The organism is Aurantimonas litoralis, from assembly GCF_026153195.1.
In the GTDB taxonomy this organism is placed as follows: Bacteria; Pseudomonadota; Alphaproteobacteria; order Rhizobiales; family Rhizobiaceae; genus Aurantimonas; species Aurantimonas coralicida.
Window position 1 is genome coordinate 505649 of sequence record NZ_JAPFBM010000001.1, and the last position, 223410, is coordinate 729058.

General features: G+C 68.0%; 212 protein-coding genes, 1 tRNA gene and 2 pseudogenes (2 of these 215 only partly in view). 84 read left to right on the plus strand and 131 right to left on the minus strand.

The features are described from left to right. Together N7I30_RS02435 and N7I30_RS02440 are read left to right on the plus strand one after the other, a co-directional pair. On the plus strand, positions 1 to 583 hold the 3' portion of the coding sequence (locus N7I30_RS02435) for a glutathione S-transferase family protein (protein WP_498636456.1). 74 nt of this gene lie to the left of the window's left edge; only the last 583 of its 657 coding nucleotides appear in the window; its start codon lies off the left edge, out of view; it ends in the stop codon at positions 581 to 583. A gap of 132 nt (positions 584 to 715) precedes the next feature. After that, a complete protein-coding gene (locus tag N7I30_RS02440) occupies positions 716 to 1516 on the plus strand; it encodes a VOC family protein (protein WP_498636458.1) in 801 nt (266 codons plus the stop codon). A gap of 9 nt (positions 1517 to 1525) precedes the next feature. Here the strand turns inward: N7I30_RS02440 and N7I30_RS02445 are convergent, their stop codons facing one another. The 3 genes from N7I30_RS02445 to N7I30_RS02455 all read right to left on the minus strand — a co-directional run bounded on the left by N7I30_RS02445 (position 1526) and on the right by N7I30_RS02455 (position 3784). Continuing rightward, positions 1526 to 2146 carry a ferric reductase-like transmembrane domain-containing protein gene (locus N7I30_RS02445; RefSeq protein ID WP_498636460.1) on the minus strand — a complete coding sequence of 207 codons (621 nt, stop codon included), beginning with the start codon at positions 2144 to 2146 and terminating at the stop codon, positions 1526 to 1528. Positions 2147 to 2150: 4 nt separating this feature from the next. Next, entirely contained in the window at positions 2151 to 2621 is a 471-nt protein-coding gene (locus N7I30_RS02450; protein ID WP_498637104.1) for a twin-arginine translocation pathway signal, read from the minus strand. 257 nt (positions 2622 to 2878) lie between these two features. Beyond that, positions 2879 to 3784: a LysR family transcriptional regulator gene (locus N7I30_RS02455; RefSeq protein ID WP_498636462.1), complete on the minus strand. Its 906-nt coding sequence runs from the start codon at positions 3782 to 3784 to the stop codon at positions 2879 to 2881. A 310-nt stretch (positions 3785 to 4094) separates the two neighbouring features. Between N7I30_RS02455 and N7I30_RS02460 the strand changes: the two genes are divergently transcribed. The 3 genes from N7I30_RS02460 to N7I30_RS02470 all read left to right on the plus strand — a co-directional run bounded on the left by N7I30_RS02460 (position 4095) and on the right by N7I30_RS02470 (position 8325). Continuing rightward, positions 4095 to 5051 (plus strand): tripartite tricarboxylate transporter substrate-binding protein, encoded by a 957-nt coding sequence (locus tag N7I30_RS02460; RefSeq protein WP_228239565.1) that lies wholly within the window; start codon positions 4095 to 4097, stop codon positions 5049 to 5051. Positions 5052 to 5072: 21 nt separating this feature from the next. After that, positions 5073 to 7103 carry a tripartite tricarboxylate transporter permease gene (locus N7I30_RS02465; RefSeq protein ID WP_498636464.1) on the plus strand — a complete coding sequence of 677 codons (2031 nt, stop codon included), beginning with the start codon at positions 5073 to 5075 and terminating at the stop codon, positions 7101 to 7103. Between the two features lie 148 nt (positions 7104 to 7251). Beyond that, positions 7252 to 8325, plus strand: coding sequence for a tartrate dehydrogenase (locus N7I30_RS02470; RefSeq protein ID WP_187390687.1), 1074 nt, complete (start codon positions 7252 to 7254; stop codon positions 8323 to 8325). 123 nt (positions 8326 to 8448) lie between these two features. Here the strand turns inward: N7I30_RS02470 and N7I30_RS02475 are convergent, their stop codons facing one another. After that, positions 8449 to 9336 carry a LysR family transcriptional regulator gene (locus N7I30_RS02475; RefSeq protein ID WP_498636466.1) on the minus strand — a complete coding sequence of 296 codons (888 nt, stop codon included), beginning with the start codon at positions 9334 to 9336 and terminating at the stop codon, positions 8449 to 8451. A 106-nt stretch (positions 9337 to 9442) separates the two neighbouring features. Here N7I30_RS02475 and N7I30_RS02480 point away from each other — a divergent pair, with 106 nt between their 5' ends. Beyond that, positions 9443 to 10606 carry a mandelate racemase/muconate lactonizing enzyme family protein gene (locus tag N7I30_RS02480; protein WP_498636468.1) on the plus strand — a complete coding sequence of 388 codons (1164 nt, stop codon included), beginning with the start codon at positions 9443 to 9445 and terminating at the stop codon, positions 10604 to 10606. Between the two features lie 167 nt (positions 10607 to 10773). Here N7I30_RS02480 and N7I30_RS02485 read toward each other — a convergent pair whose 3' ends face one another. From N7I30_RS02485 to N7I30_RS02530, 10 genes and pseudogenes are all read right to left on the minus strand, one after another. Then, positions 10774 to 11517, minus strand: a complete 744-nt coding sequence (locus N7I30_RS02485) for an SDR family NAD(P)-dependent oxidoreductase (RefSeq protein ID WP_498636470.1) — start codon at positions 11515 to 11517, stop codon at positions 10774 to 10776. A 187-nt stretch (positions 11518 to 11704) separates the two neighbouring features. Then, the gene (locus tag N7I30_RS02490) at positions 11705 to 12985 is read right to left on the minus strand and encodes a TRAP transporter large permease (RefSeq protein ID WP_498636472.1); all 1281 of its coding nucleotides are present in this window, start codon (positions 12983 to 12985) and stop codon (positions 11705 to 11707) included. A 2-nt stretch (positions 12986 to 12987) separates the two neighbouring features. Next, complete coding sequence (locus N7I30_RS02495) at positions 12988 to 13518, minus strand: TRAP transporter small permease (protein WP_370195472.1); 531 nt, start codon at positions 13516 to 13518, stop codon at positions 12988 to 12990. Between the two features lie 83 nt (positions 13519 to 13601). Then, entirely contained in the window at positions 13602 to 14600 is a 999-nt protein-coding gene (locus N7I30_RS02500; RefSeq protein ID WP_498636475.1) for a TRAP transporter substrate-binding protein, read from the minus strand. A gap of 469 nt (positions 14601 to 15069) precedes the next feature. Beyond that, positions 15070 to 15759 carry a GntR family transcriptional regulator gene (locus N7I30_RS02505; RefSeq protein ID WP_498636477.1) on the minus strand — a complete coding sequence of 230 codons (690 nt, stop codon included), beginning with the start codon at positions 15757 to 15759 and terminating at the stop codon, positions 15070 to 15072. A 243-nt stretch (positions 15760 to 16002) separates the two neighbouring features. After that, complete coding sequence (locus tag N7I30_RS02510) at positions 16003 to 16788, minus strand: SDR family NAD(P)-dependent oxidoreductase (protein ID WP_498636479.1); 786 nt, start codon at positions 16786 to 16788, stop codon at positions 16003 to 16005. A gap of 11 nt (positions 16789 to 16799) precedes the next feature. Continuing rightward, entirely contained in the window at positions 16800 to 17402 is a 603-nt protein-coding gene (locus tag N7I30_RS02515) for an LLM class flavin-dependent oxidoreductase (protein WP_498637106.1), read from the minus strand. A 31-nt stretch (positions 17403 to 17433) separates the two neighbouring features. After that, positions 17434 to 17769, minus strand: a pseudogene (locus N7I30_RS02520) (LLM class flavin-dependent oxidoreductase); the annotation flags it as partial. 97 nt (positions 17770 to 17866) lie between these two features. Beyond that, a complete protein-coding gene (locus tag N7I30_RS02525) occupies positions 17867 to 18238 on the minus strand; it encodes a DUF1330 domain-containing protein (protein ID WP_498636481.1) in 372 nt (123 codons plus the stop codon). 46 nt (positions 18239 to 18284) lie between these two features. Further along, on the minus strand, positions 18285 to 18587 hold the full coding sequence (locus N7I30_RS02530; protein ID WP_498636483.1) for a DUF1330 domain-containing protein: 303 nt from the start codon (positions 18585 to 18587) through the stop codon (positions 18285 to 18287). Between the two features lie 233 nt (positions 18588 to 18820). Here N7I30_RS02530 and N7I30_RS02535 point away from each other — a divergent pair, with 233 nt between their 5' ends. Both N7I30_RS02535 and N7I30_RS02540 read left to right on the plus strand, forming a co-directional pair. Further along, on the plus strand, positions 18821 to 19729 hold the full coding sequence (locus N7I30_RS02535) for a LysR family transcriptional regulator (protein WP_188075796.1): 909 nt from the start codon (positions 18821 to 18823) through the stop codon (positions 19727 to 19729). A gap of 128 nt (positions 19730 to 19857) precedes the next feature. Beyond that, positions 19858 to 20844 (plus strand): zinc-dependent alcohol dehydrogenase family protein, encoded by a 987-nt coding sequence (locus N7I30_RS02540; RefSeq protein WP_024350086.1) that lies wholly within the window; start codon positions 19858 to 19860, stop codon positions 20842 to 20844. A 179-nt stretch (positions 20845 to 21023) separates the two neighbouring features. Here N7I30_RS02540 and N7I30_RS02545 read toward each other — a convergent pair whose 3' ends face one another. Together N7I30_RS02545 and N7I30_RS02550 are read right to left on the minus strand one after the other, a co-directional pair. Next, positions 21024 to 22646: an ABC-F family ATP-binding cassette domain-containing protein gene (locus tag N7I30_RS02545; protein ID WP_498636486.1), complete on the minus strand. Its 1623-nt coding sequence runs from the start codon at positions 22644 to 22646 to the stop codon at positions 21024 to 21026. Positions 22647 to 22864: 218 nt separating this feature from the next. Beyond that, a tRNA-Gln gene (locus N7I30_RS02550) sits at positions 22865 to 22939 on the minus strand. A 271-nt stretch (positions 22940 to 23210) separates the two neighbouring features. Between N7I30_RS02550 and N7I30_RS02555 the strand changes: the two genes are divergently transcribed. Further along, on the plus strand, positions 23211 to 24437 hold the full coding sequence (locus tag N7I30_RS02555) for a DUF3616 domain-containing protein (protein WP_498636488.1): 1227 nt from the start codon (positions 23211 to 23213) through the stop codon (positions 24435 to 24437). Further along, the gene (locus N7I30_RS02560) at positions 24430 to 25332 is read left to right on the plus strand and encodes an MBL fold metallo-hydrolase (RefSeq protein ID WP_498636490.1); all 903 of its coding nucleotides are present in this window, start codon (positions 24430 to 24432) and stop codon (positions 25330 to 25332) included. The genes N7I30_RS02555 and N7I30_RS02560 overlap by 8 nt, the downstream gene beginning before the upstream one ends. Before the next feature lie 27 nt (positions 25333 to 25359). On the opposite strand, the gene N7I30_RS02565 is transcribed toward N7I30_RS02560, so the two are convergent. Next, positions 25360 to 26274, minus strand: a complete 915-nt coding sequence (locus N7I30_RS02565) for a DUF1499 domain-containing protein (protein WP_498636492.1) — start codon at positions 26272 to 26274, stop codon at positions 25360 to 25362. 81 nt (positions 26275 to 26355) lie between these two features. Then, on the minus strand, positions 26356 to 27984 hold the full coding sequence (locus N7I30_RS02570) for a fatty-acid--CoA ligase (protein WP_188075802.1): 1629 nt from the start codon (positions 27982 to 27984) through the stop codon (positions 26356 to 26358). A gap of 156 nt (positions 27985 to 28140) precedes the next feature. Here N7I30_RS02570 and N7I30_RS02575 point away from each other — a divergent pair, with 156 nt between their 5' ends. Then, on the plus strand, positions 28141 to 28545 hold the full coding sequence (locus tag N7I30_RS02575; protein ID WP_024350013.1) for a hypothetical protein: 405 nt from the start codon (positions 28141 to 28143) through the stop codon (positions 28543 to 28545). Positions 28546 to 28728: 183 nt separating this feature from the next. Beyond that, positions 28729 to 30522 (plus strand): SLC13 family permease, encoded by a 1794-nt coding sequence (locus tag N7I30_RS02580; RefSeq protein WP_228240154.1) that lies wholly within the window; start codon positions 28729 to 28731, stop codon positions 30520 to 30522. Here the strand turns inward: N7I30_RS02580 and ppdK are convergent. From ppdK to N7I30_RS02595, 3 genes are all read right to left on the minus strand, one after another. Beyond that, positions 30519 to 33182: a pyruvate, phosphate dikinase gene (gene ppdK, locus N7I30_RS02585; RefSeq protein ID WP_498636495.1), complete on the minus strand. Its 2664-nt coding sequence runs from the start codon at positions 33180 to 33182 to the stop codon at positions 30519 to 30521. The genes N7I30_RS02580 and ppdK overlap by 4 nt on opposite strands. Positions 33183 to 33473: 291 nt before the next feature. Then, a complete protein-coding gene (locus N7I30_RS02590) occupies positions 33474 to 34247 on the minus strand; it encodes a DsbA family protein (protein ID WP_187391298.1) in 774 nt (257 codons plus the stop codon). Between the two features lie 123 nt (positions 34248 to 34370). Then, positions 34371 to 34889 carry a DUF721 domain-containing protein gene (locus N7I30_RS02595; RefSeq protein WP_498636497.1) on the minus strand — a complete coding sequence of 173 codons (519 nt, stop codon included), beginning with the start codon at positions 34887 to 34889 and terminating at the stop codon, positions 34371 to 34373. 251 nt (positions 34890 to 35140) lie between these two features. Here N7I30_RS02595 and mutY point away from each other — a divergent pair, with 251 nt between their 5' ends. Together mutY and N7I30_RS02605 are read left to right on the plus strand one after the other, a co-directional pair. Further along, positions 35141 to 36247: an A/G-specific adenine glycosylase gene (gene mutY / locus N7I30_RS02600; protein ID WP_498636499.1), complete on the plus strand. Its 1107-nt coding sequence runs from the start codon at positions 35141 to 35143 to the stop codon at positions 36245 to 36247. Then, positions 36244 to 36870 (plus strand): HAD family hydrolase, encoded by a 627-nt coding sequence (locus tag N7I30_RS02605; protein ID WP_498636501.1) that lies wholly within the window; start codon positions 36244 to 36246, stop codon positions 36868 to 36870. The genes mutY and N7I30_RS02605 overlap by 4 nt, the downstream gene beginning before the upstream one ends. A 33-nt stretch (positions 36871 to 36903) precedes the next feature. On the opposite strand, the gene N7I30_RS02610 is transcribed toward N7I30_RS02605, so the two are convergent. Next, positions 36904 to 38043: a site-specific DNA-methyltransferase gene (locus tag N7I30_RS02610; protein ID WP_187391302.1), complete on the minus strand. Its 1140-nt coding sequence runs from the start codon at positions 38041 to 38043 to the stop codon at positions 36904 to 36906. Between the two features lie 200 nt (positions 38044 to 38243). Between N7I30_RS02610 and N7I30_RS02615 the strand changes: the two genes are divergently transcribed. After that, complete coding sequence (locus tag N7I30_RS02615) at positions 38244 to 38930, plus strand: HAD family hydrolase (protein WP_188075810.1); 687 nt, start codon at positions 38244 to 38246, stop codon at positions 38928 to 38930. 12 nt (positions 38931 to 38942) lie between these two features. Here N7I30_RS02615 and N7I30_RS02620 read toward each other — a convergent pair whose 3' ends face one another. Further along, a complete protein-coding gene (locus N7I30_RS02620; RefSeq protein ID WP_498636504.1) occupies positions 38943 to 39599 on the minus strand; it encodes a hypothetical protein in 657 nt (218 codons plus the stop codon). Between the two features lie 161 nt (positions 39600 to 39760). Between N7I30_RS02620 and thrC the strand changes: the two genes are divergently transcribed. Genes thrC through N7I30_RS02640 form a run of 4 tightly spaced genes read left to right on the plus strand, consistent with a single transcriptional unit; the run spans position 39761 to position 46097 of the window. Then, positions 39761 to 41170, plus strand: a complete 1410-nt coding sequence (gene thrC, locus N7I30_RS02625) for a threonine synthase (RefSeq protein ID WP_498636506.1) — start codon at positions 39761 to 39763, stop codon at positions 41168 to 41170. Next, positions 41167 to 42483: a M16 family metallopeptidase gene (locus N7I30_RS02630; protein ID WP_498636508.1), complete on the plus strand. Its 1317-nt coding sequence runs from the start codon at positions 41167 to 41169 to the stop codon at positions 42481 to 42483. Before thrC ends, N7I30_RS02630 begins: the two co-directional genes overlap by 4 nt. A gap of 7 nt (positions 42484 to 42490) precedes the next feature. Continuing rightward, on the plus strand, positions 42491 to 43114 hold the full coding sequence (locus N7I30_RS02635; RefSeq protein WP_188075814.1) for a GNAT family N-acetyltransferase: 624 nt from the start codon (positions 42491 to 42493) through the stop codon (positions 43112 to 43114). Positions 43115 to 43163: 49 nt separating this feature from the next. Beyond that, positions 43164 to 46097 (plus strand): EAL domain-containing protein, encoded by a 2934-nt coding sequence (locus tag N7I30_RS02640; RefSeq protein WP_498636510.1) that lies wholly within the window; start codon positions 43164 to 43166, stop codon positions 46095 to 46097. A gap of 12 nt (positions 46098 to 46109) precedes the next feature. Here N7I30_RS02640 and N7I30_RS02645 read toward each other — a convergent pair whose 3' ends face one another. Continuing rightward, complete coding sequence (locus N7I30_RS02645) at positions 46110 to 46718, minus strand: YqgE/AlgH family protein (protein WP_187391307.1); 609 nt, start codon at positions 46716 to 46718, stop codon at positions 46110 to 46112. A gap of 192 nt (positions 46719 to 46910) precedes the next feature. On the opposite strand from N7I30_RS02645, the gene N7I30_RS02650 reads away from it, so the two are divergent. Together N7I30_RS02650 and N7I30_RS02655 are read left to right on the plus strand one after the other, a co-directional pair. After that, positions 46911 to 47732 carry a protein-disulfide reductase DsbD domain-containing protein gene (locus tag N7I30_RS02650; RefSeq protein ID WP_498636512.1) on the plus strand — a complete coding sequence of 274 codons (822 nt, stop codon included), beginning with the start codon at positions 46911 to 46913 and terminating at the stop codon, positions 47730 to 47732. A 79-nt stretch (positions 47733 to 47811) separates the two neighbouring features. Beyond that, positions 47812 to 48297 (plus strand): peroxiredoxin, encoded by a 486-nt coding sequence (locus tag N7I30_RS02655; RefSeq protein ID WP_024349997.1) that lies wholly within the window; start codon positions 47812 to 47814, stop codon positions 48295 to 48297. 63 nt (positions 48298 to 48360) lie between these two features. On the opposite strand, the gene rnhA is transcribed toward N7I30_RS02655, so the two are convergent. From rnhA to coxB, 11 genes are all read right to left on the minus strand, one after another. Beyond that, positions 48361 to 48822 (minus strand): ribonuclease HI, encoded by a 462-nt coding sequence (gene rnhA / locus N7I30_RS02660; protein WP_024349996.1) that lies wholly within the window; start codon positions 48820 to 48822, stop codon positions 48361 to 48363. Then, entirely contained in the window at positions 48819 to 49799 is a 981-nt protein-coding gene (locus tag N7I30_RS02665) for a homoserine kinase (RefSeq protein WP_498636515.1), read from the minus strand. The genes rnhA and N7I30_RS02665 overlap by 4 nt, the downstream gene beginning before the upstream one ends. Before the next feature lie 2 nt (positions 49800 to 49801). After that, positions 49802 to 50767 carry a 4-hydroxy-3-methylbut-2-enyl diphosphate reductase gene (gene ispH, locus N7I30_RS02670; RefSeq protein WP_498637108.1) on the minus strand — a complete coding sequence of 322 codons (966 nt, stop codon included), beginning with the start codon at positions 50765 to 50767 and terminating at the stop codon, positions 49802 to 49804. Positions 50768 to 50963: 196 nt separating this feature from the next. Beyond that, a complete protein-coding gene (locus tag N7I30_RS02675; protein WP_498636517.1) occupies positions 50964 to 51704 on the minus strand; it encodes an SURF1 family protein in 741 nt (246 codons plus the stop codon). 49 nt (positions 51705 to 51753) lie between these two features. Next, positions 51754 to 52143 carry a DUF983 domain-containing protein gene (locus tag N7I30_RS02680; protein WP_498636519.1) on the minus strand — a complete coding sequence of 130 codons (390 nt, stop codon included), beginning with the start codon at positions 52141 to 52143 and terminating at the stop codon, positions 51754 to 51756. Between the two features lie 121 nt (positions 52144 to 52264). Next, positions 52265 to 53140 carry a cytochrome c oxidase subunit 3 gene (locus N7I30_RS02685; RefSeq protein ID WP_498636521.1) on the minus strand — a complete coding sequence of 292 codons (876 nt, stop codon included), beginning with the start codon at positions 53138 to 53140 and terminating at the stop codon, positions 52265 to 52267. Positions 53141 to 53252: 112 nt separating this feature from the next. Continuing rightward, positions 53253 to 53876: a cytochrome c oxidase assembly protein gene (locus N7I30_RS02690; protein ID WP_024349990.1), complete on the minus strand. Its 624-nt coding sequence runs from the start codon at positions 53874 to 53876 to the stop codon at positions 53253 to 53255. Further along, positions 53873 to 54007 (minus strand): cytochrome c oxidase system small membrane protein, encoded by a 135-nt coding sequence (locus tag N7I30_RS02695; RefSeq protein ID WP_266102103.1) that lies wholly within the window; start codon positions 54005 to 54007, stop codon positions 53873 to 53875. The genes N7I30_RS02690 and N7I30_RS02695 overlap by 4 nt, the downstream gene beginning before the upstream one ends. 1 nt (position 54008) lies before the next feature. Then, positions 54009 to 54917: a heme o synthase gene (locus tag N7I30_RS02700; protein ID WP_498637110.1), complete on the minus strand. Its 909-nt coding sequence runs from the start codon at positions 54915 to 54917 to the stop codon at positions 54009 to 54011. 258 nt (positions 54918 to 55175) lie between these two features. Further along, the gene (gene ctaD, locus N7I30_RS02705; protein WP_024349987.1) at positions 55176 to 56777 is read right to left on the minus strand and encodes a cytochrome c oxidase subunit I; all 1602 of its coding nucleotides are present in this window, start codon (positions 56775 to 56777) and stop codon (positions 55176 to 55178) included. Positions 56778 to 56804: 27 nt separating this feature from the next. After that, positions 56805 to 57710 carry a cytochrome c oxidase subunit II gene (gene coxB / locus N7I30_RS02710; protein ID WP_024349986.1) on the minus strand — a complete coding sequence of 302 codons (906 nt, stop codon included), beginning with the start codon at positions 57708 to 57710 and terminating at the stop codon, positions 56805 to 56807. Between the two features lie 368 nt (positions 57711 to 58078). On the opposite strand from coxB, the gene N7I30_RS02715 reads away from it, so the two are divergent. The 3 genes from N7I30_RS02715 to N7I30_RS02725 all read left to right on the plus strand — a co-directional run bounded on the left by N7I30_RS02715 (position 58079) and on the right by N7I30_RS02725 (position 60889). Then, complete coding sequence (locus N7I30_RS02715; RefSeq protein WP_009210621.1) at positions 58079 to 58591, plus strand: invasion associated locus B family protein; 513 nt, start codon at positions 58079 to 58081, stop codon at positions 58589 to 58591. A gap of 122 nt (positions 58592 to 58713) precedes the next feature. After that, positions 58714 to 60129: a metalloprotease TldD gene (tldD, locus tag N7I30_RS02720; RefSeq protein ID WP_498636524.1), complete on the plus strand. Its 1416-nt coding sequence runs from the start codon at positions 58714 to 58716 to the stop codon at positions 60127 to 60129. A gap of 55 nt (positions 60130 to 60184) precedes the next feature. Further along, positions 60185 to 60889, plus strand: coding sequence for an NAD-dependent deacylase (locus tag N7I30_RS02725; RefSeq protein ID WP_498636526.1), 705 nt, complete (start codon positions 60185 to 60187; stop codon positions 60887 to 60889). An 18-nt stretch (positions 60890 to 60907) separates the two neighbouring features. On the opposite strand, the gene pdxH is transcribed toward N7I30_RS02725, so the two are convergent. Further along, the gene (gene pdxH / locus N7I30_RS02730; RefSeq protein WP_498636528.1) at positions 60908 to 61531 is read right to left on the minus strand and encodes a pyridoxamine 5'-phosphate oxidase; all 624 of its coding nucleotides are present in this window, start codon (positions 61529 to 61531) and stop codon (positions 60908 to 60910) included. Positions 61532 to 61604: 73 nt separating this feature from the next. Between pdxH and N7I30_RS02735 the strand changes: the two genes are divergently transcribed. The 4 genes from N7I30_RS02735 to N7I30_RS02750 all read left to right on the plus strand — a co-directional run bounded on the left by N7I30_RS02735 (position 61605) and on the right by N7I30_RS02750 (position 64729). Then, on the plus strand, positions 61605 to 62042 hold the full coding sequence (locus N7I30_RS02735) for an RT0821/Lpp0805 family surface protein (RefSeq protein WP_050767559.1): 438 nt from the start codon (positions 61605 to 61607) through the stop codon (positions 62040 to 62042). Positions 62043 to 62170: 128 nt separating this feature from the next. Continuing rightward, a complete protein-coding gene (locus N7I30_RS02740) occupies positions 62171 to 63139 on the plus strand; it encodes a DnaJ C-terminal domain-containing protein (protein WP_498636530.1) in 969 nt (322 codons plus the stop codon). A 134-nt stretch (positions 63140 to 63273) separates the two neighbouring features. Further along, positions 63274 to 64098: an enoyl-ACP reductase FabI gene (gene fabI / locus N7I30_RS02745; protein WP_491372455.1), complete on the plus strand. Its 825-nt coding sequence runs from the start codon at positions 63274 to 63276 to the stop codon at positions 64096 to 64098. A gap of 37 nt (positions 64099 to 64135) precedes the next feature. After that, positions 64136 to 64729 (plus strand): histidine phosphatase family protein, encoded by a 594-nt coding sequence (locus tag N7I30_RS02750; protein ID WP_498636532.1) that lies wholly within the window; start codon positions 64136 to 64138, stop codon positions 64727 to 64729. 7 nt (positions 64730 to 64736) lie between these two features. Here the strand turns inward: N7I30_RS02750 and N7I30_RS02755 are convergent, their stop codons facing one another. Beyond that, complete coding sequence (locus tag N7I30_RS02755) at positions 64737 to 64985, minus strand: DUF1344 domain-containing protein (RefSeq protein ID WP_040325888.1); 249 nt, start codon at positions 64983 to 64985, stop codon at positions 64737 to 64739. Between the two features lie 219 nt (positions 64986 to 65204). On the opposite strand from N7I30_RS02755, the gene aroC reads away from it, so the two are divergent. From aroC to N7I30_RS02790, 7 genes are all read left to right on the plus strand, one after another. Next, a complete protein-coding gene (gene aroC, locus N7I30_RS02760; RefSeq protein ID WP_498636535.1) occupies positions 65205 to 66299 on the plus strand; it encodes a chorismate synthase in 1095 nt (364 codons plus the stop codon). A 79-nt stretch (positions 66300 to 66378) separates the two neighbouring features. After that, positions 66379 to 67305: a histone deacetylase family protein gene (locus N7I30_RS02765; protein WP_498636537.1), complete on the plus strand. Its 927-nt coding sequence runs from the start codon at positions 66379 to 66381 to the stop codon at positions 67303 to 67305. Between the two features lie 63 nt (positions 67306 to 67368). Continuing rightward, positions 67369 to 67641: an exodeoxyribonuclease VII small subunit gene (locus N7I30_RS02770; RefSeq protein ID WP_009210630.1), complete on the plus strand. Its 273-nt coding sequence runs from the start codon at positions 67369 to 67371 to the stop codon at positions 67639 to 67641. Between the two features lie 155 nt (positions 67642 to 67796). After that, complete coding sequence (gene dxs / locus N7I30_RS02775; protein ID WP_498636540.1) at positions 67797 to 69713, plus strand: 1-deoxy-D-xylulose-5-phosphate synthase; 1917 nt, start codon at positions 67797 to 67799, stop codon at positions 69711 to 69713. Positions 69714 to 69785: 72 nt separating this feature from the next. Then, a complete protein-coding gene (locus tag N7I30_RS02780) occupies positions 69786 to 70550 on the plus strand; it encodes a TlyA family RNA methyltransferase (protein WP_498636542.1) in 765 nt (254 codons plus the stop codon). Beyond that, a complete protein-coding gene (locus N7I30_RS02785) occupies positions 70547 to 71773 on the plus strand; it encodes a class I SAM-dependent RNA methyltransferase (protein ID WP_498636544.1) in 1227 nt (408 codons plus the stop codon). Before N7I30_RS02780 ends, N7I30_RS02785 begins: the two co-directional genes overlap by 4 nt. Positions 71774 to 71835: 62 nt before the next feature. Next, the gene (locus tag N7I30_RS02790) at positions 71836 to 72480 is read left to right on the plus strand and encodes a DedA family protein (RefSeq protein ID WP_483213736.1); all 645 of its coding nucleotides are present in this window, start codon (positions 71836 to 71838) and stop codon (positions 72478 to 72480) included. A gap of 42 nt (positions 72481 to 72522) precedes the next feature. Here N7I30_RS02790 and N7I30_RS02795 read toward each other — a convergent pair whose 3' ends face one another. Further along, positions 72523 to 73263 carry a crotonase/enoyl-CoA hydratase family protein gene (locus N7I30_RS02795; RefSeq protein WP_498636547.1) on the minus strand — a complete coding sequence of 247 codons (741 nt, stop codon included), beginning with the start codon at positions 73261 to 73263 and terminating at the stop codon, positions 72523 to 72525. Between the two features lie 10 nt (positions 73264 to 73273). Continuing rightward, the gene (locus N7I30_RS02800) at positions 73274 to 75070 is read right to left on the minus strand and encodes an acyl-CoA dehydrogenase family protein (RefSeq protein WP_498636549.1); all 1797 of its coding nucleotides are present in this window, start codon (positions 75068 to 75070) and stop codon (positions 73274 to 73276) included. Positions 75071 to 75217: 147 nt separating this feature from the next. On the opposite strand from N7I30_RS02800, the gene N7I30_RS02805 reads away from it, so the two are divergent. Continuing rightward, a complete protein-coding gene (locus N7I30_RS02805) occupies positions 75218 to 76060 on the plus strand; it encodes a fumarylacetoacetate hydrolase family protein (protein ID WP_498636551.1) in 843 nt (280 codons plus the stop codon). Between the two features lie 17 nt (positions 76061 to 76077). Here N7I30_RS02805 and N7I30_RS02810 read toward each other — a convergent pair whose 3' ends face one another. From N7I30_RS02810 to purD, 5 genes are all read right to left on the minus strand, one after another. Further along, positions 76078 to 77949 (minus strand): acetyl-CoA hydrolase/transferase C-terminal domain-containing protein, encoded by a 1872-nt coding sequence (locus N7I30_RS02810; RefSeq protein WP_498636553.1) that lies wholly within the window; start codon positions 77947 to 77949, stop codon positions 76078 to 76080. Continuing rightward, entirely contained in the window at positions 77949 to 80048 is a 2100-nt protein-coding gene (locus tag N7I30_RS02815; RefSeq protein ID WP_498636555.1) for a 3-hydroxyacyl-CoA dehydrogenase NAD-binding domain-containing protein, read from the minus strand. The genes N7I30_RS02810 and N7I30_RS02815 overlap by 1 nt, the downstream gene beginning before the upstream one ends. Positions 80049 to 80116: 68 nt before the next feature. Then, the gene (locus N7I30_RS02820) at positions 80117 to 81400 is read right to left on the minus strand and encodes an acetyl-CoA C-acetyltransferase (RefSeq protein ID WP_187391330.1); all 1284 of its coding nucleotides are present in this window, start codon (positions 81398 to 81400) and stop codon (positions 80117 to 80119) included. Then, the gene (locus tag N7I30_RS02825; protein ID WP_498636557.1) at positions 81400 to 83670 is read right to left on the minus strand and encodes an acyl-CoA dehydrogenase; all 2271 of its coding nucleotides are present in this window, start codon (positions 83668 to 83670) and stop codon (positions 81400 to 81402) included. Before N7I30_RS02825 ends, N7I30_RS02820 begins: the two co-directional genes overlap by 1 nt. A 186-nt stretch (positions 83671 to 83856) precedes the next feature. Further along, positions 83857 to 85125, minus strand: a complete 1269-nt coding sequence (purD, locus tag N7I30_RS02830) for a phosphoribosylamine--glycine ligase (RefSeq protein ID WP_498637112.1) — start codon at positions 85123 to 85125, stop codon at positions 83857 to 83859. A 264-nt stretch (positions 85126 to 85389) separates the two neighbouring features. Between purD and ubiA the strand changes: the two genes are divergently transcribed. Continuing rightward, entirely contained in the window at positions 85390 to 86397 is a 1008-nt protein-coding gene (gene ubiA, locus N7I30_RS02835) for a 4-hydroxybenzoate octaprenyltransferase (protein WP_498636559.1), read from the plus strand. A gap of 61 nt (positions 86398 to 86458) precedes the next feature. On the opposite strand, the gene N7I30_RS02840 is transcribed toward ubiA, so the two are convergent. From N7I30_RS02840 to N7I30_RS02910, 15 genes are all read right to left on the minus strand, one after another. Then, on the minus strand, positions 86459 to 87028 hold the full coding sequence (locus N7I30_RS02840; protein WP_009210645.1) for a DUF6101 family protein: 570 nt from the start codon (positions 87026 to 87028) through the stop codon (positions 86459 to 86461). Between the two features lie 176 nt (positions 87029 to 87204). Beyond that, complete coding sequence (locus tag N7I30_RS02845; protein ID WP_498637114.1) at positions 87205 to 88632, minus strand: FAD-binding oxidoreductase; 1428 nt, start codon at positions 88630 to 88632, stop codon at positions 87205 to 87207. Positions 88633 to 88718: 86 nt separating this feature from the next. Beyond that, positions 88719 to 89687: an L-threonylcarbamoyladenylate synthase gene (locus tag N7I30_RS02850; protein ID WP_498636561.1), complete on the minus strand. Its 969-nt coding sequence runs from the start codon at positions 89685 to 89687 to the stop codon at positions 88719 to 88721. A gap of 193 nt (positions 89688 to 89880) precedes the next feature. Then, positions 89881 to 91401 carry a glycoside hydrolase family 25 protein gene (locus N7I30_RS02855; RefSeq protein ID WP_498636563.1) on the minus strand — a complete coding sequence of 507 codons (1521 nt, stop codon included), beginning with the start codon at positions 91399 to 91401 and terminating at the stop codon, positions 89881 to 89883. 398 nt (positions 91402 to 91799) lie between these two features. Beyond that, positions 91800 to 93974 carry a glycine--tRNA ligase subunit beta gene (gene glyS, locus N7I30_RS02860; RefSeq protein ID WP_498636565.1) on the minus strand — a complete coding sequence of 725 codons (2175 nt, stop codon included), beginning with the start codon at positions 93972 to 93974 and terminating at the stop codon, positions 91800 to 91802. 246 nt (positions 93975 to 94220) lie between these two features. Further along, on the minus strand, positions 94221 to 94754 hold the full coding sequence (locus tag N7I30_RS02865; protein WP_498636567.1) for a P-loop NTPase family protein: 534 nt from the start codon (positions 94752 to 94754) through the stop codon (positions 94221 to 94223). Between the two features lie 119 nt (positions 94755 to 94873). Beyond that, the gene (locus tag N7I30_RS02870; protein WP_498636569.1) at positions 94874 to 95317 is read right to left on the minus strand and encodes an endonuclease domain-containing protein; all 444 of its coding nucleotides are present in this window, start codon (positions 95315 to 95317) and stop codon (positions 94874 to 94876) included. Positions 95318 to 95351: 34 nt separating this feature from the next. Continuing rightward, positions 95352 to 96248, minus strand: coding sequence for a KPN_02809 family neutral zinc metallopeptidase (gene ypfJ, locus N7I30_RS02875; protein ID WP_498636571.1), 897 nt, complete (start codon positions 96246 to 96248; stop codon positions 95352 to 95354). Positions 96249 to 96359: 111 nt separating this feature from the next. After that, on the minus strand, positions 96360 to 97310 hold the full coding sequence (locus N7I30_RS02880) for a glycine--tRNA ligase subunit alpha (protein ID WP_187391338.1): 951 nt from the start codon (positions 97308 to 97310) through the stop codon (positions 96360 to 96362). Positions 97311 to 97420: 110 nt separating this feature from the next. Beyond that, positions 97421 to 98104: a DUF998 domain-containing protein gene (locus N7I30_RS02885; RefSeq protein WP_498636572.1), complete on the minus strand. Its 684-nt coding sequence runs from the start codon at positions 98102 to 98104 to the stop codon at positions 97421 to 97423. Positions 98105 to 98227: 123 nt separating this feature from the next. After that, entirely contained in the window at positions 98228 to 99397 is a 1170-nt protein-coding gene (locus N7I30_RS02890) for a zinc-dependent alcohol dehydrogenase (protein WP_498636574.1), read from the minus strand. Between the two features lie 224 nt (positions 99398 to 99621). After that, positions 99622 to 99816, minus strand: a complete 195-nt coding sequence (locus N7I30_RS02895) for a hypothetical protein (protein WP_228240113.1) — start codon at positions 99814 to 99816, stop codon at positions 99622 to 99624. 132 nt (positions 99817 to 99948) lie between these two features. After that, positions 99949 to 100824 carry a S49 family peptidase gene (locus N7I30_RS02900; RefSeq protein ID WP_498636576.1) on the minus strand — a complete coding sequence of 292 codons (876 nt, stop codon included), beginning with the start codon at positions 100822 to 100824 and terminating at the stop codon, positions 99949 to 99951. Positions 100825 to 100911: 87 nt separating this feature from the next. Next, the gene (locus N7I30_RS02905; RefSeq protein ID WP_498636578.1) at positions 100912 to 101673 is read right to left on the minus strand and encodes a methyltransferase; all 762 of its coding nucleotides are present in this window, start codon (positions 101671 to 101673) and stop codon (positions 100912 to 100914) included. Between the two features lie 31 nt (positions 101674 to 101704). Further along, positions 101705 to 101923 (minus strand): putative signal transducing protein, encoded by a 219-nt coding sequence (locus tag N7I30_RS02910; RefSeq protein WP_024349950.1) that lies wholly within the window; start codon positions 101921 to 101923, stop codon positions 101705 to 101707. A gap of 294 nt (positions 101924 to 102217) precedes the next feature. Here N7I30_RS02910 and N7I30_RS02915 point away from each other — a divergent pair, with 294 nt between their 5' ends. The 4 genes from N7I30_RS02915 to moaB all read left to right on the plus strand — a co-directional run bounded on the left by N7I30_RS02915 (position 102218) and on the right by moaB (position 106684). Further along, the gene (locus N7I30_RS02915) at positions 102218 to 103177 is read left to right on the plus strand and encodes a polyprenyl synthetase family protein (RefSeq protein ID WP_188077959.1); all 960 of its coding nucleotides are present in this window, start codon (positions 102218 to 102220) and stop codon (positions 103175 to 103177) included. A gap of 206 nt (positions 103178 to 103383) precedes the next feature. Beyond that, positions 103384 to 105201 carry a tetratricopeptide repeat protein gene (locus N7I30_RS02920; RefSeq protein ID WP_035694659.1) on the plus strand — a complete coding sequence of 606 codons (1818 nt, stop codon included), beginning with the start codon at positions 103384 to 103386 and terminating at the stop codon, positions 105199 to 105201. Further along, positions 105198 to 106142 (plus strand): 4-(cytidine 5'-diphospho)-2-C-methyl-D-erythritol kinase, encoded by a 945-nt coding sequence (locus N7I30_RS02925; RefSeq protein ID WP_498636581.1) that lies wholly within the window; start codon positions 105198 to 105200, stop codon positions 106140 to 106142. The genes N7I30_RS02920 and N7I30_RS02925 overlap by 4 nt, the downstream gene beginning before the upstream one ends. After that, positions 106139 to 106684 (plus strand): molybdenum cofactor biosynthesis protein B, encoded by a 546-nt coding sequence (gene moaB, locus N7I30_RS02930; RefSeq protein ID WP_498636583.1) that lies wholly within the window; start codon positions 106139 to 106141, stop codon positions 106682 to 106684. Before N7I30_RS02925 ends, moaB begins: the two co-directional genes overlap by 4 nt. 9 nt (positions 106685 to 106693) lie before the next feature. On the opposite strand, the gene N7I30_RS02935 is transcribed toward moaB, so the two are convergent. After that, positions 106694 to 107230 carry a glycosyl transferase family 2 gene (locus N7I30_RS02935; protein WP_475361653.1) on the minus strand — a complete coding sequence of 179 codons (537 nt, stop codon included), beginning with the start codon at positions 107228 to 107230 and terminating at the stop codon, positions 106694 to 106696. A 125-nt stretch (positions 107231 to 107355) separates the two neighbouring features. Here N7I30_RS02935 and N7I30_RS02940 point away from each other — a divergent pair, with 125 nt between their 5' ends. Further along, the gene (locus N7I30_RS02940) at positions 107356 to 108513 is read left to right on the plus strand and encodes a PA0069 family radical SAM protein (RefSeq protein WP_024349944.1); all 1158 of its coding nucleotides are present in this window, start codon (positions 107356 to 107358) and stop codon (positions 108511 to 108513) included. Positions 108514 to 108608: 95 nt separating this feature from the next. Next, entirely contained in the window at positions 108609 to 109316 is a 708-nt protein-coding gene (gene rnhB, locus N7I30_RS02945; RefSeq protein WP_230784889.1) for a ribonuclease HII, read from the plus strand. A gap of 117 nt (positions 109317 to 109433) precedes the next feature. Here the strand turns inward: rnhB and N7I30_RS02950 are convergent, their stop codons facing one another. From N7I30_RS02950 to N7I30_RS02975, 6 genes are all read right to left on the minus strand, one after another. Further along, positions 109434 to 109913 (minus strand): F0F1 ATP synthase subunit B, encoded by a 480-nt coding sequence (locus N7I30_RS02950; protein WP_228240105.1) that lies wholly within the window; start codon positions 109911 to 109913, stop codon positions 109434 to 109436. Positions 109914 to 109923: 10 nt separating this feature from the next. After that, positions 109924 to 110526, minus strand: coding sequence for a F0F1 ATP synthase subunit B (locus N7I30_RS02955; RefSeq protein WP_024349942.1), 603 nt, complete (start codon positions 110524 to 110526; stop codon positions 109924 to 109926). A gap of 74 nt (positions 110527 to 110600) precedes the next feature. Next, complete coding sequence (locus N7I30_RS02960; RefSeq protein WP_024349941.1) at positions 110601 to 110828, minus strand: F0F1 ATP synthase subunit C; 228 nt, start codon at positions 110826 to 110828, stop codon at positions 110601 to 110603. 81 nt (positions 110829 to 110909) lie between these two features. After that, a complete protein-coding gene (locus N7I30_RS02965; RefSeq protein WP_370192807.1) occupies positions 110910 to 111674 on the minus strand; it encodes a F0F1 ATP synthase subunit A in 765 nt (254 codons plus the stop codon). A gap of 133 nt (positions 111675 to 111807) precedes the next feature. After that, positions 111808 to 112200: an AtpZ/AtpI family protein gene (locus tag N7I30_RS02970; protein ID WP_498636588.1), complete on the minus strand. Its 393-nt coding sequence runs from the start codon at positions 112198 to 112200 to the stop codon at positions 111808 to 111810. A gap of 42 nt (positions 112201 to 112242) precedes the next feature. Further along, the gene (locus N7I30_RS02975) at positions 112243 to 113292 is read right to left on the minus strand and encodes a TerC/Alx family metal homeostasis membrane protein (protein ID WP_228240104.1); all 1050 of its coding nucleotides are present in this window, start codon (positions 113290 to 113292) and stop codon (positions 112243 to 112245) included. 366 nt (positions 113293 to 113658) lie between these two features. On the opposite strand from N7I30_RS02975, the gene N7I30_RS02980 reads away from it, so the two are divergent. Continuing rightward, the gene (locus N7I30_RS02980; protein ID WP_498636590.1) at positions 113659 to 116154 is read left to right on the plus strand and encodes a heavy metal translocating P-type ATPase; all 2496 of its coding nucleotides are present in this window, start codon (positions 113659 to 113661) and stop codon (positions 116152 to 116154) included. A 60-nt stretch (positions 116155 to 116214) separates the two neighbouring features. Here N7I30_RS02980 and mmsB read toward each other — a convergent pair whose 3' ends face one another. From mmsB to N7I30_RS02995, 3 genes are read right to left on the minus strand one after another with little or no spacing between them, the layout of a single operon-like run. Further along, positions 116215 to 117078 carry a 3-hydroxyisobutyrate dehydrogenase gene (gene mmsB, locus N7I30_RS02985; RefSeq protein WP_498636593.1) on the minus strand — a complete coding sequence of 288 codons (864 nt, stop codon included), beginning with the start codon at positions 117076 to 117078 and terminating at the stop codon, positions 116215 to 116217. Further along, positions 117075 to 118157: an enoyl-CoA hydratase/isomerase family protein gene (locus N7I30_RS02990; RefSeq protein ID WP_498636595.1), complete on the minus strand. Its 1083-nt coding sequence runs from the start codon at positions 118155 to 118157 to the stop codon at positions 117075 to 117077. The genes mmsB and N7I30_RS02990 overlap by 4 nt, the downstream gene beginning before the upstream one ends. Beyond that, positions 118154 to 119296 carry an acyl-CoA dehydrogenase family protein gene (locus N7I30_RS02995; protein WP_277024883.1) on the minus strand — a complete coding sequence of 381 codons (1143 nt, stop codon included), beginning with the start codon at positions 119294 to 119296 and terminating at the stop codon, positions 118154 to 118156. The genes N7I30_RS02990 and N7I30_RS02995 overlap by 4 nt, the downstream gene beginning before the upstream one ends. 301 nt (positions 119297 to 119597) lie before the next feature. On the opposite strand from N7I30_RS02995, the gene N7I30_RS03000 reads away from it, so the two are divergent. Beyond that, complete coding sequence (locus tag N7I30_RS03000; protein WP_187391351.1) at positions 119598 to 119813, plus strand: hypothetical protein; 216 nt, start codon at positions 119598 to 119600, stop codon at positions 119811 to 119813. A gap of 151 nt (positions 119814 to 119964) precedes the next feature. Here the strand turns inward: N7I30_RS03000 and N7I30_RS03005 are convergent, their stop codons facing one another. Next, complete coding sequence (locus N7I30_RS03005; RefSeq protein ID WP_498636598.1) at positions 119965 to 120975, minus strand: aldo/keto reductase; 1011 nt, start codon at positions 120973 to 120975, stop codon at positions 119965 to 119967. Positions 120976 to 121052: 77 nt separating this feature from the next. Further along, positions 121053 to 122237 carry a CaiB/BaiF CoA transferase family protein gene (locus N7I30_RS03010; protein ID WP_498636600.1) on the minus strand — a complete coding sequence of 395 codons (1185 nt, stop codon included), beginning with the start codon at positions 122235 to 122237 and terminating at the stop codon, positions 121053 to 121055. 348 nt (positions 122238 to 122585) lie between these two features. Between N7I30_RS03010 and N7I30_RS03015 the strand changes: the two genes are divergently transcribed. The 3 genes from N7I30_RS03015 to N7I30_RS03025 are packed head-to-tail and all read left to right on the plus strand — an operon-like array spanning position 122586 to position 125571. Continuing rightward, entirely contained in the window at positions 122586 to 123560 is a 975-nt protein-coding gene (locus N7I30_RS03015; protein WP_187391354.1) for a Bug family tripartite tricarboxylate transporter substrate binding protein, read from the plus strand. Further along, positions 123547 to 124008 (plus strand): tripartite tricarboxylate transporter TctB family protein, encoded by a 462-nt coding sequence (locus tag N7I30_RS03020; RefSeq protein WP_187391355.1) that lies wholly within the window; start codon positions 123547 to 123549, stop codon positions 124006 to 124008. The genes N7I30_RS03015 and N7I30_RS03020 overlap by 14 nt, the downstream gene beginning before the upstream one ends. A 30-nt stretch (positions 124009 to 124038) precedes the next feature. Beyond that, positions 124039 to 125571: a tripartite tricarboxylate transporter permease gene (locus tag N7I30_RS03025; protein ID WP_498636602.1), complete on the plus strand. Its 1533-nt coding sequence runs from the start codon at positions 124039 to 124041 to the stop codon at positions 125569 to 125571. Positions 125572 to 125604: 33 nt separating this feature from the next. Here N7I30_RS03025 and N7I30_RS03030 read toward each other — a convergent pair whose 3' ends face one another. Both N7I30_RS03030 and N7I30_RS03035 read right to left on the minus strand, forming a co-directional pair. Further along, on the minus strand, positions 125605 to 126303 hold the full coding sequence (locus N7I30_RS03030; protein ID WP_498636604.1) for a GntR family transcriptional regulator: 699 nt from the start codon (positions 126301 to 126303) through the stop codon (positions 125605 to 125607). 88 nt (positions 126304 to 126391) lie between these two features. Then, positions 126392 to 129496, minus strand: coding sequence for an FAD-binding and (Fe-S)-binding domain-containing protein (locus tag N7I30_RS03035; protein WP_498636606.1), 3105 nt, complete (start codon positions 129494 to 129496; stop codon positions 126392 to 126394). A 158-nt stretch (positions 129497 to 129654) separates the two neighbouring features. Between N7I30_RS03035 and N7I30_RS03040 the strand changes: the two genes are divergently transcribed. From N7I30_RS03040 to N7I30_RS03070, 7 genes are all read left to right on the plus strand, one after another. After that, the gene (locus tag N7I30_RS03040) at positions 129655 to 130851 is read left to right on the plus strand and encodes a pyridoxal-phosphate-dependent aminotransferase family protein (protein ID WP_498636608.1); all 1197 of its coding nucleotides are present in this window, start codon (positions 129655 to 129657) and stop codon (positions 130849 to 130851) included. Positions 130852 to 130916: 65 nt separating this feature from the next. Then, positions 130917 to 131888, plus strand: a complete 972-nt coding sequence (locus N7I30_RS03045) for a TRAP transporter substrate-binding protein (protein WP_024349924.1) — start codon at positions 130917 to 130919, stop codon at positions 131886 to 131888. Positions 131889 to 131998: 110 nt separating this feature from the next. Further along, positions 131999 to 132532 (plus strand): TRAP transporter small permease, encoded by a 534-nt coding sequence (locus N7I30_RS03050; RefSeq protein ID WP_024349923.1) that lies wholly within the window; start codon positions 131999 to 132001, stop codon positions 132530 to 132532. Continuing rightward, complete coding sequence (locus N7I30_RS03055) at positions 132529 to 133809, plus strand: TRAP transporter large permease (protein WP_187391359.1); 1281 nt, start codon at positions 132529 to 132531, stop codon at positions 133807 to 133809. The genes N7I30_RS03050 and N7I30_RS03055 overlap by 4 nt, the downstream gene beginning before the upstream one ends. A 4-nt stretch (positions 133810 to 133813) precedes the next feature. Continuing rightward, on the plus strand, positions 133814 to 134596 hold the full coding sequence (locus N7I30_RS03060; RefSeq protein WP_498636612.1) for an enoyl-CoA hydratase/isomerase family protein: 783 nt from the start codon (positions 133814 to 133816) through the stop codon (positions 134594 to 134596). Further along, positions 134596 to 135810 (plus strand): CaiB/BaiF CoA transferase family protein, encoded by a 1215-nt coding sequence (locus tag N7I30_RS03065; protein ID WP_498636614.1) that lies wholly within the window; start codon positions 134596 to 134598, stop codon positions 135808 to 135810. The genes N7I30_RS03060 and N7I30_RS03065 overlap by 1 nt, the downstream gene beginning before the upstream one ends. Before the next feature lie 167 nt (positions 135811 to 135977). Continuing rightward, a complete protein-coding gene (locus tag N7I30_RS03070) occupies positions 135978 to 136346 on the plus strand; it encodes a YbaN family protein (RefSeq protein ID WP_277024900.1) in 369 nt (122 codons plus the stop codon). Positions 136347 to 136371: 25 nt separating this feature from the next. On the opposite strand, the gene N7I30_RS03075 is transcribed toward N7I30_RS03070, so the two are convergent. The 5 genes from N7I30_RS03075 to N7I30_RS03095 form a co-directional block, all read right to left on the minus strand. Beyond that, entirely contained in the window at positions 136372 to 137631 is a 1260-nt protein-coding gene (locus tag N7I30_RS03075; RefSeq protein WP_498636616.1) for an NAD(P)/FAD-dependent oxidoreductase, read from the minus strand. 159 nt (positions 137632 to 137790) lie between these two features. Continuing rightward, positions 137791 to 138747, minus strand: a complete 957-nt coding sequence (egtD, locus tag N7I30_RS03080; RefSeq protein ID WP_498636618.1) for an L-histidine N(alpha)-methyltransferase — start codon at positions 138745 to 138747, stop codon at positions 137791 to 137793. 2 nt (positions 138748 to 138749) lie between these two features. After that, entirely contained in the window at positions 138750 to 140018 is a 1269-nt protein-coding gene (gene egtB, locus N7I30_RS03085) for an ergothioneine biosynthesis protein EgtB (RefSeq protein ID WP_498636619.1), read from the minus strand. A gap of 207 nt (positions 140019 to 140225) precedes the next feature. Beyond that, on the minus strand, positions 140226 to 141128 hold the full coding sequence (locus tag N7I30_RS03090) for an alpha/beta fold hydrolase (protein WP_498636621.1): 903 nt from the start codon (positions 141126 to 141128) through the stop codon (positions 140226 to 140228). A gap of 73 nt (positions 141129 to 141201) precedes the next feature. Beyond that, positions 141202 to 142677, minus strand: a complete 1476-nt coding sequence (locus N7I30_RS03095) for a L,D-transpeptidase family protein (RefSeq protein ID WP_498636623.1) — start codon at positions 142675 to 142677, stop codon at positions 141202 to 141204. Between the two features lie 322 nt (positions 142678 to 142999). On the opposite strand from N7I30_RS03095, the gene N7I30_RS03100 reads away from it, so the two are divergent. Next, positions 143000 to 143239 carry a DUF3297 family protein gene (locus N7I30_RS03100; RefSeq protein ID WP_024349913.1) on the plus strand — a complete coding sequence of 80 codons (240 nt, stop codon included), beginning with the start codon at positions 143000 to 143002 and terminating at the stop codon, positions 143237 to 143239. A gap of 54 nt (positions 143240 to 143293) precedes the next feature. On the opposite strand, the gene N7I30_RS03105 is transcribed toward N7I30_RS03100, so the two are convergent. The 3 genes from N7I30_RS03105 to N7I30_RS03115 form a co-directional block, all read right to left on the minus strand. Beyond that, positions 143294 to 143734, minus strand: a complete 441-nt coding sequence (locus tag N7I30_RS03105) for a hypothetical protein (RefSeq protein WP_498636625.1) — start codon at positions 143732 to 143734, stop codon at positions 143294 to 143296. A 79-nt stretch (positions 143735 to 143813) separates the two neighbouring features. Beyond that, positions 143814 to 144173: a hypothetical protein gene (locus N7I30_RS03110; protein ID WP_498636627.1), complete on the minus strand. Its 360-nt coding sequence runs from the start codon at positions 144171 to 144173 to the stop codon at positions 143814 to 143816. Between the two features lie 26 nt (positions 144174 to 144199). After that, positions 144200 to 144535, minus strand: a complete 336-nt coding sequence (locus tag N7I30_RS03115) for a hypothetical protein (RefSeq protein WP_498636629.1) — start codon at positions 144533 to 144535, stop codon at positions 144200 to 144202. Between the two features lie 278 nt (positions 144536 to 144813). Here N7I30_RS03115 and N7I30_RS03120 point away from each other — a divergent pair, with 278 nt between their 5' ends. Further along, positions 144814 to 145185 (plus strand): PRC-barrel domain-containing protein, encoded by a 372-nt coding sequence (locus N7I30_RS03120; RefSeq protein ID WP_498637117.1) that lies wholly within the window; start codon positions 144814 to 144816, stop codon positions 145183 to 145185. 73 nt (positions 145186 to 145258) lie between these two features. Here the strand turns inward: N7I30_RS03120 and clpB are convergent, their stop codons facing one another. The 6 genes from clpB to N7I30_RS03150 form a co-directional block, all read right to left on the minus strand. Continuing rightward, entirely contained in the window at positions 145259 to 147883 is a 2625-nt protein-coding gene (gene clpB, locus N7I30_RS03125; protein ID WP_498636631.1) for an ATP-dependent chaperone ClpB, read from the minus strand. Between the two features lie 272 nt (positions 147884 to 148155). Beyond that, positions 148156 to 149124, minus strand: a complete 969-nt coding sequence (locus N7I30_RS03130; RefSeq protein ID WP_498636633.1) for a DUF4167 domain-containing protein — start codon at positions 149122 to 149124, stop codon at positions 148156 to 148158. A 356-nt stretch (positions 149125 to 149480) separates the two neighbouring features. Next, entirely contained in the window at positions 149481 to 150377 is an 897-nt protein-coding gene (prmC, locus tag N7I30_RS03135; RefSeq protein ID WP_498636634.1) for a peptide chain release factor N(5)-glutamine methyltransferase, read from the minus strand. After that, a complete protein-coding gene (prfA, locus tag N7I30_RS03140) occupies positions 150370 to 151449 on the minus strand; it encodes a peptide chain release factor 1 (protein WP_187391370.1) in 1080 nt (359 codons plus the stop codon). Before prfA ends, prmC begins: the two co-directional genes overlap by 8 nt. 83 nt (positions 151450 to 151532) lie before the next feature. Next, on the minus strand, positions 151533 to 153734 hold the full coding sequence (gene ptsP / locus N7I30_RS03145; RefSeq protein ID WP_277025978.1) for a phosphoenolpyruvate--protein phosphotransferase: 2202 nt from the start codon (positions 153732 to 153734) through the stop codon (positions 151533 to 151535). A 257-nt stretch (positions 153735 to 153991) separates the two neighbouring features. Then, positions 153992 to 155245 carry an aspartate kinase gene (locus N7I30_RS03150; RefSeq protein WP_024349903.1) on the minus strand — a complete coding sequence of 418 codons (1254 nt, stop codon included), beginning with the start codon at positions 155243 to 155245 and terminating at the stop codon, positions 153992 to 153994. A gap of 254 nt (positions 155246 to 155499) precedes the next feature. Here N7I30_RS03150 and ubiG point away from each other — a divergent pair, with 254 nt between their 5' ends. Together ubiG and N7I30_RS03160 are read left to right on the plus strand one after the other, a co-directional pair. Beyond that, complete coding sequence (gene ubiG, locus N7I30_RS03155) at positions 155500 to 156249, plus strand: bifunctional 2-polyprenyl-6-hydroxyphenol methylase/3-demethylubiquinol 3-O-methyltransferase UbiG (protein ID WP_370193652.1); 750 nt, start codon at positions 155500 to 155502, stop codon at positions 156247 to 156249. A gap of 144 nt (positions 156250 to 156393) precedes the next feature. Then, positions 156394 to 156744 (plus strand): hypothetical protein, encoded by a 351-nt coding sequence (locus N7I30_RS03160; RefSeq protein ID WP_009210701.1) that lies wholly within the window; start codon positions 156394 to 156396, stop codon positions 156742 to 156744. Positions 156745 to 156777: 33 nt separating this feature from the next. Here N7I30_RS03160 and N7I30_RS03165 read toward each other — a convergent pair whose 3' ends face one another. Genes N7I30_RS03165 through N7I30_RS03180 form a run of 4 tightly spaced genes read right to left on the minus strand, consistent with a single transcriptional unit; the run spans position 156778 to position 159220 of the window. Beyond that, positions 156778 to 157254 carry a DUF1178 family protein gene (locus N7I30_RS03165; RefSeq protein WP_498636638.1) on the minus strand — a complete coding sequence of 159 codons (477 nt, stop codon included), beginning with the start codon at positions 157252 to 157254 and terminating at the stop codon, positions 156778 to 156780. Next, positions 157251 to 158129: a carbon-nitrogen hydrolase family protein gene (locus tag N7I30_RS03170; protein WP_498636640.1), complete on the minus strand. Its 879-nt coding sequence runs from the start codon at positions 158127 to 158129 to the stop codon at positions 157251 to 157253. The genes N7I30_RS03165 and N7I30_RS03170 overlap by 4 nt, the downstream gene beginning before the upstream one ends. Positions 158130 to 158172: 43 nt before the next feature. Beyond that, positions 158173 to 158430, minus strand: a complete 258-nt coding sequence (grxC, locus tag N7I30_RS03175; protein WP_024349899.1) for a glutaredoxin 3 — start codon at positions 158428 to 158430, stop codon at positions 158173 to 158175. Between the two features lie 40 nt (positions 158431 to 158470). Continuing rightward, positions 158471 to 159220, minus strand: a complete 750-nt coding sequence (locus N7I30_RS03180; protein WP_498636642.1) for a ComF family protein — start codon at positions 159218 to 159220, stop codon at positions 158471 to 158473. 162 nt (positions 159221 to 159382) lie between these two features. Between N7I30_RS03180 and N7I30_RS03185 the strand changes: the two genes are divergently transcribed. Continuing rightward, entirely contained in the window at positions 159383 to 160279 is an 897-nt protein-coding gene (locus tag N7I30_RS03185; RefSeq protein WP_498636644.1) for a methyltransferase domain-containing protein, read from the plus strand. 47 nt (positions 160280 to 160326) lie between these two features. On the opposite strand, the gene N7I30_RS03190 is transcribed toward N7I30_RS03185, so the two are convergent. Then, entirely contained in the window at positions 160327 to 161874 is a 1548-nt protein-coding gene (locus tag N7I30_RS03190) for a winged helix-turn-helix domain-containing protein (protein ID WP_498636646.1), read from the minus strand. A 164-nt stretch (positions 161875 to 162038) separates the two neighbouring features. On the opposite strand from N7I30_RS03190, the gene N7I30_RS03195 reads away from it, so the two are divergent. Beyond that, the gene (locus N7I30_RS03195; RefSeq protein WP_024349895.1) at positions 162039 to 162272 is read left to right on the plus strand and encodes a tautomerase family protein; all 234 of its coding nucleotides are present in this window, start codon (positions 162039 to 162041) and stop codon (positions 162270 to 162272) included. A gap of 155 nt (positions 162273 to 162427) precedes the next feature. Here the strand turns inward: N7I30_RS03195 and N7I30_RS03200 are convergent, their stop codons facing one another. The 7 genes from N7I30_RS03200 to N7I30_RS03230 form a co-directional block, all read right to left on the minus strand. Next, positions 162428 to 163183 carry a pseudouridine synthase gene (locus N7I30_RS03200; protein WP_498636648.1) on the minus strand — a complete coding sequence of 252 codons (756 nt, stop codon included), beginning with the start codon at positions 163181 to 163183 and terminating at the stop codon, positions 162428 to 162430. Further along, positions 163180 to 164106: a class I SAM-dependent methyltransferase gene (locus tag N7I30_RS03205; RefSeq protein WP_498636650.1), complete on the minus strand. Its 927-nt coding sequence runs from the start codon at positions 164104 to 164106 to the stop codon at positions 163180 to 163182. The genes N7I30_RS03200 and N7I30_RS03205 overlap by 4 nt, the downstream gene beginning before the upstream one ends. Before the next feature lie 157 nt (positions 164107 to 164263). Further along, the gene (locus tag N7I30_RS03210; RefSeq protein WP_491372509.1) at positions 164264 to 164575 is read right to left on the minus strand and encodes a hypothetical protein; all 312 of its coding nucleotides are present in this window, start codon (positions 164573 to 164575) and stop codon (positions 164264 to 164266) included. 137 nt (positions 164576 to 164712) lie between these two features. Further along, on the minus strand, positions 164713 to 165126 hold the full coding sequence (locus N7I30_RS03215) for a (deoxy)nucleoside triphosphate pyrophosphohydrolase (protein ID WP_009210710.1): 414 nt from the start codon (positions 165124 to 165126) through the stop codon (positions 164713 to 164715). Next, the gene (locus N7I30_RS03220) at positions 165123 to 165911 is read right to left on the minus strand and encodes a GNAT family N-acetyltransferase (RefSeq protein WP_498636653.1); all 789 of its coding nucleotides are present in this window, start codon (positions 165909 to 165911) and stop codon (positions 165123 to 165125) included. The genes N7I30_RS03215 and N7I30_RS03220 overlap by 4 nt, the downstream gene beginning before the upstream one ends. After that, a complete protein-coding gene (gene argJ, locus N7I30_RS03225; protein ID WP_498636655.1) occupies positions 165892 to 167139 on the minus strand; it encodes a bifunctional glutamate N-acetyltransferase/amino-acid acetyltransferase ArgJ in 1248 nt (415 codons plus the stop codon). Before argJ ends, N7I30_RS03220 begins: the two co-directional genes overlap by 20 nt. Before the next feature lie 16 nt (positions 167140 to 167155). Then, positions 167156 to 168040 carry a peptidylprolyl isomerase gene (locus tag N7I30_RS03230; protein ID WP_244495381.1) on the minus strand — a complete coding sequence of 295 codons (885 nt, stop codon included), beginning with the start codon at positions 168038 to 168040 and terminating at the stop codon, positions 167156 to 167158. A gap of 304 nt (positions 168041 to 168344) precedes the next feature. Between N7I30_RS03230 and secA the strand changes: the two genes are divergently transcribed. Then, positions 168345 to 171074, plus strand: coding sequence for a preprotein translocase subunit SecA (gene secA, locus N7I30_RS03235; protein WP_498636657.1), 2730 nt, complete (start codon positions 168345 to 168347; stop codon positions 171072 to 171074). 273 nt (positions 171075 to 171347) lie between these two features. Here the strand turns inward: secA and N7I30_RS03240 are convergent, their stop codons facing one another. The 4 genes from N7I30_RS03240 to N7I30_RS03255 all read right to left on the minus strand — a co-directional run bounded on the left by N7I30_RS03240 (position 171348) and on the right by N7I30_RS03255 (position 174926). Beyond that, positions 171348 to 172295 (minus strand): L,D-transpeptidase family protein, encoded by a 948-nt coding sequence (locus N7I30_RS03240; RefSeq protein ID WP_491372512.1) that lies wholly within the window; start codon positions 172293 to 172295, stop codon positions 171348 to 171350. A 346-nt stretch (positions 172296 to 172641) separates the two neighbouring features. Beyond that, positions 172642 to 173592: an acetyl-CoA carboxylase carboxyltransferase subunit alpha gene (locus N7I30_RS03245; protein ID WP_024349886.1), complete on the minus strand. Its 951-nt coding sequence runs from the start codon at positions 173590 to 173592 to the stop codon at positions 172642 to 172644. Between the two features lie 180 nt (positions 173593 to 173772). Beyond that, the gene (locus N7I30_RS03250; protein ID WP_498636660.1) at positions 173773 to 174759 is read right to left on the minus strand and encodes a site-specific tyrosine recombinase XerD; all 987 of its coding nucleotides are present in this window, start codon (positions 174757 to 174759) and stop codon (positions 173773 to 173775) included. After that, positions 174756 to 174926, minus strand: a complete 171-nt coding sequence (locus N7I30_RS03255; protein ID WP_228240065.1) for a hypothetical protein — start codon at positions 174924 to 174926, stop codon at positions 174756 to 174758. Before N7I30_RS03255 ends, N7I30_RS03250 begins: the two co-directional genes overlap by 4 nt. 170 nt (positions 174927 to 175096) lie before the next feature. Between N7I30_RS03255 and N7I30_RS03260 the strand changes: the two genes are divergently transcribed. The 3 genes and pseudogenes from N7I30_RS03260 to N7I30_RS03270 form a co-directional block, all read left to right on the plus strand. Further along, the gene (locus N7I30_RS03260) at positions 175097 to 175678 is read left to right on the plus strand and encodes a shikimate kinase (RefSeq protein ID WP_498636663.1); all 582 of its coding nucleotides are present in this window, start codon (positions 175097 to 175099) and stop codon (positions 175676 to 175678) included. Beyond that, a complete protein-coding gene (aroB, locus tag N7I30_RS03265; protein ID WP_498636665.1) occupies positions 175675 to 176832 on the plus strand; it encodes a 3-dehydroquinate synthase in 1158 nt (385 codons plus the stop codon). The genes N7I30_RS03260 and aroB overlap by 4 nt, the downstream gene beginning before the upstream one ends. Continuing rightward, a pseudogene (locus N7I30_RS03270) lies at positions 176829 to 178085 on the plus strand (HlyC/CorC family transporter); the annotation flags it as partial. The gene aroB and the pseudogene N7I30_RS03270, both read left to right, overlap by 4 nt. A gap of 377 nt (positions 178086 to 178462) precedes the next feature. Here the strand turns inward: N7I30_RS03270 and N7I30_RS03275 are convergent. Next, positions 178463 to 178765, minus strand: a complete 303-nt coding sequence (locus N7I30_RS03275) for a BolA family protein (RefSeq protein WP_024349881.1) — start codon at positions 178763 to 178765, stop codon at positions 178463 to 178465. 142 nt (positions 178766 to 178907) lie between these two features. On the opposite strand from N7I30_RS03275, the gene N7I30_RS03280 reads away from it, so the two are divergent. From N7I30_RS03280 to N7I30_RS03295, 4 genes are all read left to right on the plus strand, one after another. After that, complete coding sequence (locus N7I30_RS03280) at positions 178908 to 179537, plus strand: J domain-containing protein (protein WP_009210722.1); 630 nt, start codon at positions 178908 to 178910, stop codon at positions 179535 to 179537. Positions 179538 to 179699: 162 nt separating this feature from the next. Continuing rightward, the gene (gene cobS, locus N7I30_RS03285) at positions 179700 to 180686 is read left to right on the plus strand and encodes a cobaltochelatase subunit CobS (protein ID WP_024349880.1); all 987 of its coding nucleotides are present in this window, start codon (positions 179700 to 179702) and stop codon (positions 180684 to 180686) included. Between the two features lie 6 nt (positions 180687 to 180692). Next, positions 180693 to 182603 carry a cobaltochelatase subunit CobT gene (gene cobT / locus N7I30_RS03290; RefSeq protein ID WP_188075917.1) on the plus strand — a complete coding sequence of 637 codons (1911 nt, stop codon included), beginning with the start codon at positions 180693 to 180695 and terminating at the stop codon, positions 182601 to 182603. After that, entirely contained in the window at positions 182603 to 183625 is a 1023-nt protein-coding gene (locus N7I30_RS03295) for an esterase-like activity of phytase family protein (protein WP_498636669.1), read from the plus strand. The genes cobT and N7I30_RS03295 overlap by 1 nt, the downstream gene beginning before the upstream one ends. 7 nt (positions 183626 to 183632) lie before the next feature. On the opposite strand, the gene N7I30_RS03300 is transcribed toward N7I30_RS03295, so the two are convergent. Next, positions 183633 to 184325 carry a queuosine precursor transporter gene (locus tag N7I30_RS03300; protein WP_498636671.1) on the minus strand — a complete coding sequence of 231 codons (693 nt, stop codon included), beginning with the start codon at positions 184323 to 184325 and terminating at the stop codon, positions 183633 to 183635. A 108-nt stretch (positions 184326 to 184433) separates the two neighbouring features. Then, the gene (gene rpmB, locus N7I30_RS03305; RefSeq protein WP_009210727.1) at positions 184434 to 184730 is read right to left on the minus strand and encodes a 50S ribosomal protein L28; all 297 of its coding nucleotides are present in this window, start codon (positions 184728 to 184730) and stop codon (positions 184434 to 184436) included. Between the two features lie 232 nt (positions 184731 to 184962). On the opposite strand from rpmB, the gene N7I30_RS03310 reads away from it, so the two are divergent. Continuing rightward, positions 184963 to 185745 (plus strand): DUF3108 domain-containing protein, encoded by a 783-nt coding sequence (locus N7I30_RS03310; RefSeq protein WP_498636673.1) that lies wholly within the window; start codon positions 184963 to 184965, stop codon positions 185743 to 185745. Between the two features lie 133 nt (positions 185746 to 185878). Then, on the plus strand, positions 185879 to 186763 hold the full coding sequence (gene yddG, locus N7I30_RS03315; protein ID WP_491372515.1) for an aromatic amino acid exporter YddG: 885 nt from the start codon (positions 185879 to 185881) through the stop codon (positions 186761 to 186763). Here yddG and N7I30_RS03320 read toward each other — a convergent pair. After that, positions 186760 to 187212 carry a cupin domain-containing protein gene (locus tag N7I30_RS03320; RefSeq protein WP_498636675.1) on the minus strand — a complete coding sequence of 151 codons (453 nt, stop codon included), beginning with the start codon at positions 187210 to 187212 and terminating at the stop codon, positions 186760 to 186762. The two genes, yddG and N7I30_RS03320, sit on opposite strands and share 4 nt — an antisense overlap. Further along, a complete protein-coding gene (gloB, locus tag N7I30_RS03325) occupies positions 187212 to 187982 on the minus strand; it encodes a hydroxyacylglutathione hydrolase (protein WP_498636677.1) in 771 nt (256 codons plus the stop codon). The genes N7I30_RS03320 and gloB overlap by 1 nt, the downstream gene beginning before the upstream one ends. A gap of 329 nt (positions 187983 to 188311) precedes the next feature. On the opposite strand from gloB, the gene N7I30_RS03330 reads away from it, so the two are divergent. Beyond that, positions 188312 to 188926: a class I SAM-dependent methyltransferase gene (locus tag N7I30_RS03330; RefSeq protein WP_498636679.1), complete on the plus strand. Its 615-nt coding sequence runs from the start codon at positions 188312 to 188314 to the stop codon at positions 188924 to 188926. Positions 188927 to 188944: 18 nt separating this feature from the next. On the opposite strand, the gene N7I30_RS03335 is transcribed toward N7I30_RS03330, so the two are convergent. Further along, positions 188945 to 189985, minus strand: a complete 1041-nt coding sequence (locus tag N7I30_RS03335) for a helix-turn-helix domain-containing protein (protein WP_498636681.1) — start codon at positions 189983 to 189985, stop codon at positions 188945 to 188947. A 133-nt stretch (positions 189986 to 190118) separates the two neighbouring features. Here N7I30_RS03335 and N7I30_RS03340 point away from each other — a divergent pair, with 133 nt between their 5' ends. Continuing rightward, entirely contained in the window at positions 190119 to 191168 is a 1050-nt protein-coding gene (locus N7I30_RS03340; RefSeq protein WP_498636683.1) for an alpha/beta hydrolase family protein, read from the plus strand. 66 nt (positions 191169 to 191234) lie between these two features. On the opposite strand, the gene N7I30_RS03345 is transcribed toward N7I30_RS03340, so the two are convergent. Genes N7I30_RS03345 through metX form a run of 3 tightly spaced genes read right to left on the minus strand, consistent with a single transcriptional unit; the run spans position 191235 to position 193788 of the window. Next, entirely contained in the window at positions 191235 to 191903 is a 669-nt protein-coding gene (locus N7I30_RS03345; protein WP_498636685.1) for a YoaK family protein, read from the minus strand. Between the two features lie 47 nt (positions 191904 to 191950). Beyond that, positions 191951 to 192604: a methionine biosynthesis protein MetW gene (gene metW, locus N7I30_RS03350; protein WP_155898416.1), complete on the minus strand. Its 654-nt coding sequence runs from the start codon at positions 192602 to 192604 to the stop codon at positions 191951 to 191953. Positions 192605 to 192606: 2 nt separating this feature from the next. Next, complete coding sequence (gene metX, locus N7I30_RS03355; protein ID WP_228240052.1) at positions 192607 to 193788, minus strand: homoserine O-acetyltransferase MetX; 1182 nt, start codon at positions 193786 to 193788, stop codon at positions 192607 to 192609. Between the two features lie 255 nt (positions 193789 to 194043). On the opposite strand from metX, the gene pheA reads away from it, so the two are divergent. The 3 genes from pheA to N7I30_RS03370 all read left to right on the plus strand — a co-directional run bounded on the left by pheA (position 194044) and on the right by N7I30_RS03370 (position 197056). After that, positions 194044 to 194841: a chorismate mutase gene (gene pheA, locus N7I30_RS03360; RefSeq protein ID WP_498636687.1), complete on the plus strand. Its 798-nt coding sequence runs from the start codon at positions 194044 to 194046 to the stop codon at positions 194839 to 194841. A 164-nt stretch (positions 194842 to 195005) separates the two neighbouring features. Further along, on the plus strand, positions 195006 to 196103 hold the full coding sequence (gene hisC, locus N7I30_RS03365) for a histidinol-phosphate transaminase (protein ID WP_498636689.1): 1098 nt from the start codon (positions 195006 to 195008) through the stop codon (positions 196101 to 196103). After that, positions 196100 to 197056 carry a prephenate/arogenate dehydrogenase family protein gene (locus tag N7I30_RS03370; RefSeq protein ID WP_498636691.1) on the plus strand — a complete coding sequence of 319 codons (957 nt, stop codon included), beginning with the start codon at positions 196100 to 196102 and terminating at the stop codon, positions 197054 to 197056. The genes hisC and N7I30_RS03370 overlap by 4 nt, the downstream gene beginning before the upstream one ends. Here N7I30_RS03370 and N7I30_RS03375 read toward each other — a convergent pair whose 3' ends face one another. Beyond that, the gene (locus tag N7I30_RS03375; protein WP_498636693.1) at positions 197057 to 198076 is read right to left on the minus strand and encodes a DUF2125 domain-containing protein; all 1020 of its coding nucleotides are present in this window, start codon (positions 198074 to 198076) and stop codon (positions 197057 to 197059) included. Positions 198077 to 198134: 58 nt separating this feature from the next. Here N7I30_RS03375 and N7I30_RS03380 point away from each other — a divergent pair, with 58 nt between their 5' ends. Further along, the gene (locus tag N7I30_RS03380) at positions 198135 to 198653 is read left to right on the plus strand and encodes a gamma-glutamylcyclotransferase (RefSeq protein ID WP_188075932.1); all 519 of its coding nucleotides are present in this window, start codon (positions 198135 to 198137) and stop codon (positions 198651 to 198653) included. Between the two features lie 16 nt (positions 198654 to 198669). Here the strand turns inward: N7I30_RS03380 and N7I30_RS03385 are convergent, their stop codons facing one another. The 4 genes from N7I30_RS03385 to ftsE all read right to left on the minus strand — a co-directional run bounded on the left by N7I30_RS03385 (position 198670) and on the right by ftsE (position 202023). After that, positions 198670 to 199431 carry a lysophospholipid acyltransferase family protein gene (locus N7I30_RS03385; RefSeq protein WP_187391405.1) on the minus strand — a complete coding sequence of 254 codons (762 nt, stop codon included), beginning with the start codon at positions 199429 to 199431 and terminating at the stop codon, positions 198670 to 198672. Positions 199432 to 199552: 121 nt separating this feature from the next. After that, on the minus strand, positions 199553 to 200293 hold the full coding sequence (locus N7I30_RS03390) for a YdcF family protein (RefSeq protein ID WP_498636695.1): 741 nt from the start codon (positions 200291 to 200293) through the stop codon (positions 199553 to 199555). Between the two features lie 88 nt (positions 200294 to 200381). Further along, positions 200382 to 201371, minus strand: a complete 990-nt coding sequence (locus N7I30_RS03395; RefSeq protein WP_024349860.1) for a cell division protein FtsX — start codon at positions 201369 to 201371, stop codon at positions 200382 to 200384. Next, on the minus strand, positions 201364 to 202023 hold the full coding sequence (gene ftsE / locus N7I30_RS03400; RefSeq protein WP_024349859.1) for a cell division ATP-binding protein FtsE: 660 nt from the start codon (positions 202021 to 202023) through the stop codon (positions 201364 to 201366). Before ftsE ends, N7I30_RS03395 begins: the two co-directional genes overlap by 8 nt. A 170-nt stretch (positions 202024 to 202193) precedes the next feature. On the opposite strand from ftsE, the gene N7I30_RS03405 reads away from it, so the two are divergent. The 3 genes from N7I30_RS03405 to N7I30_RS03415 all read left to right on the plus strand — a co-directional run bounded on the left by N7I30_RS03405 (position 202194) and on the right by N7I30_RS03415 (position 204059). Continuing rightward, positions 202194 to 202946 (plus strand): hypothetical protein, encoded by a 753-nt coding sequence (locus N7I30_RS03405; protein ID WP_498636697.1) that lies wholly within the window; start codon positions 202194 to 202196, stop codon positions 202944 to 202946. Next, entirely contained in the window at positions 202943 to 203479 is a 537-nt protein-coding gene (hpt, locus tag N7I30_RS03410) for a hypoxanthine phosphoribosyltransferase (protein ID WP_009210746.1), read from the plus strand. Before N7I30_RS03405 ends, hpt begins: the two co-directional genes overlap by 4 nt. Before the next feature lie 151 nt (positions 203480 to 203630). Continuing rightward, the gene (locus tag N7I30_RS03415) at positions 203631 to 204059 is read left to right on the plus strand and encodes a response regulator (RefSeq protein WP_277023877.1); all 429 of its coding nucleotides are present in this window, start codon (positions 203631 to 203633) and stop codon (positions 204057 to 204059) included. Between the two features lie 105 nt (positions 204060 to 204164). Here the strand turns inward: N7I30_RS03415 and N7I30_RS03420 are convergent, their stop codons facing one another. From N7I30_RS03420 to argH, 4 genes are all read right to left on the minus strand, one after another. Continuing rightward, a complete protein-coding gene (locus tag N7I30_RS03420) occupies positions 204165 to 206777 on the minus strand; it encodes a TIGR02302 family protein (protein WP_498636698.1) in 2613 nt (870 codons plus the stop codon). Between the two features lie 94 nt (positions 206778 to 206871). After that, positions 206872 to 208146 carry a diaminopimelate decarboxylase gene (gene lysA / locus N7I30_RS03425; protein ID WP_188075938.1) on the minus strand — a complete coding sequence of 425 codons (1275 nt, stop codon included), beginning with the start codon at positions 208144 to 208146 and terminating at the stop codon, positions 206872 to 206874. Between the two features lie 39 nt (positions 208147 to 208185). Further along, positions 208186 to 208488 (minus strand): hypothetical protein, encoded by a 303-nt coding sequence (locus tag N7I30_RS03430; protein ID WP_498636700.1) that lies wholly within the window; start codon positions 208486 to 208488, stop codon positions 208186 to 208188. 90 nt (positions 208489 to 208578) lie between these two features. Beyond that, a complete protein-coding gene (argH, locus tag N7I30_RS03435) occupies positions 208579 to 210000 on the minus strand; it encodes an argininosuccinate lyase (protein WP_498636702.1) in 1422 nt (473 codons plus the stop codon). A gap of 26 nt (positions 210001 to 210026) precedes the next feature. Here argH and tlpA point away from each other — a divergent pair, with 26 nt between their 5' ends. Continuing rightward, positions 210027 to 210698, plus strand: coding sequence for a thiol:disulfide interchange protein TlpA (gene tlpA / locus N7I30_RS03440; RefSeq protein ID WP_498636704.1), 672 nt, complete (start codon positions 210027 to 210029; stop codon positions 210696 to 210698). 39 nt (positions 210699 to 210737) lie between these two features. Here tlpA and N7I30_RS03445 read toward each other — a convergent pair whose 3' ends face one another. Continuing rightward, positions 210738 to 211925 (minus strand): MFS transporter, encoded by a 1188-nt coding sequence (locus N7I30_RS03445; RefSeq protein WP_498636706.1) that lies wholly within the window; start codon positions 211923 to 211925, stop codon positions 210738 to 210740. Between the two features lie 99 nt (positions 211926 to 212024). Here N7I30_RS03445 and N7I30_RS03450 point away from each other — a divergent pair, with 99 nt between their 5' ends. Then, positions 212025 to 212933 (plus strand): LysR family transcriptional regulator, encoded by a 909-nt coding sequence (locus N7I30_RS03450; protein ID WP_498636708.1) that lies wholly within the window; start codon positions 212025 to 212027, stop codon positions 212931 to 212933. 537 nt (positions 212934 to 213470) lie between these two features. Here the strand turns inward: N7I30_RS03450 and N7I30_RS03455 are convergent. The 6 genes from N7I30_RS03455 to N7I30_RS03480 all read right to left on the minus strand — a co-directional run bounded on the left by N7I30_RS03455 (position 213471) and on the right by N7I30_RS03480 (position 218998). After that, positions 213471 to 214352 (minus strand): 3-hydroxybutyryl-CoA dehydrogenase, encoded by an 882-nt coding sequence (locus tag N7I30_RS03455; RefSeq protein ID WP_277023897.1) that lies wholly within the window; start codon positions 214350 to 214352, stop codon positions 213471 to 213473. Positions 214353 to 214431: 79 nt separating this feature from the next. Then, on the minus strand, positions 214432 to 215361 hold the full coding sequence (locus N7I30_RS03460) for an electron transfer flavoprotein subunit alpha/FixB family protein (RefSeq protein WP_498636710.1): 930 nt from the start codon (positions 215359 to 215361) through the stop codon (positions 214432 to 214434). A gap of 83 nt (positions 215362 to 215444) precedes the next feature. Continuing rightward, positions 215445 to 216194, minus strand: coding sequence for an electron transfer flavoprotein subunit beta/FixA family protein (locus N7I30_RS03465; protein ID WP_277028217.1), 750 nt, complete (start codon positions 216192 to 216194; stop codon positions 215445 to 215447). Positions 216195 to 216394: 200 nt separating this feature from the next. Beyond that, positions 216395 to 217132, minus strand: a complete 738-nt coding sequence (locus N7I30_RS03470) for a rhomboid family intramembrane serine protease (protein WP_187391418.1) — start codon at positions 217130 to 217132, stop codon at positions 216395 to 216397. A gap of 320 nt (positions 217133 to 217452) precedes the next feature. Then, positions 217453 to 218025, minus strand: a complete 573-nt coding sequence (locus N7I30_RS03475; RefSeq protein ID WP_498636713.1) for a cob(I)yrinic acid a,c-diamide adenosyltransferase — start codon at positions 218023 to 218025, stop codon at positions 217453 to 217455. 370 nt (positions 218026 to 218395) lie between these two features. Further along, on the minus strand, positions 218396 to 218998 hold the full coding sequence (locus N7I30_RS03480; protein WP_498636715.1) for an endonuclease domain-containing protein: 603 nt from the start codon (positions 218996 to 218998) through the stop codon (positions 218396 to 218398). Between the two features lie 312 nt (positions 218999 to 219310). On the opposite strand from N7I30_RS03480, the gene N7I30_RS03485 reads away from it, so the two are divergent. After that, a complete protein-coding gene (locus N7I30_RS03485) occupies positions 219311 to 220246 on the plus strand; it encodes a hypothetical protein (protein WP_498636717.1) in 936 nt (311 codons plus the stop codon). A 13-nt stretch (positions 220247 to 220259) separates the two neighbouring features. Continuing rightward, positions 220260 to 220760, plus strand: a complete 501-nt coding sequence (locus N7I30_RS03490) for a hypothetical protein (protein WP_498636719.1) — start codon at positions 220260 to 220262, stop codon at positions 220758 to 220760. A gap of 540 nt (positions 220761 to 221300) precedes the next feature. Here the strand turns inward: N7I30_RS03490 and N7I30_RS03495 are convergent. The 3 genes from N7I30_RS03495 to gluQRS form a co-directional block, all read right to left on the minus strand. Next, positions 221301 to 221489, minus strand: a complete 189-nt coding sequence (locus tag N7I30_RS03495; RefSeq protein ID WP_188075948.1) for a twin transmembrane helix small protein — start codon at positions 221487 to 221489, stop codon at positions 221301 to 221303. Positions 221490 to 221636: 147 nt separating this feature from the next. Next, positions 221637 to 222527, minus strand: a complete 891-nt coding sequence (locus N7I30_RS03500; protein WP_498636721.1) for a DMT family transporter — start codon at positions 222525 to 222527, stop codon at positions 221637 to 221639. 161 nt (positions 222528 to 222688) lie between these two features. Further along, on the minus strand, positions 222689 to 223410 hold the 3' portion of the coding sequence (gene gluQRS / locus N7I30_RS03505) for a tRNA glutamyl-Q(34) synthetase GluQRS (protein ID WP_498636723.1). Its footprint extends 211 nt past the window's final position; only the last 722 of its 933 coding nucleotides appear in the window; its start codon lies beyond the right edge, outside the window; it ends in the stop codon at positions 222689 to 222691.

Consider the following 223410-nt stretch of genomic DNA (forward strand, 5'->3'; position numbering starts at 1 on the left):
GGCCTTCGAACGCCGCATCCTCGGCCCCGACGATCCGGCGGCGATGGACGAACTGCGGGCGATGTGGCCGATCGGCAAGTTTCCCCTCCTGTTCGATGGCGGTGACACGGTCGTCGAGGCCTCGATCATCATCGAGCATCTGGGGCTTCGTCACCCCGGCCCGGTCGCCCTGCTCCCCGCCGATCCGGTCGCAGCGCTCAAGGTCCGGTTCTGGGATCGCTTCTTCGACAATTACGTCGCCACACCGCAGCAGGCGATCGTCCTCGACGCGTTGCGTCCGGACGGCAAGCGCGATCCCGAGGGCGTCCGCATCGCACGAGAGGCTCTCGACGCGGCCTATGCGTATCTCGACGGGCGGATGGCGGATCGCGACTGGGTCGCCGGCGACAGCTTCAGTCTGGCGGACTGCGCCGCCGCGCCCCAGCTCTTCTATGCCGACTGGACCCACCCGATTGCCGAGCGCTTCGCCCATGTGCGCGCCTACCGCAATCGCCTGAACGCCCGACCGTCCTTCGCCCGTTGCATCGACGAGGCCCGCCCGTACCGTCCACTCTTTCCGCTCGGGGCACCGGAGCAGGACTGATCGCCACGGCCGGAACGGGTCCGTCGCGACCGCTCTCGGCATGTACCAACGCCATCGGCCCTAGCCGGCGAGGACAGGGCATATGGGACCCTGGAAAGGCGTGCCTTTCCTATGGAGACGGAGGAGATGAGGATGGCCAACCCCGCAGGAACACCGATCTGGTACGAGCTCCTGACGCCCGACCCGGACGCGGCGCAGGACTTCTATACCCATGTCGTCGGTTGGACGATTGCGCCTTCGAACCATCCAGGGATGGATTACCGCATCATCTCGGCGCCGGACGGCGTGCCCGTCGCGGGACTTCTGAAGCAGCCGGACGGGATGACGGCCGGCCCAGTATGGTTGAGTTATCTTGCCGTTGCGGACGTCGACGCCGCGGTCGATGCCATCGAGAGGGCCGGCGGCGCAACGCATATGCCGGCGATGACGATCGACGGCGTCGGCCGCATGGCCCTGGTCGCGGACCCGCAGGGCGCGACGCTCTATGTCATGCGCGGAGAGAGCGCCGAAGACAGTCTGGCCTTCCGGCAGGCGGAGGAGGCAACGCCCGGCCATGCCGTGTGGAACGAACTTTCGGCACGAGACCCGGAAGCTGCCCTCGACTTCTACGCCGCAGCGTTTGGCTGGCGCCAGGACGGTGCGATGCCGATGGGGGAACTTGGCGACTACCGTTTCGTGTCTTGCGGAACGACGCGTCTCGGCGCCATCATGGGCGAGGTGCCGAACGGCCGCATCGGCTGGCAGTATTACTTCATGGTGCCCGACATCGATGCCGCTGAGCAGCGCCTCGCGTCGGCTGGCGGCAAGACGGTACAGGGGCCCGACGAAATCCCTGGCGGCTCGTTCTCGCTGGTCTGCGAAGATCCTCACGGCGCCCGCTTCGGGCTGGTCGGCTCCGGCGGCGCGAGCCGGAGGAAGGAGGATCCGATCTGACGAGACGGTCTATTTCAGCGAACCGAACCGCCTGAGCACTGCCCAGCTGCGCAGATCCCACAGGGCCTTGCCGGTCGCGGCTAGGACGAGCGCGGAGAGGACGACCTTCGAAACCGTGCCCATCGTGCCCTCGATCAGCAGCGCATGGACGACGCTGCCGACGACGACCACGCTCGCCAGCGCCGTATGGGCGAACCGCCAGACCGACGGTCGCAGGCGCAGCGTCCGGCGCAGGGCGGCCAGCAGGGCCGCCGCGAACAGCGCCCACATGGCGATGACGCCCCAGTCGGAAAACGGCGTCGGCGAGGTGAAGAGCAGCGCATCGACGACATCCGGCGGGCTCGTCAGCCAGAGCCCGGCCACATGGGCGACGATGGCGGCAACAAGGGCCGTCCCGACCCAGCGGTGAATGCGGCGCCCGTCCCGCATGCCGATGCCGGGCAGATAGCCGGCCGCCAGAAGCGGCTGAAGAAGGAGCAGCCCCATCGCCACGATCCCGGCAAAGCCGGCCGCGATATAGATCCCGCTGCGATAGGCGAGATACTCGCTCGTCGCCGCAATGGCGACCGGGCCGAGAACCACGACGGCCAGCGCCGACCAGCCGAGAACGGCCCGGATGGACAGCGTCATGGAGTCAGGCCGGCTGCAGGACGAAATCGGCGCTGAGGCTCGTATCCTTGGGGCTGGACATGACCGGCCGCAGGAAGACCGTCTCGAAATCGGGATCGTCATAGGCCAGATGGCCGTGCGCCTGGCCGAATGCGGGCACGATCTGCGGCATTTCCAGCCGGAACGTGCCGTCGGGACCCGTGAGCGTCGCTCCATGGCTTTCCGGATCGCGCTCGTAGGCCTCGGTCGTATGGGCCCAGATCTGGATGCGGATGCCTTCGAGCGGCGCACCGTCGCCGGCCCGGCGCACGCGGCCCGACATCCAGAAGCCGCCCTTGCCGATCCGTTCGACGACCGGCGCGCCGGGACGATAATTGTTCGAGCCGCCGCGCATGGAGGGGGTCGGCGCAAGGCCCTGTGCCCGCGCGGGAACAAGCAGGCCAGACATGCCACTTGTCACCAGGGCACCGCCGAAGGCGACGCCGGCCGCCAGCATCGTTCTGCGGTTCAGACGGGTTCGAGACAAGGCAGCCTCCCAGTCGCTTCGGCAGACGACACGGTCGTCCCTCAAGATCGCGGATCGGACGCGACCGTCCGCGGATCGCTCAACGCGGCATCGCTCACCAACGCCGCGCGTCGCCCTTGAAATGGCGACCGCGCCAGGCCGAAGCAAGTCGGCACGCTTCACAAAGCGCTGAGGTGACCTTCAGGTCGCAGGCATCATCGCCTTCCGGTCTGATCGCGCGCCCGGCCCTAGCTGCTGAATTGCAGGCTGCTGGTCTTCTGCAGGTTGGCCTGGGTGAATTCCATGAAGGCGCGGACCTTGGCGGAAACGTTGTTGCGCTCGGGATAGACGCCGTAGATGTCGGCGTCGACCTGGGCATAGCGCGGCAGCACCAGTTCCAGCTTGCCCTCGCGGATCAGCCGGACGATGTCCCATTCCGACCGCAGCATGATGCCGTGGCCGTCGATCACCCATTGCAGGGCGATCTCGCCGTCATTGCTGGACAGGCGCCCCTTCACCTTGATCGACTCGGTCAGCTGTCCGCGCTGCAGGCGCCAGACGTCGTAGATCTGGTTGTGCTGGCGCAGGACGATGCATTCGTGGTCGGTGAGATCGTGCAGCCGCTGCGGGCGGCCGTATCTCTCCAGATAGCTCGGCGCCGCGCACAGGAAGCGCCGGTTGCGATGCAGCCGGCGGCTGATCAGCCGCGAATTCGGCGGGCTGCCGAAGCGCACCGCGAAGTCGTAGCCCTCCTCGACCAAATTGATCGGCGCATCGGTCAGGACGAGCTGGGCCGAGATGTCGGGATATTCCCGCGCGAATTGCGACACGATGGGCGCGATGAACTCCCGCCCGAAGCCGAAGGTCGCGTTGATCCGCAAGAGCCCCTGCGGCTTCTCGCCGGCCGAGCGGATACGGTTTTCCAGGCTCGCAATGTCCTCGAGGATCGCGGCGCTCTCGTTCAGGAACGTCTCGCCCTCGCTCGTCAGGCTGACCCGGCGCGTCGTCCGGTTCATCAGCCGCACGCCCAGCCGGTTCTCGATCTTGGCAAGCCGCTTGCTGACACCCGAGGTCGACAGGTTCAGTTCGAGCGCCGTCTCCGAGAAGCTGGCCTTGCGGGCAAGAAGCGCGAAGAAGGCAAGGTCACTGTCCATGGATTGTGTCCGTCAGTGCAATAATCATTTTCCATATTCGATATTATCCCTTCTCCATCATCAATTACAGTGACCGTGATCGAAGCGACAGGAGGGTCGTCGATCGACAGGTCCGGCTTGCCGGGCCGGCCCGGTGGAGGAGCGGGTCGAGGAGAGAGGGACGCGGTGCACGGCGCCGCCCCGAATCCCGCAGCTCCATCGCAACAGTCCATCGCTGGCGTCGCGGGCATAAAGCCGCGCCGACGGTGCCAACGCTTCGACGAGCGCAGGCGATGAGCGCCGGTGCTCCATTTCGAATTGGGAGGTTCTCATGAAGTTCACCGCGATCGCACTCGCACTGCTCGCCAGCACGGCTACGGCCAGTTTCGCCCAGACCGCCGGCGACTATCCGACCAAGCAGGTCGACTACATCATCCCCTTCAATGCCGGCGGCGAATCCGACGTGTCGGCGCGCTTCCAGCAGGCGAGCTGGGAGAAGATGTTCGACCAGCAGCTGATCATCCAGTACATGGCCGGCGCCGGCGGCGCCCAGGCCTGGTCGCAGCTCAACGGCCTGCCCGACGACGGCTACACCATCATGGGGATCAACCTGCCGCACACGGTGCTGCAGCCGATGGAGAAGGACATCGGCTACAAGACCGAGGACCTGACCCCGGTCAATTACTTCCACTACACGCCCGACGCGATCTTCGTGCCGAAGGACAGCGAGTTCCAGACGCTCCAGGACCTGATGGACTACGCCAAGGAAAACCCGGGCATGGTCACCTTCAGCGGCTCGGGCTCGAACTCGTCCAACAACCTCGCCCAGGCCCGCTTCGACGGCCTGACCGGCCTGACCACGACCTATATCCCGTTCTCGGGCACCGGCCCGGCGGTCACCGCCGTCCTCGGCAGCCAGACCATGGCCGGCTTCAACTACGCCACGTCGGGCGTCAATCAGGGCGACGCCCTGCGCATGCTGGCCGTCGCCTCCGAAGAGCGCCTGCCGGTCTTCCCGGACGTGCCGACCTTCACCGAGCTCGGCATCGATCTGGTCGGCGGCGCCTATCGCGGCGTCGCGGTGCCGAAATCGACCTCCGAGGAGATGCGCAAGGCCGTCTCGGACGCCGTCTCCAAGGTCAATGCCGACCCGGACTTCGTCAAGAAAATGGAAGATGGCGGCTTCGTCCTAACCGACATCCCCTACGAGAAGATGCAGGACTTCGTCGCCGAGAAGACCGAGGAATACGCGGCCGGCGCCGAACAGCTCGGCATCGTGAAGAAATAACGGATCGGGCCAGGCCACCCCATGCAGCTCTTCGAGTACTTCCTCGACGCACTCACGCCGCTCAATCTGCTCCTCGCCCTCGTCGGCGTGGTGCTCGGCACGGTGATCGGCGCCCTTCCGGGCCTGTCAGCGACCATGGCGGTGGCCGTCCTCGTCCCCTTCACCTTCACGATGGATCCCGCCTCGGGGCTGATCGCCCTGGGCGCCATCTACACCGGCGCGATCTATGGCGGCTCCTACGCCGCAATCCTGGTCAACACGCCGGGCACGCCGTCGGCGATCGCCACGACCTTCGACGGCTACCCCATGGCAAAGAAGGGTGACGGCGGCCTCGCCGTCACCCTCGCCACCCTCGCTTCGGTCTTCGGCGGTCTCGTCGGTGGCCTGTTCCTGCTGTTCCTGTCGCCGCCCCTCGCCCGCGTGGCGCTGGCCTTCGGTCCGCCGGAATATTTCTGGCTGGCGATCTTCGGCCTGACGCTCATCTCGGCGCTGTCCGTCGGCAACACCATCAAGGGCCTCATCGGCGCCTGCCTCGGCCTGCTCATGTCGATGATCGGCGTCGCCGTGGTCGGCGGCGACATCCGCTACACAATGGGCACCAACGTGCTCCTGGGCGGCATCGACATCACCTCGGCGCTGATCGGCCTCTATTGCGTGCCCGTCGTCATCGACCTCGTGGCGACCCGTGCCCAGCACCTGACCGTCGAGGACGATCTGAAGGGCATTCGCCTCAGCGAAGCCCTGTCGATCAGCTGGGCGCGCAAGTTCAATGTCGTCCGCAGCTCGGTCATCGGCACGGTGATCGGCATCCTGCCCGGCGCCGGCGGCTCGATCGCCGGCCTCGTCTCCTATTCGGAAGCCCGGCGCGCCTCCAAACATCCCGAGCGCTTCGGCCAGGGCGAGCCGGACGGCGTCATCGCCACGGAGTCTGCCAACAATGCCACGGTGGGCGGCGGCTTCATCCCGACGCTGGTGCTGGGCATTCCCGGCACCCCGCCCGATGCCATCATCCTCGGCGCGCTGCTCGTCCAGGGCATCAAGATCGGCCCGACGCTGTTCACCGCCCAGGGCAACATCGTCTACACCTTCATCTTCGGCCTGCTGATCGCCACCGTGCTGATGCTGCCGGCGGGCCTCCTGATCGGCAAATATGCCTATCGCTCGATCATCGCGATCCCCAAGCCGCTGCTGGTGCCGACCGTCGCCTTCCTGACGATCATCGGCAGCTTCGCGATCCACAGCAACCTGCACGACACCCAGACCATGTTCGTCCTGGGCATCCTCGCCTGGATCCTCAACCGCTTCGGCTTCACCCCGTCGCCGATCGTGCTGGGCCTGGTCCTCGGCCAGATCGCGGAACAGGGCTTCGTCCAGAGCTATCTCATCGGCAATGCCCAGCAGGCCGTCCTCGGCATCTTCTTCGGCCGCCCGATCAGCATCGCGATCATCGCCGGTGCCCTCCTGACGCTGCTCTACCCGCTGCTGTCCTCGTATCTGGCGAAGCGTCGCACCCTGAAGACGGTACCGGTGGATGCCGTGGAAGACGCCGCCCCGGTGCAGACCGTCTGGCGCGACGTTCCGAGCATGGCCTTTGGCGGCCTCTTCGCGGCGATCGGCATCGCCGCCGTCATCGGCACCGGCGACATGACCCCGATGGGCTCGGTGTTCCCGACGACCATCGCGGCGGCGCTGGCAGTCCTGTCGCTCATGCTGATCGTCCAGCACATGCGCCGGCCGGTGGCGCCCTCTATCGCAGAGGGCGGCATCGATGCCGACGGCGCGGCGCTGAAGCCCGCGCGCGAGCCGGTGGGCTGGCGCCGCATCGCCGCGACGGTCGCCATCGGCATCTGGATCGCAGCGATGCCGCTGCTCGGCTTCACCGCCGCCGGGCTTCTCGGTTTCGCCCTCCTGATCGCGGTGGCGTCCTGGGAAACCCCGAACGGGCGCACGATGGCAATCTACGCCGCGGTTTCGGTGGCCATCGTCCTCGGCTTCTACCTGTTGATGGCCAACGTCCTGCTGATCCGCATGCCACAGGGACTGTTCTTCTAAGGGCTGGCAACGCGGCGCCGGCATCCCGCGAACGGCGGCTGCGGCCGCCGGCCGGAGACCTGCGCCGCCGCGCCAGCGTGACACCCCAACCCGACGCGGGCTCAAGCGAGCGCCGCGACCCGATCCATCAGACGAAAGGGATCCTCCCATGAAGCACTACAACATCGCCGCGATTCCCGCCGACGGCATCGGACCGGAGGTCATCGCTGCCGGGCTGCAGGCGCTCGAGGCGCTGGCGCGCCGCGACGGCAGCTTCCAGATCGACGTCACCAGCTTCGACTGGGGCTCGGACTATTACCGCAAGCACGGCGTCATGATGCCGGCCGACGGCACCGACCAGCTCAAGCCTTTCGACGCGATCTTCTTCGGCGCGGTCGGCGCGCCGGACGTGCCGGACCACATCACCCTGTGGGGCCTGCGCCTGCCCATCTGCCAGGGCTTCGACCAGTACGCCAATGTCCGGCCGACCAAGATCCTGCCGGGCATCAGCTCGCCGCTCGCGGGTGTCGGCCCGGGCGATCTCGACTGGGTGATCGTGCGCGAGAATTCCGAGGGCGAATATTCCGGCCATGGCGGCCGCGCCCACAAGGGCCTGCCGGAAGAGGTCGGCACCGAGGTGGCGATCTTCACCCGGGTCGGCGTCACCCGCATCATGCGCTACGCCTTCAAGCTGGCCCAGTCGCGCCCGCGCAAGCTGCTCACCGTGGTCACCAAGTCGAATGCCCAGCGGCATGGCATGGTGATGTGGGACGAGATCGCCGCCGAGGTCGCGACGGAATTCCCGGAAGTGACCTGGGACAAGATGCTGGTCGACGCGATGACCGTGCGCATGACGCTGAAGCCCCAGAGCATCGACACGGTCGTCGCGACCAATCTGCACGCCGACATCCTGTCCGATCTTGCCGGCGCGCTGGCCGGCAGCCTCGGCGTCGCGCCCACCGCCAACATCGACCCGGAGCGCCGCTTCCCCTCGATGTTCGAGCCGATCCACGGCTCGGCCTTCGACATCACCGGCAAGGGCATCGCCAATCCGGTGGCGACCTTCTGGACCGGTGCGCAGATGCTCGACCATCTCGGCGAGAATGCCGCCGCCGCCCGGCTGATGCAGGCCGTCGAGAAGGTCACCGGCGAGGGCATCAAGACCCCCGATGTCGGCGGCACGGCCACCACGCAGGAGGTGACGGACGCGGTCTGCGAGGCCATCCGCGCCTCCAACATCTGAGGGCGGCGAACCTCAAGCGTCTCGGGGGGGCGACCCGTGCGTTGCCGCGCCGAGACGATCGTTACGGGAAGGCGGCGACCGCTGCCCCCTTCCCGTCCTGTCCCGATGCGACAGGCAGCACCATCAGGGCAGCGCCGCCCAGGCCGCCTCGATCGTCGCCCCCTGCCGGCCCTTGTGCCGGTAGAGCCGGATCTCGATCGGGATCGGCACGGCGTCCGACGCGACGCGAACCAGCGTTCCCGCCTCCAGACTGTCTTCGGCAAGGGTCATGGGCAGCCACGCCAGCCCCTCGCCAGACCGCGCCATCGTCAGAAGCGTCGCGGCGAGATGCGACGTGAACACTTGTTCGATCCGGCCGGCCGAACGCTCCTTGCGCCAGACGGCCGCGATGATCCGGCCGAGGCCGGACGGCTCGCTGTAGCCGAGGTAAGGCGCCGGGCACCCGGCATCGAGCGACCAGAGCGGCTTGCCCTCGCCATCCGGGGCGCTGACGAGGACGAGGCTGTCCGACCCGACGACCATGCTGTCGAACTGACCCGGCTCGAACTGGCTGCGCATGGCCGGGTGATGATGACAAAGCATCAGCGACGCCTCGCCCCGCAGCATGATCTCTTCACAGGCCATCATGCTGTCGGAGACGAGGTTGAGATTGCCGCGCCCGAACAGCGCCTCGTTGCCCCGGATCCAGCGCGGGAAGAAGGTGAAGGACAGAGCGTGCGTCGCCGCGATCGTCAGGACACCGGCGTCGATGCCGGCCGCAGCCCGCGTTTCCTGCCGCAGTCGCTGGATATCCCGGCTCAGCATCGCCGCCTGCGCTTGGAAGACGGTGCCGGCCGCCGTCATCGCGACATTGTGCGTCGTGCGGGTGAACAGGGGCGTGCCGACCCAGGTCTCGAGGGCCCGGATGCGGCGGCTGAAGGCCGGCTGCGTGATGTGCCGCCGTTCCGCCGCGCGTGAAAAGTTCAGCTCGGATGCGAGGACAAGAAAGTCATCGAGCCAGATCGTCTCCATCGGCAATGCCCAATCGGTATGACCACAGACCGATCTAGCATTGGCCTTTGCCCCCGGCCAGCGCTACCGACGGTCCAGCCGAACACGCCAGAACCGGAGCTTTGCCATGCGTATCGTCGACGTCGTCGAGGTCACCAAGCCGATCGCCTCGCCGATCCGCAACGCCTATATCGACTTCACCAAGATGACGACGAGCCTCGTCGCCGTCGTCACCGACGTGGTGCGCGACGGCCGCCGCGTGGTGGGCTACGGCTTCAACTCGAATGGCCGCTACGGCCAGGGCGGCCTGATCCGCGAGCGGTTCCGCGATCGCATCCTCGAGGCCGACGGCGCGTCGCTGATGAACGACGCAGGGACCAATCTCGATCCGCACCGCATCTGGGCGACGATGATGATGAACGAGAAGCCGGGGGGCCACGGCGAGCGGTCCGTCGCGGTCGGCACGGTCGACATGGCGGTCTGGGACGCGGTCGCCAAGATCGCCGGCAAGCCGCTGTTCCGGATGCTGGCCGAGGAGAAGGGCCGCGAGGCCGATCCGCGCGTCTTCGTCTACGCGGCCGGCGGCTATTATTATCCCGGCAAGGACAATTCGGCGCTGCGCAGGGAAATGCGCAGCTATCTCGATCGCGGCTACACGGTCGTGAAGATGAAGATCGGCGGCGCCTCGCTGGACGAGGATCGCGGCCGCATCGAATCCGTCCTCGAAGAGCTCGGATCGCAGGCGCGCCTCGCCGTCGACGCCAATGGCCGCTTCGACCTGGAGACGGGCATCGCCTACGCCAAGATGCTGCGGGAGTATCCGCTGTTCTGGTACGAGGAGGCCGGCGATCCGCTGGACTATTCGCTGCAGGCGGCGCTGGCGGAGTTCTATCCGGGACCGATGGCAACCGGCGAGAACCTCTTCTCGCACCAGGATGCGCGCAATCTCCTGCGCTATGGCGGCCTGCGCCCGGATCGCGACTGGCTGCAGTTCGACTGCGCCCTCTCCTACGGCCTCGTCGAATACCAGCGCACGCTCGAGGTCCTCGCCCAGTTCGGCTGGTCGCCCTCGCGCTGCATTCCGCATGGCGGGCACCAGATGTCGCTGAACATCGCCGCCGGCCTCGGCCTCGGCGGAAATGAGAGCTACCCGGACCTCTTCCAGCCCTATGGCGGCTTCCCGGATGGTGTGACGGTGGAGGACAGCCACATCGTCATGCCCGAACTCCCGGGCATCGGCTTCGAGGGCAAGTCCGATCTCATCAAGGTCATGCGCGACCTGGCGGAGTAAGGCCGAAGGGCGGGAAGGCATGCAGCTTGTCGGCCGTTCGTTGGGAACGCTGCGTCTGCCGTGCCTTCCCCGCGTTTTCAGGCACCGCTGGGGGCGATGCCATGGGTCCGGGGTCCGGTCGCGCGCATGGGGGTTGCTCGCGGGCCCGGCCCCCGGTTCCGGCCAACTCAGCTGAAGAGCATGCCGCCGTTGATGTCGACATTCGCGCCCGTGACGAAGGACGCCTCGTCGCTGGCGAGGAAACAGACCATGTTGGCGACGTCTTCCGACCGGCCCTGGCGCTTCAGCGGGGTTGCAGCCTCGACGTTCTTGCGCACTTCGGGCTTGGTGAAGATGTTGTGGAAGTCGGTGTCGATCATGCCGGGGCACAGCGCGTTGACGCGAATGTCCGGGCCGAGTTCCTTGGCGAGGCCGCGGGTCATCGCCATGATGGCGCCCTTGGAGGTGGCGTAGGCGACCGCCCCCGGTCCGCCGCCGTCGCGGCCTGCCTGGCTCGCGATGTTGACGATGGCGCCCTTGCTCATGTGGGCGAGAACCGCCTTGGTCATCAGGAAGGTGCTGGTGACGTTCAGGTCCATGACGGCCTGCCAATGTTCGAGCGGCATCTCGCCGAAGGTCTTGCGGGCGATCAGGCCGCCGGTGTTGTTCACCAGGATGTCGACCGTGCCGTAGGTCTCGACCGCCTTGGCCACCAGCGCGTCGACGCCGTCCGGCTTGCTCAGGTCGCCCTGCACCGCGATCGCCTGACCGCCGGCAGCCGTGATCGCGTCCACCGTGGCATGGGCGCGGTCGGCGCTGGCGAAATAGTTGATGACGACGTTGGCCCCTTCCCGGGCCAGTCGGATCGCGCAGGCGCTGCCGATATCCCGGCCGCCGCCCGTCACGATTGCTGTCTTGCCACTCAGTGTCATCTTATCTTCCTTCTGTTCGTGCTGCGTGCAGCGATGTGTTCGTTGAACCGAACCGGCGCCGGGGCGCCCGGCACGAGGGGTTTCTCATACGCCGTTCGCGCTGGCGTCTGACGGGCGATCAGCCCCCGCATCCCGCGACCGCGAGACCCCGGCGCCGACAGGTCTGTCGGCCCGGAGCTGCGCCTCGTCAGTTGAGCAGCGAGGGAAGCCAGAGCGAGATGCCCGGCACGTAGGTCACCAGCAGCAGGGCGGCGAGAATGGCGAGGTAGAAGGGCCCGATCGTCCGCATGGCCGCTTCCAGCTTGATCCGCCCGACCGCGCAGCCGACGAACAGGCAGGTTCCCACCGGCGGCGTGCAGAGCCCCAGGCCGAGATTGATCAGCATCATGATGCCGAACTGCGTCGGGTCCATGCCGAGGCCCTTGGCGATCGGCAGGAAGATCGGCGTGCAGATCAGGATCAGCGCGGCCATGTCCATGATCATGCCGAGAACCAGCAGGATCACGTTGATCATCAGGAGGATCATGATCGGGTTGTCGGAGATCGAGACCAGCAGCATGCTGAGCTTGGTGGGCACCTGGTAGAGCGCCAGGAGATAGGCGAAGGAGCTGGCGAAGGCGATCAGGATCATCACCATGGCGGTCGTGCGAACGGCACTTGCGAGGGCGATGAGGAAGGAATTCAGCGTCAGGCTGCGATAGTAGAAGGCCGTCAGGAGGACCGCATAGATCGCGCCGAAAGCGCCGGATTCGGTGACCGTGAAGACGCCCGAGAGCGTTCCGCCGACGATGATGACCGCCGTCATGAAGCCGGGAATGGCATCGGCCGCCGTCCGGCCGACGACGCCCCAGCCCGGAAACGGCTCGGCCGGGTAATTGTGCTTCACAGAGATGATGTAGGCGGCCACCGCAAGGCAAACGCACATCAGGATGCCCGGCAGGACGCCGGCAAGAAACAGGCCCGAGACGGAGATGCCGCCGCCGGCCGCCACGGCGAAGATGATCATGTTGTGGCTGGGCGGAATGACGATCCCGGCGATAGACGACGTCACCGTCACGTTGACCGCGAAATCGGGCCGGTAGCCGCGCTCCTTCATCACCGGGATCAGCAGCGAACCGAGGGCCGAGATATCCGCCACGGCCGAGCCGGAGATGCCGCCGAACAGCATCGAGGAGAAGATGTTGACCATGGCCAGGCCACCGCGCAGATGGCCGACGATCGCCGAGGCGAGCTTCACCAGCCGGCTGGCGATCCCGCCATGCAGCATGATCTCGCCGGCGAAGACGAAGAAGGGAATGGCCAGGAGCGAGAAGACGGAGACGCCGGCGGTTGCCCGCTGGAACGTGATCAGCGTCGGGAAACCCTCGTACCAGAAGGCCGCGGCCGCCGCGATGCCCATGGCGAAGGCGACCGGCGCGCCGATGATCACTCCGGCGCCGAAGACGCCGAGCAGAATGGCAAGTCCCACGTTCAGAGATCCTTGAGTTCGGCTTCGGGATTCCAGTCCCGGAAGGACAGGATCCGCAGAAGTCCGCGGGCGCCGGAGAACAGCATGACGAGGCCGCCGCAGGAGGTGATGGCCAGCGTGCGGAAGCTCTCCGGTATCCGCAGCATCGGAAGCAGCGTGTCCCAGCCGAACTGCATCAGCGTGATCCCGGCGACGAGCATCGTCGCGCCGAAGGCGGCCAGGCAGACATCGATGGCGATCATCACGATCTTGCGGGCCGTCGGCGGCAGCATGTCGCGAAACAGCGTGACCCCGATGTGGGTGTCTTCCTGGACCCCGACCGCTGCGCCCAGGAACGCGATGTAGCAGATGAGCAGAAGCGCCAGCTGCTCCACCCATGTCGGCGTGACGTTCAGGACATAGCGGCCGAAGACGAGCCATCCGAAACTCGCGATGAGCAGCGCCAGGGCGGCTGTCGCGACGATCATGCAGGCCTTGCGCAGGTGCTCGAGCGTGCGCCGGAGCGTCAGAACGGGGAATGAGGATGGCGTCATGGCTGCCTCGGACGATGCGGGCCGCAGGGCGGCCGCTCCGCCTCCGCAGGGAGACGAAGCGGCCTATTCGACCTTGAGGGAGCTCAGTCCGCTTCGCGGATCATGTTGACGAGGTCGGTCATGCCCGGATTGTCGGCGAGATACGCCTCATAGACCGGCGCCATCGCGTCCTGGAACGCATCCTTGTCGGCGATGGTGTTCACCTCGGTGCCGCCCGCCTTCACCGTTTCCAGGCTGGCCGCCTCGCGCTCGTCCCAGAGCTTGCGCTCCATGGCGGCGCTGCTGCGGCCGGCCGCCATGACGATCTCCTGCTGCTCGGGCGTCAGCTTGTCCCAGGCCTTCAGGCTCATGCACAGGCATTCGGGAATGATCAGATGCTCGGTCAGCGAGTAGTATTTGGCGACTTCGTAATGGTTCGTGGATTCGTAGGATGGCGGATTGTTCTCCGCCCCGTCCACGACGCCGGTCTTGATCGACTGGTAGACCTCCGCGAAGGCCATGGGCGTGGCGTTGCCGTCCATTGCCTCGACCATCTTGACGAAGAGGTCGTTGCTCATCACCCGGACCTTCAGGCCCTCGACATCGGACGGTGCGTTGATCGGCTTCACCGAATTGTAGAATGACCGGGCGCCCGCGGAGTACCAGCCGAGCGGCACGATGCCCTTGGCCTTCATTCCCTCGCCTATGGCGTCGCCGACCTCGCCGTCCATCAGCTCGTACATCTGCGGCACGCTCTTGAAGATGAACGGCAGGGCCGTGACGTTCGCTTCCGGCACCGCCTGTCCCATGGGGCCGAGATTGAATTCGCCGAAATCGATCACCCCGAGCCGGACCTGCTCGATCGCGTCGGGCTGATCGCCCAGGACGCCGTTGTGATAGATCTTGGAGGTGACCTCGCCGCCCGTCTTCTCGGCGACTTCCGCGGCAAACGCCTCCATGGCGATCGAGACGGGATAGTCCTCCACATGGATGTTCCAGCCGCGCAGTTCGGCGGCCGAGGCGGCCCCGCCCAGCGTGGCGAACGCCATCAGCGCGGTCAGCGCGGTTCCGGCGGCAGCGCGGCGGCGCAGTGTCTGGGTCACGGTCACGTTTCCTCCCTGTTGGTTCGGATTCCGCGACCGCAAGGCCTCCACCACGCCGGTCCGCGAAACGTCTTCGACCATGCTCAGCGATGGCCTGCGCCAACTTGTATACTAGTCGACGACCTGTTTGTGAAGCGCAAGTTTGCAACCGGCCGCGATGCGTTCGCAGCGAAGGGGGCGAAAGCGATGATCGAGAGCGTGAAAGGGCGCCGCGTTTGCGTAGCAGAGCCAAGGGAGCGCTTCGCCACATCGGGCTTCCGCCCGGACACAAGCGGAAGTCCATTCGCAAAGGCCTACCGGGCCCTGCCGCGCAAGCGGTCGGGCGGCAATGAAGAATGGTCACCACGCCGTCTATGACGCGATCAGCGATAATTCGGGATGGTGTGAGCGGGCCGGCGCGCGGCGGCCCGGCCGACGCCTGGGAAGCGGCTATCGGCGGTGCGCGCGGTGCGTCACGCGAGCGACGCCTTCAGTCCGCGTCGTCGAAATAGGATGCGTGCTGCTGCCGGATCAGTTCGATCGTCGAATCGAGACGTGTCAGATGCAGCATGCCCGCAGCGACGGCCTCCTCGGGGCGCTGCGCCTTGACCATCTCGGCGATCTGCTGGTGATCCTCGACGAGCTGCGGCATGCGGTCTTCCTTGGACAGCGACAGCATGCAGAGCCGATCGACCTTGGCTTTCTCCGTCGCGATGACGTCGAAGGCGTAGTCGACGCCGGCGATCTCGCAGAGCGTTTTGTGGAACTCGTAGTCGAGCGTGATGAAGCCTTGCGAGTCCGACCGGCTCAGGGCGCTGCGCTGCTCTTCGAGACTGAGGTCCAGCCGCCGCGCGTCCTCGTCCCTGCAGAATCGGGCGGCCCGCCGCAGCACCTCGGACTCTACCGAGGCGCGGACAAAACGCGCCTTCTCGATGCCCTTGTTCGAGAAGCGCTTCACCTCGGTCGATCGCTGCGGGCGGATCAGCAGGAGATCGAGATTGGCCAGCCGGTTGAACGCATCCCGGACCGGCTGGCGGGACACGCCGAAGCGGGCGGCGATCTCGGTTTCGGAAATCTTGGCGCCCGGCAGAAGGCGCAACGAGACGATCTCGCCGTAGAGATAGCTGGTGATCCTGTCCATGCCGGTGCGGCGATCCCAGGCCTGCGTTTCGTCCATCATGTGCAGTGCTCTCGTCGCTGGCTCTTGCCCGAAACCGGGTTCATGTTTCCGTTCAGGGGCCAACGCATGCGGATGATCATGGCGTTCGGGTCTGCTCGCGGTTCGAAGACGGCATCGCCCCGGGATTGGGGTCGAAGGCCGCCATCGCGAAACGGTCGCAGGTCGGGCACAGAGCTTATAGCCCCGAATGCCGCATTTCACGCAACACTTCCCCGGGGCCGGCGACCGCAATCCTTCCCGCTTCTAGACGAGACCGTTGATCGTCCGCATGAGGGCTTCGCGCTTGTCGGCGTCCTGCGCATCGGCATGGGGGAAGGCGAAGCGGCGGCCGTCATTGTCGTAATATCGGCCGGATGCGTCGGCGAACTCGTCCGACGTGGCGGCGCGCGAGAGGATGTCGACGCCGATGCCGATGTCGTTTCCGCTCGTGCCGAAGGCGGCCTTGACCATCTTGGTGCCCAGCAGCGATCCCGGATTGACGGCGACGACGACCGGGCCGTCTTCTCCCAGTTCGTCGGCCAGTGAACGCGACCACATGGTCAGCGCCAGCTTGCTCTGGGCATAGGCTGACCCGTCGGACAGGCGCTTGCCGCCCGTCAGGGCCTCAAGGTCGACGGGCGCCTGGGCCGCGGAGGAGAGATTCACGATCCGCGATCCCCGCCCCATGATCGGCAGGAGCTCGCGGGTCAGCACATAAGGGGCGATCGTGTTGACCGCGAAGCGCATGTCGAGCCCCTCGGCGGTCACCGTCTCCGCCGTCCCGTAGACGCCGGCATTGTTGATCAACACGTCGAGACTGTCGTGCCGGTCCCGGACCGCCTTCGCCAGCGATCGCACCGCATCCGCCCGGGACAAATCGGCCATGTAGGTCTCGACCGACGCGCCGTCGGGCATGGCGTTCGCGGCCGCCGCCAGTCTGTCCGCGCTGCGGCCGTGCAAGAGGATCGTATGGCCGTCGGCGGCGAGCTTCTTCGCCGTTTCCAGCCCGATGCCATCGGTCGAACCGGTGATCAGAATGGTCTTGGACATGGTGGACATCCTCAGTTCGAGAAGGCTGGCAACAGCTCGTCGGCCAGGCGTTTCATGGTGGTTTCGGTATCCGCACGATTGAAGCGCAGGTTCAGCGCGACATGGTTCACGCCGATCGCCTCGCGCGCCTTCAGGTAGCGTGCCAGATGGCGCATCCCCAGTCGCAGGCCGAGATGGATCGGCCGGGGCGGCGCGTCGGGATCGTCCTCCAGGTCGAGATAGAGCGGCTCCATCGCCGGTTTCGCAGCGCCGCCCGCATTCTCTGTCCGGGTTCGCCAGTCGCCGATGATCCGCGCCTGCGTGGCCGCGTCGCGTGGATAGAGCATCCAGCCATCACCGTGGCGTGCGATCCATTCCGGATCCTGCTGACTGCCGCCGGTGACGAGAAGCGGCAGCCGCCCGCCGACCGGCTTGGGCAGCATGTCGATGCCGCCGTCCAGACTGCCGACCGGGCTGTCGAAGGCCGGGGCGTCGGCGCCCATGTGGCGGATATAGTCGTAGCTCTCGCGAAACCGCACCCCGCGGTCGGCGAAAGATGTGCCGGTCGCCGGAAACTCGTCGGGCCGGTCGCCCGATGCGATACCGAAGAATGAGCCGACCGCCCGACAGCACATCGACGCTGGCCGCCGCCCTCGCGACATGCGCGGGATGGCGCAGCGGCAAAACCACGCTGGCCACGCCAAGAGCGATCCGCTGCGTCATCCCGGCCAGAAGGCCGAGATAGACGAACGGATCGTAGGTCTGGCCTGCATCGCCGAAGGACGGAACGTTGAACGGCACGTCGCGCAGCCACAGCGCGGCAAAGCCCAGATCGTCGGCCAGCCGTACCCGCTCGAGATGCCGCGTCATCGAGGGCACTGCCCGCGTCGCGTAGGTTTCCAAGGGCACGACGAGCCCCAGGGTAAGCCGGTTCGGCTGGAACACCGCATTGTAGGCGCGGTTGATCGTTGGAAAGTTCCGACTTGCGGCGCGGTCCAGCATGTCCAGGCTTTCGCTCTCTCACCCATGTTCGGCTCTCGCCGCAGCAAGAGAAGGCGCCGCCTCGCCGTCAGGCCGACGGTGGCGCCCCCTCCGATTCTCAGTTGGCCAGGGCGTCCTTGCCCTCGACCAGCACGTGATGGCTCACCGAGCCCTCGGCCCGCGCCTTCAGATGCGGGCTGTATTCCGGATCGTTGACGAACGCCTCGGCGGCTTCTTTCGACGGCCACTCGATGATGATCTGGAGGGCGGCATCGTCCCGGTCGCCTTCCAGACGTTCGTGGTTCGAGGTGCGCGCGAGGAATTTCCCGCCATGGGCCGCGACCCGCTGGTTTGCGACGGGAAGATAGTCGGCGACCCACTCATCCGTCGTCGGCGTGACCGACAGGACGGAATAGTAGGGGGTGGCTTCCTGGGCGGCAGCCGTGGAGATGGCCGAAGCCAGCACGGATGCGAGGATGAGCGTCTTCATGGTTCGTTTCCCTGGTAAAGCGTGACGGAATGGATCGGCGGCGGCCTCAGGCGAGGTCGTCCCTGCCCTCGACGACGGCGTGAACACTTCGCGAGTTCGCCAGGCGCTGCTGGAGATGCGGCGTGTATTCGGGATCGCTCTCGAAGGCTTTCGCCACTGCGACCGACGGCCATTCGATGATGATGCGCAGCGCAACGTCATACGGCTCCCCCTCGATCTGCTCGTGCGACTGCGTGCGGGCGAGATACCTGCCGCCGTGGCGCGCGATCACCTTGTTCGCGGTGGGCAGATAGTCCTCGACCCAGTCTGCGTTCGTCGGCGTCACTTCGAGTACGGAATAAGCGGTCATGGTCTCATCTCCTGGATTGCGGACGACGGACGCCTGTCCGGTGCGGCTCGGTTCATGTCCTGGAAGGGGCGCGCGACGGCATTTCGATGCGGATCTACACGCTGAACTGCCGGGCATGTCGGCAACCCGCCGAGGCATCCGTCTCCGTGCTGACACTAGGGAAGATCGCTATTTCCGAAAGCTGAGTAAATCGCGCATAATGCGATTCAGTATTTGCGATACGGATATAATCGATGGATACCGACAATCTGCGTCTGTTCGTCCTCGCTGCGGAGCGGCTGAACATCAGCGCGGCGGGGCGCGCTCTCGGGATGACGCCGGCGGCGGCCAGCACCCGGCTCGCCAAGCTGGAACATTCGCTCGGCGCGGAACTGCTTCACCGATCGACGCGCAAGGTGTCGGTGTCGATCGAAGGGATGGAGTTCCTGCCCTTTGCGCGCGAGATCCTCGCCCAGCAGGATGCGGGCCTTGCCGCGCTGGGGCGGGGCAACCCGACCATTACGGGCACGCTGCGTTTTGCCGCCTCGTCGACCTTCGCGGTCGAGTATATCGCACCGCTGGTCCCCGACTTCCTCGACAGCTACCCGCATCTGAAGCTCGATCTGCGGCTGTCGGATGCGCCCTTCGATCTCATCGAGGGATCGTTCGACCTCGCGCTCCGCAGCGCCCCGCTGGCGGATTCGTCGCTGAAGGCGCGTCGCCTGGCCGACGATACGCGGGTCCTTGTCGCCGCACCGGCCTATCTCGCCCGGAACGGGACGCCGACAAAGGCCTCGGACCTTAGGGACCATCGTCTCATCGGCTTTCGCAACGCCCTCCCCCGACCGCTGCGCGGACCGCAGGGGACCGACCAGAGCTTCGATCCGGGGGCAACGAACTGCCGGCTGATCGTCGACGATGGTGCGAGCCAGAAAGCCGCAACGCTGGCTGGCGCGGGCATCTCGATGAATTCGCTCTGGTGCATTCACCGCGAACTGGCGGAGGGCACGCTGGTCCGGGTTCTGGCCGACCACGAGATCGACGATGGCTCCGTCCTGTGGCTGGTCTATCCGAAGTCGAATGTCCTCTCGCCCAAGGTGCGGGTGCTGATCGACTTCCTGGTTGACCGGATCGGCCGCAACCCGCCCTGGCTGCAGGCATAGCTGCCGTCGCCACTCGGCGGACGTAAGCGATTATATCGTCTAAGCGGAAACTGAACTCTGAAATCCGCCGTTTATCGCTTTTTCTGGCGGTGTAGCTTCATTGGGAAACCAGCCAATGGAGCATGACCATGCAGACGATGATCCTTGAAGAATACGGGCCGACCGCTGCATTTCGCCCCCGGGAGCAGGCCAGGCCGTCGGCGTCCGAAGGGCATGTCGTGGTTCGCATCGCGGCGACCAGCGTCAACACGATCGACATGATGATCCGCAACATGGGATCGGATCTGGGCTTCGCGCCTGCACTTCCGGCGATCCTCGGCATGGATTTCGCCGGTACGATCGAGGAGGTCGGCGCCGGGGTCACGGATTTCGCGGTCGGGGACGAGGTCTATGGCTGCGCCGGCGGCCTTGCCGACCTGCAGGGGGCGCTGGCGGAGTATATGCCGGCCGACGCCAGACTGATCGCCCACAAGCCGAAGTCCCTGTCCATGCGGGAGGCCGCGGCCCTGCCGCTCGTCGGCATCACGGCCTATGAGGGTCTCACCCGTGCGGGCGTCACCAAGGGACAGAAGGTCCTGGTGCACGGCGGGTCCGGCGGCGTCGGGCATGTCGGCGTGCAGCTTGCGAAAGCCTTCGGAGCAGAAGCCTACGCGACCGATAGCGGCGCCGAGCGGATTGCCGTCGTGAAGGAACTTGGCGCGGAGCCGATCGACTTCAGGACCGAAGCGGTCGCGGATTACGTCGCCGCCCATACCGGCGGGGCCGGGTTCGACGTCGTCCTCGACACCGTGGGCGGGGCCAATCTGACGAACTCCTTCGCGGCCGTTGCGCTGAACGGGCATGTGGCGACCACGCTCGCGATGGCCGAGCTGGATCTGACGCCCGCGCATCTCAAGGGCGCGTCCCTGCATGTCGTCTTCATGCTGATCCCGATGCTGCACGACAAGGATCGGAGCGCCCATGGGGCGATCCTCGCCGAACTGGCCCGTCTCTGCGACGAGGGCGCACTGAAGCCGGTGGTCGACGAGCGGCGGTTCAGGCTTGCCGAGGTCGAAGACGCCTATCGGCACCTCGCCAGCGGCAAGGCGATCGGCAAGGTGGTCGTCGTCGTCTGACCGACCCCGAGAGCGGGAGCGGCCCCAGGGATGCCGCCGCTCTCGCTCGCGGCACCGAACCAGCACGATCGCGGACCTGCCGAAAGCGGATCGCCCCTTACCTGTTGCGGCGCCACACCCTGCTCCGCGCGCCGTTTGTCCGCGATCCATCCCTGAGGCGTCTCAGGACGACACGGGGCTCAGCTCCGCAGCCCCGGGGCCTCCTGGCCGGTGCGCTCGACATATTCGGCATAGCCGCCGCCATAGAGATGCGGTCCCTCCGGCGTCAGCTCCAGCACGCGGTTGGAGAGCGCCGCCAGGAAATGGCGGTCGTGGCTGACGAAGAGCATCGCGCCTTCGTAGCGCGACAGCGCCTCGACCAGCATCTGCTTGGTGGCGATGTCGAGATGGTTGGTGGGCTCGTCCAGGACGAGGAAGTTCGGCGGGTCGAACAGCATCCTGGCCATGACCAGCCGGGCCTTCTCGCCACCTGACAGCACGCGGCACTTCTTCTCGATCTCGTCGCCGTAAAAGCCGAAGCAGCCCGCCAGCGAACGCAACGGCGCTTGGCCTGCCTGCGGGAAGCTGTCTTCCAGCGTCTGCAGGACCGTGCGGTCGCCTTCGAGCAGCTCCATCGCGTGCTGGGCGAAATAGCCCGTCTTGACGCTCGGCCCCCGGGTCACGTGGCCGGTATCCGGCTCCGAGGCACCGGCGACCAGCTTGAGCAGCGTCGATTTGCCGGCACCGTTGACGCCCATCACGCACCAGCGCTCGCGCCGGCGCACCTGGAAGTCGAGGCCCTGATAAATGGTGCGATCGCCGTAGCTCTTGTGGACGCCCCTGACGGTTGCGACGTCCTCGCCCGAGCGCGGCGCCGGCTGGAACTCGAAGCGCACCGTCTGCTGGCGCTTGGGCGGCTCGACGCGCTCGATCTTGTCGAGCTTCTTGACCCGGCTCTGCACCTGCGCGGCATGGCTGGCGCGCGCCTTGAAGCGCTCGATGAAGGCCACTTCCTTCGCCAGCATCGCCTGCTGCCGCTCGAACTGCGCCTGCTGCTGCACCTCGGCGATGGCGCGCTGCTGGCGATAGAACTCGTAGTCGCCCGAATAGGAATTCAGCGCGCCGCCGTCGATCTCGATGATCTTGTTGACGATGCGGTTCATGAATTCGCGGTCGTGCGAGGTCATCAGGACGGCGCCGTCGAAGCCCTTCAGGAAAGTTTCGAGCCAGATCAGGCTCTCGATATCGAGATGGTTCGACGGCTCGTCGAGGAGCATGATGTCCGGGCGCATGAGCAGGATCTTCGCGAGAGCCACGCGCATCTTCCACCCGCCGGACAGCTCGCCGACATCGCCATCCATCATCGCCTGGCTGAAGCCGAGGCCGTCCAGCACCTCGCGGGCGCGCCCGTCCAGCGCATAGCCGTCGAGCTCGTCGTAGCGCTCCTGCGCTTCCCCGTAGCGGGTGATGATCTCGTCCATCTCGTCGGCGCGGTCGGGGTCGGCCATGGCCGCTTCCAGCTCGGCCATCTCGGCCGCCAGGGCGCTGACCGGTCCCACCCCGTCGATCACCTCGACCACCGCGCTGCGGCCCGCCATGTCGCCGACATCCTGGCTGAAATAGCCGATGGTCACGCCACGATCGACCGAGACCTGGCCTTCGTCCGGCAGCTCCTCGCCGGTAATCATGCGAAACAACGTCGTCTTGCCCGCGCCGTTCGGTCCGACAAGCCCGACCTTCTCGCCGCGCTGTAATGCGGCCGACGCCTCGATGAAGACGATCTGCTTGCCGTTCTGCTTGCCGAGGCTTTCAAGGCGGATCATGCGGGGATTCCAGGTGGGAGCGAGGGAGGAGCCGCCTCAAACCATCCCACCCGCTGCCGTGCAAGAGGCCGCGACGCCACCGGCCGGTTTTGCCGGCGCTCATACGGCCTTGGACTTACGGCGCAGCCGCAGCCGGTTTGAGCCTGACGGCCATTTTAGTCGGAGGGTTCTCTCCAGCCGAGACCCGGAATCAACGATTTCAGGAGGATGTAGATTCTTGGCTGGGGCGGCAGGATTCGAACCTGCGAATGGCGGCACCAAAAGCCGCTGCCTTACCACTTGGCGACGCCCCAAGGCGCATGGCGGTCCTATAGCCTCTGGCCGGCGTCCTTGCAACGACCCGTGGCCGGGTTCGGATGCGGTGTGACACGGCGGATCGTCGCCGAGCGATCGGGGCCGTTTCAGCGTGCGGCGATCGCGGCTGTGGCGCCATGCCCGCGGCCCGGTGGCCGAAGCCTGCAGCCTCTTTGCCGACCGCCGTCCTGCGGCGATGACCGCTTGCGCCCTTGCTTGCGGCGCTCCCCGCGCGATGTCCTCGAGCATCCGCAACCACGAGACGCTGTCATGGCCAAGAACCGGCGCCCCCGCCTGCCCGCCGCCGAGGCAACCGCGATCGACAAGTCCATGGTCCTCGACCGGTCGCGGTCCGGCACCGTCGATCTCACGTTTCGCGCGATCGACGAACTGGCCCATGTCCACGACCCGATCTGGGAGGACGTCTCGGCACTGGCGGTCATCGGCCGGTCGATCTTCTGCACCTGCGACGAGACCGCGACGATCGAGCGCGTGGTGCTCGATGAGGCCGGGACGAACGCCGCCGGGCACGCGAATTTCCCCCTCGGCGAAGCCTTCGACCTGCCCGACGGGCCGTCCGGCGAAATGGACATCGAAGGCCTGGCGATCGCCGATGGTTATCTGTGGATCTGCGGCTCCCATTCGCTGAAGCGCGACGATCCCGAAGAGGGTGGCCTGGCGGACATGGAGGACATCGACTGGGACCCCAACCGGGGCTTTCTCGGCCGGGTGCCGCTGATCGATCGCGGCGACGGGGTGTTCGAGCCGGTCGCCGCCATCGATGCGCTGGACGGCGTGCCGGGCCGGCGCGCGGCGATGGTGAAGATGTCGAAATCGTCCAGGACGCCGATCCGCAAGATGCTGGCGAAGGATGCGCTGATCGGCCCCTTCGTCGACCATCCCTGCAAGGAGAACGGCCTCGACATCGAGGGGCTGGCCGTGCAGGGCGACACGGTGCTTCTCGGCCTGCGCGGGCCGGTGATCGGCGGCCATGCGATGATCGTGCGGCTGGAGATGAAGGAAACCGGATCCGGCGCCCTCAAGCCGCGCAAGCTGGAGAACGGCCAACGCTACCAGCTGCAGGCCGTCGATCTCGACGGACAGGCGATCCGCGACCTCGAATGGCGCGACGATCGGCTGCTGATCCTCACCGGCGCGACGACGGATCTGGAGGCGATGCAGTCGGTGGTGGTCATCGACGACTACGATCCGGGCCGGCCGGTCTACCAGGCCGGGCTCCTGGCGCGGATCCTCGACCTGCCGGTGATCCGCGGCTCCGACCATGCCGAGGGCCTTGCCACGATCGGGATCGACGGGCAGGACAGGCTGCTGGTGGCGTATGACTCGCCGCACGAAACGCGGACCGACGCCGCCCTGCGCCGCCTGACGACGGATCTGTTCGAGATCGCCGAAGCGGCGGCGCAATCCGATCGCCCCGCCCCGGCGGCGAGGAAGGGCGGCAAGAAGCGAAAGGCCCGATCGCGCCAACATGCCTGAGTTCCAGACGGATTTCGATCCCGCCTATGGCCGGCTGGTCCCGGTCGCCGCCCATATCGGCCGGGTAACGGCCAACAATCCCAGCGCCTTCACCTTTGCCGGCACCAACAGCTACGTCGCCGGGCGGGACGGTTGCTTCGTGGTCGATCCCGGCCCGGACGACGACGCCCATCTGGATGCGCTGGTTGCGGCGATCGCCGGACGGCCGGTCGAGGCGATCCTGCTGACCCATACCCATCGCGACCATACCGGCCTCGTGCGGCGGCTGGCCGCCCTCACCGGGGCGCCAATCGTCGGCGGCGGACCGCACCGCGCCTCGCGTCCGCTGCGCGACGGCGAGGCCCACCGGCTGGAAGCGGCCGGCGACACCGACCTCGCCTTCGACCGGATCCTGTCCGACGGCGAGCAGCTGACGCTCGGCGGCCTGCCGGTTTCCGTGGTGGCGACGCCGGGCCATTGCGCCAATCATCTGGCCTTTGCCGTCGGCGAGGACGGCGTGCTTCTTTCCGGCGATCACGTCATGGGTTGGTCGACCTCCATCGTCGCGCCGCCGGACGGGGCGATGCGCGACTACATGGCGTCGCTCGAGCGCCTGCTCGCGCGCGACGACCAGCTCTATTTGCCCGGCCATGGCGGCGTCATCGCCGCGCCCAAACCCTTCGTGCGCGGGCTGATCGGCCATCGCCGCATGCGCGAGACCGCCATCGTCAGGCGCCTTGCCGATGGCGACCGGACGATCCCGGAGATCGTCGCGGCACTCTACAAGACGGTGGATATCCGCCTGCACGGGGCGGCCGGCCTGTCGGTGCTGGCGCATCTGGAGGACCTGGTCGCGCGCGGCGTCGTCGTTTGCGACGGGCCGCCGACACTGGCCACGACCTACACCGCCGCCTGAGACGGCGGAGCCGCGTCCAGAGTCCGCTCAGCCGGCCTCTATGGTTTCCAGACCCGACATGGCGAGATCGAGATCGGCCAGGAACGCCTCGATGAAGCGGCGGTTCTGCCCGAGATCCAGCCCGGTGGCGCGCGAGACGGCGCGCAGGTCGACAAAGGTCTCGCCGCCCTCCTGCACCAGCCGGATCGTCACGTCGCTCGGCAGGGCGAACAGGCGATCGCGCGCCACTGCGGCGACGCGGTACTGGTCGCTGTCGGGACGGTCGAGCCCGTCATCGGCGACCATCGCGTCGATGCCGGCCCGCGGTGTCGGCAGCGGGACCGCGCCGGTGCTGACGCCGAGATCGTCGGATTGCCGCTCTGCCTCCGCTCCCGCCAGAGCCGGGTCGCCGACAATGACCTCCCCCACCGTCCAGCCATGATCGGCCAGGACGGTGCGCGCGGCCTGGTAGACCCGCGGGGCGTCGGCGAGATAACGCCGGCCGGGCACCACGCTGGGCATTTCCGTCGGCGCGGCGAAGGCCGATGCGGGGGCGGAGGCGATCGCCGGCGCGGCGGTGGCCTCGGGGGCGAAGCCGTCCGTATAGGCGGCATTGGCCTGCGGATTGACGCGGGCGAGATAGGCGCCGGTGGCAAAGGGGGACAGGGCGATCAGCGACAGGACGAAGCCGGCGAACACCTTGTGACCGCCGCGCACGCCGGCGAACCACACGCGCAGCAGGCCGTAGCAGGCCACCACGAGGGCAAGCGCGGCGAGCCCGCCAACCAGGAGCAGCAGACCGATCAGCGCCTGGGGCACGATCCAGCCGAGACGATAGAACACCACCGCCGCCACCATCAGCGCGATGGCGAAGGCGGCGAGCCCGCGGGCAAGCCCGGCGAAGCGCAGCCGCTTCTGAAGATAGTGGCCGGAAACCGGCAGGCGTCCGTAGATCGAATTCATGGGCGGGACCTTGGCAGGGGTTCCGCGAACATAGAGGAAAGCCCGGGCGGCAGAAAGACCGCCCGGGCGTCGGTCATGCGATCAGATGGTCGGCAGGCGATAGTCGCGGAACTGGTCGCGCAGCGTCATCTTCTGGATCTTGCCGGTCGCCGTATGCGGGATCTCGTCGACGAAGGCGACGTCGTCGGGCATCCACCATTTGGCGATCTTGCCTTCCAGATAGGCGAGGATGTCCTCCCGGGAGACATTGCGGCCTTCCTTGCGCACGATGACCATCAGCGGGCGTTCGTCCCATTTGGGATGGGCGAGACCGATCACCGCGGCCTCGGCGACGTCCGGATGGCCGACGGCGAGGTTTTCCAAGTCGATGGTCGAGATCCACTCGCCGCCGGACTTGATGACGTCCTTGGCGCGGTCGGTGATCTGCATGTAGCCATGCTGGTCCATATGGGCGACGTCGCCCGTGTCGAACCAGCCATCCTCGTCGAAGGCCTCCGCGCCGGTGCCCTTGTAGTAGGACGAGGCGACCGCCGGGCCGCGCACCTTGAGGCGGCCGAAGGTCTTGCCGTCCCAGGGCCGCTCGACATTCTCGTCGTCGGTGACCTTCATCTCCACGGCGAAGGGCGGATGGCCCTGCTTCTCCTCGATGTCGAGCAGCGCGTCGCCGGTCAGGTCCTGGTATTCCGGCTTGATGGTACAGAGCGAGCCGAGCGGGCTCATCTCGGTCATGCCCCAGGCGTGGATGACCTGCACGCCGTAGACTTCCTGGAACTTCTGGGTCACGGCGCGCGGACAGGCCGACCCGCCGATGACGACCTTCTTGAGGTCCGGCAGTTCGCCGCCGACCTTCTCCAGATGCTGCAGCAGCATGAGCCAGACGGTCGGCACGGCGGCGCTGAAGGTCACCTTCTCGGTGGTCAGGATCTCGTAGACCGACGCGCCATCCATCTTAGCGCCCGGCATGATCATCGCGGCGCCGGCCATCGGGCAGGAGAAGGCGAGACCCCAGCCATTGGCGTGGAACAGCGGCACGATCGGCAACACCCGGTCGCGCGACGAAAGGCCCATGGCGTCGGGCTGCTGGGCGATCATCGAATGCAAGAGGTTGGAGCGATGGGAGTAGAGAACGCCCTTCGGATTGCCCGTCGTGCCGGAGGTGTAGCACATGCCCGCGGCGGTGTTCTCGTCGAACTCCTTCCAGGCGAAGTCGCCGTCGGCCTCGGCGAGCCACTCCTCATAGGCGACGACATTGGCGAGCTTGGTCTCGGGCATGTTCGCCGCGTCGGTCAGGACGACGATCTTCTCGAGGCTCGGCACATTCGGCGCGATGGCCTCGAGGATCGGCATGAAGGTGACGTCGGCGAAGATGATGCGGTCTTCGGCATCGTTCATGATCCAGGCGATCTGCTCGGGGAACAGCCGCGGATTCAGCGTGTGGTAGATCGCGCCGATCCCGACGATGCCGTACCAGCATTCCAGATGGCGCCAGGTGTTCCAGGCGAGCGTCGCGACGCGGTCGCCGAGCTTGATCCCCTCGCGATCGAGCCGCTGCGCCAGCTTCATGGCGCGGGCCCGCACCTCGCGGTAATTGGTCCGATGCATCGGCCCTTCGACCGAGCGGCTCACCACCTCGCGTAGCGGATGATAGGTCGCGGCGTGGTCGATCACCTTCGAACAAAGCAGCGGCCACTGCTGCATCAAACCCTGCATTCCGTCCTCCCTGACTGCGGGCCGAGACATGGCCCCGCGCGACAATCGGAAAAGCCGGGCCCGATGTCCAGCATGCAAAAGGCGCCCTGCCATAGTTCAGCCGTCTCGCCGCGTGACCATCGCCGGCAAGGGACGAACGGATTGAGTGGTGGTGCCATGCAGATTGCAGAACAGACCGTCGCAGTGCCGGACGTCGACGGCGACAGCTTCAGCGCCGTGGAGTTCGAGCTGGCGCTCGACATGCAGGACCTGACCGAGATCGACTTCGCCGACTGCGTGCGCGCGGCCGCCGGCAGCGTGGGCGGGGAATTTCTCTTCGACATGCCGGCCGACGGGACGCTCGACAATGTCTCGCGCATCGCCGCGGTGCGGGTCGAGAGCCAGAACCGCGACCGCATCGCCTTCGCGGTCCTCAACGACGAGGGCACCGAGATCCGGGTGCCGGACGACGACGAGGTGGACGAGCGCCTGCGCGGATTTGCCCGTGCCTTTGTCGGCGTCCTGACGCGCATTCGCGACGACCTGCCCTTCGGCTCGGTGAGGCCCGAAGGCACGGCCTGACCTCGCGCTCCGGCGGCCGCCGCGGTGTCGCGCGGCGGCGTTTCGGGCGGGTCTCGGCCGATCATCGGCGGGCTTTGTGCGGGCCAGGATGACGGCGTGATCAGTATATCGTCAGACTGATCATACGCGCCCCTTGCAAAAGCCTCGGGCTCCTGCAGATCAGCGTTCCTGAACCAATATTGCATGGGTTACATGGACGCCTTCCTGACGGATTATTCCGCATTCATCGCCCTTGCGATCGTCGCATTGGTCTTCGTGGCGTTCGCGCTCGAACTCTATCCGCCGGAGGTCATCGCCACGGGCGGGGCCGTGTCCTTCCTCGTCCTCGGCTATATCAAGGACGATGAGTTCACCTCGGTCTTCCAGAACCCGGCGCCGATCACCATCGCCGCGATGTTCGTCCTGTCCGGCGCGCTGGTGCGCACCGGTACGCTCGAGGGGGCGGCCGGCTGGCTGGTCACCAGCGCCGAAAAGCGGCCGCGCATCACGCTGGCGATCATGGGCATCGGCGTCCTCGTCGCCTCTGCCTTCATGAACAACACGCCGGTGGTCATCGTCTTCATTCCGATCATGACCGAGCTGGCGCGCAAGATGGGCGTCGGCTCGACGAAGCTGCTGATCCCGCTGTCCTTCATGACCATCCTCGGCGGCACCTGCTCGCTGATCGGCACCTCGACCAACCTCCTGGTCGACGGCGTCGCGCGCGGCCAGGGGCTGGAGGCGTTCTCGATCTTCGAGATCACCCCGATCGGCATCGTCACCGCGATCACCGGCATCCTCTACCTTCTGTTCGTCGGCCCCAGGCTGCTGCCCGACCGCACCTCCGCCGAAGACGTTCTCGGCGGCTCCGATGCCGACATGTATTTCACCGAGATCGTCGTGCGCGAGGGCGCCAGCACCATCGGCAAGACGCTGGGCGAATCGGCGTCCTTCTCGGCGCGGGGCATCCGCCCGGTGGCGATCCGGCGCGGCTCGGAGACCATCCGCAAGGGGATCGCCGAGGTGGTGATCCAGAAGGCCGACCGGGTGATCCTCTTCGCCTCGCCCGAGGAATTGCTGACCCTGCATTCCAACGAGAATTTCCGCGTCGCGCGGGTCACCGCCGCGGCGGCCGAAGACGAGGAACGGGTCGTCGTCGAGGCCACCGTTGCGCCGCATCGCCGCGGCATCGGCCGCAAGATTTCCGAGCTCGTCGATATCTCCGGTTCCGGCGTGCACATTCTCGGCGTGCAGCGCCATCGCCACGTCCCCGGCCCCTCCCTGCACGACACCAAGCTGCGTCCGGCCGACCGGCTGCTGCTCGAAGGCCGGCCCGACGCGATCGCCCGCATCGCCGAGTCCAACGACCTGATCGGCGTCGATCTCAGCGAGGCGCGGCCCTATCGCCGGCGCAAGGCGCCGCTGGCCATCGGCGCACTCTTGGCGGTCGTGGTTCTCGCCGCCATGGGCATCGCCAGCATCCAGATCCTCGCCTTCGTCGCCATCGCGACGCTGCTGCTGGTCCGGGTGCTGGATGCCGACGAGGCCTGGCGCTCGATCCACGGCGACATCCTGATCCTGATCTTCGCCATGCTGGCGATCGGCCTCGGCATGCAGAACGCCGGTGCGGTCGAGCTTCTGGTCGAACTGGTCGAGCCGCTGCTGCAGGGCGCCTCGCCCTTCCTGGTGCTGCTGATCATCTACGCGATCTCGTCCATCCTCACCGAGATCGTCACCAACAACGCGGTCGCCGTCGTCGTCACGCCGGTGGCGATCAGCCTGGCGACTTCGCTGGGCATGGACCCGCGCGCTGCGGTGGTGGCGGTGATGTTCAGCGCCTCGGCGTCCTTCGCCACGCCGATCGGCTACCAGACCAACACGCTGGTCTATGCGGCCGGAAACTACCGCTTCACCGATTTCGTGAAGATCGGCGTGCCGATGAACGTCATCGTCGGCTTTGTCACCTGCGTGGCGATCTACTTCTACTACGGCGTCTAGCGGCGGGCCCGCCCGCGCCGCGAGCGCTCATCGCGGATGGTCGCCTGGGCCGCGGCGAGCCGCGCGATCGGCACGCGGAAGGGCGAACAGGAGACGTAGTCGAGCCCGGTCTGCTCGAAGAAGGCGATCGAGGCCGGATCGCCGCCCTGCTCGCCGCAGACGCCGAGCGAGATGTCCGGCCGGGTGCGCCGCGCCTTCTCCACGGCCAGCGCGATCAGTTCGCCGACGCCCTCGACATCGATGGTCTGGAAGGGATCGCGCTCAATGATGCCCTGGCGGACATAGGTCGACAGGAAATTGCCGGCGTCGTCGCGCGAGATGCCATAGACCGTCTGGGTCAGATCGTTGGTGCCGAAGGAGAAGAAGTCGGCGATCTCGGCGATGGTGTCGGCGCGCACGATGGCGCGGGGCAGCTCGATCATCGTGCCGACCGAATAGGTGATCTCGCAGCCGCGCTCGTCCATGACCAGGGCCGCGACCTTGTCGATGCGCCCCTTCACGAAGTCGAGTTCCTTGCGCAGGCTGACCAGCGGCACCATGATTTCCGGCACCACCGCCTCGCCGGCCTTCTCGCCGGCCTCGATGGCCGCCTCGAAGATCGCCCGCGCCTGGGTCTCGACGATCTCCGGATAGGAGATGGCCAGCCGGCAACCGCGATGGCCGAGCATCGGATTGAACTCCTGCAGCGCGGCGATGCGCTGGCGCACGACGGATTCGTCGACGCCGAGCATCGCGGCCGTCTCGGCGATCTCGCCGTCGCTCTGGGGCAGGAATTCGTGCAGTGGCGGATCGAGCAGGCGGATCGTCACCGGCAGGCCGGCCATGATCTCGAACAGTTCGGTGAAATCGGAGCGCTGGATCGGCAGGAGCTTTTCCAGCGCCGCGCGCCGGCCGGTCTCGTCGGAGGCAAGGATCATCTCGCGCATCGAGCGCACCCGGTCGCCCTCGAAGAACATGTGCTCGGTGCGGCAGAGCCCGATCCCCTCGGCCCCGAAGGCGCGGGCCGAGCGGGCCTCGATCGGGGTCTCGGTATTGGCCCTCACCCGCATGCGGCGGGCCCGGTCGGCATAGTCCATCAGCATGGCGAAATCGCCGGTGAGCGCCGGTCGCAACAGCGGCACGGCCCCCTCGATCACCTCGCCGGAGGTGCCGTCGATGGTGATGGTGTCGCCCTCGCGCAGCACCTTGCCGGCGGCATGCAGCGTGGCCGTGCCGGCATTGATGCGCAGCGCGCCGGCGCCGGTCACGCAGGGCCGGCCGATGCCGCGGGCGACGACCGCCGCGTGGCTGGTGGTGCCGCCGCGGATGGTCAGGACGCCCTCGGCCACATGCATGCCGTGGATGTCTTCCGGATAGGTCTCGTTGCGCACGAGGATGACCGGCCGTTCCTCGTTGGCCAGTTCCTGGGCGCGCTCGGAGGTGAAGACGATCTCGCCCGTCGCCGCGCCCGGCGAGGCGGGCATGCCGCGACCCAGAACGACGAGGTCGGCGGTCCGTTCGAAGGTCGGATGCAGCAATTCGTCGAGCGAATTCGGATCAATGCGCAGGATCGCCTCGGCCTCGTCGATCAGCCTCTCGTCGACGAACTGGACGGCGATGCGGATCGCCTCCCCCGCCGTGCGCCGCGCCACCCGCGACTGCATCAGGAAGAGTTCGCCGTCGCCGACCATGAAGTCGACCTCGACGACATCGCCGACATGCGCCTCGATGCGGCGCACATGCTCGGTCAGCTCGGAGAGATCCGCGGGAAAGCGGGCCGCATCGCCATCCGAGAGGGTTCCCAGATCGAGCACCGGCGGCTTCTCGCCGATCTCGCGCGCCCGCGGCGCAACCAGCCCGAATTCGCCCGACAGGCGGGATTCGCCGGTGGTCAGGTCGCGGGAGACGGCCCGCCCGGTGCCGGAATTGTGGTCGTGCTCGTTGAAGATCATCGCATGGGCGGTGATCGCCAGGCCGGCATTTTCGGGAATGCCCTGGATCAGTCGGTGCGACGTCGCCAGCGGGCTGCGCCAGGTCGCATAGGCGGCCTCGATGACGGCGGAGAGCTGTTCGAGCGGTGTCTGCGGCACGACGGCGCCGATCTCGGCGTCGAGATAGGTCTGGTAGCGCGCGATCAGCGCGCGCCAGCCGGCCCGGTCGCCCGGCTCCTCGGTCCAGCCTGCCTCGGCCGCTTCCGCGTCGGCGATGTCCTCGAACTCGGCCGGGTCGACCGCCAGCACGAGATGGGCATAGCTTTCGATGAAGCGGCGATAGCTGCGATAGGCGAAGGCCGGGTCGTCCAGCTCGGCCGCGAGAATATCCACCGTGCGGTCATTGAGGCCGACATCGAGCACCGATTCGGCCAGGCCCGGCATCTGGGCGCGGGCGCTGGTGCGCACGGCCAGGAGCAGCGGGCGCGTGTCGCCGTCGAAGCCGCGGCCGGTGACGCCCTCGAGCCATTCGATCGCCATGCGCAGATCGGCGCGCAGTTCCTGCGGCAGGCCGTCGCCGCCGCTCTGCACCTCGCGCCAGACCGAGGTGGCGAGGGTGAAGCCCGGCGGCACCGGCACGTCCAGCGACGCCAGCAGCGCCAGGTTGGCACCCTTCAGCCCCAGGGCCTCGGACGCGTCGGCCGTGCGATCGGCCGCTCCGCGCCGGAATGTAAAGATCCGTTTGGGCATCGAATGCGGTCGACCGTCCCCCTCGAGCTCGACGGGTCCTTTGCGGACCGCGTCATTTTTCTGGTCGGCGCGGCGTCTGCGCCTGCCGGGAGACGACGTCCGCCCCGCAATCGCGCGCCGCAAGGCGGGAGCGGCAATCCCGCCGGTTCGCACCCCTCCCGCGAACCTTCCTTCATGTCTAGAAGAAATCCAATGCCCCGCCAATTGCTGCGACGCAAAAAAGCCCGCCACGGCGGGGATGCCGTGGCGGGCCGGTCAGGCGAGGTCCAGCGAGGCTGGACGGCCCAGGACCTACATGCGGGCGCGGATGGCGGCGGCCATCTGCTCGGCGCTGAGCGCGCCGGAGAACTTGTCGCCATTGATGAAGAAGGTCGGGGTCGCGTTGACGCCGAATTCGTTCTGACCCTTCTGCTGGATCTCGACGATCTTCTCCTGCATCTCCTTGTCGTTCAGGCAGCTGGTGAATTCGTCCTGGCTCATGCCGGCGAGCTTGGCGATCTTCAGGAGCGCGGCCGAGGCGTTGTCGGCGCGGGCCCAGTCGTCCTGCTGGCTGAACAGGACATCGATCATTGCCGTGCGCTTGGCGTCGTCGCCGGTGCAGCGGGCCAGCATGAAGCCGGCGAGCGCCCGCGGATCGAAGGGGAATTCGCGGATGATCAGCTTGGCCTTGCCGGTGTCCAGGAAGTCCGTCTTGATCTGCGGATAGGAATTCTCGTGGAAGTCGGCGCAGTGGCTGCAGGTCATCGAGGCGTATTCGACGATCGTCACCGGCGCATCGGCGTCGCCGATCACCACGTCGGGCAGCGGGCCCTCGGCCATCAGATCGGCGACATCCACCGAACCGCTGGATTCGGGCGCCTCGACGGCCGGCGTCGCGGGGGTTGCCGGCGCGGTGTCGGCCTGGGCCATCAGCACGGCATCCGAATTGGGAAGAACGGCGCTGGCCGCGGTGCTCTCCGCCTCGTCCGTGCAGCCGGCGATCGCGAGCAGCCCGGCTCCGGCGAGGAAGGCGGCAATTCGGGGCGCCTTCGCCAGGCGGGTACGGGCGGTCAGCGGATGAGTCATCGATGGAGCCTCGCTTGCAGAAGGAAACGCGTTCTCACCGGGATGTACGGGAGAAATGCGGCATTTCCAATGCCTGCGGGTCTCAGGCGACCGCCGGGCCGCGGTCGTCGAACCGGGCGATGCTCAGCCCTTGGAGCGGCGCAGGGTGGTCTCGGCGAAGTCGCGCAACGCCTTCTGCAGCCGGGGATCCTCGATCCGGGCGACCATCTCGGCGACGCGCTGATGCTCGACGGGGGCGAGATCGCGCAGCTTCGGCTTGCGGTCCGGCCGGTGCTGGTTGACGGCTTTTTGAACGATCTTGATCCGGGCCACGGCGGCAAAGCCGAAGAAGGCGTTGACCCGCGCCAGCAATTCGCCAGTCTGGTGCTGCAGGCGCAGCGCCGCCGCCGCCTCGCAGGCGATGACCAGCGTCGCCGGCTCGAAGGGGTCGCCCTCGTCGCGCCGGGCCGGCCAGACCAGCTTTTCCGGCCGCGTCAGATCGCGCAGGCCCGGCCCGGTAATCTCGCCCCAGGCGGCGACCAGCCCGGTGGTCATGCCGGCCTTGCGGCGCAGAATCGGGTCCATCAGGCCGCCGACGAGATCGGCGACGGGCTGCGGGGTGCCGGTGCGGCGCCTGGCGCGCGGGTCATAGGGCGGTGTCACGGGACGACCTTTCCGGATCGAAGTCTGCGCGGGTCCGACACGCGGCAACAGGCATGTTGCCGGCACCGGACCCAGCGCCGAACGGATAGCATGAAACGCCGCAGACGTCGCGAGAGCGGACGCCGTCCTGCTTGCGACAGACGGCCGGCTCGCATTCGCCGCGCCGGGCCGTTACATCGCGCAGAGCGCGGCCCGCATCGGGCCTCGCCGCCGATCCCCGGCCCGCCATCCAGACAGAGCGTCTCCTGCCCATGCCCGCCGATCTCCGTCCGTTCGCGGATCATCTCCTTGCCTGGTACGACCGCCATGCGCGGGTGCTGCCCTGGCGCGTGTCGCCGCAGGACAGGGCGCGCGGCATCCGGCCGGAGCCCTACCGTGTCTGGCTGTCGGAGATCATGCTGCAGCAGACGACGGTGGCGGCGGTGAAGGCGTATTTCGCCGAGTTCACGACGCGCTGGCCGCATGTCGCCGATCTCGCCGCCGCGCCGCAGCCGGCGGTTCTGGGCGAATGGGCCGGCCTTGGCTATTACGCCCGCGCCCGCAACCTGCATGCCTGCGCGATCCGCGTCACCGAGGAGTTCGGCGGCGCCTTTCCCCAGACGGCCGTCACGCTGCAGACCCTGCCGGGCATCGGCGACTATACCTCCGCCGCGATCGCCGCGATCGCCTTCGACGAGCCGGCGGCCGTCGTGGACGGCAATGTCGAGCGGGTCGTCACCCGGCTGTTTTCCATCGAAACGCCCCTGCCCCAGGCCCGCAAGGACATCCGGCTGCGCACCGCGGAGCTCACCCCGCAACAGCGGCCCGGCGACTTCGCCCAGGCGATGATGGATCTCGGCGCGACGGTCTGCACGCCGAAGCGGCCGAGCTGCATGGTCTGCCCCGTGCGTCCCATGTGCCGCGCCAGCGCCGAGGGGCGTGCGGAAGACTTTCCGGTAAAGAAGCCGAAGGCGGCGGTTCCCGAGCGCAAGGGCGCGGCCTTCGTCGCGACTCGGCCGGCGGATGGCGCGGTCTGGCTGCGGCGGCGCGAGGCGCCCGGCATGCTGCAGGGCATGAGCGAACCGCCGGGCACGGGCTGGCACGCCAAGGCCGACGGCGCGACCGGCGCCGATGCCGCGCCGTTTGCGGCCGACTGGCGCTTCTGCGGCACGGTGGCGCACAGTTTCACCCATTTCCGGCTCGAACTCGAGGTCTACCGCGCCGAACTCACCGGCGATCCGCCGGCCGAAGGCTGGTGGTGCCCGCCCGAAGCCCGCGGCGCCGAGGCCTTGCCGACCCTGATGCAGAAGGTGCTGGTACGTGCCGAGGCCAGCCCACCGGAACCCGCGGCCACACCGAAACGGAGACAGAGCCGATGACCCACCAGCATGTCGTTTTCGACATCGGCAAGGTGCTGATCCATTACGACCCGCACATCCCCTTCCGCGACATCATTCCGTCCGACGAACGCCGGCAGTTCTTCCTCGACGAGGTCTGCTCGCACGACTGGAACCTGGAGCAGGATCGCGGCCGGCCGTGGGAAGAGGCGGAGGCCGAGGCGATCTCCCGTCATCCGCAGATGGCCGAGGAAATCCGCGCCTTCCGGCGCAACTGGCACCGGATGGTGCCACATGCCTATGAGGGCAGCGTGGCGCTGCTCCATGGGCTGATCGACGCCGGCGTCGACGTGACGCTGCTGACCAATTTCGCCTCCGACACGTTTCGCGAGGCGCAGGCGAAGTTCCCGTTCCTGACGGCGACCCGCGGCGTGACCGTGTCCGGCGACATCCGCCTGATCAAGCCGGACCCGGCGATCTACGACCACCATGCGCGCAGCTTCGACCTGGCGCCGGAGCGCACCCTGTTCATCGACGACAATCGCGCGAATGTCGACGCCGCCCGCGCGGCCGGCTGGAGCGCCATCCATTTCATCGACCCGGACCAGCTTGCCCGGGATCTGGCAGCAGAAGGCCTGCCGGTCGGAGCTGCCGGCAGGCCCTGAAACGTCAGACGTAAAATAGCGGTCCGAAGGCGGTCAGACCGCCTCGACGGCCATCTGTTCGCGCATGGTCTGGCGCAGCGTATCGATCGGGGTCAGGCCCTTCTTGGAATCGATGTGCCAGAAGGTCCAGCCATTGCAGGCGTCGAGCCCCTGCACCTTGGCGCCGATGCGGTGGATCGAGGCTGCGTCCTCGCCAATGGCGATGGTGCCGTCGGCCCGCACCCGCGCCGTCCAGCGGCGCTTGGCGTCGGTCAGCTCGGTGCCCGGCTTCACCAGCCCGGCTTCCAGGAGGCTGGCAAAGGGAATGCGCGGCTCGGCGCGCTTGCCGGCCGAGACCTTGAGCACCGCCGGGTCGAGCGCTTCCACCGCGGCGATGCGGGCTTCGGCCGCCTCGATATAGACGTCCTCACGCTCGATGCCGACATAGTGGCGGCCGAGACGCTTGGCGACGGCGCCGGTCGTGCCGGTGCCGAAGAACGGGTCGAGCACCACGTCGCCGGGCTTGGTCGAGGACAGGAGCACGCGGGCGAGCAGCGCTTCCGGCTTCTGGGTCGGATGCGTCTTGCGGCCCTCGGCATCCTTCAGCCGCTCGCCGCCCGAGCAGATCGGGAACAGCCAGTCCGAGCGCATCTGCACGTCGTCATTGGCCGACTTCATGGCGTCGTAATTGAAGGTGTAGCCCTTGGCATTGGCGTCGCGCGACGCCCAGATCATCGTCTCGTGGGCGTTCTGGAACCGGCGGCCGCGGAAGTTCGGCATCGGGTTGGTCTTGCGCCACACGACGTCGTTCAGCATCCAGAAGCCCAGATCCTGCATCATCGCGCCGACACGGAAGATGTTGTGATACGAGCCGATCACCCAGATCGTGCCGTTCGGCTTGAGCACCCGGCGCGCGGCCAGGAGCCAGGCGCGGGTGAAGGCGTCATAGGCCTGGAAGCTCTCGAACTGGTCCCAGTGATCGTCCACCGCATCGACCTTGGACTGGTCGGGCCGGTGCAGATCGCCGCCAAGCTGCAGATTGTAGGGCGGGTCGGCGAAGATCACGTCGACCGAATTCTCGGGCAGCGCGGCCATCTGCGACACGCAGTGCCCCTTGTGTATCCGGTCCAGCCAGGCGGGTTTTTCCGCTTCGCAATTAACCACCTTGAGGGACGCGGAACGCTTGTAAGCCATCTTCACCACCGGACTACGCAGGACATTGAACCGACGTCATGGTTACCGAACGACGTAAACAATCGGTGAAATCCTGCCTTTGTCGCGCCCTCGTGCTCGTGCTACCGGACCCCTCGCACCATCTGCGCCCCGCGCAACCTTCGACGCAGTCGGCCTTCGCGCCGTCGCCCCTTCGCCAAAAACTTTCTTCGGAGCCCCCCATGTCCGAACCCCTGCTCGTGATCTTCGACTGCGACGGTGTCCTCGTCGATTCGGAGGTGATCGCCGCGCAGGTGCAGGCCGAGATCCTCGCCGAGCACGGCGTCGAGATCGATGCCGGCGAACTCGCCATCCGCTTTGCCGGGCTGACCTGGCCGATGATCCTGAAGCGCCTGTCGGACGAGCTGGGCCGCAGCTTCCCCGAGGATCTCGTCACCCGCGTCAATGCCGAGGTGGACCGGCGGCTGGAATCCGACGTGGAGGAGATCGCCGGCGCCCGCATGGCGCTCGACCAGCTTACCCTGCCGCGCTGCATCTGCTCGAACTCGTCGTCGCAGCGTCTCGAGCTGGAGCTCGAGCATGTCGGGCTGTGGGACTATTTCTTCCCGCATGTCTTCAGCGCGCCCGAGGTCGGCACGCAGAAGGTCAAGCCGGCGCCGGACGTGTTCGTCCATGCCTGCGAGCAGTTCGGCGTGGCGCCGCAGGCCGCCATCGTCATCGAGGATTCGGTCCATGGCGTGACCGCGGCCGTCGCCGCGGGCTGCCGCGTCGTCGGCTTCACCGGCGCCGGCCACAGCTTTCCGGGCCATGCCGACGCCCTGACCGAGGCGGGCGCCGAGACGGTGATCAGTCGGCTTGCGGACTTTCCCGCCGTCGTCGACGCCTTTGTCAGCTGGCAGGACGCCTGAACGGCAGGCGCGCTATTCCGGCGCGCCCTCGTCGAAGCCGGCGAAGATCACGATGCCGGCGGTCGGCGCCGGGTCGATCAGCACCGACTCGTCGACATAGGTGAAGGTCTGGGCGCCGCCATTGCGGGTGATTGCGACGGTCTGCTGGCCGAGCTCGGAATAGACCACGTCGTTGCCGCGCAGAACCGCGACGCGGATCGGCAGGCGCACGCTGCGGTCCTGGGCTACGGCCCCGGGGGTGATGCGGCCGAGGACGCCGATCTTCATCAGGAGCTTGCCGTCGACGATGCGGCAGTCGCGGGTCGTCTCGGCGATGTTGGCGACGTAGTCGACCTCGGAGCCGATGGTCTTGCGCAGGATCGCGGTGCCTTCGCGAAGGGTCACCTTCGGGCAGTAGCGGGCCTCGCCGCCCTGGTCGAACTGGCTCGACGCGGTGACCGAGGACGGCGGAATGGCCAGCGCCCCGGCATCGCCGAGATCGGCCTTGGGGGTGGTGGAATTGCAGGCAGAAAGCAGTGCCAGCGCACCGCCGAGGGCGAGGCCACCGGCCAGCCGGCGCAGCGCGGGAAGACGGCGGCTGATCGCGGTGCCGGGACCCTGCACGGAAATGCCCTCGTCGATGGCGTTGCGTTCACCATTGGTCGCTATGGGGGGCACTACCATATGCATCGCTCGGTCCTTCCGTTATCGTGGCGCGCCGTTCTATATCAGCCGCCCGTCGGTTAGGCGACCGACAGCGGAACATGGCGGAGCGCCGACCGGCACACGGTGCGCTCGCGGCCGAACAGAATGCCGGGAGCGATCCCGGTCCGAAGCGAAGTGGAGACGAAGTGAGATATGTGAGTTCGCGGGGAGAGGCTCCTGTCCTCGGTTTTGCCGACACACTTCTGGCAGGTCTCGCGAATGACGGCGGGCTGTATCTCCCGGAGACCTGGCCGCAGATCTCGGCGGAAACGATCCGCGGATTCGCCGGCCGGCCCTATGCCGAAGTCGCCTTCGAGATCCTCCTGCCCTACGTCGGCGAGGACATCGCCCCGGACGATCTGAAGCGCATGGTCGACGAGGCCTATGCGACCTTCCCGCATCCGGCCGTCGCCCCCCTCGTCCAGCTCGGCCCGTCGCATTTCGTGCTGGAGCTCTTCCACGGCCCGACCCTGGCCTTCAAGGACGTGGCGATGCAGCTCATCGCCCGGCTGATGGACCATGTCCTCGCCCAGCGCGGCCGCCGCGCCACCATCGTCGGCGCCACCTCGGGCGACACGGGCGGCGCCGCCATCGCGGCCTTCGCCGCCAGCCAGCGCACCGACATGTTCATCCTGTTCCCGCATGGCCGCGTCTCGCCGGTGCAGCAGCGCCAGATGACGACCTCGGGGGCGGACAACGTCCATGCGGTCGCCGTCGACGGCACCTTCGACGACTGCCAGGCGCTGGTGAAGGCGATGTTCAATCACGCCGCCTTCCGCCAGAAGGCGGCGCTGTCGGGCGTGAACTCGATCAACTGGGGCCGGATCATGGCCCAGATCGTCTATTACTTCACCGCCGCCGCGAGCCTCGGCGCGCCCGAGCGGGCCGTCTCCTTCACCGTGCCGACCGGCAATTTCGGCGACATCTTCGCCGGCTACGCCGCCAAGCGCATGGGCCTGCCGGTCGAGCGGCTGGTGATCGCCACCAACGAGAACGACATCCTCGTGCGCACGCTCGATCGCGGCCGCTACGAGACCACCGGCGTCCACGCCACCACCTCGCCCTCGATGGACATCCAGGTGTCGTCGAATTTCGAGCGACTGATCTTCGAGGCGAGCGGACGCGACGGCGACATGGTGCGCGGCCTGATGCAGCAGCTGGCCCAGTCCGGCTCCTTCACCCTGCCCGAGGCGGTTCTGGCGGCGATCCGGGCCGAATTCGATGCCGGCGCGACGGACCAGGCCGAGACCGCCGACATCATCCGCCGCACCCTCACCGGCACGGCCTATCTCCTCGATCCGCACACCGCCGTCGGCGTCGGCGTGGCGGAGAGCCGGCTCGGCCGCGAGGCGATGATCACGCTCGGCACCGCCCATCCGGCGAAGTTCCCGGACGCGATCGAGAAGGCCGTCCAGATCACCCCCGCATTGCCGCCCAGCCACGGCGACCTGATGCAGAAGCGCGAGACCATGGATCGCCTGCCGAACGAGATTGGCTCCGTGGAATCCTACATCCTCGCGCGCACGCGCGCCGTCGACCAGGGAGCCGAAGCATGAGCGTCGAGGTCACCAGACTTTCCAACGGACTGACCATTGCGACCGAGACGATGCCGCATCTGGAGAGCGCCTGTCTCGGCATCTGGGTGAAGGCCGGCGCCCGCGACGAGGCGCCCCGGGAGCATGGCATCGCCCATCTTCTGGAGCATATGGCGTTCAAGGGGACGAGCCGGCGCAGCGCCCGGCAGATTGCCGAGGAGATCGAAGATGTCGGCGGCGAGATGAACGCCGCCACCAGCGTCGAGACCACCTCCTACTATGCTCGCGTCCTGAAGAACGACGTGCCGCTGGCGCTCGACATCCTGACCGACATCCTGATCGATTCGCGCTTCGACGAGCAGGAGCTGGAACGCGAACAGCAGGTCATCCTGCAGGAGATCGGCGCGGCGGAAGACACGCCCGACGACATCGTCTTCGACCATTTCCAGGAAGCGGCCTTTCGCCAGCAGATCATCGGCCGGCCAATCCTGGGCACCCGCGAGACGGTGAAGTCGTTCTCGCCCGACGATCTGCGCGGCTATCTCGCCCGGCACTATTCGCCCGACAAGATGATCGTCTCGGCGGCCGGCGCCGTGTCACACCGCGCCATCGTCGACCAGATCGAGGCGGCCTTCGGCGGAACGGCCTCCGTGTCGCCGCTGCCGCTGGAATCCTCGCCGCGCCAGGCGGCGTCCTATACGGGCGGCGAGTTCCGCCAGGAGCGCGACCTGATGGACGCGCAGATGGTGCTCGGCTTCGAGGGGCGCGCCTATTACGCCCGCGACTTCTACGCCTCGCAGGTGCTGTCGCTGATCCTCGGCGGCGGCATGTCCTCGCGGCTCTTCCAGGAGATCCGCGAGCGCCGGGGCCTGTGCTACGCGATCTACGCCTTCCACTGGAGCTTCTCCGATTCCGGCATCTTCGGCATCCATGCTGCGACCGGCGAGGAGGAGCTGGCGGAACTGGCGCCGGTGATCGCCGACGAGCTGACGCGGGCCGCGGCCGGCATCTCCGAGCCCGAAGTCAACCGGGCCCGGGCGCAGATGCGCGCCAGCCTGCTGATGTCGCAGGAAAGCCCGGCCGCCCGCGCGGCGCAGATCGCCCGGCAGATGCTGTTCAACGGCGCGACCATCACCAATGAGGAACTGATCGCGCGGCTCGAGGCGATCACCGCGCCGCGGCTCGCCGATCTCGCCGAGCGTACGTTCGTGGGCACCGTGCCCACCCTCGCCGCCATCGGACCGGTGTCCCGTCTGCCGAGCCGCGACGTCCTTGCCGAACGGCTTGCCGGCGCGTCGTCCGGCGCCGAGGCGAGGCTCGCGACCAGCCACTGATCCGCCGATGAGGATCCTGGAGCATCTCGCCGGGCCGCCCGTCCCCGCGCTGCACGGCGAGGGCATCCTTCTGCGCATGCCCCGGCGCAGCGACTATGCGGCGTGGCGGGACCTGCGCGGCGAAAGCCGCAATTTCCTGAAACCCTGGGAGCCGCTCTGGGCCGCGGACGAATTGTCGTGGGAGGCCTATCGCCAGCGCCTGCGCCGCTATGCGCACGATGCGCGCGACGGCGTCAGCTACACCTTCTTCCTGTTCGACGCCTCCGGCCGCACGCTCTATGGCGGCACGACGCTCAGCCAGATCCGGCGCGGCGTCGCCCAGTCGGGCACGCTCGGCTACTGGATGGGCGAGCGCCATGCCGGCGCCGGCCTGATGGCGCGGGCGGTGGAGCAGATGAAGCTGTTCGCCTTCGACGTGCACCGCCTGCACCGGATCGAGGCCGCCTGCCTGCCGCGCAACAAGCGCTCCATCGGGCTTCTGGAGAAATGCGGTTTCGTCCGCGAGGGTCATCTGCGAAGCTATCTGAAGATCGCCGGACGCTGGGAAGACCATTATCTCTATTCGCTTCTGGCCGAAGAATGGTCGTCTTCGCAGCCCAGGGCTCGCATGGGCGCGGCCGTGGTGCAATAAACGCGAAGCGCGGGCGGGGATGAGTCGGAATGCAAGGTCGGGGCACAACGTGAAGGCGAAAGCCATCAGCAATCGGAAAAGCGGCGTCGGGCCGATCGGTCTGGCCGCGCGGTGGATCCTGTCGCTGGCCTTCGTCCTCGTTGCGCTCGCCGTCTCGGCGCCGCCGTCCCTGGCGCTCGAAGCCGTCAGCATCTCGCGCGGCGACACCGCCATCGACATGCTGCCCGCCGTCGACGTCTATCGCGGCAAGGGCCGCGCCTTCCAGGTCGCGACCGTCCCCGGCGCCGACGGCATCGTGCGCCGCATCGAGATCGAGGCGCAGTCGGCCCAGGCTTCCGGCGACTGGGCCGTGTTCGCGCTCGCCAACAACACCGACAAGCAGATCGACCGGCTCGTCGTCGCCCCGCATTTCCGGCTGGTGGGCTCCGGCGTCGTCTGGCCCGATCTCGGCTCGCAGCGCATCGCCTCGATCACGCCCAGCCAGGGCTTTGCGCTGGAGCGCCAGCCGAGCACCGATGCCGACGTCTTCCTGGTGACCCTCGACCCCGGCGCGATCGTCACCTTCGTCGCCGAACTGGCCTCGCCGAACCTACCGGATCTGCGGCTGTGGGAGCCGAACGCCTACAAGGATACGGTCAACGCCTTCACGCTCTATCGCGGCATCGTCCTCGGCATTGCCGGCCTGCTGGCGGTGTTCCTGACCATCCTGTTCGTCGTCAAGGGATCGGCGATGTTCCCCGCCACCGCGTCGCTCGCCTGGGCGGTGCTGGCCTATATCTGCATCGACTTCGACTTCTGGCAGAAACTGGTGCCGATCCTGCCCGGGCAGGAACGGGTCTGGCGAGCCGGCACCGAAGTGTCGCTCGCCTTCACGCTGGTCCTGTTCCTCTTCGCCTATCTCAATCTCAATCGCTGGCACGGCGTGCTGTCGATCTTCACCATCATGTGGCTGGCGGCGCTGGGCACGGTCGGCGTCGTCGCCGCCTTCGACCCGGTGGTCGCCTCGGGCATCGCCCGCATCTCGCTGGCCGCGACGGCCGCCCTCGGCCTCGGCATCATCGGCACGCTCGCCGTGCAGCGCTCCGACCGGGCGATCATGCTGATCCCCACCTGGTGCCTCGTCATCCTGTGGGTGTTCGCCGGCTGGTCCACCGTGACCGGCCGCATTGACAACGACATCATCCAGCCGGCGCTGGGCGGCGGCCTGGTGCTCATCGTCCTCCTGATCGGCTTCACGGTCATGCAGCACGCCTTTGCCGGCGGCGGCTTCGCGCAGGGGCTCCTGTCGGATCTGGAGCGTCGCTCGCTGGCGCTCGCCGGCACCGGCGACGCGATCTTCGACTGGGACGTCAGCCGCGACCGCATCTTTGCCGGCGCCGACGGCGACACCCTGGCCGGCATGCCGGTCGGCACCATGAACGGGCCGGCGCGCGACTGGCTGCCGGTCCTGCATCCGGACGACCGCGACCGCTTCAAGGTGACGCTCGACACGATCCTCGAACATCGCCGCGGCCGCATCATCCAGGATTTCCGTCTGCGCGACGAGGATGGCCATTATCACTGGGTCTCGCTGCGCGCCCGCCCGGTGCTGGGCAGCGACGGCGAGGTGGTGCGCTGCGTCGGCACGCTCAAGGACGTCACCGATGCCAAGAAGGCCGAGGAACGGCTGCTGCACGACGCGCTGCACGATCAGCTGACCGGTCTCCCGAACCGCGAATTGTTCCGCGACCGGCTGGAAGCCATCGGTGTCCTCGCCATGACGCGGGCCGACGTGCAGCCGACGATCATCGTCATCGACCTCGACCGCTTCAAACAGGTCAACGACGATTTCGGCATCGCCACCGGCGACACCATCCTCCTGACCATCGGGCGCCGCCTGAAGCGCCTGTTGAAGCCGCAGGATTCGCTGGCCCGGCTCGGCAGCGACCAGTTCGGCCTGATCCTCCTGTCGGAGACAGAGGTCACCGCGGTGGCCGATTTCGCCGAGGGCCTGCGCAACGCCATCAAGGCGCCGATCGCGTTCGCCAATCGCGAGATCGTCCTGACCGGTTCGATCGGCCTCACCGGCTGGACCGATGCCTCGACCTCGGACGAGGCGCTCAAGGAAGCCGAGCTGGCCATGTACCAGGCCAAGCGCAATGGCGGCGACAGCATCGAGCCGTTCCGGCCGGCCTATCGCAGCGTCGGCTATGGCCGCCTGGAGCTGGAATCGGATCTGCGCCGGGCCTTCGAGCGCAACGAGCTGTCGCTTGCCTTCCAGCCGATCGTCACGCTGGAGACCGAAGACATCGCCGGCTTCGAGGCGCTGTTGCGCTGGGAGCATCCGCGGCGCGGCGCGATTTCGCCGGCGGAATTCGTGCCGATCGCCGAAAGCACCGGCCTGATCGTCCAGCTCGGCCAGTTCGCGCTGGAGGAGGCCTGCCGCCGGCTCGGCGACTGGCAGCGCATGACCGGCGACGAGAACCTCTTCGTCTCGGTCAACATCTCCAGCCGCCAGCTCATCCGCCAGGATCTGATTGGCGACGTGAAGACCGTCATCGAGCGCTACCGGATCTCGCCGAACAGCCTCAAGCTGGAGCTGACGGAATCGCTGGTGATGGACAATCCGGAGCGTTCCGCCCAGCTCCTGACCCGCCTGAAGGCGCTCGGCGTCGGCCTGTCGCTGGACGATTTCGGCACCGGCTATTCGTCGCTCGCCTATCTGATGGGCTTTCCCTTCGACACGCTGAAGATCGACCAGTCCTTCCTGAAGAACAACAGCCAGCCGCAGCGGCCGATCATCCTGCATTCGATCGTCACCATGGCCCACGATCTGGGGCTGAAGGTCGTGGCGGAGGGGATCGAGAGCGATGCCGACGTCATGCAGCTGCGCCAGCTCGGCTGCGAATTCGCCCAGAGCTTCAAGTTCTCGCCGCCGCTCGGCTCCGATCAGGTGCGCAAGATCCTCGACGACCGGGCGGTCGGCCTGAAGCGCGCCAGCTAGGGCGCGCCCGGCTCAGGCGTGACCGGCCTCGCTGGCCAGGAACGCCGGCTCGATGCCCAGCAGGCCCAGCGCGCGGTCGTATTTGCTGTCCAGCTCGACGTCGAAGACGATGTCGAGATCGGCCTTGCAGGTCAGCCAGCCATTGGCCGCAATCTCGCTCTCGAGCTGGCCCGGCGACCAGCCGGCATAGCCGAGCGCCATGATCGCCGTCGTCGGCCCGACGCCCTTCGAGATCGCCTTGAGGATGTCGATGGTCGGGGTCAGCGAGATGTTGTCGGCGACGGCCACGGTGGATTCGGAATCGTAGTCGTCCGAATGCAGGACGAAGCCCCGCCCCTTCTCCACCGGCCCGCCCATGCAGACGCAGATCTCCTGTCCCGATCTGGGCATCCGGATATCGCGCTCGCTGGCGACGATGCCGAGCTGGGTCAGGAGTTCGCCGAAGCCGACCGGCTGCGGCTTGTTGATGATGAAGCCCATCGCGCCGCTCGGCGAATGGGCGCAGACATAGATCACGGCGCGCGCGAAGCGCTCGTCGCCCATGCCCGGCATGGCGATGAGGAAATGCCCTTCCAGGGAAGAGTCGGTCGAATTTCTGCCGATTTCGGTTTCGAGATCCATGGCATCCAGATGCTTGCGGGGCTTTCACGATAGATGGCATCGCGGCGATGTCAAAACCAGAGCTCGCGGGGCGGCCCGATTTGCCGGTCGGCGTCGCGGCTTGTTGAATGGCCAGCAGCCCTTGCCCGCGCTAACCACGATGGCGGTGCGGGCCATGCGCCGCAGATCGTTTCAGGGCAGAGGACACCGCAGATGAGATGGATTGCGCGGATCGCCGGCGGCCTCGCCGCGATGGCGATGGGAGCGGCAGCGGCCCAGGCAGGGCCGGCATCGACCTATGCTAGCGAGCAGGTGACGCTGCGCCTCGTTGCCGGTGAGGCCGCGCCGGACGGCACGGTTCGCGGCGCGCTGCTGGTCGATCTCGCGCCGGGGTGGCACACCTACTGGCTCGATCCGGGCGCCTCGGGCATCCCGCCGCACATCGACTTCACGGCCACGGACAATCTGGCGGCCGCCGATCTGAAATTTCCCGCGCCGCTGCGCTTCGGCGAAGGCATTGCCCGCGCCAATGGCTACGAGAACGCCGTCGCCATCGGCTACGCACTGACCCCGCGGCCCGGCACCACGCTCGACACGGTGACCGCCAGCCTCGCCATCGGCGTGTGCCAGGACATCTGCATTCCGGTGCAGGCGGAGCTTGCGGCCGACACCGGCGATGCGGCAGCGACCGAGACCGTCGAGGCGACCTTCGCCGCCCTGCCCGCCCGCGACGGCCCGCTCGGGCGGATCAGTTCGGCCGTTCTGCCCACCGGCGGCGACGTGCTGACCGTCGCCGTGGAGACGGTGCTCGACGCGCAGGACGCCGATCTCTTCGTGCGCGGGCCGGACGGCTGGTATTTCGACGAGCCCGCAACGCCGGAGCGCAATGGCGACAGTCTCGAATTCCGCGTGCCCGTCGTCGGGCGCCCGCGCGGTGCGATGGCCGGGCCGGCGACGGTCGACATGGTGGTCACCGGCACGCGCGGCGACTTTGCCGCCGATGCGGTACCGGTCACCGCCGACACGCCCGGCTGAACGGCTCGACAAAGCCCTCCGCCTCGCCTCATATGGCGCCGGGCCGTAACGCCACGCATTTCACGAAGGGAACGACCAGATGACCATCGGTATCGGCGACAAGCTTCCGAACGCGACACTGAAGACCAAGACCTCCGACGGTCCGGCAGACCTGTCCACCGACGAGATCTTCGCCGGCAAGAAGGTCGTGCTGTTCGCCGTGCCCGGCGCCTTCACGCCGACCTGCTCGATGAATCACCTGCCGGGCTTCCTGACCCACAATGACGAGATCCGCGCCAAGGGCGTCGACACCATCGCCGTCGTCGCGGTCAACGACATCTTCGTCATGGGCGCCTGGGAGAAGGCCAACGACGCGGCCGGCAAGATCCTGTTCCTGTCCGACGGCAATGGCGAGTTCACCAAGGCCCTCGGCCTCGACATCGACCTCTCGGTCGCCGGCCTCGGCCTGCGCTCCAAGCGCTATTCGATGATCGTCGAGGACGGCGTCGTGAAGTCGCTGAACGTCGAGGAATCGCCGGGCCAGGCCGAGCGCTCGACCGCCGAGGCCGTTCTCGAGCAGCTCTGATCCGGAATATTCCGTCCCCGCGGCCAGTGCTGCGGGGACGGGCGCGGACTTTCGAAATCGCGCCTATGCGCTGCGCTTGCGACGCTTGAACGGCTCCATGCCGTCGCGGGCCAGCTGGTCGGCGCGCTCGTTCATCTCGTCGCCGGCATGGCCTTTCACCCAGTGGAAGGTGACGTCGTGGCGCCCCTTCTCCTCCTCCAGCTTCTGCCAGAGCTCGGCGTTCTTCACCGGCTTCTTGTCGGCGGTCTTCCAGCCGTTGCGCTTCCAGCCGTGGATCCACTTGGTGATGCCGTCGCGCATATATTGCGAGTCGGAATAGATATCGACCGGGCAGGACCGCTTCAGGGCCGTCAGCGCCTGGATCACCGCGAGCAGCTCCATCCGGTTGTTGGTGGTGTGCTCCTCGCCGCCCTTCAGTTCCTTCTCGTTGCCGTTGAAGCGCAGGATCGCGCCCCAGCCGCCCGGTCCCGGATTGCCCGAACAGGCGCCGTCGGTGTGGATCTCGACCCGTCCCTCGGCGCTCATGCCGTCACCCGCTCGTCGTCATAGCCATAGTCCGAGACGCTCTTCACCGACCGGTGGAAGCGCAGCTTGCCGAGATATTCCATCGGGTCCTTCTTGGTCACGAAGGAATCGTCCGGCACGGTCAGCCAGTCGTAGAGCCGGGTCAGCAGGAAGCGCAGCGCCGCCCCCCGGCACAGCACCGGCAAGGCCGCCAGCTCCGCCGCGCTCAGCGGACGCACGCTGGCATAGCCGCCAATCAGCGCCCGGCCCTTGGTGATGTTGAAGCTGCCGTCCTGCTCGAAGCACCAGGCGCAGACGGCGATCGCCAGATCGTAGGCGAGAAGGTCGTTGCAGGCGAAATAGAAGTCGATCAGGCCGGACAATTCGCCCGACAGGAAGAAGACGTTGTCGGGGAAGAGATCGGCGTGGATGACGCCTTTCGGCAGATCGGCCGGCCAGTTCGCCTCGACGAAATCGAGCTCCGCGCCGATCTCGGCGGCGAGCCCCGCCTCGATGCCGTCGACCCGGTCGCCGCAGCTTTCGAACAGCGGCCGCCAGTCGGCAACGGCGAGGCCGTTGCGCCGGTGCAGCGGGAAGTCGGCGGCCTTGCCGTGCATGCCGGCCAGCGCTGCGCCGACGGCGCGGCAATGCTGGGGCGCGGGACGGCGGGTCCACATGCCTTCGAGAAAGGTGAAGATCGCCGCCGGGCGGCCCGACAATTCGCCAAGAGACTCGCCGCCGCGCGTGTGCACCGGCAGCGGACAGGACAGGCCCCGCTCGGCCAGATGCTCCATCAGCCCGACGAAGAACGGCAGGTCCGACCGGTTCACCCGCTTCTCGTACAGCGTGAGGATGTAGGTGCCCGCCGTGGTGCGCAGCAGGAAGTTGGAATTCTCCACCCCCTCGGCGATGCCCTTGTAGCTCAGCAGTTCGCCGATGTCGTAGGCGCCGATGAAGTCGGCGAGCTGCGGCTCGGAGACGTCCGTATAGACAGCCATGGTCAGCCCTGCCCGTTGACGAAGGCCATGTCGACGGGCGTCAGCGGCGTCTGGCGCAGGCTGCGCATCACCGGGAAGTTCTCGTTCTCCTCCGCCGTGCGCACGAGCTCGATGGTCACGTCGTAGCGGTCGCGGAAGGAATCGACGATGGCGTCGACGAGGATCTCGGGCGCCGAGGCTCCGGCCGACATCGCCACCACCCCGCCGGGCTTCACGCAGTCCCAGGGCAGGTCCTGCGGCCCCTCCACCAGCGCGCCCTGCATCGCGCCGGAGCGCTCGGCGACCTCGACGAGGCGGAGCGAATTCGACGAATTCGGTGCGCCGACGATCAGGAACAGGTCGGCGCCGGGAGCTGCCGCCTTCACGGCGTCCTGGCGGTTGGTCGTGGCGTAGCAGATCGATTCCGACGAGGGCGCCTGCATCTGCGGGAACCGCGCCTGCAACACCGCGATGATCCCCGCGGTGTCGCCGACCGAGAGGGTGGTCTGGGTCACGAAGCCCAGCGCCTCCGGATCGGCCGGCACATAGGCGGCCGCGTCGGCCTCGGTCTCGATCAGCGTGACGCTGCCCTCGGGCAACTGCCCCATCGTGCCGATGACCTCCGGATGGCCGCGATGGCCGATCAGCAGCACATGGCGCCCGAGCCGCGTGTGGCGCATGGCCTGCTTGTGAACCTTGGAGACCAGCGGACAGGTGGCGTCGAGATAGAGCAGGTCGCGGGCTTCGGCGGCGGCCGGCACCGACTTCGGCACGCCATGGGCCGAGAACACCACCGGCTGGCCGTCATCGGGGACCGAATCCAGCTCCTCGACGAAGACTGCGCCCTTGCTGCGCAGCCCTTCCACGACATAGCGATTGTGGACGATCTCGTGCCGCACATAGACCGGCGCGCCGTATTTCTTCAGCGCCAGCACGACAATCTGGATGGCCCGGTCGACGCCGGCGCAGAAGCCGCGCGGCTCACACATGCGGATCGTCAGCTTCGGTTTGGTGGCTGTTGCGGACAAGAAGAGCTCCGGGCTGTTCGGCAGGGCGAATGTCGCGCCGAATGAAGGGATGCGACGCATGGGTGTCAAGCCTCGCGGCGCTTGTGGCGCAGCATTGCGGCACGCAGACGATGGGCCGCGAAGGACGCCGCCGGCACATCACCGCCGGCGGCGCGCCTCAGTTGGCTTCGCGCCTGGCGGCGCGGCGGTCGCCGACGATCAGCATCCCGGTCATGACGATCAGCACCAGCGCCAGCCCGTACCAGGTGATGGCGTATTGCAGGTGATTGTTGGGGATGTCGATGACGGTCGTGCCGCCGATGGGCCCACCGTCCGGCGTCTCGGCCCGCTTGGCATCGACGAAGAACGGCAGCACCGTGACGCCGGAATCCAGCGCCAGCCCTCCGGCCATGGCGTCGATGTCGCGCCAGAAGAAGGTGTCGTTGCCCGGCTCGTTGTCCGGCACGAAATAGCCCGGCGTCTCGCGCGGTGCATCGCGGGCAAGCCCCGTGACCGACACGACGCCCTCATTCTGCCCCTCGGCACGGCTGGCCGGATCACGCATCTCGTAGGGCACGTAGCCGCGATTGACGAAGACGACGGCGTCGGGATCGGTGAGCAGCGGCGTGAAGACGTTCCAGCCGGGCTTGCCCTCGAAGGTGGTGAGCATGAAGCGCTCGCCCTCATGCAGGAACCGCCCGGTGACGGTCACCGGCGTGTAGTCCACGTCGCCGGAGTCGGCGAAGCGGGTGCGCAGGGCTTCCAGATCGATCGGCTCGGCATGGATCCGGGCGTCGATGCGCTCCAGCATCGCCTGCTTCCACTGCATCCGCTCGACCTGCCACGAGCCCAGCCCGAGGAGGATCGCGATCCCGACGAGGCAGGCGAGGAGCGCGAACCAGAACTTGCCCCGCGACATGCGCCGGGGAACATATCCGGCGCCGCCTGCGTCGATGGACGATGTGGAATCAGACGTCATCGCGAAGCCGGCCTTCCGAGGCGTTGTGGCGATACTGCATGGCAATCATCAGGCCCTTCAGAGCGCGCAGAAGCGGCAGGGCCAGCCCTAGGATCAGCGGCAGCCACAGGAGGAAATGCACCCAGAGCGGCGGATCGAAGGCAACCTCCACCCACAGGGCCATGCCGACGACGATGAAACCGACGATGAGGATCACGAAGACCGCGGGGCCGTCGCCCGAATCGATGAAGCTGTAGTCGAGGTCGCAGTTCGCGCAGCGCGGCGCCACCGTCAGGAAGCCGGCGAACAGCTTGCCCTCGCCGCAGCGCGGGCAGCGACCGAGGACCCCGGCCTTCACCGGGTCGGCTGCTCTCTGAGGGCGTCCGCCTGTCTCGCTCAAATGCTCACTCCGTCATGGCCGGCCGGGACCCGTCGTGCAGCCCGCGGCGCGCGCATGGTCCTCAAAACGAAGAAGGCGGCACATCGCTGCGCCGCCCTCGCAATTTCCGTTTGTCCGCCGCCTATTCGACGTGGATCGCGGCGCCCCAGCTGCCCCAGATATAGATGCAGAAGAAGAGGAACAGCCAGACGACGTCGACGAAGTGCCAGTACCAGGCCGCCGCCTCGAAGCCGAAATGCTTCTGCGGGGTGAAGTGGCCCTTCATGGCGCGCAGCAGGCAGACGGCCAGGAAGATCGTGCCGACCAGGACGTGGAAGCCGTGGAAGCCGGTCGCCATGTAGAAGGTCGAGCCGTAGATCGAGCCGCCGAAGGCGAAGGGCGCGTGAGCGTATTCGTAATACTGGACGTAGGAGAAGATCACGCCGAGCACGACGGTCAGCGTGAGGCCCCAGATCAGGCCCTTGCGGTCGTTGTGCAGCAGCGCATGGTGCGCCCAGGTGACGGTCGTGCCCGACAGGAGCAGCGTGACCGTGTTGAACAGCGGCAGATGCAGCGGGTCGAGAACCTCGATGCCCTGCGGCGGCCATTGACCGCCCAGCACCTCGGTGCGGGCCGCCTGGATCGCCTCGTTCGGGAACAGGCTGGCGTCGAAGAAGGCCCAGAACCATGCCACGAAGAACATCACCTCCGAGGCGATGAACATGATCATGCCGTAGCGCAGGTGCAGCGAGACGACGCGGGTATGCGCGCCTTCCTGGCTTTCCTTGATGGTGTCAGACCACCACGCATACATGACGTAGAGAACCAGCGCGAGGCCGAGATAGAAGATCCACGGGCCGGCGAGATCGACGCCGAACATGACGAACTGGCCGCCCGCCGCATAGCGCATGAAGCCGACGAGACCGATCATCATGATGAAGGCCCCGGCCGAGGCTAGGAACGGCCACGGGCTCGGATCGATGATGTGATAGTCATGCTTGGCGTGCGTGTCGGCCATCGCGGGTCCCCGGTCTCTTCTGAATGCCCTGCGGTCTGCTTAGCGAAACTCGCTCGGCAACTCCAGCATCTGATTGGTGTTTTCGACAGTCACCGCGATCGCTCGCGGCTCTCTAGAGTTGATCGGTCGTCGGTGTTCTCGTCGTCTCGCCCTTGCTGGCGGCCACCGGGGCCTCCGCTTCGTCGAGCGGGAAGAAGGTGTAGGACAGGGTGATCCCCGGTGCGTCCTTGAGCTCCTCGGCCTCCAGCATGTCGGCATCGACATAGAAGACGATCGGCATGTCGATCTCTTCGCCCGGCTGCAGGGTCTGGTTGTCGAAGCAGAAGCAGGCGATCTTGTTGAAGTAGACGCCAGCGGCCACCGGGGTGACGTTGAAGGTCGCCTGGGCCCGCACCGGCTTGTCCGAGAGGTTCTTGACGTGGAAGCTGGTCTCGCGGGTCTCGCCCAGCTTGACGGTGACCTCGCGGTCGTTCGGACCGAACTTCCAAGGCAGCCCCGGCGCGACATTGCCGTCGAAGCGCACCAGCACCGTCCGGTCGATCACCTGGCTCGGCGCGGTCTCGGCGCGCTGGGTGGTGCCGCCATAGCCGGTGACCTGGCAGAACAGGTAGTAGAGCGGCACCGAGGCGTAGGCGGCGCCGACCATGCCCACCGCGAAGGCGGCGCAGGCAACGGCAATGACGAGGCCGCGGCGCCGTGCCGGCTGCGCGGATGCGTTGGGCTGGGTGTCGGTCATGTCGACAGCTTCGCGAGAGTGACGAAATAGAAGATCACCACCAGCGAGATCAAAACGACGCCGATGGCGATGGAGCGATTGCGCCGGGCGCGCTGCTGCGCCTCGGTCAGGCGGATGCGATCATCGTCCATCTCAGTACCACCCCGCCGGCAGCAGCGACCGTGCGACGGCTTCGCCGAGCAGGATCACGAAGAGCGCGAAGAGATAGACGATCGAGAAGGCGAACAGCTTCTTGGCCGGCAGCATCTTCTCGTCGCCGTCCGGCATCCGGAACGTCGCATAGGCGTGGCGCAGGAAGTTCGCGCCGAGCAGCACCGAGGCGACACCATAGACCGGCCCGGCAAAGCCGAGCAGCCAGGGGGCGACCCCGACCGGCACGAGGACCAGCGAATAGAGGAAGATCTGCAGGCGCGTCGCCCGCTCGCCGGCGACGTTCGGAAGCATCGGCACGCCGACGCTGCCGTAATCCTTCAGCTTGAACATGGCCAGCGCCCAGAAATGCGGCGGGGTCCAGAGGAAGATGATCAGGAACAGGACGATGCTCTCGATCGACACGCCACCGGTCACGGCAGCCCAGCCGACCATCGGCGGAAACGCCCCGGCCGCACCGCCGATGACGATGTTCTGCGGCGTCGAGCGCTTCAGACCCATCGTGTAGATCACGGCGTAGAAGAAGATGGTGAAGGCCAGGAGCCCGGCGGCGAACCAGTTGGACGCCAGTCCCAGCATGGAGACGGCCAGCAGCGACAGGATCAGGCCGAAGGCAAGCGCCGCTTCGCGGTCGATGCGGCCTGCCGGGATCGGCCGGTTGGCGGTGCGCGTCATCACCGCGTCGATGTCGGAATCGTACCACATGTTCAGCGCGCCCGAGGCGCCTGCCCCGATGGCGATCGACAGGATCGAGATCACCGCCAGCGTCGGGTGGATGGCGCCGGGCGCCAGCGCCATGCCGGTGATCGCGGTCAGCACCACGAGCGACATCACCCGCGGCTTCAAGAGGGCGATGTAGTCACGCGGCTCCGCCAGGCTGATCGCCGGCATCGCGTTGGTGTGATTTGCGTCGAGAAGCGTCAAGTCGAACCTCGAACCCGTTCGGCGCGATCCTGGCCCCGCCTGGGGCCGGCCGTCATGCGAACCGTTGCGTCGTTCTGCCATCGGCCTTGTTCCACATCCGTCGGGATGCTGCGCCGTGGCTTGCAGTCGCGGCTCCCGGACTGCGGAACCGTCAGACGATCAGGCATCCCGGATACGGGGATCCGGGATGCCGATTGATGTGCGGGAGACCGCCTGCGATGGGTCTCAGCGGACCCGCGGCAGCTCTTCCCACTGGTGGTACGGCGGCGGCGAAGGCAGCTGCCATTCCAGCGTCGTCGCACCCTCGCCCCACGGGCTCGGACCGGCAATGCGCTTCTTGGAGAAGGCCTCGAAGACACCGTACAGGAACACCAGCACGGCGAAGCCCGAAAGATAGGAGCCCATCGAGGACACGTAGTTCCAGCCGGCGTACGCTTCCGGATAGTCGACATAGCGGCGGGGCATGCCGGCTGCACCCAGGAAATGCTGCGGGAAGAACACGATGTTCACGCCCACGAAGGTCAGCCAGAAGTGCAACTTGCCGATCGTCTCGTTGTACATGTAGCCGGACATCTTCGGGAACCAGTAGTACCAGGCCGCGAAGATCGCGAACACCGCCCCCAGCGACAGCACGTAGTGGAAGTGGGCGACGACGTAATAGGTGTCGTGCAGCACACGGTCCATGCCGGCATTGGCCAGCTTCACACCCGTCACACCGCCGACGGTGAACAGGAAGATGAAGCCGATCGCCCAGAGCATCGGCGTCTTGAAGCTCAGCGAGCCGCCCCACATCGTCGCGATCCAGGAGAAGATCTTGATGCCGGTGGGAACCGCGATGACCATCGTCGCGAAGACGAAGTAGCGCTGCGTGTTGAGCGAGATGCCGGTGGTGTACATGTGGTGCGCCCACACGACGAAGCCGACGACACCGATCGCGACCATGGCGTAGGCCATGCCGAGATAGCCGAAGACCGGCTTCTTGGAGAAGGTCGAGATGATGTGGCTGATGATGCCGAAGCCCGGCAGGATCAGGATGTACACTTCCGGGTGGCCGAAGAACCAGAACAGGTGCTGGTACAGGATCGGGTCACCACCGCCGGCCGGCGAGAAGAACGTCGTGCCGAAATTGCGGTCGGTCAGAAGCATGGTGATCGCGCCGGCCAGAACCGGGAGCGAGAGCAGCAGCAGGAACGCCGTCACCAGCACGGACCAGGCGAACAGCGGCATCTTGTGCAGCGTCATGCCGGGAGCGCGCATGTTCAGGATCGTGGTGATGAAGTTGATCGCACCGAGGATCGACGAGGCGCCCGCCACGTGCAGCGAGAAGATCGCCAGATCGACGGCCGGCCCGGGGTGACCCGAGGTCGACAGCGGCGGATACATCGTCCAGCCCGTGCCGGCACCGTTCGAACCCGGCGCACCCTCGACGAACATCGACAGGATCAGCAGCGGGAAGGAGAAGGCGAGCAGCCAGAAGGAGATGTTGTTCAGCCGCGGGAACGCCATGTCCGGCGCGCCGATCATGATCGGCACCATCCAGTTGGCAAAGCCGCCGATCAGCGCCGGCATGACCATGAAGAAGATCATGATCAGGCCGTGGCCCGTCGTGAACACGTTGTAGAGCTGCGGGTCGCCAAAGATCTGCAGACCCGGCTCCTGAAGCTCCATGCGCATGGCGATCGACAGCGCGCCGCCGATGATGCCCGCGCAGATCGAGAAGATCAGGTAGAGCGTCCCGATGTCCTTGTGGTTGGTCGAATAGACCCAACGCCGCCAGCCGGACGGCATGTGCGCGTCGTGGGCATCGTGAGTGGCACCATATGCCATATCGAGCTCCCTCAAACCCTGTTCGTGTTAGCGGCCGGCCACGGCGACGGAGTCGCCGGACTGGATCCGCGCCGTCAGCTGTGCATTGGCGTCCTCGAGGCTGCCCGACGCGGCGGAGTACCACGCGGCGAACTGCTCCTTTGACACGACGCGCACGGCGATCGGCATGTTGTAGTGAGCCTGGCCGCAGAGCTCGGAGCACTGGCCGTAGAAGATGCCCTCGCGCTGCGCCTCGAACCAGTATTCGTTGAGGCGGCCCGGCACGGCATCGACCTTCACGCCCAGCGACGGCAGGGCGAAGGAATGGATAACGTCGCCCGAAGTCGAGATCAGGCGGATGACGGTATCGACCGGCACGACCATCTCGTTGTCGACGGCGAGCAGGTGCGGATAGACGTTGCGATCGGCCTTGCCGCTCGCGTCGCGATCATCCTCGATCAGCGGATAGGATTCGAAGGAGACCGGCTCGGCCTCCGCTTCGGCCGACACTTCGGACGGCTGGTACTCGTAACCCCAGTACCACTGGTAGCCGGTCGCCTTGACGGTGAGCTCCGGCTCGCTCGGCGGATTGTACTGCGCCGTCAGAAGCTGGAAGGACGGCACCGCCAGGAAGAGAAGAACGATCACCGGGGCGAGCGTCCAGACCACCTCGATCATGGTGTTGTGGCTGGTACGCGACGGGACCGGGTTGCGCGAAGCGCGATAGCGGAACACCACCCAGGCCAGAAGCACGGCGACCAGGATGGTGATCGGAATGATGAAGGCGAGCGTGTAGTCGCTGAACCAGTGGATCTGCGCCTCGATGGGGGACAGCGCTTCCTGCAGGCCCATCTGCCAGGGGTGCGGCTGACCCGGAAGCAGGTCACTCTCCTGTGCGACAGCCGAACCGGCAGTCCCCATGGATGCCATCGCGGCAAAGATCGATCGTTTCACTCGCATTGTCTCCCTGCGCGCTCGTGCGTCAGTGGTGGGAACCGGCGTTTCGGGGACGAATAGCGCCTGCCGCCATCCGGCGCCAGCACCGGCATCCCGCGAAATCGGAAGAATCTTCGGCTCGCCGCTTAAAACCACGAAACCCGGCGCGCCGCAACATCTTAGAACCATCGCAAGCTTGCGGCATTTTTGCGCCGGGACCAGCATTCCGGCGCCTCCACGGCATCGCCGCGCGGACGATTCGCATTGCCGCGACCGGGCCCGTTCGCCGCCGCTCCGGCCCCTTCTGTTCGACGGACGCTGTCCGGTAACCATTTGTTTGGTATAACGCCGGCACATTCCAATCCAGTCTCGAACCGGATGACCCGATGATCAGAACCCTTCAGACGGCGGCTGCGGCCCTCGCCCTTTGCGCCGCCAGCCTTCACCCGGCCTTCGCCCAGTCCGGCGCGACCGGCACCGTCAAGTCCCAGCACGGCGCCTGGGCCATCGTCTGCGACCAACCGGCGGGCGCCTCGGGCGACCAGTGCGCGCTGCTGCAGAACGTCGTCGCCGAGGACCGTCCCGAGATCGGCCTGTCGATCGTTGCCCTGAAGACGGCCGACCAGCAGGCCCGGATCCTGCGCGTCCTGGCGCCGCTGGGCATTCTCCTGCCGAACGGTCTCGGCCTTTATGTCGACGGCAAGGATATCGGCCGCGCGCAGTTCGTGCGCTGCTTCGACGACGGCTGCTACGCCGAGGTGATCCTCGCCGACGAACTGCTGAAAACGCTGTCGGGCGGCGCCACCGCCACCTTCATCGTCTTCCAGACCCCCGAACAGGGCATCGGCATCCCGGTCGACCTCAACGGCTTCGCGGACGGCTTCGCCGCCCTCCCCTGACGCCTCGGGAGACACGGTTTGCCCCCGGCGCGGACCGTCGCCGAACGCGTCACGCGGCGCCCCTGTTGGCAGGCGGCGCCGCGACGCTTATCTGCGGGGCCTGTTGCCAGAGGAGTCCTGCCATGTCCGCGTCGCTGATCGAGCGCTTCGACATCTCACGCGCCGAGATCGACGCGATTCTCGGGGAAACCCTGTCCGGTGCCGATGATGGCGAGCTGTTCCTCGAATACCGCGAATCGGAATCGCTGGTCTTCGACAATGGCCGGCTGAAGGCCGGCAATTTCTCCACCGACCAGGGCTTCGGCCTGAGGGCGGTCGCCGGCGAGGCCGTCGGCTACGCCCATGCCGGCGATTTCTCCGATGCCGCGCTGAAGCGCGCCGCACAGGCTGTCTCCGCCGTGAAGACCGGCCGCAATGGCACCTATGCCGAGGCGCCGGCCGGCACCAACCACAAGGTCTATGGCGACGAGAACCCGATCCCCTCGCCCGGCTTCGAGGCGAAGGTCAGGCTGCTCCAGGACATCGACGCCTATCTGCGCGGCCAGGGCGACGACGTGCGCCAGGTCTCCGTCACGCTCGGCTCGCAATGGCAGAATGTCGAGATCCTGCGCGCCGACGGCCGGCTGGTGAAGGATGTGCGCCCGCTCGTGCGCATCAACGTCTCCGTCGTCTGCGGCGAAGGCGACCGGCAGGAGTCGGGTTCATTCGGCGCCGGCGGGCGGACCGGCTTTTCCGAATTCTTCGTCACCGAGAACTGGCAGGCCATCGCCGACAAGGCGATCGCCCAGGCCCGCGTCAATCTGCGGGCGGTCGCAGCGCCCGCCGGCACCTTCGACATCGTGCTGGCCTCGGGCTGGCCGGGCGTCATGCTGCACGAGGCGGTCGGCCACGGGCTGGAAGGCGACTTCAATCGCAAGAAGACCTCGGCCTTCTCCGGCCTGATGGGCCAGCAGGTCGCCGCGAAGGGAATCACCGTGGTCGACGACGGGACCGTCGCCGAGCGCCGCGGCTCGCTGACCATCGACGACGAGGGCACGCCGTCGAACCGCACGGTGCTGATCGAGGACGGCAAGCTGGTCGGCTACATGCAGGACCGCCAGAACGGCCGGCTGATGGGCATGGCCTCCACCGGCAACGGCCGGCGCCAGTCCTATGCCCATGTGCCGATGCCGCGCATGACCAACACGATGATGCTGGACGGCCCGCACACGCCGGAGGAGATCCTGTCCTCGGTGAAGGACGGCATCTATGCCGTCTCCTTCGGCGGCGGGCAGGTCGACATCACCTCGGGCAAGTTCGTCTTCGGCTGCACCGAGGCCTACCGCATCCGCGACGGCAAGGTCGCCGAGCCGGTGAAGGGCGCCATGCTGATCGGCAACGGCCCGGAGGCGATGCACCGGGTCTCGATGGTCGGCAACGACGTGGCGCTGGATACCGGCATCGGCATGTGCGGCAAGAACGGCCAGGGCGTGCCGGTCGGCGTCGGCCAGCCGCATCTGCGCATGGACCGCATGACGGTGGGCGGCACCGAGACCTGAGCCGCCGCCGCCCGCAGCCCCTCCCCGATCGCGCCCCGACAGCCGGACGAGTGCCATGCAGTTCCAGTCGATCCTCATCCTGACAGGCGCCGGCATCTCGGCCGAATCCGGCGTCGACACGTTTCGCGACGTCGGCGGGATCTGGTCGAAGGTCCGGCTGGAGGACGTGGCGACGCCGGAGGGCTTTGCCCGCGACCCGGCCATGGTCCATCATTTCTACAATCAGCGGCGGGCGGGGCTCGCGGGCGTGAAGCCCAACCCGGCCCATCTCGCTCTGGCGCGGCTCGAGCGGGAATTTTCCGGCAGCGTCACGGTGGTCACCCAGAACATCGACGATCTGCACGAGCGGGCCGGCTCGCGCGACGTGATCCACATGCATGGCGAACTGGCCAAGGCGCTCTGCGCCCGCTGCGGTTCGCGCACCGCATCGCCCGATCAATTGTCGACGGAGCTGGCCTGCCGCCAGTGCGGCAGCCTGGCGGGCATACGGCCGGACGTCGTGTGGTTCGGCGAGATGCCGTACCACATGGACATGATCTACGACCGCCTGGCCGCGGCAGACCTGTTCGTGTCGATCGGCACCAGCGGCGCGGTCTATCCCGCCGCCGGCTTCGTCGAGGATGCGCGGGCTCATGGCAGCCGGACGCTGGAGCTCAATCTCGAGCCCTCGGCCGGCACCTCGCTGTTTTCCGAAGCGCGGCACGGGCCGGCCAGCCGCCTCGTCCCCGACTTCGTCGACGAGATGCTGGCGCGGCGCTGAGCCGCGGACCGGCCGTCCTTACGGGTAGAGCCGCTCCACGTCCCAGCCGGTGCCCGGCTCGCCGCGCGGCGTGAAGATGGCGCGGTCGTGCAGGCGAAACTGGCCGTCGTGCCAGAACTCGATCTGGGTCGGCATCAGCCGGAAGCCCGACCAGTGCGGCGGGCGCGGCACCGGGCCGTCGCCATATTCGGCGCCGAGCGCGGCGACCTTCTCCTCCAGCACGTCCCGGCTTGCCAGCGGGCGCGACTGGTCGGACGCCCAAGCGCCGATGCGGCTGCCCTGCGGGCGCGAGGCGAAATAGGCGTCGGCCTCGGCGTCGGAGACGATCTCGACCGGACCGCGCAGGCGCACCTGCCGGCGCAGCGACTTCCAGTGGAAGCACATGGCCGCCTTGCGGCTGGCCAGAAGCTGCGCCCCTTTGGCGCTCTCGAAATTCGTGTAGAAGACGAAACCGCGCGCATCGAACTCCTTCAACAGGACCATGCGCACATCCGGCAGGCCGGATGGGTCGACCGTCGCCAGCGCCACCGCGCCGGGATCGTTGGGCTCGCTCGCCTCGGCGTCTTCCAGCCAGGCCGAAAACAGCGCGATCGGATCGTCGCCGACGGGTCTTTCACCAAGAGTTAAGGCTTCGCTAGCCATTATCGTCATGATCCTTTGCATATGACATCGTCGCAACGATTCGCGGCGCGGCGCCGTAACAGATAAGAGATCGATGGCATCGTTCCAAATTCTCCTGGCCGGCCTGCTTGCGCTCGCGCTCGGCGGATGCGTGGTCGCCGGCCCGAATGCGGCCGACATGATCGACGACACGCTGATCACCGGCTCGATCACGCCGCCCCCTGCCCCCGCGGCCACGGCCGACAATTCGGCGATCCCCGATCTCGAGCGCCTGTCCGACCGGCGCACGGTGCGCAACGCGGTCTCGACCGCCGACATCGAGGCGGCGGCCAAGAGCTATCCCTGGGCCAATCCGCAGACCGGCACCAACGGCGTGATCAGCGCTTTGCAGGAGGTGCGCAACGGCTCGCGCATCTGCCGGACCTTCCAGACATCGCGCCAGCGCTTCGACGGCGTCGCGCTCTACAATGGCGAGGCCTGCACCACCGGTGCCGGCGAATGGGCCCTGGTCCGCTTCGACGAGAATGGCTGAGGCGGCACCGCAGCCGATCCGGGTCCTCGACCCTTAAATTTCACGATGGCATCCACCATATAGGCGCAGGGCGCGGTCCCGCCGCGTCACATTCGCCCAGCCATCATTCGTGAAGGACCCATTGCGTCATGCGCGACCCTTACGCCGTCCTCGGCGTTGCCAAGACAGCGAGCGAAAAGGATATCAAGTCCGCCTTTCGCAAGCTCGCCAAGCAGTATCACCCGGATGCCAATGCCAGCGATCCGAAGGCTGCGGCGCGTTTCAACGAGGCCAATCAGGCCTATGAGATTCTCGGTGACAAGGACAAGCGCGCGCAGTTCGACCGGGGCGAGATCGACGCCGAGGGCAAGGCGAAGTTCCAGGGCTTCGGCGGCGGTGGCGGCAGCCCGTTCGGTGCCGGCGGCTTCGGCGGCGGGCGCGGCCAGCGGCCCGGCGGTTTCGACTTCCGCTCGACGGGCGGCCCGGAGGATATGGGCGCCGAGGGGCTGTTCTCGGACTTCTTCGAGCAGGCCTTTGCCGGTGCGGCCGGTGGTCGGCGGTCGGCGGGACCCGGCTTTGCCGGCGCCCGCAACGCCAGCACTAGGGGCGAGGACATCAACGCCAATCTGAAGGTGAAGCTGGCCGACGTCGTCTCCGGCGCCAAGGTCGAGGCGATCTTCCCGACCGGCAAGCGGCTGGCGATCCGGCTGCCGGAAGGCGTCGAGGACGGCCAGACGATCCGCCTCAAGGGCCAGGGCCAGCCCGCCCCGGTGCCCGGCGGCAAGCCCGGCGACGCGCTGGTCACCGTGCAGTTCGCGCCCCACCCACGCTTCCGCATCGACGGTCGCGACCTGATCCACGACCTGCCCGTCCCGCTGAAGACCGCGGTGCTCGGCGGCAGGGTCGAGGTCGAGACCCTCGACGGCCGCATCGCGCTGACCATTCCGGCCTGGACGAATTCCGGCAAGACCTTTCGCCTGCGCGGCAAGGGCCTGACCACGAAGGCCGGCGGACGCGGCGACCTGATGGCGTCGGTGCGCATCATGCTGCCCGAGGGCGACGCCGATCTCGCCGCGCTGTTCCAGAAGCAGGCCGAGCGCGAGGATGCCATCGGCTGATCGGCCACGGTCGGCCGGCAAACGACGCCCCTGCCGGACAGGGCGGCGCAACCCTGCTTGAAGGCCCGGCGGGCCTATGCCATACCCGCCGCCGCCAAAGCATTGTTTGCACGCTGTCTTGAGGGAGTCGCGCCATGGCCGAATCGAAGGGTCTGATGACCGGCAAGCGTGGCCTCGTGATGGGCGTCGCCAACAACCGCTCGATCGCCTGGGGCATCGCCAAGGCGGCCCGCGAGGCCGGTGCGGAACTCGCCTTCACCTATCAGGGCGACGCGTTGCGCAAGCGGGTCGAACCGCTGGCCAAGGAGCTCGACGCCCTGGTCGTCGGCCATTGCGACGTCAGCGACGCCGCCTCCATCGACGCCTGCTTCAAGACCATCGAGGACGAATGGGGCAAGCTCGACTTCCTCGTTCACGCCATCGGCTTCTCCGACAAGGACGAGCTGACCGGTCGCTATGTCGACACGAGCGAGGCGAATTTCTCCAAGACCATGCTGATCTCGGTCTATTCCTTCACGGCTGTCGCCCAGCGCGCCGAGAAGCTGATGACCGACGGCGGCTCCATGCTGACCATGTCGTATTACGGCGCCGAGAAGGTGATGCCGAACTACAATGTCATGGGTGTCGCCAAGGCCGCGCTCGAGGCGAGCGTCCAGTATCTGGCGGTCGATCTCGGCCCGAAGAACATCCGCGTCAACGCCATCTCCGCCGGCCCGATCAAGACGCTGGCCGCCTCCGGCATCGGCGATTTCCGCTACATCCTCAAATGGAACGAGTACAACGCGCCGCTGCGTCGCACCGTGACCATCGAAGAGGTGGGCGATGTCGGCCTCTACTTCCTGTCGGATCTGTCGCGCTCGGTGACCGGTGAAATCCACCATGCCGATTCGGGCTACCACGTTGTCGGCATGAAGGCCGTCGACGCGCCCGACATCTCGGTGGTCAAGGACCTGCCGTAAGCCGGTCCCTCTCTCCGACGCCATGGCGGATGCTGCGATGATTTCGACCGAACTCTATCTCTGCCGCCACGGCCAGACCGACTGGAACGCCGAGGGACGGCTGCAGGGTCAGGAAGACATTCCGCTCAACGCCCTCGGCCGCGAGCAGGCCCGGCGCAACGGCCTGTGCCTGCGCAACATTCTCGGCGCCGGCGCCTCCGGCTTCAGCTTCCTGTCGAGCCCGCTCGGCCGTGCCGTCGAGACGATGCGGATCATCCGCACCGAACTGGACCTTCCCCCGGACGATTTCGAGACCGATCCGCGCCTCGTGGAGCTGCATTTCGGCGACTGGCAGGGCTCTACCCTCGACGAGGTCCGCAAGAGCGATCCGGACGGGCCGAAGCGGCGCAAGGCCGACAAGTGGAACTTCGTGCCGCCGGGCGAGAAGGCCGAATCCTATGCGCTTCTGGCCAAACGGGTGCGCCCCGTCTTCGAAAGCCTGTCGCGGCCGACCATCGTGACCGCCCATGGCGGCGTGTCGCGCTGCATCCTGCGCATGTATGGCGGCTTCGACGACCGGGCGGCCGCCCGCGGCGACATCGCACAGGACCGCATCCTGCACTGGCTCGACGGCGGGCTGACCTGGGTCTGAGGGCTGCTCAGCCGGCGTCGACGATGCGCAGGGTCTCGGTCTCGCCGAAAATCAGCACGACGTCCATGCCGGGCTCGACCACGTCGTAGTCGAAATTCTCCGGCAGGCGATAGGTGACGCCGTCGCTGAGGCGCAACTGGGCGTGCTCGCGGTCGATCGCCTCGATGGTGCCGTCGACTTCCTCCGCCATGGCCGGGATCGTCATCGCCACGGTGAGAAAGGACGTCGCGAAGAATGCGAGAATCTGCCTGGTCACTGTATGGTCCTTCCACCTCCGCCGCGACCGCCATCATGGCACGCGGCGTTCTCGCTGCCCCTCTCCGGGGCGTCTGTCAGCTGCGATGTTTGGCCCCGATTGTGTCAATTCTCGTGCGCGAAAATTACAATTCGTTTCGATCCGTTGCATTTGACGGATTTGGTTAAGCTAACGTAAGCGAGGCTTCCTCCAGGCCTCTTCTCCTTTCGGCGGAATTCCATGTCCCACAACAGCTTCGGTCATCTCTTTCGCGTCACCACCTGGGGCGAGAGCCACGGGATCGCGATCGGCTGCGTGGTCGACGGGACACCCCCGGGAACCCGGTTCTCGGAAGCCGGCATCCAGGCCTATCTCGACAAGCGCCGCCCCGGCCAGTCGCGCTACACCACCCAGCGCCAGGAGCCCGACCAGGTGAAGGTGCTGTCCGGCGTCATGCCGGGCGAGGCCGAAGGCGAACTCGTCGCCACCGGCACGCCGATCGCTCTGGAGATTCAGAACACCGACCAGCGCTCGAAGGACTATTCCGATATCGCCCGGCGCTACCGGCCGGGCCATGCCGACATCACCTACGACATGAAATACGGCGTGCGCGACTATCGCGGCGGCGGCCGGTCCTCGGCCCGCGAGACCGCGACCCGCGTGGCGGCCGGCGCCATCGCCCGGCAGATCGTGCCGGGCCTGACGGTCCGCGCGGCGCTCGTCCAGATCGGCACCATCGCCATCGACCGCAGCCGCTGGGACTGGGACGAGGTCGATCGCAACCCGTTCTTCTGCCCCGATGCCGAGACCGCCGAACGCTGGGCCGAGCATCTGGACGCCGTGCGCAAGAGCGGCTCGTCGGTCGGCGCCATCGTCGAGGTCGTCGCCGAGGGCGTGCCCGGCGGCCTCGGCGCGCCGATCTACGCCAAGCTCGACGGCGACATCGCCGCCAATCTGATGTCGATCAACGCCGTAAAAGGCGTCGAGATCGGCGACGGCTTCGCCGCCGCCACCCTGTCGGGCGAGGAGAATGCCGACGAGATCCGCATCGGCCCCGACGGCGCGCCGCAATTCCTGACCAACCATGCCGGCGGCATTCTGGGCGGCATCTCCACCGGCCAGCCGGTCGTGGCGCGCTTCGCCGTCAAGCCGACCTCGTCGATCCTCACCCCGACCCGCTCGGTCGATGCTGACGGCCAGGAGGTCAACGTGATGACCAAGGGCCGGCACGATCCCTGCGTCGGCATCCGCGCCGTGCCGATCGGCGAGGCGATGGTCGCCTGCACGGTGGCCGACCATTATCTGCGCCATCGCGGCCAGACCGGACGGGGCTGACGCCCCTCCCCGCCTCCGGCACGGGCCGGATCGTCAAACAAATCGTTGAACAGGTCCGCGAGGACGCTAAGGTCGCCCCATGCGGACACGTCTCTATCACCACCCCATCTTCGCCGAGCATCTGACCGGTCCCGGCCATCCCGAGCGCCCCGAGCGCATGCAGGCGGTCACCGCCGCGCTCGAGGACGAGGCGTTCCAGCATCTCGACCGGGCCGAGGCGCCGGAAGGATCGCTGGAGGCGATCTATCGCTGCCATCCGGAGGATTACGTCCGCAAGGTCGCGACGACGATTCCCGAGGAAGGGCTGGTGCGCGTCGACAACGACACCATCGTCAGCCCGAAGAGCTTCACCGCGGCGCTGCACGGCGTCGGCGCGGCGACGGCGGCCGTCGACGACGTGATGACGGACGAATGCGACAATGTCTTCGTCGCGGCGCGCCCGCCCGGCCACCATGCCGAACGCCAGACTGCGATGGGCTTCTGCCTGTTCAACAACGCCGCCATCGCCGCGCGCCACGCCCAGACGGTCCACGGCCTCGACCGCGTCGCCATCGTCGACTGGGACGTCCACCACGGCAACGGCACCCAGGACATCTTCTGGGAGGATTCGTCGGTGATGTACTGCTCGACCCACCAGATGCCGCTCTATCCGGGCACCGGCGCCAAGGGCGAGACCGGCCAGGGCAACATCGTCAACGCGCCGCTGTCGGCCGGTGACGGCAGCGACGTCTTCAAGGATGCGTTCCGCTCGCGGGTGCTGCCGGCGCTGCGGGACTTCCACCCCGACCTCGTCATCATCTCGGCCGGCTTCGACGCCCATCACCGCGATCCGCTGGCCAATCTGCAGCTGACCGAGGCGGATTTCGACTGGGCCACCGCCGAACTGATGGCGCTGGCCGACCGGGCCTGCGACGGCCGGCTTGTGAGCCTTCTCGAAGGCGGTTACGACCTGCACGGCCTCGCGGTCTCCACCACCGCCCATGTGAAGCGGATGATGACCGGCTGACCACGACCTCTTCGACAAGAGGCCCGGCACCGGACATTCGGAAACACCAGACAGACGGACACCATGCCCGAACGCGACGACGCCCCGCTCCCGACCGACGATTCCGACATCGCTGAGATGAGCTTCGAGAATGCCCTCGCGGCCCTGGAGCGCATCGTCTCGGATCTCGAACGCGGCGATGTGCCGCTGGACCGCTCGATCCGTATCTACGAGCGCGGCGAGAAGCTGAAGAACCATTGCGACCGGCTGCTCTCCGTGGCCGAGGACAAGGTCGAGAAGATCAAGCTCAACCGCGCCGGCAAGCCGGTCGGCACCGAGCCGCTCGACCCCGATTGAGACGCTTCCCCGAAGGGCAAGGCAACCGGACGTTCCCTCCGGCCGTTGTCCGTTCGTGTTTGCGGCCAGCGGGTTGAACCTCGCGTTTTGGAACCGATGTAAAGTGTTTCGCGCCGCTGGCGCGTGCGTCTGACAGGCAGTGAAAGGTCCCGCCAGTGTCTTCGAAGTCGGTAACGCCACTGCTCGACCAGATTTCCTCCCCCGCCGATCTGCGGACCCTGAAGGAAAGCCAGCTCCGGCAGGTGGCCGACGAGCTGCGCACCGACCTGATCGACGCGGTCTCCAAGACCGGCGGCCATCTGGGCGCCGGGCTCGGCGTGGTCGAACTGACCGTGGCGATCCATCACGTCTTCAACACGCCCGACGACCGGCTGATCTGGGACGTCGGCCACCAGGCCTATCCCCACAAGCTGCTCACCGGGCGCCGCGACGGCATGCGCACCGTGCGCCAGGAAGGTGGCCTGTCGGGCTTCGCCAAGCGCACCGAGAGCGAATACGACCCGTTCGGCGCCGGCCATTCCTCGACCTCGATCTCCGCCGGCCTCGGCATGGCCGTGGCGCGCGACCTGTCGGGGGGCAAGAACAACGTCATCGCGGTGATCGGCGACGGCGCGATGAGCGCCGGCATGGCCTATGAGGCGATGAACAATGCCGGTGCGCTCGACGCGCGGCTGATCGTCATCCTCAACGACAACGACATGTCGATCGCCCCGCCGACCGGCGCGATGAGCGCCTATCTGGCGCGCCTCGTCTCCGGCAAGACCTATCGCAGCCTGCGCGACCAGGCGAAGTCGATCAGCCAGCACCTGCCCGGCTTCTTCCGCGAGGGCGCCCGGCGGACCGAGGAATATACCCGCGGTTTCTTCACCGGCGGCACGATGTTCGAGGAGCTCGGCTTCTACTATGTCGGCCCGATCGACGGCCACGACCTCGACCATCTCCTGCCCGTCCTCAAGAATGTCCGCGACGCCAAGACCGGGCCGATCCTCGTCCATGTCGTCACCAAGAAGGGCAAGGGCTACGGCCCGGCGGAGAACTCCGCCGACAAGTATCATGGCGTGTCGAAGTTCGACGTCATCACCGGTGCGCAGGCCAAGTCCAAGGGCAATGCGCCCAGCTATACCGGCGTCTTCGCCGACAGCCTCATCCAGGAAGCACAGGACGACGACAGGATCGTCGCCGTCAACGCCGCCATGCCGAGCGGCACCGGCCTCGACAAGTTCGGCGAGATCTTTCCCAAGCGCACCTTCGACGTCGGCATCGCCGAGCAGCACGCGGTGACCTTCTGCGCCGGGCTCGCCAGCGAGGGCTACAAGCCCTTCGCCGCGATCTACTCGACCTTCCTGCAGCGCGCCTACGACCAGATCGTCCACGACGTGGCGATCCAGAAGTTGCCGGTGCGCTTCGCCATCGACCGGGCCGGCTATGTCGGCGCCGACGGGCCGACCCATGCCGGCTCCTTCGACACCGGCTTCCTGTGCCCGCTGCCAGGCATGGTGGTGATGGCCGCCGCCGACGAGGCGGAGCTGCGCCACATGGTGCGCACCGCCGCCGTCTATGACGACGGCCCGATCTCCTTCCGCTATCCGCGCGGCAACGGTACCGGTGTCGACATGCCGGAACGCGGCGAGGCGCTGGAGATCGGCAAGGGCCGCATCGTCAGGGAGGGCACCAAGGTCGCCATCCTGTCCTTCGGCACACGCCTCGCCGACAGCGTCGCGGCGGCCGAAGAGCTGGAAACCTTCGGCCTGTCGACCACCGTCGCCGATGCGCGTTTCGCCAAGCCCCTCGACACCGAGCTGATCGGTCGCCTTGCGCGCAACCACGAGGTGCTGATCACCGTCGAGGAAGGCGCCAGCGGCGGCTTCGCCTCGCAGGTGCTCGAACATCTGGCGGCCCGCGGCCTGCTCGACCACGGCCTGAAGATCCGGCCGCTGATCATGCCCGACCGCTTCCTCGACCACGCCGCGCCGGAGACGATGATCCGCCAGGCGGCGCTCGACCGGCAGGGCATCGTCGACGCCGTCTTCCGCGCCCTCGGCACCGAAGCCAGCCGCGTCTTGCAGGCGTAACCTCCTCCTCGATATAGGGCTTCGCGCGCGTTACTGCTTGCCATTTGCCGCCGCTGGCCGCATGACCTGCCGATGGCCTCCACCGAAGAACAACATCTGTCGCGCGTCCGGCTCGACGTCCTCGTCAGCGACCGCGGTCTTGCCGCCAGCCGCGCCCGTGCGCGCGACGCGATCATGCGCGGTCACGTCAAGGTCGACGGGCAGACCGTCACCAAGCCGAGCCTCAACGTGCCGCCCGAGAGCGAGATCACGCTGGACGACCCGGCCGCCGACTATGTCTCGCGCGCCGGGCTGAAGCTGGAAGCGGCGCTCGACCAGTTCGCCATCCCCGTCGAAGGCCGCACGGCCGTCGATCTCGGCGCCTCGACCGGCGGCTTCACCGAGGCGCTGCTGCGCCGCGGCGTCGCCCATGTGGTCTCCATCGACGTCGGCCACGGCCAGATGCATCCGCGCATCGCCGCCGATCCGCGCGTCACCCCGATCGAGGGCCTCAACGCCCGCGACCTGACCCGCGAGGATATCGGCGGCCGCTCCTTCGATCTGCTGGTCGCCGATGTCAGCTTCATCACCCTGCGGCTGGCGCTGCCGCCGGCGCTGGAACTGGCGGAGCCCGGCACGACCGGTGTCTTCCTGGTGAAGCCGCAATTCGAGGCCGGGCGCGAGGCGATCGCCAAGAACGGCCTCTTGCGCGATCCCGACAGCGCGCCGCAAGTGGCCGAGGCCGTGCGCGACTGGCTCGCCGCCCAGCCCGACTGGCAGGTGAAGGGGCTCGCGCCCTCGCCGATCCCCGGCGGCGACGGCAATCACGAATTCCTGCTGATCGCCGAAAAATCATGAGCCTCGAACTGACCATCGACCGGCTCGGGGCACAGGGCGACGGGGTCGCCGACACGGCCTCCGGGCCGGCCTTCGTGCCGTTCACCCTGCCGGGCGAGCGGGTCGAGGCGACCGAAGCCGGGCGCCGCTTCCGCCTCGACGCTGTCCTCACCCCCTCGCCGCAGCGCCAGACGCCGCCCTGCCCGCATTTCGGCACCTGCGGCGGCTGCGACCTGCAGCATGCCGACGATGCGCTCTATACCGCCTTCAAGCGCGACGTGGTGGTCGATGCCCTGGCGCGCGTCGGCCTCGACACCGAGATCGCGCCGCTGGTGACCTGCCCGCCGGCGTCGCGTCGCCGGGTGGCGCTGTCGGCGGTCGGCGCCGGCAAATCCGTGCATCTCGGCTTCAATGCGGCCCATTCGGACCAGATCGTGCCGATCGAGGTGTGCCCGATTGCCCTGCCTGCGATCCAGCGGGCCCTGCCCGCGTTGCAGCGGCTCGCCGCGCTGCTGGCCGATCGCAGGACACCGCTGAAACTCACCGTGACCGTGACCGACACCGGTCTCGACGTCGCCGCCGCCGCGGCGCCCAAGCTGGCCGAGGGCAAGCGGCGCCAGGCTATTGCGCTGGCCGTCGGCGAAGGCTTCGCGCGGCTCACCGTCGACGGGGAGATCCTCGTCATGACGCGGCCGCCTTCGATCGCCTTCGACGGCATCACCGTCGAGTTGCCGCCCGGCGCCTTCGTCCAGGCCGTGGCCGCAGCCGAAACCGCGATGGCATCGCGGGTGACGAAGCATCTGGCCGGCGCCAAGCACGTCGCCGATCTCTTCTCGGGCTCCGGCACCTTCGCGCTGCGTCTCGCCGTCCAGTCGCGGGTCCATGCGGTCGAATCGGAAGCCGCGCCGCTTGCCGCCATGACCGCCGCCTGGCGCACCCGTCCCGGCCTGAAGCCGCTGACGACCGAGCGCCGCGACCTCTATCGCCGGCCGATCCCGGCGAAGGAGCTGAAGGCCTATGACGGCCTGGTCTTCGATCCGCCACGCGCCGGCGCCGAGGCGGTGTCGCAGGAGATCGCGGCATCGAAGATCAGCCGCGTCGCCGCGGTCTCGTGCAATCCGGTCACGATGGCCCGCGACCTGCGCATTCTCGTCGATGGCGGCTTCCGCCTCGTCGAGGTGACGCCGGTGGACCAGTTCCTGTGGTCGCGCCATGTCGAGGCGGTCGCGCTTCTGGAGCGCTGACCGGCCGCCCGCGCCGCCGCGATCCCTTTGATTCTCCGCGACCGAGCGACTAAGCCCCTGCCATGACCGGATATCTCACCCAGTATGGCTACGCCTTCCTGTTCGTGGTCGTGCTGTTCGAATCCACCGGCATTCCGCTGCCGGGCGAGAGCATTCTGGTCGCCTCCGGCATGCTGGCCGGCGAAGGATCGCTGAACATCTGGGCGGTGCTGTTCGCCGCCTTCGCCGGGTCGATCGTCGGCGACAATCTCGGCTATGTCGTCGGCCGGCGCTACGGGCGGCGGATCGTCGTGCGCTGGGGCTCGCGCTTCGGCCTAGGCGAAAAGCGTTTCGCCATGGTCGAGGAGCGGTTCAAGAATTACGGCTTCGCCGTCGTGCTGGTCGCCCGCTTCGTCATCATCCTGCGCCAGCTTAACGGCTTCGTCGCCGGCACGATGCGGATGAGCTGGCCGATCTTCCTGTTCTACAACTGCATCAGCGCCGCCCTGTGGAGCGCCGCCTATGGTGCCGGTGCCTATCTCTTCGGCTCGGCCTTCCGGCATTTCTTCGAGGCCTATTCGACCTGGCCGATCTTCGTCATCGCCGCCCTCGTCTGCGTCATCGGCATGGTGGGAACCTACAAGTTCCTGTTTGCTGAAGAGGACGACGAGACGCCGGCCGAAGATTCCGACACCGCAGATGATGCCTCGCTGCGCGGCAAGTCCTGACAGGCCCCGCGGCCAGGCCCTGCGCCGCGGGGCGCTGATCCGTCAGCGCGACATGAAGGCCATGAAGGCGGCGCGGGCCTCGTCCGAGGTCAGCCGCTCGGAGAAGTGCTCGATCTCCCGCTCTATCCGCGCCACGATGTCCTTGCGGTCGCCGCGCAGAAGCTCGCGCGCGATCGCCACGGCCCTGGGCGGCTTCTGGGCCAGCCGCTCGGCAGTCTCGCGCGCCACCGCCTCGACGTCGTCTTCCACGACCTTGTAGACGATCCCCGCCTCGCGGGCCGCTTCCGCATCGAAGGTGTCGCCGAGCGCCAGCAGCGCGAAGGCCCGCTGGTCGCCCATGATGCGCGGGCCGATCAGGCTGGACGCGGCCTCCGGCGTCAGGCCGAGATCGATGAAGGGCGTACGGAAGACCGAGCGCGACGAGGCAAAAGCCATGTCGCAATGCATCAGCAGCGTCGTGCCGATGCCGATCGCCAGACCGTCGACGGCAGCGATCATCGGCTTGGGCGCCGTCGCGACCGTCGTCAGGAACTCGTGGATCTCGGTGCGCTGCAACCCGCCCTGTGCCAGCGTCAGGAAGTCCTTGATGTCGTTGCCGGCGGAAAAGGCGCCGGGCACGCCGCAGATCAGGATCACCCGCACAGCCTCGTCGCCGGCCGCGCCCTGAAGCGCGGCGGTGATCGTGCGGTACATGTCGAGCGTGATGGCGTTCTTCTTGTCCGGCCGGTTCAGCCGGATGGTCAGGACGCCGTTTTCGGTCGTCGTCTGGATCAGATCGGTCATGGTCGCGGTCCTACTGCAGGATCGAATGGGCAGCCGCGAGGCTGGCGGCGCCGCCGACGACCTGCCGCTTCAGGGCACCGGTCTCCGACAGGAGGTTCTCGGCCATGAAGCGTGCCAGATGGGCGCGCTCGGTGCGGGTCGTGTCGGCCAGCGCCGCCTTGGCGAGATAGACCGCGCCGGAGGTCAGGCCGAACAGCCGCAGATAGGGCGTCGCACCGGCAAGCGCCGTGTCCATGTCCCTGGCGGCCGTGGCGTTCGACAGGAACTCCGTCGTCTCGCGCAGATCGGCCATCGCCGCGGCGAGCGCATCGCCGGTCTCGCCGAAGGCCGCCTCGTTCTGGCCGCGCACCGCCTCGATCGTCTCGTCCAGCTCGGCAAAATAGCGGCGCACCGCCTCGCCGCCGGACTGGCCGATCTTGCGGGCGACGAGATCGATCGCCTGGATGCCGTTGGTGCCCTCGTAGATCGGCGCGATGCGGGCGTCGCGCAGTAGCCGGGCGGCGCCGGTCTCCTCGACGAAGCCCATGCCGCCATGCACCTGGATGCCGAGCGAGGCGACCTCGACGCCGACATCGGTGGAGAACGCCTTCGCGATCGGCGTCAGGAGGTTGGCCCGCTCCTTCCACGCCGCCGACGCCTCGGCGTCGGCGCGATGCGCCTTCGCCATGTCGGTCGCGTGGCCGCAGGCATAGGTGATGGCCCGCACCGCGCCGGTCAGCGACTTCATCGTCAGCAACATGCGGGCGACATCCGGATGGTCGAGGATCGGGCTCATCTGGCCGCCGGCCTCGGGATTCTTCGCCAGCCGGGTCGCACGGCCCTGGCGGCGCTCGCGGGCGTAGTCGAGCGCCTTCTGGAAGGCGGCTTCGGCGACGCCGATGCCCTGCACGCCGACCAGCAGTCGGGCATTGTTCATCATCGTGAACATGCAGGCGAGACCGCGGTTCTCCTCGCCGATCAGATAGCCGACCGCGCCGGCCTCCTCGCCGTCGACGCTGCCGTCGCCGTAGATCATCGTGCAGGTGGGCGAGCCGTGGATGCCGAGCTTGTGCTCGACCGAATGGCAGAAGGCGTCGTTGCGGCGCCCGAGCGATCCGTCGGCGTTGACCAGGAACTTCGGCACCAGGAACAGCGAGATGCCCTTCACGCCGGCCGGTGCGTCGGGCAGGCGCGCCAGCACCAGATGGACGATGTTGTCGGTGAAGTCGTGCTCGCCATAGGTGATGTAGATCTTCTGGCCGAAGATCCGGTAGCTGCCGTCATCGGCCCGTTCGGCCTTGGTCTTCAGCGCCGACAGGTCCGAACCGGCCTGGGGCTCGGTCAGGTTCATCGTGCCCATCCAGGCGCCGGTGACCAGCTTTTCCAGATAGGTCGCCTTCAGCTCGTCCGAGCCATGGGCCTCCAGCGCCTCGACCGCGCCGACTGTCAGCGTGGGTCCGATGGCAAAGCCCATCGAGGCGGAGTTCCACATCTCGAAGACGGCGGCCGACAGCGAGGTCGGCAGGCCCTGGCCGCCATATTCCTCCGGCCCGGTCAGAGCGTTCCAGCCGCCGGCCGACCAGTTCTCGTAGAGCGCCTTCCAGCCGGTCGGTGTCGTCACCACGCCGTCCTTCACCGAGGTCCCCTCGCGATCGCCGACATCGGCCAGCGGCGCGATCTCCTCGCCGGCGAAGCGTCCGGCCTCTTCCAGCACGGCGTCGAGCAAATCGGGGGTCAGTTCGCCCAGGAGGCCCTGTTCCATCGCCGCTTCCAGTCCCGCGACCTTTTTCAGCGCGAAGGCGATGTCATCGACCGGTGCCTTGTACATGGTAGATCTCCTCATGCTCGAACCGAGCGGATTGCGACGGAGGCAGGGCTCACGACGCAATTACCTTTTACGTAATCGTCAATCAACAGGAGCGGAACCGAAAGCCGCCCGAACCATTCTACTGGCATCACTCGAAGGGAGATTTGCATGCGGTTCGTGCGGTATGGTGACCGGGGCTCTGAACGGCCCGGTCTGCTCGACAACGACGACCGTATCCGCGACCTCTCCGAGCATCTCTCCTCCCAGACCAGCGAGTCCCTCGATCCCGACCGCCTCGTCGCGGCCGGCCGGCTCGATCCCGCGTCGCTCCCACTGGTGGCCGATGGCGTGCGGCTGTGCAAGCCCGTGCGGCGCATCGGCAAGATCGTCGGCGTCGGCCCGAACTATCACGACGCCGCGGCCCAGGCCGGGTTCAAGGTCAATCCCGAACCGACGCTGTTCCTGAAGGCGGCGACGGCGGCCTGCGGGCCGAACGACCGCATCGAACTGCCCAAGCTGGCGAGCCGCGTCGACTGGGGCGTCGAACTGGCCGTGGTGATCGGTCGCACGGCCAAATATGTCAGCGTCGAAGAGGCCATGCGGCATGTCGCCGGCTTCACCCTCGCCAACGACGTCACCGAGCGCAGCTTCCAGCTGCAGCGCGGCGGCCAGTGGTCGAAGGGCAAGTCGCACGACACCTTCGCGCCGCTCGGGCCGTGGCTGGTGACGCCGGATGCGATCGGCGACCATGACGCGATCGATCTCTGGCTCGACGTCAACGGCGAGCGGCAGCAGAGCGCCAGCACCGCCGGCATGATCTTCAAGGTGCCGTATCTGATCTCCTACATCTCCCGCTTCATGCGGCTGGAGCCGGGCGACGTCATACTGACGGGCACGCCGGGCGGCGTCGGCCTGTCCTACGACCCGCCGCGCTTCCTGAAGGCCGGTGACCGGATCACCGTCGGCGGCACCGGCCTCGGCAGCCAGTCCTCGCTCTGCGTGGCGGTCTGACACGCGGACCGGTCCCCTCACGACCAAGGCCGGCCCAGCGGGTCGTCGCGCGTTGCGCGCAGCGCGCCGGCCAGAACCGCCGATAGACCCTTCTCCCGCCACCCCGACGGGTCGTCCAGCCCCATGCGTTGCAGCGCCGCCTCCTCGCGCGGATCGGGCGTCATGCGCCAGCCGACGAGTGCCAGGCGCGCCAGGGCGAGGCGATCAGCTTTCACCGACTTCAGCAACTTCAGCGCCGGCACGAGCCGCCGTTCCTCGGCGGTCAGCGCCGTGCCGAACGGATAGGCCGGCAGCCTGTCTGCATAGGGTCGCAGGGCCTCGACCACATCCGCACGCCTGTTGCGCCGTGGCGGCACGAAGCCCGCCTCCAGCTTTGTCGCGGCGATCGCCGCCCTGGCCAGCCCGGCCTGGAACCGCCCGTCGGCCAGCCCGATCATCGCCGCCACCGTGTCGCGGTCGGTCCGGCCGCGCAGGTCGGCGACGCCATATTCGGTGACGACGATGTCCTTCAGATGCCGGGGGATGGTGGTGTGGCCATAGGCCCAGAGGATGTTCGAGGGCCCGTTCGCGCCGCGGGTGGACGGCAGGCCGATGACCGAGCGGGCGTCGGGCAGATCGAAGGCCTGGGCGACGAAATTGTACTGGCCGCCGACGCCGGAGACGACCCGGCCGTCGTCGAGCTGGTCGGAGCAGATGTCGCCCAGCGGCGTCGCCAGCATCGCGGCGTTGAAGAAGCGTGCGTTGCAGCGATCGGCGGCGTGGGTCGCGCGGTCTTCGGCCGGCACTGCGTTGACGAAGGAGATCTCGCGCATCGACAGGAGCGCGCGGCGCTCCGGCGCCATCTCCCGCAGCCGGGCGTAGAAACTCTGCGGGCCGACGAAGAAGCCACCATGCAGCACCTTGCCGTCGCTGGCCGGGCGCCGGAGGATGCCGGCCTCGAACAGCTCCAGCAGCCCGTCGACGAACATCTCCGACAGGCCGTAGAGCCCTTCGCGGAACGGCTCGGTCTCAGGCTCGAGGCTCTCCGGCCAGTTGCCGAGGGCCGTCAGCATCGCCTTGAACGTCGCCGGATCGCGATGGCGCAGGATGAGCGCATGGGTGAGCGCGTCGCCGATCCCGCCAATGCCGATCTGGATCGTGCCGCCATCCTTCACCAGCGCCGCGCTGTAGAGGCCGATGGCGTATTCGACCGGGCCGATCGGCTGCTTGGGCACGGAGAACAGCCGCGCCGCTTCGACGTCCTCGCCTTCCAGCAGACAATCGAAGCGTTCGGTGGGCAGGGCCGCCGGACCGCCCATGAAGGGCAGGTTCGCGTTGGCCTCGCCGACGAAGAGGATCGGCTGGCCCCGCTCGCGCGCCGCGTCCATCGCTGGCAGGAGGTCGAGCGTCATGTCGGTGTTGGAGGACAGCGACCATTGGCTGCGGTCGGCCGACGGCGCGACCATCTGGCCGATGACATTGACGCCGCTGGCCAGGATGTAGCCGGCCGCATGGGTGTAGTTCGCCGTGACGTAGTTCTCCTGGGCGTGGCGATTGCCCAGAAGCGCGCCGGCCTGGAGGAAGAACTCGACCACCCGGACATTGGGCGGCAGCGCATCGTTCCGGCGGTCCGCGACATAGTCCAGCCGGGTCACCCCGTCGTAGAGGCGCTTCGCCAGCGGCCCGGCAAAGCGGCCCTCCAGTCCCTCGCCGCCGGAGGGCGGGTCGAGGGACAGGGCCGTCTGGATGGTCAGCTCGACCTGCGGGTCGCGCAGCGCCCGGCGGTAGAGCGCGTTGGCGACATGGTTCGCCTTGCCGAGGCCGAGCGGCAGCGCCAGGACGATCGTCTTGCCGACCGCCGCGATCACCGCGTCGGCCAGCGCATCGGCCTCGGTGAAGCGTTGCGTCATCAGCTCTTCAGGCGCTGCCAGCCCTCGTCCGGCGCAAAGCGGGGTCCATGCTTGTCGGCCAGTTCGTTCATCCGGGCGACGATCTCGTCGATGCCGCGCTGTTTCGCGTAATGGATCGGGCCGCCGCGGAACGGTGCAAACCCGGTGCCGAAGATCATCGCGCCGTCGGCGACGTCCTCGCTCTCCACCACGCCCTCGCGCAGGCACGCCACGACCGCGTTCAGCATCGGCAGGATCAGCCGGTCGAGCATGTCCGGATCGTCCTTCGAGCCGTCCGGCAGCGCGTCGAGGCGCTGCTTTTTCGGCTTGCCGTCCTCGTCATAGGCATAGAGCCCCGCGCCGGTCTTGCGGCCGAGCCGGCCCTCGTCGACCATGGTCTGCAGCCAGCCGGGCGAATCCGGAAAGGCGGTGTCGAGGCGTTCGCGCAATGAGGCCGACACGTCGAGGGCGATGTCGAGCCCGACCTGGTCGGTCAGCTCGACCGGGCCCATGGGCATGCCGAATCCTTCGGCGCAGGCGTCGATGCGCTCCTTCGGAATACCCTCGTCGACCATGATCAGCGCCTCGGCCATGTACGGCGTCAGCGAGCGGTTGACGAGGAAGCCGGGCGCCGAGGTGACCGGGGCCGGCAGGCGCGACAGCTCCACCGCGAAGGCGGTCGCCCGGCGCGCCGTCTCGGAGCTGATCGCATCGTGGCTGACGATCTCGATCAGCTGCATGCGCGACACCGGGTTGAAGAAATGCAGTCCGACGAGGCGCGAGGGATCGGCGAGACCGGCGGCGAGGTCGGCCAGTGGCAGCGCCGAGGTGTTGGTCGCCAGCAGCGCCCCCTCCTTCAGCTGCGGCTCGAGCTCGGCGTAAATCTTGCGCTTCAGCTCGATCTTCTCGGGCGCCGCCTCGATGACGATGTCGGCGCGGCCGATACCGTAGCCCATCGGGTCCGGCACCAGCCGGTCGAGCGCGTCGCGCACCTTCAGCGGGTCCTTCAGGGTCGCCTTCAGCATCTTCTGGGCCGCCCTGATCGCCTTGCCGATCGGCGCGGTGGCAACGTCGCCCAGCGTCACGGTAAAGCCCTCGCGCGCCGCCCAGGCGGCGATGTCGCCGCCCATGGCGCCGGCGCCCACCACATGGACGTGCCGGATCCCGGATGTCCCGTCCTTCAGGCCGCGCATGGTCTCGCGCAGGAAGAACACCCGCACGAGGTTCTGGGCCGTGTCGGTCTCGATCAGCTCGGCGAAGCTGTCGATCTCGCCCTCCTGCATGGCCTTGGCGTCGCCGCCATGGGCTTCCCACAGATCGATCAGCCGGTAGGGCGCCGGATAGTGTTCCTGGGGCGCCTTGGCGGCGGCGCTCTTGCGCATCTGCTTGGCGGCCAGCGAGCGCGCCGGCTTCACCGAGAAGGCGTGCCCCTTCAGGCTGCGGCTCGCGGTCGGCAGATCGTTGTAGAGCGCGGCCTGCACGGCCGAGGCGACGTGCCGCTCCTCGACCACCGCGTCGACGAGGCCGATCGACTTCGCCTTCTTCGCCGGCATCGACTTGCCGGTCAGCATCATGGTCATCGCCTCGACCGGATCGGCGATGGCGGTCGAGCGGTAGGTTCCGCCAAGCCCCGGATGCAGGCCGAGCATGACTTCGGGAAAGCCGAGGCTGGCGTCGGCGACGGCGATGCGCCGGTCGCAGGCCAGCGCCAGTTCAAGCCCTGCGCCGAGACAGTGGCCGTGGATGACCGCGATGGTCTTGGCCTTCACCTTCGACAGCCGGTCGAGGACGAGATGGGCTTCCTTGAGCATGCCGCGGATCTCGCCGGTCGAGGCGCCGGAAAATTGCTGGATGTCGGCGCCGGCGGCAAAGCCCGACGGCTTGGCCGAGCGGATGACGACGGCCGAGGGGCGCTGGTCGATGATCTGGTCGACGTGGTGCGACAGCTCCTCGATCACGCTGCGGTCGATGGTGTTGACCGACTTGCCGGGGCGGTCGAGCACCAGCCAGTAGACGTAGTCGTCGTCCGTGGCGGCGCGCCAGTTGCCGGTCTGCTCCGCGTCACGCACCGGCCCGAGTTCGAGGGCGCGTTCGGATAGTGCCTTCAGCATTCTGCCCATGGGTGTGCTCTCGTCTTTCGTCGAAGGTCAGGCGCCCGGACCGGTTCGCGGTCCGGCGGCGGGGCGGGTCAGGCCGCTTCCAGAAGCATGGCGCCGCCGAGGCCACCGCCGATGCACTCGGTGGCGATGCCGCGCCTGCGGCCGAGCCGGCGCATGGCATTGGCCAGATGCAGGGTGATGCGGTTGCCGCTGGTGCCCACCGGATGGCCGAGCGAGATGGCGCCGCCATCGACATTGATGTTGGCGTGGTCGATGCGACCGCCGCGCCCGTCGAGGCCGAGAACGCCGTCGGCGACCTTCGGATCGTCGAAGGCAGCGATGCAGGCCAGAACCTGCGCCGCGAAGGCCTCGTTCAGCTCCCACAGATCGACGTCGGCCACGCCCATTCCCTGCCGCTTGAGGATCGGCGCGGTCGAGACCACCGGGCCGAGCCCCATGATCGACGGGTCCAGCGCGCCCCATTCGGAATCGACGATCCGCGCCAGCGGCGTCAGGCCATGGCGCTCGACGGCCTCCTCGGAGGCGAGGATCGTCCATGACGCGCCATCGGTGATCTGCGAAGCGTTGCCGGCCGTCACCTTGCCATAGGGGCGCTCGAAGACCGGCTTCAGCTTCGCAAGGCTCTTGGCGGTGGAGCCCGGCCGCACGCCGTCGTCATGGTCGAAGACCTCGCCGTCGCGCGAGAAAGCCGGCAACATCTCGTCCTTCAGCCAGCCTTCCCTGGTGGCGTGGGCGAGCCGGTTGTGGCTCTCGGCGGCGTAGCTGTCGGCGTCGCGCCGCGAGATGTCGAAGAGATGCGCCAGGATCTCGGCGGTCTGGCCCATGTTGAGATCGGAGATCGGATCGGTCAGTCCCCGCTCCAGCCCGATCACCGGCTTCAGGAACTCGGGCTTCAGGCCGGTGAAGGCCTTCAGCCGGTCGGTAGTCGAGCGGGCGCCGTTCAGCCTGGCGAACCAGTCGACCGCGCCGCGGCGCAGCACCAGCGGCGAATGGCTCAGCGCCTCGGCACCGCCGGCCAGCACCATGTCGGCCTTGCCGAGCTCGATGGTCCGGAACGCCGTGTCGATCGACTGCATGCCCGAGCCGCAATTGATCTGCACGGTGAAGGCCGGGATCTCTTCCGAGAGACCGAGCCGCAGGGCGGCCACCCGCGCCGGGTTCATCTCGTCGGCCACGACATTGACGCAGCCGAGGATGACGAGGTCGATGGCGTCCGGGCCGAAGGGCTGGCGCAGCATCAGGGGCCGCCCGCACTGGACCGCGAGATCGACGGGCGAGAACGGTCCGGGCTTGCCCCGCGCCTTGATGAAGGGCGTGCGCGCGCCGTCGACGAGATAGACGGGTCTGGTCATTATTCGGCTGCCTCGCGGTGGGTTTCGTCGCCTCCGGTGCGGTTGCGGTCGTGCTGGGAGGCGATGGGGGACACGTCGGCCATCGGGAAGGCATCGACGGCCACGACCTTGTCGACCGCCGCCTTGGCCTCGGCCAGACGGTCAAACTCGGCATCGGTGATGATGCCGGCATCCCGTGCCTCGGCCGGATCGCGCATCTTCGCCTCGCGCATCTTCTTCTCGATGGGCGCCGCCTCGGTGACGAGCTCGAAGGCGAGTTCCAGATCCTTGACCGGATGCTCGGCATGGCCCTCGCCGAGGTAGATGTCCGGCGTCAGGCGATCGCGCTGCGAGGACGGCCGCATCAGGATCGCGGCGACCTCGCCGGTCAGCTCGTCCGACGGCTCCTGGAAGGGCACGCCCAGCGGGAAGGCCAGAACGCGGGTCACCGCCGCGGCCCAGCGGGCCGGCAGATTGTCGAACACGCCCTCGAAGGCGAGCGACATGCGGTTGTAGCCCTTCTGCATGATGAACTCGACGATCGGGCGGTCCACCTCCGGGCGGCCCTCGACCTCAAAGCGCTTCAGGACGGCGCCGAGGAGATACAGCTCGGAGAGAATGTCGCCGAGCCGGGCCGACAGCATCTCCTTGCGCTTCAGCGCTCCGCCCAGCGTCAGCAGCGACAAATCGGCGACCAGCGCGAAGGCCGAGGCGAAGCGCGAGAGCTGGCGCCAATGGCCGATGAAGGCCGCGTTCTTGGGCGCCGGTGCGGCCATGCCGCCGGTCCAGCCGCGCACGAAGCAGCGGAACGCATTGGTCAGCGAATGGCCGACATGCTTCCAGAAATGCGTGTCGAACTCCTTCAGCCCGCGATCCTCGTCCTCGTCGGACAGGGCCAGCAATTCCTTCAGCATGTAGGGATGGGCACGGATGGCGCCCTGCCCGAAGATCATCAGGCTGCGGGTCAGGATGTTGGCGCCCTCGACGGTGATGCCGATGGGGACCGACTTGTACTGGGCGCTGAGATAGTTCTTCGGCCCGTCGATGATGCCCTTGCCGCCATGGATGTCCATGGCCCGCTCGACGGACTCACGCATGCGATAGGTGGCGTGGGCCTTCATGATCGCCGACACGACCGAGGGCTTGTGGCCCTCGTCGAGCGCCGCCACGGTCAGTCGCCGCGCGGCGTCGATCAGATAGGCGTTGGCGGCGATCTCGGCGAGCGGCTGCTGGATGCCCTCGAACATGCCGATCGGCACGTTGAATTGGGTGCGCACGCGGGCATAGGCGCCGGTCGTGCGGGCGCAGAAGGCGGCCGCCGCGGCCGATTGCGACGGCAGCGAAATGCCGCGCCCGGCGGCCAGCGCCGTCATCAGCATGGTCCAGCCCTGGCCGATCTGCTCGGCCCCGCCGAGAATCCAGTCCAGCGGAATGAACACGTCCTCGCCATAGAGCGGGCCGTTCTGGAAATAGGTGAAGGCGGGGATATGCCGGTCGCCGGTGCGGACCCCGGGCGTGTCGGTCGGGATCAGCGCCACGGTGATGCCGAGTTCCTCGCCGCGTCCGAGATGGTTCTCGGGGTCGAACATCTTGAAGGCGAGGCCCATCACCGTCGCGACCGGACCGAGCGTGATGTAGCGCTTGTGGAAGTTGAGGCGGATGCCGAGTTTGCGCTCGCCCTCGTGTTCGCCATATTCGACGACGCCGCGATCGGTCATCGCTGCCGCGTCGGAGCCGGCTTCCGGCGAGGTCAGGCCGAAGCAGGGGATCTCGCGGCCGTCGGCCAGACGCGGCAGCCAGTGATCGCGCTGCTCCTGCGTGCCGAAATGCAGCATCAGCTCGCCGGGTCCGAGCGAGTTGGGCACCATCACCGTGACGCCGGCGACGACGCTGGCCGAGGAGACCTTGCGCACGACTTCCGAATGGGCGGTGTTGGAAAAGCCGAGGCCGCCATATTCCTTCGGGATGATCATGCCGAAGAACTTCTTGCGGCGCATGAAGTCCCAGACTTCGGGCGGCAGGTCGCGGTCCTCCCAGACAAGCTTCCATTCGTCGATCATGCCGCAGAGCTCGTTGACGGGGCCGTCGAGGAAGGCCTGCTCGTCGGGCGACAGCCGCGCCGGCGGCATGGCGACCAGCTTGTCCCAGTCGGGATTGCCGGTGAAGAGCTCCCCGTCCCACCACACGGTGCCGGCGTCGATGGCCTCGCGTTCCGTGGCCGAAATCGGCGGCATCACCGTCTTCGCCCATTTGAAGATCGGCCGCGTCAGCTTTTCCTGACGAAAGGACATGGGGTGCGCTCCCGGTTCGAAACTCCTGTGCGCCTAATGTATGGTCGCGCCGATGGTTTCCCAGCCATGCATGTGCATTGCCGCATACGAGGGACGCGCGACGACGCGTCACCGCGCCCTTCGACAGGCGCGGCGACGGCGGATACCGGGATGTGCGGGAGAGTTCAGCGGCGACCGCGGCTCCTCTCAGGCCTCGGTCATGATGGCGCGGTGGCCGATGTCGGAGCGCCAGAAGCCTTCGGTCCAGTCCACCGCCTCGACCGCCTCATAGGCGCGGCGGGCCGCTTCCTTCACCGTGGCGCCGGTGGCGGTGACATTGAGGACGCGCCCGCCCGTCGCCACCAATCCGCCGTCGGTCAGCGAGGTGCCGGCCTGGAAGACCCGCATCGAGGCGTCCGGCGCCGGCAGGCTGCGGATCGCCGTGCCCTTGGCATAGGTGCCGGGATAGCCGTCGGCGGCCATGACCACCGTCAGCGCCCGCGCATCGGACCATTCGGGCCGCACGCCGGAGATGTCGCCCTCGGCGGCGGCCAGCAGGATCGGCAGGACGTCGCTTTCCAGACGCATCATCAGCACCTGGCATTCGGGGTCGCCGAAGCGGACATTGTATTCGATCAGCTTCGGGCCGGTCTCGGTTAGCATCAGGCCGACATAGAGAACGCCCCGGAACGGCGTCCCGGCGGCCGTCATGCCGGCCAGCGTCGGCTCGACGATCTCGCGCATGACGCGCTTCGTCACCGCATCGGTCATCGGCAGGGCCGGCGAATAGGCGCCCATGCCGCCGGTGTTCGGGCCGCGGTCGCGGTCGAAGGCGCGCTTGTGGTCCTGGGCCGTACCGAAGAACAGCGCCCGCTCGCCATCGCAGATGCAGAAGAGGCTCGCCTCTTCGCCCTCGAGGAATTCCTCGACCACCACTTCGGCGCCCGGCCCGCCGAAATCGCCCTCGAAGCAGGCGTCGACGGCGGCGATCGCCTCTTCCTTGGTCTCGGCGACGGTCACGCCCTTGCCGGCCGCCAGCCCATCGGCCTTCACGACGATCGGCACGCCGCCGGCATTGATGTAGTCGCGGGCCGCCGCGGCATCGGAAAAGCGCCGGTAGCGGGCGGTCGGGATGTCGTGCAGCGTGCAGAGATCCTTGGTGAAGCCCTTGGAGCCCTCGAGCCGCGCGGCGGCCTTCGACGGACCGAACACCTTGATGCCGGCGTCGTTCAGCGCATCGGCCAGACCGTCGACCAGCGGCTGTTCAGGACCGACCACGACGAGGCCGATCTCATGCTTGCGGCAAAAGCCGGTGACGGCGGCCGCATCGGCGACGTCCAGGGCGACGATCTCGGCATGTTCGGCAACGCCGGGATTGCCGGGCGCGGCGAACAGTTTTCCCAGCTCCGGCGACTGGGCGATCTTCCAGGCGAGCGCATGCTCGCGGCCACCCGATCCGATGAGAAGAACATTGATCGTCATGCAGTCCTGCCAGCGTCTTTGTCGCGCGGGCGGAGATCGGCAAGTCCCCGCACCGGACGCGATGAATTTCCACGAGATTTCACGGCGGACGGACGGTCTTTGATCTTGGCAGACCTGTCCGTTCCGGCCGCGCCCGACAGCCGACGCTGCCGATTACGTTTCAGTCCGCCCTGCGGTCAAGTTCCCGACGCGAGAAAGTCGCACGGTTCTTCGTCGAAAAAACTTGACTGCGGCATTTTTGCGGACATGGTCGGAAGCATGTCGAATCTCAAAGGCACCCTCGTCGACAAGGCTGATCGCGTTGCCGACGCGCCGTCGAACAACTGGGTCTATCGCACGCTGCCGCGCGGCGCCTGGCCCTACGCGCAGCTCGCCCGCTGGGACCGCCCCATCGGCTGGCAGCTTCTCCTGTGGCCGTGCTGGTGGTCGGCCGCGCTGGCACCGCAGGCGGTGGCCGCCGGCGCGGTGCATACGGGGCTGCCGAGCCTGTGGCACCTGGCGCTGTTCCTGATCGGCGCCATCGCCATGCGCGGCGCCGGCTGCACCTATAACGACCTCGTCGACCAGAAGATCGACGACATGGTGGCGCGCACCCGCTCGCGCCCCCTGCCCTCCGGCCGGGTCTCGCGGCGCCAGGCGAAGATCTTCCTCGCCCTGCAGGCCGCCGTCGGCTTCATGGTGCTGATCCAGTTCAACAATTTCGCCATCCTGCTCGGCATCGCGTCGCTGGGCACGGTTGCGATCTATCCGTTCCTGAAGCGGTTCACCGACTGGCCGCAGCTCGGCCTCGGCCTCGCCTTCTCCTGGGGCGCGCTGATGGGCTGGGCCGGCTATTGGGGCACGCTGTCGCTGGCGCCGGTGCTGCTCTATGCCGGCAGCATCCTGTGGGTGATCGGCTACGACACGATCTATGCCCATCAGGACAAGGAGGACGACGCGCTGGTCGGCGTGCGCTCCACCGCAAGGCTGTTCGGCGAGCGCACCAAGGGCGCGCTGACGATCCTGTATCTGGGCACGCTGGCGCTGTTCCTCGCCGCCTTCGTCTCCACCGGTCAGGCCAGCGGCGGTGGGGTCAGCTGGCCGGCCTATGCGGGCCTGGCGATCGGCGCCTTCCAGATGATCTGGCAGATCCGCACCCTCGACATCGACGATCCGGACCAGTGCCTCGGCCTGTTCAAGTCGAACACGATCTTCGGCTGGATCGTCTTCTTCAGCCTGATCGTCTCGGCGCTCTGGTCGCTGTCCTTTCCGATCCCGGCAAGCTGAAACGCCGCGCATTCCTCACAGGATGCGCGGCGCTCGATCTCATGCCGTCGTCTACCGACGATCAGTGGCGTGCGATGATCTCCTCGCCGCTGACGATCATGCGGATGCCGAGGCCCGGCTTGCGACGGGCGAGGAAGCGCGGCCGGCGCTGGCGGTTCGGCGAACGCCGACGCGGCGCCGGAGCGGCCGCCTTGATCTTCCCCAGCGTCTCTTCGAGACTCTGGATGGTGCCGTCGGCCTCGACCATCAGCATCGGCAGGCCGAACAGATCAGCCCAGCCGCGCCAGTCGGCGGCCACGTCGTAGAGGTCGCTGGCCACCAGAAGCGGCACGGTGCATTTCGGGTCGTGGTGATGCAGCTCGAGGGTGACGGTCACCTCGCCGTCGCCATTCTCCATGGCGCGGGCCGCGACGCCCTTGAAGGCGCGGGCCGGCAGCGCGATGGACACCGGAATCCCGGACTGATCGAGCTTGCGATGGACGACAGCGCCCCGGCGATCGACCTTGTAGGTGACCATTTCCCCGTCCTCGACCATCTCGATCGTCTGGCGACGGTCTGAGGCAGCGGGATCGAGGCGGACCGGAACGGTGGCCCAATTGGGCCGGGCTGCTGTGTTCGGAGCGATGCTCATGGATTGACGCCTTCTGCCTCTGTCGAGAGCCGATGTTTCGGTCTCTCCCTGTCAGCCGATGTCTCCCGGCTTTGATATGACGACAGTAGGATGCGCATCTTGAAGTCGCGCTAAGAAAGGCGGTTAAGTGTTCCTCACTCCGACGAGGGTTACCAAGACGAAAACTTGAATCAAACCTAAACGAGCTTGCCGGGGTTCAAGATGTTGTTAGGATCGAAGACGGTCTTGAGCCGCCGCATCAGCTCGATCTCGGCGCCCGCCTTGGTGCGGGCCAGCTCGTCGCGCTTCAGCTGACCGATCCCGTGCTCGGCCGAGAACGTGCCGTCCATCTCGGCGACGATGCCATGGACGAGGTCGTTCATCTCGTGCCAGCGGGCGAGGAAGGCATCGGCGTCGGCGCCGACCGGCTGCGAGATGTTGTAGTGGATGTTGCCGTCGCCGAGATGGCCGAAGGCGACGATCCGCGCGCCGGGAATGGCATCCAGGACGGCCGCGTCGGCGGCGGCAATGAAGTCCGGCACCTTGGCGACCGGCACCGCCACGTCATGCTTGATCGAGCCGCCTTCCGGCTTCTGCGCCCAGCTCATCTCCTCGCGCATCATCCAGAAGTTCTCGGCCTGGGCCAGCGACTGGGCGATGGCGGCGTCGGCGACGATCTCCGCCTCGAAGGCGGCGGTCAGGACGTCCTCGAGGGTGGCGGCCGCCTCCTCCTGCGACCGGCCCGAGGAGACTTCCATCAGCACATACCAGGGATGCTGCGATTCCAGCGGATCGCGGGCGCCCTGGGTGTGGCGCAGCGTGAAGTCGAGGCCGATCCGCGGGATCAGCTCGAAGGCAGTCAGCTGCTGACCCACCTGCCGCTCGGCGAGCTTCAGGAGGTCCAGCGCCGCCGCCGGCGAGGCGAGGCCGACATAGGCCACTTCGCGTCCGGCGGGCTTGGGAAACAGCTTCAGCACCGCCGCGGTGATGATGCCGAGCGTGCCCTCGCCGCCGATGAACAGATGGCGCAGATCGTAGCCGCGATTGTCCTTCTTCAGACGACGCAGGCCGTGGATCACCTCACCCGAGGCCAGCACCGCCTCGACGCCGAGGCAGAGTTCGCGGGCATTGCCATAGGCCAGCACCCCGGTGCCGCCGGCATTGGACGACAGATTGCCGCCGATCTGGCAGGAGCCTTCCGAGCCGAGCGACAGCGGGAACAGGAGACCGGCCTCGTCGGCCGCCTCCTGGGCGCGCTTCAGGACGACGCCCGCCTCCACCGTCAGGGTCCGCCCGACCGGGTCGACGTCGCGGATCCGGTCGAGCCGGGAGAGATTGACCAGCACCTCGCGCTTCGAGCGCGGCGACTGGGCGCCGACGAGGCCGGTATTGCCACCCTGCGGCACGATGGCCGTGCCGGTCTCGTTGGCCAGGCGCAGAATGGCCGACACCTCCTCGACGCTGCCGGGGCGCAGGACGAGCGCCGTCTGGCCGGCATACAGGTCGCGGGGTTCTTGCAGATAGGGCGCCACCATGTCCGGCGCGCGCAGCGCGTTGGCGTCGCCGACAATGGCGGCGAACCGGGCAAGAAGGGCTTCGGGAAGGGCGGTATCGATCTCGGTCATGCCCATGTGAATAGCCCGCACGGATTGATCCGTCGAGACGGGGTCGGGGCGGCGCCAGCGGTGGCCGGGATCGAAGTGTTGCGTCGTCAGCCGCGCGGCGCGGCGGCCCGGCGCAGGCGGTCGTTGATCGCCTCGCCGAGACCCGATTGCGGGATCGGCGCCACGGCTATGGCGGTGATCTCCGGCGCGTCGAAACCCGCCAGCGCGGCAAAGAGCCCGGCTGCCGCCTCGCGCAGATCGCCGGAGGGGCTGAGATTGACGATCGCCGCTGCCTGGTCCTGCCCGGCGACCGGCACCGGCCCGAAGGCGATCAGATATTCGCCCGGCACCACCTCGGTCGCGTCGAGCCGCACCCGGCCGGCGGGCGCGTAATGCGACGTCAGCTGGCCCGGCGCGTTGATCGCCGCATCGCCAGCCGGATCGACCACCGGCAGGCCCGTCGCCCGCGCCAGTTCCGCCCGGCCGACGCCGCCGGCCCGCAGCAGGACCAGCCGATCGGCCTCCGGCATGACGATGGTCGATTCGACACCGACCTCGCAGGGACCTCCGTCGAGGATCAGCGGCAGACGGCCGCCGAGGCCGCGCAACACCTGGTTCGCACTGGTCGGGCTGACCCGGCCGGAGGGATTGGCGCTGGGCGCGGCGAGCGGCCGTCCGAGCGCGGCGGCCAGCCGGCCGGCAATGCCCTGCGGCGCCCGGATGGCGACGGTGGCAAGGCCGGCCGTCGCCAGCGGATGCACCGGCGAGCCCTCTTTCAGCGGAAGGACCATGGTCAGCGGCCCCGGCCAGAAGGTCTCGGCGAGGGCTTGGGCGACCGGGCCGATCTCGGCCAGGGTCGCGGCCATGGCGAGGTCCGGCACGTGGCAGATCAGCGGGTTGAAGCGCGGCCGGCCCTTGGCCTCGAAGATCCGCGCGACGGCGGCGCCGTCGGTCGCGTCGGCGGCAAGGCCGTAGACGGTCTCGGTGGGAATGCCCACGAGTTCGCCCGCCGCCAGCAGCGCGACGGCACGGCGCACCGCATCGGGCGCAACGGCGGAGAGGAGTTCGGTCTTCACGGTCAGGACCGATTGCAGAAGCGGAGCGGAAAGGAAAGAGGCGCGGGCCCGATCAGGCGGCGCCGATGCTGTGCGGATGGCCGGGTATCACGCCGCGCCACTGCAGGGTTCGCATTAGCAGGCTGCGCGCCGGACAGCGATTCCTGCGGTAGTCGGCCGACCCTTTCTCGGGGTCGGCGGCCCGAAGCCCGTCTCAGCGGGTGGCGGCGAATGCGCTCAGGATACGGCGCTCGGGGCGCTCCAGGCCGGCATGGCGCTGGGCCTGCGGCACGACGCGGCTGCTGCGCTCGGAGGTGTCGGGGCCGAGCTGCGAGAGAACCCGCGCCGGCATCGGCAGGGCGTTGGCCCGCTGGGCGGCCGCCGCTGATTCAACGATGGCGAGGAAGCGCGAGCGCTGCTTCGGATCGAGCCCGGCGCGGCGATCGGCGTTCGGCATCTCGTCGAGCTGCGGCGCGGGCGTCCCTTCCGGGCGCGTGGCCGCTTCGGCACGGCCGATGAACAGGCGGTCGATCTCGTTCGCCGCATAGGCGATCGCGCCCTTCAGCGTCTCGACATGGTCGCCCAGCTGCTCGACCGCGGCCGTATCGAGAACGGCACCGGCCAGCGCAGCGCCCGGCTCGGCGACGACGCGCTTGGGACCGGCATGCTCCTTGCGAGCGACCTCGGTCAGGATCTTCAGCGGATCGAGCGTGGCATGGACCTCGCTCGGGCCGTAGGCAGCCGCCACGGTCCCGGCGACCGGCGCGGACGGCGTATCCTTGGCCTTCGCGACCTCGCTGCGCGGCTTGGCCGCCTTGGCGATCTCGGCCTTGGTGCCTTCGTCGAGCGAGGCTACCAGCATGGCCGGATCGGTCTCCTGCTTCGGCTCGTCGATCAGTTCGGCGAAGGGCCAGGCGGCCTTCAGGCCGGCGACGTCGAGCGACGAGACATTGACGTCGATGTCGGTCTTGGCGCCCTTCACCCGGTAGGGGCAGCTGCGGCTGTTGCAATTGTGCATGGAGGAGAACTGCCACAGCGCGTAGCTCGGCCAGGTCTCTTCCGGGAACTTGCCGGTGATGTCCTCGCGGTAGCGGGCGTACCAGAGCGGCAGGCGCGACAGCAGCGGATATTCCGCCTTGTTCTGGGAGATGTAACGCGCCGTCGAACCGTTGGTGTAGAGGACGGGATAGCGGCCGGTGCGGATCTTGATCTGGTCGGCGAAGATCTCGGCGTCCGACAGGCTCATCCACTCGTCGCTGTTGTCCTCGATGTCGAGGGCGATCAGGTCGTCCTCGGCCGGCTCGGCGAAGTCGACGAAATGGTCGGCCTGCTCGCGCGGATTGCCCGGACGGCCGAGATGGTAGGCGCCCCACAGGAGCCCCTTCATCTTAGCCATCTCGCGACGGGTCATGTAGAGTTCCTTGGTGACGGAGTACTTCCACCACCGGTTCTTGCAGAGCTTGTAATCGTCACCGCTGGACTTGCCGCAGCTCCATTCGGGCGGCAGACCGTCCGAGGCCTTGTTGATGAAGCCGGCGATGCGCTTGTCGGAGGCAAGTTCCTGCCAGTTGATGGGATTGAACTCGTAGGCGTCGATGACGAGAGCGTTGTCCTCGGATTTCCAAGGCGCATTCCATTCTGCCTGTGCAGGTGTCGCGCTGACCAGCATGACGCCGGCAGCAAGAGTACAGGCGAATTTCAGGGCAGCCGCAAAGGCGGCGCTCGTCTTCGTCATTCGGTGGTTTCCCCTCGAAGTCTCTTGCAGTCGAATGGGCCGGGAGGCGATCCCCTGAGCATCCGCTCCAATCCGCCAATCGGCACTGTCAGACCCTTCTCATCGAATTCTGGCAGGTTCCGGGCATCCCGATCACGAAATGTTACAGCCTGCGGCGCGCTGGCCGAATTGCCGCGGGAATGCAAGCAATTTGACACAAGTCTTCATGTTATCGAAGCTTATGTTTACTCGAGGGTTAACGCCGCTGGCGCGCCGGGCCCGGCAGGCCTGTACCCCGGAGTTCGGTCACCCGATGACGCGCCGCGCGAGGCGCAACGCAAAACGGCACCCGCATGATGATGCGGGCGCCGTCTGGTGTCGTGTCAGGCCTTGAGAGCCGCCTCAGGCGGCGAAGTCCGTCAGCCGGAGATGCGCGAAAAATCCGCGACGCGACGCGTTGCCGCACGGATGCGGTCGAGCAGCGCCAGCCGGTTGGCGCGCACCGCCTCGTCCTCGGCATTAACCAGCACGGTCTCGAAGAAGGCGTCGACCGGAATACGCAATTCGGCCAGCGCCGTCATGGCGTGGGCGTAGTTCTCGACCGCGAGCGCTGCGTCGAGCTCCATCTCGGCTCGGTCGATGGCCCCGGCCAGCACCTTTTCCTCGTGCTCGCTGAGGAGATCGAGCGACACCGCCTCGGCGACGCGGGTGCCCTTCTTCTCCTCGGCGGCGAGGATGTTGGCGGCGCGGCGGGTGCCGGCGAGAAGGTTCTGGCCGTCCTCGGTGTCGAGGAAGGCGCCGAGCGCGGTCACGCGGCGGGTGACGTCGAGAAGGTCATCGCCGTGATCGCCGCCCGATCCGCCGGACAGCACCGCATCGACCAGATCGTGGCGGGCGCCGGATTCGCGCAGCTGCACCTTCAGCCGGTCATGGAAGAAGGCGAGAAGGTCGCTGGCCGGCATGAAGCCGCCGAGCGCCATGACCAGGTCGTTGTCCAGCACCAGCCGGATCACGCCCAGCGCCGCACGACGCAGCGCATAGGGGTCCTTGGAGCCCGTCGGCTTCTCGTCGATCGCCCAGAAGCCCACCAGCATGTCGAGCTTGTCGGCCAGCGCCACGCAGATTGCCACCGGATCGGTCGGCACCGAATCCGTCGGCCCGAGCGGCTTGTAATGCTCTTCCAGCGCCGCCTGCACTGACGGGTGCTCGCCCTGCAGCGCGGCGTAATAGCGGCCCATCAGCCCCTGCAGCTCGGGAAACTCGCCCACCGCCTCGGTGGTGAGGTCCGCCTTCGCGAGTACGGCCGCGCGCTTCACCAGCGCCTTCAACTCGTCCGCCGACACCGCCGCGCCGCCGAGCGTCGCGCCATCGGGATACACCGTCGCGGCGATCTCCTGCGCCAGCGCCGCGATGCGGCCGACGCGTTCGCCCTGGGTGCCGAGCCTGGCGTGGAAGGTCACGCCCAGCGCGTCGAGCTTGGCCATGCGCTGATCGAGGGGTCTCGCCAGATCGAGCCCGAACTTTTCGGCCGCGGGGGCCAACGCGTCACGGCCCGGCAGGTCGGCCTGGTCGGTCTGCCAGAAATACAGCGCGTCGGAGAGGCGTGCGCGGACGACCTTGCCATTGCCGCGGGCGATCTCGGCGCCGCCGTCGCTGGCAGCGATGTTGGAGACCAGCACGAACTGGTTCGACAGCGTGCCGTCGCCGCCCTGTCGGCGGGTGACGAAGCACTTCTGGTTGACCTTGATGGTCAGCTGGATGACCTCGGGCGGGATCTGCAGGAAGGTTTCCTCGAACTCGCCCATCAGCGTCACCGGCCATTCGACCAGGCCGGAGACCTCTTCCAGCAGCGCCTCGTCGGGCACCACTTCCAGCCCGCGGGCGAAGGCCAGGTTCTCGGCGTCGTGGCGGATCATGTCCTTGCGCCGCTCGGCGTCCAGAACCACGAAGGCCTTCTCCAGCCCGGCGACATAGTCGTCGAAGCGGCGCACGCGGAATTCCTCGGCCGCATGGAAGCGATGGCCGCGCGTGACATTGCCGGCCCGGATGCCGTCGACCTCGAAATCGACGACCACCGGCTCCTCGGTCTCGGGCCCGAAGGTGCACAGGATCGACTGCAGCGGTCGCACCCAGCGCAGGCTGCCGGGCGCACGCGAGGCCGGACCCCAGCGCATGGATTTCGGCCAGGGGAAGCCGCGGACGATGCCGGGCATGACCTCGGCGATGATCTCTTCCGCCGGCCGGCCGGGCTTGCGGATGGTGGCGACGTAGAAATCGCCCTTCTTGGGATCGGACTGGATCGTCGCCTCGTCGATCGAGGCGAGGCCGGCGCCGCGCAGGAAGCCTTGGATGGCCTTTTCCGGCGCGTCGGTGCGCGGGCCCTTGCGCTCGTCGACGACGTCCCTCGAGCGGGCATCGACGCCGCGCACGTCCAGTGTCAGCCGCCGCGGCGTCCAGTATTCGCGGGCGCCCTCATAGGTCAGCCCCGCCTCGACCAGCGCGTCGGTGACGAGTTTCCTGAGATCGCCCGCCGCCTTGCGCTGCATGCGCGCGGGGATTTCCTCGGAGCGGAGTTCGAGCAGAAGGTCGGGCATGGGCTCGGCTTATCCTCGCCCTCCCCTCGATGGGGAGGGTCGGCGCGTGTGCGCCGGGGTGGGGGTGGCAGGAACGACCGGTCCCCATCTGCCGCCTGCGCGGCCCCCGCAAGAGGAGGCTGGGGGCAAGATCATCGATCGTCCCACGTTCGGCGTCGCTCTTCGACCACGGCTCGGATCGTGTCAAGGATGGCGAGGCGTCGGCTCGTCGCCGCGGCCCGTGATGGATCGGGCAGGCAGCGGCCTCTATGCCATCCCGCCCTGCCGGTCTTCGAGTCTGGCCACGAAGACCGCGACCTCCTGCGGCGTGGTCAGTTGATATTTCCGCCCCGGAAACGCTGCGTAGAGCCGCGCCAGTCCCGGCCCCGAATTCTGCGGAAACCGCCACGCCCATTTCAGTAAGCCGGCATCGAAGCGTTCGGGACACCCTGCTGCCATGTCCGCCCGCACCTTGCCGTAACCACCGGCGACGCGGCGCAGGATCCGCAACATGCACAGGCCGCGGGGCAGATCCAGCCAGATCAGCGTATCGGCCTTCTGTGTGCGCAGAGGCAGCGTCGCGGTGTGGTTGCCGTCGAACACCCAGCTCGGCCTGGCCACGGCATCCTCGACCAGTGCGCGATGGTAGCTCGGCTCACGCCTGCGCCAGCCCGCTGTCCAGTAGAGCTGGTCCATGTGGATGACGCGCAGCCCGCACGAGGCACCGATTCGGCGGGCCAGCGTCGACTTGCCGGCGCCGGGGCTGCCGACGATCATCACCGTGCGACCGATGAGCGGCACGCGTTTCTCCCCAAGCGGTCCGATGCGATCGAAACCCAGTTCCTGCCGGGGATCAAGCGGGGATGTTGGCGGGGTGCATGCCGCGCATCATGGGCGGCGGAGTACCGCGCCGACCGGCCTCAGGATGTTCCGGGCTTCGGCCGCGGGCGCGGCTTGCCGGCCGCCGTCGGCTGCGGCAGTTCTTCGCCGGGGGGCAGGTGTCGCCGCGCATCGACCGCGCCGTGGATGCTGTCGAGCACCGCCGTCGCATCGGCACGCACGGCGCTGTTGGCAAAGCGCAGGACGGTATAGCCGCGCTCACCGAGCCAGCGGTCGCGCACCGCGTCCTTGGCCTGCTGTTCAGGGCGGGCATGCTGGGCACCGTCGACCTCGATGATTAGACGCAGGCGATGGGAGACGAAGTCGGCGAGATACGGCCCGATCACCACCTGCCTTTGGAAGTGCCCGCCCTCACCCGGGATCGCCCGGATACCGCGCCAGAGGCTCTCCTCCAGCGCGGTGGTCTGCGAAGCGATGGCGCGGCGCGCACGATGCGCCTTCGTCTCAAGCCGCGTCATCGCCATGACAGTGCCCGACTTCTACGGGAGGCGGCGCGTGTCAGATCGCGCCATCCATCGTGTCGCAGGCGCCGAAATCGCCGCTCTCGAAGCCGCGACGGAACCAGGTCTGGCGCTGCTCGGATGTGCCGTGGGTGAAGCTGTCCGGCACCACCGTGCCCTGGCCGCGCTTCTGCAGCGTGTCGTCGCCGATCTGTTCGGCGGCGTTCAGCGCCTCTTCGATGTCGCCATCCTCGATGTATCCCGCCTGGCGCGTGTCGTGGCCCCAGACACCGGCATAGCAGTCGGCCTGCAGCTCCACTCGCACCGACATGGCGTTGGCCTCGGCTTCGCTCATGTTCTGACGGGCCTGGTTGAAGCGCGGCAACACGCCCGTGATGTTCTGGATATGGTGGCCGACCTCGTGGGCGATCACATAGGCCTGGGCGAAATCGCCCGGCGCATTCAGCTGGTTGCGCAGCTGGTCGAAGAAGCTGAGGTCGATATAGAGCTTGCGGTCCGAGGGGCAGTAGAACGGGCCGCTGGCCGAGCCGGCAATGCCGCAGGCCGACTGGACCCGGTTCTCGAACAGGACGAGCGTCGGCGCCGGATAGGTCTCGCCGGCCGCCTGGAACCGCTGGGTCCAGACATCCTCGGTATCGGCCAGAACCGTGGCGACGAAATCGTCGGTCTCGTCCGCCGTGCCGGCAACACCGGGGCCGGACTGGGTGGTCTGGACGCTGCCGCCCCCGCCGCCGCCACCGGCCATGCCGAGCAGCTGCATCGGGTTGATGCCGAAGCCGAGCCACAGGACCAGAGCGACGATGATGATGCCGATTGTGCTGCCGCCGCCGGCGCGCACCGGCAGGCGCATGCCGCCGCCCCGGCCGCCGAAGCCGCCGCCCGAGCCGCGCCTGTCCTCGATATTACTGGATTGCCTGCGTCCGCGCCACTGCATGCGATCGACCCTCTGTTCGTCGGCAATCTCCTCGAGACGCCGGACCTTGTCGCTTGCGAGCGATATAACGGCCAAAGACGAAATTGGTACGTCGCGGAGGCGTTTTCGGGATTAGGCGGCGGCGATCGCCGCAGATGCTCCGCCCGCTTCGGTCAGGAGAAACGCCTCGCCGCAGGCCTTGGCGAGGGTGCGCACCCGCAGGATGTAGCTCTGGCGCTCGGTGACCGAGATCACGCCGCGCGCGTCGAGCAGGTTGAAGACGTGGGAGGCCTTGATGCACTGGTCGTAGGCCGGCAGCACGCAGCGATGCAGCGGGCTCGCCCCCTCCGGCGCGCCGGCGGCGAGCACTGCCAGGCATTCGGCCTCGGCGTCCTCGAAATGCTTCAAGAGCACCGCGGTGTTGGCGATCTCGAAATTGTAGCGGGAATATTCCTGCTCGGCCTGCAGGAAGACGTCGCCATAGGTGACCTTCTCGTCGCCCTCGCGGCCATTGAAGTTCAGGTCGTAGACGTTGTCGACATTCTGCACATACATGGCCAGCCGCTCGAGGCCGTAGGTCAGTTCGCCCGCCACCGGGGCGCATTCGATGCCGCAGACCTGCTGGAAATAGGTGAACTGCGACACTTCCATGCCGTCGCACCAGCATTCCCAGCCAAGGCCCCAGGCGCCCAGCGTCGGGCTTTCCCAGTCGTCCTCCACGAAGCGGATGTCATGCAGGTCGGTGTCGATGCCGATCGCCTGCAGCGAGCCGAGATAGAGCTCCTGCAGGTTCGACGGGTTCGGCTTCAGGATCACCTGGTACTGGTAATAATGCTGCAGCCGGTTGGGGTTCTCGCCATAGCGGCCGTCCTTAGGCCGGCGCGAGGGCTGCACATAGGCCGCGTTCCAAGGCTTCGGCCCGAGCGCGCGCAGGGTCGTCGCCGGATGGAAGGTGCCGGCCCCGACCTCCATGTCGTAGGGCTGCAGCACGACGCAGCCGTAATCGGCCCAGTAGCGGTGCAGCGTCAGGATCAGCGCCTGGAAGGAACGGCGCGGGTCCATGTGGGGAGGCAGGTCAGACATTTCGGATCGATCCGGCATCGGCCCGCGGATCGAAGCGCCGCCGGGCGAGAAAAGTTGCCCGGGAGTTGCCATGCCCGCAAGCGGCCGGTCAAGGCTCGCGCCGGTCCGGGTCAGGTCCGGCTCGGCGCGCCCGGCGTGGACAACCATGCCGCCCCGCCCTTCGCCCGGGCGATCAGCAGCCTCGACACGGCGAACAGCCAGACGACGCAGACCAGCCCGACGCCGCGCTCGACAAGCCCGTCGATGGAGGTGGGCGAGAACCAGAAGGCCGCCGCGCCGACCACCCACAGACCAGCGCAGACGATGTTGAACCAGAACCAGCGGCGCCGGCGGCGATGGAAGCCCGCAGCCGTCAGCAGCGCTGCGGCGGTGAAGCTCACGGCCATCGCGACGACCACCGGGAAATGGATGACCAGCCCGCCCGTGTCGTTGTCGCCGTATTCGCCATAGGCCCCGATGACGACGATGAGCACGGCCATCAGGGTCAGGAGCCAGGAGGCGACAGTCCAGCTCCAGCGTCCCGGACGCAGCCGCCCGAGACCGATCGCGGCGGCAACGATGCCGATCGCGAAGGCGTAGAGCCCGAGATCCATGATGATGGCGTAGCGACCGGCCGCAAGGTCGCTGATCGTGTCGGCGATCAGTCCGTCGCGCGGCTGCACGATGACGCCGACGACATTGGCGAGCGTCACCGCCGCCCAGCCGGCCATGCCGACGAGGCCGCAGACATGGAAGAGACGCGCACGCCCGCGATCGCGGCCCGCATTCTCTCCATCGGTCGCATCGAAGGGCATGGAGGCAATCCGGATGAGCGTGCGTGGGCGCCGAGCATACGCAAGACGCCGCCTCATCCCAAGGCGCCGCTCCATGAACGCGGGCGGACCATCCCGCAAGGACGGCCCGCCCGCCGATCAGACTTACGGCGTCAGCACCACCTTGGTGCAATTGTCGGTCTTGTCGCGGAAGGTCTTGTAGAGCTCCGGACCATCCTCCAGCGTGCCCCGATGGGAGATGAAGGAGGTGGTGTCGAACTGCCCCTGCTGGATGCGCCCGAGCAGGTCGTCGGCCCATTTGTTGACGTGGGTCTGGCCCATCTTGAAGCTCAGCGACTTGTTCATCGCCGCGCCGAAGGGGATCTTGTCGACGAGGCCGCCATAGACGCCCGGCACCGAGATCGTGCCGCCCGGACGGCAGACATAGATCATCTCGCGCAGGACATGCGGCCGATCGGTCTCGGCCATGATCGCCTGCTTGGCGCGGTCGAACAGATGCTCGGCCTCGTAGCCCGAATGGGCTTCCATGCCGACGCAGTCGATGCAGCATTCCGGGCCCTTGCCCTCAGTCAGGTCGTTCAGCCGCTCGACGGTGCTCTCTTCCTGGAAATTGATGGTGATGGCGCCCATCCGCGCGGCGATCGCCAGGCGCTCGGGCACCTCGTCGATCACCACCACCTGCCTGGCGCCTTGGATGATGGCGCTCTGCAAGGCGAAGAGGCCGACCGGACCGGCGCCCCAGATGGCCACCGTGTCGGTGGGCTGGATGTCGCAGTTCTTGGCGCCCTGCCAGCCGGTCGGCAGGATGTCGCCGAGGAACAGGACTTCCTCGTCACTGAGGCCTTCCGGCACCTTGACCGGGCCGAAATCGGCGAAGGGCACGCGCACATATTCCGCCTGGCCGCCGGAATAGCCGCCGGTCAGATGCGAATAGCCGAACAGGCCGGCTGTGGTGTGGCCGAACATCTTGGCCGCCGTCTCGGCATTGCGGTTGGAGCGCTCGCAGACGGAGAAATTGCCGCGCCGGCACTGGTCGCATTCGCCGCAGACGATGGTGAAGGGCACGACGACCCGGTCGCCGACCGAAAGCTTCTTGTTGTCCTTGCCGACCTCGACCACCTCGCCCATGAATTCATGTCCGACAATGTCGCCGGATTCCATGCCGGGCATGAAGCCGTCGTAGAAATGCAGGTCGGAGCCGCAGATGGCGCAGGCCGACATCTTGATGATGGCGTCACGGCCATGCTCGATTTCGGGATCGGGCACCGTCTCGCAGCGCATGTCGTGCTTGCCGTGCCAGGTAATGGCTTTCATGGCGGAACTCCGGGATCATCGCGTTCGTGGGATGACCGGGTAATCCCCGCAAAGCGCGCCAAGTTCCGACGCCTTGGGCCTGCGAATAGGCAGCCGCCTACGCAACCGGTGGTCCGCGGGATCAGCGGACCGGATGAGACCTGAAAGGCAGGGGGCGCGTCATTACACATCGCGCGGCGCTTGAACGGCGCCTCGCAATGCCAGGACCCGCGCTGGCGCGGATCTCAGTCCTTCTTGATGCGATAGACGCCGTCGGGGCCACGCACCAGCGTGCCTTGCGCGCCCGTGCGGCTCTCGGCCTCCGAGCGGCGATTGTTCTCCGACACCCGTTCGGCATCGCGCTTCATCTGCTTGTAGCCAAACAGCGCGGCGGCCCCCACGAGACCCAGAAGTAGTAACTGCGGCATGTAGGCGATCATCGCTCCGTTCCCCGACAATTATGCGCCGTGGCCACGACCTTGGCAACCAAAAGCGGCAGGATCACAGCGGCCCGCCCTTCACATTCGCGGCGAGGCGGCCGTGATCGTCAGGCCGCGCCGCCCGGTGCCTGTTCACAGGCCGAAACGGGCCCAGAGCGCCCGCTCCTCGGCGACGCCCATCACCTCGCGGGCAAAGCCGGCGCCGATCCCGGCCATCCCGTCGCCCGCCGCCATGCCGGCGTGAACGCCCGGCTGCGGGCGCCCGAACAGGGTGCGCTTGGCCTGCACCAGTTCCAGCTTCACCTTCTTGCCGAAGCGGGCCCGCAGCGTGCCGCGCAGATCGCCCAGCCGGTCGACGAGGCCGAGTTCGAGGCCGCGCAGGCCGGACCAGAACAGGCCGGTGAAGAGGTCGTCGTGATCGGCGAGCTTGGCGCCGCGACTGTCCTTGACCAGGTCGATGAAGGTCTTGTGCACCTCCAGCTGCAGCGTCTTCAGATGCTCGACATCCTCCGGCCGCTCAGGCTGGAACGGATCGAGGGTCGCCTTGTTGCTGCCTGCGGTGTGGACGCGGCGCTCGATGCCCAGCTTGGCGATCGCCTCGACGAAACCGAACGAGCCGGAGACGACGCCGATCGAGCCGACGATGGAGGACGGGTAGGCGATGATCTCGTCGCCGGCGCAGGCGATCATGTAGCCGCCGGAGGCCGCGACGTCCTCGACGAAGACCAGCACCTGCTTGTCCTTCTCCTCGGCCAGATCGCGGATGCGCTGGTAGATCAGCCGCGACTGGACAGGCGATCCGCCGGGCGAATTGATGACGATCGCCACCGCCGGCGCCTTCTTATGAGCGAAGGCCTTGGCCAGCAGCGGCGCGGCCGAGGCCAGCGACAGGGACGGCCGCAGCGCCGTGCCGCCCGAGGAGATCATGCCGCTGAGCCGCACCACGGGAATGACCGTGTGATCCGGGCGCAGGCGGGCGGGAACGAGTTTGGTCAGACGGTTCGCCAAGAGGATGGGCCTTTGTCGCAGAACAGGATGCCCTTCATGTAAGCGTCCCGCACCGCTTCGCAACGCAAGGCTGCGGCGTGGTCGCGCCTAGCAGCTGAGATCGGCGGTCCCCTCCGCCACCGCCGTCGCGAACTCGGTCAGCGTGCCGTCCGGCCGGTGCAGGATGCGCCCCGGCAGGAGGCTCAGCGGCGCCCGCGATCCCTTGCGGCCGAGCACCAGCAGGCGCGGCGCCGGCGCGTCGGCGCGCGCATGGATCGCCAGGAGCCGCAGCGCCCCGATCCGCCCGTCGCAGGCCGCCAGCAGCGTCGGCAGCGCGTCGGTCCGCACGATGGTGGCGAAGCATCCGCCATGGGAAAGCAGCGCGGCACAGGCGCGCACCCAGCGGGCGAGGAAGTCGCCGTCCGCCGCGCTCATCGCCGCGGCGCGCAGCGGATCGGGCGAGATCCGGTGGTCGTGCGGATGGTAGGGCGGATTGGTCAGGACATGGCCGAAGGTGCCGTCGCCGAGCCCCGCCGCCGCGCGCGCCGTACCGCCGGCGAGGATGTCGGCCTCGACGAGCCGCAGGCGTCCGGCCAGTTCGGAATTGGCCGGCAGGTCCAGTCCGCGCCGGGCGAGATCGGCCATGACCGGGCTGTTTTCCACCAGCGTGACCTCGACGGAGGCGTTGCGGCAGGCCGCCGCCAGCCCGACGGCGCCGGCCCCCGCGCCGATGTCGGCAAGGCGCCCCGTCGCCGTCGCCGGCAGGGTCGCGGCCAGCAGCAGCGCGTCGAGGCCGGAGCGATAGCCGCGGCCCTGCGGCTGCATGAGGGCGAAGCGGCCGCCATAGAAGCGGTCGCAGCGGGTCGCCATGTCGGCCCCGCAGGACGCGGGTGATTGCGGCTCAGGAGAGTTCATGACCGAGGTCGGCATCCTTGAGGATGCGGCGGGCCTGATCCATGCGATCGGTGTCCACCAGCACGCGCCGCGGCAGGACGCCGATCGATCCATCGAGGATACTCATATGGACATCTGCGAGGAAATGCGGAATGTCCGCATCCTTCAGCAGTGCATCGACGAAGGACAGCAGCACCGCATCGTTGGACCGCATGAGTTCCTGCATGAATGGCTCCGCGAATCTTGACGACCGAAGCCGACGAACGGGACGGCCGATGACGACCGCAACGCCCCTTAAGTGCCTGAAGAGCGCCGACCATAGCAAGCGCTCGAACCGCGAAGCCGCCGCGCCGCAGGCGACGCACCGTCGCGCGGCCTTTATAACCGCGATCGGGACGCCATCTGTGCCCTCGACAAGCCGCCTCGCCCGTGCGAGCGCAGCGACGCAAACCCACGGAGTAGCATTGTGAGCCTGGCCAGCCCCGTCGAGCGGACCGACAGCCGCGCCTCGATCGAGCCGATGATCGCGGTCACGGCGCCGGACATGGCTCGCGTCAACGACCTGATCCTCGCCATGGCCGGATCGAATGTCGAGCTGATCCCGGAAATCGCCGAGCATCTGATCTCGTCGGGCGGCAAGCGGCTGCGGCCGATGCTGACCATCGCGTCCGCCCTGGCGCATGATTATCGCGGCGACGCCCATGTAAAGCTCGCGGCCAGCGTCGAGTTCATGCACACGGCGACGCTGCTGCACGACGACGTGGTCGACGAAAGCGACCTGCGGCGCGGCAAGAAGACGGCACGCACCATCTGGGGCAACCAGGCCAGCGTGCTGGTCGGCGACTTCCTGCTCGGCCAGGCCTTCAAGACCATGGTCGAGGTCGGCTCGCTGACCGCCCTCGACATCCTGTCCACCGCCTCCTCGGTCATCGCCGAGGGCGAGGTCTGGCAGTTGTCGGCCGCCAAGCACATGACCACCAGCGAGGCGGACTATCTCGCCGTGATCGACGCCAAGACGGCGGCGCTGTTCGCGGCGGCCGCCGAAGTTGGCCCGGTGATCGCCGGCGCCGGCGAGGCCGAACGCACCGCCATGCGCGACTATGGCCGCAGCCTCGGCCTCGCCTTCCAGCTCGTCGACGACGTGCTCGACTATGGCGGCACCGCCGCCGCGCTCGGCAAGAACACCGGCGACGATTTCCGCGAAGGCAAGATCACCCTGCCCGTCATCCTCGCCTATCAGGCCGGCGACGATACGGAGAAGGCGTTCTGGCGCGAGGCGATGGAGGGCGGCCGCAACGACGACGAGGCGCTGGCCCGCGCCACCGCGCTGATCCACCAGCACGGGGCGCTCGAAGAGACCGTCCAGCGTGCCCGCCAGTATGGCGAGGCCGCCTATGCCGCCGCCAGCGGCCTGCCGCAGAGCCCCAGCCGCGACGCGATGCTGGGTGTCGTGGAATTCTGCATCGACCGGGTGAGCTGACCCATCGTCGCATGGGCGAGACTCCCGCCGCGGGTCGCATTCCCGACAATCTCTGCGTCCAGAACGGCCGGGACTTGCATTGCCGTGTGGCTTGGCTTCACCTCGGCGAATCGGCCAGACAGGTGACCGGCATCACATTCGACCACGAAACGCGGCGTTCGATCGTCTGCGGGCGTGCCCCGGGAAGAGGATTTCACGTGCACAGAATGCGGCTTCTGAGACTTCTCACCGTCACGCTTCTGGCCGGCGCCACCGCGGCGCCTGCCCTGGCTGCGGCGGATACGGCAGCGAGCGAACCGGCCCCGATCACCGCCCAGTCCCTGTCCGGCGCCTATCTGGCCGCCAAATCCGCCCAGATCGGCGGCGACATGGCGACGGCCAGCGATCTCTTCGTCCAGGCCCTGTCGATGGACCCGACCTCGCAGCTCCTCCAGCAGGACGCGATGTTCGCCTTCCTCGCCGATGGCCGCTTCAAGGACGCCGTCGACATCGCATCGAAGCTGCGTGACGTGCCCGAGGCCGGCAAGGTCGCGCGGATCGCGCTGGGCGTCGACGCCCTGTCGAAGGGCGCCTTCGACGCCGCGATCGCCGAATTCGACGTGGTCGATCCCAGCGACCTCGACGCGCTGCTGCTCGGCGAGCTGATGGCCTGGGCCGATGTCGGCGCGGGTCGCGTCGACGAGGCGCTGCTGCGCATCGACAATCTGCAGGGCGCGCCCTGGTTCGCGGTCTTCAACGCCTATCAGAAGGGCCTGATCGCGGTCGTCGCCGGGCGCGACGACGTCGCCCGCCGCGCGCTGCATCTCGTCGTCGACGACCAGAACAACGCCCGCACCTCGCCCGACGCCTATCTCGGCGCCGCCGAGGCGCTGGCGCGCCTGGAAGTGCGCGACGGCAAGACGGACGCCGCGCTGGCGGCGCTCCAGACCGGCCTCGACCTCGTGCCGACCTACGATCCGCTGCTGCATCTGAAGGGCCGCATCGAGAAGGGCGAGACCATCGAACCGGCCGTGGCCAGCGTGCAGGAGGGTGCGGCCGAAACGCTGTACATTCTCGGCCAGGCGATCAATCGCGGCGACGGCCAGCAGGTCGCGCTCCTGTATTTCCAGATGGCGCGGGCGCTGGCGCCCCGGAACCCGTCGCTGCTCACCGCGCTCGGCGGCATTGCCGAACGCTCGGAGCGGCTGGAACAGGCAATCGCCTTCTACCGCGAGATCCCGGAGAACTCCGCCTATCGCCGCACGGCCGAGCTGCAGATCGGTCTCGACCTCTGGTATTCGGACCAGAAGGAGGAGGCCAAGGCGCATCTGGAGCGCGCCGTGCGCAGCTATCCGGAGGACCCGAAGGCCCACACCGCGCTGGCCGACGTGCTCGCCGCCGACAAGGACTACGCTCCGGCCGCCAAGGCGCTGGACACGGCGATCGAACTGACCGAGGCGACCGGCGAAGCCAGCTGGAACCTCTATTACCAGCGCGGCATCGCCTTCGAGCGGACCGACCAGTGGGACAAGGCGGAGAAGGACTTCCGCAAGGCGCTGGAACTGTCGCCCGACCAGCCGCAGGTGCTGAACTATCTCGGCTATTCCTGGGTCGACAAGAACGAGAACCTCCAGGAAGGTCTCGACATGATCCGCAAGGCGGTCGAGCTGCGGCCGAATGACGGCTACATCATCGATTCCCTCGGCTGGGCCTATTACCGCCTCGGCCGCTACGACGAGGCCGTCGAGCAGCTCGAGCGCGCCGTCCTGATCACGCCGATGGACCCGACCATCAACGATCATCTCGGCGACGCCTACTGGCATGTCGGCCGCAACCGCGAGGCCCGCTTCCAGTGGGAGCGCGCCCTGATCGGTCAGCCCGAGCCGGAAGAGGACGTCAAGGCGACGATCCGGGCCAAGATCGAGGACGGCCTGACAGCGGCCAACGAGCGGGCCGAGGCCGAGGATGGCGACGACACCCGCAAGGCCGCGGCCGCCGAGGCCCCGGCACCGACGGGCGACGCGCCCGCCACCAAGGTCGAGTGAGCGACAGACCTGCGGACATGGCGTTCACGCTGGCGGAGCCGCTGCGTCTGACGGCGCCGGCGAAGGTCAATCTGGCCCTGCATGTCGTCGGGCGGCGCCCTGACGGCTACCATCGCCTGGAAAGCCTGATCGCCTTTGCCGGCGATGCCGGCGACGTCCTGACGGTCGCCGCAGCACCCGAGGGTGCCGACGGCCTCGTCATGGCCGGGCCGTTCGGTCCGGGCCTGCCGACCGATGCGGACAATATTCTCCACCGCACCATCGCCGTCGCCCGGCAGGTGCTGGCCGATGCCGGCCTGCGGCTGCCGCCCCTGTCCGTCACGCTGGACAAGCGCCTGCCCGTGGCGGCCGGGATCGGCGGCGGCTCGGCCGATGCGGCGGCGCTCCTGCGGATGATCGGCGACGCGGTGCCCGCCGTCCGCGACGCCCTGCTCGCTGAAGCCACCACGCTCGGCGCGGACGTTCCCATGTGCGTTGCGGGCCGTGCCGCGCGCGTCTCCGGCATCGGCGAGGAGATTCAGCCCCTCGCGCATCTGCCGGCCCTGCACATGCTGCTGGTCAATCCGGGCGTGCCGGTCTCGACGCCCGCGGTCTTTGCCGCGCTCGAACAGCGCGACAACGCGCCGTTGCCGCCGGTCCCGGCCAAGGGGTTCGCGACTGCCGCCGAACTGGTCGCCTGGCTTCACGCCACCCGCAACGATCTCGCCGCACCGGCGGAAGGGCTCGCACCGCAGATCGTCTCCGTGCGCGATGCGCTGGCTGGCGAAGGCGCGCTGATCGCCCGCATGTCCGGCTCGGGCGCGACCGTCTACGGATTGTTCGAGGACGACGCCGAGCTTGCCCGCGCCCGCGGCCGGATCGCCGCGTCCCATCCCGAATGGTGGCTGTCCGGTGCCGAGCACCGTGCCGCCCCCGCAGACATGCCAAGGGAGGCCCCATGAGCGACGAACGCTCCTTCATCGCGCTGTCCATCGCGATCCTCACCGTCTCCGACACCCGCAGCCTCGACGAGGACCGCTCCGGCTCGCTGCTGGTGGAACGGCTGACCGAGGCCGGCCACACAGTCGCCGACCGGCAGATCGTCACCGACGACGTGCCGGCGATCCAGGAGGTCGTCCAGGGCTGGTGCAAGCGCGACGACGTGGATGTGGTGATCACCACCGGCGGCACCGGCTTCACCGGCCGCGACGTGACGCCCGAGGCGCTGGAGGCGCTGTTCGAAAAGCGCATGGACGGCTTCTCGGCGGTCTTCCACCGCATCTCCTACGACAAGATCGGCGTCTCGACGATCCAGTCGCGGGCGACGGGCGGCGTCATCGATGCCACCTTCGTCTTCGCCCTGCCCGGCTCGCCCGGCGCCTGCCGCGATGCCTGGGATCATATTCTCAAGGCGCAGCTCGACTACCGCCACAAGCCCTGCAATTTCGTCGAGATCATGCCGCGTCTGGACGAGCATCTGCGCCGCGGCGGCCGGACCGCCTGAGCCGCACGGTCAGCTCGCGGGCCGGCCCCGTACCGCCGGTCGGATGAAGGCCCGCATCCGGGTCACCGCGACGCCCTTGGCGACCTCCTCGAGGCTGAAGGCGAGCTTCGACAGGCCGATCGCCTGGCGCTTCTGGACCAGGAACCCTTCGGCCATCGCCGTGCGGATCTGGCGCAGCCTCGCAAAGAAGCCGGGCTGGTCGTTCGGCGCCCGGCGGAAGCGTGCCGCCTGCGTCTTCGCTCGTCCCGCGCCCACCATGTCGGCATGCTCGACCACGGCCTCCATCCAGCCGGGCAGAAGCCGCGCGCCCGGCTCCAGGAGGAGCAGCCAGTCGCCGCGCGCCGTCTCGATGGCGTCGCGGAAATCCTCCGCCGCGACGATCCGGCATCCGGCATGGTCGGAGACCTTGCGGGCATTTTCTCCCATGCCGCGATCGACCAGCACGACCTCGCGCACCAGCCCCTCAACGGCGCCAGGTATCAACGGCGCGAGGGTCGCCGCCAGCCAGTGATCCTCGGGTCCACAGTCGATGAAAACGCTCAGCATCCCTTTCGTCTAGCCGAGCCCATCGGCCCTGACCAGATCGGAACGTTTTTGTTCTTGTCTTGTTCTCTTAACGGGTTTAGGACGTCAGTCACAGAACGCAGCCGGAACATGGGGAGAGCAACGTCATGCAGGACATCGCCAAGGCCGATCAGGCCGCCTTCTCCGCGCCGGACGGCGTCGACATCGCGAACCACATCATCGGCGAGGCCGGGCTACGCATCGGCTTCGAGCGGCGGCGCGGACGGGGCGCCGGGCTCAACCCGAGCGGGCGCTTCGAGCCGTTCAAGCGGCAGGCCGTCGACGATGGCTGGAACACGCTGGACGAGTTGCCGGCCTTCAAGACCGACGTGCAGGTCGAAAAGCCCAAGACCATCATCAGCCGCAACACCTCGCCGGACATCTCCTTCGACCGCTCGATCAATCCGTATCGCGGCTGCGAGCATGGCTGCGTCTACTGCTTCGCCCGGCCGTCCCACGCCTATATGGGCCTGTCCGCAGGCCTCGATTTCGAATCCAAGCTGTTCGCCAAGCCGAACGCCGCCGAACTCCTGGAACGCGAATTGTCCAAGCCCGGCTACCAGGTGAAGTCGATCGCCATCGGCACCAATACCGATCCCTACCAGCCGATCGAGAAGAGCTGGCGGGTCATGCGCGAGATCCTCGAGGTGCTGGAGGCTGCCAACCATCCGGTCGGCATCGTCACCAAGTCAGCGCTGGTCCTGCGCGACATCGACATCCTGTCGCGCATGGCCGCCAAGGGGCTGGCCAAGGTGGCGCTGTCGGTGACCACCCTCGACCGGACGCTGGCGCGGGCGATGGAGCCGCGTGCCGCGACCCCGACCAAGCGGCTGGAGGCTGTCAAGGCGCTCAGCGAGGCCGGCGTGCCGACCATGGTGATGACCGCGCCGATCATTCCCGGCCTTACCGATTCGGAGATCGAGCGGCTCCTGGAAGCGGCGCAGACCGCCGGCGCGAGGGAGGTCGGCTACGTCCTCCTGCGCATGCCGCTGGAAGTCTCGCCGCTGTTCAAGGACTGGCTGCTGCGCCACTACCCGAACCGCTACCGGCATGTCCTGTCGCTGCTGCGATCGATGCGCGACGGCAAGGATTACGATGCCGAATGGGGCAAGCGGATGCGCGGCACCGGGCCCTATGCCTTCCAGATCCGCCGGCGCTTCGAGATGGCGGCGCGCCGGCTCGGCCTGAACGAGAGCCGCACGCAGTTGCGCTGCGATCTGTTCACCCCGCCGCGCGGCGCAGGCGTCCAGCTCGCTCTGCTCTGACGCCAGGGATACCCCATCGTCCGGCCTCCCCCTCGGCCGGATGGTCTCGCCGGTTTGCCACCCCGAACACGGCGAGGCTTGTGGAGAATCGGAGAATGCGCGAGTCTCGCCGCAACATGGCTCGCCGTTCCTCCGATTCTCCCGTTCGCGCAAAGAAACCCGCGCGCCGTCCCGCCGTCGCGGCCGGGCCCGACTTTTCGCGCGAGGCCGGGCTCCTGGCCGACGGCAAGCGCTTCGTCGCCGGCATCGACGAGGCCGGGCGCGGGCCCTTGGCCGGGCCGGTGGTCACCGCCGCGGTGATCTTTCCCACCCGCGACTTTCCCGACGGACTGAACGATTCCAAGAAGCTGACCGCCGAGGACCGCGAGCGGCTGTTCGCCGAGATCGTCGCCAAGGGCTGGGTCGGGATAGCCTCGGCCAGCGCCGACGAGATCGACCGCTTCAACATCCGCGGCGCCACCCTCCTCGCCATGCGGCGGGCGCTGCATGCCTTGCCGGAAGCCCCCTGCCATGTCCTCGTCGACGGGCGCGACGTGCCCCCGGCGCTGCGCTGTGCCGGCACGGCGGTCATCTCCGGCGACGCCCTCAGCCTCAGCATCGCGGCCGCCTCGATCGTTGCCAAGGTGACGCGCGACCGGATCATGGCGCGCGCCTGCCGGGCCTATGAGGGTTACGGCTTTTCCCGCCATATGGGCTACGGCACGCCCGAGCATCTTGGCGCCATCGCCCGGCTCGGCCCGACGCCGATCCACCGGATGAGCTTCAGCCCGCTGCGCCGCGACCTGCTCGACGCCGCCGAATAAACCGGACGCCCGCTCCGCCCAGCCTTCCCACGACCGCACAACGAAAAAGGGCCGCCAATGGCAGCCCTTTGAACGTTCCGTCGCGATGCTGGTCCCGGAGCGGGACCGGCGCCGGGCTCAGTTGAGCCGGCTGCGAACCTCGGCGATGGAGGATTCGGTGAACTGGCCGGCATTGCCGCCCGAATTGCGGTCGGCGATGATCTTGGCGGCGGCAGCCACCGCCACGTCGATCGCCGTCGCGCGGACTTCGGCGATGGCGTCGGTCTCGGCCTGCGAGATCTTCGTCTCGGCCATGGCCGTGCGACGCTCGACATATTCCTCGTTCTTGCGGCGCGTGTCGGCGAGCATCAGCTCGGCCTCGCGCTTGGCGGCGGCGACGATTTCCTTCGCCTCCTCCTCGGCTTCCTGGCGGCGGCGCTGATACTCGGCCAGCTGCTGCTTGGCCTCTTCCTTCAGCTCGCGTGCTTCCTCGATCTCGTTGCGGATCCGGTCGGCCCGCTGGTCGAGCGTGGCACCGACCTTGGCCGGCGCCTTCAAATACCAGACGATGGCCAGGAAGATGATGAGGGCGGCAAAGGCCCAGAATGAGTTGTCCATGGTCGGCTCCTCAGCTGCGAACGGCGGTCACGGCGCTGGCGACCTCCTCGCGGGAGACCTCCAGGCGAATGACGTCGCGCAGAATGGCGTCGGCGGTGGTCTCGGCGATCTGGCCGACATCCTTCATCGCCTCGTCGCGGACGGCGGCGATGCGCAGCTGCGCGGCTTCCAGCTTCTCGTCGAGCTCTGCGTCGAGGCGCTGGCGCTCGGCCTCGGCGTCGCTGCGCGCCGCTTCACGGGCGTCGTGGCCGATCTTGTGGGCGCGGTCTCGGGCCTCGGCGAGCTCCTGCTCGTAGGCGGCCTTGGCCTCGTCCGAATCGGACTTCATCCGCTCGGCGGCTTCCAGATCGAGGGCGATCCGGTCGCGGCGGTTTTCGAGCGTTCCGGCGATCCGCGGCAGGATCACCTTCTTCAGAACCAGGTAGAAGATTCCGAAGGTAATCGCGAGCCAGAGGATCTGCGACGGGAAATATTCGGCATTGAAAGGCGGGAAGCCGCCATGCTCGCCTTCTACATGGATCGTTTCGCCATGCATCTCGGCGGTGTCGCTCGCAGGCGGCAGTTCCACGGCATCGAGCGAATCGGCCTGTGCGAAGGCTTGGGTGACGAACATCGAGGGCTCCCGGCATAGGGGACCGGCGACAGAAGCTGCCGCCGGCCGGTCTTCTTACCTGCGCTGGACGCCGATTAGACGGCGAAGAGCAGCAGCAGGGCGATGAGCAGCGAGAAGATGCCCAGGGCTTCCGTGACGGCGAAGCCGAAGATCAGGCGGCCGAACTGGCCGTCGGCAGCCGACGGGTTGCGCAGCGCGCCGGCGAGGTAGTTCGCGAACATGTTGCCCAGACCGAGGGCGGTCATGCCCATACCGAAACAGGCGAGGCCGGCACCGATGAACTTTGCTGCTTCCGCTTCCATGTCGAAACTCCTTTTGAAACTGTTCGATTGCGGGTGGTTGCGGCGGCTTCCACGCCGCCCCGTTGTATCCTGGAACTTGTCTTAGTGGCCTGGATGGATCGCGTCGTTGAGATACATGCAGGTCAGAACCGCAAAGACGTAGGCCTGCAGTGCGGCGACCAGGAATTCGAGTGCCGTCAAAGCGACGGTCATGAGCAGCGGAAGGATCGCACCGGCAATCCCGAGCGCACCGAAGGCGCTCAGCGACACCACGAAGCCGGCGAAGACCTTCAGCGTGATGTGGCCCGCCAGCATGTTGGCGAAGAGACGAACCGAGAGCGACACCGGCCGCGACAGGAACGAAACCACCTCGATTACCACGACGAGCGGCAGCACGGCGGCCGGCACGCCCTCGGGCACGAAGAGTTTGAAGAAGTGCAGGCCGTGCTTCATCAGGCCGTAGACCACCACGACGCCCATCACCAGGAGGGCCAGCGCGAAGGTCACGATCAGATGGCTGGTCACCGTGAAGAAATACGGGACCATGCCGAGAAGGTTGGCGACCAGGATGAACATGAACAGCGAGAAGACGAACGGGAAGAACCGCATGCCGCCGGAGCCCGCCGCGTCGCGCAGCATGTTGGCAACGAACTCGTAGGAGAGCTCGCTCACCGACTGCATGCGGCTCGGCACGAGGCCGCGCCCGCGGGTCGAATAGTACAGGAAGGCGGTCGCCACAGCGACCGTCACCACCATGAACAGGGCGGAGTTCGTGAACGAGAAGTCCAACCCGCCGATCTCGATCGGAACGATGTTGGAAATCTGGAACTGGTGGATTGGATCTGTCGGGTTCGTCGCCAAACTCACTGGTCCTTCGTCATCTCGTGGCAGGCCCTGGCGCGGGCCGTCCTGCCCATAGCGTCCCGGACTGCGCTTCGCAACACCCCGTTGTCAGATTGACCACTGCAAACGCACGCGGAACGAGCGCGAAGGGGCCGGTTCAGGCCGGGCCGCGGCCATGGGGCGGCGTTGTGCCCGAAACGCCACGGATCACATTGAGCACGCCGGCGGCGAATCCGATCATCAGGAAGACGATCAGGCCGAACGGCGTCGTGCCGGCCAGCTGGTCGATCAGATAGCCGATGCCGACGCCCACGAGGATGCCCGCGACGAACTCGCTGGCGATCTTGAGCCCCTGGGCGACGCCCTGCATGCCGCTGGTGCGGTCGGCGGGCTCGTCGCGCAGCTGCGGCATGCGCTGGCGCTGCTCGGCAAGACGCCGGGCCAGCGCCGCGCTGCGGGCGTCGAGATCGCCCTCGCCGGGACCGGCTGCGACCGCAGGCCGCGCCGCGTCGGCCGGCTCGGCGGCCTCGCCGTGTTTCGGATCATCCATCGGACGCCGTTCCCTTCTTCGAGCCGCGGCGGACGGGCAAGCTCAATGCTCCTCGCCCGGCCGGTCGGCCGCCCGGTTGGCGACCATGCCCGAGCGTATCAGGCTGGCCACGGTCGTGACCACGAGAATCCCGACGATGACCGCCAGCGAGAAGCTGGTCGAGATATGCGGCAGGCCCTCGATGGGCTGGCCGTCATTGATGAAGCCCAGCGTATTGGCCTCCATCGCATGGACGATCAGCTTGGCGCCGATGAAGCCGAGGACGAGCGCCAGTCCGAAGCCGAGATAGACCAGCCGGTCGAGCAGTCCGCCCAGCAGGAAATACAGCTGCAGCAGCCCCAGAAGCGCGAAGGCATTGGCCGTGAAGACGATGTATGGCGCGTCGGTCAGGCCGTAGATCGCCGGGATCGAATCGAGGGCGAAGAGCAGGTCGGTCATGCCGAGGGCGACGATGACGACGAACATCGGGGTGAAATAGCGCAGGCCGTCGCGGCGAATCGTCAGCGCACCGCCGGCGAACTCCGTTGTGGTGCGCACATTGCGCTGGAACCACTTCACCACCGCGTTGGGCTCGTATTCCTCGTCGGTGCTGTGGCTGTGGGAGAAGCTCTCCACCGCCAGCTTGTACGCCGTCCACAGGAGGAAGGCGCCGAACAGGTAGAACACCCAGGAGAAGCGCTCGATCGCGGCCGCGCCGACGGCGATGAAGATGCCGCGCATGATCAGCGCCAGGACGATGCCGATCAGCAGCGCCTTCTGCTGGTGCACCCGCGGCACCGCGAAGCTCTTCATGATGATGACGAAGACGAAAAGATTGTCGACCGACAGGCTCTTCTCGGTGATGAAGCCGGCGAAGAACTCGACCCCGTGGGTCTTGTCCCAGAAATACCAGACGCCGAAGCCGAAGAGGATTGCCAGCACGATGTAGAAGACCGACCAGGCCGCCGCTTCCTTGAAGCTCGGCTCGTGCGCCTTGCGGACGTGGGAGAGGAAATCGAAGATGAACAGGCCGGCGATGCCGCCGATCGTCGCCGCCCAGATCCAGAACGGTATTTCCTCGGCCACCATGCCGCCAATCGCAGTCGAATCCACCAGAATGTTCCTATCCGGGCGTCGGGTGTCCCGGTCTCGAATTGTCTTTCGCCAACGTCGTCCGCCGGCGTGGGCAAGCTGCCGGTGGCGTTGCGGCGGGCGGCAGACATGCGTCACCGCTCGCGCGGCGAGCACCGTGCGTCGCCGCTAGGTGGGTAAGCGGCCGCGCCGTTCAAAGACCGTCGCGCAGAAATATCGCGTGCCGGAACAGGCGACCCGACGCCCATGGGGATCGGGAGGCGCCGACGCTGGCGGCGGGACGCGACTTCGATCGGTCGCCCGCCGCCCTTGACCTTCCAGTGGCTGGAATCTCCATCTTGCGGCAATCCGCCTGCGGGCGGCCATCCTTTCGCAGCGAGCGCTCCCATGTCCGAGACCAGCACCGCCTGTCATCACCCGCATCACGATCACGGCCACAGCCATCGCGACGACGGCGGGGCCGTCACCCGCGATCCGGTCTGCGGCATGCTGGTCGATCCCGAGGCCGGCAAGCCGAAGGCGGAGCATGACGGCCGCACGGTGCATTTCTGCTCGCAGGGATGCCACGACCGATTCGTCGCCGCGCCGCAGGATTACCTGACGGCGAAGGACCCGGTCTGCGGCATGAGCGTCGAACGCATCGATGCCCGCCACATGGCCAAGCATGGCGGCGAGCGGTTCTATTTCTGCTCGGCTGGCTGCAAGACGCGCTTCGAGGCCGATCCCGATGCCTTTCTCGGCGACCGCCCGGCCCCCGAACCAATGCCGGAGGGCACGCAGTACACCTGCCCGATGCATCCGGAGATCGTCCAGGACCATCCCGGCGACTGCCCGAAATGCGGCATGGCGCTGGAGCCGATGGGCGTGCCGACCGGCGAGGAAGGCCCCAATCCGGAACTGATCGACTTCACCCGCCGGCTTTGGGTCAGCGCGCTCTGCACCATCCCGCTGTTCATCATCTCAATGGGGCCGATGGTCGGTCTGCCGATCCGCGACTGGATCGGCGAGGAGCTAGCGGTCTGGCTGGAATTCGCGCTGGCGACGCCGGTGGTGCTGTGGGCGGCCCTGCCCTTCTTCAAGCGGGGCTGGGCGTCGATCGTCAACCGCTCGCCCAACATGTGGACGCTGATCGCCATCGGCGTCGGCGCGGCCTATGGCTACAGCGTGGTGGCGACCCTCCTGCCCGGCCTGTTCCCCGCATCCTTCCGCCAGGACGGCGTCGTGCCGGTCTATTTCGAGGCCTCGGCGGTGATCGTCGCGCTGATCTTCGTCGGCCAGGTGCTGGAGCTGAAGGCGCGCGAGCGCACCGGCTCGGCGATCCGCGCGCTGATGGACCTGGCGCCGAAGACCGCCCGCCGCATTGCGACCGACGGAACCGAGGACGACGTGCCGCTCGATGCCCTGGCGTCCGGCGACCGCCTGCGGGTGCGACCCGGCGAGAGCGTGCCGGTGGACGGCACGCTGGTCGAGGGCCGCTCCTCGGTGGACGAATCGATGATCACCGGCGAGCCGGTGCCGGTCGAAAAGAACCCCGGCGACACGGTCACCGGCGGCACGCTCAACCGCAATGGCGGCTTCGTCATGGAGGCCGAGGCGGTCGGCGCCGACACCACCCTGTCGCGCATCGTCGAGATGGTCGCCAAGGCGCAGCGCTCGCGCGCCCCGATCCAGGGGCTGGCCGACCGGGTCGCGGGCTATTTCGTCCCCGCCGTGGTGCTGTCGGCGATCGTCGCCTTCGTCGTCTGGGCGCTGGTCGGGCCGCAGCCGGCCATGGTGCACGGGCTGGTCGCCGCCGTCTCGGTGCTGATCATCGCCTGCCCCTGCGCACTGGGGCTCGCGACGCCGATGTCGATCATGACGGCCACCGGGCGCGGCGCCTCGGCCGGCGTCCTCATCAAGGACGCCGAAGCGCTGGAGCGCTTCGCCAAGGTCGATACGCTGGTGGTCGACAAGACCGGCACGCTGACCGAGGGCCGGCCGCAACTGACCGACGTGGTCGTGCTTGAGGGCGACGAGACGGCGTTTCTCTCGGCCGCGGCCAGCCTCGAGCGCGGCTCGGAACATCCGCTGGCCGAGGCGATCGTCGCCGGGGCGCAGCAACGCGGTGCCGAACTGTCGGAGGCCACCGGCTTCGACGCGGTCACCGGCAAGGGCGTGCGGGGCGAGGTACGCGGCTCGGCCGTCGTTCTCGGCAACCGGGCGATGCTCGCCGCCGAGGGCATCGATGCCGCCGCCCTCGACGCCGACGCCCGGACCCTGGAGTCCGACGGCAAGACGGTGATGTTCGTCGCCATCGACGGCCGGGCGGCGGGGCTCATCGCGGTCTCCGACCCGATCAAGCCGACGACGGAGGCTGCCATCCGCGCCCTGCACGAGAGCGGCATGCGGATCGTCATGGCGACCGGCGACAATGAGCGCACGGCCAAGGCCGTCGCGTCGGCGCTCGGCATCGACGAGGTGCGGGCCGGCCTGTCGCCGCAGGACAAGCAGGCGCTGGTGGAGGAGCTGCGCAATGGCGGTGCGAAGGTCGCGGTCGCCGGCGACGGCGTCAACGACGCACCGGCGCTGGCGGCGGCCGATGTCGGCATCGCCATGGGCACCGGCGCGGACGTCGCCGTGGAAAGCGCCGGCATGACGCTGGTGAAGGGCGATCTCAACGGCATCGTGCGGGCGCGGCATCTTGCCCGCGCCACGATCCGCAACATCAAGCAGAACCTGTTCTTCGCCTTCGTCTACAACACCGTCGGCGTGCCGGTCGCCGCCGGCGTTCTCTATCCGGTCTTCGGCGTCCTACTGTCACCGATGCTCGCGGCGGCGGCGATGAGCCTCTCCTCCGTCTCGGTGATCGGCAACGCGCTGAGGCTGCGCACGCTCAAGCTGTGACGCCGGCCTGAGGTCAAAGCGCGCGGCAGGCCTGACCGACGGGCCTGCCGCGCCGCCGCGCTACTGCTTCGCCAGTTTGTCGAGGATCGCCGAAAAGTCGCGGCCCTTGCCGCCGCCGGACTCCACGAAGGCCGCGTAGATGTCGCGGGCGTGGCGGCCGAGTTCGGTGGTCGCGCCGGCGGTCTCCGCGGCGGTCTGCGAGAGGTTGAGGTCCTTCAGCATCAGATCGGCGGCAAAGCCCGGCTTGTAGTCGTTGTCGGCCGGGCTCTTCGGGCCAATGCCCGGCGCCGGGCAATAGGTGTTGATCGACCAGCAGGAGCCCGACGAGGTCGAGGCCACGTCGAACATCGCCTGGCGGTCGAGGCCGAGCTTGTCGGCGAGGTGAAACGCCTCGCAGACGCCGATCATCGAGATGCCGAGGATCATGTTGTTGCAGATCTTCGCCGCCTGGCCGGCACCGGCCTCGCCGCAATGCACCGCCTTCTGGCCCATGATGTCGAAGAGTGGCTTGCCCTTGGCGAAGGCTTCGTCGCTGCCGCCGACCATGAAGGTCAGCGTGCCCGCCGCCGCGCCACCGGTGCCGCCGGAGACCGGCGCGTCCAGCGACAGGAGGCCCGCCTCGCGCGCCATGTCGTGGGCGGCGCGGGCGCTGTCCACATCCACCGTCGAGCAGTCGATCAGCAATGCCCCGGCTTCGGCCTGTCGCACGATGTCGGCATGGACGGCGCGCACGATGTCGCCATTCGGCAGCATGGTGATCACCGCCTCCATGCCGGTGACGGCCTCGGCAAGCGTTGCGGCGGGGGTAACGCCCTCGGCGGTCACGCCGGCCGCGTCGTAGCCGCTCACCGCATGGCCGGCCTTCGCCAGATTGGCCGCCATCGGCGCGCCCATATTGCCGAGACCGACGAAACCGATCTTCATGGCCGTTCCTCCCCTGCCTGTTGGTCGAATGTCAGTTCCTGTTCGCCCAGCGGCGCCAGCATCGCGGCGACCCGCTCCTTCGGCAGGTCCTCGATCCGCGACGGCGACCATTTCGGCGCGCGGTCCTTGTCGATGACCGCGGCGCGAATGCCCTCCAGCAATTCGCCCTCGTCGATCGAGCGGTAGGTGAAGCGGTATTCGTTGCGCAACGCCGCCTCGATGGTCGGCTCGGCGCGCGCCGCCCGCACCAGTTCCAGCGTCGCGCCGACCGAGATCGGCGAGCCCTTGCGCATCAGCGCGGCCGTGCGCTGCGCCCATTCCCCGCCGTCGAGGGCGAGGCGCTGCAGGATGTCGGCCGCATCGACGCCAGAGAACGCCGCGTCGATCGCCTCGGTCTGCTCGGCCAGCGTTGAGGGGGGCGGCGCGTCGGCAAAGCGCGCGATCACCTGCGGATCGCCGCTCTCGACCAGCGCCGCGGTCAGCCCGGCCAGATCGTCGGAGCGGATGCAGGTGTCGGCAAAGCCGGCGGCGATCGCCTCGCCCGGCCCCATGCGGAAACCGGTCAGCGCCAGATATTCGCCGAGCCGGCCGGGTGCGTTGGCGAGGATCAGCGTCGCGCCGACATCGGGCACGAGGCCGATGGCGCATTCGGGCATGGCGACCATCGAGCGCTCGGTGACGACCCTGTGGCTTGTATGGCCGCCGAGGCCGACGCCGCCGCCCATGACGATGCCGTCCATCAGCGCCACGACCGGCTTGGGATAGCGGGCGATCTTGGCGTTCAGCCGGTATTCCTCGGCCCAGAAGCGGCGGGCCGCCGACAGGTCCCCGGCGCGGCTGTCGTGATAGATCTTCTGGATGTCGCCGCCGGCGCAGAAGGCCCGGTCGCCGGCCGCGTCCATGATCACGAGGTCGATCGCCGGGTCCGTGGCCCAGCCGTCCATCGCCGCCTCGATCGCCAGCGACATGGCGTGGGACAAGGCGTTCAGGGATTTCGGCCGGTTGAGGGTGATGCGCCCCGCCCGCCCCTCGGCGCGGATCAGGACGTTGTCATTGGCTGCGTTGGTCTCGATGCTCATGAATGCTCCGCCAGGAGTGCGCGTGCGGTGATCATCCGCATGATCTCGTTGGTGCCTTCCAGGATCTGGTGGACCCGGAGATCGCGCACGATCTTTTCGATGCCGTAATCGGCGAGGTAGCCGTAGCCGCCATGCAGCTGCAGGGCCATGTTGGCGACGTTGAAGCTGGTGTCGGTGACGAAGCGCTTGGCCATGGCGCAATGCTTGGTCGCGTCGGGCGCCTTGGTGTCGAGCTTCCACGCCGCCTGGCGCAGGAAGATGCGCGCCGCCTGCAGCTCGGTCTCCATGTCGGCCAGCCGGAACTGCAGCGCCTGGAATTCGGTGAGGCTTTTCCCGAAGGCCTGGCGGTCCTGCATGTAGGCGACAGACTTGTCGAGCGCCGCCTGGGCCGCGCCCAGCGCGCAGGCCGAGATGTTCAGCCGGCCGCCGTCGAGGCCCATCATGGCATAGGCAAAGCCCTTGCCTTCCTCGCCGAGGAGATTGCCGCCGGGCACGCTGCAGCCGTCGAGGCGCACCTCGGCGGTCGGCTGGGCGACCCAGCCCATCTTCTTCTCCAGCGCGCCGAAGGACAGGCCCTCGGTACCGTTCTCCACGAGAATGGCGGAAATGCCCTTCGGGCCCGCATCGCCCGTGCGCGCCATCACGACATAGAGGTCCGAGAAACCGGCGCCGGAAATGAAGCTCTTGGTGCCGTTGAGGACGTAGCCATTGCCGTCCGGCTTCGCGCTGGTGCGCAGTGCGGCGGCGTCGGAGCCCGAGCCCGGCTCGGTCAGGCAGTAGCTCGCGACCTTGTCCATCGACGCGAGCTTGGGCAGCCATTCGGCCCGCTGCTCCTCGCTGCCGAAGCTGTCGATCATCCAGGCGACCATGTTGTGGATCGACAGGAAGGCCGAGACCGACGGGTCGCCATAGGACAGGGCCTCGAAGATCAGCGCCGCGTCGAGCCGCGACAGGCCGGAGCCGTAGTCGTCGCGCACATAGATCGCCGCCATGCCGAGCCCGGCCAGTTCGGTCAGCACCTCGCGCGGCAGCGCCTTCTCGTCTTCCCAGCGGGCCGCATGGGGCGCCATCTTCTCGGTGGCGAAATCCCGCGCCATGGTGAAGATCTGGCTCTGCTCGTCGGTGAGCGCAAAATCCAAGACGATTCCTCCCGAAATCCCGGCCCGTGGCCGTCGGCCGCCTTACGGCGGACTCCTCCCCAACTGGTCTAGAAGCCTGCCCGACGCGCATCAAGCGCCGAAATGGCCGGCTGGCGTCGCGGCGCGGCGTGCCGGCTGGCGCATGCGACCGCGCCGGTCAGTCGATGGTTGCGTATAGCAACGACCCCGTCATCCGAAACAAATAACTGCCGCTTATGAACTATAGGAATGGCGCTGATGGAATTGACTCCGGTCGATCTTCGTGGGCCAAATAGAAATGTCCCAGTCGGAGGTAACTCGGATGACCGCCCAGGAATTTGGTGCGTGGCTGGACCATATGTGGTTCTCCCACGACGATGCCGCGTCACGCCTCGGCCTTCCTGCCGAACAGATCGCCGCTTTCGAACGTGAGGGGGCGCCGGGCACCGTCGGCCTTGCCTGTGCGGCGATCGCGACGGGCCTGGCGGCATGGCAGCCGCCACGCCGCGGCGGCCGGCAGAGCCAGCAGGCCGCCTGACCCCTCCCTCTTCCCGCATCGATCGCGGCCTCGCCGCGCCCTGCCCCGTCCGCGCTCCCGTTGCCATCAGCCGGCCCGCCGGACTGCCGTGCCCGGCGCAGGGTGACAGCGGCGATGCCCGGCAGGGCACCCGCCGCCGACAGCCTTGCCGCTAGAAGCGCAGCACGCGGCCGCGATACGGATAGCGCGGATCGCTGTGGCCGACGACTGGCGTATGGCCCGACGCACAGAGCCCGCTGAGAAACGCCTCGTCCTCCGCGTCGTAGCGGGCGCCCACCACGCCGAGATAGCCGTCGAGCTGCGCGAGGCTGCGCGGCCCCATCAGGATGCTGGAGACGGCGGCATTCGCCAGGAGCCAGTTCAGCGCCATGGCGCCCGGATCGCGGCCGGACTGCTCGGCATAGTCGGCCGCCTTGTTGGCCGCCTCGATCGTGCCGGGCAGGAACTCCGCCTCCAGCATGCGCTTGTCGCCGCGCGCGGCGCGGGAATCGTCCGGCACGCCGCCGCGATACTTGCCGGTCAGGATGCCGCGACCGAGCGGCGAATAGGGCACGACGCCGATGCCGAAATGGTGGCAGGCGGGCAGATAGTCCGGCTCCGCCGTGCGGTTGAGCATGTGGTAGTAGGGCTGCGCCACGACCGGCCGCGCCACCCCCAGCCTGTCGGCGATGCGGACCATGTCGGCGATCTTCCAGCCGCGGAAGTTGGAAAAGCCCCAGTGGCGGATGGTGCCCTTGGCGATCAGCTCGCCCAGCGCACCGATCACCTCGTCCAGCGGCGTCGTCTCGTCGTCGAGATGCAGGTAGTAGAGGTCGATCGTCTCGGTCTGCAGCCGCTCACGCGACATCTCCGCGGCCCGGGCGATCCATGCGGGCGACAGGCCGCCCGATCCCTCGACATCGGTGACCGGGTTGCCGACCTTGGTCGCCAGCACGCAATCGGCGCGGCGCTCCTTCAGGAGCCGGCCCAGCATCGCCTCGGACTTGCCGCCGGTATAGGAATCGGCGGTGTCGATGAAATTGCCGCCGGCCTCGAAGTAACGGTCCAGCATCCGCGCCGCCTCGGCCTCGTCGGTCCGGTCGGCGAACATCATCGTGCCGAGACAGAGGCGCGCCACCTCCGGTCCGCCGCTGAACAGGGGAATTGTCGGGATCGTCGTCATGGCATGGTCCTCCAGAGTTGTTCGATCGGGCGAGCGTGCGCCGGCCGGCGACCAGCGACCGCCTCGGCAGCCGGCGTTCAGACGACGCCGTCCGCCCGCAATTGTGCGATGTCGGCGGCATCATAGCCGGCTTCCGCCAGCACCGCCTCGGTGTCCTGCCCGAGATCGGGCGCCGAATGGCGCACCTGCGAGGGCGTCTTGGCGAATTTCATCGGGAAGCCGGTCATCCGCACGGTGCCGTGGCCGGGATGGGGAACGTCGAGAACCATCTCCTGCGCGGCGACCTGCGGATCCTCGAACACCTCGCCAAGGGTCTGGACCCGGCCGCAGGGCACGCCCGCCGCATTGAGCCTCTCGATCCAGACATCCTGGGTCTCGTGGCACATGGCAGCGTCGATCAGGGCGTTCAGCGTCGCGCGGTTGGCCACCCGGTCGGCATTGGTGGCGAAGCGCGGCTCGTCGAGAAGGCCGATCAGCCCGATCGCCTCCAGAAAGCGGCGGAGGGTCGGGGCGGTCGAGGGCGCCACCGCGACATGGCCATCGGCGGCGCGGAACAGCCCGTAGGGCGAGGCGATGGGATGGTCGTTGCCGGTCGCCGGCGGCGTCTTGCCGGTCGCAAGCTGCGCGGCCGAGAGATAGGCCAGCATCGACATCATGCCGCCCATCATCGAGGCCTCGACCGCCTGCCCCTCGCCGTCGCGATCGCGCACCCGCAGCGCCGCGACGATGGCGAAGGCCGTGTAGAGCCCGGCGATCAGGTCGGTCAGCGGCGGCGCGGCGCGCATCGGCCCGCTCTCCTGCGAGCCGTTCACCGACATGAAGCCCGACATCGCCTGGGTGATGAAGTCGAAGGCCGGGCGGTCGCGATAGGGGCCGGTGGAGCCGTAGCCATTGACCGATCCGACGACGAGCCGCGGATTGATGGCGTCGAGGGTCTCCCGGTCGAAGCCCATCGCGGCCAGGACGCCGGGCCGGTAGTTTTCCACCAGCACGTCGGCGTCGGCGAGAAGCCGGCGCAGCACCGCCTTGCCGGCGTCGCTCTTCAGGTCGAGCGTCAGGGAGCGCTTGTTGCGGTTGAAGCCGGCAAAGTACCAGGACATGCCGTCGACGATCGCCCCGAGGCCGCGCACATGATCGCCCTGCCCCGGCGCCTCGACCTTGATCACGTCGGCACCGAGGTCGCCGAGCAGCATCGAGCAGAACGGGCCGGACAGGATGCGCGTCAGGTCGACGACGCGGATACCGGCGAGTGGCTGGTCCATACGGGTCAACGCCTCGCCGTGGCGACGGCGATCCGGCGTCCCGCGCGCATTGGCATCGGCAGCACGTTGCGTGCGTCGGCCATCGCCCCCTCCCATTTGTTTCGCTGGCATTACGGTTCCCATACGCGACGGGCCCGCCGAAAGTAAATTTCGAAATCCCATGCTGCATTGCAGCACGGCTTTCTTCCGCGTTGCAGCACAAGTGAGCATCGCGCCAGCCTTGACCGCCCGAATGCTTCGGTGTCATCCACTAGGGAAGGCACACGGGAGAATGCCGCTGTCGGCACGATCTCCCACGGCCGACAAAATGGCGGGGACGCAAGAACTGCCGCCTGAGGGAGGGAAGTCATGTTTCTGAAACGTTTGTTGATGGCCGCGGCCGTGGCGGCGATCGCCATGCCCGCTGCCGCATTCGAGCCGTCGAATGTCGAATGCATCGCACCGGCCAATCCGGGCGGCGGCTGGGACTTCACCTGCCGCACCGTCGGCCGCATCCTGCAGGACGAGGGCCTCGTGCCGGGCGCCGTGCAGGTGACCAACATGCCGGGCGCCGTCGGCGCGGTGGCCTTCGCCAATGTCGCGTCCAAGCGCAATGACGACCCCAATCTGATCGTCGCGACCTCGACCGTCGGCATCACCCAGATCGCCCAGGGCAAATATCCGGCCGGCATCGACCAGATGCGCTGGCTGGGCATGCTCGGCGCCGATGTCGGCACGATGCTGGTCAACAAGGACTCCGAATACGACTCGCTCGACGCCGTTCTCGCCGCGGTCAAGGAAGACCCGGCCGGCGTCGTGGTCGGCGGCTCCTCCTCGATCGGCGGCTGGGACCATCTGCGGTTCCTGATCCTCGCGCAGGAAGCCGGCGTTCCGACCGACCAGCTGAAGGACATCCGCTGGGTCGAGTTCTCCGGCGGCGGTGACGCCGTCACCCAGCTGCTCGGCGGCCATATCGACGTCGTCCTCACCGACATCGGCGAGATCGGCGGCTTCATCCAGTCCGGCGACGCCAAGGCCCTTGCGGTCATGTCCGACGAGCGGCTGCCGGCCTATCCGGACATCGCTACCGCCAAGGAGCAGGGTGTCGACGCGGTCGGCTACAACTGGCGCGGCTTCTACATGGGCGGCGAAGTTCCCGACGACGCCTATGATTTCTGGGTCGAGAAGATGAATGCGCTCTACGATTCGGAAAGCTGGCAGACGGCCGCGACCGAATCCGGCCTGACGCCGATCTGGCGCGGCGGCGAGGAGTTCAACACCTTCGTCCGCGAGTCCGAGAAGAAGGCAGCCGAGATTTCGAAGGCCATCGGTGTCATCAACTAGACCGACCCCGAGCCTGCGTCTCAGTGACCGTATCGCGGGGGCGATTCTGCTCGCCCTCGCGATCTGGTACTGGATCGCCGCCGGCGGCTACAGCGTCGCCTACGGCGATCCGGCCGGCCCGAGCCTGTTTCCGCGCATGGTCGCGGTGCCGCTGGGGCTGTTCGCGGCCTTCCTGATCGTCAAGCCGGATCCCGATCCGGTCTGGTTCCGCTGGCCGCATGTCTGGGGCCAGATCGCCATGCTGGCGGTCCTCATCGTCTATCCGATCATCCTCGAACCGGCGGGCTTCCCGCTGTCGACGAGCGTTGCAGCGCTTCTCCTGGCGCGCATCCTCGGTGCCAGCTGGCTGCAGGCCGTTATCACCGGACTGGTGATCGGTTTTGGGCTGTTCTTCCTCTTCGACGGCGTTTTCGGCCTGCCCCTGCCGACAGGACCGCTCTTCGGTTAGTCACCGCCTGGCCGGTGCCAAGGAGATCACGTGGAAATTCTTGGTTTTCTCGCCGACGGTTTCGCCACCGCCCTGACCCCGACCAATATCGGGCTGGCGCTGTTCGGCTGCTTCATCGGCACGATCATCGGCGCACTGCCGGGCCTCGGCCCGGTCAACGGCGTGGCGATCCTCATCCCGCTCGCCTTCTCGCTGCAGCTGCCCGCGGGCTCGGCGCTGATCCTGCTCGCCTGCGTCTATTACGGCTGCATGTATGGCGGCCGCATCTCGTCGATCATGCTCAACATCCCCGGCGACGAGCCGGCGATGATGACCTGCCTCGACGGCTATCCGATGGCCCAGCAGGGCAAGGCGCCCGAGGCGCTGGCGATCTCCGGCATCGCGTCCTTCGTCGGCGCCGTGACCGCGACCATCGGCCTGGTGCTGTTCGCCCCGCTGCTGGTGCAGTTCGCCATCCGCTTCGGCCCGGCCGAGTATTTCGCGCTCTATGTCATGGCCTTCGCGACGATCGGCGGCATCACCGGCGCCAATCCGGCCAAGACGCTCCTGGCGGCCGGCATCGGCCTCGCCCTGGGCACGGTCGGGATCGATCCGCAGAGCGCCGTGCCGCGCTACACCTTCGGCAGCTTCCATCTCTATGACGGCTTCCACGCCATCGTCGCCATCGTCGGCCTGTTCGCCATCTCCGAAGCGCTGATCCTTCTGGAACACGGGATCGGCGGCCATTCCGGCGCGGTGCCGGTCAATCGCGCCTTCGCCCGCTGGCCCGATATCCGCAAGTCGCTGGGGGCGATGTTCCGTGGCTCCGGCCTCGGCTTCATCTCCGGCATCCTGCCCGGCGCCGGGGCGTCGCTCGGCTCGTTCATCGCCTACACGCTGGAAAAGCGCTATTCGAACAACAACGACACCTTCGGCAAGGGCGATCCCCGCGGCGTCGCGGCGCCTGAGGCCGGCAACAATGCCGCGGCCGGCGGCGCGCTGGTGCCGATGCTGGCGCTCGGCGTGCCGGGCTCGGGCACGACGGCGGTGCTTCTGGCGCTGCTCATCTCGCTGAACATCACGCCCGGGCCGCTGCTGTTCCAGAACCAGCCGGACATCGTCTGGGGGCTGATCGCGGCGCTGTTCATGGCCAACGTCTTCCTCCTGATCCTCAACCTGCCGCTGGTCGGCCTATTCACCCGGATGCTGTCCATCCCGATGTGGGCGCTGATGCCCTTCGTGGTGATGATCTCCTTCGTCGGCATCTATTCGATCAGCCATTCCACCTTCGACCTGCAGGTCATGGTCGGCTTCGGCGTGCTCGGCTTCGTGCTGCGCAAGCTGGAGATCTCGGTGGTCCCGGTCGTGCTCGGACTGCTGCTCGGCGGCGAGATGGAGAGCATGCTGCGGCGGGCGCTGGCGATCTCCGGCGGCGATGCCGGCATCCTCGTGTCGAGCTGGATCTCGATCGGGCTCTACACGATCACCGGCTGCTTCCTGCTCATCGCGGTGGTGCTGGCCATGCGCAAGCCGCGCCGGCCGGCCGCACAGCCTGTCGCCGACACCGATTATGTCGGCGACTGATCGGCAGGCTTGCCGCGCGGCGGTGACGGCGTCCTAGCCGGCGGTGCCGGCGCCCGCCTCGGCCTCGGCATGGGCGAGCAGTGATTGCAGCTTGTGGGTCAGATGCGCCTTCATCAGGCTGCCCAGCAACGGCCCGTCGCGCGCCTCCAGCGCGGCCTGGATGCCCTCATGCTCGCGGGTCGCCGTCAGCCAGCGCTCCGGCGTCAGATTGGCCTGGTAGCGCGCCCGGTAGACCCGCCGCGCCACCATGGCATGGTGCTGGGAGAGCGTCGGATTGGCCGCGGCGGCCAGGATGGCGCTGTGGATCGCCTGGTTGATCTCGAAATAGGCCGGCCGGTCCCGCGCCTCGTAGGCGGCGCCGAGCCGGCGGGTGAGATCGGCGATCGCCGCGATCTCGGCCTCGGAGGCGCGCTCGGCCGCCAGTTCGCCGGCCAGGCCCTCCAGCGCCGCGACCAGCGGAAACAGCTCGGTCAGTTCGTTCATCGTCTCGCCCGAGACGATGGCCCCGCGGTTCGGCACCAGCTGCACGAAGCCTTCGTGGGCGAGCACCTTCAGCGCCTCGCGCACCGGCGTGCGGGAGACGCCGAAGCGCTCGGTCAGGGCCTTTTCGGGGACCTTCTCGCCGGCCTGGAGTTCGCCCTCCATGATCATCCGGCGCATCCGGTCGGTCAGTTCCACGGCCAGCGCGGGGCGCGAGAGCGGCGCGTCGAAATTGGTATCGGCAAGGCTCATGCGTCGTGTCCCGTCGTGGAATGACCGGCCCCGCGGATACGGGCCGCATCGAGCGCCGGCGGCCGGGAGCCAACCCGAACCGGCGCCATTACGGCGCAGCTCCATGGAGCGCGCCCGCCAGCACTTCCGCCACATGCACGGCGCGGCGTGCGGCGCCGTCGGCGATCTGGTGCCGGCAGGAGGTGCCGTCGGCGACGATCACCGCGTCCTGGGGTGCGGCGCGCACCGCCGGCAGCAGCGACAGTTCGCCCATGGCCAGTGACACGTCGATGGTCTCGGCATCATAGCCGAAGGCGCCCGCCATGCCACAACATGACGATTCGATCACCTTCAGGTCGAGGCCGGGGATCATCCGCAGCGCGCCCTCGACGGCCGACATGGCGCCGAAGGCCTTCTGGTGGCAGTGACCGTGCAGATAGGCCTCGCGGCCGATGCCGTCGAGAGGCAGGGAGAGGTGCCCGGCCTTGTCCTCGCGCATCAGGAACTCCTCGAACAGCATGGCCGACGCCGCCACCGCCTCGGCCGCCTCGCCCGGCACCAGCGCCAGGAACTCGTCGCGCAGGGTCAGGATGCAGGAGGGTTCCAGCCCGACGATCGCCTTGCCGGCCCGCACATGCGGCAGCAGCGCGTCGATGGTGCGCTGCGCTTCCGCCTTGGCCCGGTCGGCCATGCCGGCGGCGAGATAGGTCCGCCCGCAGCACAGGGGCCGTTCGTTGCGGCCGAGGCTGGCGGTCTCGACCTGGTAGCCGCCCGCCTTCAGCACCTTGACCGCGGCGCGCAGCACCTGCGGATCGAACCAGCGGTCGAAGGTGTCGGCGAAGAGGACGACACCGGTCACCCGGCCCGGATGCGGCGCCGGGCCGGTGCGCTCGACGCCGCGCCGATCAGCGCGGTTCGCCGTCGCCGTGTCGCCGCCGGCGCCTTCCGGGTTGAGGACGATCCCGTCCCGTGCCCCGCCGATGTCGTCCGTCGAAGCCGCCGCGTCCTGCCGGGCGGATGATCCGGCCCCGGTGGCTGCGCCCGCGACATCGCCCTCGGCATCGCGAAACCAGTCCTTCCGGAAGGCCGGCAGCGAGCGCCGGGCGGAAAAGCCGGCCATCTTCTCCGACAGGGCCGCGAAGGCCGGGACCCGGTCGCGCAGGCCCATCAGCCAGCCCATGCGGGCAACCGCCGGCGCATAGCGCGGCAGATCGGCGATCAGCCGGTCCTTCAGCGAGAAGCCGTTGGTCTTGCCGCGCTGGTAGAGCACCTCGGCCTTCATCTTGGCCATGTCGACGCCGGTCGGGCATTCGCGGCGGCAGGCCTTGCAGGAGACGCAAAGTTTCAGCGTCTCGGCCATCTCGTCGGAGGCGAGCGCGTCCGGACCGAGCTGGCCGGAGATCGCCAGCCGCAGCGTGTTGGCCCGCCCGCGGGTGACATCGCGCTCGTTGCGGGTCACCCGGTAGCTCGGGCACATCACCGCCCCGGCCGATTTGCGGCAGGCGCCGTTGTTGTTGCACATCTCCACGGCGCCCTGCAGGCCGCCGGAGGCGCCGGGCCAGGCCGACCAGTCGAAGGCCGTCTGGATCTCGTCCACCGCGTAGCCGGGCGGATAGCGCAGCAGGCTGCGGTCATCCATCTTCGGCGGCGCGACGATCTTGCCGGGGTTGAGGCGCGTATGCGGATCGAAGGCGGTCTTCACCTCTTCGAAGGCGGCGACGATGCGCTCGCCGAACATCTGGGTGTGGAATTCCGAGCGCACCAGCCCGTCGCCGTGTTCGCCGGAATGCGAGCCCTTGTATTCGCGGACCATGGCGAACGCCTCCTCGGCGATCGCCCGCATGGTCTTCACGTCCTTGTCGAGCTTGACGTTGAGGACCGGCCGCACGTGCAGGCAGCCCTCCGAGGCATGGGCGTACCAGGTGCCGCGGGTGCCGTGCTTCTCGAAGATCGCCGTCAGCCGGTCGGTGTAATCGGCCAGATGCTCCAGCGGCACGGCGCAATCCTCGACGAAGGAGACCGGTTTGCGCTCCTCCTTCATCGACATCATGATGTTGAGGCCGGCGGCGCGCAGTTCGGCGATCGCCGCCTGCAGCTTCAAATCGGCGACCGGCACGACGCCGCCCTCGTGATCGCCGCCGCGGCCGAAGCCGTAGCCGAGATCGCTCATCACGTCCTTCAGCGCCGCGATGCTGGCGTCGTTTTCCTCCGCCGTATCGGCGAATTCCACCAGCAACAGCGCCGCCGGGTCGCCCTCGACGAAGGCCTCCAGCGTCGGCACGAACATGTCGATGCGCCGGGCGAGCCCGATCATGGTCGCATCCACCAGCTCGACCGAGGTCGGCTTCAGGGCAACGATGTGCTGGGCCGCCTCCATCGCGGCGCGGAAGGTCGGGAAGTGGCAGGCGCCGAGGATCTTGGTCGCCTTGGGCAGCGGCGACAGCCGGATCTCGATGGCGGTGGAGATCCCGAGCGTGCCTTCCGAGCCGACCAGCAGATGGGCGAGGTTGATCGGGTCGTCGGAGGGCACCAGCGCGTCGAGATTGTAGCCGCCGACCCGGCGCTGCACCTTGGGGAAGCGCGCCGCGATCTCGCCGGCCTCGCGGCGGCCCAGCGCCAGCATGGCGGCGACGAGTTCGCGCGGCGGCTCGTTGGCGGCGTTCTGGTCGAGCTGGGCGAAGCGGCCGGCGGTGCCGTCGGCGAGGATCGCGTCGATGGCGATGACATTGTCGCGCATCGTGCCGTAACGCAGCGAGCGCGAGCCGCAGGAATTGTTGCCGGCCATGCCGCCGATGGTGGCGCGCGAAGCGGTGGAGACGTCGACGGGAAACCACAGGCCGTGGGGCTTCAGAAGCCGGTTGAGATCGTCGAGGACGATGCCCGGCTCGACCAGCGCACGCCGACCGGCGACGTCCAGCTCCAGGAGCTTGTTGAGGTGCTTCGACGTATCGACGATCAGGCCGGAATTGACCGTCTGGCCGCATTGCGACGTGCCGCCGCCGCGCATGGTCAGCGGCAGGCCCTCTTCGCGGCAGGCGTCGAGCGCCGCCGCCACGTCGTCGCGGGTGCGGGCGACGACCACGCCGGCGGGCATGATCTGGTAGATCGAGGCGTCGGTGGCGTAACGCCCCCGGTTGAAGCGGTCGAAATAAACGTCGCCGGCAATTTCCCGCTCAAGCCGGCGGCTCAGGCCCGGCCGGATCATTTCCCCCATCTGTGTGGACCCCTCCCGGCGGCGATCTGCAGAATGCCGCTTGACACGCATAATGAATTCATAATCCAATTGGACCTGAAAACAGGCACGTCGGCAAGAGCGTGCGACGAGGAAACGGACCGGCGGACAAAGCGTCGCGGTCCCCGGGAGACGCCATCGTGACCTACAAAGCCGGCCGGCATTTTCTGCAGATTCCAGGACCGACCAATGTGCCCGACCGGGTGCTGCGGGCCATGGACATGCCGACGATGGATCATCGCGGACCCGAGTTCCAGGAGATGGCCAAGCGCGTCCTGACCGGCATCCGCACGATCTTCCAGACCCAGAACCCGGTCGTCATCTATCCGGGCTCGGGCACCGGCGCCTGGGAAGCGGCGCTGGTCAACACGCTGTCGCCGGGCGACCTCGTCCTCATGTACGAGACCGGCCATTTCGCCTCGCTGTGGAAGAAGCTGGCCGAGCGGCTGGGCCTGCGCACCGAGTTCATCGCCGGCGACTGGCGCCATGGCGCCGACGCGGCGGCCATCGGCGAGCGGCTGAAGGCCGACAGCGGCCACGAGATCAAGGCCGTCTGCGTCGTCCACAACGAGACCTCGACCGGCTGCGTGACGCCAGTCGGCGACGTCCGCAAGGCGATCGACGCGGCCGGCCATCCGGCGCTGTTGCTCGTCGACACCATTTCCTCGCTCGGCTCGGTCGACTACCGGCACGACGAATGGGGCGTCGACGTCACCGTGGGCGGTTCGCAGAAGGGCCTGATGCTGCCGCCGGGCCTGTCCTTCAACGCCCTCTCCGACAAGGCGATCGCGGCGCAGGCCTCGGCCAAGCTGCCGCGCTCCTACTGGGCCTGGGACGAGATGCTGGCGATGAACCCCAGCGGGTTCTTCCCCTCCACCCCGGCGACCAATCTTCTCTACGGCCTCGATGCGGCGATCGAGATGCTGCACGAGGAAGGGCTGGACAACGTTTTTGCCCGGCACCAGCGCCATGCCGCAGCGACGCGCGCCGCCGTCGAGGCCTGGGGGCTGGAAGTCCTCTGCGCCGACCCAGCCCAGCATTCGGGGGCGCTCACCGCGGTCCTGATGCCGGAGGGCAAGGGCGCCGACGCATTGCGGAAGGTCATCCTCGAGCGCTTCGACATGTCGTTGGGAGCCGGCCTCTCGAAGCTTGCCGACAAGATCTTCCGCATCGGCCACCTCGGCGACTACAACGACCTGACCCTGATCGGCACGCTGGGAGGCGTCGAGATGGGTCTGCAGGTCGCCGGGGTGGCGCACAAGGCAGGCGGCGTTCAGGCTGCGATGGCCGTGCTGGCACAGTCCGGCGCTGCCGAAGCAAGACAGGCCGCGGAATAGGCGGTACGCAGAACGACCACCGGGCGGTTGAGGAGCTGCCCAAAACGAAAACTGGGAGGAAACCAATGAACATTCGCACCTTGATGCTCGGTGTCGCCGCCGTGGCCCTGATGGGCTCCGCGGCCGGCGCACAGGAATCCCTCGATCTGGGCCATGTCGGCGACCCCGGCTCGCTCTACGAGGCGACGGCGGAGAAGTTCGCCGAATGCGTCGCCGCGTCCGGCAAGGCCACAGTCGAGGTCTACGGCTCCTCGCAGCTCGGCAATGACGAGGAGATGCTGCAGAAGCTGAAGCTCGGCCAGATCGACTTCTCCATCCCCTCCTCGGTGATGAGCTCGGTGTCGCCGACCTTCGGCGTCTTCGAGATGCCGTATCTGATCAAGAGCCGCGACCACATGAAGAAGGTCCGCGACGGGATGCGCGACACCTTCGTCGACGCCGCCGCCGGCCGCGGCTACCAGATCCTGGGATTCTGGGAAAACGGCTTCCGCAACGTGACCAACAACGTCAAGCCGATCAACGTCCCGGCCGATCTGGAAGGCATCAAGCTGCGCGTCCCCAAGGGCGAGTGGCGCGTGAAGATGTTCCAGAGCTACGGTGCCAACCCGACGCCGATGGCCTTCTCGGAAGTGTTCACCGCCCTGCAGACCGGCGTCATCGACGGCCAGGAGAACCCGCTCGCCCAGATCTATTCGGGCCGGTTCCAGGAAGTGCAGAAGTACCTGTCGATGACCGGGCACGTCTATTCGCCCGCCTATCTCGCCACCTCCTCGCGCAATTGGGACGGCTGGGACGAGGAGCTGAAGACGGCGATCCAGGATTGCGCCACCCAGGCCAGCGACTTCGCCTATGAGCGTTCGCAGCAGATGGACGACGAGCTGATCAGCAAGATCGAGGAAGCCGGCGTCACTGTGAACGAGGCCGACAAGGACGCGTTCATCGCCGCATCCAAGGCGATCTACGAGGAATTCGGCACGCAGGTCGAAGGCGGCCAGAAGCTGGTCGAAGACATCCAGGCCCTCGCCTCCGGGTCCTGAGCCTTCACCGGCTTGCGATCATCCTGACAGGTGCCGGTCGAACCCTCGGCCGGCACCCTTCTCCCTGAAATCGACGATGAAAGCTGCGTCCGCGCGACGCGGGAGGCCCTATGCGCCAGTTGGCGAGAATCCTCGGCGAGTTCCTGACATGGGTGGTCATCGCGCTGATGGTCGGGCTGACGACCGTCGTGGTCGCGGCGGTGATCTACCGCAAGATGGGCGCCTCGCTCTCCTGGTATGACGAGATCGCCGGCGTCCTGCTGGCCTGGATCACCTATTACGGAGCCGCGCTGGCGGCTCTGAAGCGCAGCCATATCGGTTTCGACGACGTGCTGCTGTCGCTGCCGCCATCGGCGCGCAAGGTCGCCATGCTTTTCGCCGAAGGGCTGGTGCTGCTGTTCTTCGTGCTCCTCGCCTGGTCGGGTCTCGAGGTCCTCAACATTCTCGAGGGTGAATCCCTGGTCAGCCTGACCTGGGTGCCGGTCGCCCTCACCCAGTCGATCATCCCGATCGGCGCCATCCTCTTCATCGTCGCCGAACTGCTCAGCTTCCCCGACTACTGGCGCGACGTCATGGCCGGACGCTCCGTTGAGCATGCGCCCCTGGCGCATGGTGAAACTCCTGAGAAGGGCCAGCATCCATGATGATGTTCGTCATTTTCCTCGCGCTGGTCGCGATGGTGTGCATCAACGTGCCGATCGCCGTCGCGCTGGCGCTGGCGGCCGTCCTGGCGATCTTCATCAGCGACGGCGGCGCCGCGCTGGTGACCATCGCCCTCGACATGTACAACGGCGCCCGCTCCTTCTCGCTGATCGCCATTCCGATGTTCGTCCTGGCCGGCGCCATCATGAACGCCACCGGCATCACGCGGCGGCTGATCGCCTTCGTCTCGGCCGTCATCGGCTTCGTGCGCGGCGGCCTCGCCATGGTCAATGTCGGCGTCTCGCTGTTCTTCGCCGAGATCTCCGGCTCGGCCGTGGCCGACGTCGCGGCGATGGGCTCCATCATCATTCCTGAGATGAAGAAGCGCGGCTATCCGGCCCCCTTCGCGGCGGCGATCACCTCGTCGTCGGCCTCGCTCGCCATCATCATCCCGCCCTCGATCCCGATGATCCTCTATGCGGTCGCCGCCGGCACCAGCATCGAGCAGATGTTCGTCGCGGGCGTCGTCCCCGGCCTGATCGGGGCCGCCGGCCTGATGGGCGTCGCCTATTATTATGCGGTGAAATACAACCTCCCGATGGAGGAGGCCTTCAACCTGCGCCGGCTGCGCACGACCTTCGTCGAGGCGCTGCCGACCTTCTCCCTGCCGGTCATCATCCTGGGCGGCATCTTCGGCGGCTTCGTCACCGCCACCGAGGGCGCCGGCATCGCCGTCGTGGCGGCCATCCTGGTCGGCATCTGGTACCGCGAGGTCGACTGGGGCCAGCTCAAGCAGGCGATGCTGGAAGGCGGCATCCAGACCGCCGTGGTCATGCTCCTGGTCGCCGCGTCGATCCTGATGGGCAGCTATCTCACCCAGGCGCGCGTGCCCCAGCAGTTGGCCGAGGGCATCCTCGACATCACCTCGAACCAGTACCTGATCCTTTTAATCCTGAACGTCTTCTTCCTGGTCATCGGGTTCTTCCTGCACTCCGCCGCGGCGATCATCCTGGTCGTCCCGGTGATCGTCCCGCTGATCCAGCAGGCCGGCATCGACCCGGTGCATTTCGGCCTCGTGGTGACGCTGAACCTCGCCATCGGCCAGCAGACGCCACCGGTCGCCTCGGTGCTGATCACCGCCTGTTCGATCGCCAAGGCCAACATATGGGAGGTGTCGAAGGCGAACCTGCCCTTTGTCGGGGTGCTGCTGTTCGTCCTGCTCCTGTGCACTTATGTGCCGGCAGTCCCGATGTTCCTCGTCGAATATTTCTACAGGTAGACCCATGAGCACCGACGAACTCCTCTACGAGGTCCGCGACGGGATCGGCTGGATCACGCTGAACCGGCCCCAGGCACGCAACGCGCTGACCTTCGCCATGTACGACCGCCTCGCGGAGATCTGCCGCGAGACGAAGCTGGGCGGCGAGGTGAAGTGTCTCGTCGTCACCGGCGCCGGCGACAAGGCTTTCGCCGCCGGCACCGACATGACCCAGTTCCGCGGCTTCGACACGGAGCAGGACGCCCTCGACTACGAGCACCGGATGGACGTGGTCCTCGGCGCGGTGGAGGCCTGCCCGGTCCCCACCATCGCGGCGATCGCGCGGGCCTGCACCGGCGGCGGCGCCGGCATCGCGGCGGCCTGCGACATCCGCATCGCCACCGCCGATCTGAAGTTCGGCTTCCCGATCGCCCGCACGCTGGGCAATTGCCTGTCCATCGCCAATCTGTCGCGGCTGTCGACGCTGATGGGCGCCGGCCGGGTCAAGGAGATCATCTTCACCGCCCGCCTCGTCGGCGCGGAAGAGGCGCAGAATGCCGGGCTGATCGCCGAGATCGTGCCCGACCACGCGGCGCTGATCGCCCGCACCGAAGAACTGGCGGCGTTGCTCGCCACCCATGCGCCGCTGACGCTCTCGACCACCAAGGAGGCCTTGCGCCGCCTGCGGGTCCAGGGCGCCGAGGCCGACGACCGCGACCTCGTGGTGCAGGCCTATATGAGCGAGGACTTCAAGGAGGGCATGGAGGCCTTCCTCGGCAAGCGCAAACCGGAATGGAAAGGCCAGTAATGGCACAGGCGAAAGGCCCGCTCGACGGCATGAAGGTCATCGAGCTCGCACATATCATGGCCGGCCCGGTCTGCGGCATGATGCTGGCCGACATGGGCGCCGACGTGATCAAGGTCGAGAAGCCCGACGGCGACGACACGCGGCGCTTCCTGCCGCCGGACATCAACGGCGAATCCGCCGCCTACATGATGATGAACCGCAACAAGCGCGGCATCGTCCTCGACCTGAAGTCCGAAGACGGCAAGGCGGTGCTGCGGCGCATGCTGGAGACGGCGGACGTCGTCATCGAGAATTACCGCATGGGCACGATGGAGAAGCTCGGGCTCGGCTACGAGGATCTGAAGGCGGTCAATCCCGGCCTGATCTATTGCGAGATCTCCGGCTTCGGCCGCACCGGCCCCTATGCCAATCGCGGCGGCTTCGACCTGATCGCCCAGGGCATGAGCGGCCTGATGTCGATCACCGGCGAAGGCCCCGGCCGCCCGCCGGTCAAGTCCGGCGCCCCGGTCTCCGACATCACCGCCGGCATTCTCGGGGCGCTCGGCTGCGCCGCCGCCTATGCCCGCAAGCTGCAGACCGGCGAGGGCCAGAAGGTCGACACCTCGCTGTTCGAGGCCGGTATCACCCATACCTACTGGCAGTCGGCCATCGCCTTCGCCACTGGTGCCTCGCCCGGCCCGCTCGGCTCGGCGCATCCGCTGAACGCGCCCTATCAGGCCTTCCGGACCGCCGATGGCTGGATCAATCTCGGCGCGGCGAACCAGAAGAACTGGGAGCGCATGCTTGCCGTCATCGGCGCCGAGGAACTGGCGTCCGACCCGCGCTTTGCCAACAATCACGGCCGCATGCAGAATCTCGCCGCGCTGGAGGAGATCCTCAACGGGCATTTCTCGCAGCGCAGCTCGGCCGAATGGCTGGCGCAGCTGGAAGCCGCCGGCGTGCCGGCCGGGCCGGTCCTCGGCATCTCCGAGATGCACGAGGACCCGCAGACCCTGTCGCGCGAGATGGTGGTGGAAACCGACCATCCGACTGCCGGCCGGGTGAAGGCGATCGGCCTGCCGATCAAGTTCTCCGACACGCCCGGCGGCGTCACCCGCCCGGCCCCGCTGCTCGGCGAACACACCGCCGAGGTGCTGCGCGAGGCCGGCTACGACGCGGCCGAGATCGACCGCATGCTCGGCTCCGGCGCGGTCCGCAGCTCCAAGGCCGGCTGACCGGCCACGACAGGCAAAGACAGCGCGCGGCGGCCTTCGGGTCGCGGCGCGCGTCTTGACGTCGACGCCCTTGAGGCTAGCTCGCAACGGATCACCCGCCCACGGGACGCACACCGCCCGTAGCGGTCGGCGAACCGGCTCCCCGGTCATCCTGTTCTGGCGCCGTCATGCGACCCTTCGCCAAGCCCTTCTATCTGGTTCTCGGCTACAGCTGCGTCGTGCTGGGCGGGCTCGGCGTCGTCCTGCCGCTGCTGCCGACGACGCCCTTCCTGCTCCTGGCGGTCTGGTGCTTTGCCCGGTCGCATCCCGATCTTGCCCGCCGGCTGGAGGCGCATCCGCGCTTCGGGCCGACGCTGGTCGCCTGGCGCGAACACCGGATCATCCCGCGCCGGGCCAAGATCGCGGCCGTCACCGCGATGCTGGCGTCCTTCGTGCTGGCATGGGTGACCGTCGGCCACCCGCTCGTCCTCGTCAGCCTGGCGCTGATCATGGGCAGCGTCAGCGTCTACATCCTGACGCGCCCCTCAGGCCGGTAAGCGCAAAGCGCTCGAACTGTGCCGCTCAGGCCGAGGCGACGCTGCGATCGCGTGATCCCGCCTGCCCCTTGGCCAGCGCCCGCAGGTCGAAGCCGCCGTCGCGCAGTTCGTCCGCGCTGACCGGCGCCTCGCGGCCGAGCAGCTTGCGGGCGGCCATGTGCTCGCTGGGGGCGTTGATGGTCTCGACCGAGGCCAGTTGCCCGTCGCGATAGCCGACAATGACCGTGACCAGATCTTCCTGCCGGATCGTCTCGAAGCGGTCGGCGCCGCTGGTCAGCCCGGCGATCTGCAGCTTCAGCGCGCCCTGGTCGCTCCAGAACCACGGCACCGCATGATAGGCCGCCGCCGTGCCGTGGACGATCCGCTTCGCCAGATGCCGCGCCTGGTCCATCGCCGCCTGTACCGATTCCAGCCGCAGATGGGTGCCCAGCGGCCCCGGCACCGAGGCGCAGTCGCCGATGGCCGAGATCGCCGGATCGTCGGTGGCGAGCGTCTCGTCGACGACGATGCCGTTCGACACCGCAAGCCCGGCTTCGGCAGCAAGTTCGCCATTCGGCGCGACGCCGGTGGCGACGAGAACCAGATCGCCCTCGATGCCCGTCCCATCGGCAAGCGTCACGCCGACGACCCGCTCGGCCTCGTCGTCGTCGATGCGCGCCACCCTGGCGCCGAGCCGGATCGCGATGCCCGCGGCGCGGTGGTGCTCCAGCACGAAATCCGAGATCGCCGGCGAGACGGCGCGGGCCATCAGCCTGTCGGCGGCCTCCAGCACCGTCACCTGCGCCCCGGCAAGCCGCGCCATGGCAGCGAATTCCAGCCCGATGAAGCCACCGCCGACGACGATCGCATGGCGCGTGTCGGCCAGGCGCCGGCGGATCGTCTCGGCATGGGCGAGCGTGCGCAGTTCCACGACATCCTTGTGCGTGCCGCCGGCGATCGGCGGGCGCACATTGCGGGCGCCGGTGGCCAGAACCAGATGATCGTAGCCATGGCTGGCGCCGTCGTCGGTGGCCACCGTGCGCGCCGCCCGGTCGATCGAGGCGACGCGGGTGGCATCGCGCAAAGTGATGGCGTTGCGCTCGAAGAAGCTCTGCGGCTTGAGGACCAGGCGCTCGGGATCGCCCTCCTTCATGTAGCCCTTGGACAGAGGCGGCCGCTGATAGGGCAGACCCGGCTCGTCGCCGATCAGGGTGATCGGCCCCTCATGGCCTTCCTGCCGCAGGCTGGCCGCGAGCTGGATCGCTGCCTGGCCGCTGCCGACGATGACGATGCGTTCGCCGCTCATGTCCCGCGTCCTGTCATGGTTCGTCAAAGGGGCGCTCCGACGACCGCGCGGCCGACGGGTCCGTCCCCGGAGGCGGGTCTACGACGAAAGACGCCCGGCGGTCGAGCCGGGCGTTTTCAGGGCGCTGCACGGGCGGCGCGGGTCAGGCGTCGGAGGGGTTCAGACCGCCGACAGGCTGACCAGGGCGAACAGCCCGTCCGGATCGGTCCAGACCTTGTCCAGCGACCAGCCGGATTCATCGGCCATCCCGGCCAGGGCCTCGACATCGTATTTGCGCGAGCTTTCGGTGTGGATCGTCTCCCCCGCCTCGAAGGCGAAGGAGCGGCCGGCGACCGACAGCGTGCAGGCGTCGCGGGCGACGAGATGCATCTCGACGGCCGAGGCCTCGCCGTTCCAGCGGGCCTCATGGGCGAAATTGTCGAGCGGCAGCTCGGCGTCCAGCTCCCGCTGCATACGCTCAAGTATGTTGATGTCGAAGGCTGCCGTCACGCCGGCCGCGTCATCATAGGCGGCGAGCAGCGTATCGATGTCCTTCTTCAGATCGACGCCGATGACGGCAACGCCGCCTGCCCCGACATGCCGGCGCATCCGGGCGAGAAAGGCCAGCGCCTCCCTGCGGCCGAGATTGCCGAGGGTCGAGCCGGGGAAGAACCCGCCCCGGCGCCCGTCCTGGGGCAGGTCCCCGGGCAGATCGAATTCGGCGGTGAAGTCGGCGACCACCGGCTCCACTGCAAGGCCCGGAAACCGGTCCCTGATCCGTTCGGCCGAGGCTTCCAGAAAATCGCCGGAGATGTCGATCGGCACATAGAGGCGCGGGTCCTCAAGCGCCGCCAGCACGATCTCGGTCTTGATGCCGGCGCCGGCGCCATATTCGATCAGCACCGCCTCTCGGCCGAAGACCGCGGCGATCTCGCCGGCCCGCTCCTTCAGGATGCCGGTCTCGGTCCGCGTCGGATAATATTCCGGCAGCGCCGTGATCTCCTCGAAGAGCTCCGAGCCACGGTCGTCGTAGAGCCAGCGGCTCGGGAGCGTCTTGGGCTTGCGCGACAATCCGTCGAGAACGTCGGCGCGAAAGGCCTCGCGCTGCTGGGCCAGCGTGTCGATGCGGTCCAGCATGCTCACGCGTCCTCGGCGAGGCGCAGGCCGGAGAACTGCCAGCGCGCATCCGGCGGGAAGAAATTGCGGTAGGTCGTGCGGATATGGTTCTCCGGCGTGGCGCAGGAGCCGCCGCGCAGCACGAACTGGCCGCACATGAACTTGCCGTTGTACTCGCCGACCGCGCCCTCGACCGGCTTGAAACGCGGATAGGGCGAGAACGGGCTGCGGGTCCATTCCCAGACGTCGCCATACATCTGGCGCAGGCCCTCGCCCGGCGCCGCGGGCTTCGGCCGCAGCCGGCCGGACCCGGCGAAATTGCCCTCGACCGGCAGGCTCGCCGCGGCATTCTCCCATTCGAATTCGGTCGGCAGGCGTTTGCCGGCCCAGGTCGCGAAGGCGTCGGCCTCGAAATAGCTGAGATGCGTCACCGGCGCGTTCAGATCGAGCGGCTGCGCGCCGCGCAGGGTCATCGTCCACATCTCGCCGTCGCGCTCGTGCCAGTAGAAGGGCCTGGTCCAGCCCTCGCCGAGGATCGTCCCCCAGCCGGCCGACAGCCACAGCAGCGGATCGCGGTAGCCGCCATCCTCCACGAAAGCGAGATATTCGCCATTGGTCACCAGCCGGTCGGCCAGACGGTAGGGCTCCAGCAGCGCGCGGTGGCGCGGTCCCTCGCAGTCGAAGGCAAAGCCCTCGCCGTCATGGCCGATCTCGACGATGCCGCCGTCGAAACCGATGAAGCGCGCCTCGCCCGGATCTGCCGCGACGCCCAGCGGCTGCGGGTCGCGATAGGCCGGCTTCAGCGGGCTCTGGTCGAAGAGATGCAGGATGTCCGTCAGCAGCAATTCCTGATGCTGCTGCTCGTGGTGGCAGCCGAGCTCGATCAGTTCGGCGACATCCGGCGCCGGGCCGCGCTCCATCAGCGTCTCGATCGCGGCATCGACATGGGCGCGATAGGCGAAGATCTCGTCCAGCGCCGGCCGCGTGATCATGCCCCGCCGCGGTCGCGGCTGCCGCTCGCCGATGGTCTCGTAATAGGAGTTGAAGAGGTAGTTGTAGCTGTCGTCGAAGACCTCGTAGCCGGCGAGATTCGGCTTCAGCACCATGGTCTCGAAGAACCATGTCGTATGCGCCAGATGCCATTTGGCGGGACTGGCGTCGGGCATCGACTGGACGGTCGCGTCGGCGTCCGACAGCGGCGCACCGAGGGCGCGGCTGTCCTCGCGCACGGCACGGTAGCGGGCCGCGAGCGCGGAGACGTCGGTCAGCGATTTGCGGGAAACATGGGCCATGTCGAACCTCATCGAACTGGTTCCGGCCGCCGGTTCGCCCTGAAGGCGGGCCGCCGGACAACCGCGTTCGAGAAGACCTAGCTTTCGTCCATGACCCGACAACGACGATCACGTCTTATCTATCGAGCCGGCCAACGACCCTGCGGCCCCGCCATCGCGGCGCTTCCGGCGGCTCGAGGGCCGGCGGCGGGCACTATGCCGCAGCGGTCAATTGCGGCCGGGCACAGCCAGAAACTCGGCGAGGACGCGGTTGAAGACGGCCGGATTGTCGAGATTGGCGACATGGCCGGCCTCCAGCACCACGCTCCTGGCATCGGGCGCCTCGGCGACGATGTCGGCGGCCTGTTCGCGGATCGTCGTCGCGTCATGCAGCGTGTCGATGACCAGGCACGGGCAGCGGATGCGGCCGAGATCCAGCGGTCGGCTTTCGACGATGGCGCGATAGGTGGCGACGATGGCGTCCGGCGACATCGCCCGGAAGCCGGCGATGAAATGGCGCCGCGCGTCCCGTCCGACCCAGAACGGCCCAACGAGGCGGGCGGCGAGCGCCAGGCCGATCCGCGCGGTGCGGGCCTGGCCGAGGATGTGGAACGTCGGGTGCAGCAGGCGCTGCGGGTCGAGCCAGTCGACGAGCCGGCGCACCCCGCCGATGCCCGACAGGGAACGGGGCGTATTGGCGAGAACCAGCGCGGTCACCCGGTCCGGGGCGCGGGCCGCGATCTCCAGCGCCACCATGCCGCCCAGCGAGACGCCGCAGACGGCGAAGCGGTCGATGCCGAGGCGGTCGATGAGCGCCAGACAATCCATCGCCATGCGGTCGATGGTCAGCCGCTCCTGGCCGAGCGGCGTTGCGCCATGGCCGCGCAGATCCGGCACGATGACGCGATGCCGGTCGACGAGCGCCTCGACCTGGCCGGCCCAGACCGCCCGCGTCTGCACCGCGCCGTGCAGCAGCAGCACTGGCACGCCATCGGCCGCCCCCTGCGCCGGGTGATCGTCATGGACGATGGCGATGTCGCCGATGTCGGCTTTGCCGCGCGGCGCGGACACGCCATCCGTCGCAATGGCTGCGGCGGGTGCTTTGGTGTCCTCGAGGGAGATCGTCGTCATGCCCAAGGCCCGCCGGCGGACGGCCGGAGCGGCGATCTCCCCGCCCGCCCCGGCGCCGTCGGCAGGATCGTGCCTATTCGGCGAACTCCACCGTCACGCCCGGCTTCACCATCTTGGCAAGCTCGGTCGCGTCCCAGTTGGTCAGGCGGACGCAGCCATGGCTGTTGGTCTTGCCGATCTTGGAGGGCTCCGGCGTGCCGTGAATGCCGTAGGTCGGCTTCGACAGCGCGATCCAGATCGTGCCGACCGGACCGTTCGGGCCCGGCGGGATTGTCAGCACCTTGTCGTTGGAGCCCTGCTTGAAATTGACCTTCGGATTGTAGGTGTAGTTCGGATCGAAGGCGATGCGGTTGACCTGCACGACGCCCGACGGGGACGGCGTGTCGGACGAGCCGATGGTCGAGGGATAGGCGGCGATCAGGCTGCCGTCGGCCGCATAGGCCCGCACCTGCTCGCGGCCCTTGTCGGCGATGATCTTGACGACCTCGCCCTTCACGTTCTCGCCGGTCGCCGCGACCTTGATGCGGGTGCCCTGGCGATCGAAATCGGCGCCCGGATTGATCTTGCGCAGGAACTCCTCGTCCATGTGGAAGCGCTCGGCCAGCCGTTCGGAGACGCGCTCGAAGCTCATCTCGGGAAGCTGCGCCTTCTCGCCGTAGTCGGACGGGATCGCTGCCACATACGGACCGGCCACGTCCTCGGCGGTGATCTCGTAGGTGGTGATCGCCGGCCCGCCGGTGGCGTCCAGTTCCTCGGCCAGCGCCTTGGCGTCGCCGGTCGGCAGGCTGCGGCCGAACTTCTCCTCATAGGCGGCGACCGCCTTGTTGACGTTCGAGCCCATGCGGCCGTCGATGACGCCCGGCGACATGCCGGCGCGGTCGAGCAGGATCTGCAGCGCGGCGATCTCGGCCTCGGCGTTCTTGCCCTTCGGCGCCTCGACCGGCGGGGCCGGATCGGTTTCCGTGATCGTGCGGCCTTCGGCCGGCGCGGTGCCGGCGGCGCCCGGATCGGTCAGCAGATCGTCGACGCTGGTCTGGGTGTCGGCGGTGCCATCGGCCGGGTAGTCCGGGCCCTGGACGGGCGGGAGCTCGGCCTCGCGGCGCGGCTCGCTCCCGGCGTCCGGCAGCGGCGCGGCCTCGATCGGCCCGTCATAGCGGGGCTCGTCGCGATAGACCGGATCGGGGCCGTAATCGCGCTCGCGGTCGTAGCCGTCATCGGCATAGGGATCGGCCGAGCGCGGGCCGAAATCGACGCGGCCCTCCAGCGTCACGCCCGGCGGCGGCGGCGCGTCGATGATGGCGCCGCCCCTTTCGCCGAAGCGCGCCCGGCGCTCGCGGAAGCGCTCGCGGCGCGGCTCCTCGATGGCGATGATGCGGCCGGTGGAATCGATCACCACCCGGCGACCGCTCTCGTCCACATAGACCTCGGCGACGTCGCCATACTGGTCGTATCCCTGGGCCAGACGAATCTCGCCCGACTGGGCCTGCGCCCCGGTCGCCGCGGTCGTCAGCGCAAGCGTCGACAGAAAGAGTGCCACGATAGGCTTCATCTTGCTTTCTCCAGCACAGCCTGGTCCCGCCGGCGCACCATGCACCGCCGGGACGCCCCGTCGCATCCACCGCCGGACGACCATCCGGACGCGGATCCTGCTCTCCAGGCCTTTATCCCGCACTATCCGACATGGCGGATGAACCGGACATGAAAATGGCGAAACCTCACGCAAGTGTCAGTCATTCTGAAGAAAACGCGTCCGTCGCCCCTGGATCGACCGCCGCGGAGCCTCGTTTTGCCGGTCCCCACTTGGGCGCGCGGCCGCAAGCGTTTATGTGCGGGCATCACATGCGCGCCAGCGCCAACATCAGGATACGACCATGAGCGACACCCTTCCCGACCGGCTGTCTTCCGACCCGTCCAGCGAGTTCCACGACGCCGACCTGCTGACGCGCGGCGTGGGCGTGCGGTTCAAGGGCGAGGAACGCACCAATGTCGAGGAATATTGCATCAGCGAAGGCTGGATCCGCGTCCAGGCCGGAAAGGCGAAGGACCGCCGCGGCCAGCCGCTGACCATCAAGCTGAAGGGCCCGGTCGAGGTCTATCTCAAGGAAGACTGACCGCAGCCGACCGGCTTCAGGCGACGCGGGCCGCAGGCGCGCGGCGCCGGCCGGTCAGTTGTTGATGGTGATGATCGCCCAATGGGTCCGGCTGCACGCATTGTCGTCGCAGACGGACGCCATCCAGACTTCGCCGTTCCCGAACATCACCCCTTCCGCATTGACGAAGAGGTCCGCGAAATCCTGGTCCGCGACGATCGCCTGCGTCTCCGCCATGACGAGACGGTCGTAATTGTCGACGAGATCGCGGGCTTCGTTCAGTTCGTATTCCTCGCCATTGGCGCGGACCGTCAGCGGATAATCGGCAAGCTGCGCCACGGTGACCGGATCGCCGAACCGCATCGCCTCGGTCAGAAGGTCGAAGGCCTCGGCAAATCCCGCGGCATCGCCCTGCAGCGCCTCGATCCGAGCGGAGACCTCTTCCTGTGTCTGGGCGAGCGCCGGCGCGGTCACCAGCACGGCGGCGAGGCACAGGGACCAGAACCGTTTCGTCATCCCGCAACTCCCTTTGCGATAATTCCGGCGGGACCGCACGGGTGATGCGCGGCCCCGTCGAAGCGTGTCGTGGCCTTCGCTATTGCGGCTGCCATTCCTCGGTCCCGAGCGTCTTGGCGCCGATATAGCTCCACACGCCCATCCACTTCCCGCCCTCGCGGTACATCAGCGCGACGCCGCTCTCGCCATCCTGGAGATAGCCGATGGCCATGACGTCATCGTCGCCGATCCCCGTGCCCTGCAGCTTGGTGCCGTCCTGCAGCGTGTAGGTCAGGGTGAAGGTGTCCCCCACCTTGGCCACCAGAACGCTGGCATCGTAGGTCGAGCCGTCGGGATTGGTGCCGGCGATGGTGTAGTTGCCGGACGGGTCGGCGAGGGCCGGTGCCGCCCCGGCCAGAAGCACGGCGGCCAGTGTCAGACTGCGTATGGACGTCCACATCGTGGTTTCTCCCAAAACCCGACCGATCAGTCGGTGAAATCGAATTCCGAAATCTCGCAGACATCGACCCCGGCCTTGGTGGCGTCGGTGCCGTCGCTGAAGGTGGCCTTGAAGTCGAACATGCAGGCGCCGGTCCCGTCATCGACGGTCACGAGCACCGCCTCGCCCGGCTCCAGAACGTCGACGCCGAGGATGTCTTCCTCCCAGGCATTCGTCCCGGTGTTGGACGCGTAGAATTCGATCATCGCGACGCTGGTCGCGTTGGTGACGGTGACGTCACGGTTCTCGGCATGGGCGGATACGGCGGCAAAACACACGGCGCCGACGGCCGCAGCGAGAACGGGGCGGAAACAGAACTGCATTTTCGGATATCCTGAACGGACGAGGCGCCTCGCCCGGCGGGCGTGCGCGGGCGATCACGCGCCCGCCATCACCATACGCCCGGTCATGACGCTGAGGAAGATGGCCCCGATCGCCATTCTTGTCTCGCCGTCCCAATCTTCGGGCGTTTCGTCCCCCTCGCGGCAGGGCGGCGCGCCGGGCGCATGGCCGGCCGGAACCGCGCCTTGCGCAAAGCCGTTGCGCCGACAGGACGTTTCCACGGAGAGCGATCATGTCATCGACCGAAGGCCGCCATATCATGGCCAGCGAGGAGACCGACAACGAGGTCGGGATCAACAATATTGAGGCGAGCCGGGTGGAAGGCACCGCGGTCTACAACACCGACGGCGACCATCTCGGCCATATCCAGGACCTCGTCATCGGCAAGCGCGACGGCCAGGTGAAATACGCCATCCTGTCCTTCGGCGGGTTCCTGGGGATCGGCGAGGACTATCATCCGCTGCCCTGGCACGTCCTGAAATACGACGCGCGGCAGGGCGGCTATGTCGTCGGCATCACCCGCGAGCAGCTCGAAGGCGCACCGCGCTTCGCCCCGGACGCTTCGCCGGGCTGGAACGATCCCGACACCGGACAGCGCATCGATGATTACTGGCGCCCCGCCTTCATCTGACACCTTACCAACGCTGAAACGACAAGGGGCGGCCCGCCGGGCCGCCCCTTTTTCATCTTCGCTCCGGAGCCCGTCAGGCCGCGACCCGGTCTCCCGGTGCGCCGGCCTTGGAGCCGACCACGTGGAAGATCAGATGGTCGCCGCCGCCGGCGATCTTGATCACGCTCTCGTCGCGGACCTCGCCGAGCAGGATCTTCTCGGCCAGCGGATCCTGCACCTCGCGCTGGATCACCCGCTTCAGCGGCCGCGCGCCATAGGCCGGATCGTAGCCCCGCTCGGCCAGCCATTCGCGGCCGGTCTCGTCGAGTTCGACCCGGATCTTGCGATCCGCCAGAAGCTGGTCGAGCCGCTTCATCTGGATGTCGACGATCGCGCCCATCTCCGAGCGATGCAGGCGGTGGAAGAGGATGGTCTCGTCCACACGGTTGAGGAATTCCGGCCGGAAGGCCCGCCGCACCACGTCCATCACCTGGTCGCGCGCCGCCTCGGCATCCTCGTCGTCGCGCAGGGCGGTCAGGAACTCGGCCCCCAGATTGGAGGTCATGATGATGATCGTGTTGCGGAAGTCGACCGTACGTCCCTGGCCGTCCGTCAGCCGCCCGTCGTCGAGCACCTGCAGAAGCACGTTGAAGACGTCCGGATGGGCCTTCTCGATCTCGTCGAACAGGACCACCTGGTAGGGCCGCCGCCGCACCGCCTCGGTCAGGCTGCCGCCCTCCTCGTAGCCGACATAGCCCGGAGGCGCGCCGATCAGCCGCGAGACCGAATGCTTCTCCATGAACTCCGACATGTCGAGCCGCACCATGGCGGTCTCGTCGTCGAACAGGAAGGCAGCCAGCGACTTGGTCAGCTCGGTCTTGCCGACGCCGGTGGGCCCGAGGAAGATGAACGAGCCGATCGGCCGGTTCGGGTCCTGCAGCCCGGCCCGCGCCCGGCGCACCGCCTTCGACACCGCCTGCACCGCCTCGCCCTGGCCGACGACGCGCGTCTGCAGCGCGTCTTCCATGCGCAGGAGCTTGTCGCGCTCGCCCTCGAGCATCCGGTCGACCGGAATGCCGGACCAGCGTGAGACGACATGGGCGATGTGGTCGGCGGTGACGGTCTCCTCGACCATCGAGCCGGCGGTGCCGGCACCGTCCTGGGCCTCGGCCTCCTTGAGCTGCGCCTCCAACTGCGGGATCTCGCCATAGGCGAGCTCGCCGGCCCGCTGGAACTCGCCCTTGCGCTGGGCGACGGCCAGTTCGTTGCGCACCTCGTCGAGGCGCTTCTTCAGGTCGGCGGCAAGCCCGAGCTTCGACTTCTCGGCCTGCCAGGTCGTGGTGATCCGGTCAGATTCCTCCTCCAGATTGGCCAGTTCGCCTTCCAGCCGCTCGAGCCGGTCCTTCGACGCGTCGTCGCTCTCGCGGCGCAGCGCCTCGCGCTCGATCTTGAGCTGCACGATGCGGCGGTCGATCTCGTCCAGCGCCTCGGGCTTGGAATCGACCTGCATGCGCAGCCGCGCCGCGCCCTCGTCGACGAGGTCGATCGCCTTGTCGGGCAGGAAGCGGTCGGTGATGTAGCGGTTCGACAGCTGCGCCGCCGCCACCAGGGCGCTGTCGGAGATGCGCACCTGGTGGTGCTGCTCGTATTTCTCCTTCAGGCCGCGCAGGATCGAGATCGTGTCCTCGACGGTCGGCTCGCTCACGAAGACCGGCTGGAAGCGCCGGGCCAGCGCCGGGTCCTTCTCGACATGCTTGCGGTATTCGTCGAGCGTCGTCGCGCCGACGCAGTGCAGCTCGCCGCGCGCCAGCGCCGGCTTCAACAGGTTGGAGGCGTCCATCGCCCCGTCGCCCTTGCCCGCGCCGACCAGCGTGTGCATCTCGTCGATGAACAGGATGATGTTGCCGGCCTCGGCCGTCACCTCGGACAGGACGGCCTTCAGCCGCTCCTCGAACTCGCCGCGATATTTCGCGCCGGCGATGAGGGAGCCCATGTCGAGGGCCATCAGCTGCTTGTCGCGCAGGGATTCCGGCACGTCGCCATTGACGATGCGCAGCGCCAGGCCTTCGGCGATGGCGGTCTTGCCGACGCCGGGCTCGCCGATCAGCACCGGGTTGTTCTTGGTGCGCCGGGACAGGACCTGGATGGTGCGGCGGATCTCGTCGTCACGGCCGATCACCGGGTCGAGCTTGCCCTCGCGCGCCGCCGCCGTCAGGTCGCGGGCGTATTTCTTCAGGGCGTCGTAGCCGCTCTCGGCCGAGGCGCTGTCGGCGGTGCGGCCCTTGCGCAGCGATTCGATGGCCGCGTTCAGCCCGTTCGGCGTGACGCCGGCATTGGCGAGGATGGTCGCGGTCTTGGCGGCCTTCTCGATGGTCATGGCCAGAAGCAGGCGCTCGACGCTGACATAGCTGTCGCCGGCCTTCTTGGCGATCTCCTCGGCGGTGGCGAAGATCTTCGCCAGCGGCTGGGCGAGATACATCTGCGAGCCGCCGCCAGAGACCTTCGGCATGGCGTCGAGGGCCGCCTCGACGGCGATCCGAACCTCCTGCGGCCGTCCGCCGGCCTTCTCGATGAGGCCGGCCGCCATGCCTTCCTCGTCGTCGATCAGGACCTTCAGCAGGTGCTCGGGCGTGAATTGCTGGTGATCGCGCGAGACCGCCTGGGTCTGTGCGGCCTGGATGAAGCCGCGAACGCGCTCGGTGTATTTCTCGATATTCATGGATCGCTTCTCCTATCGGCGAACCACCCCGCAGGCGTCGTCCGCACGTTCCTGGAGTCCGGCCCCCGTTCCGGCAGGCCGCCCGCCGAATATATGGGTGAGGCGCAACTCACCCGGAAGGGCCAGACGCACGACTGTTGCAAAAATGTTTCGCCCGCCGCCATGCGCCAGATCAAGGCGCCGGTCCACCGCCCCCGGGAGCGCCCACGAAAAAGGGCGCCGCGAAGCTCGCAGCGCCCTTGTCTCGTTCGCAGATCGGTTGCCCGATCGGCTCAGCCGTTGGAAGCCAAGAGGAAGTCCGGCAGGGCATCGTTGTCGCCGCCCGCCTTGGTCTCGCCGTCGGCGCCGTCTTCCGGCTTCTTCTTGCGCGGCCGTCCGGGACGGCGCTTCACCGGTGCGGCATCCGCCTCGGGCGCATCGGACGGTGCTGCCGCCGTCGCGGGGCTCTCGCCAGCCTCGGCGGCCTGTGCCGGTGCGGCGGGTGCTGCTGCCTCGTTCGTCACGCCATCCTCGTCGCGCGGGCGACGGGTGCGGGCGCGGCGACGCGGCCGTTCGTTCTGCTCGTCGGAGGATGCGGTCTCGCTGGGGCGGCCGTCGGCGGCGCTGCCATTGGCCTCGCCGCGCGCCGGGCGCTCGCGGCGCTCGTCGCCCTGCGAGGAACCGCGGTCCGCCTCGTCGGCCACCATCGGCTGCGGGCCGGTGCCGTTCGGCTCGGACCGGTCACGCCGATCGCGATTGCCGCGATTGTCGTCCTGCTGACGATTGTCGCGGTTGCCGCGGTTGTTGTCGTCGCGGTTGCGATTGCGGTTGCCATCGCGGTCGCGATTGCCGTCGCGATCCCGGTTGTTGTCGCGGTCGCGGTTCCGGCTGCCGTCGCGGTTCTCGCGATTGCCACGGTTGCGCTCGCCATCCGCGTCGTTGTCGCGGTCGTCCCGATCGTCGCGATAGCTGGAATTGTCCTGCTGATCGTCGTCGTCGTCGTCGCTGGAATCGTCGCGGTTGTCGCGGTCGTCCCGCGGCTGGAACTGCGCCTGCGCCGCCGCCACGATGCGATTGTAGTGCTCGGCGTGCTGCAGATAGTTCTCGGCCATGACACGGTCGCCGGCTCCCGAGGCGTCACGCGCCAGGGTCGAGTATTTCTCGGCGATATGCTGGGCGGTGCCCCTGATCTTCACGTCCGGGCCATTCGACTCGTAGCCACGCGAAAGCGGGTTCGGGCCCTTGCGACCGCGTCCGCGCATACGGTTTTTCTGCTGCTGTCCTGGCCTCATGAACTTCCTGTCTTTTTGGATGCACCGGTCGTGCCGGTATGGCTGTTGCCCAAAGACGCGGATCACGCGTCTGCTCAAGGTGCAGCCTGCCGCAGCAATGCCGCCAACTAGAGGTTTTGTCGGTTGTGGCTGGCGATACCCTCGCGCCGGCTTGTACGGACGACCTACCGGTCACCACGAGCATTCCTCGGGTCGCCTGGCGGCGCTGCCTGAGGGATGTCCCCCTCGGATGTTCCGTATTCGTCAGACCCTAGAGGGGAAACCGCACTGCCACAAGTGTTTTTTGTCTGCATACCCTGCGATTGCAGCGCCGGCTGGAAACTTGGTTACACCGAACCCGCGCCGCCGATCGCCAGCCGCAGGGTCAGGACCCGGATCACGCCGCCAAGGTCCCGGGTCGCCGCATCGAGGATGAAACCTTCGGCCGCGAAGATCGCCGCCACGTCGCCCTCCTGGCCGACGCCGATCTCGACGATCACCAGGCCCTGCGACCGCACGATCTGGCGGGCGCCCGTCGCCAGCGCGCGATAGGCATCGAGCCCGTCCGCGCCGCCATCGAGGGCGAGCAGCGGGTCGTGGTCACGCACCTCGCGCGACAGGGCTGCGATATCGTCGTGGGGAATATATGGGGGATTCGACACCACGAGTTCAAGCGGTCCCCCGATCGCGTCGAGATAGTTCGCCCGCACAGTGTGCATCCGGTCGGCGACGCCGGCGGCGATCGCATTGCGCCGCGCGGTCTGAAGCGCTCCGTCCGAAATGTCGAGCGCGACGGCCTCGGCCTCGGCGAACAGCGCCAGCAGCGAGACCGCGATGGCGCCGGTGCCGGTGCCCACATCGGCAAAGACGCAGCGACCGTCCCGCGCGACGATCGCCGCCATCGCCTTGCGCGCCTCCTCCACCAGTACCTCGGTGTCGGGCCGCGGCTCCAGCGTCTCGGGCGACAGCAGGAAGTCATGCTCGTAGAAGGCCCGCCGGCCGATGATGCGGTGCACCGGCTCGCCGGCCGCCCGCCGCGCCAGCACCGCGTCGAAGCGGGCCGCCTCCGCCGCCGACACCACGGCGCCCGATGCCGAATGCACCTCGCCGGGGCGCCGGTCGCAGATCTCCGCCAGCAGCAGCCGCGCGTCGAGATCGGGCGTGTCGCAGCCGGCGGCGCGCAGCCGCGCCTGCCCGTCGCGCAGGCAGTCGCCGAGCGTCGGCCCGCCCGGCTCGTCAGGCATCGACGCCGACGGCGGCCAGGAGATGCGCCTGATGGTCGGCGACCAGCGCATCGACCAGTTCGTCCATCTCGCCCTCGATCACCCGGTCGAGCTTGTAGAGCGTCAGATTGATCCGGTGGTCGGTGACGCGGCCTTGCGGGAAATTATAGGTGCGGATGCGCTCGGAGCGGTCGCCGGAGCCGACCTGGCTCTTGCGGGCGGCCGAGCGTTCGTCGTCGGCGCGCTGGCGTTCCATGTCGAACAGCCGGGCCTTCAGCACCTGCATGGCGCGGGCGCGGTTCTGGTGCTGGGACTTTTCCGACGACGTCACGACGATGCCGGTGGGGATATGGGTGATGCGCACCGCCGAATCGGTGGTGTTGACATGCTGCCCGCCGGCGCCGGAGGCGCGCATCGTGTCGATGCGGATGTCCTCGGTCTTCACCTCGACGTCGATGTCCTCGGCTTCCGGCAGCACCGCGACCGTGGCCGCCGAGGTGTGGATGCGGCCGCCCGATTCGGTCTCGGGCACGCGCTGCACCCGGTGGACGCCGGATTCGAACTTCAGCCGCGAGAACACGCCGACCCCGCGGATCGCGGCGATCACCTCGCGGTAGCCGCCGACCTCGCCCTCGCTGGCCGAGATGATCTCGACCTTCCAGCGGTTCATCTCGGCATAGCGCTGATACATGCGGAAGAGATCGCCGGCGAAGAGGCCGGCCTCCGAGCCGCCGGTGCCGGCGCGGATTTCCAGGATCGCGCCCTTCTCGTCGGCGGCGTCCTTGGGCAGCAGCAGGATGCGGATCTCGGCGGTCAGCGTCTCCAGCCGTTCCTTCAGCTCGTCGATCTCGATTTCCGCCAGTTCGCGCATGTCGCGCCCGGCCGCCGGCTCGTCGAGGATCGCGCGGGCCTCGGCCAGTTCCTGCTCGGCCTTCTGATAGGTGCGAATGGCCGCGACCACCTCCTCCAGCCCGGAATATTCGGCGGCCAGCTTGGTATAGACCTCGTGCTCCGGCCCCTTCGACATCTCGTGCTCGAGCAGCGCGAAGCGGTTGAGGATTTCGTCGAGGCTGGATTTCGGCAGGGTCGCCATGTGGTCCTGAACAGGTGCGGGGAAGAGGATGCGCCCTCTTGCGCGAGGTCGCGACGGTGATCCGGGTCGGCGGGCCGGATCAGCTAATACGGAATGCCCTGCGCCTTGGCGAAGTCGACCAGTGCCCGCCGCGGCGCGTCCGACGGATGGCTGCCGTCGAGATAGGCGGTCACCAGCTCGGTCACCCGGCCGACATTCATCTCGACGATCGCCGCCTTCACCGGCCCGATCGAGGGCGGTGCCATGGATATGGACCGGAAGCCGAGGCCGATCAACGCCATCGCCGACAGCGGCCGGCCGGCCATCTCGCCGCACAGGGTCACCGGCACCGAATGGCGGATGCCGGCATCGACGATCAGCTTCAGCGCCCGCAGGAAGGCCGGCGACAGATCGTCGAAGCGGTCGGCGACGCGGGCATTGCCGCGATCGACGGCGTTGAAGAACTGGAACAGGTCGTTCGAGCCGACCGAGACGAAGTCGAGGAGCTGCATCACCTCGTCGAGCTGGAACAGGATGCCCGGCACCTCGATCATCGCGCCGATCTTCAGCCGCTCGGGCATGACATGGCCGAAGCGGGTCAGGTGCTTGTATTCGCGGCTGATCAGGTCGCGCGCCAGATGCAGCTCCGACACGTCGGTCACCATCGGGAACATGACCCGCAATTCGCGGCCGGCCGCCGCCTTGAGCAGCGCCCGCAGCTGGGTGCGCATCAGGCCCGGCCGGTCGAGCGCCAGGCGCAGCGCCCGGTAGCCCAGCGCCGGATTGTCCTCGGGGAACTGGTTCAGATAGGGCAGCACCTTGTCGCCGCCGACATCCAACGTGCGGAAGGTCACGGGCCGGCCGCCGGCCGCGTCCAGCACCGCCGAATACAGCCGCTCCTGGTCGCTGGCCCGGGGCATGGTGGAGGCGACCATGAACTGCAGCTCGGTGCGGAACAGGCCGATGCCCTCGGCGCCGGCCTCGTCGAGCTGCGGCAAGTCGACCAGCAGGCCGGCATTCATCTGCAGGTCGATCTTGACCCCGTCGCGGCTGACCGATGCCATGTCGCGCAGCGACCGGTAGCGTTCCTGGCGCTTCTCGCGGAACTTGGCCTTGTCGGAGAACAGGGCTTCCAGATCGGCCTGCGGGCGCAGATGCACGCCGCCATCCTCGCCGTCGACGATGACCGAATCGCCGCTCTCCGACATGGAGACCGCGCCCTTGACTTGGCCGACGACGGGAATGCCGAGGGCCCGCGCGACGATGACGACGTGGCTGGTCGCCGCGCCCTCTTCCAGGACGAGGCCGCGGATCTGTTCGCGGCGATAGTCCAGCAGCTCCGCCGCGCCCATGGAGCGGGCGACGATGATCGCGTCGTCGGGCGTCGCCTGCCCGTCATGGCCGATGAGCTGGCGCAGCAGCCGGTTGGCGAGATCGTCGAAATCGTGCAGCCGCTCGCGGATATACGGATCGGTCATGTGCATCATGCGCGCCCGCATGTCGCTCTGGACCTTCTCCACCGCCGCTTCCGCCGTCAGGCCGTTGCGCACCGCCTCTTCCAGCCGCCGCACCCAGCCGCGGTCGTGGGCGAACATGCGATAGGCTTCCAGAACCGCCCGGTGCTCGCCCTCGCCGGCCACCTCGCGGCGCGACAGCATGTCCTCGATCGACAGCCGCAGGACGCCCAGCGCCTTGGTCAGGCGCTCGACCTCGATCTCCATGTCCTCGTTGAAGAGGTTGGTCACGACGACGCGCGGCTCGTGCAGGATCACCCGGCCAAGGCCGATGCCGTCGGACAGCGGCACGCCGGTGAACGAGACCGAGCGCGACAGGTCGAGGGCGACGCCGGGCCGCGACAGGCCTTCCAGGCTGCCGGCGGCGATCATCTCGGCGACCACCATGGCGACGGTTTCCAGCGCCTCGGATTCCTCGTCGCGATAGACCCGGGCCGCCTTGTTCTGGACGACGAGCACGCCGAGCGTGCGGCCGGCGCGCAGGATCGGCACGCCGAGGAAGGAGTGGTAGATCTCCTCGCCGGTCTCCGGAAGATAGGTGAAGGCCGGGTGCTTCTGGGCTTCCGGCAGGTTCAGCGGCCGCGCCGTCGCGGCGATCGTGCCGACGAGGCCCTCGCCGAGTTTCAGCTGGGCGAGATGGACCGAACCGGGGTTCAGACCCTCGGTGGCGTAGAGTTCCAGAATACCGTCGGCGCGCAGGACGTAGAGCGAGCAGACCTCGGCCACCATGTTCTGGGCGATCAGTCGGGAAATCTGGTCGAGACGCGACTGCGGGTCGAGAGGCTCGACCATGAGCTCCCGGATGCGGCGCATGAGAACGCGCGGCCCTGACATGTCGCTTCTGTTCAACGCGATGTCCCGTTCCAGGTGGCCGACGCCCGCCCGGATGATTCCGGTCGGCCGCGCGATCCCCTTCCCCGTATCAGATCACATAAAGCTGCCCCGACAGAACCCAATCGGAAGGCAGCAATAGGTTTTCCCCTTCGCGGCCCGGTTGCGCGCCCGTCACGCCGGCACGCAAGGCCGGGCAGTCCGGCGACCCTTAAGGTCTATGCCTTGTCGAGACCGTAGACCGAATGCAGCGCCCGCACGGCCAGTTCGGTGTAGTCGCCGTCGATCAGGATCGAGATCTTGATCTCCGACGTGGTGATGGCGCGGATGTTGACGCCGCGATCGGCCAGCGCCTTGAAGGCGGTGGCGGCGACGCCGGTGTGGCTGCGCATGCCGACGCCGATGACCGAGACCTTGGTCAGGCCCTGCTCGCTCTGGATGGCGTCGTAGCGCATCTCCGTCTTGGCCTTCTCGAGGACGGCGGTCGCCTTGTCGAGATCGCCGGCCGGGACCGTGAAGGTCATGTCGGTGGAGGTGCCGGCCTCGGAGATGTTCTGGACGATCATGTCGACATTGACGCCGGCTTCGGCGAGCGGCCCGAAGATGGCCGCGGCGACGCCCGGCTGGTCCTCGACCCGGCGCAGCGAGATCTGCGCCTCGTCCTTGGCGTAGGCGATGCCTGTGACGACCTGCTGTTCCACGATTTCATCCTCGTCGCAAATGAGGGTCCCCGGCGGGTTGTCGAAGTCGCCCATGCCGGGCGCGTCCGGGTCCTCGAAAGAAGAACGCACGAAGGTCCGCACCTTGTGGACCATGGCCAGTTCCACCGAGCGCACCTGCAGCACCTTGGCGCCGAGCGAGGCCATCTCCAGCATTTCCTCGAAGGAGATGCGGCTGAGGCGCCGGGCCTTCGGCTCGATGCGCGGGTCGGTGGTGTAGACGCCGTCGACGTCGGTGTAGATGTCGCAGCGATCGGCCTTGATCGCCGCGGCCACCGCGACGGCCGAGGTATCCGAACCGCCGCGCCCGAGCGTGGCGATGCGGTTGTCGGGCGCGATGCCCTGGAAGCCGGCGAGCACCGCCACCTGCCCCTCGGCGAAGCGCCGCACGATCTCCGACGAATCGATCTCCTGGATGCGGGCGGCGCCATGGGCGCCGTCGGTGCGGATCGGCACCTGCCAGCCCTGCCAGGAGCGCGCATTGACGCCCATCGCCTGCAGCGTGATCGCCAGGATGCCGGCCGTCACCTGCTCGCCGGACGCCACCACGGCGTCATATTCGCGCGCATCGTGGATCGGCGAGGCCTCGCGGCACCAGCCGACGAGCTCGTTGGTCTTGCCCGACATCGCCGAGACGACCACGGCCACGTCGTGGCCCGCGTCGACCTCGCGTTTCACATGACGCGCGACATTGCGGATGCGGTTGACGTCGGCGACGGAAGTGCCGCCGAATTTGAGGACGAGTCGGGCCATGGGATCGGCATTCGGTGGTTCGACAAGATGTCTGGTGAACTGACCCCGAACGGTCCGGCGTCGCGAAACGGCCGGACATGTCCGAAGGACCCAGCACGCGGCGGGCGGGGGTTCCCTAGCCGATGCGACCTCAAACCGCAATGTCGCCGCGGCTTGCGGACACCATCTCGCATCGCCTCCGCCGCGCCGCCACGCTTGACTTTGGCCGGCCGGAGCGAACATGCCGAACCACCACGACAGGCAACGAGGACGAGATGAGCGCACCCGACGGAACGACGATCGACGCGGCCGAGGTCGAGCGATTCTCGCGCCTGGCCCAGGAATGGTGGAACCCGGTCGGCAAGTTCAAGCCGCTGCACAAGTTCAACCCGGTGCGGCTGGAATATATCCGCGAGCAGCTGGCGATGAATTTCGACCTGGACCTGTCCGCCGACAAGCCGTTCGACGGCCTGTCGGTGCTCGACATCGGCTGCGGCGGCGGACTGATCTGCGAGCCGATGGCTAGGCTCGGGGCGAAGGTCGTCGGCGCCGACGCCTCGGAGACGAATATCGAGGTCGCGAAGCTGCACGCGGCCGAGAGCGGGCTTGCCATCGACTACCGCGCCACCACCGCCGAGGCGATCGCCGAAGGCGGCGAGACCTTCGACGTGGTGCTGGCGCTGGAGATCGTCGAGCACGTCTCCGACGTCGACCTGTTCCTGACCTCCTGCGCGGCGATGGTGAAGCCGGGCGGGCTGCTCTTCGTCGCCACCATCAACCGCACCTTCAAGGCGCTGACCTTCGCCATCATCGGCGCGGAATACGTGCTGGGCTGGCTGCCCAAGGGCACCCATCAATACGAGCGGCTGGTGCGGCCGAAGGAGATCGGCGATCCGGTCGAGGCGGCAGGGCTGTCGATGATCGACGAGGTCGGCGTGGTCTATCACCCGCTCGCCGACGCCTGGAAGCGGTCGCGCGACACCGACGTCAACTACATGGTCCTCGCCCGCCGTCCCTCGGCCTGACGGGCACGGAGCCGGCCTCACGGATCCGTGTTCAAGCTGGAGACAAGGCTCGAATGCGATGCTCGTCCTGCGGGCGTCGTGAGCGCACCGAGGCATGCATCATGGAGCTGAGAACCAGCACGTGTAGAGACCCAAGAGGACGTCATGGTATCGCCGAGATCAGACAGCATTCCCAATGAGGCCAACTGTCCTGTCCATCTGGAGATCCTGGCCCTCCTGCTGCGCTCCGACGACGCGACGAAGCAGGCGCTGATCCGCGAGATCCCGGGTCCGACCCGCGCTCGCCTCGCCTTCTTCTGCTACAATCGCGTGCATCTGCGCGGCCTCGCCTTCCAGATCACCGCGCTGTGCGAACTGGCCGATTTGCGGACCATCGCCGGCGCCAAGGGCGACCTTCTCTACAGCCAGGCCACCGAGCAGGGCCTGTTCGAGGATGGCGAGGGCGGTCCACGGCGGCACAAGGGCGTGACCCTGGCGCGGACCGCGCGCGGCTGAGGCCGACAGGCGGTCTTCAGTTCCCGGCTTCGGTCAGTTCTTGTCTTCGGGCAGCGGCGGCAGCGGCAGCGCCGCGATCCCTTCCTCGCCGAGGCTCTTGACCTCCTGCGGCGACGCCTCGCCGTAGATCTGGCGCTTCTCGCTCTCGCCATAATGGATGCGGCGCGCTTCCTCGGCGAATTTCGGCCCGACATAATCCGACTTGGCGCGCAGCTCCCGCGCGATCGCCTGCAGCTTGGCATAGACGGCCGCCGCATCGCCGCCGGCATAGCGGGCCTCGGCTGGCGCCGCCGGACCCTCGGCCACCGCCTGCGCTCGGTCGCCCGCCGCGCCCTGGCGCCCGGATTTGGCGACCGTCGGCTTCATCAGCGCCTTGGACACATCCGTCGATCCGCAGACCGGGCAGGACACCAGCCCGCCCGCCGCCTGGCGCTCGAAATCCTCGCCGGAGCGGAACCAGCCGTCGAAGGTGTGGGCGGCGGGCTGGCAGCGCAGCGCGAAACTGATCACTCGGCCGCCTCGCGGGCACCGGTCACCGCCACCTCGGCATCGCCGACGGTGAAGCTGCGGGCATTCTTCAGGTTCGGAACCTTGCCGCGCGCCGCGGCGACGGCCGCCGTATCGATATCGGCGAAGGCGACACCCGGCTCATTACCCTCCACCTCGGCGATCACCGCGCCCCAGGGATCGACGATCAGGGAATGGCCGTAGGTCTCGCGCCCGTCCTCGTGGCGGCCGCCCTGCGCGGCGGCGATGACGAAGGCGCCGTTCTCGATGGCGCGGGCGCGCAGCAGCACATGCCAGTGGGCCCCGCCGGTCTGGCGGGTGAAGGCAGCGGGCGCGGTCAGGATCTCGGCGCCGGCCAGCGCCTCCTCGCGGAAGAGATGCGGAAAGCGCATATCGTAGCAGATGGCGAAGCCGAGCCGCGCGGTCCCGTCGGCGAAGGCGAGATCGGCCAGCACCGCGGCGCCGCCGGGGCGATAGGTGCGCGATTCCCGCCAGCTCTCGCCATTGTCGAGATCGACGTCGAACATGTGGATCTTGTCGTAGCGCGCGATGCGCCGGCCGTCCGGCGCAAAGAGCAGCGCCCGGTTGGCGACGCGCCCGTCATCGAGCGCCACGGCGATCGAGCCGAGATGCAGGTGGATGCCGTAGCGCTGCGCAAGACCGCTGGCCGTGGCCACGAGGAGATCCTCGTCTTCCGTCCGCAGCCGTTCCATCAGCGCCGCGCGGTCGCGCTGCAGCATGCCGGTCATTTCCGGCGACTGGACGTAGTGCGCGCCGCCCGCGACCGCTTCGGCTACCAGCGCTTCCAGCGCCGCGGCGTTGTCGGCCGGCTCGCGGCCGGAGCGCATCTGCAGAACCGCGGCGCGAAACGTCGTCATGGCATGTCCTTCAAGAGGCTGGCCGTCCGAGGCTGGCGCCCCGTCAGGCAGCCAGCAGCGGGTCCAGCTTGCCGGCGCGCTCCAGGGCGTAGAGCTCGTCGCATCCGCCGACATGGGTGTCGCCGATGAAGATCTGCGGGAAGGTGGCGGCGCCGTTGCCGCGCTCGCGCATTTCCTGGCGCAGCTGCGGCGAGGACGAGGCGTCCTTTTCCTCGTAGGCCACGTTCTTCTGGTCGAGAAGCTGCTTGGCGCGCGAACAGAAACCGCAGAGCTGTCGGGTGTAGATCGTCACATTCGGCATGGAGTGTCATTCCCAGCTGGTTGAGGACCAGCATATGGCTTCACTCGGTGCCGGTCGCAACCCTTGCGAAGGTGAGCACGTCGACGTCGCGGGCCCCGGCCCGCTTCAGCGCCCGGGTGGCGCTCGCGACGGTGGCGCCGGTCGTATAGACGTCGTCGACCAGCAGCACCCGCTTCCCGTCCAGCTCGTCGCGGCGGGTCTCCACCACCTGGAAGGCGCCGCGGACATTGGCGCGGCGCTGGGCGGGGCCGAGCCCGACCTGGCTGCGCGTCGCCTTCACGCGCTTCAGCGACAGCGGCGAGAAGGACAGCTTGGCGCCGCGCGCCACCAGCCGGGCGATCTCCGCCGACTGGTTGAACCGCCGCCGCCACAGCCGGCCGGGATGCAGCGGCACCGGCACGACGACCTCCGCATCGGCGATCAGCTCGGCCCCGGCGCGGCTCATCCAGCCGGCCATCAGCGGCACCAGGTCGGTGCGGTCGGCATATTTCAGCGAGCTGACGAGGCGCGCCGCCAGATCCTCGTAGAGCACCGCGGCGCGCAGCCGGGCGAAGGGCGGCGGCTCGGCAATGGCCTCGGCGGAGAGGAACCCCTTGCCCAGATCATAGGCGAAGGGTAGCCCGAGAACCTCGCAATAGGGACGTTCGATGAAACGCAGCTTCGGCCAGCAGGTGCAGCACACCGTACCGGAACCGGTGACCGCCGCCTGGCAGCCGGGACAGACAGGCGGAAAGAGCAGCCGGCCGAGGGAGCCGGTGATCGCCGCCGAACCGCGCCTGAATAAGCTCATCGTTCCGCCCGTCCCTGGTGCGCAGTGCCCGCAGGGCGGATCGGCTTCCTCCTCGATACGCGAAGCCGGTCGCGCCTCCCTGTGCTTGACGATACTCCACCTGCGACAAGCTACAAGCGCCTGTCGCCGCGCCCGACCAGATTGACCGAAGCCGAGAACCCCATGCCCGACGCTCCCGACCATATCGTCTTCGACCGGGCGCTCCTCGACCGCCGACGCCGGCGCTGGCACGCTGCCGCGACCTCCGACAGCCCGCGCTTCCTCCTGAAGGCCATCGCCGCCGAACTCGCCGACCGGCTGTCGCTGGTCGACCGCAGGTTCGAGACCGCCGTCGACCTCGGCGGCCATACCGGCGAGATGGCGCGCTTTCTGGAACAGGGCGGCCAGACCAGCCGCGTCCTGCGCATCGAACGCCTGCCGTCCCTTCTCGGCGACAGCCCCATGGCCGTCGTCGGCGACGAGGAAATGCTGCCGCTGGCCGCCGAGAGCGTCGACCTGATCGTCTCGACCCTGTCGCTGCACCTGACCAACGACACGCCCGGCGCCCTGGTGCAGCTGCGGCGCGCGCTGAAGCCCGACGGGCTCTTCCTCTGCGCCCTTCTGGGCGGCGGCACGCTCAACGAGTTGCGCGCCTCGCTGTTTGCGGCGGAAGCCGAACTCCTCGGCGGCGTCTCGCCGCGCGTTGCGCCCTTCGCCGACGTGCGCGATGCTGGCGGCCTTTTGCAGCGGGCCGGCTTCGCCCTGCCGGTGACCGACCAGGACCGGCTGACGGTGCGCTACGATTCGCTGTTCGAACTGATGGCCGATCTGCGCGCCATGGGCATGGCCAACATGCTGGTCGAGCGCTCCCGCCGCCCCGCCTCGCGCCGGCTGTTCCTGCGCGCCGCCGAAATCTATGCCGAACGCTTCTCCGATCCGGACGGCCGCATCCGCGCGACCTTCGACGTCATCTATCTCTCCGGCTGGCGCCCGCATGAAAGCCAGCAGAAGCCCCTCAAGCCCGGCAGCGCCAGGGCAAGCCTTGCCGACGCCCTGAAGGATCGCTCCGACAAGCTGTAGGCGGCGACGGCGTCGCGGCGCCTGGCCAGCCTTAGGATCGCTCGCGACTAGAAGCCGTGTTGCCGAAGGGCGTGGGCGATGCCGCGCTTCAACGATCCCTCCTTGTAGGGAAAGGCGGCGAAGAAATGCGCACGCGAGAGGCCGCTGCGCCGGTTGCGGACATCCCGCGCCCAGGCGGCCGCTTCCCGGCTGTCGCCGTTCAACTCGCGCGCCACCAGCGCGATCAGGGCAATCAGCACATGGGCCCCGGGCGCCCGCGCCGCCCGATCGCCCCAGACCGCCGCCTCGGCGGTCTGGCTGCGGCTGAGGCAGATCAGCGCCCAGGTCCCGAGCATGGCATAGCGGAACGGGTCCAGCGGGCTCAGCGCCAGCGCGCGATCGACATTGTCGCTGCCGTCGAGATTGCGTTCGGTGATCGTATCGGCCCATGCCCGCGCATAGAAACCCTGCGCGTAATTGGGGCTGAGCTCGGTCGACCGGTCGAGCCAGGGCAGGCTGGCGTCGATGTCGCCCGCCAGCCAGAACGACCGGCCCAGGGCGAAATTCGCGAAGGGATCGACCGGGTCCAGCTCGACGCTGCGCTCGGCACATCGCCGCGCCTCGGCCCGGTCGTGCTTACGGTCGCCATAGCGCAGGAACGCCCCCTGGAAATTGGCGGAGGACAAGCCCGCATATCCCCGTGCGAAGCGCGGCTCCTTCTCGATCGCCAGGGCGAACAGGCTCGTTGCGGCCGCATTGTCCTGTCGGTTGAAGCGATAGAGATGCTTCAGCCCGAGATGGTAGGCCGCCCAGGCGTCGAGGTTCTCGGGGCCCGAAAGGGTCGCCAGGCTGGCCTCGTTCAGCGGGATCCGGACCTCCAGGGCGGCGACGACCTCCGCCACCACCCTCGCCCGCACGGCATGGACGTCGTCGATCTTCGCGTCGATGTGATCGCCCCACAGGATGCTGCCGCTGCGCGTGTCGACCAGTTCGACGATGATGGTGATCGAGGAGCCGAAGATCTCGACGATCCCCGAGAGGCAATAGCCGACATTCAAGAGGCGGCCGATTTCGTCGACATCGACCTTGGGCGTGCGGAACCGGAAGGACGAGCCGCGGGCGATGACGTCGAGCCAGCGCAGCCTTGAGAGCGAGGCAATCAGATCGTGGGCCACCGCCTCGCCGATGGCCCCATAGGCCCCCGGCGTGCCGATCGCGCGGAACGGCAGCACGGCGATCGACGGCCGGCCGGCGGGCAGGCCGCGTGTCGCGCTGTCCACCGGGTCGGCGGCAGCCGGCGGCGCGACGACGATCGCCACCTCGCCGACGAAGCGGATGCCGCGACCGTGCAGCGTGCGGATCAGGCGCTGCTGGCGTCCGTCGTCGCCCAGCGCACGCCGGGCCGACTTGATCCGGCTGGACACCGCGGCGTCGGACACGGCCCGTCCGTCCCAGATCTTCTCGACGATCTCCTCCTTGGAGACCATGCGCTCGGAATTCTCGACGAGAAGCAGGAGCAGGGCAAAGACCTGCGGCTCCACCGCGACGCGATGGCCGTCGCGCCGCAATTCGCCCTTCATGGGCTCGAGTTCGAACGGTTCGAAGACGTATCGCATCGACCTGCCTTGCGGGCAGCGTAACCCGGCAGAAGCCTAGCACATCTCCACGAAATCTCCGGGCGCTCTCCACGCCGCCTTCCAGCATCGGCTCGCGGCGCGCGCTAAGCCGTATGGGTCGGCCCGGTCCGACTGCAGCCGACCTCAAGCAATGGAGAACGGATATGCCGCTTGTCGATATTCAACTCATCAAGGGCGTCTTCACGCCGGAGCAGAAGAAGGAGATGATCGAAACGGTCACCGATGCCATGGTCAGGATCGAGGGCGAAGCGATGCGCGGCGTCACCTGGGTCCGGATCCAGGAGCTGGCCAGCGGCGAATGGGGCATCGGCGGCAAGGCGATCACCACCAACGACATCCTGGCGATGCAGTCCGCGAGCGCGCTCGAACACGCCTGACGCAGGACGACGTCGGACAAGATAGGACGGCACCGCTTCCGGCGGTGCTGTCCTCGCATGCCAGGGTCAAAGCGCGGAATGCGATCATACCTGGGCGGTCTTGCCTGCCCCCGCGGCGGGCGCGGCGCCGGCCCGTCCGTTTTCGCTGGCAGCGATCAGCCGTCGCTTCGGGGTCCGCCGTCGAAGATCGCGGCGAGATCGGCGTCGTCCAGCCGGCGGATCGCGCCGGGCGCCAGGTCGGCCGGCAGGCTCAGGCCGCCGACGGATTCACGGTGCAATGCCTCGACATGGTTGCCGGTCGCCGCGAACATCCGGCGCACCTGGTGGTAGCGGCCCTCGTGAACCTCGAGCAGCGCCTCCTGCGGTCCGACGACCTCCAGCTCCGCCGGCGCCAGCGGCTTCTCCTCGCCCTCCAGCATCAACGTGCCCGCCGCGAAGAGCGCGGCCTCGTCGCCGGTCATCGGCCGGGCCAGATGCACGCGATAGCGCTTGGCGACATGCCGCTTCGGCGAGATGATGCGATGCAGGAGCTTGCCGTCGTCGGTCATCAGAAGCAGGCCGGACGTCTCCTTGTCGAGCCGGCCAACCGTCGAGATGGCGGGGTCGCGCCGGCGCCAGCGCTGCGGCAGGAGATCGTAGACCAGCGGTCCCGCCTCCTTGTGCGAGCAGGTCACGCCGAGCGGCTTGTGCAGCATCAGCGCGAAGCCGGGCAAGGGATCGAGCGCCTCGCCGTCGACCACCAGCCGCGTCTCCAGATCGGGCGTCAGCGCGATCCGTTTGTCGGCGTCTTGGAAGGCGGCGCCGTCGAGCCGGATACGGCCGTTCTTCGCCAGCATCTGGATCTCGCGCCGCGAGGCGTAGCCCATATTGGCGAGCAGCCGGTCGAGCCGCGATGTCGGCGTCTTGCTCACTTGCGCGCCTCGAAGATTTTGTAGCCGGCCTCGTCAGCCAGCGGCTTCACGCTCCTGAAGGCCGTGCGCAGCACCTCCTCATAGGGCATGTGCCGGTTGGCCACGAGATACAGCGTGCCGGAGCGGCGCAGCATCCGCCCCGCGGCCGTGATGAAGGCCTGACCAAGCCCGCGATCCTCGATGCCCTCGCTGTGGAAGGGCGGGTTCGAGACGATGAAGTGGAGATCGCTCAGCGCCGTTTCGCGGGCGTCGGCCCACACGAAGCGCGCCCGCGGATCGGTGACGTTGACCTTCGACGCCTCGACGGCGCGGCGGTCGATCTCGACCAGCGTCAGTTCCTCGACCGTCGGGGACGCCAGGACGGCCTGCGACAGGACGCCCAGACCGGCGCCCAGATCGGCGCCGCGGCCGGCGAGCTTCGGCAGATGGCGCAGCAGCAGCGACGTTCCCGGATCGACCCGGTTCCACGAGAAGATCCCCGGCTGGGAGCGCAGCCCGATCTCCTCGACCGTGACGGGCGCGCCCGCCGCGATGGCGTCTTCCAGACCGTGCAGCGTTTCCGGCCGCACGAGCGAGCAGACGCGCTGGCGCGACTTGTAATGCTCGGCGACGTCGCATCCGAAGGCTTCCAGCTCGCCGCGCAGGCGCTGACCGCCCTTGTCCTTGGCCGCCAGAACCGTCATCGCGCCGCCGGGTGCCAGCGTGCGCAGGGCATGGGCCAAGACGAAGCGCCGCTCGATGGAGCCGGGGGGCGCGGCGATCACCAGTTCGGCGAAGGCCCCGTCGGGCTGGGCCTCCAGCGCCTCGGCGCCGGGCCGCAGCGGCGACAGCTGCACGGCGCCGGCCGGCACGTCCACGAGACTGGAAAGCGGCGCGCCATAGACGGCGCTGCGCAGCGAGGGGGAAGGATCAAGTTTCGTCACCGCCGTGCCATAGCAGCTTTGCCGCCCCGGCAAAAAGCGGTTTGGCGACAGATCGGCATCGGCCGTGCGGGCCCGGGTCGGCCGGATCGCATCGAAAGCACGGCGAAGGTGTCCAGCCGTCCCTGCGGCGTGCCTCTCGCCTGCGCGCCCAATGCCCTCAGCAGCTGCCGAGGCGGCGGCCGTCGGCGTAGATCACGCAGGGCGCGGCATCTGCCGGCTGCAGGACGCTGCGGCGCAGGGTATACTCGCTGGACTTGGCGACGGAGCCCGTCGCCATCATGTCGAGATCGGGACGATTGTCGCCGGCCACATAGCTCGCGCTGCGCTCGGCGATCGGCGGCACCAGCAGCGACAGGAACACCGCCAGAGCGCCGAACAGCAGTGTCGCACGGAACAGACCGGTGCCCGTCGCCGGGATGTCCGACGCCGGCTCCTCGATCCGATCTTCGTGCCTGTCGATCGTGCGCATGGTCCCCTCGCAAGGCGGAAGCTGAGGGTCCGATCATGCCAGTGGATGGTGAAGGAGCCCTTAAGCCGGGGATGTGCGCCGCCGCGCACGCGGCTTTGCACCGCGCGACCGTCCTGCCGAAGCCCCGGCGGGACGGCTCAGAGCAGCTCGATCAGATGCGGGATCAGCGGCTCGTCGGCCGGCGGCATCGGATAGTCGCGCAATTGCGCCGGCCGGACCCATTTCAGCCGCTGGCCCTCGCGCGGCATGGCGATGCCCTCGTAGCGCCGGCAGACATAGAGCGGCATCAAGAGGTGGAAGTCGTCATAGGAATGGCTGGCAAAGGTCAGCGGCGCCAGGCACGCGGCCTTCGTCTCGATGCCCAGTTCCTCGCGCAATTCGCGGATCAGCGTCGCCTCGGGCGTCTCGCCCGGCTCGAGCTTGCCGCCGGGAAACTCCCACAGGCCGGCCAGCGCCTTGCCGGCGGGCCGTTCGGCGATGAGGATGCGGCCGTCGGAATCGACCAGCGCGCAGGCGACGACCAGCAGCAGGCGCTGCCCCGGCCCGCTCACGCGCCGCCGCCCGGCGGGGCGCGGTAGACGTAGCGATAGGCCTCGTTGAAGCCGAGCGAGCGATAGAGCGACAGGCCAGCCGCATTGTCGGCCTCGACCTGCACCCAGGCGGTCTTGGCGCCCTTGTGGGCGGTGTAGCGCAGCGCCGTCTTGACGAGGTCGCGGCCGACACCGCGCTGACGCTCCGTGCGATGCACGGCGACGTCGAGCAGGCCGGCCAGGTCGTTGTCGTGGATCGCCAGCGCCACGGCGACCGGCGAGCCGTCCTTGTTCTCGCGGATGAACAGCCCCGTCGGCGGGCGGATGGATTCCAGCACGCCGGTCAGCCCCGAGCGCAACGCGGCCGCGCGCTCATGCACCGCCAGGCTCGCCTCGACATAGCGGCTCATGTCGCGGATCGGGATGCGATCCACCTGCCCGGCAAGGTCGAGACTGTCGAGATCGGCGGTCATCACCAGGGATTCGTCGAAGCGCGTCCAGCCCTTCTCGTCGAGATGGGCGACGAGGTCGGGCGGGGCCAGCGGCGACTGGCGGACCATGATCGAGCGGCCATGCTCGGCAAAGGTCTTGGCCGCCCGCTGCAGGCGCGAGGGAATATCGGAATTGTCGGACGGATCGAGCGGATTGACGGAATTCAGCCGCTTGGCCGGGAACGAGGCGGTGACGCGCACCGCCCAGGTGCCGTCGAACCCGGTCGAGGAAGCGGGCCAGGCGCGAAAGCCCGCCGCCTCCAGGCGTCGCACCACGGCCAGCTGCCGCATCTTCTCAGCTTCGGTAATCGCCATTGATCGCGACATATTCCTTGGTGAGATCGCAGGTATAGACGGTCCAGCGCCCCTGCCCGAGGCCGAGATCGACCCGGATCGGGATTTCGGCATGGCGCATGACGGCCGCCGCGGCGTCTTCCGAATAGTCCGGGTCGCGCTCGCCGTCGACTGCCACACGAATGTCGCCGAAATGGATCGCCAGCCGGTCGCGGTCGGCCTCCTCGCCGGCCTTGCCGACGGCCATGACCACGCGCCCCCAATTGGCATCCTCGCCGGCGACGGCGGTCTTGACGAGCGGCGAATTGGCGATCGACAGGGCGATGCGCTTGGCCGCCGCGTCGCTGGTCGCGCCCTCGACGGTGACCTGGATTTCCTTGCGGGCGCCCTCGCCGTCCCGCGCCACCTGCCGGGCGAGATCGAGAAGCAGCTCGCTCAGCGCCACCCGGAAACCGTCGAGCCGCGGATCGTCAGCGGTCTCGATCGCAGCGCCGCCACGCGCCGCGGCCGCGCCGGTGGCGAACAGCAGCAGCGTGTCGGAGGTCGAGGTGTCGCTGTCCACCGTCACCGAATTGAAGCTCGGCGCGACGGCTTCGCTCAGCATCGCCTGCAGGGCCGGCGCGGCGATCGCCGCATCGGTCGCCACGAAGGACAGCATCGTCGCCATGTCGGGGGCGATCATGCCGGCGCCCTTGGCGATGCCGTTGATCGTCACCGTCACCCCGTCGATCGCCACCTGGCGGGTGGCGAGCTTGGGATAGGTGTCGGTGGTCATGATCGCGTCGGCAGCAGAGCGCCAGCCATCGGCGCCCGCCGTTTCCGCAAGGCCGGCCAGGAGACCGGTGAACTTGTGGGCGTCGAGCGGCTCGCCGATCACCCCGGTCGAGGCCAGGAACACCTCGCGCGGCGTCGCACCGACGGCGTCGGCGGCGGCCTCGGCGGTGGCCTCCGTCGCCTGCCGGCCGCGGCGGCCGGTGAAGGCGTTGGCATTGCCGGAATTGACCACGACGGCCCGCGCCGTGCCGCCGCCAAGGCTTGCCCGGCAATGGTCGACCGGGGCCGAGGGGCAGCGCGAGGTGGTGAAGACGCCCGCGACCGCGGCCGGCGCGTCGAACACCATCATCAGGACGTCGGTGCGCCCCTTGTACTTGATCCCCGCCGCGGCCGTGGCGATGCGCATGCCGTCGATCGGCGGCAGCGCGGCCAGTTCCGTGGGGGCGAGAGGCGAGACCGGGGTGGGCTGGGCCATGGGGATCGCCGACCGCTTACTGCTCGGCGGGCGCGGCCGGAGCGGCCGCGGGATCCATCGACTTCTCCAGCGCCTCGACCTGGCTCTTCATCGCCGGGTCGACATATTCGACCGGCAGCTCGTCACGGGCCTTCTGGACGAGGCCCATATATTTCTCGCGCAGCACGACCTGGCGGACCTGGTCCTTCACCGCGTCGAATTCGGGCTTCGGCGCCTCGCGCTTCTCCTCGACCTTGATGACGTGCCAGCCGAACTGGGTCTGGACCGGCTCCTTGGTGTAGGTGCCCGGCTCCATGGTGAAGGCCACCTTCTCGAATTCCGGCACCATCTGGCCAGCGCTGAAGAAGCCCAGGTCACCGCCCTCGGGGCCCGAGGGACCGGTGGAGCTTTCCTTGGCGAGCTCGACGAAGTCGGCACCGCCGTCGAGCTTGCCGATCACCGCCTTGGCCTCTTCCTCGGTCTTCAGGAGGATGTGGCGGGCATGGACCTCTTCGGTCGCCGGCATCGCCGCGACTTCCTTGTCGAAGCGGGCCTTCAGCTCCTCCTCGGTGATGTTGGCGACGCCGTTGCGGGCGAAATAGGCGTTGTGCAGCGTGCGCTCGCGCAGGAAGTCGATCTGCGCGGCGACCTCGGGGTCGTCCTGCAGCGTCTCGGCCTCGGCCTGGCGCGCCAGCACCTTGATGTCGATCAGCGCCGACAGGACGGCGAGCTTGCGCTGGTCGGCCGGCAGGCGGGCGAACTGCTCGCCGACCTCGGCCGCGGCCGCCTTCAGGTCGCGCTCGGTGATCTCTTCCGATCCGACCCGGGCGACGACGTCCTCGTCGGCGGCATGGGCAGCGGTGCCGAAAGCGGCGAAGACCAGTGCGCCGGCCAGAAGGGTCGAACGAAAAGCGGTATTCATGGCAAAGAACGTCCTTGCGATAGCGTTGGATGGGCAGTCCGAGGGAACGGGAGAGAGGGCCGAAGGTGCCTGCGGCAAGAGATGCAGCCGCTTCTGTTCGTCCCGCCTCGACGGCGCGGTCGCCTCCCGGGCGCGCCGTTGACATCGGTTTGGCCCCCTCTTATCTCTCGCGCCAACCGAAAGTCCAGCCGACTTCCGCAAAGTTTGAAGCCTCCCGAAATTCTGCAAGTTGGTAGGATCGGTGGCATCGGCCTGCAAGCCGGCCACGGCATCGACGGTGCGATATCTTTTGGAAGGACCGGTTATGGTCAGTATTGGCGGGCTCGCCCGTAAGTTGTTGGGTTCGGCGAACGACCGGGTCGTTCGACGCTACGACGCCCGGGTCAAGGCGGTCGCGGCACGCGAAGCCGACATCGCCGCCCTCACCGACGACGAGCTGCGGGCACAAACCGAGACGTTCCGCAGCGAGATCGCCGCCGGCAAGACCGTCGACGATCTGTTGATCGAGGCCTTCGCCGTGGTGCGCGAGGGCGCCAAGCGTGCCCTCGGCATGCGCCATTTCGACGTCCAGATGATCGGCGGCATGGTGCTCAATTCGGGCGCCATCGCCGAGATGAAGACCGGCGAAGGCAAGACCCTTGTCGCCACCCTCGCCGTCTATCTGAACGCGCTCGAGGGCAAGGGCGTCCACGTCGTCACCGTCAACGACTACCTCGCCCGGCGCGACGCGGAATGGATGGGACGTCTCTACCGCTTCCTCGGCCTGACCGTCGGCATCATCGTCCACGGCATGTCCGACGAGGAGCGCCGCGCGGCCTATGCCTGCGACGTCACCTACGCGACGAACAACGAGCTCGGCTTCGACTATCTGCGCGACAACATGAAGTACGAGCGCAGCCAGATGGTCCAGCGCGGCCATCGCTACGCCATCGTCGACGAGGTCGATTCGATCCTCATCGACGAGGCGCGCACGCCGCTGATCATCTCCGGTCCGCTCGACGACCGGTCCGAGCTCTACATGACGATCGACGGGTTCATCCCGCAGCTCGACAAGAGCGACTACGACATCGACGAGAAGCAGCGCACGGTGACCTTCACCGAGGACGGCACCGAGAAGCTGGAGCGGCTCCTGGAGGCCGCCGGCCATCTCGTCGGCGATTCGCTCTACGACATCGAGAACGTCGCCATCGTCCACCACGTCAACAACGCATTGAAGGCCCACGCGCTGTTCCAGCGCGACAAGGACTACATCGTGCGCAATGACGAAGTGGTCATCATCGACGAGTTCACCGGCCGCATGATGCCGGGCCGCCGCTTCTCGGAAGGCCTGCACCAGGCGCTGGAAGCCAAGGAAGGCGTCACCGTCCAGCCCGAGAACCAGACGCTGGCCTCGATCACCTTCCAGAACTATTTCCGCATGTACGACAAGCTGGCCGGCATGACCGGTACGGCCCAGACGGAAGCGGCCGAGTTCGGCGACATCTACGGCCTGGACGTCATCGAGATCCCGACCAACCTGCCGATCCAGCGCATCGACGAGGACGACGAGGTCTATCGCACGGTCGAGGAGAAGTTCCGGGCGATCAGCCGCGAGATCCAGGACTGCGCCAAACGCGGCCAGCCGATCCTCGTCGGCACGACCTCGATCGAGAAGTCCGAGCTTCTGGCCGAGCGCCTGCGTCAGGACGGGCTGAAGGACTTCCAGGTCCTCAACGCCCGCTACCACGAGCAGGAGGCCTATATCGTCAGCCAAGCCGGCGTGCCGGGCGCGGTGACGATCGCCACCAACATGGCCGGCCGCGGCACCGACATCCAGCTCGGCGGCAATGCCGAGATGCGCATCGACAGCGAACTCGCCGACATGGCCGAGGGACCGGAGCGCACCGCCAAGGAAGAGGCCATCAAGGCCGACATCAAGCGGCTGAAGGAAATCGCCATCGAGGCCGGCGGCCTCTACGTGCTGGCCACCGAGCGCCATGAAAGCCGGCGCATCGACAACCAGCTGCGTGGCCGCTCCGGCCGCCAGGGCGATCCGGGCCGCTCCAAGTTCTATCTCTCCTTGCAGGACGACCTGATGCGCATCTTCGGGTCCGACCGCATGGATTCGATGCTGACCAAGCTGGGTCTCAAGGAGGACGAGGCCATCGTCCATCCGTGGATCAACAAGGCGCTGGAGAAGGCCCAGAAGAAGGTCGAGGCCCGCAATTTCGACATCCGCAAGAACCTGTTGAAGTACGACGACGTGATGAACGACCAGCGTCGCGTCATCTTCGAGCAGCGCATCGAGCTGATGGATTCCGAGGAGCTCGACGAGGCCGTGGCGGACATGCGCCACGCCACGATCGAGGGCATCGTCTCGCGGCACATTCCGGAAAAGGCCTATCCCGAGCAGTGGGAGACCGAGGCGCTGAAGGCGGAGACGCTGGAATACCTCAATCTCGACCTGCCGATTACGGAATGGGCGAACGAGGAAGGCATCGCCGAGGACGACATCCGCGAGCGCATCCGCGAGCATGCCGACCGCGCCGCCGCCGAGAAGGCCGAGCGCTTCGGCCCGCAGGTGATGACCTATGTCCAGCGCAACATCGTCCTGCAGACGCTGGACGCCCTGTGGCGCGAGCATCTGGTCAATCTCGACCATCTGCGTTCGGTCGTCGGCTTCCGCGGCTACGCCCAGCGCGATCCGCTGAACGAGTACAAGTCGGAATCCTTCGAGCTGTTCGAGGCGATGCTGGGCAATCTGCGCGAGCGCACCACCTCGCAGCTCACCCGGGTCGAGATCGTCCAGCCGGAGCAGCGCCAGCCGGCGCCGCAGGTTCCACCGATGGAGGCGCATCATGTCGACGCCACGACCGGCGTGGACGAGATGGGCGACGGCGCCGCGCGGTTGACGGCCAACTTCACCCCGGCCGCCGCCGACGGCCTGCGACGCGATCCGGAGAACCCGGACAGCTGGGGTCAGGTCGGCCGCAACGAGCCCTGCCCCTGCGGGTCCGGCAAGAAGTTCAAGCACTGCCACGGCGCCTTCGTCTGAGGCAGACCGCAGCGACAACATCGAGGCCGCCGGATCCCAAAAGGTCCGGCGGCCTTTTTCGTGCCTTGTGTGTCTTGCGCCGGGGCGCGCGTCGCCGTGAGGGTCGCGGTACAGACCCCACCAGGCAGCCCGCTCTCACCGACCGTGGCCGCGCCTCCGAATGGCCCTGCGGCTCCCACCCGGACACGAAAAAGCCCGCGACGGATGCCGCGGGCTTTTCCTAAACCGGATGGTTCGGCAGGGCTCTGATCGCCCCGCCGCCGTCCGGCTGCGCTATTTCAGGAAGCTCGAGAAGATCGAGCCGCCGCCACCGCCGACGCGGTTGCCTTCGCGGTCATAGCCCTCGCGGCGATGCTGCTCCTGGGCATAGGCCTCGGGCGTGATCGGCTGGCCGGTGCGATAGCTGAAGGTCGAGGTCTCGGCGAAGTCGCTCGGCGAGAAGCTCGAAGCGATCTTCTCTTCCTCGGCATGGTCGGCTTCCACCTTGGCGACGACCTGCGCCGGCAGGGAGAAGTCCGGGCAGGCGCCCGTGGCCGACAGGCCGGCGACCGTCTCGGCGCTCTGGTCGAAGACGTAGCGGCGATCGCAGACACCGACATTGGGCTGCTGGCGGGTCATCTCGAAATAGTCCGAGCCCTTCTTCAGCATCTTCCAGAAGTCGTAATGCTCGGAATTGCGGTGCCGCGCCATGTTCTTCGGCGTCATGCGGAAGGGATAGGCCTGGATCTGGAAGGCGCGCTGGCCGCCCTCGAAGGAATGGCGAGCGAGCGAATAGATCTCCTGCACCTGCTCGTCGTCCATGGCGTAGCAGCCGGACGAGTTGCACGAGCCGTGGATCATCAGATGCGAGCCGGTCCGGCCATTGGCCCGGTCATAGGTGTTCGGATAGCCCATGTTGAGGGCGAGATGGTAATTGGAATTCGGGTTCAGCTGGGCCGGGGTCACGGTGTAGAAGCCCTCCGGCGCCTGACGGTCGCCTTCCTTCTTCTTCGGGCCGAGTTTTCCGGACCAGGCGCAGATCTCGTAGGTTTTCAGAAGCGCGTAGGTGCCGTCGGTCTTCTGCTTCCAGACCTCGAGGTCCGACTCTTCCTTGTAGAGGCGGACGAGGATCGGCGACTTGACGCCCATTCCGTTGGACTTGATCGCCTGCACGAGAGCGGCCGGCAGCGGCGCTTCGGCGGGCAGCAGATCTTCGTACTGGCAGGCGGAAACTGCGAACATGGCTGTCGCAAGCGCGGCGGCCGTCACGAGGCGTCGAAACAACATCCCCTCATCCCCATCGCATTGACGGCACTTCGGCCGTCCCCACTCGGACCGGCGCCTGCGAAGCGCCCGGACCATCGCGGCGGCCATATCCCAGTCGGATATCCCGTCGCATGCCTTTCCCCGTTCTGCCGCAACCGTCGTTAAGCAATCGTTAATGTTCAAAATTAGATCGATTGCCGGCGACGGGCCGGACGACGACAGGCTGCGTTGATCGCGTCCCTCACCTTACGTCGTCCGGGAGTATCCTTGCAGAGCTTGAAGCCCAAGGGAACGGGAGGGCGTTGCCGCCCGGCAACAGGGCTTAGAGATTCCGCCCGATGGCGAGGAACTTTTCGCGACGCTGGCGGCGCAGGCCGTCGCCGTCGAGCTCGGCCAGTTCGGCGAAGGCGGCGCGCACGCGCTCGGCAGCGGCCGCGATGCCCTCGGCGGGCGCCCGGTGGATGCCGCCCAGCGGCTCCTCGACGATGCCGTCGATGATGCCGAAGCCGGCGAGATCCTGCGCCGTGATCTTCATCGCCTGCGCGACGTCACGGGCGCGGGTCGCGTCCCGCCACAGGATCGAGGCGCCGGCCTCCGGCGAGATCACCGAATAGATGGCGTGCTCGAGCATCAGCACCTTGTTGGCGGTGGCGATGGCGATGGCGCCGCCCGAACCGCCCTCGCCGATGACCAGCGAGACCATCGGCACGCGCAGATTGAGGCAGGCCTCGGTGGAGCGGGCGATCGCCTCGGCCTGGCCGCGCTCCTCGGCGCCGATGCCCGGATAGGCGCCGGCGGTGTCGACGAAGGTCAGCACCGGGATCTGGAAGCGCTCGGCGAGTTCCATCACCCGCACCGCCTTGCGGTAGCCCTCGGGCCGGGCCATGCCGAAATTGTGCTTCAGGCGGGTCTGGGTGTCGGAGCCCTTCTCCTGGCCGATGACCGCGACGGACTGGCCGTCGAAGCGGCCGAAGCCGCTGATGATGGCGTGGTCTTCGGCATAGAAGCGGTCGCCGGCCAGCGGCACGAAGTCGGTGATCAGGGCGGCGATGTAGTCGAGGCAGTGCGGCCGGTCGGGATGGCGCGCGACCTGGGTCTTCTGCCACGGCGTCAGCTTGCGATAGAGATCGGCCAGCGCCTCGCGGGAGCGCTTCTCCAGCCGCTGGATCTCGTCGGTGACGTCGACGGCATCCTTGCCCTCGATCTTCTTGAGTTCCAGGATCTGGCCTTCGAGATCGGCGACGGGTTTTTCGAAATCGAGATAATTATGCATGGGTGCGCGGCGTCGAGCCGTCCTTCGAGATTTTGGCGACCGGACGCGACGGCCGACTGACCGCAGGGCGCGCGGCGCACGTGGGTCTGGCCCGCATGCGCCCCGCCCGCGGCGCAACGTCTGTGTTGCGGCGGAAACTGGCCATGCGCCGCACCCTTGTCAAGAAAACCGTGCGGCGCATCAATGCCGGCTCTCGTCCGACAGGGGATGATGGTCGGTGACCAGCCGGATCAGCCGCTCTTCCAGGACATGGGTGTAGATCTGGGTGGTCGAGATGTCGGCATGGCCGAGCAGTTCCTGCACCGCCCGCAGATCGGCGCCGTTCTGCAGGAGATGGCTGGCGAAGGCGTGGCGCAGCACATGCGGCGAGATCCGTTCGGCCGGAATGCCGACGCGGGCGGCCAGCGCCTTCAGGTCGCGGGCGAAGGCCTGGCGGGTCAGGTGGCCGGTCTCCGACAGCGCCGGGAACAGCCAGCGCCCCTCCTCGCCGACGCCGGCGAGCTTCATCGCCTCGGCGAAGCGGGTCAGCGCATCGCGCGCCGCCTCGCCGATCGGCACCATGCGCTCCTTGTCGCCCTTGCCGCGCACGACGATCATGCGCTGGCGGCCGCGCAGCACGGCCCGCGGCAGGCTGACCAGTTCGGAGACGCGCATGCCGGTGGCGTAGAGCAGTTCGACCAGCGCATGCATGCGCGCGGCCCGCACCAGCCGGGCCGGCGACTGTTCGGGATCGACCGCCTCGGCGGCGGCCCGGTCGAGCAGCCGGTCGACCTCGTCCTCGCTCATCACCTTGGGCAGCGGCCGCTTGCGGCGGGCCCCCTCGATCGGACCGGTCGGATCGTCACCGCGCCGGCCCTCCACATAGAGGAAGCGGTAGTACTGGCGCAGCGCCGAGAGCCGGCGCGAGCGGCTGGTCTCGGCAAAGCCGCGGGCGGCGAGCCGGCCGACATAGGCGCGGATGTCCTCGGTGGTGGCGGTCATCAGCGAGCCGCCCTGCCCGGCCATGAAGCCGCTGGCGTCCTCCAGATCGCGGCGATAGGCGGAAACGGTGTTGTCGGCCGCGCCCCGCTCGACCGCCATCATCTCCAGGAAGGTCTCGATGTCGGCGCCCTCGCGGGCCGAAAGCCCCGTGGCGGCGGGCGCGCCGGGGGCCGGCGCCGGGCTCATGGCCGCGCGCCGCCGCCCGTGCCGGCGGGCTCGGCGGATGGCATCGGAATCTCGACGGTGGTTTCCCGGCGGGTCGGATCGACGAAGTAGACGAGCGCCGCCATGATGCCGTAGATGATGGCCGCAAGGATCAGGAGCGTCGTCAGGAGGCGGACGAGTGTCGGCATCGCGGTCTGGCGAACTCACCTTGGTGTGGGCGTCCCTTGCAATCGCCCGCTTCTAACGCGAACGGGACGCAACGCAAGCGAGACGGGCAGCCCCTGACGGGGTAAACGGCGAACTTTAAGATTTCCTCATGTTTGCATACGGCAAGGGTGGGACGGCTGCGAAAGGCGCAATGAGAAGCGAATTGCCATCGGGCGGAACCGACACCATCCAGGACCGCCTGGGCACGCGTTCCGTCACCCTCGTCGGCCTGATGGGCGCCGGCAAGACCACGGTCGGACGCCGGGTCGCGGCGCTTCTCGACCTGCCCTTCCATGATACCGACCACGAGATCGAGCTGGTCTCGCGCATGTCGATCCCTGAGCTGTTCGAGGCCTATGGCGAGCCGGAGTTCCGGGCACTGGAGGCCCGCGTCGTCGGCCGCCTCACCGGCGAAGGCCCGCAGGTCGTGGCCACCGGCGGCGGCGCCTACATGCACGAGGAGACCCGCAGCCTTCTCAAGCAGTCGGCGATCACCGTCTGGCTGAAGGCCGATCTCGACACGCTGATGGATCGCGTCCGGCGCCGGGCCAACCGCCCGCTGCTCAAGCAGGACGATCCGCGCGCGGTGATGCGCGGCCTGATCGAGCAGCGCTATCCCATCTATGCCGAAGCCGACATCACCATCCCGACGCGCAACGTGAAGCGGGACGTGATCGCCCAGGAAATCATCGAGGCGCTGGACCGCCACCTCGCCACGGAGACCCACCGATGAGCAGTGTTCACGCCGCCCCTGCCAGCGCCGACGCGCCGGCGGCGCCCCGCAGCCACGTCAGGGTCGAGCTCGGCGACCGCGGCTACGACATCGTCATCGGCCCCGGCCTGATCGACGCCGCCGGCGAGGAGATCGCTCGGCGCCTGCCCGGCGTGCGCGCCGCCGTCCTCACCGACACGACGGTCGCCGGCCTGCATTACGAGCGCCTGTCCATCGCGCTGAGGGCCGCCGGCATCGACCATGTGCAGATCGTCGTGCCGCCCGGCGAAACGACCAAGTCCTTCGCGCAGCTCACCGATGTCGTCGACCAGATCATCGGCGCGCGCCTCGAGCGCGGCGACGTGGTCATCGCGCTCGGCGGCGGCGTGATCGGCGACCTCGCCGGCTTCGCCAGCGCCATCGTGCGCCGCGGCATGGGCTTCGTGCAGATGCCGACGACGCTGCTGGCGCAGGTGGATTCCTCCGTCGGCGGCAAGACGGGCATCAATTCGCCGCGCGGCAAGAACCTGATCGGCGCCTTCCACCAGCCGGCCCTCGTCCTGTCCGACACCGCCCTCCTCGACACGCTGAGCCCGCGCGAATTCGCCGCTGGCTACGCGGAGATCGCCAAGATGGCGCTGATCGACCGGCCGGACTTCTTCGACTGGCTCGACGCCAACCGCGCGGCGATCTTCACCGGCGGGCCGGAGCGGGACGAATCGGTGCGTCAGAGCTGCATCGCCAAGGCCGCCGTCGTCGCCGCCGACGAGCGCGAGGAAGGCAGTCGCGCGCTGCTCAATCTCGGCCACACCTTCGGCCACGCGCTGGAAGCGGCTGTCGGCTACGACGCGCAGCGCCTCGTCCATGGCGAGGGCGTCGCCATCGGCACCGTGCTGGCGCATCGCTTCTCGGCCAAGCTCGGCCTCTGCCCGCCTGCCGATGCCGAGCGCTGCGAAGCACATTTTGCCGCCGTCGGCCTGCCGACGCGTATCGCCCAGATCCCCGGCGCGCCGCTCGACGTGGCGACGCTGATGGCCGGCATCGGCCAGGACAAGAAGGTCCGGCGCGGCAGCCTCACCTTCATCCTCACCCGCGGCATCGGCCAGGCCTTCATCGCCAGCGACGTCGAGCCGGCCGGCGTCGAGGCCTTCCTGACTGAAGAGTTGACCCGATGAGCGTGACCCTCTGGATCCTTCTGGGCATCGTCCTGATCCTCGTCTCCATATCGGCCTTCTTCTCGGGCTCGGAGACGGCACTGACCGCGGTCTCGCGCGCCCGGCTGATGAGCTACGAGAAGAACGGCGACACCCGTGCCACGCTGGTGCAGACGCTGATCGAGAAGAAGGACCGGCTGATCGGCGCCCTTCTGATCGGCAACAACCTCGTCAACATCCTCGCCTCGTCGCTGGCGACCACGGCGTTTCTCGGCCTGTTCGGCCAGGCCGGCGTCGTCTACGCGACGATCGGCATGACCGTCATCGTGGTGATCTTCGGCGAGGTGCTGCCGAAATCCGCGGCGATCGCCCGGCCCGATGGCTTCTCGCTGGCCGTGTCGCGGCCGGTGAGCTGGGTGGTGGCGCTGCTCGGACCGCTGACCCGGGTGGTCAACTGGATCGTGCGGCGCATCCTGGCGCTGTTCGGGGTGAGTCTCGAATCCGGCGCCTCGCTCCTGACCGCCCACGAGGAACTGCGCGGCGCCGTCGAGGTGCTTCACCGCGAGGGCTCGCTGGTCAATGCCGACCGCAACCGGCTCGGCGGCCTGCTCGACCTGCACGAGCTGGAGGTCTCCGACGTCATGGTCCACCGCACCGCCATGCGGCAGGTCAATGTCGATGACGGCCCGATCGAGGTGGTGCGGCAGATCCTGGAAAGCCCCTATACCCGCATGCCGGTCTGGCGGACCCATTACGACAACATTGTCGGCGTGGTGCATGCCAAGGACATCCTGCGGGCGCTGCACGAGGTCGACAACGACCCGGCCAAGGTCGACATCCTCAAGATCTGTGCCCAGCCCTGGTTCGTGCCCGAGACGACGACGCTGCAGGACCAGCTCAACGCCTTCCTGCGCCGCAAGACCCATTTCGCCATCGTCGTCGACGAATATGGCGAGGTCGAAGGCCTGATCACCCTCGAAGACATTCTCGAGGAGATCGTCGGCAACATCGCCGACGAGCACGATGTCGACATGCAGGGCGTCAAGATCGAGGCCGACGGCTCGGTCATCGTCGACGGCCAGGTGCCGATCCGCGACCTCAACCGGGCACTCGACTGGAACCTGCCGGACGAGGAGGCGGTGACCATCGCCGGGCTGGTCATCCACGAGACCCAGACGATCCCGGAAGAGCGGCAGGCCTTCACCTTCTTCCACAAGCGCTTCACCGTCCTGAAGCGCGAGAAGAACCGCATCGCCAAGCTGCGCATCCGGCCGGCCACCATCCTGGTTCCGCCCAAGAAGGGCGGCCATCATGCCCTGGCGAGCGGCGAGGTCGCGCCCGTGCTGGAGCCGGAGATCGACGATTACGACTACGGCATCGAGACGATCGAGCCGGACGCGACGGATTTCGAGACTGGCGAGGTCGGGACCGAAACGGCGGATCGGGACGAATGGTCGCCCGGACCGCGCCCGGTCGACGCCGACCTGACGAACACCGACGACATGCCCGCCTCGTCCGACGCCGCCGATACGGTCTCCGATCCCGAGGCGACGCGCCGCGACTGAGCGGCGCAGCCTGCCGGGATCAGGCGGGCGGGCCCGGCGCCGGGTTTCCCGTCAGGCGCCGCGCTCTCTGCTTTGCCACCGCGCGCTCAGCGGCGACGCGCCTCGCCAGGCGCAGAAACCTCGATGGCAAGGGCATGGACGCCGGCGTCCAGCTCGTCCTGCAGCACCCGGTTGATCGCCCGGTGGCGCGCCACCCGGCTCTGGCCGGCAAAGGCCGCGCTCACGAGTCGCACCCGGAAATGGGTCTCGCCCGATCCGTCGAACGTGGCGTGATGGTCGCTGTCGGCGTGGTGGTGACCGGCATGCAGATGGCTCTCGTCGATGATCTCCAGATGCTCCGGCGCAAACGCCTCGGCCAGCTTGGTCTCGATTGTGGCCCTGGTGTTCATGGCAGTCACTCTCCTGTAGTAGCGGTCGCCGCAGCGCGCCAAGCGAAGCTTGCGCGAAGCAGGCGGACCCTCTGCATTTTCGGGCTTTTTCCGGGATGTCAATTCTTGTCCGCACCGGTCCCGGGCACCATTATTGGACGCGATGAAACTCGACTCCGAATATTTCGATGCGATCCGCGTCAAGGGGAAGCGCAAGACCAAGGGCAAGGCGGAGCCACGCCGGGCCGAAGTCTGCGCGTGGGAAGGCTGTAACGAGCCGGGCTCCTACAAGGCGCCGATGGGCCGTGATCACGAAGGGCAGTACCTGCATTTCTGCGTCGATCACGTGCGCCAGTACAACAAGTCCTACAATTATTTCTCCGGTCTGAACGACAAGGACATCCAGCAGCACCTCAAGGATTCCATGACCGGCCACCGGCCGACATGGACCATGGGACACAATGGCACGGCCGCCGGCAACGGCGCCAAGGCGGCCAGCGCCGCGCGGGCCAAGCGCTGGAACAGCCGCATGCGCGACCCGTTCGACCTGTTCCCGGAGGAGGGCGGCGGGCGCCCGCAGCCGCGGCGCCCGAAGGTCCGGTCGCTGGAGCACAAGGCGTTCGAGACGCTGGACCTCACCGACGAGGCGAGTGGCGAAGCGATCCGCACGCGCTACAAACAACTCGTCAAGCAGTTGCATCCCGACGCCAATGGCGGCGACCGCGGCACCGAGGACAAGCTGCGCGAAGTGATCCAGGCCTACAAACTTTTGAAACAGTCAGGTTTTTGCTAAGCGCGAGGGGAACGCGCCGGCCACCTCGAAAACCAGCGTGCGCAAACGCCATGCGGCGATGATCGCGGAGCCCGTCGAGGCCCCGCCCTCTCGCCTGCAAACCGACAGTGATGACTTGGTCCCCGAGGCTCGCCGGAGAGCCGCCGGACCGTTGGAGGTAGTATGAGTGCAGCGGAACATCACGTGGCCCCCCTGCCCGATACCACGGTCTCGGTGCGTGACACCTTCGGGTTCGACAGCGACCTGACGGTCCCGGCCTTTTCCGCGTCCGACCCGCACGTTCCCGAGATCGACCCGGACTATCTGTTCGACAAGCCGACGACGCTGGCGATCCTCGCCGGCTTCGCCAAGAACCGGCGCGTCATGGTCTCGGGCTATCACGGCACCGGCAAGTCGACCCATATCGAGCAGGTCGCGGCCCGCCTCAACTGGCCCTGCGTGCGCGTCAATCTCGACAGCCATGTCAGCCGCATCGATCTCGTCGGCAAGGATGCCATCGTCGTGCGCGACGGCATGCAGGTCACCGAGTTCAAGGACGGCATCCTGCCCTGGGCCTACCAGAACAACGTCGCGCTGGTGTTCGACGAATACGACGCCGGTCGCCCGGACGTGATGTTCGTCATCCAGCGCGTGCTGGAATCCTCCGGCCGGCTGACCCTCCTCGACCAGAGCCGCGTCATCCGCCCGCATCCGGCCTTCCGCCTGTTCGCCACGGCCAACACCGTCGGCCTCGGCGACACGACCGGCCTCTATCACGGCACCCAGCAGATCAACCAGGCGCAGATGGACCGCTGGTCCATCGTCACGACGCTGAACTATCTGCCCCACGACCACGAGGTCGGGATCGTCGTGTCCAAGGCCAAGACCTACGCCACCAAGGAAGGCCGCGAGACCGTCTCCCAGATGGTCCGCGTCGCCGATCTCACCCGCTCGGCCTTCGTCAATGGCGACCTGTCGACGGTGATGAGCCCGCGCACGGTCATCACCTGGGCCGAGAATGCCGAGATCTTCGGCGATCTGGGCTTTGCCTTCCGGCTCACCTTCCTGAACAAGTGCGACGATCTGGAGCGCCCGCTCGTCGCCGAGTTCTACCAGCGCGCCTTTGGCGAGGAACTGCCGGAGAGCGCCGCCAACCTCGTTCTGGACTAGGCGGCCATGGCCAAGATCGGCGACAATACGCGTCCCGCGGACCGCAAGCCGGCCGATAGCGAGCCGTTCCGGCGCGCCGTCGCCGGCTGCCTGCGGGCGATCGCCGGCGATGCCGAGCTCGAGGTCACCTACGCCTCCGAGCGTCCGGGCCTCAGCGGCCAGCGCGCCCGCCTGCCCGACCTGCCCAAGCGCGTCTCGAAGACCGATCTCGGCGTCACCCGCGGCCTGTCGGACGCCATGGCGCTGCGCAAGGCGCGCCACGATTCGCGGCTGCATTCCAGCCTGTCGCCGGACGGCCGCAGCGCCCGCGCCGTCTACGACGCGGTCGAGCAGGCCCGCTGCGAGGCGATCGGCGCCAATGCCATGCGCGGCGTCGGCGACAATCTCGCGACGATGCTCGAGGACAAGTATTTCCGCTCCAACCTCGCCGACGTCACCGACCGCGCCGAGGCGCCGATCGAGGACGCGGTGGCGCTGATGGTGCGCGAGAAGCTGACCGGCCGCCCGATCCCGCCCAGCGCCGAGGCGCTGGTCGACGTGTGGCGCGACTTCATCGACGAGAAGGCCGGCGCGAAGTTCGACCGCCTCAGCGAGACCGTCGGCGACCAGCAGGCCTTTGCCCGGGCGATGCGCGACATGCTGGTCTCGCTGGAGATGGCCGAGAGCCTCGGCGACGAGGACGAGAGCGACGACACCGACAGCGAGGAAGAGCAGGGCGACAACCAGACCCGCGATTCCGACGAGGGCGGCTCCGAGAAGGAGAGCGGCACCGACGAGGCCGAGGCCCAGGAGAACGAGAGCGAAGGCGAGAACCAGGAGGCGGCCGAGGCCGAATCCTCCGAGGCGACCGCCGACGATCCCTCCGACGAGGACAGCCAGGACACCGAGACGCCGGGCGAGTCGCGCCGCCCCAACCAGTCGCAGCACGGCTTCAATCTCGACAGCGACTACAAGGTCTTCACCCAGGCCTTCGACGAGACCATCGGCGCCGAGGAACTGTGCGACGAGGCCGAGCTCGATCGGCTGCGCGCCTTTCTCGACAAGCAGCTCTCGACCCTGCAGGGCGTCGTCGGGCGGCTCGCCAACCGCCTGCAGCGCCGCCTGATGGCGCAGCAGAACCGCTCCTGGGACTTCGACCTGGAGGAAGGCTATCTCGATCCCGCCCGGCTCAGCCGGATGGTCATTGACCCGATGCAGCCGCTGTCCTTCAAGATGGAGCGCGACACCGATTTTCGCGACACGATCGTGACGCTGGTGATCGACAATTCCGGCTCCATGCGCGGTCGCCCGATCACCGTCGCCGCCACCTGCGCCGACATCCTGGCGCGCACGCTGGAGCGCTGCGGGGTCAAGGTCGAGGTGCTGGGCTTCACCACTCGCGCCTGGAAGGGCGGGCAGGCGCGCGAGGCCTGGCTGAAGGCCGGCAAGCCGCAGAAGCCCGGCCGCCTCAATGATCTGCGCCACATCATCTACAAATCCGCCGATTCGCCCTGGCGCCGCTCGCGGCGCAATCTCGGCCTGATGATGCGCGAGGGCCTGCTGAAGGAGAACATCGACGGCGAGGCGCTGATCTGGGCCCACAACCGGCTTCTCGCCCGGCCCGAGCAGCGCCGCATCCTGATGATGATCTCCGACGGCGCGCCGGTGGACGATTCGACGCTGTCGGTGAATCCCGGCAACTATCTCGAACGCCATCTGCGGGCGGTCATCGAGCAGATCGAGACCCGCTCGCCGGTCGAGCTGCTGGCCATCGGCATCGGCCACGACGTCACCCGCTACTACCGGCGCGCCGTGACCATCGTCGATGCCGAGGAACTGGCCGGCGCCATGACCGAGCAGCTCGCCGATCTCTTCGAGGACGAGAAGGCCGGCGGCCGGCGCGGGCAGCGGCGCCGCGCAGGCGGCGCCGGACGCTGATGGGCGGGCGCAGCCGGCGCTTCGGTGCCACGGCGCTCTGCGCCCTCCTCCTGGCCACCAGTGCCCCCGTCGCCGCAGGCAGCGGCCTCGACATCGCCGCCAGGCCCGTCGCGCAGTTCGACAAGAATTCCGACCGCATCCGCTTCGGCGCGCTCGACTTCGTCGGCGGCTTTTCCTTCTGGTCCAATGACAGCCTGCTGATGGGCCTCTCCGCCTTCCGGTTCCGCGACGGCGGCAGCCGCTTCCTCGCGGTCTCCGACACCGGCTACTGGCTGGGCGGGCGCATCGCGCGTGACGCCGACGGCCGTCCGGTCGGCATCGCCGAGGCGACGCTCGACCCGATCCTCGCCCCCAACGGCCAGCCCCATCGCCGCAAGGGCGATGCCGACGCCGAAGGGCTGGCGATCGACGGCGACAGGGTCGTCGTGTCCTTCGAGAGCGATCACCGCATCGCCGCCTTCACCGCCGCTGCGAGCATGGCGGCAAGCCGGCCGTCGCCGCTCGCCTTGCCGATCCCGCGGCGCGAATTGCGCAGCAACAAGGGGCTGGAGATGCTGGCGGCCGCACCGGCCTCCGGGCCGCTCGCCGGCGCACTGGTAACGGTGAGCGAGCATTCCATCGACCGCGCGGGCAACCTCTTCGCCGCCGTTCTCGACGGCCCGCGATCGGGCCTCTTCACGGTGCGCAAGGATACCGACTGGGAGGTCTCGGACGGCACGTTCCTCGCCGGCGGCGACCTCCTGCTCCTGGAGCGGCGCTATAATGGCTGGGTCGGCGGGCTGGGCATCCGGATCCGGCGGGTCGCGTCAAACGGCATCCGGCCCGGCGCCCTCGTCGACGGCCCGGTGATCGCGTCCTTCGATCTCGGCCAGGAGATCGACAACATGGAAGCGATCGACGCCTGGACCGACGACACCGGCGCGACCCGGCTGACGCTCATGTCGGACGACAACGGCTCGTATTTCCAGCGCAACATGGTGCTGGAATTCCGCCTCGCCGAAGACGAGGCGCGCACCCACTGAGGGGGTGTCAGATGCCGGCGGCCGCCACCGGCCGGGCCGGCATGAAATGCTGCATGATGATCCGGTAGGGCACCAGCGCGAAGACTGCGATGAACAGCTTCACCGTGAAGTCGCCGATCGCCCAGGACACCCAGCGCGGCGCCTCCACGGCCATCAGGCCGAGGAGCGGCGCCGGCTCCAGGGCGAAGCCGTCATTGGGGCCGAGGAACAGGAAGAACGGCGCGAAGGCGACGGTGAAGAAGGTGATCGTGTCGACCACCGAGCCCGACAGCGACGACGCCGCCGGCGCCCGCCACCAGCTCTCCTGGCGCAGGCGGTTGAACACCGCGATGTCGAGGAGCTGCGCGGCCAGGAACGCCCCGCCCGAGGCGATGGCGATTCGCAGCAGCCGCTCGGCGGCCGTCGCATATTCCAGGAAGCCGAGATCGTAGAGCACCGGCGGCACGACGATCGAGCAGGCGACCGCGGCGGCGAAGCCGATATAGACCACGCGCCGGGCGATGGCCGGGCCATAGCGACGGTTGGTCAGGTCGGTGACGAGAAACGCGAAGGCGTAGGTGAAGGCGCCGTAGGTCAGGATGTCGGCCAGCTGCAGCGAGCCGATCTGGGCGAAGACCGGGAACTGCACCGCGACGTTCGACGCGAGCACGATCGCCGTCATGGCGATGACGGGAAGCAGATAGATGCGCAGGAGCTGCATTTTTTTAACCTGGGTGATGGAACCAGTTTGTGCCGGACGCCCGAAGGCGACCGGCCCGGATATGTCGGATCTCAGGGGCGCTTGCGCGCCCCCGTCAGCACGGCCTGATCAGGCGGCTGCCGTCTCGGCGATCTTCTTGGCGATCTGGCGCTTCAGCAGGCGGGCGCGCTGCGACAGCTCGGCCGCATCGGCCTTCGCCAGGAACGCGTCGAGACCGCCGCGGTGCTCGACCGAACGCAGCGCATGCGCCGAGATGCGCAGACGATAGCGCTGGCCCATCGCGTCGGAGATCAGCGTGACCTGGCACAGATTCGGCAGAAACTTGCGACGCGTCCTGTTGTTCGCGTGGCTGACATTGTTGCCGGACTGGACAGCCTTGCCAGTGAGTTCGCAGGCGCGTGACATCGGATCACCTTTCAGATTAACGTAACGCCCGACCGAGACGCGCCACCGCAACAGGCGCGATCATCGACATCGGGTATGACCGGAAATTCGAACGGGTCTATAGTCCGGGCCGGACGATGCGTCAAGCCGCGCGACGCGGCGACCTGCCCGTCCGATCGCCACAAATTCGTACCGTTTGTCCCGTCTGCCCGAAAGCTGCCCGTTTCCCTTCGCCGCGAGAGGCCTTCGCCCCATGATCTTTAGACCGATTCTCGCCCTTGTCGCCGTCGCGGCAACGCTCGCCGCCGGCCTCGCTCCGGCCCGGGCCGAGCAGACGGTCACGACGCGCTACGGCGTCTCGATCATCGGCCTGCCGGTCGGCAAGGCGAGCTTCGACACCACCATCGACGGCAGCCGATTCTCGGTGAAGGGCACCCTGTCCTCGGCCGGGCTCGGCAGCCTCGTCTCCAACACGCGCGGCACCAGCCGGGTCGCCGGCAAGGTCACCAGCCGCGGCTTTGCGGCCGAGAGCTACGGCCTCGACTATACCAGCGACGCCAAGCGCTGGTCGAGCGACGTCGCCTTCAGCGGCGGCCGCGTGACCTCGGCCAGGGTCGGCCCGAAGCGCGCCAAGGCCAAGCCCGATTACGTGCCGGTGCAGCGCGCCCAGCTGCGCTCGGTGGTCGACCCCTTGAGCGGTCTGATGATCAAGACCGGCGATGCCGCCTCGGTGTGCCGCCGGACCCTGCCGCTCTATGACGGCTGGTCGCGCCTCGACCTGAAGCTGTCGCCGGCCGGCACCCGGCGCTTCGACATGCCCGGCTTTTCGGGCAATGCCGCGGTCTGCAAGCTGCGGATCGACCCGGTCAGCGGCTACGACAAATCCTCCAAGGGGCTGAAGTTCCTCAAGGGACAGACGCTGGAACTCTGGTTCGCGCCGATCGCCCGCGAGGACGTCTACGTGCCGGTCTATGCCCATATCCCCACCACGGTCGGCCCGCTGACACTCTCGGCCCTGTCGGTCTCGGTCGATTGATACGGGCCGGGCGCGGCCCCGCCGCGCCTCGCCGTTCCGCCAACAGCCGGATCGCCGGTCGGATTCGCGCCCGCGCCATTGACCCGCCACGCACGGGGCGAGCATAGATCGCCGCGGCAAGCGGGAGCGGGACATGGGCACGATACTGGGTTTTGCGGCGGTCCTGATGTGGGCCGTCCTGGCACTTCTGACGGCGCGCAGCGGCGCGGTCCCGCCGTTCCAGCTGGCGGCCATGACCTTCCCCATCGCCGCCGTGATCGGCGTCGTTGCCCTGAGGCTGCGCGGCGGCAGCCTCGCCGTCTTCCGCCAGCGGCCGGCCGTGTGGCTCCTCGGCGTCGGCGGCCTGTTCGGCTACCATGCGCTGTATTTCGCCGCCCTGCGCAACGCGCCGGCGGCCCAGGCCGGGCTGATCGCCTATCTCTGGCCGCTGCTGATCGTACTCGGCTCGGCCGCCCTGCCCGGCGAACGCCTGCGCTGGTTCCACATTGTCGGCGCCCTCTGCGGCCTTGCCGGCGCGGCGCTGATCGTCACCGGCGGCGGGGCGCTGGCCTTCTCCCCCGACTACGCGCTCGGCTACGGCCTTGCCGGCCTCTGCGCCCTCACATGGTCCAGCTACTCGCTGCTGTCGCGGCGCTTCGGCGACGTGCCGAGCGACGTGGTCACCGGCTTCTGCGCGGTCACGGCGGTGCTGTCGCTCCTCGCCCATCTCGCCTTCGAGACCACGGTCTGGCCGCAGACGGGCGGCGAGTGGATCGCGGTGCTGCTGCTCGGCCTGCTGCCGGTCGGCGGCGCCTTCTATGTCTGGGACTACGGGGTCAAGCACGGCGACATCCAGGTGATCGGCGCGGCGAGCTATGCCGCGCCGCTCCTGTCGACGCTGGTGCTGATCGCGGCGGGCGAGGCGGCGCTGTCGGGCACCATCGTCGTCTCGGCGATCCTGATCACGCTGGGGGCCTGCCTCGCCGCGCTGCCGCTGTTCCGGCGGCTGCTACGGCGCGGCGAAGCGGTGGCGCGCTAGCTCCCGGAGGCCTTGCGCGGCGTCGGCCGCCAGTTCTCCGGCGCCATCTCGAAGGAGGCGAAGTCGAAGCCCGGCGCCACGGTGCAGCCGACGAGGGTGTATTCGCCAAGGCTCGTCGCGGTCTGCCAGCAGCCGGCAGGCACGACGAATTGCGGCCGCTCGCCGGCCTCGACATCGGGGCCCAGCCGGTGCGCCGAGGCGTCGTGGCCGTTCTGCGAGATGGTGATCACCAGCGGCGCGCCGCCATACCAGTGCCAGACCTCGGCAGCATCAGTCACCCGGTGCCATTCCGAGGTCTCGCCGGCTTCCAAGAGATAGTAGATCGCCGTGGAGGCTGCCCGGCCGCCCTCCCCTTTGGCCTCGTCGCGGAAGGTCTCGCAATACCAGCCGCCCTCGGGATGCGGCTTCAGGTCGAGCGTGCGGACGAGGTGCAGCGCTTTCAGGCTCATCAGTAACCATCCCGCTTCTTGCGGATGGCCGCGAAGACCTCCGCCGGTTGTGCGTCTTCCATGCCCATGGCCGCCTTCAGCTCCGGGTCGTCGGCCCGCAGGAACGGATTGGTCTTCTTCTCGCGTCCGAGCGACACCGGCAGGGTCGGCTTGCCCTCGACCCGCAGATGCTCGACCTCCTTCACCCGCTCCTGCAGCGCCAGGTTCTGCGGATCGATATCGATGGCGCAGCGGGCGTTGGTGGCGGTGTATTCGTGGCCGCAATAGAGCATCGTGTCGTCCGGCAGGGCGCGCAGCCGCTGCAGCGAGTCCCACATCATCGCCGCATCGCCCTCGAACAGGCGGCCACAGCCGAGCGAGAACAGCGCATCGGCGGCAAACAGCGCCTTGGCGTCGGGGATGTAGTAGGAGACCTCGCCCAGCGTGTGGCCCGGCGTGTCGATCGCCTCGACGCGGATGCCGCCGACATCGAGCGTGTCGCCGCCCGAGGCCGTACGGTCGATGCCGGGAATGCGGTCGCGCTCCTTGGCCGGGCCGATGATCTCGACCTGGAAGCGCGCCTTCAGCGCCTGATTCGCCTCGACATGGTCGCCGTGATGATGGGTCGTCAGGATGTGGGTCAGCGTCCAGCCGGCCGCCTCCAGCGCATCGAGGATCGGCTGTTCCTCCGGCGCGTCGATGGCGATCGTGGTGCCGGTGTCCCCGTCGTGCACCAGCACGCCGAAATTGTCGCTCCGGCAGCCGAACTGGCGGATCTCGATCGAAGCCATAAGCACTCGTCCCCCTCTGATTGATGCTGCCCTGCGAGTTAGGGCAGCATGGCGCGATGTCAGCCGCCATCCGGCGTCGTCCCACGCGCCGATCACGCGACGGGAGTTTCGAGCCAGCTTGCAATCGTTCTATGTAAGGATCGCGAGATCGCTGGCGGGACGGGCGCCGAACCGGAGAGCACACACTGACGACCAATGCCGACATCGTCGACCTGCGCGACTTCTACGCCTCGCCCCTGGGCGCGGCGGCCGCGCGGGCCGTCTCGCTGGCGCTGACGCCCCTGTGGCGGCCGATCTCGCAGGAGCGGCTGGTCGGCCTCGGCTATGCGGTGCCCTATATCGACCGCTTCGCAGCCGATGCAGAGCGGGCGCTGGCCTTCATGCCGGGCGCCCAGGGCGCGCAGGTCTGGCCGGCCGGCGCCGCGTCGCTGACCGCGCTGATCGGCATCGAGGACCTGCCGCTGGGCGATGCCTCGGTCGACCGCGTCCTCATCGTCCATGCCCTGGAATTCGCCGAGAGCCCGGAGGCGATGCTGGCCGAGGCCTGGCGGGTGCTGGCGCCGGGTGGGCGCATCGTCATCGTCGCCCCCCACCGCCGCGGCATCTGGGCGCGCTTCGAGCACACGCCCTTCGGCTCGGGCCGGCCGTGGTCGCGCGGCCAGCTGACCCGCCTTTTGCGCGCCACCATGTTCACGCCCACCGCCTGGTCGCAGGCGCTGCTCTTCCCGCCCTTCCAGCGGCGGTCCATGCTGGGCTTCGCCACGCCGCTGGAACGGATCGGCCGCGATCTGTGGCCGGTCTTTGCCGGCGCGGTGATCATCGAGGCGACGAAGCAGCTGTATCGCGGCGTGCCGGTGACCTCGATGGCGAGAGAACGCCGCCGGGCGATCAAGCCGGTGCTGGTGCCGGCCGGCGCCAGCGCGGGCGCCCGGCTGTTCCGCTAGCCGCCACGTCGCCCGCTCTCAGGCCTGCGCCGTCACGCGCCGTGGCGCGTCCGGCGCGTTGGCTGCCTGCCACGCCCCCGGCGCCATCCCGGTCACCCGCAGGAACTCGCGGTTGAAGTTCGACTTGGTGTTGAAGCCGCTGTCCAGCATGGCAACTGTCACGCTTTCGCCGGCCGTCAGGCGCGCGCAGGCATGGCGGATGCGGAAGCCGTTGACGTAGCGCGAGACGTTCTCGCCGGTGGTCCGGTTGATCGCCGTCGACAACCGCTTCGCCGGCACCAGCAGCCGCCGCGACAGGCGCTCGAGAGTGAGATCGGCGTCGAGATAGAGCGCCCCCTCGGCGACCAGCGCGTCGAGCCGCGCCATGATCTCGGCATCCTGCCGGACATCCTCCGAGGTCGGCCCGGCCGCCGGCTTCTCCTCCGCCGCTGCCGCTGCATCGCCGCCCGCAAGGCTCTGCGACAGGCACAGGGCGCCGACGAGGCCGAGCGAGAGCGAGGAGAACAGGCTGATGATCAGCGGCTGCGTCCATCCGGCGCCCGAGAATTGCAGCACCCCGATCAGCCCGTCGCTGACGGCCGACAGGATCAGCGCCAGCGCGATGACGCTCCACACGCGGCCCGGCCGGTCGGCCGTCTCCAGCCGGGTCAGCGGCAGGCTGTCGGCGCCGGCCCGCACCGCGACGAGGATCGCTGCGCCATAGGCCAGGAAGAGCCCCGGCACGACCAGATCGAGCAGGACGGGCGCGAAGGCGACGCAGAAAGCGGTGAAGACCGGCCCGGCCAGATGCGGCAGCGCGCGCCCCGGATCGAAGCGCCGCACCGCCGTCGCCTGGAAGGTGGCGAAGGCCAGCGGCGGAATGATCGTCGCGGTCACCGGCTGGACGAGGCGCAGACCCGTCAGCCCGTAATATTGCGCCAGCGAGATCACCACGCCCTGCAGCGCGCAGGCGGCCAAAAGCAGCAGGAACAGCCACGGCCGGTCCTTCTTCAGGGCGGCGTGCAGCAGCAGGAAGCCCAGGATCAGGGAGACGACCAGCGGGATCGGCAGAACGAGCATGGCGAAATGACCTCGGTTCACCGCGACCTAGACCAAAAACCGGTTCGGCTCGACCTGAAACCGGTTTTCGGACGCCGATCCGGGACGCGCCGGCCATGCAGAACGGGTCAGTCCAACCCGAAAGGATCACCCCATGTCCCGTTCGCTCATCGCCGCCGCATTCCTCGCCGGCCTCGTCGGTTCCGCCGTCGCCGAACCGCTGGCCGGTTACGACCGGCTGACCGTCGCGGCACCGCATCGCCCGGCGCCGCTCGCCGCCTCGCTCTGGTACCCGCTCGGCACCCCGACCTATCGCGGCATCGTCGGCGAGAACGCGGTGTTCGAGGGCACCGAAGCCTATGTCGGCGCCGCCATCGCCAAGGGGCGCTTCCCCCTCGTCCTCCTGTCGCACGGGTCGGGCGGCAACATGGACAATCTGTCCTGGCTGTCGGCGCAGCTCGCCGCCCGCGGCGCCATGGTGCTGGCGGTCAACCATCCCGGCAGCACCACCGGCGATTCCTCGCCGCGCCGGTCGATCCTTCTGAGCGAACGCGCCGCCGATCTGACGGCCGCGCTCGACGCCATCCTCGCCGATCCGGCCTTCGCACCGCATGTCGACGCGGCGCGTATCGCCTCGCTGGGCTTTTCCCTCGGCGGCGCGACGGCGCTGAACCTTGCCGGCGCGCGGCTCGATCGCCAGGCCTATCGCGACTATTGCGCCCGGCTCGGCGACCGCGCGGCCGATTGCGTGTTCTTCGCCAAGGGCGGGGTGGATCTCGCCGCCCTGCCCGACGACTGGGAGCGCGACATGCGCGACGCGCGGATCGCCGCGGCGGTCGCCATCGATCCGGGCATGAGCTACGCGATCACGCCGGACAGCATCGCCGCGATGGCTCTGCCGGTGCTGCTGGTCAATCTCGGCGACGAGACCCGCTGGCCGGCCATCGACGTCAGCGCCGCGGGCAGCGATCTCGTCGCCCGCCTGCCCGACGCCAGCTATGCGGCGGTCGCACCGGGCAACCACTTCACCTTCCTCGCCGAATGCAAGCCGGAAGCGCCGGCCCTGCTCATCGCCGAGGGTGAGGATCCGATCTGCGACGAACCCGCCGGCACCGACCGGGCCCGCGCCCATGCCGAGATCGCCGCCCTCATCGCGGCCTTCCTCGGCCTCGACGCCGACGCACCGCCGGCCATCACGAACTGAAGTAGCCTTCACGAGGACACCGGAACCGGGACCGCGCCCCGGTTCCGGCCATCGCGGCGATGCCGCTCAGCCGGCCGGCCGGATCATGTCGCGCAGCGGCTCCGCCGGCCCCATGCGATGGGCAAGCCAAGCGAGGAGTGCGGCGACGGCGACGGCGGGGACGAGGCTGACCGCCTCGAAGGCAGCATGCGCCAGGGCGCCGAGCGTGGCGCCCGCCAGGAGGCCTGTCCACAGCAGGAGATACGGCACCCAGCCGAAGCGTTTGCCGCCGAGGCAGGCATTGGCGATGTGCTGGCCCAGCTTGACCAGCGTGCCGGTCATGTAGCTGACGCCGATGCTGACCTCGCCATTGCGCTGGAAGACGCAGTTCACTGTGCCCATCGCCGCCGCCAGCGTCAGCGACGCGTAAGGCCGCCCGACGGTCGCGTCGAGACCGGCGGCCACCGCCAGCAGCACCGCCACCTGGATCAGCACGGCGGCCTTGCGGGCCGTCCCCGCCACATGCGCCGTCAGCGAGCCGGCGACCACGCCGCCGACAAAGGCCGCGACGATCGCCAGGGCCAGCCCGGCAATGCCGGAGAGCTCGGCGAGCCCCACCGCCAGGCGGGTCGAATTGCCGCTCATGAAGGAGACGAACAGGCCGCCGAGCTTCAGAAAGCCGATCGCGTCGACATAGCCGGCGAGCGCCGCAAGGCAGGCGGCCAGGAACCAGCGGCGCGAATCGTAACGGGTCATGCGCCTGCCTGTCCCCGCCTCACCATCGACCGGCCCCCATCCTCACCCTAGCGCTTCAGGACGAACACCGCCTGCTGGCCGAACAGGTTCCAGAACGCCCAGGGCAGCTTCATGCCGATGCGCTGGCCGGTGGAGTTCAGCGCCATGGCCGTCTCCACCGTCGCGCCGACCTCCTCGGCCAGGGCGACGAAGTCGCGGATGGTGCAGAAATGGATGTTGGAGGTGTCGTACCAGGCCTGGTGCAGATTGCGGGTCACCGGCATGCGGCCGCGCAGCGCCACCCAGTAGCGGATCGACCAGTGGCCGAAATTCGGGAAGGAGACGATCGCCCGGTTGCCGATGCGCAGAAGCTCCGACAGGACCAGCTTGGGATTGCGCGTCGCCTGGATGGTCTGGGACAGGATGACATAGTCGAAGGCGTCGTCCGGATAGTGGACGAGATCGCGGTCGGCGTCGCCCTGGATCACCGACAGGCCGCGCGCGACGCATTCGTTGACGCCGGGCTGGCTCAGCTCCATGCCGCGGCCGTCCACCTGCCGGCGCTGCTCCAGGAGCGCCAGCAGCGCGCCGTCGCCGCAGCCGATGTCGAGCACCCGGCTGCCCGGCGTGACGAGGTCGGCGATGATCTCGAGGTCGACGCGCGTCGCCGCGTCCTTCGACACGCTCTCGCTGGTCGGCAGGGGTGCGTCGGCAAGCGCCATGGTCAAAGTCCCCGCGCCGTTGCGGCCGACGACACGAAGCCGTCGATCGCCGCGAAGAATTCCGGCTCGTCCAGGAGGAAGGCGTCGTGGCCGCGATCGGTGTCGATCTCGACGAAGGAGACCGAGGCGGCGGCGGCGTTCAGGGCATGCACCACGGCGCGGTTCTCCTCGGTCGGAAACAGCCAGTCGGACGAGAAGGAGACCATGCAGAACCTTGTCTTCGACCCGCGGAAGGCGTTGGCCAGCCGGCCCTCATAGTCCCCGGCGATGTCGAAATAATCCATGGCGCGGGTCATGTAGAGATAGGAATTGGCGTCGAAGCGGTCGACGAAGGTCATGCCCTGGTGGCGCAGATAGCTTTCGATCTGGAAGTCGGCGTCGAAGCCGAACCCGAGCTGGTCGCGGTCCTGCAGGTTGCGGCCGAATTTCCGCTGCAGGGCCATCTCCGACAGATAGGTGACATGGGCGGTCATGCGGGCCACGGCGAGCCCCTTGTGGGGCCGCTTGCCGAACTCGAAATAGCGCCCGCCCTGCCAGTCCGGATCGGCCATCACCGCCTGCCGGCCGACCTCGTGGAAGGCGATGTTCTGCGAGGAATGGCGGGCCCCGGTGGCGATCGGCAGCGCGGCGAAGACCCGCTCGGGGTAGCTCACCGTCCATTGCAGCACCTGCATGCCGCCCATCGAGCCGCCGATGACGGCGAACAGCGTGTCGATGCCCAACCGCTTCACCAGCATCGCCTGCGCCCGCACCATGTCGCGGATGGTGATCACCGGCAGGCCGAGGCCGTAGGGCTTGCCCGTCGCCGGGTCGATCGAGGCCGGGCCGGTCGAGCCCATGCAGCCGCCGATCACGTTGGAGCAGATGACGAAGTATTTCGACGTGTCGATCGGCTTGCCCTCGCCGATGATCGAGGACCACCAGCCGGGCTTGCCGGTCACCGGCGAGCGGCTCGCCGGATAATGGTCGCCGGTCAAAGCGTGGCAGACGAGGATGGCGTTCGACTTGTCGGCGTTCAGCGTGCCGTAGGTGTTGTAGGCGATCTGGAAGGGCGACAGGTCGCGGCCGGCGTCCAGATGCAGCGGCTCGTCGGGGCCGAAACGGGCGACCGGGCTCGAGGGTTCGTTGGCCTCGCGGCTGCCGAGGGAATAGTCGAGCTGTTCGCGGGAAGGTTCGGCGCTCATGGGTCTTACCGGCTGCTTGATCGCTGGCGCGAAAGGGCGGGCTGTCCGGCACGTCTCGTGGCGCCGGCGCGTCGTTCGCTGCCACAGATACGCACTGGGAGGCGTCGCGGCAATCGCGGCGACGCGGCGACCGCCCCTGCCGGCACGCTGCCTGCCCGTCGCGGGATGACTTTGCCAAGTGCGCGGCGGCCCGATACAAGCCGGCAGATCGTGAAGAATGGCGCGCGAGGGGCGCCGGAGGGGAGTGCCAGACAGATGAACGGACCCGCCAAGGCCGACCCGTCGCGGCTTGCCGAACTGAGAGCCAAGATCGACGCCATCGACGAGTCCGTGCACCGGCTTCTGATGCAGCGTGCGACCGTCATCGACGAGCTGATCGAGGTGAAGGGCACGGCCCGCAACGGCGCCGCCTTCCGCCCCGGCCGCGAGGCCGAGATGATGCGCCGGCTGGCCGGCCGCCACCAGGGCCATCTGCCGCTGACCGCCATCGAGCATCTGTGGCGCGAGATCATCTCCACCTTCACCGCCCTGCAGGCGCCGTTCGCCGTGCATGTCGCCGACGAGGGCGATCTGGTCGCGGCGGTCGAGACGGCGCGCTTCTATTTCGGCTTCTCCGTGCCGATGACCATCGACGGCTCCAGCCAGGACGTGATCGCGGCGATCGAGGACGGCGGCGACCGGCTGGGCATCGTGCCGATCGGTGCGGCCGGCCGGCCCTGGTGGCAGGGCTTCCGCTCGGCGCAGATCGTCGCACGACTGCCCTTCTTCGACGCGCCGGGCCGTCCCGCCGGCACGCCATGCCTCGTCGTCGCGCCGCCGCTGGCCGATCCGGTCCAGCCGGAAATCGCCTGTTACTGTGTCGACGGCCTGACCGGCATGGCGACGCCCGGCGACGGGGTGACGGTGATCGCCGAGGCGCCCTACGGCGCCGACCGCTTCAGCGCGCTGGTCGCCACCACCGGCGGCGAGGTAGCGGTGAAGGCGGCAATGGGCGACGGTCTCGACATCCGGCCGGTCGGGGGCTATGCGGCTCCTTTCCGGCTGCCGTCCTGACGACCATCGCGCCCACGCGCCCGGGCCGCCCGGGACGGCCGGACCGATCCCCGGATCGCGGCGCCTCCTGACGGGGCGTCCTCCGGGTCGTTGAATTGACGCGTCGGGCCCGCCGGAGCTGATCCGGCGCCAGGGGCCGACGCCGCAGCGAAAGAGTGCGGACGATGAGACCCGTTCCGACCAAGGGCGTCCTCGACATCGAGGCCTATGTCCCCGGCAAGAGCAAGGCGCCGGCCGGCGTGACGCTGCACAAGCTGTCGTCGAACGAGACGCCGCTCGGACCGCCGCCGGCGGCGCGCGAGGCGGCCGTGGCCGCGCTGACGCAGCTCGAGGTCTATCCCGACGGTCAGTCCTCCGCCCTCAAGGACGCCATCGCCGAGGTCCACGGTCTCGACGGTCGCCACATATTGTGCGGCAACGGTTCGGACGAGCTGCTCGGGCTTCTGTGCCAGTGCTATCTGGCGCCCGGCGACGAGGCGATCCACACCGAGCACGGCTTCCTGGTCTACCGCATCCAGATCCTGGCGCGCGGCGCGACGCCGGTCGCGGTCAAGGAAACCAACGCCACCGCCGATGTCGACGCGATCCTCGCCGCCGTCACCGAGAAGACGAAGCTGGTCTTCCTCGCCAATCCGAACAATCCGACCGGCACCTATCTGCCCTTCGACGAGGTGCGGCGGTTGCATGCCGGCCTGCCCGGCCACGTCATCCTCGTCCTCGACGCAGCCTATGCCGAATATGTCCGGCGCAATGATTACGGCGCCGGCATCGAGCTGGTCTCGTCTTCCGAAAACGTCGTGATGACCCGCACCTTCTCCAAGATCTACGGCCTTGCGGGTCTGCGGATCGGCTGGATGTACGGGCCGGAGGCGATCGTCGATGCGCTGGACCGGGTGCGCGGACCGTTCAACCTCAACGCTGCCGCTATCGCCGCGGGCGCCGCCGCCATCCGCGAGCGCGCCTTCGTCGAGAGCGCCGTCGACCACAATGCCCGCTGGCTGGAATGGACGACCGGCGCGCTGGAAGGTCTCGGTCTCACCGTGACCCCGAGCGTCGGCAATTTCGTTCTCGTCCATTTCCCCGACGCGCCGGGCCGCACCGCTGCCGATGCCGATGCCTTCCTGACGTCGAAGGGCTTCATCCTGCGCCGCGTTGCCGGTTACGGCTTCCCGAATGCGCTGCGCATGACCATCGGCACGGAAGAGGCCAATCGCGGCGCCGTCGCCGCCCTTGCCGATTTCCTCGGCCGGGGGCAGCCATGAGCGAGCCGCTGTTTCAGCGCGTCGCGCTGATCGGTATCGGCCTGATCGGCTCGTCGCTGGCGCACAATATCCGCGTCCGCAAGCTGGCCGCCCATGTCGCGATCACCACCCGCCGCGCCGCGACGCTCACGCGGGCCGAGGAACTGGGGCTGGGCGACAGCTACCATCTCGACGCCTCGGACGCGGTCCGGGACGCCGATCTCGTCATCCTGTGCGTGCCCGTCGGCTCCTGCGGCGCGGTCACCAAGGAGATCGCCGGCGCGCTGAAGCCCGGCGCGATCGTCAGCGATGTCGGCTCGGTGAAGGGCGCCATCGTCCAGCAGATGCAGCCGCATCTGCCAGGCCATGTGCATTTCGTTCCGGCCCATCCCATTGCCGGTACCGAGCAGTCGGGACCGGATGCCGGTTTCCTCGAACTGTTCGACAATCGCTGGTGCATCCTCACCCCGGTCGAGGGCACCGACGCGGACGCCGTCGCCAGGCTGCGCGCCTTCTGGGAGGCCTGCGGCTCGGACGTCGAGATCATGACGCCGGAGCACCACGATCTGGTGCTGGCGATCGTCAGCCACGTGCCGCATCTCATCGCCTACAACATCGTCGGCACCGCTGCCGATCTGGAGACGGTGACCCAGTCGGAAGTGGTGAAGTTCTCGGCCTCGGGCTTTCGCGACTTCACCCGCATCGCCGCCTCCGACCCGACCATGTGGCGCGACGTCTTCCTGACCAATCGCGACGCGGTGCTGGAGATGCTGGCGCGGTTTTCCGAGGACCTTGCCTCCCTGCAGCGGGCGATCCGCTGGGGCGACGGCGAGACGCTGTTCGACCTCTTCACCCGCACCCGGGCGATCCGGCGCGGCGTCATCGAGGCCGGGCAGGACACCGCCAAGCCCGATTTCGGCCGCGACCATTCCCCGGCCCCCTCGGCGGCGCCCACCACCACGCCGAAGGACTGATCACCGCAGCGGCGGGATTCGGCCGAGCGGAACGACGCCGGCGGCGACATTGCCGTTGCGCACATTGAGGCCGATGACGCTGCGGCCGTTCTCGCTGCGCCCGGCAAAGGACAGCGCCGTGGCGATGGTCTGGGCCGGCGACGCCAGATCCGGCGCGGCCGCCGCGACCAGCGCCGCGATGCGCGCGGGGTCTTGCACGGCGAGCTCGAAATCGCCGCTCAACAGGCCGTCGACGCCCACCGAGAACTCGCCCGACAGCGCCATTTCCGCGTCGCCGAAATCGATCGACAGCATCCGCAGCGCGCCCTCGCGGCCGGCCATGAGCTCGCCCAGCGTCGCCCCGGCGGCCCGCCCGCCGAGCCAGTCCGCCGCGCCGCGGATCGTCAGGTCGAGACCGGCCGTCGCCGGAGGCACCTCGGACAATTGCGGCACCAGGCTGCGGGTGTCGCGGCTCGACAGGGCGACGTCGAGATCGCCGTCGCGGCGGCGCAGATGCGCCTCGACCTGCGCGGCCTCGGCCAGCGGCAGTCGGTCGGCGGCCGGCTGGGTCAGCGCCACCACCGGCGCCTCGATCGTCAGCGCGGCCCGGTCCAGCCCCTCGGTCCAGAAGGACGCGCTCGCCTGCGCCAGTTGCCAGCGCAGCTCCAGCGGCGGCGCGTCCGCCGTGTCGACGATCAGCGGCGCGTCGAGTTCGGCGACCACCCGGTTGGGCTGGTAGATCTGGGCGGCGGTGCGCAGCGCACCGGACGTTGCCCGCACACCGTCGCGCGGCGCGTCCAGCGTCACCGCGTCGCAGCGCAGGCCGAGGCGGAACGGATAGCCGAAGACCGCCTGGTTGGCGCAGTCGATCGCGGTGCCGCGCGCCCGGGCATCCTCGATCACCCGGGCGACACGCGTGTCCAGCTGGTTCGCCAGATAGTACCAGGCGCCCGACAGGCCCGCCGCCAGAAGCACGACGATCGCGATGATCCAGAGATAGGCGCGACCGGCTTTCCCGGGGCCGCCGCTTGACGTCGCCATGGCGTTATCCTTTGAGGGCCCGACCGATATCGCGGACGGGCGGGGCATTTCGAGGGCAATGGACGATTTGTGGGTATTTGGCTACGGCTCGCTGATCTGGCGGCCGGGCTTCGACTTCACCGAACGCCTGCAGGCGCGGCTCGGCGGCTATCACCGGGCCCTGTGCGTGCGCTCCCACGTCCATCGCGGCACGCCGGAAAAGCCGGGGCTGGTCTTCGGCCTCGACCGGGGCGGCTCCTGCGTCGGCATGGCGTTCCGCGTGCCGGCCGCCGAGCGGGACCCCACCATCGCCTATCTGCGCGAGCGCGAGCTGGTCACCCATGTCTATCGCGAGATGACCCTGCCGGTCCGCCTGACCGACGGCCGCAGCGTGCGGGCCCTGACCTATGTGGTCGATCGCGGCCACAGCCAGTATGCCGGCCGCGTCACCGTGGAGCATGCCGCCGCGGTGGTGCAGCGCTCGCACGGCCAGTCCGGCGCCAATGTCGACTATGTGACGAGCGCCCTCGACCACATCCACGAGATGGGGCTGCGGGATTCCTGGCTCGAACAGGTGGTCGCGCACCTCCACCGCTAGTCCCGCCACGCGCGCCTCAGACGTCGCGCGGGCCCTGCGACGCCGGCAGGTGGCCGTCGCTGGCATAGGCCTCAGCCATCAGGTCGGCGGACCGCGTCTCGATGGAATCGCGCAGATGCGACAGGAAATCGGAGCGGTTCAGCCCCGGTTCGATGATTGGCAGATAGTCGGCCCGGATCGTGCCGGGACGGCGCAGGAAGGCGTGGCGTGGCCAGTAGAGGCCGGAATTCAGCGCCACCGGCACGACCGGCACCCCGACATCCTCGTACAGCCGGAACACGCCCTGGCGATAATCGGCGATCGCGCCGGGCGCGGTGCGCGTGCCTTCCGGGAAGATGACGATCTGCCGGCCCTCGGCGACGGCCTTGCGGGCGCCCTCGATCATCGAGGCGACGGCGCCGCCGCGCTTGGCCCGGTCGACCGGGATCATGCCCATATGGCCGGCCAGCCAGCCGAACAGCGGAATGCGCATCAGCTCCTTCTTCAGGATGAAGGTCGGCCGGTCGAGATCGGGAATGATGGCGAAGACGTCCCAGAAGGACTGGTGCTTGGCGGCGATGATCGACGGGCCCGCCGGCACATGCTCGGTGCCGGTGATCTTCGAGCGCACGCCGCCCACATGCTCGAGCAGCCAGACGCTGGAGCGGGCCCAGTTCTTGACGACCCACCAGCCCGTCGCCTCCGAGCCGAAGAACATCAGCGGACCGAGCACGATCATCTGGACGATCAGATTGACGTAGAACAAGACGTTGAAGGCGAGCGAGCGGACGAAGATCATGGCTGGAAGCGCCTCCGGCATGGGTCGGCGCGGCAGGGACGGACAGGATGGCAGGCCGGCGACGTGCCGACGCCATACGACGTCGGGCGGCGAGAATCGAGGGGCTTAGCGGCGGCCGGCCTCAGGGATCGAGACCGGCGAGTTCGGTGGCGACGCTGTCGGTCTGGGCGACGCCGAAGACCAGCCGCACCCGGGCGGCGATCAGCTTGGCATATTCGGTCAAAAGCACGCGCAGCCCGGCGGTGTTGGGCATCAGCTCCGCCGACCACAGGTCGTCGCGGCGCACGGCATAGGGGGTCACGGAGCGCAGCTCGCCGATGCGGTCGAACTCGCGCAGCGAGCGCGGCATGTGATAGTCGCTGGTCACCAGGATGAGGTCGCGGAAGCCCTGCTCGCGCGCCCAGTTGCGGGCGATCTCGGCATTGCCCACCGTGTTCAGCGCGGCGTAGTCGAGATCGACGCAGCAGGCGAAGAGATCGCGGTCGGTGTCGGTCATGCGGGCCAGCGTCGCGGCGCTGGTGCCCGGATTGACGCCGCTGATCAGGAGCCGCCGGCCGCGCCCCTCCTTCAACAGGTCGATCGCCTGGTCGATGCGCAGCGCGCCGCCGGTCAAAACGACGATGCCGTCCGCCGCGCCGATCGGCGCCGGCTTGGCCAGGAGGCTCACCTCCTCGGCAAAGCGCACGAAGCCGCCGGCCAGATAGCCGCCCAGAAGCACGCCGACGAGGACCGCCGCAAGGCACAGCCGCCGCACGCCCTTCGGCATCCAGCGATGCGACCGGCGCACCGGTTTGTCGCCGGGCGCGTCGCCGCCGGGGCCGGGGCCGGAAGAATGGGGGTGGGCCGATGACGCTAGGATCATCGGATCATGTTCCTCTCGGAATGCGACATCGCTTTGTCCGTGTCCTCGTCCTGAGACGCAGTCTTTCCAGTCCAGGGTTAACCGGACCTTACCGCTCGACCGGCGAGATCATGTCGATCTCCGCGAGATGACGGACCACAGTAAGGCGAGATGTAAACGCCGTCAGCCCTCCTACGGTTGCAACCAGGGCGACGACGCCGACATAGCCGATCCAGCCGATCGAGAAGGACCCGAACAGGGCGCTGATCTGGTCGGCCTCGGGCGTCGCGGTGTTGCTGGCCGTCCAGAACCCCATCATCGCGAAGAGGACGAGCGCCGTCGCGCCGCCGATCACCGCGCCGACGAGGCCGAGCCGCAGGAAGTGCCGCTCGAACTCGCGGGCGATGAAGGACGAGCGGGCGCCGACGAAATGCAGCACCTCGATGATGTGGCGGTTGCCGGACATCGCCCCGCGGGTGGCGAAGACCACGGTCAGCGTCGTGGCCACCAGCACCAGCGTCAGGACGCCGACGCCGACCAGCACCGTCGCCCGCGCCATGGTCACCAGCCGCGACACCCAGGCACGGTGATCGTCGAGCTCGGAGGCCGGCACCTCGCTCTGGAGGCGCGCCACGAGGGCGACGAAGTCGGGCGGCGAATCCTGGTCGATGGAGATGATCACCAGCCGCGGCACCGGCAGGTCGTCGAGATTGAGCCCGTCGCCGAGCCAGGGCTCCAGCAGCCGACCGGTGGCCGCGTCGTCGAGAATGGTCGCGCCGGTGACCCCGGGCGTCGTCAGCGCGATGCGCCGCACGTCGGCCAGCGCCGCGGCCATGTCGACGCCGTCGTCGGGCAGCACCTGCACGGTGATCTCGCGGGAGATGTCGTTCTGCCACTGGGAGGCCGTGTCCGAGACCAGCGTCACCGCGCCGACGGTCAGGCTCGCCAGGAAGGTCATGATGGCGATGACCGTCATCAGCGCCCGGCCTGCGACATTGGCGCGCGGCACGATCGGCGCCGGCCTGTCCTCGCCGGTCCGGCCGACGAGCCGCAGCACGGTTTCGCGCAGGTCGATCCAGTGGTCGGCGAGATCAATCATAGATGTCGAGGCGTCCGTCCGAGAGGACCAGGCGGCGCGCGGCCACCTGCTCCATCAGGTCGAGATCGTGGGTGGCGATGACCACCGCGGTGCCGGTGCGGTTGAGCTCCATGAACAGGCGCAGCAGCCGGCGGGCGAGCGGCGGATCGACATTGCCGGTTGGCTCGTCGGCCAGGAGGATGTCCGGCTGGTCGATCAGCGCCCGGGCGATGGCGGCGCGCTGCTTCTCGCCGCCCGACAGCACCACCGGCGAGGCATGCAGCCGTTCGCCCAGCCCGACCCATTTGATCAGGTCGATCACGTCCTGCCGGTAGGAGGCCTCCTCGCGGCCGCGCACCCGCAGCGGCAGCGCGACGTTCTCGTAGGTCGACAGATGCTCCAGCAGGCGGAAATCCTGGAAGACGACGCCGATGCGCCGGCGGATCGACGGCAGGTCGGTGCGCGACAGGGTCGAGGCGTCACGGCCCAGAACCGTGATCAGGCCGCGGGTCGGCTTCAGCGCCAGGAACAGCATGCGCAGCAAGCTGGTCTTGCCGGCGCCGGACGGGCCGGTCAGGAACTGGAAGGACTGGCGCTTCACCTCGAAGGACAGATCGCGCAGCACCTCCGGCCCCATGTCGTATCGAAGCCCGACATTCTCGAACCGAATCACTGCGCAAAGCCCCTGTCTTGTCGCCCTCGATCGTCCAGATGCACCGGACTTGTGGTGAATGTTGGCCGTCCTAACCGGCGAGCGCCGCGACGGCCACCCCGACGCCGGATTCACGGTTTGTTAAGCATAAATCCTTACCGATTGCTGAACGCCGAAGCACAGAGGATGCGATGACCGAGTTTCGCACCAACGCTGACACGCGCCGGGCTCCCCGCCGCGTCATCACCATCGACGGCGAGGCCGAGATCGTCGGCCGCCAGTCGCTGCCGCGCCATGCCTCGACGCTCCGCCAGATCGCCCACGAGCCGACGGCAAGCGAGGCGATGCCCGCACCCGGCTCGCGGCCCTTCGGACGCCGGGCGAGCGGCCATGGCCATGGCAGCTTTCCCGACGCCGCCGCCGAGGAGCGCGACCTGCTGCGCCAGGCGTTCCTCTTGTCGCGCCATGCCTCCCGGCCCGCACAGGACGCCCCGGCCCGCTCGTCGCTTGCCGCGCGCGCCCGGCGGCTCAGCCCCGGCCGTGCCGTCCTCGTCGTCGGCGGCTTCCTGGTCGGCCTTCTCGCGGCACCGGTCCTCCTCCTGTCGATGCCCGATTCGCCGGTCGCCGCGCCCTATGCGGTCACCAGTGCCTCGGGCCTCGTCCTGCGCAATGTCGATGCCAGTGTCGTGCCGCGCGGCAGCGGCGCCGTCCTGTCGGTCGCCGGCGTCATCGCCAACGACACCGCCGGCCCGCTGACCGTCCCGACGCTCCGCATCGCGCTGACCGATGCCGGCGGCATCACCCGCAGCAAGCCGCTGAACGCGCAGATTTCCGCCCTGCCGGCGGGACAATCGGTGCGATTCCTCTCGGCACTGGCGGTCGCGGATGATACAGCGGGCGACATCAGGGTCGAATTCGAAGACACAGGAGCGGCTGACCGGTGATTACCGTCCGCGGCAAACAGATCGAGCCGCTCTACAGCGTCGAGGAAATTGCGAAGACCGTCGACCGGGTCGCCGGCGAGATCGCCGCCGTGCCGGCCAAGGATCTACTCGTCATCTCGGTGCTGAAGGGCTCCTTCGTATTCGCCGCCGACCTGATCCGCGCCCTGCACCATGCCGGGCTCGCGCCCGAGGTGGAGTTCATCTCCCTGTCGAGCTACGGCGCCGGCACCGAACCCGGCGAGATCCGCGTCCTGCGCGACGTGGAGAGCGAGGTCGCCGGCCGCACGGTGCTGCTCATCGACGACATTCTGGAATCGGGCCGCACGGTGAAGTTCGCCCGCGACCTGATGCTGTCGCGCGGTGCGGCCGAGGTGCCGATCGCCGTCCTCCTCGACAAGCCGATGCGCCGCAAGGCGGATATCGAGGCCGATTATGTCGGCTTTTCCTGTCCCGACCAGTTCGTCGTCGGCTATGGCATGGATGTCGGCCACGCCTTTCGCGAACTGCCTTTCGTCGGCCGCGTCGTCGACTGACGACGCCCGTTCTCGCCTGCCGAACGACCGCCCGATCGGTCGCCGCCATCTGGCTGCGACGATCGAAAGCCTCGACACGCAAGCTTTGCGCAAGGATTGTGCCTTAGAAGCGCAATTTGGTGTTGCGTAGGCAGACGATGGGAGGCCCCTCTTGGCGAGGATTCTGATCGCGGAAGACGACGCCGGCGTTCGCCTCCTGGTTTCGCGGGCGCTCGGGCTGGAAGGTCACGAGGTGACCGTCGCCGAAGACGGCGAAATGGCGCTGGACGTCCTGGTCGAACGGGACGGCGCCTTCGATTTCGTCCTGTCCGACATCCGCATGCCCTGCCTCACCGGCATCGAGCTCGCCCACGAGATCGCCGCCTCCTGGCCGCATCTGCCGGTGCTTTTGATGACCGGCTATGCCGAGCAGATGGAAGCGGCCGAGGATCTGACCGCGATCATCGAGGGCGTCGTGGAAAAGCCGTTCTCGATCGCCGAACTGCGCCGCGAGGTCGCCCGCATCCTGGCCGAACGCGCAGCACAAAAGGGCGACACCGCCGACGCCCCCACCGCACCGCATATCCGCCGCTGCGCCTGACGCCGCCGCGAATACAGCCGGCCTCGACTGCCTGACATTCGATGAAGAATACCGCCGCGACGCTGAGGCGTCGCAGCGGCGATGTCGCCCGACGGCCGGTCCGCTTCAGGGCGTCTCGAGCAAGCGCTCCAGATAGTCGCGCTCCATCTGCGGCGACAGCGCGTCGCCGAGCCGGTTGCGGATCGCGTCGAGGATCTCGCGGGCCCGCTCGGTGTCGATCTCGTCCGGCACACCGACATCCTGTCCGAAATCGGGGCCCTGGGTCTGGCGCTGGCGGCCCAGCGGATCGCGGCCGGAGCGCTGCTGGGCGCCGTTGAAGCCCTGCCCCATCTGGCCGCCCTGTCCCTGCATGCCGGGCTGGCCCTGCCCCTGCTGCATGGCTTCCTGCATCTGCTGCATCATGTCCTGGGCGCCGCGGCGCATGGCTTCCATGGCGCGGCCCTGCTGGCCCACCGCCTCGCCGTCCTCGCCTTCGCCCAGCGCGCCCTCGGCCTTGCCCATCGCCTCGCCGGCCTCGCCGAAGCCTTCCGATGGCTCCATGCCCATGCCCTGCATCTGCTCCTGCAGCGCCTGCAGCTCTTCCTGAAGCTGGCCCTGCTGCTCCTGCAGCTGCTTCATCATCTCGCGCAGCTGTTCGGCCGTCAGCGGCTCGCCCTGTTCGCCCTGCTGGCCTTGCTGCCCCTGTTCGCCCTGTTGGCCCTGCTGCTGCTCGCGCTCGATCTGGCGGCGGCCGAGGTCAAAGGTCTCGTCCATCAGCTGCTGCTGGCGCTGGAGCAATTCGCCCATCTTGTTCATCTGCTGCTGCATGGCGTTCTGTTCGCCATTCTGCGGCTGGCCGGGGCGCATGGCCTGCAGATTGTCCATCATCTGCTGCAGTTCCGAGAGAAGCTGCTGGGCCGCTTCCTTGGAGCCGGACTTCGCCAGATCCTCGATGCGGTCCATCATCCGCTGCAGATCCTGCGGCCGCAGCTCCTGCATGTCGCCGGCCTGCATCTGGTCCTGGTTCATCGGCGGCTGGTTGCGCATCGCCTCGGCCAGCGCCTGCATGTATTCCTGCATCGCCTCGCGCAGTTCCTGCATCAGCTGGTCGATCTCGGCGTCCGACGCGCCGTTCTCCAGCGCCTCGGAGAGCTGCTCGCGGGCATCGCGCAGACGCCGTTCGGCGAGCGACAGATTGCCGTCCTCAATGCCCAGCGCGATCTCCCACATGAAGTCCACCGCCGAGACCAGCGCGGCGTCGTCATAGGCGGTGGCGATGCGGGTGCGCACGGCCTTCAGCGCCAGATAGGTCGCCGGGCTCTCGATGAATTCGTCGCCGCGCAGGGTCACCGCGTCGAGCATCTGGACGACGCGGGCCGTGCTGTCGGCGTCCAGCGCCAGGACGCGCCGTTGCTCGACCACGGCGCGGGCCAGCGGGTTGGAGAAGCGCCGCTCGGGCAGCGTCAGGGTCAGCGCCTCGGAGCGGCCCTCCTGCCCGGCATCGTCCACCGCGACGAGGGTCATCGCCACCTCGGCCCCGGCATAGGGGCTTTCGGTCAGGTCGGCGCTGGTGCGGCCCTCGGCCGTGCCCTTGGTGCGGCGCGGCAACGCCAGCCGGATCTCCGGCGGCGCGATCAGCGGCCGCGCATCGTCCGGCACGATGTCGTCGGTGACGGCGATCGCGGCATTGGCCTGCCGCACGCCGTAATCGTCGGTGACCTTGTAGGTGAGCTGCAGCGCGCCGTTGCGCGCGACGCCCGGCTCGCCCTCGAAGGCGATCTCCGGGTCGAGATCCGGCGTCACGTCGAAGCGCCAGCGGCCGAGGGTGGTGAAGGTGGTGGTCAGCGCCGCCTCGCCCGGCATGTCGAGCGCATAGGCATATTCGCGCGGACCGGCAGGGGCGTCGGCCTCGGTCTCGGCATCGCCGGTCGCAGCAGGGTCGGTAACCTCGCCCTCGTCATCCGTGACCGGCGCGATGGCGATCGGCTCGGCGCCGGCCGGCGTGAAGCTCAGTTCGGCGTTGGAGCCGTCGGAAATCCGCACCTCCAGCTCGCTGCCCTCGGGCACGGTGACGGGCGCCTCCGAGGCGCCAACATCGGTCAGGAAGATCGGCGCGCGGCCGGTATAGGCCGGCGGCGTGACCCAAGTGTCGACCCGCGCCGAGGCGACAACGTCGGCGGCGTCCGGCGCCAGCGCATCGACGACGCGGCCGCCGCCGGGTCCGAAGGAAAAGGCGAAGGCAGTGACCAGCAGCAGCGCCACCAGCGCGCGCAGGCCATAGGGGTCGATCCGTTCGGTGCGGGTGGCGGGCGCCCCGCCGCTGAGATCGCGCAGCCGCTCGGCCATGCGGCGCTGATGGGCGCGCCAGAGAGCAGCGGCAAACGGGTCGGCGCCGACGGCGCGCTGGTCCTGCGCCTGCAGCGGCTGGTGGTCCAGCCGGCTCGCCCCCTCGATGCGGGCATCCACTGCGGCAGCTGTCGGCAGCCGCAGGCCGCGGTTGCGCCACAGTGCCGCAAGGCCGAGCCCGGCAAGAATCGCGATTACCGCGACGCGGGCGAGGAAGGGCAGCGCGGCGAACAGGCCGAACCAGGCGAGGATCAGGAACACCGCAACGAGGCAGGCGAGCCCCAGCACCAGCGGCCAGGCGCGCTCGATCAGGAGCGCCGCCCAGGCCATGCGCCGCGTCGCCGCGACACGCCCGGACGCGGTCCAGTCGCTCTGCCGCTCGTGTCGCGCCATGGGGCCAGCCTCGTTCGTCGCAAGTTTCAGCGAGCGTAACAGTTTTTACGGCGAAGACGAGGCGAGTGACGCAGCTGTGAAGCGGCCAATGGCCTCAGTCGTCGCCGCCCAGCCAGGGGGGCAGACGGTCCAGCGCGATCATCTCGTCGATGGTCTGGCGCGGCCGGATGGCGTGGAAGGCGTCGCCCTTGACCAGCACCTCGGCGATCAGCGGCCGGGAATTGTAGGTGCCCGACTGCACCGCCCCGTAGGCACCGGCCGACGACAGGTAGACGAGGTCGCCGGCCTTCACCGCCGGAATGTCGCGGGCGCGGGCGAAATAGTCGCCGCTCTCGCAGACCGGGCCGACCACGTCGGCGACGAGGCGCGGCGCGTCCGGGTCGTCGAGCACCGGATGGATGTCGTGCCAGGCATCGTAGAGGGTCGGGCGGATCAGGTCGTTCATGCCGGCGTCGACGATGACGAAGGTCTTGCCCTCGGCTTCCTTCACATAGACCACCCGGGTGACCAGGATGCCGGCATTGGCGGCGATCAGCCGGCCCGGCTCGAACACCACCTTGCAGTCGAGGTCGCGGACATGGCGCTTGACGATCTCGGCATAGGCCGGCGGGGCCGGCGGCGGGGTGTTGGTGCGGCTGTAGGGCACGCCGAGGCCGCCGCCGAGATCGACATGGGCGATGTCGTGGCCGGCGCCGCGCAGCCGCCGCACCAGGCCCGCCAGCCGCTCGAAGGCCTGGTCGAAGGGCTCCAGCTCGACGATCTGGCTGCCGATATGCATGTCGATGCCCGACACCGCGATGCCCGGCAGGGCGCGGGCCCGGTCGTAGACGGCCTCGGCCCGCTCATAGGCGATGCCGAACTTGTCGGACTTCTTGCCGGTGGAGATCTTGGCGTGGGTGCGCGCGTCGACGTCGGGATTGATGCGGAACGAGACATGCGCCGTGCGTCCGGCCGCGACGGCCCGGGCGGAGATCATCTCGAGCTCCGGCTCCGATTCGATGTTGAAGCAGAAGATGCCCGAGGCGAGCGCCAGGTCGATCTCCGGCACGCTCTTGCCGACGCCGGAGAACATGATCTTCTCGGCCGGGATGCCGGCCCGCAGCGCCCGCAGCAATTCGCCGCCCGACACCACGTCGGCGCCGGCACCGAGCGCGGCCAGCGTCTTCAGCACCGCCTGGTTGGAATTCGCCTTCATGGCGTAGCAGACCAGCGCGTCGATATCGGCGAAGGCGTCGGCGAACACCGTGTAGTGGCGCGTCAGCGTCGCGGTCGAATAGCAATAGAAGGGCGTGCCCACGTCATGGGCGATCGTTTCGACGGAGACGTCCTCGGCATGCAGGACGCCGTCGCGGATTTCGAAATGGTTCATGGCAGGTCAGACGGCACTCGGAAGAGGGGCGGAAACGGCTCAGTTCAGCAGCGGATCGAGGATGAAGCCGCCGCTGGTGGCGCCCTTGTTGCGGCTCACCTCGGCCGGTCCGATGGCGGTGTCGTCCTGGATGCGCGAGACGCGCACGGCGCCCGCCGCCGAGCCCGCCGTGCCGAAGCCGCTGCTGGCGTTGTTGGCGGCGACCGCGTCGGCGCCGGCCGATGCCCCGGTCTGCCCGGAGGACGGCGCCACCGGATTGTTCTTGATGCCGCAGCCCGCCAGCATCGCCGTTGCGGCGACGAGCAGCAGCGGCAGATAGGTCCGGCTCGATCGAATGGTCATGTCTCGTCACCCCTCGCCGCGTCCCGGCGTCAGCTTCCCCGTCAGCGGTCATAGCGATTTCCCGGCGGAAAATCACCACCGCCGCGATTGTCATCGCGCGTCGCTTGCCATCCGCTCGCGCCAATAGGCGACCTGCGCCCGCACATTGGCCGGCGCCGTACCGCCGAAGCTGGTGCGGCTGTTGACCGACGCATCGACGCCGAGCACCGAGAACACCGCCTCGCCGATCCGCGCATCCAGCTCCCGCAGGCTGTCAAGCGGCAGTTCCTCCAGCCCGACGCCGCGCGCTTCAGCGAGGGCGACTGCCCGGCCGGTGACGTGATGGGCCTCGCGGAACGGCATGCCGAGCTCGCGCACCAGCCAGTCGGCCAAATCCGTCGCGGTGGAGAAGCCGTGGCCGGCGGCCTGGCGCATCGCCTCGGTCTGGATGGTCATGTCGCGCACCATGCCGGTGGCCGCCGCCAGCGCCAGAGCCAGCGAATCGATGGCGTCGAAGACCTGTTCCTTGTCTTCCTGCATGTCCTTCGAATAGCTGAGCGGCAGGCCCTTCATCACGGTCAGCAGCGAGATCAGCGCGCCGTTGATGCGGCCCGGCTTGGCGCGCACCAGCTCGGCGGCGTCCGGGTTCTTCTTCTGCGGCATGATCGACGAGCCGGTGGAGAAGGCGTCGGACAGGCGCACGAAGCCGAATTGCGGCGTCGACCAGATGACGATCTCCTCGGCCAGCCGCGACAGATGCGTGCCGCAGATCGCCGCCACCGACAGGAATTCCAGCGCGAAATCGCGGTCGGACACCGAATCCAGCGAATTGCGGGTCGGCTCGCGAAAACCGAGAGCCTTGGCCGTCATGTGGCGGTCGATGTCGAAGCCGGTGCCGGCCAGAGCGGCGGCGCCCAGCGGGCATTCGTCCAGCCGGTTCACCGCATCGCGGCAACGCGACAGGTCGCGGGCCGCCATCTCCACATAGGCGAGGCAGTGATGGCCGAAGGTCACCGGCTGGGCGACCTGCAGATGGGTGAAGCCCGGCATCACCGTGTCGGCGTGTTCCTCGGCCTTGGCGAGCAGCGCCTCGATGAAGCCGGTGAGCGCCCGGTCGAGGGACAGGAACGCGGTCTTGACGTGCAGCCGGAAATCCAGCGCCACCTGGTCGTTGCGCGAGCGCGCCGTGTGCAGGCGGCCGGCGGCGGGGCCGATCAGTTCGGCCAGCCGCGCCTCAATGTTCATGTGAATGTCCTCGCGCTCTCGCGAGAAATTGAACCGGCCGGCCTGTATCTCGCCGCGGATCTCCTCCAGACCCGCAATGATACTCTCTGCGTCATCCGCCGTGATGATGCCCTGTTGCGCCAGCATGGCGGCATGGGCTTTCGAACCGGCGATATCCTCTTCATAAAGCCGGCGATCGAAATCGATCGACGCGTTGATTTCTTCCATGATCGCGTCGGGACCCGAGGCGAAGCGTCCGCCCCACATCGCGTTGGCGGCACCGGGGACGTTGTCGGGATTCTGGCTCATGGACACTCGAAAGGGCTCTTGACGACATGTCCGAAGCAAAACGATCGACTTCGAACGGGCGGCGGCTCGGTCTCATCGCCGCGGTCGCGCTGGTCTGCGGCATCGCGGCGGGTGGTGTCGTCCTATACGTGAGCGAGAGCGGGTCTGGCAACGAAACCGCCAGCGCCTGTCCGGCCGATGCGGCGATCACCGCGGCGGTGGACGCCGAGGCGCGCGGCGAGGTCGCCGCGGTGCAGGCGCTGGAAACGCCCTTCGACGTCTCGGCCATCGCCTTTTCGGACGGCGACGGCCAGCCCGTCACCCTCGCCGACTTCTCCGGCAGGACGCTGCTGGTCAATCTGTGGGCCACCTGGTGCGTGCCGTGCCGCCAGGAAATGCCGGCGCTGGACGAGCTGGAGCGCCAGGAAGGCGGCGACGACTTCGCCGTGGTGCCGATCAATGTCGACATGGGCGACATCGAGAAGCCGAAGACTTTCTACGCCGAGACCGATCTGACCGCCCTGCCCTTCTATCGCGACGAGACCATGGGCGTGTTCAACGATCTGAAGCGCGCCGGCGTCGCCTTCGGCCTGCCGATCTCCCTCGTCGTCGGCCCCGACGGCTGCGCCCGCGCCGCGATCAACGGTCCGGCCGAATGGGCCAGCCCCGACGCCGTCCGCCTCATCGAGGCGGTGAAGGCGAGCGGGACGTCGGCCTGATCGGCCCGACGTCCCTCCCGGCAATCATCGGCCAGTGCCTCAGCCGGCATAGCCCATCTGCGCCGGCTGCCGCTCCGGGGCCGCCCGGTCCAGCCGGACGGCGGTGAGTGCCACCGCCAGGGCCGCCAGCGGGAACAAAGCCGCGGTCCAGGTCACGTAGCCGAGGCCCGGACCGGAATCGATCACCAGGCCACCGGCAAAGGCGCCCACGGCATTGCCGAGATTGAAGGCGGCGATGTTGAAGGACGAGGCGAGGCTTTCGCCGGCGCCGTCCGCCTTGGAGAGCACCCACATCTGCAGCGGCGGCACGGTGGCGAAGGCCGCCGCCCCCAGAAGCGTCACGGCGACGAGCGCGGACACGGTCCCCTGCAGCGCCGGCCCCATGAGAACGAGCACCACGAAGAGCACGACGAGGCTGCCGATCATCGCGGGCACCAGTGCCTTGTCGGCCAGACGACCGCCGAGCAAATTGCCGGCCACCAGTCCGCCGCCGAACAGCAGCAGGATCGGCGAGATCGCCGCCTCGCCGAAGCCGGTGATGCCGGTCAGGAGCGGCGCGATATAGGTGAAGACCGCGAAGACGCCGGCATAGCCGAGCACCGTCGTCAGAAGACCGAGCAGCACGGGGCGACGGCCGAGCGCCTTGAGGTCGGCGCGCCAGTCGTCGGCGGCCTCCGGCTTGCCGTCCCGGGGCACGGCCCAGGCGATGACGGCCGCGGCGAGAATGCCGACGATCGCGACGGCCCAGAAGGTGGCGCGCCAGCCGGCCGCCTGCCCGAGCCAGGTGCCCAGCGGCACGCCGAGGATGTTGGCGACGGTCAGGCCGGTGAACATCAGCGCGATGGCCGAGGCGCGCTTGTCGGCGGGCACCAGCTTCGTGGCGACAACCGAGCCGACGCCGAAGAAGGTGCCGTGGGCGAAGGCGGTCAGCACCCGCGCGGCCATGAGCAGGCCATAGCTGGGCGCCAGCGCACAGGCGACATTGCCGGCGATGAAGATCGCCATCAGCGCCAGGAGCACGGTCTTGCGCGGCCAGCGGCTGGTCAGGATGGTCAGGAGCGGCGCGCCGACGACGACGCCGATGGCATAGCCGGAGATCAGGAAGCCGGCGGCACTGGTCGAGACGCCGAGATCGGCGCCGACATCGAGCAGCAGGCCCATGATGACGAATTCGGTGACCCCGATGCCGAAGGCACCGGCGGTCAACGCGTAGAGAGCAAGAGGCATGACGAAATCCCTGATGATGAACAGGGCCGTCAGATGACAGCTTGTGCTTTGATGAAGTAGACTGCCGCCAGGAACAACATTCAGGACTTCACGTCACAAATGCCGCGACCCGACGCCAATCGATTTGCCGAGATGGAGGTGTTCGCCACGGTGGTCGAGCGCGGCGGCTTCTCGGCGGCGGCACGGGTCTCCGGCATGTCGGCCTCGGCGGTCTCCAAGCTCGTCGCGCGCCTGGAAGCGCGGCTTGGCACGCGGCTCGTCCATCGCACCACCCGGCGTTTCCAGCTGACGCCGGAGGGCCAGGGCTTCTACGAGCGGGCCGTGGCGATCCTCGCCGATCTCTCCGACGCCGAACGGGCGGCCGGTGCCGGCGAACGGCCCGCCGGCCGCGTGCGGCTCAATTCCAGCGCCTCCTATATCAGCCATGTCCTGGCGCCGATCCTGCCGGATTTCCTCGCCCGCTATCCCGAGATCGGCCTCGACATCGTGCAGACCGATCAGGTCGTCGACCTCGTCGCCGAGCGCACCGACATCGCCATCCGCGCCGGCCCCATGCCGAGTTCCAACCTGATGGCGCGCAAGCTCGGCCAGACGCGCATGATGATCGTCGCCGCGCCCGGCTGGGTGGCCCGCCACGGCCTGCCGCGCACGATCGCGGAGCTGGAAGCGCACGAACGGCTGGGCTTCGGCTATGCGCGGGCGATGAAGGGCTGGCCGCTCAGGAGCGGCGCTGGCGAGGACGTCGCCCTGCCAACGCTCGGCCGCGTCCAGATCAATGACGGCGAAGGCCTGCGGCGCCTGGCGCTCGCCGGCGTCGGACCGGCACGGCTGGCAGCCTTCACCATCCGCGCCGACATCGCCGAAGGCCGGCTGGTGCCGCTCCTGGAGGACGCCAATCCGGGCGACGAGGAGGCGTTTCACGCCGTCTTCATCGGCCAGTCCGCCAGCCTCCCCGCCCGCGCCCGCGCCCTGCTCGACTTCCTCGCCGAACACGGACAGGTCAGCTGAGCGGTGAGCGCCCGGCGCGCGGAAACGGCCCGGCCGAATGGGCCGGGCCAACGCCATCCGCCTGATCGACGCGGTAAAGGCGAGCGATCGGCGTCTGTCCGGGCATTCGAGAGCGGAGGGACCATATGCGCCTAGCCAAGCAGCACATCGAGAAATTCGCTCATGTCTTTAACTAGAGTTCGAACGCCTTTTAACTCTATTATGGCCTTTGCTTGCAGCCCGATGGAGCCCCTTATGCAAAGCTACTATGTCTATGAGAACTGGACGAGGGATCGCGGTCGCATCCACAAAGCGGACTGCTCCTATTGCAATGATGGCAAGGGCTTCCACGCGGAGGATTCTGGCCGCAACGGGAGATGGCACGGACCTTATAATGATCGAGACAGCGCTTTTGCGTGCGCTGAAAGACTCGGGCGATCCGATATGCAGGCCTGCGGAACGTGCAGACCTTGATCCTTTGGGAACGGTCACGCTATCGCGATGGTGAGTGTTCGAGAGCCAGACACCGCTTACGGCGTACTGCCGAAACGGAAGATGCTACCGCGTCGGGACCGGCGTCTCGCCGCGATAGTCGTAGAAGCCGCGGCCGGCCTTGCGGCCAAGCCAGCCGGCCTCGACATATTTCACCAGTAGCGGACAGGGCCGGTATTTGGAATCCGCCAGCCCGTCATGCAGCACCTGCATGATCGACAGGCAGGTATCGAGGCCGATGAAATCGGCGAGCTGCAGCGGGCCCATCGGGTGGTTGGCGCCCAGCTTCATGGCGGTGTCGATGGATTCGACCGAGCCGACGCCCTCGTAGAGGACGTAGATCGCCTCGTTGATCATCGGCAGGAGGATGCGGTTGACGATGAAGGCCGGGAAATCCTCCGAGACGCTGATCGTCTTGTCGAGGGCGGTGACGTAGTGGCGCGCCGATTCGAAGGTCGCGTCCTCGGTGGCGATGCCGCGCACCAGCTCGACCAGCTTCATCACCGGCACCGGGTTCATGAAGTGGATGCCCATGAACCGCTCGGGCCGGTCGGTGGCCGAGGCGAGCCGGGTGATGGAGATCGACGAGGTGTTGGTGGCCAGAATCGCGCCGGGCGCCAGATGCGGGCAGATCTCGCGGTAGATCTTGCGCTTGACCGTCTCGTCCTCGGTCGCCGCCTCGATGACGAGATCGGCCGTGCCGAGCGCCGCCGTGTCGGTGGTGGTGACGATCCGCGCCATCGCCGCGTCGCGGTCGGCCTGGGTGATCTTCTGCGATGCGAGCTGGCGGTCGAGGGTGGCGGCGATCTTGTCGCGGCCGGCGCTCGTGCGGTCCTCGGCGATGTCGTAGAGCGTCACGCCGTAGCCGGCGAGGGCCGAGACATGGGCGATGCCGGAGCCCATCTGCCCCGCGCCGACGATGCCAACGTGCTTGATACTGTCCGCCATCGCGCCTTCGCTCACCTTCGATGTTGCGTCGCGAACCTAGCGGCGGCGCGCGGCTTCGTCAAAGCCGCGCGCCGGACGCTCAGAGCTTGTCCTTCAGCTCGGGCAGGATCTGGAACAGATCGCCGACGAGGCCGTAATCGGCGACCTGGAAGATCGGCGCCTCCTCGTCCTTGTTGATGGCGACGATGATCTTGGAATCCTTCATGCCGGCCAGGTGCTGGATGGCGCCGGAGATGCCGACGGCGATGTAGAGATCGGGCGCCACGACCTTGCCGGTCTGGCCGACCTGCCAGTCGTTCGGGGCGTAGCCGGCATCGACCGCCGCACGCGAGGCACCGATCGCCGCGCCCAGCTTGTCGGCGACGGGCAAGAGCACCTCGTCGAACTTCTCCTTGGAGCCCAGCGCGCGGCCGCCCGACAGGATGATCTTGGCGCTGGTCAGCTCCGGCCGCTCGCTGTGGGCGAGCTTTTCCTCGACAAAGGTCGACAGGCCCGGATCGCCGGCCGCGTCCACCGCCTCGACAGTTGCCGAACCGCCGGTGCCGGCGGCCTGGAAGCCCGAGGTGCGCACGGTGATCACCTTCTTGGCGTCGGTCGACTTCACCGTCTGGATGGCGTTGCCGGCATAGATCGGCCGCTGGAAGGTGTCGGCGCCCTCGACGACGACGACGTCGGAGATCTGCATCACGTCGAGCAGCGCGGCGATGCGCGGCGCGACGTTCTTGCCGGCGGTGGTGGCCGGCGCGACGATGGCGTCGTAGCCCGCGGCGAGCCTGACGACGAGGTCGGCCAGAGGCTCGGCAAGGCCGTGGGCATAGGCCTCGGCATCGGCATGCAGCACCTTGGCGACGCCTTCGAGCTGGCCGGCGGCCTCGGCGACGGCGGTCGAGCCCGAGCCGGCGACGAGCACATGCACGTCACCGCCCATCTGGGCGGCGGCGGTCAGCGCCTTGGCGGTCTGCTCGGACAGGGTCTGGTTGTCGTGTTCGGCGATGAGAAGCGTGGTCATGATCGCGGGTCTCCCTGGCATCCGGCGGTCGCCTGCGCGTCACGCGCGCGGCCGGCCGGCATCCAATCCTTCAAGGCGCGTGCTCAGAGCACGCCGGCTTCGTTCTTCAGCTTGTCGACCAGCACGTCGACGCTCTCGACCTTGATGCCGGCCTCGCGCTTGCCCGGCTCGGCGGTCTTCAGGATTTCCAGCCGCGGCGTGATGTCGACGCCGAAATCGTCCGGCGACTTCTCCTCGAGCGGCTTCTTCTTGGCCTTCATGATGTTCGGCAGCGAGGCGTAGCGCGGCTCGTTGAGACGCAGATCGGTGGTCACGATCGCCGGCATCTTGAGCGCCACGGTCTGCAGGCCGCCATCGACCTCGCGGGTCACCGTCGCCTTGCCGTCGGTCAGCTCGATCTTGTTGGCGAAGGTGCCCTGGCTCCAGCCGAGCAGCGCCGCCAGCATCTGGCCGGTCTGGTTGCAGTCGTCGTCGATCGCCTGCTTGCCGAGGATGACGAGGTCCGGGCTCTCGGCCTCGACGACGCCCTTGAGGATCTTGGCGACGGCCAGCGGCTCGGTCGGCTGGTCGGTCTTGACCAGGATGCCGCGGTCGGCGCCCATGGCCAGCGCCGTGCGGATCGTCTCCTGCGCCTGCTGCGGGCCGACGGACACCGCGACGATCTCCGTCACCGTGCCGGCTTCCTTCAGGCGGATCGCCTCCTCGACGGCGATCTCGTCGAAGGGGTTCATGCTCATCTTGACGTTGGCGAGGTCGACGCCCGTGCCGTCCGGCTTGACCCGGATCTTCACGTTGTAGTCGACGACGCGCTTGACTGCGACGAGAACCTTCATCGGTCGTGTCTCTCCCTTTTTGGGCGCCGAGCGCCCGAAAGCCTCATGTCCTGCCCGGCCCGGCGCCGCCCTCGCGATATCCGCGCAGACGACCGGAGCCGATTGGCCGCGAGCGATATCTGACTTTTACGTAATGGTCAAAATTTCGCGGTCTCGTAGCGGCCTTGTGCGGTTCCCGCGCCGATCTTGCAAGTGCCGGGTCACGATCGCCCGGTGTCGCCTGGCTCCAGCTCCACCGCCCGCGGCGTCTGGATCTGCCGGTCGAACAGCACCACGCCGCGCCGGCGCAGGACCAGCGTCAGCGCCGCCCCGGCCAGGATGCCGCCGGCATGGGCGGCATAGGACACGTCCTCGGCGCCCGACGCGAACAGCACGAACTGCAGGCCGATCCACACGATCAGCAGCAGCCAGGCCGGCAGGTTCAGCGGAATGCGCCCGAAGGCCAGCACCCAGACCCAGACCCTGGGATGCAGCATCAGATAGGCCGCCGCGACGCCCGACACCGCCCCGGACGCGCCGATCAGCGTCGCCTCCGAGCCGGGAAACATCAGCGCATGCAGCCCCGCCCCCGCCGCCGCGCAGGCGAGATAGAAGACGAGGAACTTCACATGGCCGAAGGCGTCCTCGACATTGTCGCCGAACACCCAGAGGAACAGCATGTTGCCGCCGATATGCCAGATGTCGAGATGCAGGAAGGAATAGGTCAGGAAGTTCAGCCAGCCCGGCACCGCCACATAGGCCGGCGGCAGCTCGGCATAGCCGTTCACCACCGCCGGGATGAAGCCGTAGGAGATCTCGAAGGCCGACAGGAACGCCCCGGTCTCGCCGCTCGCCTTGGCGAACAGATAGACCAGCGCGTTGGCCGCGATCAGCCCCACCGTCACATACTGGAAGCGGATATGACGCAGGCGGTTGGCGTCGTAGAAGGGGACGAACACGGCAGACCTTTCAGGCTCTTGGCCGGAGGCGTTTGGCCGGGGGCTTTTGGCCGGGGGGCTCCTGGCCGTGGACTTCTGCCCGGAGCTTCTGGCCCGGCTTTCCGCCGGGGGCTTTTGGCCAACGGCTTTCGACCGGAGGGCTCTAGGCCGGGCTCCCCGACCAAAGCGTGAGCCGAAACCTCCGCCCCCGCGCCTGTCTGCGACCCCATGTCACCGCCGGCGCCCGGCCAACCGCTCCACGCCAGCCCCCTCACCCGGAGACCCCGCCGGGCCGCGAACCGTCTCGGCCACGCGCGATCCGCGCCGGCGACCCCGACGCCTCAGCGGCTGGCGCCCGGCACCCACAGAACATCCGCCCTGCCGTCGTCATTGGCAATGCGGCCGGCGACGAACAGATGGTCGGACAGGCGGTTGACGTAGCGCAGCGCCACGTCGGCGACCGTCTCGCCGTCCTTCTTCGCAAGCGCGACCATCAGCCGCTCGGCCCGCCGCGCCACGGTGCGGGCATGGTGCAGATGGGTGGCGGCGGGCGAGCCGGCCGGCAGGACGAAGCTCTTCAGCGGCTCCAGCCGCGCATTCATGGCGTCGATCTCGCGCTCCAGCGCGACGACCTGCGAGGCGACGATCTTCAGCGGCTCGTAGGGCAAGGGCTCGCCGGTCTCCGGCGTCGCCAGTTCCGCGCCGAGATCGAACAATTCGTTCTGGATGCGCGCCAGCATGGCGTCGAGATCGCCCTCGGCATGCAGCCGCACCAGCCCGAGAATGGCGTTCAGCTCGTCGATCGTGCCGTAGGTCTCGACCCGCAGATCACTCTTCAACCGCCGCTCGCCACTGCCGAGCCCCGTCTCCCCGGCATCGCCGGTGCGCGTATAGATCTTGTTCAGCTTGACCATGATGTCTCCGGTTTGGCGACATCATAGGGGATGGGATGGCGGGGGACAGGGGGCGGTAGAATGTGAGGGATAGAGTGACGCGGCAGCGTAGCGCCAAGCATAATCGTTCGATGGCTGGGGCAGGGGTCCAGCGCCTAGTGCTTGGATCGCCTAAGACGAACATCCTTTGCCTATGGAGCCGCGCGCATATTCTCACCAAGGCGAAACGCTGAAGCTCAATAGTTGCCCGACTCGAGGAAGGAACCACAATATCTCAATGTGACAGATTTTATGAAGGGCAACCCGAAAAGGTGCATGCAGCGCTATAAGCGACGCTGAGGAAAGACACACCACTGCTCATAGCGGCATCGTTGATCAATGATGTCACAATTCAGGTTACGTAGTCACGGCCGCCACGTGGCAGTTTCAGTCGGCGGCGAATATCCTCGACCCGTCTCACGGCCTCGGTAGGCGTGTTGAAAACGACGCTCGCCGGAATGCGCAACACCGTATAGCCCTCTGCATGAATAACTTCATCTCGCGCGGCATCTCGGGCCATGGCATCTAGGATGTCGTGCCACATAGCCCCGTCAATTTCGACCACGAGCTTGTCGTCGACGAGAAAATCTCCCCGGAACTGTCTCCATGCCGTTCCGCGCCCGAAGCGCAATTGGCCGAGCCCGATTTGGGTCCGCAGTTGGATGCCGTCTCCTGCGATGCAACCGGGGCCGGCCGTCATCCGATATGAGGAAACCATGGCGTCGAAGAATGCCTCCTCCGCAGGGGACTCGCAGCTCAAGCGCATATCCTCGACGGCAATCGGTTCATTGAGGCGGGCCCTTGTTTCCGCTTCCTGCCGCTTGCGTTCCGGCTCATCACGGATTTCGGCGTAGACCGACCAAGCGATGAGTGCGCCTACAGCGAGAAGCGGCCAGAAGAACAGCCCAAAAAGCATGAGAACAGCGGCCAGAAGACCACGCTGGATATAGGTCATGAAACTACTTTCGATGCGTTGCGGGACCGGATGTCTACAGTGAGGCCGGCCATCCGGTCTGCGCCATTCTTGTCTGATTGGGCGACGTTTTTCTCGACGAACTCGACTAGCACTTCCACACCCGGGGACGTCCGTAAGCTCCGTCAGTCCCACACGGCCACGCGTGATATGGGCAGAAGGTGTCGCCAGATGACCTTGACGATCTCGTCTCGGCCGTCACGCGGCTTCGCTAGGTATGGTTACCACCAATCGGAAGTTGTCCTCCGTAATGCAAGAGCTATGCTCCTATTGGCATACTGGGGGAGATTCGCGTTGCCGAGAGTGTCAAAGATAGTGGAGTACCGCCGCGCACGCTGGCTGCAGGCGGGAATGAACCTAGAGCAACTGGCGCGTGAGGCTTGGGGCCAGTTTGCGACTCACCGGGAAAGAACGATTAGCCAACCACAGCGGCGCGCTATTTCTGGATTGCGATCCCACGACTTCGAAGGCATGGGGTTTGCGGTACACTGCGGACGATATGTCGACGGCCAAGCGGTTGGAACAATTCCGATGACACCCGCACCAGATGCTGATCTCGGCGAGCAGCCTCCGGGCGTTGACCAGAACTTCCTGAACTCTGACTTTATGGCGATTATCAAGGACAATCATGTAATCGCCTTGAACTGCGGTCGGAACGGGGCTGCACTCCGTCTATATTTTGCCCTGCTCTTTGAGCAGGCTGGTTTCGACGAGGCTACGCGCCAGTTTGAATTGATCCGGATTGCAAGCCCGAACCGGATCGCAATGATTGAACGGGTAGGCGTGAAGAAGGTCGACCTCAACATCGGCATTGCGGAAGCCACAGCGGTTGCACTCCTCGATGACGACGGTGATGGCGTCTGGAATACCTTTAAGCGCGGCGTAAGCGGAGTTATCTCTGCAATGACGGCTCATGACGCTGACCTCACACAATTGCGGACTGCTCAACAAGGAACTGTGAGCGTCTCCATCGACGTCGGAAAAGGAGACCTTCTTGCAGCAAGAGAAGGTCTAAACCATCTCGCTGAAGACATCGCGGAGGATGAAGAGGCGGACAGCTTCGTTATTTATCTAAGGGATGGAAAAACAACTATTCGACCCGACGAAGTTGCTGTTCGCAAGGCCATAAGGCTGAATGAGGTCGCGAATTCTGTGAGCGTTTCTGAAGCCTGGGATAAGATGGTGGAGTACCTCGGAGAGCTATTTGAAAATGGGCAAGTCGAGGCCTGAGGAGTCGAGCGGAGTGGAACCACGCATCGACTGGACAAGGATCATCAAGTTGACGATCGCTGTTGTCGTATCGTCCACTGTTGGCTATTGTTTCCAGCCGACAATTGCGCATAACACAAATGCAGTTAATACCGTTGTCACGATCTTTTCGATTCTAGCTGGATTTTTGATCGCCGTAATCACATTCATCACCGAGCCTACTCTCCGGCAGGCCACGAACTGGCAGGAGCTCCAGCTCATGAAAAAAACGATCGAGCGGAAATTGTTCCGACAGAAGGCTTTGTTTTTCCTTTACCTTGCAACGCTCGGCGTCGCGCTGGTGATGTTTCTAATGCCAACAGAAATGACAGTGACATTAAAGTGGCTTCAAGGCACGTTTCTTGCGCTTGCCACCTTTGTATTTTTGGCGTCCTTTACGCTGCCGGGGTCGCTGATGCGACTTCAAATGGAGCGCTACGAAGCTGCCTTGGAAGAAAGCAAGCCCAAGGTCTTGAAGCGGGCCAGAGACGCTTAGGAACTTCGCGTACTTAAGGCTCATGTAGCGTCTGCGCGTCGAAACGTGTCTTTCGTCCCCGTTCCAAACCCCTAATTTATCCCCACCCCTCGCCCCTCCCCCATACTGCCCTGACCGCCGGCCCGCGGAACGGGCGCGAATGATCACCGGGATCGTTCGGGGGCTGGCGGGCGGCGTCCGCGACGGGGCTTCTTCCGGAGGAGCCCCGGCCCGGACGGCCCTTCGCACCGCCGGACCGTCCCCCATTACGAGGGGGCTGCGGAACGGTCCGCTTGAGCGCCTCCGGGCGTGAAGAGCCGGCAGCCACGGATCGCCCTTGCGGGTCCCGTGCCGAAGGGTTGCTCAAGACGCCGCGCGGGATGCCGGAGGCGAACCGCATGACATTAAACCGTCGAGGGGTTCGCCTCCGGCGTCCCGTTGCCTGCTCCATCCCTTCGGCCCGTCCGGGCGCGAGGCCGCGGCCGCATGCGCGCGCGTCAGCAGCGGCCGGGGCGCGTGCGCCCGACCGGGGATTGCTGCCTGGCGATGGGGCGGAAGCGGCTAGCGGGCGAGCAGCAGCACGCCGACGATGAGGATCACGGCGACGCCCTGCAGCATGACGCGGGCGCGCATCAGCCGTTGCGAGCGATTGCCGTCGCCGCCCTTCATCATGTTGAACAGGCCGGCGACGAGGACGCCGGCCGTCGCGATCATGACGGCCAGGGCGATATAGGTGAGGAAGTCGGACATGCCGGCCCTTGTGGCGGTTCGGTTTGCGTGTGTGCGGGTCTCATATAGGCATGCCGCCCGCCGAGGCGAAGGGCGGCGGCCCCGGCGATCGGTCGCAGCCTCCGGGCCGGTTGGGCCGGGCCGGTTTGGCCGGGCGCCTCGGGCGCCTCAGGCGCTCTTGGAAATCGCCCGCGCCCGCCCGCCGCGCGTGGCGGCGGCGACGCCGACGCCGGCCAGCATCAGCCCGGCCAGCTGGATCGCCGTCAGCGTCTCGCCGAACAGGAGCCAGGCCGTCACCGCCGTGACGCCCGGCACCAGATACATCAGCGAGGCGACCGAGGAGACCGCGCCCTCGCGGATCAGGAAGAGCAGCAGGAACACCGCGCCGATCGACAGGACGATGGTCAGCCAGGCCAGCGCGAAGACCAGTTCGCCCGACCATGTGACGTCCATGGTCTCGACGGTCATGGCGAGGATCAGCGTCGGCACGAAGGCGCCGAGATATTGCAGGGCGGTGCCGGTGCGAAGGTCGACGCCGCCGACGAAGCGCTTTTGCCAGACCGAACCGACCGAGATGGCGATCGCCGACAGGAACACCGGGCCCAGCGTCAGGATGCCATAGGCGCCGTCGCCGTCGAGCTTAGGCAGGATCACCAGCGCGACGCCGAGAAGGCCGAGGCCGAGGCCCATGATGTGGCGCGGCCGGACCCGTTCGCCGAGGAAGCTGGCGGCCAGGATTGTCGTCAGGATCGGCTGCAGCCCGACGATCAGCGCCGCGATGCCGGCGTTCAGCCCATGGCGGACGGCGAAGAACACGCCGCCGAGATAGACGCCGTGGATCAGGCTGCCGGCGATCATCGCGTGCATGGCCGGCCAGCGGCCCGGCCAGGGCGCCCGCATGGCGATCACCAGCGTGCCCAGGATCGCCAACGCCAGCGCATAGCGCAGGCTCAGAAAGGTGAAGGGCTCGGCATAGGGCATCGCATAGCGCGCGCCGATGAAGCCGGTCGACCACAGCAGGACGAAGACGACCGGAAAGAATGGAAGCAGCCTTTGCACGGGCGGGTCGGCCTTCTTGTCATGGGGATCGGCCACTGGTTAGCAGGGCCACGGTCGCGCCGAAAGGCGGAACCGTCAGGCGGGATGACGAAATCGGGCGACCTGTGGTGGCGCGCGGGGGTGGAAGCGGCGGGATGTCGCCGGCCGGCATCGCGGATCGGCTAGCCGGAGCGCCTGGCCGACGGGCCGACGTCATGGGCCGGCGGCGCAGCCGGCAGGCCCACCATGCGGCGAATGTCCTCGGCGCCGAGCCCGGCCTCGCGCAAGGCGCGGATCGCGGTGTCGCCGGCGCTTTTCGACAGCTTGCGGCCGTCGGGACCGAGGATCAGCTCGTGATGGTGGTAGCGCGGCACCGGCAGGCCGAGCAGCGCCTGCAAGAGCCGGTGGATGCTCGTCGCCGGAAACAGGTCGCGGCCGCGCACCACATGGGTCACGCCCTGCACCGCGTCGTCGACCACCACCGACAGATGGTAGCTCGTCGGCGTCTCCATGCGGCCGAGCACCACGTCGCCCCATTCCAGCGGCTTCGCCACGATTTCGCCGCCGCCCGCCTCGGGGGCCAAGCCGGTTTCCGCGAAGGTCAGCGTGCCCAGCGCGGCGACCGCCCTGGCCGTGTCCAGCCGCCAGGCAAAGCGCTCGCCGTCGCGCATTTTGCGCTCGCGCTGGCGGCTCGACAGGTCGCGATCGAGCGCCGGATAGAGCGGCGCCCCGTCCGGATCGCGCGGCCAGGGCGTGCCTTCGTCGTCTTCGTAGCGCTGGGCAAAGGCCCGGATCTCGCCCCGCGACATGAAGCCCGGATAGATCAGCTCGGCATCGGCCAGCGCTTCCAGCGCGGCGGCGTAGTCGGCGAAATGCTCCGACTGGCGGCGCGGCGGCGCGTCCC

Bases quoted from the DNA above. Each gene is read 5' to 3' on its own strand.
- N7I30_RS02440 (WP_498636458.1), top strand. From the start codon at position 716: ATGGCCAACCCCGCAGGAACACCGATCTGGTACGAGCTCCTGACGCCC.
- N7I30_RS02445 (WP_498636460.1), bottom strand. From the start codon at position 2,146: ATGACGCTGTCCATCCGGGCCGTTCTCGGCTGGTCGGCGCTGGCCGTC.
- N7I30_RS02450 (WP_498637104.1), bottom strand. From the start codon at position 2,621: ATGCTGGCGGCCGGCGTCGCCTTCGGCGGTGCCCTGGTGACAAGTGGC.
- N7I30_RS02455 (WP_498636462.1), bottom strand. From the start codon at position 3,784: ATGGACAGTGACCTTGCCTTCTTCGCGCTTCTTGCCCGCAAGGCCAGC.
- N7I30_RS02460 (WP_228239565.1), top strand. From the start codon at position 4,095: ATGAAGTTCACCGCGATCGCACTCGCACTGCTCGCCAGCACGGCTACG.
- N7I30_RS02465 (WP_498636464.1), top strand. From the start codon at position 5,073: ATGCAGCTCTTCGAGTACTTCCTCGACGCACTCACGCCGCTCAATCTG.
- N7I30_RS02470 (WP_187390687.1), top strand. From the start codon at position 7,252: ATGAAGCACTACAACATCGCCGCGATTCCCGCCGACGGCATCGGACCG.
- N7I30_RS02475 (WP_498636466.1), bottom strand. From the start codon at position 9,336: ATGGAGACGATCTGGCTCGATGACTTTCTTGTCCTCGCATCCGAGCTG.
- N7I30_RS02480 (WP_498636468.1), top strand. From the start codon at position 9,443: ATGCGTATCGTCGACGTCGTCGAGGTCACCAAGCCGATCGCCTCGCCG.
- N7I30_RS02485 (WP_498636470.1), bottom strand. From the start codon at position 11,517: ATGACACTGAGTGGCAAGACAGCAATCGTGACGGGCGGCGGCCGGGAT.
- N7I30_RS02495 (WP_370195472.1), bottom strand. From the start codon at position 13,518: ATGACGCCATCCTCATTCCCCGTTCTGACGCTCCGGCGCACGCTCGAG.
- N7I30_RS02505 (WP_498636477.1), bottom strand. From the start codon at position 15,759: ATGATGGACGAAACGCAGGCCTGGGATCGCCGCACCGGCATGGACAGG.
- N7I30_RS02510 (WP_498636479.1), bottom strand. From the start codon at position 16,788: ATGTCCAAGACCATTCTGATCACCGGTTCGACCGATGGCATCGGGCTG.
- N7I30_RS02515 (WP_498637106.1), bottom strand. From the start codon at position 17,402: ATGTGCTGTCGGGCGGTCGGCTCATTCTTCGGTATCGCATCGGGCGAC.
- N7I30_RS02525 (WP_498636481.1), bottom strand. From the start codon at position 18,238: ATGAAGACGCTCATCCTCGCATCCGTGCTGGCTTCGGCCATCTCCACG.
- N7I30_RS02530 (WP_498636483.1), bottom strand. From the start codon at position 18,587: ATGACCGCTTATTCCGTACTCGAAGTGACGCCGACGAACGCAGACTGG.
- N7I30_RS02535 (WP_188075796.1), top strand. From the start codon at position 18,821: ATGGATACCGACAATCTGCGTCTGTTCGTCCTCGCTGCGGAGCGGCTG.
- N7I30_RS02540 (WP_024350086.1), top strand. From the start codon at position 19,858: ATGCAGACGATGATCCTTGAAGAATACGGGCCGACCGCTGCATTTCGC.
- N7I30_RS02545 (WP_498636486.1), bottom strand. From the start codon at position 22,646: ATGATCCGCCTTGAAAGCCTCGGCAAGCAGAACGGCAAGCAGATCGTC.
- N7I30_RS02555 (WP_498636488.1), top strand. From the start codon at position 23,211: ATGGCCAAGAACCGGCGCCCCCGCCTGCCCGCCGCCGAGGCAACCGCG.
- N7I30_RS02560 (WP_498636490.1), top strand. From the start codon at position 24,430: ATGCCTGAGTTCCAGACGGATTTCGATCCCGCCTATGGCCGGCTGGTC.
- N7I30_RS02565 (WP_498636492.1), bottom strand. From the start codon at position 26,274: ATGAATTCGATCTACGGACGCCTGCCGGTTTCCGGCCACTATCTTCAG.
- N7I30_RS02570 (WP_188075802.1), bottom strand. From the start codon at position 27,984: ATGCAGGGTTTGATGCAGCAGTGGCCGCTGCTTTGTTCGAAGGTGATC.
- N7I30_RS02575 (WP_024350013.1), top strand. From the start codon at position 28,141: ATGCAGATTGCAGAACAGACCGTCGCAGTGCCGGACGTCGACGGCGAC.
- N7I30_RS02580 (WP_228240154.1), top strand. From the start codon at position 28,729: ATGGGTTACATGGACGCCTTCCTGACGGATTATTCCGCATTCATCGCC.
- ppdK (WP_498636495.1), bottom strand. From the start codon at position 33,182: ATGCCCAAACGGATCTTTACATTCCGGCGCGGAGCGGCCGATCGCACG.
- N7I30_RS02590 (WP_187391298.1), bottom strand. From the start codon at position 34,247: ATGACTCATCCGCTGACCGCCCGTACCCGCCTGGCGAAGGCGCCCCGA.
- mutY (WP_498636499.1), top strand. From the start codon at position 35,141: ATGCCCGCCGATCTCCGTCCGTTCGCGGATCATCTCCTTGCCTGGTAC.
- N7I30_RS02605 (WP_498636501.1), top strand. From the start codon at position 36,244: ATGACCCACCAGCATGTCGTTTTCGACATCGGCAAGGTGCTGATCCAT.
- N7I30_RS02610 (WP_187391302.1), bottom strand. From the start codon at position 38,043: ATGGCTTACAAGCGTTCCGCGTCCCTCAAGGTGGTTAATTGCGAAGCG.
- N7I30_RS02615 (WP_188075810.1), top strand. From the start codon at position 38,244: ATGTCCGAACCCCTGCTCGTGATCTTCGACTGCGACGGTGTCCTCGTC.
- N7I30_RS02620 (WP_498636504.1), bottom strand. From the start codon at position 39,599: ATGCATATGGTAGTGCCCCCCATAGCGACCAATGGTGAACGCAACGCC.
- N7I30_RS02630 (WP_498636508.1), top strand. From the start codon at position 41,167: ATGAGCGTCGAGGTCACCAGACTTTCCAACGGACTGACCATTGCGACC.
- N7I30_RS02635 (WP_188075814.1), top strand. From the start codon at position 42,491: ATGAGGATCCTGGAGCATCTCGCCGGGCCGCCCGTCCCCGCGCTGCAC.
- N7I30_RS02645 (WP_187391307.1), bottom strand. From the start codon at position 46,718: ATGGATCTCGAAACCGAAATCGGCAGAAATTCGACCGACTCTTCCCTG.
- N7I30_RS02650 (WP_498636512.1), top strand. From the start codon at position 46,911: ATGAGATGGATTGCGCGGATCGCCGGCGGCCTCGCCGCGATGGCGATG.
- N7I30_RS02655 (WP_024349997.1), top strand. From the start codon at position 47,812: ATGACCATCGGTATCGGCGACAAGCTTCCGAACGCGACACTGAAGACC.
- rnhA (WP_024349996.1), bottom strand. From the start codon at position 48,822: ATGAGCGCCGAGGGACGGGTCGAGATCCACACCGACGGCGCCTGTTCG.
- N7I30_RS02665 (WP_498636515.1), bottom strand. From the start codon at position 49,799: ATGGCTGTCTATACGGACGTCTCCGAGCCGCAGCTCGCCGACTTCATC.
- ispH (WP_498637108.1), bottom strand. From the start codon at position 50,767: ATGTGTGAGCCGCGCGGCTTCTGCGCCGGCGTCGACCGGGCCATCCAG.
- N7I30_RS02675 (WP_498636517.1), bottom strand. From the start codon at position 51,704: ATGTCGCGGGGCAAGTTCTGGTTCGCGCTCCTCGCCTGCCTCGTCGGG.
- N7I30_RS02685 (WP_498636521.1), bottom strand. From the start codon at position 53,140: ATGGCCGACACGCACGCCAAGCATGACTATCACATCATCGATCCGAGC.
- N7I30_RS02690 (WP_024349990.1), bottom strand. From the start codon at position 53,876: ATGACCGACACCCAGCCCAACGCATCCGCGCAGCCGGCACGGCGCCGC.
- N7I30_RS02695 (WP_266102103.1), bottom strand. From the start codon at position 54,007: ATGGACGATGATCGCATCCGCCTGACCGAGGCGCAGCAGCGCGCCCGG.
- N7I30_RS02700 (WP_498637110.1), bottom strand. From the start codon at position 54,917: ATGCCGGCGATCAGCCTGGCGGAGCCGCGTGACTACATCGCCCTCTTG.
- ctaD (WP_024349987.1), bottom strand. From the start codon at position 56,777: ATGGCATATGGTGCCACTCACGATGCCCACGACGCGCACATGCCGTCC.
- N7I30_RS02715 (WP_009210621.1), top strand. From the start codon at position 58,079: ATGATCAGAACCCTTCAGACGGCGGCTGCGGCCCTCGCCCTTTGCGCC.
- tldD (WP_498636524.1), top strand. From the start codon at position 58,714: ATGTCCGCGTCGCTGATCGAGCGCTTCGACATCTCACGCGCCGAGATC.
- N7I30_RS02725 (WP_498636526.1), top strand. From the start codon at position 60,185: ATGCAGTTCCAGTCGATCCTCATCCTGACAGGCGCCGGCATCTCGGCC.
- pdxH (WP_498636528.1), bottom strand. From the start codon at position 61,531: ATGGCTAGCGAAGCCTTAACTCTTGGTGAAAGACCCGTCGGCGACGAT.
- N7I30_RS02735 (WP_050767559.1), top strand. From the start codon at position 61,605: ATGGCATCGTTCCAAATTCTCCTGGCCGGCCTGCTTGCGCTCGCGCTC.
- N7I30_RS02740 (WP_498636530.1), top strand. From the start codon at position 62,171: ATGCGCGACCCTTACGCCGTCCTCGGCGTTGCCAAGACAGCGAGCGAA.
- fabI (WP_491372455.1), top strand. From the start codon at position 63,274: ATGGCCGAATCGAAGGGTCTGATGACCGGCAAGCGTGGCCTCGTGATG.
- N7I30_RS02750 (WP_498636532.1), top strand. From the start codon at position 64,136: ATGATTTCGACCGAACTCTATCTCTGCCGCCACGGCCAGACCGACTGG.
- aroC (WP_498636535.1), top strand. From the start codon at position 65,205: ATGTCCCACAACAGCTTCGGTCATCTCTTTCGCGTCACCACCTGGGGC.
- N7I30_RS02765 (WP_498636537.1), top strand. From the start codon at position 66,379: ATGCGGACACGTCTCTATCACCACCCCATCTTCGCCGAGCATCTGACC.
- N7I30_RS02770 (WP_009210630.1), top strand. From the start codon at position 67,369: ATGCCCGAACGCGACGACGCCCCGCTCCCGACCGACGATTCCGACATC.
- N7I30_RS02780 (WP_498636542.1), top strand. From the start codon at position 69,786: ATGGCCTCCACCGAAGAACAACATCTGTCGCGCGTCCGGCTCGACGTC.
- N7I30_RS02785 (WP_498636544.1), top strand. From the start codon at position 70,547: ATGAGCCTCGAACTGACCATCGACCGGCTCGGGGCACAGGGCGACGGG.
- N7I30_RS02790 (WP_483213736.1), top strand. From the start codon at position 71,836: ATGACCGGATATCTCACCCAGTATGGCTACGCCTTCCTGTTCGTGGTC.
- N7I30_RS02795 (WP_498636547.1), bottom strand. From the start codon at position 73,263: ATGACCGATCTGATCCAGACGACGACCGAAAACGGCGTCCTGACCATC.
- N7I30_RS02800 (WP_498636549.1), bottom strand. From the start codon at position 75,070: ATGTACAAGGCACCGGTCGATGACATCGCCTTCGCGCTGAAAAAGGTC.
- N7I30_RS02805 (WP_498636551.1), top strand. From the start codon at position 75,218: ATGCGGTTCGTGCGGTATGGTGACCGGGGCTCTGAACGGCCCGGTCTG.
- N7I30_RS02810 (WP_498636553.1), bottom strand. From the start codon at position 77,949: ATGACGCAACGCTTCACCGAGGCCGATGCGCTGGCCGACGCGGTGATC.
- N7I30_RS02815 (WP_498636555.1), bottom strand. From the start codon at position 80,048: ATGGGCAGAATGCTGAAGGCACTATCCGAACGCGCCCTCGAACTCGGG.
- N7I30_RS02820 (WP_187391330.1), bottom strand. From the start codon at position 81,400: ATGACCAGACCCGTCTATCTCGTCGACGGCGCGCGCACGCCCTTCATC.
- N7I30_RS02825 (WP_498636557.1), bottom strand. From the start codon at position 83,670: ATGTCCTTTCGTCAGGAAAAGCTGACGCGGCCGATCTTCAAATGGGCG.
- ubiA (WP_498636559.1), top strand. From the start codon at position 85,390: ATGTCGAATCTCAAAGGCACCCTCGTCGACAAGGCTGATCGCGTTGCC.
- N7I30_RS02840 (WP_009210645.1), bottom strand. From the start codon at position 87,028: ATGAGCATCGCTCCGAACACAGCAGCCCGGCCCAATTGGGCCACCGTT.
- N7I30_RS02845 (WP_498637114.1), bottom strand. From the start codon at position 88,632: ATGACCGAGATCGATACCGCCCTTCCCGAAGCCCTTCTTGCCCGGTTC.
- N7I30_RS02855 (WP_498636563.1), bottom strand. From the start codon at position 91,401: ATGACGAAGACGAGCGCCGCCTTTGCGGCTGCCCTGAAATTCGCCTGT.
- glyS (WP_498636565.1), bottom strand. From the start codon at position 93,974: ATGCCCGACCTTCTGCTCGAACTCCGCTCCGAGGAAATCCCCGCGCGC.
- N7I30_RS02870 (WP_498636569.1), bottom strand. From the start codon at position 95,317: ATGGCGATGACGCGGCTTGAGACGAAGGCGCATCGTGCGCGCCGCGCC.
- ypfJ (WP_498636571.1), bottom strand. From the start codon at position 96,248: ATGCAGTGGCGCGGACGCAGGCAATCCAGTAATATCGAGGACAGGCGC.
- N7I30_RS02880 (WP_187391338.1), bottom strand. From the start codon at position 97,310: ATGTCTGACCTGCCTCCCCACATGGACCCGCGCCGTTCCTTCCAGGCG.
- N7I30_RS02885 (WP_498636572.1), bottom strand. From the start codon at position 98,104: ATGCCCTTCGATGCGACCGATGGAGAGAATGCGGGCCGCGATCGCGGG.
- N7I30_RS02890 (WP_498636574.1), bottom strand. From the start codon at position 99,397: ATGAAAGCCATTACCTGGCACGGCAAGCACGACATGCGCTGCGAGACG.
- N7I30_RS02895 (WP_228240113.1), bottom strand. From the start codon at position 99,816: ATGATCGCCTACATGCCGCAGTTACTACTTCTGGGTCTCGTGGGGGCC.
- N7I30_RS02905 (WP_498636578.1), bottom strand. From the start codon at position 101,673: ATGGCGACCCGCTGCGACCGCTTCTATGGCGGCCGCTTCGCCCTCATG.
- N7I30_RS02910 (WP_024349950.1), bottom strand. From the start codon at position 101,923: ATGCAGGAACTCATGCGGTCCAACGATGCGGTGCTGCTGTCCTTCGTC.
- N7I30_RS02915 (WP_188077959.1), top strand. From the start codon at position 102,218: ATGATCGCGGTCACGGCGCCGGACATGGCTCGCGTCAACGACCTGATC.
- N7I30_RS02920 (WP_035694659.1), top strand. From the start codon at position 103,384: ATGCGGCTTCTGAGACTTCTCACCGTCACGCTTCTGGCCGGCGCCACC.
- moaB (WP_498636583.1), top strand. From the start codon at position 106,139: ATGAGCGACGAACGCTCCTTCATCGCGCTGTCCATCGCGATCCTCACC.
- N7I30_RS02935 (WP_475361653.1), bottom strand. From the start codon at position 107,230: ATGCTGAGCGTTTTCATCGACTGTGGACCCGAGGATCACTGGCTGGCG.
- N7I30_RS02940 (WP_024349944.1), top strand. From the start codon at position 107,356: ATGCAGGACATCGCCAAGGCCGATCAGGCCGCCTTCTCCGCGCCGGAC.
- rnhB (WP_230784889.1), top strand. From the start codon at position 108,609: ATGCGCGAGTCTCGCCGCAACATGGCTCGCCGTTCCTCCGATTCTCCC.
- N7I30_RS02950 (WP_228240105.1), bottom strand. From the start codon at position 109,913: ATGGACAACTCATTCTGGGCCTTTGCCGCCCTCATCATCTTCCTGGCC.
- N7I30_RS02955 (WP_024349942.1), bottom strand. From the start codon at position 110,526: ATGTTCGTCACCCAAGCCTTCGCACAGGCCGATTCGCTCGATGCCGTG.
- N7I30_RS02960 (WP_024349941.1), bottom strand. From the start codon at position 110,828: ATGGAAGCGGAAGCAGCAAAGTTCATCGGTGCCGGCCTCGCCTGTTTC.
- N7I30_RS02970 (WP_498636588.1), bottom strand. From the start codon at position 112,200: ATGGATGATCCGAAACACGGCGAGGCCGCCGAGCCGGCCGACGCGGCG.
- N7I30_RS02980 (WP_498636590.1), top strand. From the start codon at position 113,659: ATGTCCGAGACCAGCACCGCCTGTCATCACCCGCATCACGATCACGGC.
- mmsB (WP_498636593.1), bottom strand. From the start codon at position 117,078: ATGAAGATCGGTTTCGTCGGTCTCGGCAATATGGGCGCGCCGATGGCG.
- N7I30_RS02990 (WP_498636595.1), bottom strand. From the start codon at position 118,157: ATGAGCATCGAGACCAACGCAGCCAATGACAACGTCCTGATCCGCGCC.
- N7I30_RS03000 (WP_187391351.1), top strand. From the start codon at position 119,598: ATGACCGCCCAGGAATTTGGTGCGTGGCTGGACCATATGTGGTTCTCC.
- N7I30_RS03005 (WP_498636598.1), bottom strand. From the start codon at position 120,975: ATGACGACGATCCCGACAATTCCCCTGTTCAGCGGCGGACCGGAGGTG.
- N7I30_RS03010 (WP_498636600.1), bottom strand. From the start codon at position 122,237: ATGGACCAGCCACTCGCCGGTATCCGCGTCGTCGACCTGACGCGCATC.
- N7I30_RS03015 (WP_187391354.1), top strand. From the start codon at position 122,586: ATGTTTCTGAAACGTTTGTTGATGGCCGCGGCCGTGGCGGCGATCGCC.
- N7I30_RS03030 (WP_498636604.1), bottom strand. From the start codon at position 126,303: ATGAGCCTTGCCGATACCAATTTCGACGCGCCGCTCTCGCGCCCCGCG.
- N7I30_RS03035 (WP_498636606.1), bottom strand. From the start codon at position 129,496: ATGGGGGAAATGATCCGGCCGGGCCTGAGCCGCCGGCTTGAGCGGGAA.
- N7I30_RS03045 (WP_024349924.1), top strand. From the start codon at position 130,917: ATGAACATTCGCACCTTGATGCTCGGTGTCGCCGCCGTGGCCCTGATG.
- N7I30_RS03050 (WP_024349923.1), top strand. From the start codon at position 131,999: ATGCGCCAGTTGGCGAGAATCCTCGGCGAGTTCCTGACATGGGTGGTC.
- N7I30_RS03055 (WP_187391359.1), top strand. From the start codon at position 132,529: ATGATGATGTTCGTCATTTTCCTCGCGCTGGTCGCGATGGTGTGCATC.
- N7I30_RS03060 (WP_498636612.1), top strand. From the start codon at position 133,814: ATGAGCACCGACGAACTCCTCTACGAGGTCCGCGACGGGATCGGCTGG.
- N7I30_RS03065 (WP_498636614.1), top strand. From the start codon at position 134,596: ATGGCACAGGCGAAAGGCCCGCTCGACGGCATGAAGGTCATCGAGCTC.
- N7I30_RS03070 (WP_277024900.1), top strand. From the start codon at position 135,978: ATGCGACCCTTCGCCAAGCCCTTCTATCTGGTTCTCGGCTACAGCTGC.
- N7I30_RS03075 (WP_498636616.1), bottom strand. From the start codon at position 137,631: ATGAGCGGCGAACGCATCGTCATCGTCGGCAGCGGCCAGGCAGCGATC.
- egtD (WP_498636618.1), bottom strand. From the start codon at position 138,747: ATGCTGGACCGCATCGACACGCTGGCCCAGCAGCGCGAGGCCTTTCGC.
- egtB (WP_498636619.1), bottom strand. From the start codon at position 140,018: ATGGCCCATGTTTCCCGCAAATCGCTGACCGACGTCTCCGCGCTCGCG.
- N7I30_RS03090 (WP_498636621.1), bottom strand. From the start codon at position 141,128: ATGACGACGATCTCCCTCGAGGACACCAAAGCACCCGCCGCAGCCATT.
- N7I30_RS03095 (WP_498636623.1), bottom strand. From the start codon at position 142,677: ATGAAGCCTATCGTGGCACTCTTTCTGTCGACGCTTGCGCTGACGACC.
- N7I30_RS03100 (WP_024349913.1), top strand. From the start codon at position 143,000: ATGAGCGACACCCTTCCCGACCGGCTGTCTTCCGACCCGTCCAGCGAG.
- N7I30_RS03105 (WP_498636625.1), bottom strand. From the start codon at position 143,734: ATGACGAAACGGTTCTGGTCCCTGTGCCTCGCCGCCGTGCTGGTGACC.
- N7I30_RS03110 (WP_498636627.1), bottom strand. From the start codon at position 144,173: ATGTGGACGTCCATACGCAGTCTGACACTGGCCGCCGTGCTTCTGGCC.
- N7I30_RS03115 (WP_498636629.1), bottom strand. From the start codon at position 144,535: ATGCAGTTCTGTTTCCGCCCCGTTCTCGCTGCGGCCGTCGGCGCCGTG.
- N7I30_RS03120 (WP_498637117.1), top strand. From the start codon at position 144,814: ATGGCCAGCGAGGAGACCGACAACGAGGTCGGGATCAACAATATTGAG.
- clpB (WP_498636631.1), bottom strand. From the start codon at position 147,883: ATGAATATCGAGAAATACACCGAGCGCGTTCGCGGCTTCATCCAGGCC.
- N7I30_RS03130 (WP_498636633.1), bottom strand. From the start codon at position 149,124: ATGCGCGGACGCGGTCGCAAGGGCCCGAACCCGCTTTCGCGTGGCTAC.
- prmC (WP_498636634.1), bottom strand. From the start codon at position 150,377: ATGCCTGACGAGCCGGGCGGGCCGACGCTCGGCGACTGCCTGCGCGAC.
- prfA (WP_187391370.1), bottom strand. From the start codon at position 151,449: ATGGCGACCCTGCCGAAATCCAGCCTCGACGAAATCCTCAACCGCTTC.
- ptsP (WP_277025978.1), bottom strand. From the start codon at position 153,734: ATGGTCGAGCCTCTCGACCCGCAGTCGCGTCTCGACCAGATTTCCCGA.
- N7I30_RS03150 (WP_024349903.1), bottom strand. From the start codon at position 155,245: ATGGCCCGACTCGTCCTCAAATTCGGCGGCACTTCCGTCGCCGACGTC.
- ubiG (WP_370193652.1), top strand. From the start codon at position 155,500: ATGAGCGCACCCGACGGAACGACGATCGACGCGGCCGAGGTCGAGCGA.
- N7I30_RS03160 (WP_009210701.1), top strand. From the start codon at position 156,394: ATGGTATCGCCGAGATCAGACAGCATTCCCAATGAGGCCAACTGTCCT.
- N7I30_RS03170 (WP_498636640.1), bottom strand. From the start codon at position 158,129: ATGACGACGTTTCGCGCCGCGGTTCTGCAGATGCGCTCCGGCCGCGAG.
- grxC (WP_024349899.1), bottom strand. From the start codon at position 158,430: ATGCCGAATGTGACGATCTACACCCGACAGCTCTGCGGTTTCTGTTCG.
- N7I30_RS03180 (WP_498636642.1), bottom strand. From the start codon at position 159,220: ATGAGCTTATTCAGGCGCGGTTCGGCGGCGATCACCGGCTCCCTCGGC.
- N7I30_RS03185 (WP_498636644.1), top strand. From the start codon at position 159,383: ATGCCCGACGCTCCCGACCATATCGTCTTCGACCGGGCGCTCCTCGAC.
- N7I30_RS03190 (WP_498636646.1), bottom strand. From the start codon at position 161,874: ATGCGATACGTCTTCGAACCGTTCGAACTCGAGCCCATGAAGGGCGAA.
- N7I30_RS03195 (WP_024349895.1), top strand. From the start codon at position 162,039: ATGCCGCTTGTCGATATTCAACTCATCAAGGGCGTCTTCACGCCGGAG.
- N7I30_RS03210 (WP_491372509.1), bottom strand. From the start codon at position 164,575: ATGCGCACGATCGACAGGCACGAAGATCGGATCGAGGAGCCGGCGTCG.
- N7I30_RS03220 (WP_498636653.1), bottom strand. From the start codon at position 165,911: ATGGCGATTACCGAAGCTGAGAAGATGCGGCAGCTGGCCGTGGTGCGA.
- argJ (WP_498636655.1), bottom strand. From the start codon at position 167,139: ATGGCCCAGCCCACCCCGGTCTCGCCTCTCGCCCCCACGGAACTGGCC.
- N7I30_RS03230 (WP_244495381.1), bottom strand. From the start codon at position 168,040: ATGAATACCGCTTTTCGTTCGACCCTTCTGGCCGGCGCACTGGTCTTC.
- secA (WP_498636657.1), top strand. From the start codon at position 168,345: ATGGTCAGTATTGGCGGGCTCGCCCGTAAGTTGTTGGGTTCGGCGAAC.
- N7I30_RS03240 (WP_491372512.1), bottom strand. From the start codon at position 172,295: ATGTTCGCAGTTTCCGCCTGCCAGTACGAAGATCTGCTGCCCGCCGAA.
- N7I30_RS03245 (WP_024349886.1), bottom strand. From the start codon at position 173,592: ATGCATAATTATCTCGATTTCGAAAAACCCGTCGCCGATCTCGAAGGC.
- N7I30_RS03250 (WP_498636660.1), bottom strand. From the start codon at position 174,759: ATGAGCCCGGCGCCGGCCCCCGGCGCGCCCGCCGCCACGGGGCTTTCG.
- N7I30_RS03255 (WP_228240065.1), bottom strand. From the start codon at position 174,926: ATGCCGACACTCGTCCGCCTCCTGACGACGCTCCTGATCCTTGCGGCC.
- N7I30_RS03260 (WP_498636663.1), top strand. From the start codon at position 175,097: ATGAGAAGCGAATTGCCATCGGGCGGAACCGACACCATCCAGGACCGC.
- aroB (WP_498636665.1), top strand. From the start codon at position 175,675: ATGAGCAGTGTTCACGCCGCCCCTGCCAGCGCCGACGCGCCGGCGGCG.
- N7I30_RS03275 (WP_024349881.1), bottom strand. From the start codon at position 178,765: ATGAACACCAGGGCCACAATCGAGACCAAGCTGGCCGAGGCGTTTGCG.
- N7I30_RS03280 (WP_009210722.1), top strand. From the start codon at position 178,908: ATGAAACTCGACTCCGAATATTTCGATGCGATCCGCGTCAAGGGGAAG.
- cobS (WP_024349880.1), top strand. From the start codon at position 179,700: ATGAGTGCAGCGGAACATCACGTGGCCCCCCTGCCCGATACCACGGTC.
- cobT (WP_188075917.1), top strand. From the start codon at position 180,693: ATGGCCAAGATCGGCGACAATACGCGTCCCGCGGACCGCAAGCCGGCC.
- N7I30_RS03295 (WP_498636669.1), top strand. From the start codon at position 182,603: ATGGGCGGGCGCAGCCGGCGCTTCGGTGCCACGGCGCTCTGCGCCCTC.
- N7I30_RS03300 (WP_498636671.1), bottom strand. From the start codon at position 184,325: ATGCAGCTCCTGCGCATCTATCTGCTTCCCGTCATCGCCATGACGGCG.
- rpmB (WP_009210727.1), bottom strand. From the start codon at position 184,730: ATGTCACGCGCCTGCGAACTCACTGGCAAGGCTGTCCAGTCCGGCAAC.
- N7I30_RS03310 (WP_498636673.1), top strand. From the start codon at position 184,963: ATGATCTTTAGACCGATTCTCGCCCTTGTCGCCGTCGCGGCAACGCTC.
- yddG (WP_491372515.1), top strand. From the start codon at position 185,879: ATGGGCACGATACTGGGTTTTGCGGCGGTCCTGATGTGGGCCGTCCTG.
- N7I30_RS03320 (WP_498636675.1), bottom strand. From the start codon at position 187,212: ATGAGCCTGAAAGCGCTGCACCTCGTCCGCACGCTCGACCTGAAGCCG.
- gloB (WP_498636677.1), bottom strand. From the start codon at position 187,982: ATGGCTTCGATCGAGATCCGCCAGTTCGGCTGCCGGAGCGACAATTTC.
- N7I30_RS03335 (WP_498636681.1), bottom strand. From the start codon at position 189,985: ATGCTCGTTCTGCCGATCCCGCTGGTCGTCTCCCTGATCCTGGGCTTC.
- N7I30_RS03340 (WP_498636683.1), top strand. From the start codon at position 190,119: ATGTCCCGTTCGCTCATCGCCGCCGCATTCCTCGCCGGCCTCGTCGGT.
- N7I30_RS03345 (WP_498636685.1), bottom strand. From the start codon at position 191,903: ATGACCCGTTACGATTCGCGCCGCTGGTTCCTGGCCGCCTGCCTTGCG.
- metW (WP_155898416.1), bottom strand. From the start codon at position 192,604: ATGGCGCTTGCCGACGCACCCCTGCCGACCAGCGAGAGCGTGTCGAAG.
- metX (WP_228240052.1), bottom strand. From the start codon at position 193,788: ATGAGCGCCGAACCTTCCCGCGAACAGCTCGACTATTCCCTCGGCAGC.
- pheA (WP_498636687.1), top strand. From the start codon at position 194,044: ATGAACGGACCCGCCAAGGCCGACCCGTCGCGGCTTGCCGAACTGAGA.
- hisC (WP_498636689.1), top strand. From the start codon at position 195,006: ATGAGACCCGTTCCGACCAAGGGCGTCCTCGACATCGAGGCCTATGTC.
- N7I30_RS03370 (WP_498636691.1), top strand. From the start codon at position 196,100: ATGAGCGAGCCGCTGTTTCAGCGCGTCGCGCTGATCGGTATCGGCCTG.
- N7I30_RS03375 (WP_498636693.1), bottom strand. From the start codon at position 198,076: ATGGCGACGTCAAGCGGCGGCCCCGGGAAAGCCGGTCGCGCCTATCTC.
- N7I30_RS03380 (WP_188075932.1), top strand. From the start codon at position 198,135: ATGGACGATTTGTGGGTATTTGGCTACGGCTCGCTGATCTGGCGGCCG.
- N7I30_RS03385 (WP_187391405.1), bottom strand. From the start codon at position 199,431: ATGATCTTCGTCCGCTCGCTCGCCTTCAACGTCTTGTTCTACGTCAAT.
- N7I30_RS03390 (WP_498636695.1), bottom strand. From the start codon at position 200,293: ATGATCCTAGCGTCATCGGCCCACCCCCATTCTTCCGGCCCCGGCCCC.
- N7I30_RS03395 (WP_024349860.1), bottom strand. From the start codon at position 201,371: ATGATTGATCTCGCCGACCACTGGATCGACCTGCGCGAAACCGTGCTG.
- N7I30_RS03405 (WP_498636697.1), top strand. From the start codon at position 202,194: ATGACCGAGTTTCGCACCAACGCTGACACGCGCCGGGCTCCCCGCCGC.
- N7I30_RS03420 (WP_498636698.1), bottom strand. From the start codon at position 206,777: ATGGCGCGACACGAGCGGCAGAGCGACTGGACCGCGTCCGGGCGTGTC.
- lysA (WP_188075938.1), bottom strand. From the start codon at position 208,146: ATGAACCATTTCGAAATCCGCGACGGCGTCCTGCATGCCGAGGACGTC.
- N7I30_RS03430 (WP_498636700.1), bottom strand. From the start codon at position 208,488: ATGACCATTCGATCGAGCCGGACCTATCTGCCGCTGCTGCTCGTCGCC.
- argH (WP_498636702.1), bottom strand. From the start codon at position 210,000: ATGAGCCAGAATCCCGACAACGTCCCCGGTGCCGCCAACGCGATGTGG.
- tlpA (WP_498636704.1), top strand. From the start codon at position 210,027: ATGTCCGAAGCAAAACGATCGACTTCGAACGGGCGGCGGCTCGGTCTC.
- N7I30_RS03445 (WP_498636706.1), bottom strand. From the start codon at position 211,925: ATGCCTCTTGCTCTCTACGCGTTGACCGCCGGTGCCTTCGGCATCGGG.
- N7I30_RS03450 (WP_498636708.1), top strand. From the start codon at position 212,025: ATGCCGCGACCCGACGCCAATCGATTTGCCGAGATGGAGGTGTTCGCC.
- N7I30_RS03455 (WP_277023897.1), bottom strand. From the start codon at position 214,352: ATGGCGGACAGTATCAAGCACGTTGGCATCGTCGGCGCGGGGCAGATG.
- N7I30_RS03460 (WP_498636710.1), bottom strand. From the start codon at position 215,361: ATGACCACGCTTCTCATCGCCGAACACGACAACCAGACCCTGTCCGAG.
- N7I30_RS03465 (WP_277028217.1), bottom strand. From the start codon at position 216,194: ATGAAGGTTCTCGTCGCAGTCAAGCGCGTCGTCGACTACAACGTGAAG.
- N7I30_RS03475 (WP_498636713.1), bottom strand. From the start codon at position 218,025: ATGGTCAAGCTGAACAAGATCTATACGCGCACCGGCGATGCCGGGGAG.
- N7I30_RS03480 (WP_498636715.1), bottom strand. From the start codon at position 218,998: ATGACCTATATCCAGCGTGGTCTTCTGGCCGCTGTTCTCATGCTTTTT.
- N7I30_RS03495 (WP_188075948.1), bottom strand. From the start codon at position 221,489: ATGTCCGACTTCCTCACCTATATCGCCCTGGCCGTCATGATCGCGACG.